The organism is Streptomyces aquilus, assembly GCF_003955715.1.
Lineage (GTDB): Bacteria > Actinomycetota > Actinomycetes > Streptomycetales > Streptomycetaceae > Streptomyces > Streptomyces aquilus.
In genome coordinates this window covers 9,675,486-9,906,171 of sequence record NZ_CP034463.1, presented here as the reverse complement: position 1 = coordinate 9,906,171, position 230,686 = coordinate 9,675,486, and the positions used below count along the sequence as shown (strand labels likewise).

Here is a 230,686-nt window from a genome sequence, read left to right as displayed (position 1 = left end):
GGACCAGTTCCACGTCCCCGCGCGCCAGCGCCGCCTCGTCCTCGGCGACGACGAGGACGTCGGGGCTGATGTAGCGGGCCAGGGACCAGCCGTCCCCGGGCTCCTCGAACTCCTCACGGACCCGGGCGGCGAGGTCGGCGGTGGTCCGCCGGACATGGCGCGCGCCGTCCGGGATGTCGAGCAGGCGGGCCCACTTGGCGCGCAGTTCGCCCTGGACGGCGTCGATGAGGTCGCCCGCCTCGGGATGCGGTGAGGGCAAGGTGTGCAGCCACAGGGTGGCGAGGTCGACGGGGCCGTCGGCGGCGAGCCGGTCGTACACGGTGCGCAGGCGTACGCGGATCCCGTCGGCGAAGCGGTTGGTCATCCAGCGCGCGGCGGTCAGGCACAGCTGGAGGGGTTCCAGGTGGGCGAGCAGACCCGGTCCTGCGGTGGCGGTGGCCGCGCGGCGCGTGTCGGAGTAGACCAGGCCGCGGCAGGGTGCGGTCCGGGCGCCCTTGGCACGCTGGGCCTCGGTGTCGGTGAGGGCGGCGAAGTCGGTCTCCAGCGCGCCGATCGCGGCGGTCAGCGCGTCGGCGTCGTCGCCGGCCTCGCGCACGGCGTCGCGCCCGCCCTCCAGGACGGCGAGCTTCGCCAGCGCACGCCCACGCGCCTCCTCGTCGGGGACCCGCTCCACGATGGCGCGCAGGGCACGGTCGGGGTGGGTGGCCGCCGGGACCTCCAGGCGCCAGTGCACCCAGCGCCTGCGGGCCAGCTCCCGCACGACGGCCGTGACGTCGTCCTCGGGCAGATCGAGTACGGCGGCGATCTCGGCCACCGGCCGGGTCCCGTCGCACAGTGCGAGTACCGCCGCCTCACGCTCCCCCACCGGCTGCGCGGGCCGGCCGGGCACCCGGACGGTGGCGCCGACGACCCGGACGATGGAGACGCGGCGCGGCGGGATCCAGCGCATCAGCGCGGCGTCCTCGGCCAGCACCTTCGCCAGCGCGTCGATCGCCCAGCCGGAGAAGTACACCTCGCCCGCGGCCAGGAAGGTGTCCCCGGCGCGGCGGGAGAGGGCGTCCGTCGCGGCCAGGTCCCAGCGGCCCCAGCCGACCGGGCCGAAGAAGCCGATGGTGTCGTTCTTCACGCAGAACCGCTGCCAGTAGTGCGCGACGAGCTCCTCACGCTGGCGGGGCATGCTGCTGCGCGCGTCGGTGTCGGGATTCCAGCGCAGGAACGGGGCGATGCCGGTACGCAGCACCGCAGGGTTCTGCCAGGCCAGGGCCGCCTGGAAGCGGGGCCGGGCGGCGACCTGCTGCAAGTGGCGGGCGGTGTGCACGGCCGCGGTGGCGAGCTCCTGGGTGAAGCCGTCCCACTCGGGGCCGGACAGCGGGGTGTCGGGGCCGAACTTGTCGGCGGCCTCGGCCAGTCCGGGCGGGGCCAGGCGCAGCATGCCGTCGGCGGGGAAGCCCGGGCCGCGCAGCGCGAACTGTTCCCACAGCCGCCAGCCTCCGCCCGGCAGCAGGACAGGTGCGTGCTCGTCCGACATCGCGTGCTCCTTCCGGAAAGGGGGGTGCGGGGAAGTGACCGGCCCCGGGGCGGACGGTGGTCCGCCCCGGGTTCGCCGGGTTCTCCGGCCGGAGAGCACCGTCCCGCGCGGCGGGGGCGTGCCGACAGAGAAGATCCGGCAGCAACACGTGCCGCGGGGTCGGCGTGTTCGTCCCTGACCCCGGCCTCCGGGGCCCGGGCACGCTGTCGGCGTCGGCCGTGACCTGCGGCCGGTCCCACCACCCGCGGGAGGTTCACCGTGACGCAACCCGACTTCGCCAACGGCGCGGACGCCGAGGAGGCCCGCCCGGGCACCGACGAGGAGTACCTCGTGGTGCGCAACGACGAGGAGCAGTACTCGATCTGGCGGGCGGACCGCGCACTCCCCGCGGGCTGGCACCCGGAGGGACTGCGCGGCGGCCGGCAGGCGTGCTTGGACCACATCGGCGAGATCTGGACGGACATGCGTCCGCTGAGCCTGCGCCGACGGCTGGCCGAGGCAGATGCCTGAGGGACTCCCGGGCAGGCTCCCGGGTCCCTCGGCCCACGACCCGCCGGCCACCGGCGCGCCCCCGCCGCCGGCCGTTCACGCCCCGCGTCCGGCACTGCCGCAACGCCTGTGCCCGGCGGTGCTGGACCTGTCGGGGCTGCGCGACGGACCGCCCGCGCAAGGCCCCCGTGCCCTGCGCGGCCCGCTGGAGCTGTACCTGGCACGGGTCGCGGAGCAGGACGCACAGACCCTCCGGCACGCCCGCGAGGTCCTCGACGCCGAGGAACGGGCCCGTGCCCGCGCCTTCCGGCACGACCGGGACCGCGACGCCTACGTGGTCGCCCACGCGGCGCTGCGGGGTGTGCTGAGCGTCGTGACGGGGGTACGCGCCGACGCACTGCCGCTGACGCGCGAGCCCTGTGCCGGCTGCGGCGGACCGCACGGGCGGCCCGTGCTGCCCACACCAGGGGTGCACTTCTCGCTGTCGCACAGCGGCGGGCTGGTGCTGGTGGCACTCGCGCCGGCGCCGGTCGGGGTCGACGTGGAAGAACTGGCCACCGTGAAGGTCATGCTCAGCGCGCAGCCGGCACTGCACCGCGCGGAGGCGGACGAGCTCACCCAGCTGCCCGCCTACAGCCGGCCGGCGGCCTTCACCCGTGCCTGGGTCCGCAAGGAGGCCTATCTCAAGGGGCTGGGCACGGGGCTGGTCCGCAACCCCGCGCTCGACTACCTGGGCACCGGCCCGACGCCCACCGATCCGGCACCGGGCTGGGCGGTGCGCGACGTCCTGGTCCCGTCCGGCTATGCGGCCGCCGTGGGCCTGCGCACCTGAGGACCCGCCCACCACAGCGCGGCGGGGACCGGTATCGAACCGGTTCCCGCCGCGCTGTCGGCATTGCGCCCCAAGAGGTCCGACCCACGCACCGCCTTCACCGATCGCCCACGCCTTCCCCCGGGATGACCGGTATACGATCACGCGGATGACCGCAGCCGAACCCACCATCGTCGCCACCTCGGGCGGTGCGCGCCCCGGCCGACGCACACGGGTGCTCTTCGACGCCCTGGTCCACCACGCGGTCGACCTCTCCGGCGTGCACGGCAGGCGCCCGCGCATCCTCCACGTCGGCACGGCCGCGGGAGACGCCGAACTCGTCACGGCGCGGGTCTCCGAAGCCGCCCGGGTGGCGGGCTACGACCTGACGCCGTTGCAGCTGTTCCCCATGCCCAACGTCGAGGACATCGAGGCCACGGTGCTCGGCCACGACGTGGTGTGGGTGGGAGGCGGATCGGTGGCCAACCTGCTCGCGGTATGGCGGGTGCACGGCCTGGACGAGGTCATGCGGCGCGCCTGGCAGGCGGGAGTGGTGCTCGCCGGCGTGAGCGCGGGCTCGATCTGCTGGTTCCAGGGCGGCACCACCGACTCCTTCGGACCCGAACTGCGCGCGGTCACCGACGGCCTCGCGCTTCTCCCCTACGGCAACGGCGTGCACTACGACTCGGACGAGGGCCGCCGCCCACTGATCCACCGCCTGGTCGCCGACGGCACCTTCTCCGAGGCGCACTGCACCGACGACGGGGTGGGCCTGGTCTACCGCGGCACCGAACTCGTCGAGGCGGTCGCGGAGTTGCCGCACAAGGCGGCGTACCTGGTGCGACGGGAGGACGGCCGCGCCGTGGAGGAGCGGATCGAGCCACGGCTGCTGCCGGCGGCCTGACCGGCCCCTCCCGCCCGGCTGCCCGCACACGACCGAGCGGGGCGACGGACCGGCCCTCGATGCCGTCGGCACCAGGTCCGTGCGTTCCGTGCCCCGCGTCGTCGACGGGTGCCTTCAGGACTCAGACCAGGCCGTGGCGTACGGCGTGGGCGACCGCGTGCGCGCGGTTGCGGGCCTGTAGTCGGGTCATGAGTTCGTAGATGACGTTCTTGACGGTGTGTTCGGAGCAGCCCAGCAGCAGGGCGATGTCGGCGTTGCCGTGTCCCTCGGCCATCAGACGCAGGACCTCGGTCTGCCGCGCGGTCAGGGCCGGCGCGCGGGCGGCGGGCGGCCCGTCCGGGCGGAGGCCGGTGCTCAGCACGCCGGACAACTCCGGGTAGGGGATGCTCGGATGCGGGTGCGCCGCCCGCAGGACGGCCTCCCGGAGACCGTCCTCGGCCAGCTCGGCGGCGCCGATGACGACGGCTCCGGCGCGCAGGGCCCGCCGACGGCCCTCCGGGCCGACGGTGTCGCAGACGAACAGCACCGGCCCGGGCGGGCGCGGCCTGCGCAGTGCCTGGTCCACGTCGGCGGCGACGATCACGGTGACCGTCCCGGACGCCACCGACTCGTCTGTGCCGGGCCCCAGTCCGGCACGCTCGACGACCGCGCGGACCCGGTCCGCGCCCGGGGCCGACGCCACCCGCACCGCGACGGCGGAAGCGGGCGGCGCCGTCAGCGTGGCGGTCACAGCAGACCCGCCCGCAGCGCGTAGGCGACCGCGTGGGCGCGGTTGCGCAGCCTGAACCGCTGGGTGATGTCGTGCACGACGGTGGTCACGGTGCGCGGCGAGTAGGCGAGCCGCTGGGCGATCTCGGCCGTCTCGTGCCCGTCGGCCACCAGGCGCAGCACCGAACGCTCCCGCTCGGACAGCATGCCCTCGCTCCAGCCTCCGGAGCCGCGCACGGACGCGTCCGGTTGGTCCAGGAGCTCCTCCAGCAGACCCGGCGGCAACGTGCAGTCGTCCCGGGCGGCCGCCAGCACCGCGTGGGCCAGACGGGACGCGTCGGCCTCGCGGCGCAGCAGCAGGCCACGGGCGCCGGCGGCCAGCGCGTGCAGGACGTCCCCGGAGGCCAGGAGGCCCGCCACCAGGACGACGGCGGGGCGGTGGGACTGGGTGCGGGTGGCACGCACCATGTCGAGTTCGGCCGGACCGAGCCGGTCCACGGTGAGAACGGCGACCCGCGCGTCGGCGGACTCGCACACCGTCAGCTCGGGCCGGACGAGCAGGGTCGCGCGGATGCCTGCCTCCAGCACCGGGTCGAGTGCGACCACACTGACAGGTACAGGTGCTCCCATCTGCTGCTCCTTGGAAGATCGTGCGCCCGGCCTGAGACTCTGCGGGCGGTCTGGCATGGGGACTTGGGAACACCGTGCCGTCCGCACGACCGCCGGGGCATCGGTAGACGGACCCCACATTTACGTACCGCCCGCCCCGGTGCCGCCCAGCAGGCGGGGATGCCCTGGCCGTTCACCCCGCCCAGGGCAACGCGGCCAAGGCCGGACGCAACCTCCTATACGGAGCCATGGGGGGCGCGCACCCACCCGGTACCCACTCCACCCCGCTGCGGCCGAACCCACCCGCCGCACACTCCTGGAGACGCACGCCCCCCACCTGCGGTTCTCCACTCCCGCCCCCCATACCCCCACCCATGGGGAGGGTGCGGCGAGAATATGGGGGACGGTTACCCATGTGGGGCCCGCAGGGGGTCTGCGACCTTCTTCTCGTGACCGACACCGCCAGCCTCCCGACTCCCCGGAGCGCCGACCTTCCCGCCACCTGGTGGGCCCCGGCGCTGACCCTCACGGAGCGGCTCGCCGCCCCCGGGCTCCCCGACGCGGCCGCCGCGACCGGCGCCCGCGGGCCGATGCCCTGGGCCGTCGGGGACGCGGAGGGCTTCGCCCTGCGGCTGGACCGCCTGGGCGTGGACGGCGACACCGCGGCGGCCCTGGCCGCCGAGCCCGCCGAGCGCCTGGCAGAGCGGACCGCCAAGCCCGACTGGGCCTCCTTCGCGGAGGAAGTGCTGGCCGCCGCGCCCGACGGCCTCGCCGAGGTCGAGGTCGGCGGCGCCGGTCCGGACGTGTTCGCCCCGGTGGTCAGGCCGCTGGTCGCCACGGCCGCCGCCCGCTTCGCGGACCTGACGGCCGGCCTCCCGGACACCGAAGCCACCGTGTGGCGGGACGGATTCACCGAGCGCCTGACCCGCCAGCTGGTCCGGCAGGCCGCCCGCACCCTGGTCCAGGAACTGCACGCCGCCCGCCGCGCCCGGCGGCTGGCGGGAGCCGGTCCGCGCGAGCGGTTCGTCTCCTTCGCCGCGGCCGCCGGCACCCGCCGCGGACTGGCGGACCTGTTCGCCGCCTACCCCGTACTGGCCCGGATGCTCACCCGGACCGCCCTGGACGCGACGCAGGCCGCCGCCGAGCTGGCCGCCCGCTTCCAGGCCGACCGCTCAGCCCTGGCCACCACCCTCCTCGACGGCCGTACGCCGGACAGGCTCGTCCGTGTCGACCTCGGCCGCGGCGACGCCCACCAGGGCAACCGGTCCGTGGCGATCCTGCACTTCGCCGACGGCAGCCGGCTCGTCCACAAGCCCCGCCCCCTCGACCAGCACGCTCTCCTCGACCACCTGGTCGCCTGGCTCAACGCCAAGGTGCCCGGACTGGGACTGCGCACTCCGCGCACGCTGCGCCGCGACGCCTACGGCTGGCTGGAGTTCATCGAGCACCGCTGGTGCACGTCGGTCACCGAGACCGACGCCTTCTACCGCCGCCAGGGCGCCCTGCTGGCCCTGCTCTACGCGGTGGACGGCGCCGACATGCACTACGAGAACGTCATCGCCCACGGCGACCAGCCGGTCCTGGTGGACGCCGAGACACTGCTGCACACCGGTCTCGGACAGGCCCTCACGGCGGGCGCCGACCCGGCCGCGGACGCCCTGGCCGCCTCCGTCCACCGCACCTGCCTGCTCCCCCACCTCCTCATCGGCGAGCACGGTGCCCTGGACATCTCCGCACTCGGCCGGGACACCGACGGCACCTTCCCCAGCGAGGGCCTGCGCTGGGAGGACAGCGGACAGGACACGATGCGGGCGGTACGCGGCCCACTGCCCAGCCCTGCGGCCCAGAACCACCCGCTGCCCCACGGCACCTCCCTCTCCAGCGCCGACCACACGGCGGCCCTGCTCGGAGGATTCCGCACCGCCTACACGGCGATCGCCGCGCACCGCCGCGAACTGCTCGACGCGGACGGCCCGTTGGTCCGCTGGACGGAACGCCCGGCCCGGCTGATCGCCCGCGCGACCCGGCTGTACGCCACGCTTCTGGAGGAGTCCACCCACCCCGCGCTGCTGAGCGACGCGCTCGCCCGGGAAGGCGTGTTCGCAGTGCTGTGGACCGAGTCCGCGCACGACACGGCGCGCGAGCGCCTCATCGAGCACGAGACCGCGGCCCTGTGGCGCGGCGACATCCCCTTCTTCACCCACCGCCCCACCGGCACCGCGGTGCATGCCGACGACGGCACCTCGCTGCCCGGCGTGCTGCCGGTGGCCGCCGCGACGGCCGTGCGCGACAAGCTCGGCCGGATGGACGAGGTCGACTGCCACGACCAGGAATGGATCATCTCGGCCACCCTCGCGGTACGCGGCGCGACTTCACCGCTCGACCGCCCCCGTTCGGAACTCACCCCGGCCCCCGTGCCGCCGGTGGCGCCCGAACCGTCCCGCCTGCTGGCCGCCGCGTGCGGGATCGCCGACGAGATCACCGCCCGCGCGGTGCGGGGCGGCTCGCGCGCCAACTGGATCGGCCTGGAACGGGTGTCCGGAGCGCACTGGGCCGTCCTGCCGATGGGGGCGGGCCTGGCCCAGGGCTACTGCGGGGTGGCCCTATTCCTCGCCCACACCGAGGCACTCACCGGATCCGGGCGCTACGGCGCGGCCGCCCGTGAGGCGGTCCGCCCGCTCCCCGCCCTGCTCAAGGCGCTCGCCGAGGACCCCGAACTGAGCGCGGCGGCGGGCCCCGGCGGCTACGACGGACTCGGCGGGATCGTGTACACGCTGGTCCGCCTGGCCCAGCTCCTCGACGAGAACCTGCGGGCCTGTCTGCCGGACGCGCTGACCGCACTCGGCCACGCGACGGCGGCGTGTTCCGACCCCGGGCTGGCCCAGGGCCGAGCCGGGGCACTGGCCGCCGCGGTCGCCGCGTACGAGGCCACCGGTGATCCGGCGGCCCTGCGCCTGGCGGACCGGATCGCGGACCTCCTGGCCACAGCACCGGCAGACGGTCACCTCCCCGCCACCGCCGGTCTCGCCGACGGCACCGCCGGAATCGTATGGGCGCTGCGGCGCTGGGCCGGACACCGGCCCGAGCGTGCGGCCGGCGTCGAAGCCGCAGCCCGCGCCCTGCTCGACGCCACGCCGCACACCGGCGACGAAGCGGACCTCTCCTGGGCGCACGGGCTGGCCGGACAGGCCGCCGCCGGACTCACGGAAGGCACCGGCCGCCTCGCCAACGCCCCCACCGGCCCCGACCTCAGCCTCGCCCAGGGCGCCCTCGGCCGACTGGATGCCCTGGCCGCCCTGGCCGAACAAGGCGACACCACAGCCCGGTCGGCCCTGCGCCGGCACAGCGGTCACGTCCTCGCCCTCGTCGAGGCCCAGGGCCACCGGTGCGCCACCCCCGACCACGTCCCCTCCCCCGCGCTGATGACCGGCCTGGCCGGCATCGGCTACGGACTGCTCCGCCTGGCCGACCCGGACGCCGTCCCGTCAGTCCTGCTCCTGCACCACCCCGACCACTGACCCACCCGCACCTTTGCTCGTCAGCACAACGGCTCCTCCCACCTCCCACCCCGTGCGCCCCGCACGGGACACCAGAAGGGACCACCGTCATGGACCAGCACCTCGTCGCCGCCGACTCCGCCGAGTTCACCGCCGCCGAGACCGTGCCCGCCGAGCAGGACGCCGCGGGCGGCATCACCCTCTCCGGCCGCAACCGCGCCTGCGCCCGTGCCCGCGTGCTGGCCGGCATGGTCCTCACCAGCGGCATCGTCATCACCCTGAGCACCCTGGACACCTCGGTCTCCGCCCCCAACTGACCGACGTCCGCCAGACGTTCCGCGTGATGGCGCGGGCCCGCCGCGGCGGGCCCGCGCCGCCGCGTTCACACCCCACCTGCGCCCGCGCGCGCACGGGCTGTGTGCTCTTCCCGCGTGCACGCCCGCAGTTGATCTCGACTTGGGTGCGATCTGCCCCAGGCGCACTCTGCCGCCTATCATCAGCGTTCATGCGTTCCCATACGCCTTCCCTGGTCGGGCGGGACCTCCAACTCACCCAGCTCGAACGCGCCATGGCCGACGCGAGGCAGGGCTTGGGCAGCGTCGTCTTCCTGGTCGGCGAGGCCGGAATCGGCAAGTCCCGGCTGGCCGCGGAGGCTGTGGGCGGGGCCCTGGGCTCCGGGATGCGCGTGCTGCGCGGCCGCAGCAGCACCACGGGCCCCGCCGTACCGTTCCGGCCTCTCACCGAGGCGCTGATGTCGCTGTTCCGCGGCGGCGAGCCCATGGACGACCTCGCGCTCGGTCCCTACCGTCCGGTGCTGGGCCGGCTGATCCCCGACTGGGACACAGGGGAACGCGACAGCAGCTCCATGGTCATCCTCGGCGAGGCGGTGCTGCGCCTGCTCATCGCCGCCGGCCGCGGCCAGGGCCAGTTACTGCTCCTGGAGGATCTGCACGACGCCGACCCCGAGACCCTCGGCGTCCTGGAGTACCTGGTCGACAACCTGGCGTACACGCCCGTCCTGCTGGTGGCCACCGTGCGCACCGACATCAGCGACGCCCTCGACCTCGCGCAGTCCGCGCGGCGCCGCGGCGCGGCCACCGTGGTCGAACTGGCGCCGCTGTCCCAGGAGCAGGTCCACCAGGTGATCGCCACCCAGCTGGGCGTGAACAGCCCCGACGACGTGCCCGCCGAAGTGCTCGGCAAACTGTGGGAGGACAGCGCGGGCAGCCCCTACCTCGTCGAGGAACTGCTGCAGTCGATGATCGGCTCGGGCACCCTGGTGCAGGGTCCCGGTGGCTGGCGCGCCGTCGGCGACCTGCGCCGTGACGTTTCCTCAACCCTGGCCCGCGGCATTCTGCGCCGCATCGACCGACTCGGCACCCAGGGCCTGACCCTGCTGTCCGCCGCGGCGGTGCTGGGCCGCCGCTTCCCCCTGTCCGTCCTGCAGCACATGACCGACGTCGACGACCGGACCCTGCTCGGCCACCTCCACGCCGGCGTCGCCGCCCGGCTCGTCGTCCCCGACGAACCCGCCCCCGACTGGTACTCCTTCCGCCACTCCCCCACTCTCGAGGCCCTGTTCACCCAGATGACGCCGGGCCAGCGAGCGGACCTGGCACGGCGGGGCGCGCAGGCGGTGGAGGAACTCCACCCCGCCCTGGAAGGCGACTGGTGCGCCCTGGCCGCCGGTCTGCGCTGCGAGGCCGGCGACCGGGTCGAGGCCGGGCTCCTGTACGCCGACGCGGGCGGACGCGCCCTGGCCGCGGGCGCGCTGAACTCCGCCGTGACCCTCCTCAGCCGTGCCGAGTCCCTGCTCGTCGACGCCGACGATCCACAGGCACGGGCCGCGGTCCTGGAGAACCTGCTGCCCGCCCTCGCCGAAGCCGGCGACTTCGCCCGCGCCTTCGACCTGGTGGACGACCTGCACGCCCTCGGCGGCGCCGGTCTGAGCGCCGCGCGTCTGGCGACGCTGCACGCACGGCTGGCCAAGGTGGCCCACACGGCGGGCCGGTGGAGCGACGGCAACCGGCAGATCGTCCGCGCCCGCGAGGTACTGGCCGCCGCCCCCGACGAAGCCACCGCGGCGGCCGTGGACGTCACCGCCGCCTACCTCGCCCTGGACACGCCCGGCCCGGACCGCACCCAGCACGCCGAGAAGCTGGCGCGCTCCGCGGCCGACACCGCCGAGCGGCACGGACTGCCCGTCGTCGCCTGCCAGGCCTGGGAACTGCTCGCCACCGTGGCCCGCGAGCGGGACCCGCAGGAGTCGGCGGCCATGCTCGGACAAGCCCTGTCCGCCGCCGAACGCCACCGGCTGCCGCTGCAGCGCATGTACGCGGCCACCCGCATGGGCGGCAACGCCTGGCTCGCCGAGGGCGACACCGCGGGACTGCTGACGGCCCGCCAGGAGGCGCTGCGGCTGGGCTCGGTGAACATCGTGCACACCGTCGACGGCATCCTCGTCCTCGATGCCGTGCTGCGCGGCAAGGACGCCGCCGCACGCACGACCGCCGCCGAGTGCCTGGCCGTCGTGCGCCGGCTGCGCCTGGCCCCCGCCGTGCGCTACGTGCTCATGGCGCAGGCCACGTTGGAGGCCCATCGCGGGGACCGGCCCGCCATGGAGGCGGCGCTCGCGGCCTTCACCGAGTGGGACGGCGCCGGTTCGCAGGAGGAGCCGCTCTGCCTGGGCCTGGCGCGGGCCTTCTGCGCCCTGCTGGAGGAGAACCGGGACCTGGCCCGCACGGAGTTGGCGGGGGTGCAGGCCCTGGAGGCGGACAACCCCTCCACCTACCATCTCAGCGGCACCCATGGGCTGCTGCTCCTGCTGGACGTGCTGGGCGGGGACGCCGACCGGGCCCGGCATGCGGAGATCACGGCGACCGCCATGGCCCGCATGCGCTGGAACCGGCAGTTCGTGCACCTGGCCGAGGCCGTCCTGCTGGGCCGGGAAGGGGCCCGGACGGACGCGGCGGCCGCCGTGGAGGCCGCCCTGGTGGTGGCCGAGCCCTATCCGCTGGCCCAGCATCTGGGGCTGCGGCTGATCGCGGACGCCGCGCACCAGGACGACTGGGGAGATCCGGTGGGCTGGCTGCGGCGCGCCGAACACTACTTCCACGAACGGGACATCGCCGCCGTCACCGGCGCCTGCCGGGCGGGACTGCGCCGCCTGGGCGCCCCGGTGCACCAGCACCGCAGCGGCACCAGCGGCATTCCGGAGCAGCTGCGCACCCAAGGGGTGACCGTCCGGGAGTTCGACGTGTTCCGGCTGCTCGCGGAGCGTCTGAGCAACAAGGACATAGCCGACCGGCTGTTCATCTCGCCCCGGACCGCGGAGAAGCACATCGCCAGTCTCATCACCAAGACCGGAGCGGCCAACCGCGCGGATCTGTGCGCGCGATCGGCCGCTCTGCGCTCCGGCTGAACGTGTCGGCCGGGTCAGCGCATCTCCCGCACCGCCCGTGACCCGAGCACCGCCAGCCCCGTGCCGGCCAGGACCACGGCCACGACAGCGAACAGGGCGAGGTGCCCCGTCCCCGCCAGAAAACCGCACAGGATCAGCGACAGGGGGGCGGCGGCGTAGCCGAGGACCATGTCGACGGAGACCACACGGGTCAGGACGTCCTGCGGGATGTTGCGCTGGATCCAGCTCAGCCCGAACACGCCCTGGTAACCGATGGCGAACCCCATCGCCAGTACGGTCGCGACCACGACCGGCGTGCTCTGCGCCAGGCCGAGCACGGCCATGCCGGCGCCCAGCCACCCCGCGAGGGCGGCCACCAGCAGGCCGACGCGGGGCCGGCCCCCCACGGCGCCGCCGACGAGGGTCCCGAGCACCGCTCCCCCGGCCAGGGCGCCGTTGAGGACGCCGAGCGTGGCCGACCCTCCGCGCAGTACTTGGTCGGCGAGAGCGGCGAATCCGACCGTGAAGGGGCCCGCGTAACAGAAGTTCACAGCCGTGTCGAGGGCGACGATGGTGCGCAGGCGCGGGTCGCGCAGGGTGAAGGTGACGCCCTCCCGGATGCGGGCGCCGAGGGACGGACCCGGCGCGGCGGAGCCGGTCTTGGGGGAGCCGGGCCGCGGGCGGGTGCGGATGCGGGCCACGCACAGGCCGCACAGGGCGAAGCAGACCGCGTCGACGAGGAAGGCGACCGGCGCCTGTGTCAGGGCGATCACGACACCACCGATGGCGGGACCCACGACGGCCGCCGTGCGGGCGCCGGCCCCCAGCAGGGCGTTGGCCGGGGCGAGCAGGTCCTCCTCGACCACCGACGGCAGGATGGAGACCCGGGCGGGCTGGAAGAAGGCGTCGACGGCGCCGAAGGCGGCGGCCGCCGCGCACAGCATCCACACCGTCAGATGCCCGGTCAGCCCGGCGGCGCCGACCGTGGCCATCAGCGCGGCGCGGGTCCAGCTGGACGCCACCATCAGGGTGCGGGTGGACCAGGTGTCGCCGAGGGTGCCGCCCACCAGGGTGAGCAGGGCACGGGGGACCGCCTGAAAGGCCAGGACGTAGCCGAGGGTGAGGGTGGAGCCGGTCAGGCTCAGCGTGATCCAGGAGAAGGCGACGACGCTGAACCCGTCACCGAGCAGGGAGAGCGCCTGCCCCGTCCACAGCAGGCGGAAGGAACGGTGCCGGGCGGGCGCCCACAGCCGCGGGCGGTCCGCGGCGAGGGTGGTGGCCATGAGGGATGCCTCTCGTCGAGGGGACGTGTGCGGTCCGGTCAGTAGTGGACGGGCAGGGCGGTGAGGCTGCGGTTGAGCAGGGACGGCTGCCAGCTGAGCCGCTGCGGGTCGGCCAGCCTCAGGCCGGGCCGCTCGCACACCAGCGTGCGCACCGCGCAGACGGCGACCAGGCGGGCGAGCGCGGCACCGATGCAGAAGTGGGCGCCGAATCCGAACCCGAGGTGGGTCGCGCCGCTGCGGGTGACGTCGAAGCGGCCCGGGTCGGGGAAGCGGGCGGGGTCCCGGTTGGCGGCGGCGGTCACCAGGAAGATCCGGTCCCCGGCGCGCATGGTCTGCCCGCCGAGATCGAGGTCCTGGGCGGCGGTGCGGATCGACATCTTCGACGGACCGTCCAGGCGCAGCGTCTCCTCCACCGCGCCCTGGGCCAGGCCCGGTTCGGCGCGCACCGCGGCCAGCTGGTCGGGGCGGGTGTGCAGGGCCAGGACCGTGTTGGCGATGAGGTTGCTGGTGGTCTCCCCGCCGGCGAACGCCATCTGGGTGAGCATCCCGACGAACTCCTCCTCGCTCACCGAGTCGCCCACCCGGCCCTCCCCCAGCACCTGGCTGATCAGGTCGTCGCCGGGCTCCGCGCGCCGCCGGGCGACGAGGGCGCCGAGGTAGTCCTCCAGGCTGACCAGGGCCTGCAACGAGGCGCGGTACTCGCTCTCCTCCTGGGCGGTGCCGAGCACGAGGTCGGCCACGCGGGTGTTCCAGTACCAGAAGGAGGGCCCGTCGGTGGGCGGGATGCCCAGCCAGCGGGCGAACACCAGGGCCGGCAGGGGCTTGGCGAGGTCGGCCATGAGGTCGCCGGTGCGGCCGGGGGCGGCCTTGCGGGCGAGCACGGCGCGGGTGACCTTCTCGGTGAAGGCGCTGTAGCGGGCGACGGCGCGGGCGGCGAACGCCTCCTGGAAGACCTGCCGCAGCCGCCGGTGCTGGGGCGGGTCGTTGAAGACCATCCAGCGCGACAGGATGCCGAAGGCACGCTCGGCGTCCTCCCGGGCTCCTTGCGGGACGGCGTCCATCAGGGGCCGGACCCGGTCGGCGGAGACGGCCCGGTCGCGCAGGCAGCGCATGACCTCGTCGTAGCCGGTGACGAGCCAGGCATGGTGCAGCGGGCTCCACTGCACCGGGGCGCTCTCGCGCAGGGCGTCGAGGTGGCCGTAGGGGTCGGCGACCAGGTCGGGGGCGAGCAGATAGCGCTCGGTGGGGGCGGGGGCGTGCGTGGTCATCGGGTTTCTCCCCTCTCCAGGGCGGCGAGCAGGCGGGCGATGCCGGTCACCTGGGGTTCGGCCATCATCGACATGTGGTCGCCGTCGCTGATGTGCAGCGTGAGGCCGCCCTGGGCGGTCTCACGCCAGCGGGCGACGTAGGTGTCGTAGTCGACGTCGAGGCCGGGCATCGTGACGCCGCGGGGCAGGCCTGCGGCCTCGCTGCCGACCACCAGGTGGATGTGGCCGGGATAGGGCCGGACCTCGTAGCCGGCCAGCGCGGCGAGCAGGGAGTGCCAGACCTCGATGGGGGCGCCCTCGACGAGGGCCGCCTCGGCCGGGCTCATCCCGGCGCCCAGGAGGGTCGCGGTGAGTTCGGCGGTGGCCCGGTCCCGCTGCGGGGAGGCGGGCAGTTCGCGCAGCCGGTCCCGCTGGCGCAGGGCTTCGCGCAGGTCCCGGGTGACGCCTTCGAGGCGGGTGCGGGCGGCGGGGTTGGGCAGGTAGGGCTCGATGAGGACGAGCGGGGCGACCGGCTGCCCGGCCTGGTGGAGCTGGGTGGCCATCTCCAGGGCGATGTTGGCGCCCATGGACCAGCCGAGCAGGGTGTGTGGGCCCGGCACGCCGCGGTCGGTGATCTCGGCGGCGTAGTTGGCGGCGATCCCGGTCACGGTGCTGGGGTCGACGCCGCCGAGCAGGCCGCGGGCCTGGAAGGCGTGGACGGGCCGGCCGGGCGGCAGGGCGCGGGCCAGCGGCACGAACCAGGCGGCGCTGCCCCCGGTGGGGTGCACGCACCACAGGGGTTCGCCCTCACCCTCGCGCAGCCGCACCTCGGAGGTGACGGTCGCGGGCAGGCCCGCGCCGACCGCACGCGTCGCGTGGGCGGCGAGGCGGGCGAGGGTGGGATGTTCGATCAAGTCGCCCACCGTCACCGGCAGTCCGCGTCCCGCGGCCATCAACGACACCCGGACGGTGGACAGAGAGCTGCCGCCGATGCGGAAGAAGTCGTCATGGACGCCGATGCGGGACAGGCCCAGCACCTCGCGCCAGATCTCGGCGAGGATCCGCTCGGCCGGGGTGGCGGGCGCGACGTACTCGGTGTCGTCCTGGTCGAGTTCGGCCGGCGGCAGGGGCAGCGCCCGCTTGTCGATCTTTCCGCTGCGGTTGACGGGCATCTCGTCCAGGACGACGAACCGTGCGGGCAGCATGTACGCGGGGAGGCTGGTGCGCAGTGCGCCTCGCAGGTCCTCGGGGGTGCACCGGTCGGTCCCGGTGGTCACGAGGTAGGCGACCAGGGCGGGTTCGCCGCCGGGCAGGTCGGTGCGGTGCAGGACGACGGCCTGGCGAATGCCGGGCAGTTGCCGGAGCGCGTGCTCGATCTCGCCGAGTTCGATCCGGAAGCCGCGCAGTTTCACCTGGGCGTCGCGGCGGCCGAGCCATTCCACGCTGCCGTCGGGCCGGTAGGCGCCGAGGTCGCCGGTGCGGCACAGCCGTTCGCCGGGCTCGCCGTAGGGGTCGGGGACGTAGGTGGCGGCGGTCAGGGCGGGCCGGCCGAGGTAGCCGCGGCCGACGGCCTGTCCGCCGAGGTGGATCTCGCCGGGAACGCCGACCGGGACGGGCTGGAGGTCGTCGTCGAGGACGTGGATGCGGGTGTTGCGGATCGGGGTGCCGATCGGCGGGCGGCCCTGGCCGGGGGCGAGGTCGGCGGCGACGGACCACACGGTGGTCTCGGTGAGGCCGTAGACGTTCTGGAAGCGGCGGCCGGACGACCAGCGGTCGGCGAGTTCGGCGGGGCAGGCCTCTCCCGCCACCTGGAGCACGCGCAGGTCGGGGAAGGTGTCCTCGCCGAGGACGGCCAGGGCACTGGGCGGCAGCATGCCGCCGGTGATCCGCGCCTCGCTCAGGGTGCGGGCCAGGTCGGGCCCGGGACGCAGGTCCTCCTTGGGGGCGGTGACGAGGCAGCCGCCGTTGGCGAGGGACCAGGTCAGCTCCAGGATGGAGGCGTCGAAACCGAAGGACGCGAACTGCAGGATCCGGTCCTCGGGGGTGGGGTTCACCAGGTCGCGCTGCCCTTCGAGCATGTTGGACAGACCGCGGTGGGCGATGGCGACCCCCTTGGGGACGCCGGTGGAGCCGGAGGTGTAGATCAGGTAGGCGAAGGTGTCGGCGTCGGGCTCGCGGCCGGGCACCGGTCCCACCGGCTCGGCGGGCACGTCCAGGTGGAGGGTGGGGCCGTCGAAGGGTACGGCGCCGTCCAGGGCCCGCTGGGTCAGCAGCACCCGCATGCCGCTGTCCTCGGCCATGAACGCCAGCCGCTCGGTGGGGTGCTGGGGGTCCAGCGGGACGAAGGCGCCGCCGGAGCGCAGCACGCCGAGGGCGGCGCGCACCCAGTCCGGTCCCCGGTCGACGCAGATGCCGACCACGGTCTCCGGGCCGACGCCGAGCAGCCGCAGCCGACGGGCCACCTGTTCGGCCTGCTCATGCAGTTCGGCGTAGGTCAGCGGCTGCCCGCGGTGTTCGACGGCGACCGCGTGCGGGGTGCGGGCGGCCTGCTCGGCGACGTGCTCGTGGAACAGCAGCGGGGAGGAGGGCAGATCCGGGCCGGCGGCCCAGCCCAGAACGGTCGCGCGGGCGGCGCCGACGGCCGCGGGCCGGCTCACCCGGGCGAAGGGGTCGGCCGTCATCGCCTCCAGCTGGGCCACGAACACGTCGGCGACCTGTTCGGCGGTGGCGGGGGCGACGTACTCCGGGTCGGCGTCCAGGGTGAAGGCGTTGACGCTCGCGTTCACCAGCAGCGGGAACATGGTGCGGGCGATCTCCAGGGAGTCGTCCCAGGAATCGTGCGCCAGGCGGTGGAAGTTGACGTAGTTGAAGACGGTGTCGGTCAGGTTCGGTTCGGTCGGGCGCAGCTGGGCGATGCGGACCAGGGGCACCCGGCGGTGCGGGAGCATCTCCTGCTCGGCACCGAACACGTCCCGCAGGTAGGCCAGCCAGTCGCCGCGCGGGCGCTCCACGCCGAACGGCACGGTGTTGAGGAACAGTCCGCGCATCCGGTCGGCGCCGGGCACCTCGGGGCGGCCGTTGGTGACCAGGCCGATGCTGTGTCCCTGGACGCTGTCGTCGCGGTCGGCGAACAGGCTCATGGTGTGGTGGAAGGCGGCCAGGAGCACGGTGCGGCGGGGTACGCCGGCCTCCTTGGCGAGGCGGCCGATGCGTTCGGCGAGGTGGGAGTAGGAGCGCCGCACCTCGTGCACGGGCGGCCCGTCCGCGGCGGCGCCGTCGGTGCGGCGGCGCAGGGTGACCGGGCGCAGTGCGGCGAGCCGGTCGCGCCAGTAGGCCAGGGAGTCCTCGCTGTCGAGCGCGGCCCGCTCCAGGGCGACGTACTCGGCGAAGGCCGGGACGCTCGGCGGGCGCGGTGCGGTGCGCTGGGTGACCGCTTCGCGGTGCAGGGCCAGCAGGTCGGCGACGAGGGAGGTCAGGCTCCAGCCGTCGAGGACGACGTGGCAGTCGGTGAGGACCAGGCGCAGGTCGTGGTCCGTGATGTGGTGCAGGTGGATGCGGACGAGGGGGGCGGTGGCGAGGTCGAAGCGGCGGTCGAACTCGGCGTCGACGAAGCGGCGCAGTCGCTCCCGCTGCTCCTCTCGGGGCACGTGGCGCAGATCGGTGTAGCCGACGGTCAGGCGGGAGGCCCGGTGGACGAGTTGGAGGGGTTCACGATAGGTGACCAGGTCGACGGAGGTGCGCAGGATCGGGTGCGCGGCGACGACGGCGTCGACGGCGGCCTGGAAGGCGGCGGCGTCGAAGCCCTCGGGGACAGTGATCTTCAGGTCGGTGACGTTGTGGTAGGCCCCGCGCCGGTGGTCGGCGAGCATCTCGTGCAGCATGCCGGCCTGGAGCATGGTGAGGGGGTAGGCGTCGGCGAGGCCCTCGGGCAGCCGGACCGCGTCCGCGGGGTCGACCAGGGAGAAGGGGGCGACCGGCTCGGGGGCGTCGGCGGCGTCGGTGACCAGTGCGGCGAGGTCGGCCAGGGTCCGGGCGCGGAAGACGTCGGCGACGCTGAAGCCGAGTCCGGCGAGCCGGCCGACGCCGACCAGGCGCAGGGCGAGGATGGAGTCGCCGCCGAGGTCGAAGAAGTTGTCGGTACGGCTGACCCGCTCGACGCTCAGGACCTGGCTGAACACCTCCGCCAGGGCGCACTCGGTCGCTCCGTGCGGGGCGGCGTAGGCGAAGGCTCCCGCCGAGGTGGGGCGCACGGCGGTCAGCGCGGCGCGGTCCACCTTGCCGTTGGCCGTCAGGGGCAGTCGTTCGTGGCGCACGAACAGGGCGGGAACCATGTACTCGGGCAGCGTCAGCCGCAGCCGTTCGCGCAGGGCGGCGGCGTCCAGGGGCCGGCCCTCGGGGGTGACGACGTGGGCGACGAGGCGGGCCGCGCCGCCGTCCTGGCGGGCCACGACCGCGGTGTCGACGACGCCGGGCAGGGCGCGCAGGGCCGTCTCGATCTCGCCGGGCTCGATCCGGTAGCCGCGGATCTTGACCTGGTGGTCGGCGCGCCCGACGTAGGCGAGCTGTCCGTCGGGCAGGACGCGCACGAGGTCGCCGGTGCGGTACATGCGGGTGCCGGGGGTGCCGAAGGGATCGTCGAGGAAACGTTCCGCGGTCAGTTCGGGCCGGTTGCGGTAACCGCGGGCCACTCCGCCGCCGGCCACGTACAGTTCACCGACGGTGCCGTGCGGGACGAGGCGTTTCCAGGCGTCCAGGACGTACCCGTGGGCCGCGGTGAGCGGGTGTCCGACGGGTGAGCGGACGGTGCCGTGGACGTCGTCCTCGGTGATGGTGCGGATCGTGACGTGCACGGTGGTCTCGGTGATGCCGTACATGTTCACCAGTGCCGGGCGGGGTCCGGGCGCGGTGAACCAGTCGCGGTAGTCGTGTACGTCGAAGGCGTCGCCGCCGAAGACGACGGTGCGCAGGGCCAGGGTGGCGAAGTCGGCCCCGGTTTCCCGGAGGTGGGCGCGCAGGCCCTTGAAGGCGGCCGGGGTCTGGTTGAGGACGGTGACCCCCTCCTCGCGCAGGACCCGGTGCACGGCGGCCGGGTCGCGCACCTCGTCGGCGGTCAGGACCGTCACGCGGCCTCCGGTGGCCAGCGGTGCCCACAGCTCCCAGACGGAGAAGTCGAAGGCGGGCGAGTGCATCAGGGTCCACACGTCGCCGGGGCCGAAGTCGAAGTGGTGGTCGGCGGCGCCCAGCAGCCAGGCCAGGTTGCCGTGGGTGATCTCGACGCCCTTGGGGCGGCCGGTGGAGCCCGAGGTGTAGATGACGTAGGCGAGGTCCTCGTGGTCCGGGACGACGTCCTGTGAACGCGAGGTGGCCTCGGCCTTGTCCTCGGCCGCGTCCAGTTCCAGGAGGCGGGCGGGCAGACCCTCGACGGCGTCGCGGGTGGCGGAGTCCGTGACGATCAGTTCGATGCCGGAGTCGGTGACGGTGAACGCACGGCGGGCCTTGGGGTGCGTCGGATCCAGGGGGAGGTAGGCGGCTCCGGCCCGCCAGACGGCCAGGAGGGCGACGGCCAGGTCGGGGGTGCGGTCGAGGCAGACGCCGACGAGGGAGCCGTGCGTGACGCCCGCGGCGCGCAGACGGCGCGCCAACGCCGATGCCGACGCGTCGAGTTGGGCGTACGTCAGGCTCCGTCCCGAGCCGGTGACGGCGACCGCCGACGGAGTGCCGACGATGTGATCGGTGAGCCGTTCGGCGGCGGTACGCGGCAGGCCGGCGGGTGTCTCGGTGGCGCGGGCGGGGCCGTCCGGGCCGAGCAGGTGCGCGCGTTCGGCGGTGCTGAGCGGGTCGACGGTGCTCAGCGGGGCGTCGGGGCTGGTGCGGAAGGCCTCCAGGAACGCGACGGTGTGCCGGGCCAGCGCGGCGACGGACTCCTCGGTGAAGAGGTCGGGCCGGTAGACGAAGGCGAGTTCGGTACGTCCGCCGCCGTCGCGCAGGTCGAGGGTGAGATCGAACTTGGCGGTGGTCAGCCCGATCCGGTAGGGCGCGCCCTCGGCCTCGCCGAGGTCGAGGGTGCCCGGGCCGGTCGCGGTGTGCGTGTAGAGCACCTGCACCAGCGGGTTGCGGGCCAGGTCGCGCTCGGGGCTGAGGGCTTCGACGACCTTCTCGAAGGGCAACGACTGGTGCTGGAACGCCTCCAGGACCCGGTCGCGGGTGCGCTGGAGCAGCGTGCCCGGGGTCGGGTCGTCGGAGAAGTCGCCGCGCAGCACGAGGGTGTTGACGAAGAACCCGACGAGTTGTTCGGTCTCGGCCCGTTCACGGTTGGCGACGACGGTACCGACGGCGATGTCGTGCTGTCCGCTGTGGAAGGCGAGCGCGGCCTGGAAGGCGGCCAGCACGCTCATGTAGGGCGTCGTGCCGAAGGTGCGGCCCAGGGTGGCGAGGGAGTCGGTCAGGGTGGCCGGGAGGGTGACGGTGTGCACGGCGCCGTGGTCGGCGGGGGTGTCGGGGCGGGGGTGGTCGACGGGCAGGTCCAGCGGGGTGAGTCCGGCGAGGCGTGAGGTCCAGTGGTCGAGGGCGGGCCCCTGGTCGGCGGCGCGCTGCCAGATCGCGTAGTCGGTGTAGTCCAGGGGCAGTTCGGGCAGGTCGGCGCGGCGTCCCTCGCACCTTGCCCGGTACAGCTCGGCCAGATCGCGCACGAGGACGTCGAGGGACCAGCCGTCGGAGACGATGTGGTGCATGGCCAGGACCAGGACATGGTCGTCGTCGGCCGCGCGCACCAGGGTGGCCCGGAAGGCGGGTTCGCGGGCGAGATCGAAGGGGCGCAGCGCGGCGGCGTGGACGGCGGCGTCCAGGTGGCGGGCGCCTTCCTCGTCCGCCGACGCGGTGTGGACGGCGGCATCCAGGTGGCGGGCGTCCTCCTCGTCCGCCGACGCGGTGTCGACGACGTCGAGGGTGGCGTCTTCGGCCGACAGGACGCTTTGGTAAGGGACGCCTTCGTGCTCGGGGAAGACGACCCGCAGCTGCTCGTGGCGTGCGACGAGGTCGGCGACGGCGGCGCGCAGGGCGGGGACGTCCAGGGGGCCGCTGAGCCGCCAGGCGGCGGGCAGCAGATAGGTCAGGGCTCCGGGGGCGAGCCGGTCCAGGAAGTACAGGCGCTGCTGGGCGGCGGACAACGGGGTCCGCTCCGGGCGGGGCCGGACGCGGACGGGGCCGTCGTCGCGGGCGGCCGACCGGCCGCGCAGCCGCTGCTCCAGCAGACGCCGGGCGGCCGGGGAGAGGCCACCGGCAGCGGGCGAGGGGCCGGGGCGCACGTCGGACGTGGTCATGGGGCACTCCGAATCTCAAGGTCTGTGGCAGGGCTGCGGGTTGGGGGGCCGCCGACGCGGGCGCTGTGCACAAGGCAGGGCTGCCGTTGGCGGCCGTCGAAACGGGGGCTGCGCACACCTGCGGCTGGCGTCCGCCGGGCAGGGGTTCTCACGCGGGGCACGGACGGTTGATGTCCGCCGGGCACCGGGTGGGCGTACCCGCGGACCTGCACGGCCGGCGGACGGTGAAAGATCTGCGGATGGTCAGAGGTCGGCGGTCAGGGACAGGTCGATCTCGTCGTCGCTCATCTGCGAGATCAGCTCCAGCAAGCGGCGTTCCACCTCGGCGGCGAGCCGCTCCACGGTGGGGTGTTCGAACAGGTCCCGGACCTGGAAGGCGCAGTCGAAGGCGATCCGCAGCCGCGAGGCGATCGACACCGCGCGCAGGGAATGGCCGCCCAGCGCGAAGAAGTCGTCGTGGACGCCGACCCGGGGCAGGTCCAGGACCTCGCACCAGATCTGGGCGACGACCGTCTCGGCCGGAGTCCGCGGCGGCACGAGGGGGTGCGCCTCACGGACCTCGGGCGCGGGCAGCGCCGCGGTGTCCAGCTTGCCCTGGACGGTCAGCGGGAGGGCGTCGAGCAGGACGAACGCCGACGGGACGAGGTAGTGGGGCAGGTGGGCGCGGCAGTGGGTGGCCAGGGACTCCTCGGAGAGGCCGTCGCCCGCGACGTAGCCGACCAGCGCGGGCTCACCGTGCAGTGTGCGGACGAGGACGGCGGCGCCGCGCGCTCCCGGGTGGGCGCGCAGGACCGCTTCGGCCTCGCCGGGTTCGACCCGGAAACCACGGATCTTGATCTGGTCGTCGTTGCGGCCGAGGAACTCCAGCTCTCCGGAGGGCAGTCGGCGCACGATGTCGCCGGTGCGGTAGAGGCGGGCTCCGGCTCCGCCGTGCGGGTCGGGCACGAACCGCTCGGCCGTCAGGGCGGGCCGGCCGAGATAGCCACGGGCCAGCTCCGGTCCGCCGACGAGGAGTTCGCCGGGGACACCGTGCGGGGCCAGCTCGCCGCGGGTGTCCACGACGTAGGTGCGGCGGCCGCCCAGTGCCCGGCCGATGGGCACCCTGCCCTCCGGCCGGGCCCGCAGGGTGTGCGCGGTGGCGGAGACGACCGCCTCGGTGGGCCCGTAGGTGTTGACCACCGCGACCCCGGGCAGGTGGGCGAACCAGCGCTCCAGCGGATCGGCGGGCAGTGCCTCTCCCCCGGTCACCAGCAGCCGCAGCGTGCCCAGTCGGGGGGCCAGCACGTCCAGGCGCGCCACGACCTCCGCCCAGTAGGACGGGGTCAGTTCCATGACGGTGATCCCGGCGGCGGCGACCCGGTCGGCCAGCTCTTCCGGGGCCCAGATCTCGTCGGGCCGCACGAGCACGCTCGCTCCGACGCTGAGCGCGGGCAGGATCTGTTCCAGGGAGGCGTCGAAGGAGGTCGAGGCGAAGGTGAGCACCCGGTCCCGGTCCGTCAGCTCGAACAGCTCGCGGGCGGCGGCGACATGGGCGTCCAGGGCGTGGTGTTCGACGCCGACGGCCTTGGGCCGACCGGTGGAGCCCGAGGTGAAGATGACGTAGGCGAGGTCGTCCGGGCGGGGCGTGTGGCGCGGACCGTCGGCACGCGGTGCTGCGTCGTCGGCGCTGACCGACCGCACGCCGAGGGCGTCGACGGTGTCCTGGGTGCGGGCGTCGCACACCACGTACCGCACGCCCGCCTCCTGGAGCATGTGCCGCAGACGCGGGGTCGGCAGGTGGGGGTCGAGCGGGACGTAGACACCGCCCACCCGCCAGACGGCGAGCATGGCCGCGACAGATTCCACGCCCCGTCCCATGCAGACACCGACCGCGTCGGAGGGGACCGTTCCCGCGTCGGCGAGCGCGGCCGCGATTCCCGCGGTGCGGGCGTCGAGCTCGGCGTAGGTGAGGGCGGTGTCCTCGCAGCCGACGGCCGACGCCTCCGGCTGCCCCGCCACCGTGAACGCCGGGGACGGGGCGGTGTCATCACCGGCGGCCGCCAGCAGCTCGCGGCGGTCGTCCGCCGAGAGCAGGGGCGCTTCGTCGACGCGGACGTCCGGAGTGGTCAGGAGCGTGTGCAGCAGGCGCCCGACGTGGTCGGCGAAGCGAAGGGCGGTGGCCCGGTCGAACAGGTCGGATGCGTACTCGACGTTGAGCGCGAAACCGGCGTCCCGGATCACGAAGGTCGCGGTCAGGTCGAACTTGGCCGAACTCCACGGCAGGGCAAGGTCGGTGGCGTCCAGGCCCGGCAGCGCGGAGCCCCCGCCCGAGCTGTCCTGGACGTCGACCATGACCTGGAAGAGCGGATTGCGGGACAGGTCGCGTTCGGGGCGCAGCCGTTGCACGACCTGCTCGAAGGGGACCTCCTGGTGGTCGAAGGCGCCGAGGACCACCTCACGGACCCGGTCGACGAGCGTGGCGAGCGTCGGCCGGCCGGACAGGTCCGTGCGCAGCACGACCGTGTTGACGAAGAAGCCGACAAGCGGCTCCAGTTCGAGCCGGTCGCGCCCGGCGACGGGCGTGCCGACCGAGATGTCGCTCTGGCCGGTCCAGCGGGCCAGCACCGCCTGCGCGGCGGCGAGCAGCACCATGAAGCGGCTGGCCCCGTGCAACCGGGCCAGGGTGTCGACACGGTCGACGAGGTCCCGGGGCAGTTCGATCTCGACGGCGCCGCCCCGGCCGGTGAACGCGGCGGGACGGGGCCGGTCGGTGGGCAGGTCCAGTACCGGCGCGCCGTCAAGGACGGTTTCCCAGTAGGCCAGTTGGGGTTCCATGGCGCCACTGTCGGCCCGGTCGCGCTGCCAGACGGCGAAGTCGCCGTACTGCACGGGCAGCGGCGGCAACGCGGCGCGCTCGCCCCGCAGACGGGCGTGGTAGTGCGCGGCGAGTTCGTCCAGCAGAACGCCCTTGGACCAGCCGTCGGTCACCGCGTGGTGCAGGCTGATGAGGACGACGTGGTCGTCGTCGGCCAGTTCCCACACGCCCGAGCGCAGCAGGGGCGGCCTGGCGAGGTCGAAGCGACGGGTGGCGAACGCCGCGGCGCGCGGGCGCAGTTCCGCCACCCGGTCCTGCCCGTCGGCGGCCTCGGGCACCCGCTCCCAGTGCAGCGGTACGCCGACCGGCGCGCACACCTCCTGCACGGGGCGTCCCTCGCTCTCGATGAGGGCGGTGCGCAGCACCTCGTGGCGGGCGACGAGGTCGTCCAGGGCCTGCTGCCAGGCGGCTCGGTCCAGGCCGCCGCGGATGCGCCAGGCGTACCAGAGCAGGTAGGACTCACCGGTGTCGGAGGTGCGGTCCAGGAACCACAGGCGTTCCTGGGCGAAGGACAGCGGCAGAGGCCGGTCCCGGTCGACGGGCACCACTTCGCCTGCTCCCGAGACGCGGGCGTCGGCCACCACCGGGGCGAAGCCTCGGATCGTGGGGTGCTCGAAGACGGTGCGCAGCTCGACCTCCCGCCCCAGGCGCTGGGCGATCCGGGAGACGGCCATGGTGGCGAGCAGGGAGTGGCCGCCGAGGTCGAAGAAGCTGTCGTCCAGCCCGACCCGGTCCAGGCCCAGGACGTCGGCCCACACCTCGGCGACGATCCGCTCCGTTTCGTCGCGCGGGGCGGCGTAGGCGGGGCCGGCCGCGGTGCGGGTGTGGGCGGCATCGGGCAGCGCGGACCGGTCGAGCTTGCCGGAGACACCGACCGGCAGTGCGTCCAGGACGACGAAGTCCGACGGGACGGCGTGCTGCGGCAGGTGCCGCGCGCACCAGGCACGCAGCTCGGCCCGGTCGGGAACGGTCTCCGCGTCCGTGGCGGGGACCACGTATCCGATCAGGCTGCGGCCCGTGGCGCGGTCGGGGCGGGCGGCGGCCTGCGCGACCAGCGGGCAAGCCCGCAGCACCGTCTCCACCTCCCCGAGCTCGATGCGGAAGCCGCGGATCTTGACCTGGTCGTCGCGGCGGCCGAGGAACTCCAGGTCCCCGCCGGGTGTCCAGCGCACGATGTCGCCGGTGCGGTAGAGGCGTCCGCCGGGCGGCCCGAACGGGTCGGGTACGAAACGGTCCGCGGTCAGCGCCGGCTGCCCGAGGTAGCCGCGCGCCACCTCCGTCCCGCCGATGAGGAGTTCGCCTCCCACGCCGACCGGAACGGGCTCCCCGTCGCCGTCGACGACGTACACGCGGCGCTCCCCCAGCGGCCGGCCGATGGGCACGGTGTGGGCGGGCGGGTCGTCGGCGTCGTAGGTGGTGGCGGTGACCGTGGTCTCGGTGGGGCCGTAGGCGTTGCAGACGCGGACATGGGGGACGGCGGCGCGCCACGCGGCGAGGGTGTCGGGCGGGACGGCCTCGCCGCCCAGGACCAGCAGGCGCAGAGTGCCGAGGGCGGCGGCGAGGCGGCGGTCCAGGGAGAGGGTCAGTTCGGCCCAGTAGGTGGGCGGCACATTGACGACGGTCAGGGCGTGCCGCTGGACGATCTCGGGGACCTGGGTGGGCAGCCACGGCTCATCGGGCCGCATGACGACGCCCGCGCCCGTGGTGAGGGCGGGCAGCACCTGGTCGAGGGAGGCGTCGAAGGAGAACGAGGCGAACGCCAGGACGCGGTCGGCGGCGGTGATGCCGAGGCGGGCGCGGACGGCGGCCACGTGGGAGGCGAGCGCGGCGTGTTCGACACCTACCGCCTTGGGTCGTCCGGTGGATCCCGAGGTGAAGATGACGTGGGCCAGCTCCCGCGGGTGCGGCCGGTGGCGAGGTCCGTCCGCGCACGGAGCGACGGTGCTGACGTCGACGCGGACCGGGGCGAGGGCGACGGCATCCGGCGCGGTGACCGGGTCGGTGAGGACGCAGGCGAGTTGTGCCTCCCGGGCCATGTACCGCAGCCGCTCGGCGGGCAGTTCGGGGTCCAGCGGCACATAGGCGCCGCCCGCCCGCCAGATGCCCTCGATGGCCGCCACCGACCACAGGCCCCGGCGCAGCAGGACGCCCACCGCGTCCCCCGGGCCGACACCCGCGGCACGCAGCGCGGCCGCCAGACCACCGGTCATCTCCTCGAGTTCGGCATATGTGGCGCTCTCGTCACCGCACCGCAGCGCGGGCGCTGAGGGATCGCCGGAGAACGCCAGGTCGGGTGCCGGACCGGCGGGACGGTCGGGGGCGCCGTGCCAGGCGGGACGGGGTCGGGCGAGCGCACCCGGCCGCGTGGGAAGGGACCGGACCAGCTCCCGTACCGGCGTTTCGGGAGAGGCGAGCACAGCCCGGATCAGGGCGACGTAGGCCTGGGCGAAGACGCTCATGGTGGCGGCGTCGAACAAAGCGGTGGCGTACTGCAGGAGCGCGGCGATACTGCCGTCCGCCCGCAGGGTGAGGTCGAGGAAGACGTCCAACGGGGTCTCGGACAGCGGCGGTTCGACCAGGGAGACGTCCATGCCGGGCATCCGCACCGGCTGGATCGGCGCGTTGAGGAGGGTGAACGACGCCTGTGCGAGCGGGTGCCGGGACAGGTCACGCGAACCGCCGAGGGCGCCGACGACGAGGTCGAACGGTGCCTCGGCGTGCGCGAGATCGACCGGAACGCGGCTGCGCACCCGCTCCAGCAGGCCGCCGAAGCCCGGCGCGGCACCGAGGTCGGTACGCAGGACGACGGTGTTGACCAACGGGCCGATCAGTCCGGCGGCGCCGGGCCGGGACCGCTCGGCCAGGGTGCTGCACACCGCGACGTCGTCGCGGCCCGCCCAGTGCCCGAGCAGCAGCTGGTAGGCGGTGAGCAGGAACATGTACCGGGTGGCACGACGGGAACGGGCGAAGGAGTCGACGGCGGCGACCACGTCGGCGGGCAGATCGAAGCGGACGACGTCTCCCGCACCGTCCCAGGTGCGAGGTCGCGGCCGGTCCGTCGGCAGATCCAGCGCGGTGAGACCGGACAGGCGCTCCCGCCAGTGGGCCAGCATGCGCTCCAGCCGCGGGCCTTGCAGCCGTTCCCGCTGGGCGCGGGCCAGGTCGCTGTAGGAGACGGCAGGGGCGGCGACGGCCTCACCGCGGTACCCGGCCGCGAGTTCCTCCAGCAGGACGCCCCAGGACCAGCCGTCCACGGCGATGTGGTGCACCTCGACCAGCAGCAGGTGCTCGTCCGCCGCGACGCGTGCGAGGACGGCACGGACCGGGTGCTGGGCGGCCAGGTCGACGGGCCGGCCGAGGTAGCGCCGGTACAGCTCGTCCGGACCACTGACCTCGGCGCGTTCCAGGACGATGCCGGCCGGGGCGTCGACCAGCTGAACGGGTTCACCGTCGACGGCGGTGAACCTCGAGCGCAGCACCTCGTGCCGGTCCACGATCGCGGACAACGACCGGTGCAACCGGTCCACGTCCAGGGAACCGCTCAGCCGCAGGACCAGCGGGAGCATCGACCCGCTGGAGGAGCCGGCGAGCTGGTCCATGAACCACAGTCGGCGCTGGGCGAAGGATGCGGTGCGGGAGTCGACGCCGTCCAGAGCCCTCTCGGGGGCCGGTCCTGCTGTCACTGTGAGCCTCCAAGCCGTGTTTTGCAGCAGCCTGCCGTCGGCGGCCAGGAGGCCCATAGGGAAGAAGACGCAGCACCGCACGCAGAACGCGCTGCCGGACCGGCTGTCGGGTCGTGCGATCAGTACGGGCAGCGCTGCGAGGAACCGGCTACGGACGTGGACCACATCGTGCCCGGTGACGACCACCGAGAAGCCAACCTGAGATCGCTCTGCGGGTGGCATCACCGGGCCAAGTCCTCCCGCGAGGGAGCCCTCGCGCTCGCCGCGCAACGGCGGCGGATCGACAACCCCTTCAGGCGGACGGAGGCCCATCCGGGCCTCATGCAGGAGGTGGCCATGTTCACCGCCGCATGGGCCGGCTGGACCGCCGCCTTCTGCGTGATCGAGGGCGCCGCCCTGTACCGGAAGCAGCCGGGCGACAGCCTGTCCGAACACGTCTGGAAGTGGTTCCACACCTCGAAGGACACCGTTCCGGACCGCACCACCCGACTACGCCGCCTCGCCTTGGTCGCGTTCCTGGCTTGGCTCTCCGCGCACTTCCTGACGGGTGGGACGTTCTGACCCCCCTGCCCCTGTGGTGCTCTCATCGCCCTCGCCATCCGGCTTGAGGGCGGTCAGCATCTCGCGGACCGCGCGGATGAGTTCGGGAAGTTGCTTGACGAGCTGAACGAGCAACGTTACGACCAGGCTCAGCAGACCGAAGACCGCAAGAACGGTCAAGGTAAGGGAATTCCAGTCCACTTGCTTCAGCGCCTTCCAGTTCTCCTTGGGTCGAACTGGAAGCGGGCAGCCTCAGTTCGACCACCGACTTCGTGGTTCGTGAACTGAGAGACTGCCGACGCACGCAATCATCCTCGGGCGGTGCCAACGCCGGGTTGAGCTGTTCCTCCGTCTCAGCACAGAGGCGGCTCGCCCGCCTCTCACCTGGGTGCTATCTGCCGGTGCCAGATGGCCCCTGCGTCACGGGGTCACGGCCACACTGACAAGCACCCCCCAGGTCGCAAAGCCCTGGGCAGTGGCACCCCTCGATCAGGATGCTGGAGCCGACGATACACAACTCACGGCTAGCTCATGCGGGTTGGAGGTGAAGCCGATGCTCGGCCCCGTACCGAACCCGGGATGCCGACCTCGCCCGCCGCGCGAACGCAAGGGCGGAGATGTCCAGTCGGTGACGCGCGGCATCGCCCGGCCCACGAAGGTGCCGAACGGTGATCGCACCTGGCACCCCATCGCGAAGCACCTGTGGGACGCCCTGAAGGAGTCCGCCAAGCCGACTTCTGCCAGGCGAGCGACTGGGCCCTCGCGTACTCACTGCGCGAAGACCTCGCCTACTACAAGAAGTCGGGGAAGCGTACGGCCGGGCCGGCTTCAGCCTCTTGTGGAAACGAGTCCTGATGGCATCCTGACGGGCTCGTCACGAGCTCTGCTGGAGTCGCTCCGCGGCCTGAGCAGGGGGTGTCGTAGTAGCCAGGCCGTGCCAGCAGGACCGAGCTCAAGAAGAAGCTAAGGAGCAGGTCAGAGGTGATGAAAGACGCGCTCAACGGCTTCAAGCATGTCTCGCGTGCAGTGAATGCTGATCATCAGTCCACTGGTACGGAAGACGTGCTGACCCGGGCGTTCGGACTCCGACACCGCAGAGAGAACGCGGAGCGAGTCCAGCGCCGTGTTGGCCGATTGCCGATCCATACCGATCCGCAACGGGCCAACACCGATCGGCGGAGAGAGGCCGAAGTCCATGCGGGAATGATCCCAAACAGGTCCGTCAACACGTCATGAAGGGCCATCCAGTCCCGAGACGTTACAGCGTGAGAGCTCCACAGAAGTTGGACCAGAACCCACTCAGACGGACAACTGACAACCCACAAACGCCGTCAGAGCATCCTGGCGAAAACCATTGGTGCCCGGCTTGCTCCGCTGATGGACTGACGTCAACCGTGAGTCCGCCGCGTGACGGAGGTAGTGGCCGTGACAGGTTATGACGTGCTTGCCGAGGTGTACGAATGGCTCATCTCGGATGCAAAGTTGCCTCCAGCCGAGTTCGCTGCGTCGTTCGACGACGTCCTCGAACTCCTGCCGCCGAACGCTCACGTCCTCGACTGTTCGTGCGGAACCGGGCAGTTGGCGGTTGGCCTCGCCGGTCGTGGCATTCAGGTTGTCGCAACTGACGCCAGCGAGGCGATGGTTCGTCGGACCGCAGAGCTGTCTGAGGAGTTCGGGGCATCCGTCCGGGCCGTACGGGCGAACTGGGAGGAGTTGCCCGACCATTTCCAGGACAAGACGTTCGACATGGTGTTCTGCGTTGGCAACTCGCTTCACCACGCCGCGGGCGCGACAGGCAGGGGTGCTGCTCTGGAGTCGATGTCACGGCTTCTGCGGCCCGGCGGGCGCTTGGTACTCACATCGCGCACTTGGGAACTCGTGAGGGCCAGAGGTTCCCGGCTGGAGATCGGTGACCGACTCGTCCGCCGGAACGGTCGCGATGCCGTCGTGGTCTACCGCTGGGAGATTGCGCCGCATTGGGAGGAGGAGCACCACATCGAGATTGCGATCGCCCAAGTTGATGCGACCGGGTTGGTTCTTGTGCGCTCGGAAGTGCTGTCCTGCTGGCCCTATCGGTACGAGGAACTCGAAGCCGACCTGCACCGGGTGGGACTCCAGACGGAACTGAGCACGTTCGACCTTGAGGCCGAGAACTACATGGTGGTCGCGAGCAAGGTATAAACACCCGACTCCCAGTCCCTGGCCGGACCGCGCGGTTGCTCGCAGGACGTTTACGCCCTCTCATCGGTGCGGGTTCAAGTGGCCAACGCAACGCCTCGGACGAGGAGTGCTCGTCGATCAGGCGGCGGTAGGCCGTCGGTTCTCGATGACTACAAGCCCTACCTGGACGACCGCTGGAACGAGGGCTTCATCAACGCGTGGAAGCTGTGGAAGGAGATCGTGCCGCTCGGCTACAAGGGCAGCTATCAGCGCGTCCGTACCTACCTGTAGACGAAGCGCACATCACCATGGCCCATGATCGCCCCGCCGACGTAACGCCGAACGGTCTCGGGATGGATCCTCAGCCGCCCGGAAAGCCTCACCGAGGCCGAACAACTCCAACTCAAGGCCGTCCCGCACCCAGTGTCCCGAGCATCGACCGCGACCTCGACCCCGTCATCGCCATCGCCATCGCCATCGCCGGATTGCCCCTGCCCTGGAGCTCGGGCGCGGGCGGAAGGGCACGTCCTCCGGGTCAAGATGCTCAAGCGCCAGATGTTCGGCCGCGCCGGCTTCAACCTCCTGCGCAAGAGCGTGCTGCTGGCGTGACGGATGCGCGTCACCATGCGATACCGGATCCAGCGGGGTCTGCTCAGGACGCCGTTCGCGCGTCACGCGTGCGGCCACCCCGTGAGCCGCCTCTTACTCCCGCTGGTTCGGCCACAGAGGCCTCGGGCGCTCCGGCGGCACCTGTTGTCGGGACCGTCCGCCCCTGTCACAACCAGGTCGTGCCACGCCAACCCAAAAACCACATCGCACGCACTCCGCCGCCCTCGTAAGGGGACTGATTGTTACCGGAGCGCAGAAGTTGAGCCAGAGCCCGAGTTGCAACGGCACCGGTCGCCGGTGCTCAGTGGCGGTACGCGGTGGTCGCGATCTCGATGAAGGACCGGATCAACGGGTTGGTGTCGCCCTCGTTCCATACCGCCACCACTCGGCTCGGTGTCATGTCAGTCAGCGGTACGACGGCGAACTCCGCGGGCAGGTCGTGGCCGAGCGGGGCCAGGCCGACCGTGCCGTTCCACAGCACGGCATGCAGGCATTCCTGGACGACGCGTACGACGGGGCCCTCACGCGGGGTGCCGCCGTTCCAGTACGACTGCCAGACGGGGTCGGTGGCCTGTGGGAACTGGAACCAGCGGCGGTCGTTCAGGTCGGCCAGGCGGAGCCGGTCGCGGCGGGCCAGCGGGTCGTCGGCGCGCAGGACCACGCCGACCGGATCAGCCCGCAACGTACGTACCGTCAGAGCGGTCTCGTCGAACGGGGCCCGCGTCAGGGCGACGTCGACCAGCCCGGCGCGCAGCCCGCACGTGGGGTCGGTCAGGTCGGTGTCGCGGATGCGGACGTCGATGCCGGGATGGCGTCGGCGGTAGGCGGCGGCCACCCTGGTCACGGCCGGATCGGTGCCGTCGCCCAGGATGCCGATGGTGAGGGTGGTGTTGCCGGCCGCCGCACTCACCCGTGTGCGGACGCGGTCGGCGTGGTCGAGCAGGGCCCGCGCCTCGTCGAGCAGCGCCGTGCCCACCGTGGTGAGGGTGACGCCAACCGACGAGCGGACGAACAGTGGTGCCCCGACCTCGGTCTCCAGCCGTTTGATCGCCCGGCTCAGCGGCGGCTGACTCATGTGCAGCCGGGTGGCGGCCCGGCCGAAGTGCAACTCCTCGGCGACCGCCACGAAATAGCGCAGGGTTCGTAGCTCCACGCTGCAACGATACTCATCGGGTATCGGCGCCACGGAACGGGTCTTGGACGCCGGCGGGGCCCAGGCGGTCCACTCATGGGCACGGCCACCTGAGGCCGCCCGCAACCGGACCTTCTCCAGGGCGCTTTCGACGAAGACGCCGATCGACCGCATCGACGGGGCTGCCGATATCCGGTGGCCCGTGAACGGGAATCATGAACATCGCCTATTGGATCGTCGCGGGGGTTCTCGCCCTCTTCTACCTCTACTCAGGAGCGCTGAAGGCGCTCCGCGACCGCGATCGGCTCCGGCCGATGATGGCCTGGGTCGACCGCATGCCGATGCCCGTCGTGAGGGTGTTGGGGGCGGTGGAGATACTCGGCGCCGTCGGACTGATCCTGCCGCCGCTGACCGGCATCGCCCCCTCGCTGGCGGTGGCCGCGGCCGCCGGCTTCGTGCTGCTGCAGATCGGCGCCATCCCCGTGCACCTGACCGGCGAGGACCGCCGCGTCACCCTCAACATCGGGCTCCTCGCCACCGCGGCTGTGACCGTCTGGCTGGCCACCGGACGGTGACCGGCCGCCACGCCGGACGGGGCCGGCTGCGCGGATGACGCACTGGCCGGCCCCTCGTCACAGACCGGCGGCGCTGAGGACCCGGTGCATCCGACTCGGCGCAGCGCGGGATGGACGGCAGCGGCCCCGTCGACGACCTGAGGATCTAGATCGCAGAGAACCTGTTCCGGCAGCGCCTGCGTGATGTAGGGGCGTAGGCCTCTTCCAGGGAGTCGACGCCGATCGGCACCTCGCGGTGGGCCCTGTCGCGGATGAAGTTGGCGCGAGCATCGCCGGCGGCCGGATCGGGGCGGTCTGTCATCCTCTCCCCCGTCCGCTCACCTCCGAATTGCGCTGCCCGTCATACGAGTTGGTAGCCGCGCAGGTTGCTGAGCTGCAGATAGCAGTTCTGAAGGGAGCCCGAAGTGTCGCCCAGGGAGCGGTAGATGCCCCATTTGGGGCGCACGCGGTCGGCGAGGAACGTGTCGATGCCGGTGCGGGACTTGTCGATGACGGTGGTCGAGCCGTTCTTGAGGATCCAGCGCAGGGAGCCCGCCGAGCCGTTGCCGATCTTGATCTGGAAGTCCACGTCGATCCAGCGGTCCTGGAGGGGTTCCAGTTCGGTGCGGCCGACGAGGATGTCGTCGGTGAATTGCTTGAGTTCGATGGTCTGCACGCCGTTCACGCGGCGCAACGACTGCACGACGATGGGCGAGGAGCCGGTGCCGGGCTGTTTCATCTGCATGATGTGAGTGAAGCTCGTGGTCGCCTTCAGGGAACTCGGTATGTACATCGAGTACGTGAGGCGCCACGACTGACCTTCGGTCCACCGGAGGTAGTTGCTGCCGCTGCCGAGGCGCAGGCCGGTGACCTCGTGGCGCTGCCGGTCGGTGGAGGTGTCGCGGTCGACGGTGTGCATAGTGAAGCGCCAGTTGTTGCCCGTGGTGTAGATGTGCGGGGCGCCGGAGGGGTGGGAGCCGGCGCGGTCGTCCTCGACGGTCTCGAAGGCGCCGAGTCCGTCGCTGCTCGCCGAGGGGGACCACTTCAGCTGCCAGGAGGCGGCGTGTGCGGGAGCGGAGGGGAGGCCGACCGTCGTGGCGGCCGCGCCGCCGAGTGCGTAGCCGAGGAGCTTCCTTCGCGTGGTGCTCATGAGCGTTCACCTCGTCGTGAGCCGGGGGGTGGCGGTGCGCGGGGACGCGGGAGGGTCACCTACCCAGTCGGTTCAGGTATGTGATGGTCGTTCAGCCACACGTCCGTCGACGGGCTTCAGGGTGCCGTCATGACGAGTCCGGGTCAATGGTCCAGACCGATCGGCGCACACCCCTTGGCTCACTTCCGGCCAACCGCTCCTCGCTGCCGCACCGTTGAGGCGGGGCCTCTTGCACGCCCCGTCACGCCTCGTCCGGGTAGTCCCAGTTCAGGTCGATGCGGGCTTTGGGTGCGACGGCGCCGATCGCCTTGGTGACATCGGACTCGAACTGCTCGGACCAACTCCCGAACCCCGTGATGATGATCGGCCCGTGCTCACTGCTCGTCAGAACCTTGGGCGGGTCATGGAAAACACCCACCCACATCCACGACTCGATCCCGTGCTCCTTGAAGAGTTCTTCCACTGTCACCCCCACCGTGTCGGCTTCCTCAGCGGAGGCAAGGTTCTCGATGTCGAGGTAGAGATGGATGTTCACAGACATGCGCCCACCCTAGTGGCGGCCCGACAGCGGCTCGTCGAGCCCCACGGATAAAGATCCACAAGGGCGCCGGCAGCCACACAGAGCGGCGCGACGGGCCGGCCACGTGAGCCGACCCGCGTCCACCCCACCAGACGGCCTCGACGGCTCCGACGGTTCGACGGCCAAGCCGGTCAACCCCAAAGTCGGCAGAGCGCGAGAGCACCCGCTATTGCCTGCCTTCCGTCCCTTTGGGGCATATGTCTCACTGCGACTTATGTCGCAATGAGACATGAAGACGTACAGCCGGCATGAGAGCACTGGTGGCTGCGCCGCCGGCCGTCCGGGCGGCGGGTTTCCTGGTCGGCGAGCCACGCGCATCATCAGCCGATGTGCCCGGCTACTGGACCTGCGGACCTCGGCGGTGGCCGACCGCATCGCCGACGCGGCCGACTTCGCGGACGCCGGGTACGAAGTCCACTTCAACCTCTCCCCCGTCGCCCTATGGCCCGGATGCCAGGAGAGGTCAACCTCGGCTGCACCCGCACCCCCGCGCCGAGGACCTGTTGTGGCAGCCCGAGCTCGAACAGGGCAAGCGCGCGCTCCCCGCCCCGCGGGGACAAGGGTCCTTCGCTGTCTCAAGAACCCCTGCCCCACAAGGCCCGCCTTGCAGGCGACGCCCGTCACCACGAGGGCATCGACCGGTGAACGGTACGGTCACCAATAGTGGCGTCGACCGGCGACCGCGTGGCCCATGGAACCCATGACCCAGAAGGCGGCGCCGACCACGGCAAGAATGATGCCGAGGGTCCACAGGATCGATATGCCGGTGAGGAAACCGACGATAAGAAGAATGATGCCGAGCGCGATCATGATCTACCTCCTGATGTGACCTGCCGTAGCTCCCGAATGCCCCGAAGCAGCCTGATCACGCCACCTGACCGAACCCGCCGCTCGCTCCCTGTCCATCAGTCGGCCCGGCGGATCCTGCGGCATCACCGGCATCGATGCGTCCGACGGCGTCCCGCAGGGACCGGCTATGCCTCGTCCGCGTCACAAGGCGCTGGGGACGCCTATGACGCGGCGCTCACGCTGCCCTGGGCCAGCAGCACTGATCCGCTGCGCTGCGGCATGGCGGGCCAGGACCCTGCGCCCCATGGCGGTCCGGGGGGCGTCGAACACGTTCGTGGCCAGGGCGAATGCCACCATCTGTACGGCCCACCGGGCATGGGTAGGATCACGCCGCACGCCGAGCGGATGGTTCGAGTCACGCCGCGCACGGCACAGACGAAAACATCGGGGCGCAGGCGATGAGTACGCACGGCAATGGTCAGTGGGGTCCGGCAGGCGGTCTCGGATACGGCCCCGGTGGACAGCCGGGCCCGGGCCCCGGCCCTCAGCCTCACCCCGGAGGCGGACCCCACCCACACCCCGGAGGTCCCGGCGTGGGGCCCTACCCGCCGCAGCCCGCCCCCGTGCCGCCGCAGGGGGCTCCGGGACATCCGCAGGGCTGGGGTCCGTACCCGCCACAACCGTACGGCGGCGGTCCGCAGCATCCGTTCCCGCAACCGCCCCGGCCGCCGCTCACGCGCGGGCAGCGGATCCTCAAGTGCGTCTACAACCCGTTCTACGCCGCCCAGTGGGCCTTCCGCCCCTCGCGCCCGGACGCCGTAGAGGACCTGACGGTGCGCAAGATCCAGATGTGGCGGACCGGGCTCGGCGCTGCCGCCTGGCTCGTGCTGGTCATGTCGTACAAGCCGGTCGACACCGCCAAGGGTGCCGACGCCGCCGCCAGCGACAAGTTCGACCAGAGCTGGACCAGCACACTCTTCCTCGCGTGCGCTTTCCCGTTCGTGATCGCCCTGTTCGCGTTCGCCGCGCAAGGCGCGCTGCGCCGGCTCTATCTGCGGCGGTCCCTGAAGCCCTTCGGGGCGGTGGCGGCTCTGATGGGGTCCATGGCAACGTTCCCTCTCGCCGTCGCGCCCGACCCGGCGACGACTGGCTTCCGTGATGCCATCGGGATTCCCGGCATGGTCATCCTCATCGTCCTCTGCACATGGTCGGTGGGATTCGCCCTGTACGGGATCGCGCTCTGCCTCAACCACGTATTTCGCACCGCCGACATCCACGAGGTGCTGCCGCCGGTCCTCGCCATCGTGCTGGCGTGGGTGATGGCCACCCTCGACGTGATGAACAACGCGAACGCCGAGGTTCCCGTCCTTGCCCGCATCGTGTTCCTGCTCGGCGCTCCAGTGTCGGTGACGGTGTTGTCGTGCTGGGAGCTGTACCGGCTGCGGAAGTATCACAACCTGTCCGTGCGACAGGCCCTCGGCCGCTAGGCAGAGGGGTGTGGGTGATCCCGGCGGCCGGTCCCAAGTGTCGGGACCCGCATCCGCAGCGCGAAAGGCATCCGCGGGGACGGCGGATGTCCCCTCGCCGCCCCGGCTTGAGCACGTAGGGGGGATCCCGCCGTGCCCGGACGCGGAGATCAGCCAGCCGCCATGCTCTTCGCCATGACTCGCTCCCTGCCCACACCATCGGGCAGGAGATCGCCGAGCTCACCCGTGTCCGTGAAACCGTGCCGCTCGTACAGCGCGGTCGCCTCGCGGTTGTCCGGCATGACGGACAACCGCAGCGTCGTGGCACCGCGTTCCGCCGCCCACCGCTCGACCGCCTGGATCAGGGAGTCACCCACGCCCTTGCCTCGAGCCGTGGGACCCACCCACATCGAGATCAACTCAACGTTCTCCGTTCCCTCGCCCGGCACTCCGCTGGCCATGCCCACCGGGAGGCCGTCGAGGAGCGCGATGAGATCGTGCGCGCCGGGAATCGACAGACGGGCACGCCAGCGTTCCTCTCGGTCGCCGGAGCCCTGCCACTGGGCCAGCGTCGATCCGAACGCGTAGGGCGCCTCAGCGAGCGCGGCCAGTCGCAACTCCCGCCAGAGGGGCCAGTCGTCTGCTTCCAAGGTGCGTAGTTCAAGCATGATCCAGACCCTGCCCGCCCGACGGGGCGAGCAGCAAGTTGATTACCAAGTTGACTATCACCACGCAAACGAGGTCGTTCAGCCCCGCGACCAGTCGCAACCGGGAAGCGGTGGTTCCTCCCATACCCGCAGACCACGCGACCTCGGCGAACCTGTCCGGTCACGGCACGAGTGCCGTATCAGGCAAGAATCGCCGTGCCTGTACGGTCAGGGCATGGATGCCAGCGGCCAGCCAACTCTTGACGAGATCGAAGATCGCTTCGTTGGCCTTGTCACGGGTCGGCTGCCCAGGGACGAAGCTGACCGATGGGCGGCCAGGTGGGTGCTGGAGGACGGAATCGTCTGGGACGACCTTTCCTGGTGGGCGCTGAACTGCCTCTATGGAATAGATCTCCCCATGGGCGAGAGCGGCGGCTACCTGCACGACGACGTACAGGTGCGGGCATGGCTCGCTGAGCTGAGGAAACGCCGAGGGGTGTGACGGGACCGGAGCTCCGCTGCAAGTCCCGGTCGCTCCCTGGATGTGCGCGTGCCGAGGCCCCCGAGCAAGGGGGTTGGGACGTCAGACATCTCGACCAACAGCGATCAGCCCGAAGCAGCTGATCGTGCCATCGTCGCCGCTGCCACCGGCCACCTGGCCGTGCATGGGCCTCCGGCAACTGAACCACAACCTCCAGGCATTGGAGTTGCCGCCGCTGACGGACGAGGAACTCGGCCTGATCGACCGGCACGGCGTCCACGGAACCGGCTCACCCTCACAAGTACGCGGTCCCGCGCGGGACTTCACAGTCCCGGAGACGCGGTTTCGAGGAGTCGCTTGCGCAGCAGGGCGGTGCCGGATTCTGCGAGCCAGTCCGCGAGCGTACGCAGTTGGGGATGGATGACGCGCAGCGCTTCGATGTCGGCGTGCCAGCGTGATCCTGCTGCCCAGCGTTCCCGCGCCTGGGCGATCTCGGGGTTGAGTGCGGTGGCCTCGGCGGGGGTGATCTGCTCGTACCGAATTGCGACGCCGGTGGCCTCGCTGATCGCGGCGACCGCCTCGGCCGGGGTAGGTGCGTCCCCGGCCAGTTCCAGACTCCGTCCCGCGTACCGGTCTGGCTGGTCGAAGGCCAGCGCCGCAAACTCGGCGATGTCCTCCACCGCGATGATCTGGGCAGGCTCGTCCGGCGGAAAGATGTGCCGGTGCACGCCGTCGGTGATGCCGTCGAGGCCGATGGCCGTCGAACCGAGATAGTTCGACATGAAGCGCACCGGGCGTAGCACGGTCACCGACCGGATCCGCTCACGCAGATAGTCCTCGACGCGCTTCTTCACCTCGGAGCCGCCCGGACGGCCCGGCGTGGACGCGACCCCCGTGAACACGACCTGCTCGACTCCCACCACGGCCGCGGCATCGGTCAGCGCCCGGCCACGGGCGAACTCCCGCTCCGTGTCGAGGCCGGCCGACCCGAGCGCCACGGGCGGCACGGCGAACAGCGCCGCTGCTCCCTCCAGCGCGGTGGGAAGACTCGACGGGTCGTCGAGGTCGCCGCGCACCAGCTGCGCTCCCGCGGCCTCAAGTGCCTTGGCGGCGGGGGCGGTCGTGTCCCGCACGAGCGCACGCACCGGCCTGCCGGCAGCCAGGAGCCGGCGTGCGGTGGCGCCGCCCTGCCTGCCGGTCGCACCGGTCACGACGACCAAGCGGTCTGTGGTCATGTCGTCCTCCGCCCCGGGATGGTCGATGGATGCGGTGTGGTGGGGCCCGGGTCGATGTGGAATGCTCCACCCGGTTGGCTGACGCGGACAAGGGATTACGTGACATGACGGCAGCTCCCCAGGATGCCGGCCGGGCCGATGCCCGCCGTAACCGCCGCAAGGTGCTCGCCGCCGCATCGCAGGCGTTCGACGAGCACGGCCTGGACATCTCGCTCGGCGCGATCGCACGGCAGGCAGGGGTCGGCGCCGGCACGGTGTACCGGCACTTCCCCAGCAAGGAGATCCTGCTGGAGGCCGTACTCGCCCAGCAGGTCGACGACCTGGTGGAGACCGCGCAACAGTGGGCGGCCCGCGCCGACCCTGCCACGGCGTTCTTCGGCTTCCTCCTGGACGTCATCGAGACATCCCACGGCCGCAAACACACCTGCGACGCCCTGACCGCGCACACGAGCTGGCCGCGGCCGAGCCTTGCCGCATCGGCGCGACGGTTCCGTCAGGCCCTTGACCACCTGCTCCGCGCGGCCCAGCACGCCGGCGGCGTCCGCACCGATGTGACCACGGACGATGTCTCGGCCCTCACCGTCGGGTGCGCGACGATGCGGGCCGCCCACCGCGACCAGAACGGCGGCACCCGCATGGTGCGGCTCGCGCTGGAGAGCCTGCGGACACCCGCGCCCGTCACGCAAGGGCGGGGCTTTCGTGACACTCCTCGCACGCTGCACACAGCGCCGCGGTGCGAGGAATGCGGGACCCGCATCGAGGCCCGGCCCACCGGCCGCCCGGCGCGGTACTGCGGAGCGACCTGCCGCCAGCGAGCGCATCGACGCCGCCTCGGCACGGCCGGCGTGCCTGATGGAGGACGAGTCGCAGCAACCGGAGACGTCGAGTAGGACGACGTCCTGACTGCGAGGGACCAGTTTCGCCGCCTCAACCGTTCTTGCACTTTCCCTATAATTCCTATCGGATTAATAGGGAAAGGCCCGGGCCTCCCGGCGCGTGGAGACACCTCGCCACACCAACGATCTTGAGGAGACCACCGACATGGGCGTTGCCACCAAGCCGTCCCAACCCGCCACGGCATCCCCCCGGACAGGGCCCGGCCCCGCTCACTGGTTGCACGTGGCCCATGAGTTGGCGGACGACCTCGCCACAGACGCCCCGGCCAGGGAGCATGCGGGCAAGCCCCCCTTCGAGGAGGTCTCCAGACTCCGTGAATCGGGGCTGCTGAACCTGCTCATACCAGCCGAACTCGGCGGAGGCGGCGCGGACTGGCCCACCGCGTACGCAGTCGTCCGGATGATCGCGGCCACCGACGCCGCGATCGCCCAACTGCTGGGCTCCCACTACTTCCTGTCATGGAGTGCCCGGTTCTTCACCGAACCCGGCCTCGCCGCCACGATGGAACGGCTGTCAGCGGCGGAACAGTGGTGTTGGGGAGGAAGTCTCGCCGCGCAGGATGTTCCGCTGATCCTGACCAGGAAAGGGAGGGGCTATGCACTGGAGGGCCGGCAGAGCTACGCCACCGGAGTCCTGATCGCCGATCGCCTCGCGGTGCGGGCCGAGCGGGCCGGGAACCGCGAACCGGTCGCCGTCGTGGTCGATCCCACGCATCACGGGGTGCGGATCGACAGCGCGGAAGCCTTCGGTCAGCGACTCGCGGCTGGAGGCGACGTGGAATTCGACGCCGTGCCCGTCGCCGCCCAAGACGTGCTCGGCTCGCTGGCCGCAGACGACGACGTGCTGTCGCCGTCGGCCTCTCTGGCCTCGCCGGTCGGGCGTCTCCTCTCCGTCCAACTCCTTCTCGGCCTCGCCGAAGGCGCACTCGCCGAAGCGCGCGAGTTCAGCAGGGCCGGCCAGTCGTCCTGGCGCTCGTCCTGGCCGGACGGCTCTCCCCAGGATCCGCACGTACTGACCACCTACGGGGAACTCACGATCCTCACCCGCTCCGCCGCAGCCCTCACCGAACAGGCCCTGGCAGCGGTACACACCGGGCTGGCCCGCGCCGAAGACCTCACCTACGACGAATACGCCGACATCTCGGTCCACGTGACGATGGCCGAGGCCGCCGCTTCCAGGGCCGCGCAGGAATCCACCAGCCGCGCCCTCGACGTTGTCGGCTCCCGCTCCGCCTCCGCACGGCTGGGCCTCGACCGCTTCTGGCGCAACGCTCGGGCCCACACCTTGCCCCGGCCCATCGCCCACCAGTTCCGCGAAGCCGGAGACTACTTCCTCAACGATGCCCACCCACCGTTCGTCCTGCCGGCCTGACGGTCAGGGACAAAGTCCGCGCTCCCCCGTGCCCTCGTGCCGACACGTCATCGCAGTTGATCCTGGGCCGACGCACCACAAGACGCGTGACAGGCCAAGTACCCCGTGTCGACGCGGTGGCCCCGTCGAAACCGCGGTGCTGCTGATCGACGGCCGCGCCGTCCACGCCGACGGCGCCGATCGCGCCGCGAGACCGCGTCCCCTACCGCGGATTCATCGCAGGCCGACATCCCCGCGAGTGGCTCGCGGCGCGGGTGGCGGAGGGACCTCACCGGTCCAGGTCGACGATTGATCTTGAGTCCAGCCCATCGTGACGCCCTGTGAAGTTCCGATCTACGGTGTGCGCGAGCTACGAGTTGCGGTGATCAAGCCCTGGCTGGCCTGCGCTGGCGTAACGTCCACGCCGGACTGAAGACCAGCTTCGCCTCCGACTCGCCGGTCCGCACCTGGACCGCGTACCCGGCCAAGGCTGCCTGCCGGACCGCCCCCCACCCCCTCCCTCGGTTCCCTGGCGAGCCGCTCACCAGGGAACCGGGCCGTGCTCGTCGAAGAAGCCACCGGTCGGCCCGTCATCGGGCAGCGTGGCAAGCCGGACGACTACGGCCGCGCCGTCGGCCGCCGTGCGGGTGAGGCCCGGGAACGCGGTGGTGAGGTCGGTCGCACACGGTCCCGGATCGGCGACGTTGACCAGGATGTTGCGGCTGCGCAGTTCCTTGGCGTACTGCACGGTCAGCGAGTTGAGTGCGGTCTTGGACGGGACGTACGCGGCCCACGCGGGCCGAGTGGTGAAGTAGTCCTCGGGATCGGTCATCCGGGCGATCGAGCCCAGGCCGCTACTGACATTGACGATCCGGGCGGCGGAGGAGCGTGCGAGCAGCGGCAGCATCGCGGTGGTCACGCTGATCACGCCGAACACGTTGGTCTCGAACACGTCACGCACAGTGGGCAGTTCGACGCTGGTGGGACTCTGGGCGGCGAGGTCGCCGGAGATGCCCGCATTGTTGACCAGGATGTCCAGCCGGCCAAAGCGCTCCTCGATCCAGCGGGCGGCGGCGAGGACGCCGACCCGGTCGGTGACGTCCAGGGTGACCGGGTGCACTCGCGGACCCAGGGTGGCTGCGGCTGCCGCACCGCGGTGCGGGTCGCGCGAGGCCAGGAGGACGGTCGTACCGAGCGATGCGAGCTGGGCTGCGACCTCGCGCCCGATGCCCTTGTTGGCGCCTGTGACCAGGGCAGTCGTGGTTTCTGTCATGGATTCAGCCCACCACGGGGGTGAGGAGGGGTTCCAACACCGATCAGGTACGCAGCGATACCGTGCGGGTATGGAAAGGCTGGAGATCCGCGAGCTCGCGTACTTCACCGCCGTCGCCGAGGAACTGCACTTCGGCCGGGCGGCCGCCCGGCTGGGGATGGCCCAACCGCCGCTCTCCCGCGCCATCCGGCAGCTCGAACGACGGCTGGGCGTAGTCCTGTTGGAACGCAGCCACCGCCGGGTCGCACTGACCGAGGCGGGAGCCGTCCTGCTCCGCGAAAGCCGTACGGTGCTCGAAGCAGCCTCGACCGCGGCGCGCCGCACCCGGCGGGCCGGCCGCGCCGACCCGCGTCTGGTCCTGGCCATGAAGCCGGGTGGCGACGGCGGCCTGCTGCCCGAGATCCTCGACGCCTACCAGGCCGAACCGGGCGCGCTGCCGGTCGAGTTGGTGTGCAGCTTCGGCAAGCGCGAGGTCCTGCTGCGGGAGGGGCGTGCCGACGCCGCCCTGCTTCACCGCCCCCACCATGACCCCACCGGCCTCGACACCCAGGACCTCCTGACCGAGACTCAACTCCTCGTGATACCGAGTTCGCACCGCCTCGCGGACCGTACCCGGGTTCGCCTCAACGACTTCGCCGGGGAGTCCCTGCCGCGCTGGCCGGGCGCACCTGAGGGCGACCCACCCGGCCTCGAGGTCGACGACCTCGGGCAGCTTCTCCACCTCATCGCCCTTGGCCGCATGGTCGCCGTCCTGCCCGCCTCCATCCGCGGCCAGCTCCGCGACGACCTGGTCGCCGTCCCAGTCGACGATGCCGAGCCCACCACACTCGTCCTAGCCTGGCCCGAGCACGCCACCTCCCCAGCCCTGGCCGCCTTCGTCCGCGCGGCCGCCGCCGTCGCGGGCAAGACGACGGGCCACGACGGGTAGTGCGGGGTGAAAGAGGCGGCCCTCCCTGTGCTCGCAGGCGTGCCAACCCTCCCGGACGCCCTCACGGCCACCTTCGAGGTCACACCTCAGAGGCAGCATGACGGGCACCGGACGGCGGACCAATTACCCGGTCGACCAACGGAGTCAAGCCACTGGCCGGGCCCCGCACCGAGGTGGACGAGAACGCCGGCGGGCGAAGTGCCGACGTCGGCCCCCTGCCCGGACTCCACCACGATGACGCCCGGCCACGCGCAGTGCGGCCCGAGCTTGCGCGCTGCGGCGGGGATGTCGCTCCTGCCGACAGGGGGACGTCGAACTCAGCAACCACGGCTTCTGCGATCACGGCCTGGCGCGCATCGAGGAGCTCTTCATGAAGGTCCCGCAAAACATGCGGCGGACGTGGCGGGCGGCGAGGCGCGGCCAGTGTGTCGCACCGGTCGCTCCTCGCCGCATGATGTGTTCCGTCCGTGTTGTCTACGATCCCGTGGCGGCGCCCGCCTGCCCGTGCACGGCCGGAGCGTCGGCGGCTGGGGCGGTGAGCGGGCTTCTGCCCCTGCTGAGGGCGAGGTAGATCACTCCGGCGACGGCGACGCCGATGAACCAGGAGTACGGGCCCAGGTTGTCGCCGTATCCGGACGGGCCGTAGACGGGCAGGATGCTGGAGAAGACCGAGCCCACCGCGGCGGCCACGAGCGCCCGGATGTTCCAGCCGCCCTGGAAGCGGAACTCCCCGTCCTCCTGGTAGAGCGCGGGCACGTTCAGCTGGGTCTTCCTGATGAGGTAGTAGTCGACGACGAGCACGCCGAAGAGCGGGCCCATCGTCGAGCCGATGGCGTTGACGAAGCTGGGGGCGTTGTCCCAGGGGTGCAGCGGGTAGAGCAGCAGCGCGATGACGGCGGCGATGAGGCCGCCGCGTCGGAAGGTCACGTACTTCGGTGCCACGTTGGCGAAGTCGAAGGCGGGGCTGACGAAGTTGGCGACGACATTGATGCCGAGGGTGGCGACGGCGAAGGTCAGGGCGGCGAGCAGGACAAGGGCCGCGCTGTCGAACTTGGCGGATATCTCGGCCGGTTCGAGGATCACCTGCCCGTACACCTTGCTGGCGGCGGCGGTGGTGATCGCCGCGACGAGGGAGAAGAGGATCAGGTTGACGGGCAGGCCCCAGACGTTGCCCTTCTTCAGGGTCTTCACGTCGGGGGTGAAGCGGGCGAAGTCACCGAAGTTGAGGAACAGGGCCGCGAAGTAGGTGACCCAGGTGGCGGCTATCGCGGCGATCGCTGCGAACGAGCCAGGGCTGACGTCGAGTCCGGTGGCGCTCTTGGCGAGCGCGCCCAGGTCCTTGGCCGGCATGTCGACCGAGAAGGACAGCGCGCCTGCCTTCACGGACAGCGCGATCGCCAGCACCAGCATCATCAGCCAGACCGCGGGTCCGGCGAAGTCCTGGAAGCGGCGTACCGTCTCCATGCCCTTGCTGATGATGAGCAGCTGGGCGGCCCAGACGCCGAGGTAGCACAAAACCTCGAGGCCGCTGTGGTCGAAGAGATGAGTGGTCTCGTGCAGATGCCTGGGGCCGTCGTAGCGGACCAGGAAGGCGACGATGGCGCCGGCCGCCGCGCTGGTCTGGGCGCCGTACCAGAAGGTGGCGACCACGGCCCGGGCGAGCGCCGGGACGTTGGCGCCGAAGGTGCCGAACGACGCGCGGGCGAGGACGGGATAGGGGACGCCGGTCTTGACGCCTGCCCTGCCCATGAGGGTCATCAGCCAGTAGATGACCAGCGAGCCCACGCCGATACCGATGAGGAACTTGAGGGTGTTGCCCGCGACGAGGAACAGACTGGCGGCCAGGAAGTAGCCGTACAGACTGTGGACGTCCGAGGTCCAGACGTTGAAGATGCTGAAGGCGCCCCACTTGCGCTCGGTGGCCGGGGCGAGATCCTCGTTGTAGAGACGGGGGGAATACCCCGGCGGGGTGACAGTTCTGTCCGCGTCCGCGCTGTCCGTCGCCGTCATGTGGTGCTCCTTGGTGCTGGCTGCGACATCTGCCTCCGGCATCGCACCGGATGGTTGAGGCGTCAGACAACGGCCTGTGTATTGCACCTGGATGCCCGGCACGTAACGGACTCGTCAACGGAAAATACTTTCCAGTTCCGGCCTTGCCCGCCCCGCCGCGCAGGACCTGAAGCGTGGTCCGCCGGCACGCCCGACGCGGCGCCGTGCGGCACGCGGTACTACCGATGGGAGTGGATCAACTTGCTCGGAGCGGACCGAGCAGCGCGAGCGTCCCGGACTGATGGTCACCGGGCCATGCACGCAGATCCCGACCTGGTTACAGGACCCGGAGGCCCCGGATGGGTGACGGCGGACCGTAGGCAAGGAGCAGGGCTCCCGTGACCGACGCTGCGAACTTCAGCCGTCCGAGCGTGCGGTGATCGCCCCAGCGCGAGCTCATCCCGCCCAGTCCTCTCGCGGCTCGACAGGCCGCCTTGGGAATCATTGACAGGAGCGATGTGACCGGCCCGTTGTTGGCAGGGCACCGCTCGTCGAGGCCACATTGCCCACGGCTCGCTTGAAGTCGGGGCAGTCGACGAGCGGTTCGTGCTCGCATACGGCCGCGTGCCGCAGGCTGTCCCGGAGCCGGGTGAGCCGGCCGATCTGCTCGTCGAGGGCGTCGGCCTTGGCGGTCATCCCTGTCCGCAAGTCCGTGTCGGACGGCCGTGCCTGGAGGAAGCGGCCGAGTTCGGCGACGGAGAATCCGGCGCTGCGTGCGCAGGTGATGAGCGCCAGGCGTTCGAGGACGTCCGGGTGGTAGGTGCGGCGCAGCCCGTTGCGGCCGGCGGGAGCGATCAGGCCCTTCTTCTCGTAGAAGCGCAGCGCCGACGGCGCGAGTCGGCTCCGCTGTGCGACCTCGGCGATGTCCAGCAGCGACGCGTCCATCAAAGCCTCCTTGACTTGAACCGCGGTTCAAGTCGCAGCCTAGTCGCCATGAGGATCCATCACCTGAACTGCGGATCGGTCCGCACCATCGAGGCCACCTACGACGGCCCGCTGCCCGCACCCGCCGTCAACCACTGTCTGCTGATCGAGACCGACACCGACGGCCTGGCCCTGGTCGAGACCGGGCTCGGCCTTGCCGACGTCCGCGACCCGATCGGCACGCTCGGCGCCGAATGGGTCGCGATGGCGCAGCCCGCGCTCGCCGAGGAGGAGACAGCCGTACGGCAGGTCGCCCGGCTCGGGTACGCGCCGTCCGAGGTCCGCCACATCCTCGTGACCCACCTGGATGTCGACCACTGCGGCGGCCTTCCGGACTTCCCCGACGCCCAGGTCCATGTGCTCGCCGCCGAACTCCACGCGGCGCACGCGGAGTCGCCCAGTTTCCGCTACCGCCCGGCTCACTGGGCCCACGAACCCCGCTGGGTCACCTATGAACCCGGGCCTGGTGAAGAGTGGTTCGGCTTCACCGCCGTACAACCGAAAGGACTGCCACCGCAGTTCAAACTGGTCCCCCTGGGCGGTCACACCGCGGGCCATACCGCGGTCGCCGTGCACACCGGCGACCGATGGCTCTTTCACTGCGGCGACGCCTACTACTACCACCGCGAAGTCGAGGACGCGAAGGAACCGCATCCGTTGATGGACCTCGTCCAGACCGGCGCCGAGGTTCATCGCGATCTGCGCCTGGGCACCCAGGCCCGACTGCGTGAACTGCTCCGCGAGCACGGCGACGAGGTCGAGACCTTCTGCGCCCACGACCCATGGGAGTTCGCCCGCTACCAGGGCGCCGACAGGGGCTCCGGCCTCGACCCTGCTTCCGTCTGAGGTCAGCCGGACTTCGGTGTGAGGACGATGTCGGGGCAGGGGCGGAGCGGGCGCAGGGGGTGCCGGTGGGGCCGGAGGCTGATGCGGAGGGAGCGGCTGCATCGCTCCCTCCCGAGCGGCTGGCGTTGGCGAGTGCCGCCTCGACGAGCACGGCCGCACGGCGAGGCCGACGCGTCGGGAAGGTATCTCTCCGTGTGCCGTAGTCATTCGGTCGCCCGCTTCAACATCCATATGTCCAGGGGAGGTTGCCCTCCGCTCGGGCATCATGGCCAGCACACATCCCGATCCAGAATCCGCTACTCCCCCGGCCCCTGCTCGGCGGCGGGCTGCCACAGTTCGATCCGGTGGCCTTCGGGATCGGTGACCCAGCCGAACCGTCCGACGCCGTCCATGTCCTGAGTCTCCTCGGCCACATCCGCTCCCTTGGCGCGCAACTGCGCGAGCATCGCATCCAGGTCGCGGACGCGGAAGTTGAGCATGGACTGCTGGGTGCGGGATCCGAAGTAGTCGGTGTCGGAGTCGAACGCCGCGAACACCGTCGGCCCGGCTTCCGGATGCCACAGCCCGTGCTCGTCGGTGTCCAGGCCCAGACAGTCGCGGTACCACGCGCTCAGGGCCGCCGGGTCGGTGGCGCGCCTGAAGTAACCGCCGATTCCAAGTACACGTTCCATGCGGCCATGGTGACAGTGCCGGCATCGAGCAGGCCGGTGCCACGCCCTCGCGCGGTCACCGCTACTCGCCGGGTGCGGTAGTATGGATCATGAGCTGGCCGCCGCAACTCCGGGTGGTTGTTCACGCGTTGGTGGTCCAAGGAAAGACGCCCCACTTCCTGTGGGGAAATGCAGGTGCAAGGCCTGCCCGGCGCTCCAACTGGGGCCTGTCCGCACAGCCGGACAGGCCCCACGCGTTTCTCGGCTCGCCTCAGTTGTGGATCCTTCAGGACCAGGGCAACGGCGCGCACGGAGGGCGGCCTTCCGTCGATGGAAGGCCGCCCCCGGCTCCTGGCTGCGGCGCGTCAGCCTTGGTGCGGTGTGCCGTGGACGGTGAGTTCGGTCGCGTCGAGGTAACGGCAGCCCGAGGGACTGGAATCCTTCGCGCAGTCCACACCGTTGTCGGCGGCCTGGTTGCCGAGCATGATCAGGCGGACGTACTGGACGTTCTGCCCGCTGCCGTCCTTGAGGGTCACGGCGTTCTGCCGACCGGTGTCGGCGGGCTTGAAGTGGCCCTCGGCCGCGGTGGTCCAGGTGGTGCCGTCGGGAGAGGTGTCGATCCGGTAGTCGCCGAGGGACGCGGTGGTGTCGTCGCCGCAGCCCGCCGTCGGGTCGACGAGGAGCTCACCGATGTCGACGGCTTTCGGCAGCTTCACCGTGTTGTGGACCGGGTCGACCCCGGTGCCGTTGGTGCCGCCCGTGGCGTCCGAGCCCCACACCGCGGACGCCATGTCGATCAGGCCGTCCGGTCCGCACCCGTACTGGGTGTTGTCGGTGCCGGTGAAGTCGGCGATCGCGGCGCCGCCGGAGGAGGACGCCCAGTCGCGGCGCAACTGCCAGTCGGCGTCGGCGGAACCGGCCTTGACGTCGATGGTGCGGACCGTCGGCTCGTAGCCGTTGCCGCTTGCGTACACCTTCCGGTACGTGCCCTCGGGGACGCCCGTGATGGTGTAGGTGCCGTCCGCCTTGGTCACGGCGGAGAAGTCGGCGCCGGGGAAGCCGGAGCTGTGGCCACTCACGCTGACCGTGACCCCGCTCACCGGGGTGCCGGTCGAGTCGTCGGAGACCTTGCCGGAGAGCGTGACCCGCTTGGTTCCCGGGCCGGGCGGCAGAGAGAAGTCCTCATCGGGCTGGGTGTCGTCGGCGGACAGCGCCGCGGCGAAGTAGCCCATCCCCCGGTGCGCGAAGACCTTCCAGATGGTCTTGTGGGCCCGGCCGTGGTTGACCACGGTGTCGGCCTGGAGGATGGCGTTGCGCTGGTCGAGGAAGGTCGGGGCGGCGGGGGACAGTTCCATCGCCCGGGTCAGCAGCGATTCGGTGAGCTTGCTGCCGAGTTTGGTGCGCAGGTCCCAGAGGGTCTCGCTCCAGATCTCGCCGTCGGCATGTACCTCGGGACCGTTGTCCCGGATCTTTCCGTAGTCACCGTAGGTGTAGCCGCCGGGGCCGGACGCCTTTGTGCCTGGGCACTTGGCCGACTTCGACCCCACGGGGCAGTCCAACGGCTGGCTGCGCGAGGGAAGTTCGTCCGTCCAGTGCGGCGGGTCGAGGGCCACGTCGCCGTCCTTGCGCGGACTGTCCTTCAGCAGCTTCTGGTTGACGAGGAAGTCCAGCGCGTACCAGTCGCTCCATGCCTCGCCCATGGCGCCGCCCTGCTGGCCGGTGAGGGCCGAGACGCCATCGGCGTCGACGACGAGGCGGTTGGACAGGCCGTGGGTGTACTCGTGGTAGACGGTGGCCGCGTCGTCGCCCCAGTTGCCCTGCAGGACGTCGTAGCCGGGGCCGGAGCCGGTCAGGTACATCTGCATCGTCGGCGGCTGGCCGTCCGGCGGGGTGCCCATGTTCGCGTTGTTCAGGTGGTTCTCGTCGGGCAGCCCGTTGTCGACCGCCGCGCCGTCGTCGGTCTGCGCCTGTACGGCGTCACCGTCGCGTCCGTCGAAGTTGCCGGCCTTGCGGGTGAAGCCGATCGGGGCGGCTGCCAGGTGGTCGTGGAAGGTGCCGAGGTAGTAGTAGACCTGCGCGGCGTTCTGCTTGCGGTTGGTCTTCCAGGAGTTCGGCTTCTGCTGGTTCCAGGAGCAGGGCAGCGGATCGTCGCACCCGTTGCCGGTGAAGGGCTTGAACGGGAAGGCGAAGCTCCCGCCCGCCGCCGGCGTGATCTCCTCTCCCTTGTCCACCTTGTTGTTGTCGTTGACGTCACTGAAGGCGTGCGCGATACGGCCGTCGAGGGTCTTGGCGTTCTTGGGGAGCCAGCCCTTGGCGGTCAGGTTCCGGAGGGCCTGCTTGCCGCCCGCGGGAGCGCCCGGGTAGCGGTCCCAGACCAGCACCTTGCCGCTGGACGCGGGCGCGGCCGCGGCGTCGTACAGAGGCTGCCCGGCAGCGGACGTCCCGGCCGGGGAGGCGGTCAGGTCGGAGGACAGGTTCTGCCGGTACAGGACGCGCCCGCTTACGGCGTCGACGACGTGCAGCCACATGCCGTGGCCGTCCGGTGAGGTGACCGTCTGCCAGGCGCGGCGGGCGGTGTGGCCGGACACCGGATAGACGACCTGCTTGGCGGTGTCGGTGGGCGTGCTTCCGTCGGCCCCGGCACCCGTGATGTCGCGGACGGCGGTGTCCCGGGCCTGCGTTGGCGTGACCCGGGCCCGGGCCAGCGTCGACGGCAACCTTGGCACCGGGGCGCCGAGCACGCTGATCAGACGTCCGTCGCGGGAGACGTTCGCCTTGACGCCGTTGCCGAAGACCGGCACGCCGTCGACCGACTGAAGGAACGACAGGTGGCGTGTGCCGGCGACATCGGTGTACTGCTTGCGCAGCGTCAGGTCGTTGACCTGGACGTCGGCCAGGCCGAAGACGTCTGGATGGGCTTGCAGATAGTCCCGGACGATGTCGCGGGGGCTGTCGTCACTGGGTGGCGTGAGGTACCCGTCCAGCTTGGCCACCTGGCGTGCGGTGCCGGTGGCCGGGTCCAGCTCCAGCACGCCCTGGGTGCCGAGCTGGTCGCGCAACTTCCGTACACCAGGGCGCTGTTCGGCCTTGGCGAGCCGGGCGTCGCGGCGGATGAGGGCCTGCTGGGAGGGGATGGGCGGCGTCTGGGCCGCCGGGATGCCGGTGTCGGCAGAAGGTGTCGGGTCGTCCGAGGCCGCGTGCGCGGTACCGGGGAGGATGGCGGCGGTCAGCGCAAGGCCGGCCGTCGCCGTGAATATGGTGGTGCGCGTTCTGCGCAGGGAGGCTCTCGCCATGTCACGCCTCGTGGGGGGGGAGGAGTCCAACGGCTGTACCGGACAGCCGAGTTGATCACTCCAGACCCTTTCATCACACCTACCCCCCGAGAAAGCCTCACAGTTCAAATTTTACGGACGGTGCACAGGTCGCAGTGGTGGTGCTCCAGTTGGCGGGCCCACGTGTGAGTGTCCAGACCGTCCTGGGGTCCCATCCGGGAGAGTTCGGCGCCCTCGTGACCCAGGACCACGATCAACGGACGGACTCCGCGGCTGACACGAGGAGACTTCCAAACGGCGATGAGTCTGCGCTGCTTGGGGACCTCGATCCGGCGGACACCGAAGAGAACGTGACACACGTCCCGCCCGAGAAGCGCGATGTGCCCACGCAGCCGCGATGACTTCGGACGCCACAGGATCCAGATCGCCCCGACACCGGCAGTGGCGTCGACATCGGCTGACACCACGGTCAGCAGGCGCCGGGGCATCCACCACGGTTGCGGCTCAGTTCCCGCCAGCGCCCGCTTCACCACGCCCCGCAGACAGCCGGGCGCCGGCAAGGACTCGGTGCCCAGGGCTTCCCGATATCGAGCGTCCCGCTCTCTTCTCGCACGATGACCCCGTAAGGTGGCTGGCGCAGCTGGTTCGCCCCGTCCGCCAGGCGGGATGCGTCGCAAGAGGGAACCCGGTGGGAATCCGGGACTGCCCCGCAGCGGTGAGCGGGAACGACCGCCGTCAACACGCACTGGGCCCGAGGAGGGTTTGGGAAGCGACGGCCAGTAGGTGTCTCCTACGACTACGACTTCGTACGAGATGTGCCCGCGAGTCCGAAGACCTGCCAACTGCCCGTGTGCGAGCCACTCGTGCGCGGACATCCCGGTGACCTCGAGGGCGGGTCGGCGACCAGATCAGGCGGAGGACCGCGCTGTGCCGCGCGAGTTCCCACCCGTCCGGTTCCGTCACCCCTTCGCGCTCTCGTCCCGGTCCCGGGATCTCAGGGATTCATCTCGTGAAGGAGATCTCCGTGACCACCAAGCCCGCAGCCGCGACAGCACGGGCCACCGTGTACGGCTACCCCCGCCAGGGCCAGAGCCGCGCACTGAAGAAAGCGATCGAGGGCTACTGGAAGGGTCGCATCACCGCCGACGCCCTCCACGCCACCGCCGCCGACCTGCGCCGTACGAACTGGCAGCAGCTCACCGACGCCGGCATCAACGAAGTGCCCACCGGCGACTTCTCCTACTACGACCACGTCCTGGACACCACCGTCATGGTCGGCGCGATCCCGGCCCGCCACCGGGAAGCCGCCGAAGCCGACGCTCTGGACGGCTACTTCGCCATGGCCCGCGGCACCCAGGACGTGGCGCCGCTGGAGATGACCAAGTGGTTCGACACCAACTACCACTACCTGGTACCCGAGTTGGGTCCTGACACCGTCTTCACGGCCGACTCCAAAAAGCAGGTCGCCGAGCTGACGGAGGCCCTCGCCCTGGGCCTGACCGCCCGGCCCGTCCTGGTCGGCCCCCTCACCTACCTGCTGCTGGCCAAGCCGGCACCCGGCGTGGCCGCCGACTTCGAGCCGCTCACCCTTCTCGACCGGCTGCTGCCGGTGTACGCCGAAGTCCTCGCCGACGTGCGCGCGGCCGGCGCGGAGTGGGTGCAGCTGGACGAGCCCGCCCTCGTCCAGGACCGCACCCCGGCCGAACTGACCGCCGCCACCCGCGCCTACCACGACCTCGGCGCCCTCACCGACCGGCCCAAGCTACTGATCGCCTCCTACTTCGACCGGCTCGGCGACGCCCTCCCGGCCTTGGCCAAGGCCCCCGTCGACGGGCTCGCCCTGGACTTCACCGACGCCGCCGCGGCCAACCTCGATGCCCTCGCGGCGGTGGGCGGACTGCCCGGCAAGCGCCTGGTCGCCGGGATCGTCAACGGCCGCAACATCTGGATCAACGACCTGGCCAAGTCCCTGGCCACTCTCGGCACCCTGCTCGGGCTGGCCGACCGGGTCGACGTGGCCGCCTCGTGCTCCCTGCTCCACGTCCCTCTCGACACGGCGGCCGAGCGGGACATCGAGCCTCAGATCCTGCGCTGGCTGGCCTTCGCCCGCCAGAAGACGGCCGAGGTCGTCACGCTCGCGAAGGGCCTCGCCCACGGCACCGACGCGATCACGGGCGAGCTGGCCGCCAACCGCGCCGACCTCGCCGCACGGGCGAACTCCCCCATCACCCACGACCCTGCCGTCCGAGCCCGTGCCGCCGCCGTCACGGACACCGACGCCCGCCGCTGCCAGCCGTACGCCGAACGGGCCGCCGCCCAGCGGGCCCACCTCGGCCTGCCCCTGCTGCCGACCACCACCATCGGCTCCTTCCCGCAGACCACCGAACTGCGCACCGCCCGCGCCGATCTCCGCGCGGGACGGATCGACACCGCCGCCTACGAGGAGCGCATCAAGACGGAGATCCAGGAGGTGATCTCCTTCCAGGACAAGGCCGGCCTCGACGTCCTCGTGCACGGCGAGCCCGAACGCAACGACATGGTCCAGTACTTCGCCGAACAGCTCACCGGCTACCTCGCCACGCAGCACGGCTGGGTCCAGTCCTACGGCACCCGTTACGTCCGTCCGCCGATCCTGGCCGGCGACATCTCCCGCCCCGAACCGATGACCGTGCGCTGGACGACGTACGCCCGGTCCCTCACCTCGAAGCCGGTCAAGGGCATGCTCACCGGCCCGGTCACGATGCTCGCCTGGTCCTTCGTCCGCGACGACCAGCCCCTCGGGGACACCGCACGCCAGGTCGCCTTCGCCCTGCGCGACGAGGTCAACGACCTTGAGGCGGCGGGAACTTCGGTCATCCAGGTCGACGAGCCCGCGCTGCGCGAGACGCTCCCGCTGCGGGTTGCCGACCGTCCGGCCTACCTGGCATGGGCCACCGAAGCGTTCCGGCTCAGCACCAGCGGAGTGCGCCCGGACACCCAGATCCACACCCACATGTGCTACGCCGAGTTCGGCGACATCGTCGAGGCCATCGACGCCCTCGACGCCGACGTCATCAGCCTGGAGGCCGCACGCTCGCACATGCAGGTCGCCCGCGAACTCGCCGCGCACGGCTACCCGCGCGAGGCGGGACCGGGCGTGTACGACATCCATTCCCCTCGGGTGCCGAGCGCGCAGGAGGCCGCCGAGCTGCTGCGTGCGGGGCTGAAGGCCATCCCCGCCGAACGGCTGTGGGTCAACCCCGACTGCGGCCTGAAGACCCGCGGCTGGCCCGAGACCCGCGCTTCGCTGGAGAATCTGGTGGCCGCCGCCCGCACGGTCCGTGAGGAACTCCTCGCGACCTGAGCCGTCATTCCGCCGGGGAGGAGCATCCGCTTCCTCCCCGGCGGTCCCGCGCGGGGCGACCGTCGCGGTCGACGTGATCGGCGTGATCGGCGTCGACCGGGCGGGAACTGTCGTGGGCCGCAGCGCGGTTCGCTGACGGTTCTCTACCGGTGCCGGTCCACCGTCCGCAGGTAGGCGCCGAGGCGGGCGATGGCGGACGGGTTGCGGGGACTTTCGACCAGGTCGACGTAGTCAAGGACGAAGATCCGCTTGTGTTTGACCGCGGAGACGTCATGCAGAGGGGCGTACGACAGCAGGAACTTCCGCTTCTGCTCGGCGCTGACGTCGCCGTAGTCGCAGATGACGATGACGTCCGGGTTCCGTTCGACGACGGACTCCCAGCCGACGGTGGTCCAGGAGTCGTCGACGTCGTGCATGACGTTGTTCCCGCCGGCCTTGGTGATGATCTCGTCGGGGGCGGCGTAGCGGCCGGAGGTGAAGGGCTGGTCCTGTCCGCTGTCGTAGAGGAAGACCTTGGGCCGGTGGGCCGGGGCATGGGCCGCGGTGGCGGCGACCTGCTTCTTGAAGTCGGCGACCAGTGTGGCCGCACGCTTCTCGACGCCGAAGAGTGTGCCGAGGTTGGTGAGGTCGGCGTACAGGGCGTCGAGGGGCGGCATGATGCCGCGGGAGGTCTTGGTGCGGCCGTTGCGGCAGGACTCGGTGAGGATGTACGTGGGGATGCCGAGCTTCTTCAGAGCTTCCGGGGTGAAGCCGCCGCCGTCTCGGAAGCCGTAGTTCCAGCCGGCGAAGACGAGGTCGGCACGGGCGTCGAGCACGTTCTCCTTGGTGAGCTGGTCCTTGGAGAGCCACTTGACCTTGTCGTAACCGTCCTTCCAGGGCACGTCGGTCAGGTCGCCCTTGTCGTCGGGCATGGCGAACCCGGCCATGCGGTTCTCCAGGCCGAGGGCGAACATCAGCTCGGTGATGCCGACGTCGTTGGTGACGACGCGCTTCGGGACCTTGTCGTACGTCACCTCCTTGCCGCAGTTGGTGAGGGTGACGGCGGGGGTCTTCGGGTCGGCGGACGACTCGACATGCGCACCGCAGCCGGTGGCGGTGGCTGCGAGGCAGAGGGCGGCGGCGAGCAACTTGCGCATGGGAGTCCTTACTCGGCGGGCTGAAGCAGGTCGAACAGAAGCTGGACGGCGCCCGTCTCGGGGTGCCGCACCGGATGTGCGCGCACCCCGAACACCTCGGCCAGCAGGGCGGGTCGTAGTACGTCGTGAGGCGTCCCGGAGGCCACGATCCGGCCGCCGGCGATGACGTGGAGCACGTCGCAGTGCGCGGCGGCCAGGTTGAGGTCGTGGAGGGCGGCGAGCACGGTCAGCCCGCTGCCGCGGACCAGCGACAGCACATCCAGCTGGTGGGCGATGTCGAGGTGGTTGGTGGGTTCGTCGAGGACCAGCACCTTGGGCTGCTGGGCGAGTGCGCGGGCGATGAGGACGCGCTGCTTCTCGCCGCCGGACAGGGCGAGGAAGCCGCGGTCGGCGAGGTGCGTGACGCCGGTGCGTCGCATGGCCTGAGCGCAGAGGGCGCGGTCCTCCGCGGCCGTGCGGTTGCGGTGCGGCAGACGTCCCATCGCCACCACTTCGGCCACGGTGAAGTCGAACTCGGCGGACGACTCCTGCGGCAGTGCCGCCAACTGCCGTGCCACCGCCCGGGGTTCCATGGCATGCAGGTCGTCCCCGTCGAGGCGTACGGCTCCTCCGGCCGGGCGCAGCGCCCGGTACACGCAGCGCAGCAGCGTCGACTTGCCGCTGCCGTTCGGGCCGACGAGTCCGACGAACGCCCCGCTGTCCACGGCGAGTCGCACGTCCTCGACCAGCCGGATGCCGGCGGCCTCGACCGTGACGTCGTCGATGTCGAGCCTCATCGTCAGCGGCCTCCGAACGCGTAGCCGCCGCGCCGCATGAGCAGCAGGAAGGCGGGGACTCCGACCACCGCGGTGATCACTCCGACCGGCAGCTCGGCGGGCGCGAGCAGGAGCCGGGACAGCACGTCCGCCCACACCAGCAGGACGGCGCCGGCGAGGGGGGCCACCGCGAGCACGCGCCGGTGGTCGGCACCGACCAGCATGCGTACGACGTGCGGCACCATCAGCCCGACGAAGCCGATGGCACCGCTGACCGCGACCACGGTCCCGGTCATGGCGGCGGTGACAAGGAACAACTCCCGGCGCAGACGGGCGGGTTGCACACCGAGCGCGGCGGAGGTCTCGTCGCCCATGGCGAGCGCGTTGAGCGTCTCGGCCCGCCATCGCAGCCACGCCCACCCGACGGCCACGGTCACGGCGGCGAGCGGCACTTGCGCCCAGGTCGCCCCGCCCAAGCTGCCCAGCAGCCACATCATCGCCGAGCGGGCCGCCTCACCTCGGGCCGCCCCGAACACCATCACCGTGGTGACCGCCTCGAAGCCGTACGCCAGGGCCGTCCCGGTCAGGATCAGGCGCAGCGGAGTGAGTCCGTGCGGCGACCGGGCCACGGCGTACACGAGGGCCATGGCCGCGAGCGCCGAGGCGAACGCCGACACCGACAGCGCCCACACGCCCAACCCGGCGAACGCCCCCAACAGGATGACCGCGTTGGCGCCGACCGCCGCGCCCGAGGAGATCCCCAGCACAAAGGGATCGGCGAGGGCGTTGCGGACCATGGCCTGCACGGCGACCCCGACGGCCGCGAGACCCGCCCCGACGATCGCGGCCAGCACCACGCGCGGCAGCCGGATCTCCCAGACGATGGTGTAGGCGGCCGCGTCACCGGCATGGACGGTCCCACCGCTCAGCCCGGCCCACAGGAACCGGAACACGCCCGGCCAGCCGATCCCGGCGGCCCCCAGTCCGACACCGCACACGAGCGACACGACAAGCATCAGCCCGAGCCCAACAGCCAAGGGCAGCACGGGTATTCGGCTGGAGGTGGGCACGATCGGGGCAGTCCTTCGCCTCGGGCCGCCTGAGAAACCTCACGCAAGGAGACAGCCCGTACGACGCCTTGGCCGCGCGGTCCCCTCTCGCAGTCCACGGCGAGCAGTCAACGGGTCGCGCCACCCACAGGCGATCGGGCTCACGCGAACGACCGCAAGTCGCCGCGCACACCGTTGCGGGTCAGCGCCGGACTCTCACCGGACTTCCCCCGCGGGAGGCGTCCGGAGCCTAACAGAGGCAGATCAACGGCAGACGTGGCGCACCCGCCGCGGCGAGTACAGATGGCTGACGCCGAACTGCTCCGATCGTCACCGTCCGCCCCACCATGACCACGTCCGCGCGCAGCCAAGCGCAGCACGATCAGCGTGAGCCGAGTCCGATCGGCAACCCCACGCCACCACTCGGAAGTGGGTGTGGCTCCGCGAGGTGCGAAGCTGATCTGGATCCGCCCGACGACGCGCTCGCCGCGCTCAGTGGAACCACGTATCTGGCTACGTGCCCCTGTGGCGAGAGTCCCAGGTTCTGAAGGTGTGTCGGTGGGGTCGGAGATGATGGATGTCGTGACTGATGAGCGATACTCCCGGCTTGCCGCCGAGCATCTTCCGGGCGATCTTGTTGAGCGCTGGACAGCGCTCCTGCGCCCGTGCGCACGCCTGCGGCCCGCCGAGGCCGGCGAGCAGATCGTGGCTGTCCTTGGCGGGTCCCCGGAGCTTCCGGTCACGGCCCCCTGGCCCGAGTGGCCCGGGTACGGCCCCTTGTCCTTCGTCGCTTCAGTGCGGTGTGCCGCACTGCCCCGATACGGACTTGCCCAGGAGTTCCCCCAGGACGGATCCCTGCTCTTCTTCTACTTCGACGGCCAGGTGGACGAGGACGCCTTCGTGTCCGTCGACGACCCCGAGAGCTGGGCCGGGGCCCAGGTGGTGTACGTCCCGGAGAACGCCCCGGTCTTGCCAACCGACACTCCCCCTGTCCTGGAGGCGTTCCCGCGCGTGGAACTCACTGCGGACACCGCGCAAAGCGCCCCGGACCTGTGGCTGCCTCAGGCCCGGCGCGCCCTGCTCGGCGACGCCCGGCACTGGCCCCACCCCCGCGACACCCCGGCCGAACTCAAACCGTTCGTCCGCGCCTTCGGACGGCTGCGTACCCGCATCGACCACCAGATCGGCGGCCACGCCGTGCCCGTCCAGGGCCCGGTGGAGTACGAGCTCGCGAACGCGACACTCGGCGGCATGCAGGCGTGGGGCGACCGACCGCTGGACCAGGAAGCCGAACGCTGGGTTCTCCTTGCCCAGTTCGGCACCGACAGCGACGCGAAGATGACCTGGGGCGAGGAGGGCGCCCTCTACTGGCTCATCCGCTCCGAGGACCTCGCCGCCCACCGATTCGACGAGGCACGGCTCATCGTGCAGGTCTAGCACCCCAAAGCTGACCGCGGGCCGGATGACGGGGAGACCGCAGGCTCTTCGGCCCATTCCCTGAAGCAGACGACCTTGGGCCTGGCGGCACGTTGTCCGTGGCCGCAGGCACACCGCTCGGAGCGCCATCCCCAGCGGCGCTCTAAGCCTCGCCTCAGGTTGATCGGAGACAATGAGCGGCAAAAACAACGACTGGGAGGGGGCGGGCCGGCGTGCGGATCATGATCGCGGATGATGAAGCGGCCATCCGTGAGTCGCTGGAGCGGGTGCTCCAGGTCGAGGGGTACGACACCAGCACCGTCGCCAACGGTCTCGCCGTGCTCGACGGGTTCAGCGGGGCCGACGGCGACACACTGGATCTCCTGATCCTCGACGTGATGATGCCCCGCCTCGGCGGGTTGGAGACCTGCCGGCGGTTGCGGGCCGCGGGTCGGGATCTGCCGGTGCTGATGCTGACCGCCCGCGATCAGGTCTCCGATCGGGTCACGGGGCTGGACGCGGGGGCCGACGACTACCTGCCCAAGCCGTTCGCCACCGAGGAGTTGCTGGCCCGGGTGCGGGCCCTGCTGCGCCGGCGCATGCCGACCGACGAGGAGTCACAGATCCTGTCGTTCGCCGACGTCCGGCTCGATCCCGACAGGTTCGAGGCGTGGCGGGGCGAGCGGCCGCTGCGCCTGACCCGGACCGAGTTCTCCCTCCTCCAGGTCCTCATGAGCAACGCGACCCGGGTCCTGACCCGCGACGCGCTGTTCGAGGCGATCTGGGGCTTCGACATGAGCGCCACCGCCAACAACCTCCAGGTATACGTGAGTTACCTGCGCCGCAAGATGGAGGCCGAGGGTGAGCCGCGCTTGCTCTACACGCTGCGCGGCCTGGGATACGTGCTGCGGGAGACTCCTCCGTGACCAGGCCCGCCGGCCGGGAACCGCGCCGGCTGACCCGATGGTGGCGCCGGCGGTCCCTGCGCGCCAGGCTGACGGTGATCGCGGCGACGGCCATCGCGGTCAGCGTGTTCGTGGCCTTCCAGGTGGCCAGCGAACTCCTCGGCTGGGAGCTGCAGGACAGCGCCAAGGATCAGCTGCGCGCCGACTCCCGCGTCCTGGCGACGAGCGCGCAGCGCGCCGGTCTGGCGCAGCTCCAACTCCCGCCGTATCCCGGATCCGGTCGGCTGGTGCGGGTCATCCTGCCCGACGGCTCGACCCGGACGCCGACCGGCCAACCCGCGCTGCCCCCCGTCAGCGAGCCCGCCGAGCGCGTGGCGCGGGGCGCGTCGGCCGACCTCATGGAGTCGAAAGGCAGCGACGAGGACGGCTACCTCATCTACACGCTGCGGGCGGGCGACGGCGCGGTCCAGGTGGCCCAGGTCGCCGACGACAGCCCGATCAACCAGTTCGGGTTCGGCATGCTGCTGATCGGGCTGCTCTGCGTGGCCGGCGGCGCCCTGGTCGGGCGGACCGTGGCGCGGACCGGGCTGGCACCTATCGACCGGCTGACCGCCGCCGCGGTACGTGTCGCGCACACCCGGGATCTCGACGCCGACATCCCGGATGAGGGCGGCGGGGAGATCCGGCGGCTGATCCAGTCCATCAACGACATGCTCGCCGCGCTCCGGGACTCCCGGCGGGCCCAGCGGCTGCTGGCCGAGGACGCCGCCCACGAGCTCAAGACCCCGCTCACCAGCCTGCGCCTCAACGTCGAGCTGCTGATCCGGCTCGATCGGCGCGGCACCTTGGACAGCGCACTGCCGGCGGAGAGCCGGACCCGGCTGCTCAACGATCTCGGCGCCCAGGTGGCCGAGTTGAGCACCCTTGTCGCCGAGCTGACCGACCTGGCGCGCGGTGACGTCAGCGACGAGAGCACCGAGCTGCTCGACCTCGCCGACGTGGTGGCGGCCGCCGCGACCCGGGCATGTTCGCGCGCGCCCGACGTAGAGGTCGCACTGGACGTGACCTCCGTGTGGGTGAGCGGGCGTCCCGCTGCGCTTGAGCGGGCGGTGCTCAACCTCATCGACAACGCCGGCAAGTGGTCCCCCGCGGACCAGCCGGTCCAGGTCCGGCTCCGTGCCGGGGACGCGACGGTGGTGCTCGAGGTCGACGACGCCGGGCCGGGCATCGACGCCGCCGACGTACCGCGGGTGTTCGACCGGTTCTACCGTGCCGACAGCGCCCGGGCGTTGCCGGGATCCGGTCTGGGGCTGTCGATCGTGCAGCGGGTCGTCGACGCCCACGGCGGCCAGGTCAGCGTCACCCGCTCCGCACGCGGTGGCGCGCTGCTGCGGGTCGGCCTTCCGGCCGCGGCCCCGCCCGCCCCGATCGCGCGGCTCACCGCCGGGGAGGACACCGCGGCATCCTGACCCGCCCGATGGCGCGGCGCAGGACAAGGGACAGCGACGGTCGGGAGCCATGAAGAAGATCCGGGACGGGCCTGGGGCCCGTCCCGGATCTCGTGCGTGCCGCCGCGCTCACGCTTGCAGCGCGGGCTCCTCGTCGTCGGCGAACGGCTGTTGACCGTCCGGCAGCTGTGCCGCTGCACGCGACAGTCGGCTCGGCCACCACATCCGCCGGCCGATCAGCAACGTGAGGGCGGGCACCAGGACCGACCGCACCAGCAGGGCGTCGAGCAGCACACCGAAGGCGACCAGGAACCCGACCTCGACCAGCATCACCAGCGGAAGTGTGGCGAGGACCGCGAACGTGGCCGCCAGGACCAGACCTGCCGAGGTGATGACGCCGCCGGTCGCCGAGAGGGCTTTGAGCATGCCCTCTCGGGTGCCGAGACGCACGGTCTCCTCCCGGGCCCGGCTGGCCAGGAAGATGTTGTAGTCGACGCCGAGCGCCACCAGGAACAGGAATGCCAGCAGCGGCACCGAGTAGTCGACACCCTTGAACCCGAGGATCGTGTCGAAGACGAACACGCTGCCACCGAAGGCAGCGGCGAACGAGACGATCACCGTGACCATCAGGACCAGCGGGGCCACGATCGCGCGCAGCAGCAGCCCGAGGACCATCAGGACCACGGCGAGCACCAGCGGGATCACCAGCTTCTCGTCGCACTCGGTGGTCACCTCGGTGTCGAGGTTCTCCGCACTCGGCCCGCCGACGATCGCCTCCGCCCCACTCACCGCGTGCACCGCGGTGCGCACCCGCTTGATCGTGTCGTACTCCGCGGCGGTGTCCGGCGCGTCCTTCGGGAACACCGAGATGTTGGCCCAACCACCGCTGGTCTGCTCCGGGATGGCCACGGCCACACCGCGAGTGTCCTTGACGACGTCGAGCACCCGATCCTGGTACGCCGGCCGCGCGAAGACCGTCATCGGCTGGCCGCCGAGTTCCGGGAAGTGCTGGCGCAGAACGGTGAACCCGGTGACCGACTCCGGCGCGGACAGGAACTGATCCTGCTCCCGCAGGGCACCGGTGTTGCCCGCCAGCCCGAGCGCGAACACCCCGAGGACTCCGAGCGAGCCGAGCGTCGCCACCCACCGGCGGCGGCTGAGGGCAGCGCCCAGCCGTCCCCACAGCCCCGGCTTCTCCTCCACGGCCGTGCTGAACCGCGGGACGGCCGGCCAGAAGATCCGCCTGCCGAGCACCACGAGCACCGCCGGGAACAGCGTCAGCATGGCCACCAGCGCGCACAGGATGCCGGCCGCACCGATCGGACCCAACCCGCTGGTGCTGTTCAGGTCCGCGACGAGCAGGCAGAGCAGGCCGGCGACCACGGTGGCCGCGGACGCGACGATGGCCGGTGCCGCGCCGCGCAGGGCGTGGACCATCGCGATGCGGACGTTCTCATGGTGGTGCAGTGCCTCCCGATACCGAGCGATGAGCAACAGCGCGTAGTCCGTGCCGACGCCGAACACCAGGATCGTCAGCAGCGCCGAGTTCTGGTCGTTGACCACGATGCCGAAGCCCTTGACGAGCAGGTAGACGGTCGCCATCGCGGTCAGTGCGGCCGCGCCCACCGCCAGCAGCGGGATGATCCACAACACCGGGCTGCGGTAGGTGAGGATGAGCAGGAGCGTGACGACGACGATGGTGGTGAGGAGGACCTGCACGTCGATGCCGTCGAAGACGGCGTCCATGTCACCGTCGATCGCGCCCGGGCCGGTCACGTCGAGTTCCAGGCCGGAGGGGCGGTCCTTCGCGGCGTCACGCAACGGGCCGACGATCTCCTCCGGCGCGCCGTAGGCCGTGCTCACCTCAAGGGTGAACGTCATCGCCTTGCGGTCGCTCGAGAGGCTCAGCGGTGAGCCCTCGTCGTCCTCGCCGGCCGCCGTCGTCGCCTTCGGCGGGTACCGCTTGGCAAGGGTGGTGTACTGGCGCTCGACCGTCGCCCGGTCGGCACCGGTCATGCCACCAGCGCGGTGGTACACGAAGACGAACGTGTTGCTGTCACCGCCGGGGAGACGGTCGTCCAGCACCGCCACCTTGGTGGACTCGGCACTGGCCGGCAGGGTGTCCACGGCGCTGTCGGTGGTGACCGAGCTCAACTTCCCGCTCAGCGGCACCATGCCCACCGCCAGCACCAGCCACAAGCCAATCACCAACCACGGCACCCACCGGCCCGCCAACCGGCCCCCCGGCGCTCCCCCGGACGGCGCTGCGTCGACTGCCATCACTAGCCTCCTGCATACGAGTTGCATCGCTTATCTGGATGCCGACTTCCTACGGAGCGAACCTGAGACGACTGTTAATGCGGTGCTCAGGCCGGGCAGCAGTTCGTCGTCGCGGACGTCCGCGACGACTGGACCGCGATCCGGTTCAGCGGCGTGACGGTGTGGTTCGACCATCCCGGCGGCGTCAACACCCGTCCCAGCTAGCCCACCAGCCGTGGGCGCGGGGTCTCGCCCGTGGATTCCGCGTCGGTGTCGTCGGTGCCGACCGGGCCGCGGGGAAGCATCCGGTCCAGCCACTTCGGCAGCCACCAGTTGGCCCGGCCGAGGAGTGTCATGGTCGCCGGTACCAGCACCATGCGTACGACCGTGGCGTCGATGAGGATCGCGGTGGCCAGGCCGAGCCCGAACATTTTGGTGGAGGGGTCGTCGGCGACGGCGAAGGACAGGAACACCGCCGCCATGATGAGGGCGGCCGAAGTGATGACCCGGGCCGTGCCCGAGACGCCCTCGACGATCGCCGTGCCGTTGTCGCCGGTGCGCAGGTACTCCTCGCGTACACGGGAGAGGAGGAACACCTCGTAGTCCATCGACAGGCCGAACAGGATGGCGAAGAGGAACATCGGGATGAACGACACGATCGGAACCGTCGCTTCCAGCCCGATGAGTGCGCCTGCCCAGCCCCACTGGAAGACCGCGACCATGATGCCGTAGGCCGCGCCGATGCTCAGCAGATTCAGCAGCACCGCCTTGAGCGGTACGACTACCGAACGGAAGACCAGCATCAGCAGCAGGAACGACATCGCCAGCACGGCGGCGACGAACACCGGCAGGCGTTGGCTGGTGCGTTGGCCCACATCGGACAGACTCGCGGCGGCGCCACCGACGTGGGCCCTGGCCGGGCCGTGCCCGATCGCCGTGGGCAGCACGTCGATGCGCAGCCGGGCGATGGTGTCGGCTGTGGCCTTGTCCTGAGGGCTGGTGGTCGGGAACACCACGAGGGTCGCGATGCCGGTGGCCCGATCGATGTGCGTCGGCGCGACGGATGCGATGCCCGGATCCGCCGTGACCGCTCCGACGAGTCGGTCCAGCACTCCCGGATCACCGGCGGGGTCCGCGGCGATGACGAGGGGACCGTTGGTGCCCGGCCCGAACCCTTCGGCGACCAGGTCGTAGGCCCGGCGCTCGGTACGGCTGTGGGGCAGTGAGCCGTCGTCGGGCAGGCCGACGCGCAGGCCGAACACGGGCAGTGTCGCGGTCAGCAGCAGCGCTGCCGCGCCGACCGCGTACGGCACCGGGTGCCGGCTGACGTGCCCGATCCAGCGGCGCCACCCCGTGGGGTGGGCGGCGGCTGCCGCCGGGGCCCGCCGCCGTGCGAATCGGCTCAACCTCCCGGCCCGCAGTGCCCGGGCGATCCGGCCGGCCCGGGCCAGGCGCGGGCCCGCCGCACCGAGGAAGGCGGGCAGCAGTGTCACCGACGCGACCACCATCGTCAGGACGACGATCGAGACGGCGAGCCCGCCCACGGTCATGAACGGCACGTTCGCGACCGCCAGGCCGAGGATCGACACGACGACGGTGCCGCCGGCGAAGACCACCGGCCGCCCCGCCGTTGCCACCGCTCGACCGGCCGCCGCCTGCGGATCGAGCCCGTGCGCGAGGTACTCCCGGTGCCTGGCGAGCACGAACAGCGCGTAGTCGATGCCCACTCCGAGCCCGACCATGCTGCCCAGGACGGGGGCGAAGGTCGGGACGTCCGTCACCCCCGCCAGTACCGTCATCGTGGCAACCCCGACGGTCAGCCCGAAGACCGCCATGCCGATCGGCAGCGCGGCGGCGACGAGCGAACCGAACGCCAGGAACAGGATCGCGGCCGCGGCGAGGAGGCCGATCAACTCGCTTACGCCGCCGTCGGGGTCGGAGAAGGCGTAGAAAAGGTTCCCGCCCATCTCGATGCGCAGGGGCAGCTCGGCGCGCAGCCGGTCGCCGAGACCGACCAGGGCGTCGAGGTCGTCGGCCGACAGCCGGCTCTGGTCGGGGTACTGCACCCGGGCGACGGCGATCCGCCCGTCGGGCGAGACAAGGCCGCCGCGCACGGCGGCGTCCCCGCGTGCGTCGAGAGCGCCCGCAGGGTCGCTCGTGCCGAGCACGTGCGGCAGCCGCCGCACCTCGGCCTGCACCCGCGCCAGAGCGGTGCGCGCGCTGCCGTGGTCGAAGAACGTCGCACCGCCGTCGAGGGGAGTGACGACCACTTGGGCGGTCATCCCCTCCTGGTCTGTGCCGGCCCGCTCGATCAGCTGCGCGGCCCGTTGGGAGTCCAGCCCCGGAGCGGTCATCGAGTCCGCGGTCCGCCCGCCGACAGCGGTCGCGGCGAGGACGGCGAGCGTGGCGGTGATCAGCCATGCCGCGATCACCCGCCAGGGATGGCGGGCGGCGCTTGCGCCCACGCGCAACAGGGCTTTCGAGAGCATCGGGTCCTCCAACCACCTCGTCGGCCGTCCTTGTACGGCCGACGACGCCGAGGCTCGTCGCCACGGCGCTCCGCGGCATCGGCCCGCGGGCCGCGGATCCGTCGGCCCGGGGGCGGAGCGACGAACCGTCCTTTCGGCCGATGCGCGGCGCTCCGCGGTCCCTAGGCTGAGAACCGTGCTCCGAGACGACCTGCGAACCCTGTGGACCGAACCCCGGCCGCCCGCCGCGCCCGTCCGGGTGCGGCGGGACTGGGCGCTGCTCGCCGCGGGGCTTGGGGGTGCGGTGCTGGAGGCCACCCTGCGCGAGAACGTCGTGTGGCGGCCGGTGGCGGTGGTGTTCACCGTATGGCTGTGCCTGCTGCCCCTGTGGCGCCGGACCCGCCCGCTGACGACGGTGACGCTGGCGTTCGGCTCGATGGTCCTGCTTCAGGCGGCCTGGCTCGTCGCCGCACCGCGCGAGCCCGTCGGCCTCTACACCGGCGCGGTCGTGCTAGTCCTGGTGTACGCGCTGCTCCGGTGGGGATCGGGACGCGAGATCGTGCTGGGCGTCGCGGTGATCCTCGCGACCGGCACGCTGTGTTCCGTCACGGACGACACGCCGGTCGTCGAGAACGTCATGGGCATCGTCTTCCTGCTGCTGCCCGGCGTGATCGGGGCTGCCGTGCGGTTCCGGGTGACCGCTCACGAGCGGCAGTTGGAGCAATTGCGCTCCCGCGAACGCGAGCAGCTCGCCCGGGAACTCCACGACACGGTGGCCCACCACGTGTCGGCCATGGTGATCATCGCCCAGGCGGGCGGGGTGCTCGCGGGCACCGACCCGTCCGCCGCCGTCGAGGCGCTGAAGGGGGTCGAGGAGGAAGGGGCGCGCACGCTGGAGGAAATGCGTGCCATGGTCGCCGCGCTACGCGACCGCGGGGTCGGTGCCGAGCTGGCGCCCCCTGCCGGAGTCGCGGACCTGGAGCGCCTTGTGCGCACGCCGGGTGGTCGCCTCCGGGTCGACCTGGGGCTCGACGGCGAACTGGACGCGCTGCCCCCGGCCGTGGACGCGGCCGTCTACCGGATCGTGCAGGAGTCGGTGACCAACGCGCTGCGCCACGCGGTCGACGCGACCGAGCTCGTCGTTCGAGTCGCCGCCGAACGGCACACCGTACGGGTGAGCGTGGGCGACAACGGCAAGCGCACCGGCCGGGGTCGCGACGGATACGGACTCACCGGACTGCGCGAGCGCGCGACCCTGCTCGGCGGCACACTACGAGCCGGCCCCGGGACCGACCGGGGCTGGTACGTCGAAGCCGAACTGCCGAGGGCGAGGAGCGAGAGCGGTGTCCATTCGCGTCCTCGTCGCTGACGACCAGACGATCATCCGCACCGGGTTGCGGATCATGCTGAACGCCCAGCCCGGCATCGAGGTGGTCGGCGAGGCCGCCGACGGACAGGAAGCGGTACGTCTGGCCCGCGAACTACGCCCCGACGTCTGCCTGTTCGACATCCGCATGCCCCTGCTCGACGGGCTCGAGGCCACCCGGCTGATCGCCGGCCCGGGCGTCGCCGATCCGCTGGCCGTGGTCGTCATCACCACGTTCGACCTCGACGAGTACGTCTACGGCTCACTGCGCGCCGGCGCCCGCGGATTCCTCCTCAAGGACACGGGACCGGACCTTCTGGCCCAGGCCGTACGGTCGGCGTCCGACGGTGAAGCGCTCATCGCGCCCAGCGTCACCGTCCGTCTGCTCCAGGCATTCGCGGACCTGCCCGCCGGCCGGCCCGCGGCCCAGCCGGTCGCCGCCGTCACCGCCCGCGAGGAGCAGGTGCTCCTCGCCGTCGCTCGCGGGCTGACCAACACCGAGATCGCCGATGCGCTGCACATCAGCCTCAGTACGGTGAAGACGCACCTGGCCAGCCTGATGGCCAAACTCAACGCCCGCAACCGGGTCGAGATCGCGATGTGGGCCTACGAAACGCGCCGTATCCTCCCCGGAACCTGAGCCGGGTGCCGGGCCAAGTCGCACGGGTCCCCGCCCGGACGTCAGTACACGTACCAGGGGACGTGAGCGAGCCGGTGGGGCGGGAACCGTTCGACCCCGCCCCACCGCGCCCTCCCCGCGTGTCGACATGTTCCTTCAGTGCTACGCCTACCGGGACAGAGCACCCGCGAGCAGTTCGGCGACCTGTGCGTAGAACACCGCCGGGTCGCCGGCGAGTGCGGACTTCACCATCGCCGTCCAGTCGTCGACGACGACCTCGATCGACCCGGCGGCCAGGCCGTCGAGCGAGCGGCGCGTCACCTCGCGCGGATCGACCTTGGGTCCGTCGTACCCGGCCGCCATGTCCGTGTCCGCGGCGCCGAGGAGGACGCCTTGGACGAGCGTGCCCTGAGCCGCGAGTTCGAGACGTATGCCGTTGGTCATGTTCCACTCCGCGGCCTTGGCGGCGGAGTACGCTCCCGAGCCCGGGACGGCGAACCACGACAGAGCGGAGAGCACGTTCACGACGGAACCGCCCCCATGGGCGGCGAGGATCGGGCTGAACTCCCGGATCACGTCCAGCGTGCCCCAGAAGTGCGTGTCCATCTCACGACGGATCTCGGCGAGTTCGCCCGTGACGAGGCCGGCGCCGGTCGTGATGCCGGCGTTGTTGACGAGCAGGCTGACGTCCCTCGCGGTGGCCGCCGCCTCGACGACGGACTGGTGATCGAGCAGGTCGAGCCGCAACGGCACCACCCGGGAATCGTCGAAGTCGAGCGTCTCGGGGCGACGCGCGGTCGCGTACACCTTGCTCGCCCCCCGTTCGAGCAGTTCGAGGACGAAGTGACGGCCGATGCCGCGGTTGGCTCCGGTGACGAGGGCGATCTGGTCGGTGACGTTCATGGGTTTCCCGCTTCTTGCCTAGGTCTCTTGATCAGCCGGGCCGCGCCCGACACCGGGCTACGCTAGAAGTTGACGTTGACGTGAAGGTCAAGTCCAAGGCCCGTTCAGAGGGAGGACGCAGATGCGGATCGGTGAGCTCGCACGTCGGGCCGGAGTCAGCACCAGAGCACTGCGGTACTACGAGGAGCAGGGGCTGCTGACCTCCGAACGCACCGCCAGCGGTCAGCGCATCTACGCCGAGGCGGCTGTTGAGCGGGTCTGCCTGATCCAACAGTTGTTCACCGCCGGCCTGCCCAGCCGGACCATAGTGCGCCTGATGCCCTGCATCGAGGCCGGGCACGCCACACCCGAGTCCTTCGAACTACTGGAAGCCGAACGCAACCGCATCACCGCCGCCATGACCGACCTCGCCGCCGCCCGTGACGCGCTGGACCGCATGATCGACATCGCGAACCACCCGACCCCCGAACACTGCCCCTCCCTCCGGGAACCCGCCTGGGCGCCGTACGACGCGGCGGGCCCGGACGCGATCACCCCGGACGAGGCCGCCGCCGTCACCGTCTGACCCTGCTCCATCGGCGGGAGGAGTTGCTGATGACCTGGCGCCCTCGCCGCGCACGAACCGGCGAGGCGCCGGGCGTGCCGTGAGAAGAGGACGCGGCATCGACTGGCGGGCGGTGGCCGGAGTTGGCGGCGAGCACGTCGACACCCAGCGGGGTGAGTGCACGACCGTCGGCACCGAGGGCCACGGGTTCCTGCGATGCGCGTACCTCAACCCCGCCGAGTTCGCGCTGGACTTCCCCGCCCGCTCCCCTCCCGATCCGGCGGACGCGTGCTGAGACCGCCGCATACCATGGGCGACTCGGCGTCCACCTGCGCGTTTCTGCCAGCAGTGCTGCTGTCTCGCTCTGCCCTGCGCGGGGAGTGCCGAACCGAACGTGAGTACCTGAGGGGGGAACGTGCCCGACACACCGCAAAGGACGGTGCCGCCGCGGCCGACGCAGATCTCGTCGTGGCAGCAGGCCGAGCTCAACGCGGCCCGCTGGATGCGGCACTGGGGGTATGGCGATGCCACCGCCAGCCCTGGGGGCCCGGACTCGGGTATCGATGTCCGGGCCGGGCGCGCCCTCGGACAGGTCAAGTACCAGGCCGCCCAGGTCGGGCGTCCGGAGCTGCAACGCTTCGTCGGTGCGCGCCCCTACGGGTCGACCGCGCAGTTGATCTTCTTCACCGGCAGCGACTACACGACCACCGCCGTGGCCTACGCCAGGGAGTGGGACATCGCGCTGTTCACGTACCGTCTGGACGGCACGATGACGCCGGTCAACGACGCCGCTCGTCGTATCCACCGAGCCACCCCGTCTCCCGCGCCCGCCACGGTCCACCGCCCCGAAACGGCCGGGGCGCCCACCTTCTGGCGGCGGAACTGGGGTGTGGTCGTGGGCGTTTCCCTGCTCATGGCCCCGCTGGGGTCGATCGGGGACGAGCGCACCTACACCGGGCCGCTCGCCCTGGACATCGTGAAGTTCATCGGCATCCTTCTCGGATGCTGGTCGGTCGGCGCGCTCCTGCTGGCCGCGCGGTTCGGGGTCCGGCTCTCCCTTCGGACCAGGCCCTTCCGGGCGGCCTTCGTACCCCGGCCGCGAACGGACCCGGCACCCGGCGCGGTGGGGGCGCGTGTGCCGCGCCCCGCGCGCGACCGGGTCGCGGCAACCACCGGGGCCTCGCGGGAGGAGCAGGTCGCCGAGGCCGCGCGGCTGCTGCGCTCCGGCAGCAAGCCGCACCACGTCGACCGGATCCTCAAGGACGGCGGTGTCGGCTTCCTGGACCGAGGCCACATCCTCAACGAAGCAAAGAAGCGCAACAGGCGTTCCTGAGGACCGGCCCCCGACGGCGTCCGCCCCCTCAGCCCCGGGGGAGAACGACCAAGCCCTCCTTCCGCGACGGACGCTAGTTCGGCACGATGCGCCAGCGGTTGTCGGCGGTGCCGTCGTCCGCGTCCTGGACCGCGAACGCGCCGACGGCGGTGGAGCTGCCCGCGATGGCGAGCAGCTTGCCGCTGTTCACGTTGCGGACCTTGTAGGTGCCGTCGCCCTGGTCGAGCAGGGTCCATTTGTGGTCGGCGGTGCCGTTGTCGTCCCACTGCAAAACGATCGCGCCGTCCGCTGTGTCCATGTTCAGGACGCCGAGTACCTTGCCGCTGTTGGCGTTGCGGAAGCGGACCGCGTTTCCGTCCGTGATCATTTCCCAGTTGTGGTCGGCGGTTCCGTTGTCCGTCCACTGGAGAGCGCGGCCGCCGTTGTCCGTGGACATGTTCTGGATGCCCAGCAGGAGGCCGCTGCCCGCGTTGACGAGACGGACGCTGTTGCCGGTGGTGTTCCAATAGACCGTGTAGTTGAAGCCGTGCGCGTCGTAGAACGGGCCCAGGTTGACGGTGGAGCCGCTGGACGTGGCGGTGAAGGCGAGTGAACTGCTGCTGGTCCGTTTGACCGAGGACGTGGTCAGCGAGGGCAGGGAGCTGAGCGAGGTGTCGCCGTAGTTGCCGGCCAGGACCACCGGGCCGTAGGTGATCGCGGCGACGTTCGCGTTGTCGTTGGCCGGTCGGATGCCGATCCGCATGGGCAGGCGGACGGTGACCGTGTCGCCGGAGGTCCACGAGCGGTTCAGGGTGGCGTAACTGCCGGGTGTGGTGGTGATGTTCTGGGCGACGCCGTTGACGCTGACGGTGGCCCCGGTGGTCCAGCTCGGTATACGGATGCGCATCGCCCACGTTCCGCTGACGCTGCCGGTGACCTGAAGGGTCGTCGTGTCGCTGACGGGGAAGGTCGTCGTCTGGGTGACGGTGATACCGCGCTCGGTCCAGGTGAGCACCGACGGCACGAACATGTTCACGGTCAGCGTGGTGTCGTTGCGGAAGTAGATGGAGTCCATCAGCCTGGTGTGCATCTCCAGGCCCGTGCCCTGGCAGCACCAGAAGGTGCCGTAATCGGTGCTCCAGGTGCCGCCGCCCCACGCCGGGCCCACACCGCGTCGGCCTCCCGGGTTGAGCGAGGTGAAGTAGGTGACGTGCCCGTGGGCGTCGGCCGGGTTCTGCTGGCCGATCATCTGGTTCAGCCAGGCCCGCTCGTAGTAGTCGAACAGTGCGGCCCGGTCCGGGTACAGCGCGAAGAGTTCCCGGGTGAGGGTGAGCATGTTGATGGTGTTGCAGCTCTCGCAGGTGTCCTTGTTCAGGTAGCCGGCGATGGCGTTCGGGGCGCGGAAGTGCTCCGCCTGGCTGTTGCCGCCGATGGCGTAGGTGTGCGCGTTGACGGTGATGTTCCAGGCGTTGGTGGCGATGTCCCGGTAGCGGGTCGTGCCGGTGGCCTTGTACTCCCGGGCGGCCCCGATCCACTTGGGTACCTGGGTGTTGGCATGAATGCCGTTGAGCTGGTCCTGGTTGGCCGCCAGCGGGTCGAACACCGCGGCGTGGTCGAACCGCTGGGCGACGGTGAGCCACCGCGCGTCGCCGGTCTGCTGGTAGAGGTCGGTCAGCACGGTGTTCATGCCGCCGAACTCGGTTTGCAGCATGGCCTGCATCTGCTGGCCGGTCAGCCGGCCGGTGCGCGAGTCGACCCATCCGGCCAGGGCGAGCAGCACGTCACGGGCCTGGGTGCTGCCGATGTGGCGCCATACGTCCAGCAGGCCGGCGAGGGTCTTGTGGATGGTGTAGTACGGCACGTTGCCGTTGCTCAGGGTCCGCTGCTCCAGAGCGGTGAAGTCGGACTCGGGGTAGCCGGAGAGGTACCCGGCGCTGAAGCCGGCGGCGCTGTTGTTGGCCTGGCATTTGGCCAGTTCCGCGACCATGTACGTGGCCTTGTCCCGGCAGGTGGTGTCCCCGGTCACGGCGTACAGCTGCGCCCATGCCGTGAGGAAGTGCCCCTGGACGTGGGTGCGGAAGGGGAAGTCCGGCGCGTCCCAGCCGCCGGTTGCGGCCGCGCCGTTAGTGGACAGCTTGTGGTTGGCGCGGAAGTTGTACAGCAGCCGGTCCACATCGATGAACCGCAGATAGCTCTGGGTGCGGTTCTGGTTGTCCAGCCACCGGCTCGCGGTGAGCCGGACCTGGCCGAGTTCGAAGGGATGGGCCAAGGCCCCGATGTCAGTCCTAGCGGGGGCGACGGCCGCTTGGGCGGAAGACGCGCCGATGAGGGATCCGGTGGCAGAGGCCGCCACGGTGGCCCCGGCCAGTTGCAGGAGACGACGTCTGCTGACGGAGGAGGACATCTTGAGCCTTTCGATACGGCAGAGCGGCTGCTTGGACTTTTGATGTGTCGGCTCGCACGTCCCTCGGTCGGGCGTGGCGCGTCACGGGCTTGAGCTGCTGACGCGGCGCCTACGGCCGTCGACGGGCCGACAACTCCTGCCCCACGCGGTTCGACTGTTCAAACGTCGTCCGAAATATGGAACGCGTCTCTTCGCTGACACATTCGATGGATTAAGGGGTATGGACGTTGCCTGTGTCTAGCCGTGTGAACACAAATTCTCTCCGGCCGCCGGGTCACGGCACCGGGGGGCGCGCCGGCTCATCTGTCGTGTCGCTTGCATGTACCGGAGACGGGGGGGACGGCGGGGCGATAACAGAAACCGGGTGGATGTGGTGCGAGCGACCTGACGGGGTTGTGCGCTGCCGGGGCAGGGGGCCGAGGGGGTGCCGGATCGCTCATCTGTCCGTTCGGTTAATCGGATGTGTCGGATGTATTGACGCGCTCTCTTTTCCGGATTTAGCCTCTGCCCGATTTCGCGAACAGTGTTCGATATTTCGTCCAACACGCCTGATCGGACAGTGAGTTGACCAAGGAGGCTTCCGGCCGAAGCGCCGTCCACCTGAAACGCCTTCACACGCACTGACAAGCACAACCACCCGGCCCGTCCCGCAACGCCCCCACCTGGGCAGACGCACGTACTCGCGCGCCCTGACCCGCCGTCACCGTGGCGCCCCGGGCGAAGCGGTGAAACACCGTCATTCGGCTCCCTCCTTCCGACCCGCGCGGTCTCAGCGGGTCTTGTCCCGCCCATTCCGAGACCAACTTCCTCCGCCACCCCGCTCCCCCATCGCCCGGCGGTAGCACCCGCACCCGACAGGAGATCCGATGTCTGCGCTCCGCGCCCGGCTGACGGTGATAATGCTCGCCGTCTGCCTCCTCTTCACGGGCCAGGCCCTCACCGCACCCCAGCGGGCGGCTGCCGCCGACCCCGGCTACCTGATGGTGCACTTCACCGGCGACTCCGCGACCGGTCAGATGCTGTACCTCGCGCACAGCACGGACGGCCTGCACTGGAACGACCTCAACGGCGGAGCACCGATCCTCAACTCGAAGATCGGCACGAAGGGAGTGCGCGACCCCGCACTGGTGCGCTCCCCCGACGGCAGCAAGTACTGGATCATCGCGACCGATCTGTGCATCCGCTGCGGCTCGACCTACCAGAACGGCAGCCCCGACTTCGTGGTGTGGGAGTCCACCGACCTGGTGACCTGGTCGAAGCCGTGGCTGCTCGGCGCCGCCGGACTGATCCCCGGCGGCAAGAACGCGTGGGCGCCGGAGGCGATCTGGAACCCCGAGACCAACGACTACGTCCTGTACTGGGCGACGAACGCCACGGTGAACGGCATCTTCAAGTACCGCATCTACGCCGCCCGCACCAAGGACTTCCGCACCATCACCACCCCGCAGATCTGGATCGACCCGCCCGGCAGCACCCCGGTCGTCGACACCCAGATGACCGAGGTGCCCGCAGGTGCCGGCCCCTACCGCTACCTGCGCGTCTCCGGCGACGGCCAGAACAACGTCGAGGGCAGCAACTCGATCCTCGGGACCTGGTCCAACCTCGGCAACCTCTCCAGCATCGGCCTCACCGGCAACGTGGTCGAAGGCCCGGTCTGGATGAAGTTCCGCGACCGCGACGAGTGGGCCCTGTACATCGACTACAACAACCCGCAGGGCGTGCGCGAGTACCGGCCGATCCTGACCACCAACCCCTTCGACGTCAGCACCTACCGGCTTCAGCCGACGACCAGCTACGACATGGGCGGCACCGCCAAGCGCCACGGCGCGATCACACCCCTCACGGACGCCGAGGAGAGCCGCGTGCTCGCCCGCTGGCCCAACACCCCCGCGCAGCGGCTCCAGTCGTACAACTTCCCGGACCGGTACGTACGCCAGATCGACTTCGACGTGCGCATCGACCCGAACGTCAGCCCCGTCGAGGACTCCCAGTTCCGGATCAGGCCCGGCCTGGCGGGCACCGGCACCGTCTCCTTCGAGTCGGTCAACTACCCCGGATACTTCCTGCGCCACGCCAACTACGACTTCCAGCTGGTCCGCAACGACGGCAGCAGCCAGTTCGCCGCGGACGCCACCTTCCGCAAGGTCGCCGGGCTCGCCGACGCCACCTGGTCGTCGTTCCAGTCGTACAACTTCCCCGACCGCTACATCCGCCACTACGCCTACCAACTGCGCCTCGACCCGATCACCACCGCGACAGCCCGCAGTGACGCCACCTTCCGCGTGACGAGCTGACCCGACCGTCTCGCGGTGAGGCCGCACCGTGAGCGCCCCGCGGAGTCCGCCGCTCCTGCGGCGGACCCGACAACCTCCGGCGCCACCACCCGCCGCCTTGGCCGGCCCCCACGGCTACCGGCCGGGCCGGGTGCCGCCGTGATGGCGACACCCAGGAGTACCACTCACCTCCCGCTCCCTTCTGCGTAGGAGTTCTTCATGATCAAGAGACAGTGGATACGCCGCGCCAGGCGCACGCTGCTGGCGGCAGGGGCCACCGCCGCCCTCGCCGCCGGCCTGCTCACCGCCACGGCCGCCCCCTCGCAGGCCGCCACCCAGGGGCCGTGCGACATCTACGCCGCGGGCAACACCCCCTGCGTCGCCGCGCACAGCACCACCCGCGCCCTGTACGGGGCGTACAACGGCCCGCTGTACCAGGTCAAGCGCGCCTCCGACAACGCGACCAAGGACATCGGCCTGCTCAGCGCGGGCGGATACGCCGACGCCGCGCAGCAGGACTCCTTCTGCGCGAACACCAGCTGTGTCATCACCGTCATCTACGACCAGTCGCCCAAGCACAACAACCTCACCCAGGCGCTCAGGGGCCACTGGCCCGGTCCGGCGGAGAACGGGAACGACAACCTGGCCAACGCCTTCGAGGCGCCGGTCACCGTCGGCGGGCACAAGGCGTACGGCGTCTACGTGGCCCCCGGCACCGGCTACCGCAACAACAACACCAACGGCATCGCCACCGGCGACCAGCCCGAGGGCATGTACGCCATCTTCGACGGCACGCACGTCAACGGCGGCTGCTGCTTCGACTACGGCAACGCCGAGACGACCGGCAACGACGACGGCAACGGCACCATGGAGGCCATCTACTTCGGCACCAGCACGGGCTGGGGCTCCGGCAGCGGCACCGGCCCCTGGATCATGGCCGACCTGGAGAACGGCCTGTTCTCCGGGGTCAACCGCGGCGTCAACACGGGCGACCCGACCATCAACCACCGGTTCACGACCGCCATCGTCAAGGGCGGCCCCAACCACTGGGCCATCCGCGGCGGCAACGCCCAGTCGGGCGGCCTGTCCACCTTCTACGACGGCGTGCGCCCCAACGACACCGGCTACAACCCGATGAAGAAGCAGGGCGCGATCATCCTCGGCATCGGCGGTGACAACAGCAACACCGGCCAAGGCACCTTCTACGAAGGCGTCATGACCCAGGGCTACCCCTCGGACGCCACCGAGAACGCCGTCCAGGCCAACATCACCGCCGCCGGCTACAACAGCGGCTCGACCAGCACCGGAACCCTCACCCCCGGCTCGCGGGTCTCCCTCAAGGCCACCACCTCGCCCTGCTGCACCTCCCACTACCTGCGCCACAACAGCGCCGACACCAAGGTCGTCATCTCCAGCGTCAACTCCGCCAGCTCTGCCACCGACAAGGCCAACGCGACCTGGATCGTCCGCGCCGGACTGGCCAACACCTCCTGCCTGTCCTTCGAGTCCGCCGACAAGCCCGGCCAGTTCCTGCGCCACTTCAACTACCAGCTCTACCTGAACATGGACAACGGCGGCACCTCATTCGCGCAGGACGCCACCTTCTGCCCCACCGCGGGCAACAGCGGCGTCGGCACCTCCTTCCAGTCCTCCAACTTCCCGACCAAGTACCTCCGCCACTACAACTACACGGCCTACATCGCCGGCAACGGCGGCACCAACGCCTGGGACAACACGGCGTCGTGGGCCCAGGACACCAGCTGGCTCACCGCGGCTCCCTGGAACTGACGAGGGACCGGACCCGTGGGCGGCTCCGGGCCGGGGCCGCCCACGGGTTCTCCATCCGCCCGCACCTTCCTACGCCCCGGAGGCACCAGATGAGCGCAGGCCCCCTTCCGTCGCGCCGGCTGTTCCTCGGCATGGCCGCGGCCGTGCCGCTGTCCACCACCGGCGCGCTGACCCTCGGCAGCCGACCCGCGAGCGCCGCGACGGCCGCCCCGTCCGTCATGGCCTACTTCACCCAGTCACCGAGAAACCTCGGCACGGACTACGGCCTGCACCTCGCCGTCAGCACCGACACGCTGCAATGGATGCCGCTGAACCAGAACAACCCCGTCGTGACCCCGACCGCGGGCGACGGCGGTCTGCGCGACCCGTTCATCCTGCCCAAGCAGGACGGCACCTACGTCGTCATGGCGACCAACCTGAAGGGCACCGACTGGACCAAGAAGACCCCGTACATCCACGTCTGGGACTCCCCCGACCTGCGCTCCTTCGACAACTACCGCCTGCTGAAACTGCACGACATGGCCACCCACACCTGGGCGCCCGAAGCCTTCTGGGACGCCTCCCGCGGCCAGTACGCCATCATCTACTCGGCCGTCAACAGCAGCGGCCACAACGTGATCATGGTGAACTACACAACGGACTTCCAGACGGTGACGGCACCTCAGGTCTTCTTCGACCCGGGCTACGACATCATCGACGGCACCCTGGCCAAGGACGTGAACGGCGTCAACTACCTGTACTACAAAGGCCACAACAGCCTCACAGGTGCGAAGTCCACCTCGCTCAACCCCGGCAGCTTCACCCAGTTCACCTCGGGCCTGGCGCCGCAGGGAGGCATCGAAGGCCCGATCCTCGCCGAGGCCGCCGGCACCTGGTACCTGTGGGGCGACGCCAACGCGCTCTTCTACGCCTACCAGACCAACGACCTCTCCACCGGCACCTGGACCGCCACCGACCGGCGCCTCTACACCCAGCCGCTGAACTCCAAGCACGCCGACATCAAGCCGATCCCCCAGACGGTGTACGACAACATGGTCGCCAAGTGGGGAAAGCCGGCCTGGAACCGGCTGAAGTCCTACAACTTCCCCGACAGATACTGGCGGCAGGTCGACTCCCTCGGCCGCATCGACCCGTACCCGTTCGACCCCTACACCGACTCACAATGGAAGCTGGTGCCGGGACTGGCCGACCCCTCCGGCATCTCCTTCCAGTCCGTCACCGACCCGACCCGCTACCTGCGACACTCCTACTTCCAGCTGCGACTGGACGCCGACGACGGCACCGCGAGGTTCGCCCAGGACGCGACCTTCCACAAGACGGCCGGGCTGGCCGACCCGTCCTGGTCGTCGTTCCGCTCGCACAACTACCCGGACCGCTACATCCGGCACTTCAACTACGCGCTGCGTATCGACCCGATCTCCACCACCACCGGCAGAGCCGACGCCACGTTCTCCGTCTGGTACTGAGCCGAGTCCAGAAGTCCGTAAGGGCAGATGCGAGGGCTTCTGGAGCCTCTTCGGCCACATGGTCACGCTCTCGGTGGGCCAGAGCAACATCACTCTGGTCTTCAACGCACGGAACCTGTACGTGACCGGCTGGCGCAACAACGTGACCGGCGAGTACTGGCGCCTGGGCGCAGGGCCCGAGAGGCTTCCGCAGCAGAACGGCGACACGCACAACAGGAACTGGCTCAACTACACCGATATGGAGCGGGCCGGTCAGGTCGACCGCGGCTCGCTGGCCATCACCATGGGGTCCATCCAGGGCGCGGTCAGCGAGCTGTCCAACCCGAGGGCCAACGACCGGGACCGTGCGCGGGGCCTGCTCATCCTCGTCCAGGCCTTTGCCGAGGGAGAACCTGTCCAACGCCGCCAGCAACTCGACGCAGAATCACACGAACCCGGATCTCTGGATCGGCGGCGCGCACTTCACGACGATGCAGGCGATCGACGCCCAACTGGCCGTGGCGCTGCGGAAGTAGGGCGGTCGCCGCAGGTGTGAACGTGCCGCTTGATCGAATTCGCTTCGACCATACGCCGAGCGGCTGCGCCAGCCACTCCTGCACGAGCCGGACGCGACGCTGGGGGCCAGGCCCGTGCCGCATCGGGCCTGGCCCCGGTCCGTCAGTTTTGCAGGCGCCAGTGCTGGTTGGCGCCGCCGGAGCAGGTCCACAGCTGGATTTTCGTGCCGTTGGCCGTTCCCTGGCCGTTGGCGTCCAGGCAGAGCCCCGACTGCACTGCTGTGATGGTGCCGTCGGGGTTGATGTTCCATTGCTGGTCCGATTGCCCGTTGCAGTCCCAGATCGCCGCCGGGGTGCCGTTGCCCGCGCCCTGGCCGACGCCGAGGCACTTGTTGCCGTATACGACCAGCTGCTTGCCGGTGGAGTAGGTCCACCGCTGGTTGGAGCCGCCGTTGCAGTCCCACAGCTGTGCCTGCGTGCCGTTGGCCGTGGTCGAGTTGTTGATGTCGACGCAGCGTCCCGATTGCTGGCCGATGATCTGCTGGTTGCCGGACTGCGGGGGCGGCGGCTGGTTGGAGCCGAACTGGGTGAAGAACTGCCACACCGCCGCGGACGTCCAGGTGCGCCAGCCGTCACCGGTGGATCCGTCGATGGGGCCGGGGTCGTGGCCCGCTCCGTCGAAGGCGGCCCAGACGACGGGGTATCCGGACCTGCATCCGGAGTAGGTGGTGATGGTGTGCGTCAGGCTTCCGTAGGCCGGCTCGGGCGGGTTCTGCGGGGTGCAGCCGTTCGTGCGGACGAAGGTGTCGCGCAGGTCCCGTCCCGACTGGATGGGCAGCACGTTGTCCCTGAGGCCGTGCAGTCCCATGTAGGCGATTGGCTGGTTGCCGCCGTTGCAGCCGCTGAGGTTCGCGCCGGAGTACACCGCGACCGCGCGGAAGACCGTCGCCCGGGAGCAGGCGAGGGCGTACGACATCGCGCCGCCGTAGCTGAAGCCGGCGGAGAACAGCTGGGTGGTGTCGACGCACAGGCCTGATTCGATCTGGCTGACCATGGCGTCCACGAAGGCCACGTCCTGGCCGCCGGGGTTGGCCCAGCCGTTGCCGTTGCCCTGGGGTGCGACGAAGATCGTGCTGTTGTTCGCCTGGTCCGCCAGGCGCCTGAGGCCGTAGTAGGACCAGTTGTAGCCGTCCGTGCCGCCCGAGTCGACGTCGTTCGCCGTGCCGCCCCGCCAGTGGAAGCCGAAGACCAGCCGGTAGGGGTGGTTGCTGTCGTAGCCGGCGGGGACCCGCAGGATGTAACTGCGGTTCTGGCCGCCGCTCTGGATCGTGTGGTTGCCGCTGGTCAGTGTCGGGGCTTTCCCACAGCCGGCGCTTGCCGCGGTGGCGGACCTGGTGTCCGGCACGGGTGCGCCGAGAGCGCTGCTGAACGAGGTGCCCGCGGCGCTCAGGACGAGAAGTAGCGCGGCCGCCAAGGCCATGAAGAGTGGTTTGCGATTCATAAGCACCTTCTTCCGTAGTCGTCTTCACACGGCGGTGATGGTCCACGCGTTGTTGGTGCTGGAGTTCGGCGTCCACAGCACCGTGGTGGACCCGGCCGTGGTGTTGCCGGCGCCGTCGAGGGCGGTGCCGGTGCCCCGGTTGACGATCTGGTAGCGGTTGTCGCCGAGGCTGTTGAGCGACCACTGCTGGTTGTTGCCGCCGTTCCACGCCTCCTGGCGGGCGGGCGCGCCGTTGGCGGCGTTGCCCCAGCTGTCGGCGGCCATGCCGTTGGTGCGGTTGATGAGGCGGTAGTAGCCGTTGCCGAGGTCGATCAGCTGCCACTGGAGGTTGGTGCTGCCGTCGTAGTTCCACTGCTTGAGGTTGGAGCCGGAGGCCACGTTGCCCCCGCTGTCGAGCACCAGTCCGCTGGTGACGTTGGCGATCCTGACCCAGGTCGTCGAGCCACCCGGCGGGCCCAGGACGGGGATCTCACCGGAGAAGGTGAGCTTGACCGTGTACGCGAGCGCGCTGAACGGCGGGTTGGAGGAGGGCATGGTGAGGTGCAGGCCCGAGGCGTCCTGGGTCGGTGCGGGCAGGTTGATGTAGCTGCCGGCGGTGTTGCCCAGCAGTTGGGCGCCCGTCAGGCTGCTGAGGTTGATCTGGTTCGAGTTCAGCGTCGTGATCGTCAGGGTGCCGCCCTGCCAGCCCAGGGCGGTGGCGTAGAGCACCTTGTTGTCCCGGCTGCGGGTGAAGCGGATGTCCTGCGCTTTGCCGGCCACCGGTCCGCTGAAGGAGCCTCCGCCCATCTTGGTGGGGCCCTCGCCGTAACTGGACCAGGAGCGGGTGGAGTAGACGGCCTCTCCGAAGCGGCCGAGCCAGTCCCCCATCGCGAGCAGGATGGACTGCTGCCCGGAGGGGATGGTGCCGTCGGCCATGGGGGCGATGTTGAGCAGCATGTTGCCGCCCTTGCTGACCCGGTCGATCAGCGAGTGGAGCAGGGCCTGCGTCGAGTAGTAGCCGATGCCCACCGTGTAGCACCAGCTGGAGGAGGAGATGCTGTCGTCGGTCAGCCAGTAGGGGGTGAGCAGCCCTGCCGGGCCGCCGCGCTCGAAGTCGAAGACCTCACCCTTGTTGTTGAGGCCGTCCTTGTAGGTCGCGACCACGTCCTTGTTCCATGCGACGGCCTGGTTGTAGTAGTGCGCGAGGAACTGGAGCCGGTACGACTCCTGCACCAGGTTCAGGTCGAAGTCCTGCCAGACCAGGTCCGGTTGGTAGCCGTCGATGACCTCGACCAGCTTGTCGTACCAGAGCTTGTTCTCCGCGGCAGAACCCTGCTGGCCGTAGAGGATGCGCAGCGTCGGGTCCGACTGGTTCGGCACGTGGTCGTAGAAGCCGTTGAAGTGGTAGGCGTGGTGCAGCGAGGCCATGAATTTCAGCCCCTGCCCGCGGATGGCCTGCGCGTGCAGCCCCACCAGGTCGAGCTTGGGGCCGTGCTGGACCGAGTTCCACGGGTTGGCGCGGCTGTTCCACATGGAGAAGCCGTCGTGGTGCTCGGCGACCGGGCCCGCGAACCGGGCGCCCGCGGCCTTGAACAGCCGGGCCCAGGCGTCCGGGTCCCACTTGCCGCCCTGGGAGACCAGCTTGGGGGCGAACTGAACGAAGTTGCCCGCCTTGTCACGGGCGCCGTCGATGAAGTTGTGGTACGGCCAGGCCGCGGGGTCGCCGTAGGTGGCCTTGTGATGGTTGTTCTCGGCGGAGCCGCCGACGTACATGTTGCGCGGGTACCACTCGTTGCCGAACGCGGGAACGCTGAAGACGCCCCAGTGGTAGTAGATGCCGAACTTGGCGTCCTGGAACCAGGCCGGGGCCGGGGGGTGCTGGTCCACGGAGGACCAGCTCGCGGTGTAGCTCTGGGGACCGTCGGTCGCGGCGGCCTCGGGGGCGAACCGCAGCAGGCCGACGGCCGCCGACGCACCGGCCGCCGCCAGCAGTCGCCGCCGGCTGAGCGGCAGGGGGGAGGAAGTCATGGGAGGCCTTTCAGAGGGATCGGGCAGGCGCGGGAAGCCCGCCGGTCACGGGATCAGTCGCGCGTCCACTTCTGGTTGCCGCTGCCGTTGCAGGTCCACAGCTGCAACAGGGTTCCGTTGGCCGTACCGGCCCCGGTGGCGTCCAGGCACAGGCCGGACTGGTCACCGGTGATCGTGCCGTCGGCGTGGAGCGTCCACTTCTGGTTGGCGCCGCCGTTGCAGTCCCAGATGTCCACCTTGGTGCCGGGGCTGGTGCCCTGCCCCGCGGCGTCCAGACAGACGCTGCCGTAGATCCGCAGCTCACCGGCGGAGGTGTTCGTCCATTGCTGGTTGCTGCCGCCGTTGCAGTCCCACAGCGCCACCTGGGTACCGGCCGTGTGCGACTGGTTCGGCACGTCCACGCACCGGCCGGAGCCGACCCCGACGATCGCGCCGGTCGTGCCGCCGTCGTTGCCGCCGCTGCCGGGTGTGATGGACAGGTTGTCGAACTGTGCCGTCTCGCCCTGGCTGGTCCCGTAGCCGATCTGTCCGGCCGCCCAGGTGCTGTCGTTCGCGGTACCGAGCGTGGCGCCGTCGACGACGGCGGTGATCGTGCTGCCGGAGAAGGTGAGGCCCAGGGTGTGCCACCGGTTGGTGCCCAGCGCGGCGGTCGTGCCGCGGGCCAGGGTGGTGACGGTGCCGTTGGTGTTGGAGTTGAGGATCGACCAGGCCCCGGTGTCGCTCACCCGCAGGCGGTAGACGTTCTGCCCGCCGCCGTGGTCGTAGTCGTGCGCGCCCGCGCGGCCGATCAGTTCGACGTATCCGGACTGTTCGAGCAGCACGTCCGACGAGACGGTGTAGTTGCCCCAGCCCGTCTCTCCGAGCAGGGCGTGCGGATCCGTCAGCGAGTCCCAGGTGATCGGCTTCTGCGGGCTCATCTGACGCACGCACTTTCCGCTACGGCCGCCGCCGCAGCCCACCGTCTCGAAGGCGCCCTGCCAGTCCATGAGGTACTTCGCCTCGGTGCCGGTGGTGTAGCCGTCGAAGGAGTCGCTGTACGGCAGCTTCAGCGCGCTCTTGGCGGGACCGGTGGCGGTGCCCTTGCCCTGTCCGGTCGTGGTGGTCAGCGTGTACAGGTGGCCGGGCTGGACGGTCAGGCTGAAACCGCCACCGGACGGCGTGATGTCCGCGCTGTGCACGAAGTGGTCGGCCGGGTTGGCGGACCTGACGTCCGTGGACCAGACGTGGACGGTGCCGGTGGACAGTCCCCCGGTGACGTTGAAGTCCAGCGTCTGCGCGCTGCCGGCGTCCATGGTCTCGATGACCGTGGAGTAGTCGGAGTTGTTCGTGGACTTGAGCGAGACGTAGCTTCCGTTGGCGCGGTTGCCGCCGATGTAGCCGCTGGAGGCGTCGAGGTAGTGCCATCCGGGGGCGGTGAACTGGCTGGTGTGCGCCATCACCCAGGTGTTCTTGCCGACCGAGTAGGAGCCGGACCAGGGCTGGGAAGCCAGGGCCAGGCCCATGGTGGGGTACGGCAGGTTGGGGGTGAGCGCGGCGACCACCGGCCAGTTGAGGTACGCGGTCATGCGTCCGTCGATGTATCCGCGGTTGATGCCGCGGGCCATGGCCTGCGCTCCCCCGTTGTAGTCGTCCGAGCCGTTCTCGCTCGCCCACAGCGGTTTGCCGGAGTTGAGGGCGGCCGCCGGGACCGTGCAGGTGGACTGGGAGGACCGGTAGCCGCAGGGATAGTGCGTGCCGATGGCGCTCACCGCTGAGGCGAACGACGGGTTGGAGTTGACGTCGTTCGCCACGGACCAGTCCGAGTCGGCCGCGACGATCTTGACGCTGCCGTAGCCGTTGCTGTTGAGCGTGCTGCGCAGCTGCTGGTACCAGGAGACGTTGTAGCCGCGCTCGTTCCATCCGCCGAGGTAGTCGATGCTCAGCCCGTGCTGCTTGGCGCAACCCAGCCACGAGACCAGGTAGTTGACCATGTCGGTGGACCAGAAGTTCCCGTTGCCGATCCAGCCCGGGGCGCCCCAGGCGAGCCCGTACAGCTTGATGTTCGGGTTGCGGGCCTTTGCCTGTTCCATCAGCCACCATTCGTAGCCCCGGTCGCAGTTCAGGTCGGAGCGGGTGTGCTGGTGGCTGGGCTCGGCTCCCGAGGTGGAGTTGGTGTCCCCGCCGATCTCGGCCTTGAGCAGCTGCAGGGAGGCGCCGTACCCGGGCCGGAAGAGGTAGTCGAGGACCTGGCCGCGTTGCGGCTCGGGGTAGTCGATCAGGAGTCTGCTGTTGCCGCCCCCGCCGCTGATCGCGCCGACGCCGTCGAAGGTCCGTCCGCCGGAGGTGCCGTTGAGGGTGATGGAGGTGGCGGCCCGGGCCGGAGTGGCGGTGGTGCCCACGACGCCGCCGACGGCCAGGACGAGGCCCGCGAGTACGGCTGTCGGGACGCGCAGGCGCCGTAACAGCCGTGCGATTGCTTGCACGGTGGGTTCCTTTCGCAGGTGGGGGGTGTCCACGGCCGGTGCGGTCGGCGGACGCTTCTGTGGACGGTTCAGCGGACGAAGAAGTCCTGGTTGGTGCCCGGTGCGTTCTTGCACGGCCACTGGTCCAGTTGCTGGCCCGCCGTGCTGCCGGCGCCGTAGACGTCCAGGCACAGACCGCTGTTGCGGTTCTGGAAGGCGTAGGAGCCGTCGGACTGGCGCACGGGCAGCCAGAGGCCGTTGGCCGCTGTGCCTGGGGGTTGTTGGACGATGTCCGGGGTGCCTGCCGTCGTGGAGCCGCCCGCGACCGCGACGTCCTGGCCGGAGCTCTGGGCGCGCAGTTCGCCGTAGCCGCCCGAGGCCGGCACGAACTGGAACTGCTGGTTGCTCTGCCCGTTGCAGGTCCACTGGTCGATCGCGGCGCCCGCGCTGCCCGAGTTGCCGTACACGTCCAGGCACAAGCTGTTGTTGGCGACGACGAGTTGGTGGTAGCCGGTCGGGTAGCCCTCGCCGCCGGGGGAGGCCGGGGTGAGATAGACGGCGAACGCGTCGTGCGCGGCCTGGAACGTCAACGGCACGGTGATCGAACCGCCCGAGGCGCTCACATTCTGGTCGTAGACGGTGAGCGGCGCGGCGAGGGGTGCCTGGTCCGGGATGCGGTGCACGGTCACGTGCACGCTGCCCGCGTTCGTCAGCCAGGGTAGGGACGACAGCCCGTTGAAGGTCACGGACGCGGTACCGGAGTTGCCGTTCGCGTCACCGATGATCGCCACCGCGCGCTTGTTGGTGGGATCCTCGGAGGCCGAGATCGCCGTCGAGCCGACCTGGCCGGAGGTGTCGACCAGGGTGCCGGTCATGTCGGCGTAGTCGCGAAGCGCCCACCAGTTGCCGGTCGGCTGCCAACTGCCGCCGCTCTGGGTGAGGACTCCCGTCAGGTTGGGGGTGACGCAGCAGACCCAGTTGCCGCGCATCGCGTTGGTGTACGAGGACTGCGCGAACCGCGCCAGGTACCAGGCCGTCACTCCGGCGGTCTGCCGGTCGGCGGGCTGGTACTCGTTCGCGGACAGCGGCCGGGGGCCGATGCCCGCCGTGGTCAGGGCGCTGTTGAGGGACTGGGAGACGGTGACCGGGTCGTCGACATCTCCTTCGTCATGGTTGGTGATCATGTCCGGTACCGTCCCGGCCGCCTTCACGTGCGCCAGCCAGGTCCGCCACTCCCCCGGGTTGCTCTGCGGGGTGAAGGCGAGCGACGGTCCCACGATCTGCGCCGAGGGGGCGATGCGCCGGATCTCCCGGTAGGCGGTGTCCCACATCTGGAAGTACTGGGCGCTGTTGACACCCCGGGTCCAGAAGACGGAGATGTCCGGCTCGTTCCAGATGTCGTAGGCGAACGACAGCCCCGTGGCCTGTAGCGCTCCCACCGTGGAGTCGATGAAGCTGATCCAGTTGGAGCAGTCGCCGTTGTCGCACGGGTATCTCGTGGTGGACGGCTGCCCGCCGTTGGCGCCGTAGATGTCGCTCACCAGTACCTGGTACTGCGCGTGGTACGGCGGCTGGGTGAGCCGTTTCGCCTGCGCGACGATCGAGTCGATGTCGGCCCGAGTCGCCGAGCCGTACTGGTAGTTGTCCTTGATCCAGCCGCCGGAGAACCAGCCGCCGCCGCGGAACGCGTTGATCCCCAGCGGCTTGATGAACTGGTCCGCCGGCTGGCTGCCGTCCTGCGTGAAGCCGTAGAGGAATCCCTCGCCCACACCGGTCGACGGGCCCCGCGTCGACGCCAGGTTGACGCTCAGCGCCTCGCCCGAGACGGCCCGGCTCTCGGCCGTGGCCGACAGTTGCAGCACGAACGCCAAGACGATGCCGACGGCCAGGACCAGACGGCCGGATCTCGCTCTCGTCCTCATGGGGTCCTCCTGCCTCACGCGTCAGGGGGTCAGCTCAGTGACCACTGCTGGTTGGATCCGCCGTTGCAGGTCCACAGTTCGACGGGGGTGCCGTTGGCGGTGGCGGCGCCGGTCACGTCCAGGCACAGGCCGGACTGGGCGCTGGTGATCGTGCCGTTGGCGTTGACGTTCCACTGCTGGTTGGTCTGGCCGTTGCAGGTCCAGGTGATGACCTTGGTGCCGGGGCTGGTGCCCTGGTTGGAGGCGTCCAGGCACAGCCGGCTGCTGCCGGAGTACACGGTCAGCTCGCGGGAGCCGGTCCGCGACCAGGTCTGGTTCGCCGCTCCATTGCAGTCGCGGATCTGGGTCTGCGTACCCGGGGTCGTGGACGCGCCCGGCACCTCCAGGCACTTGCCCGCGCCCACCGCGTGCAGCGCGGTCGACGTACCGCCACCGCCTCCCGAGCCATAGCCGGCCGCGGTGATGCTTGCCTGAACGGCGTTCTCCGTGGCGTCGGAGGGGTAGCCGGCCGTGATGGCGCCCTCGAAGAACTCGCCGGTGCCCGAGACACTGTTGTCTCCCCCGGTGCCGAGCAGGACGGAACTGTCGACCTTCATCGGCGAGTAGCCGTTCGGCAGGGGGCCGGAGAAGGTGGTCGTCAGCCCGCCGCTCGCGCCGTCGCCGTATTTGAGGGTGAAGTTGGTGGTGCCGTTGTTCTTCTCCCAGGCGCTGACGAAGGGGTGGTGCACACCGGGGTTGTTCGGGTCCTTGTTGGAGCCGGTGTTGGTGTGGAACATGCCGTTCTCCAGGTCGGCCTCCACCCACGGCCCCGACCCGGTGCAGCCGCCGAACCAGCAGGCGTTGCCCCAGTAGATGGCGTTCATGGTGGCGTTGCCGGTGTCGGTGTGGGTGTTCTCACCGAGGCCGTAGTCGAAGCAGCACCACTGGTTCGTGTAGTTCGACGACGTCACCATGTAGATGCCCGAGGGCTGGGATCCGGTGGGGACGCCTTTCGCGTTGTCGTGCCGGTATCCGACGCCCTGCGCGACCTTGACGCCGAAGACCTGGTGGCCGGCCGCGGTCACCGGCAGGGCCATGGCGTCCGCGCCGACATCGGACCCGTTCGGGCCCGGGCCCTTCCAGTAGCCGCCCCAGGAGATCGGCATGTCGTTGTGCTGGGCGGTCTGGTCGTAGATCTTCGTGATCGTGCACGACGTGCCGGAGCAGAACGACACCTGGGACGCGCCGTCCGCGTACCCGCCCGCGCTGAGCAGCCCGATGTCGCGGTAGCTGTGGTCGGACGCCCGCTGGATCTGGTACAGCGGTCCGTTGTACGACGCGAACAACGCCCTGGTCGTGGAGTGCGCCGTCACACACGGCGTCCCGCCCGCGGCGTAGAGGTCGCACGGGAGCGACACGTCCGCCACACGCGGCGCGGCCGTCGCGGACCGCGGGGACGTGGCGAACGCCGGGGCGCCGAACGCGGCCACGATCATCGCCAGGACGACAAGGAGCACGGCTTTCCCGCGCCTGCGCGGGCGATCACCGGCTGGTTCGAGCATGGAAACCTCCTCCTGGGTTCGAATGCCGAGTCACCCCAACGTCCACCGCTGGCTGCTGCCGCCGTTACAGGTCTGTAGCTCGGCGAGGGTGCCGTCGGCGGTCGCCCCGCCGGCGACGCCCAGGCACAGGCCCGACTGGACGCCGGTGATCGTGCCGTTGGAGTTCAGCGTCCACTGCTGGTTGCTCTGGCCGTTGCACGACCAGATCTCCACCTTGGTCCCCGGCGTGGTCTGGTTGTTGTAGGCGTCCAGGCACCTCTGGCTGCTGCCGGAGTAGATGGTGAACTGGTTGGACGCGGTGTGCGTCCAGGTCTGGTTGGCACCGCCGTTGCAGCTCCAGATCTCCACCTGGGTGCCGGCGGTCGTGGTCGAGTTGGGTACGTCCAGGCACTTGCCCGCGCCCACGGCGTGCACCGCGCCGGTCACGTTGGTGCCGCCGCCACTGGTGCCGCCCGCGACCCGGTACATCACCGTGCCGTGCGCCGGTACCGAGGCGCTGATCGTGCCCGAGGTGGTGGAGGTCGCCCCCGACCACAGGTCGGTCAGGGTGTAGGAGGAGGCCCCGGTCTTGCCGATCGCCGCCGCGGTGGTCGAGATGGTCGCCGTCGAGCCGGTCTCGTTGAACAGGGCCACCGACACATCCCCGTTGGCCAAAGGCTTGGCCAGCACGTCGAGGCCGCCCGAGGAGGAGACCATGGTGCCCTGCTTGCCGAGGGGGTCCTGGTCGACCGCGATCACCCGGGAGTTGGTCAGGGTGGACAAGGTGTCCGCACTGGCCGAGGGGATGTTGGTGCCCGCGATCAGCGGTGCGGCCATCTCCGCCCACAGGCTGAACTCGCTGCGGCTCTCGGTGGCCGTCATCGAGCCGTTGCCGACCTCCAGCATGTCCGGGTCGTTCCAGTGGCCGGGACCGGCGTACGAGGCGAGTCCCACGTTGCTGTGGAAGATCGACAGCATGCTGGAGAAACTCGCGCTGATGTCCCCGGTGGTGCGCCAGCTGTTGCCCACGTCCGCGCCCCAGGTCCACACGTTGTCCTGGCCCCAGTTGCACAGGCTGTACAGGATGGGTCGGCCGGTGGCCGCCAGGGCGTCCCGCATCGCGGTGTACCGGCTCCGCGCGGACACCCCGTTGTTGTTGCAGTTGTCGTACTTCAGGTAGTCCACGCCCCAGGACGCGAACGACTGGGCGTCGGTGCTCTCGTGGCCCAGGCTGCCCGGGTAGCCGGCGCAGGTGGCGGTGCCCGCGTCCTCGTAGATCCCCAACTTCAGTCCCAGCGAGTGCACGTAGTCGGCGGTGCCCTTGATGCCGTCGGGGAACTTGGCCGGGTCCGGCACCAGGTGGCCGCCGGAATCGCGGTTGTGGGTCATCCAGCAGTCATCGATGTTGACGTAGGTGTAGCCCGCCGCCTGCATGCCGTTGGTGTGCATCGCCTGCGCGGTGGACTTGATCAGCGATTCCGAGACGTTGCAGCCGTAGGCGTTCCAGTCGTTGAAGCCCATCTGCGGGGTCAGCGCCAGCCCGTTGCCCAGCGCGGCGGCGGGCTGCGCCGTGCCGAGGGAGACGAGGGGGACGCCGACGCAGAACAGCACGATGGCGAAGGCGAACGCCAGCGTCCGGGTAATCATGCGCATGTCATTAGCTCCTGGGCCGGGTTGCGGCAGAACTCGCCGTAGGACAGAAGGACTCAGCGGTATCCGGCCGCGATGATGTTGGCCTGCACCGCGTTGTCGGTCGCGTCGGACGGGTAGCCGGCGACGATGGCCCCCTCGTAGAAGGTGCCGGCGCTCAGGTTGGCGCCGCCGCCGGGTTTGCAGCAGTCACCGCCGCTGCCGAGGACGATGGCGCCCTGCTTCTTCATCGGGCTGTATCCGCTGGGCAGCGCGCCGTCCCACAGGGTGGTCAGGCTGCCGGACTGCGCGTTGCCGCCCTTGAGGGCGAACCTCGACGTGCCGTTGTTCTTCAGCATCGCGGTGACGAACTTGACGGGGAACGCGCGCTGGTTGGTGTTCCAGGACTGGCTGCCTCCGGAGTAGAGGCCCCATTCCAGGTCGGCCTGGACCCAGGGACCGCTTCCCGAGCAGCCGCCGAACCAGCACTGGGTGCCGAAGTTGATGGCGTCCATCGCGCCGGCGGCGTCGGCCTTCCGTGTCGTCTCGCTGTTGCCGTAGTCGAAGCAGCAGCCGTTGTTGACGTGGGTGCCGCTGGTCACCATGTACGCCCCCTCGGGCGCGCTGCCGGTCGGTACTCCCGTGAGATGGCCGTCCCGCCAGTAGCTGTTGCCTGGATTGATGTACAGCGAGTACGCCTTGGTGCCCCCAGCGGTCAGCGACTCCGAGGTCGCCTTCGCGGGACTGCTCTGACTCGAACCCGGGACCTGGGCCGATCCCTGGTACCACAGGTCGTTGCCGCGCCCGGACTGGTCGTAGACGACCGTGATCACACAGGAGGTGCCCCCGCAGAACGAGTCCTGCGCCGCCGCGTCGGCGAAGCCTCCGGCCGCCCGTACCCCGATGTTCCTGGTCGCGTTGTCCGAGGCACGCCTGACCTGGTAGAGGCTGCCGCTGTACGACCCGTAGAGCGCCCGTACGGTGCTGTGCGCGGCCACGCAGGGAGTGCCGCCGGTGGAGTAGAGGTCGCACGGGCCCGGCCCGCCGGGAGCGGGCGGAGGTGTCGACGTGGTCCACTTCTGGTTGCTCTGGCCGTTGCAGGTCCACAGGATGACCGCGGTGCCGTTGGCCGTGCCCGCCCCGTTGACGTCAAGGCACAGGCCGGACTGGACACCGGTGATGGATCCGTCGGGGTTCTGCCGCCACGCCTGGTTCGACTGACCGTTGCACGACCAGATGATCACCGGGGTTCCCGGCGCGGTCCGGTTGTCGTAGGCGTCCACGCACCGGGTGCCGTTCATCGTCCTCAGCTCGCCCGCCGAGGTGAACTCGAACGCCTGGTTCGGCTGGTTGTCGCAGTCCTGGATGTCCAGCGCCGTTCCCGGCGTGTCGACGTTGCCCTTGACGTCCAGACATCGGCCCGAGGCCGAACTCACCAAGGGCGCCGGCGTCGCCGCCGGGGCGGACCATGTCTGCGAGGTCGCTGTCATCATGGCCAGCAGCGCCATCACGCCTGCGACCGCGAACGCCGGTAAGCGTCGTCCGCGAGCCGTGGGGCTGCGACGGGAAAGGAGTGAAGGCCGCATTCTGTTCCTCGCGTAGGTGGGGGAAGGTGACAGAGAGTGCTGTGCCTGGCCGAACAGGATGGTGGCGAGGGCGGTCGAGGGCACCCACAGGAACCCTCAGACATCCCATGTCCTAGTGATTCCACAGCTCCCCGAACGAGTCAATACACTCGGCACACCCCATTGAGTTCGGATGCATCCCATGTATCGCCCCTGGTGAGACCGTTGTGCGGGCATGCCGGAAGCCGCGTCCGGCGACGGCCGCCGTACCGGACGCGGGGTGTGCGTTCCGAGTCACCTCACTTGAAGTTCCAGTGCTGGTTGGCGCCGCCGTTGGAGTCCCAGATCTGGACCGGGGCTCCGTTGCCGTTCTGTCCGCTGGGGATCTCCAGTGCCCGGCCCGAGGCGACGTTGATCAGGGTGTACGAGCCGTCGCTGTTCTGACTCGCCCGCCAGTGCTGGTTCGCACCGCCGTTGGCGTCCCAGATCTCCATCCGGGTGCCGTTGCCGGTCTGGCCACCCGGCTCGTCGAGCACCCGTCCGCTGGCGATGTTCGTCAGCGTGTAGGAGCCGTCGCTGTTCTGACTCGCCCGCCACTGCTGGTTCGCACCGCCGTTGGCGTCCCAGACCTGTAGGAGCGTGCCGTTCGCCGTCTGGCCCCCCGGTACGTCCAGAACCCGGCCCGCTGCGACGTCGGTCAGCGAGTACACCTGTCCGGAGACGATGCCTCCGCCGGGATTCCCCGTACCTCCACCGAGCGCCGAGAGCGAGGCGTCGTAGGCCGACTTCTTGTTGCCGTTGTTGTCGAACAGCAGCGGGTTCTCGCCCGTCCGCCACGAGTCGCTGTCCCTGATCCCCCACACCGTGATGCCGGTGCAGCGCGCGACGCTCATGCAGGCTCGCACCGTGTTGCCGTACGCGGTCGCCGAGGCCTGCGCGATGTCGAGTTCGGTGATCTGGACGTCGACGCCGAGGGCGGCGAAGTTGGACAGGGTGGTCTGGAAGCTGGCCGGCGGGCCGCCCGCGCCGAAGTGGCTCTGGAGGCCGACGCAGTCGATGGGCACACCGCGCGCCTTGAAGTCCTTGACCATGTTGTAGACGCCCTGGGTCTTGGCGTCCGTCCAGTTCTCGATGTTGTAGTCGTTGTAGCAGAGCTTGGCCGAGGGGTCGGTGGCCCGGGCGGTGCGGAAGGCCTCCTCGATGAAGCCGTTGCCGAGCACGTTCTGGAAGACCGAGCTGCGGTGCTGACCGCTGCCGCCGTCGGCGAACGCCTCGTTGACCACGTCCCAGGCGTAGATCTTGCCCTTGTAGTGGTTCATCTCGGTGGTGATGTGGTTGTTCATCACGCTGCGCAGGGTGGCTGCGTCACCGATGGAGCTGACCCAGCCGGGCAACTGCGAGTGCCACACCAGGGTGTGGCCGCGCATCCGCTGCCCGTGTGCGGTGGCGTGGCTGACGATCTGGTCGGCCGGGCCGAAGTTGAAGTTGCCGCGGGACGGTTCGGTGGTGTCCCACTTCATCTCGTTCTCCGGGGTGATCATGTTGAATTCCCGGTCGAGAATCGTGGAGTACGTCGAGTTGCCGAGTTTCCCGGCCGCCACGGCCGTGCCGAAGTAGCGGCCGCTGTCGGCGGCGGCCGCGCCCAGCGTGCCGGACGCCGCGTGCGCGGTGAGCCCCGCCGGGCCGGTCAGGGCCAGTGCCGTGCCGGCCAGCAGGGCGGTGGCCGAGAGCAGGGCCCTGCGCAGCAGAGGCTCGTCGTTGAGCCAGGACATGAAGGATCAACCTCCTTGTGCGGGTGCGTGAGAGGGGGTCTTGAGGTCAGGACACGGGCAGGGCGGTCCACTGCTGGTTCGTGCCGCCGTTGCAGTCCCACAGGACCAGTTGCGTACCGTCGGTGGTGGACGCGTTGGGGTCGTCGAGGCAGCGGCCGGAGACCGGGTTGCGGTAGCCGCCGTTGTACGTCTGCCATTGCTGGTTGGTTCCGCCGTTGCAGTCCCAGATCTCGATCTTGGTGCCGTTGGCGGTGCCCCGGCCGGTGACGTCGAGGCATTTCCCGAGCGCCCGCAGGGTGCCGTCGGAGCGCGCGGACCATGTCTGCGCGGCGGAGCCGTCACAGGTGCGGATCTCCGCGGCGGTCCCGTTGGCGCTGCTGCCGCCGCTCACTCCCAGGCACTTGCCCGCGATCCCGGAGCGCACCTGCCCGGCCGCGGAGTCCGGCGGCTTGATCCAGCCTGCCGCGTCCGCGGCCTGGATCCCCGCGTTGAAGGCGTCCGCCATCTTGGCGAAGCCGTTGTCGTTGGGGTGCAGGGCGTCGGACAGGTCGGCGGCGGTCAGGGCGCTCATGTCCACCAGCCGGACGTGCTTGCCGGCCGCCTGCTCGGCCTGGACGATCCCGGGCAACTTGGCGTTGAACGCGGGCCGGTTGGCCTCCTCGGTGCCGCTGGTGGAGATGATCACGGTGCCGACGAGGACGGTCGCGTCGGGTGCGGCCCTGGTGATCTGGTCGATGAGCGCGCGGAGCCGGTCGGCCGCGGTCGGGATCTGGTAGTTGCCGTTCAGGTCGTTGGTGCCGATCTCCAGGGTGATCACGTTGGGGCGGTAGCGGGCCAGCACGGAGTCCGCGATGCCGGCGATCTGGTCGATCCGCCAGCCGGAGTGGCCTTCGTTGTCCGGGTCGGACATGGTGCCGTTGCGCCCCGAGCCGACGAAGTCCAGGGTGTGTCCCTCGGCCGTCAGCTTGTTCGCCAGGAAGCTGCGGTAGCTGTTCCCGGACGGGCTGCCGACGCCCCAGGTGATCGAGTCGCCCAACGGCATCACCCGCAGGGGCGTGGCCGCGGCAGCGGCCTGTGGTGCGGAGGGCGGCGTCTCGGCGGCGGTGGCCACGGCGGGCCATGCGGCGCCCACGCCGAGGGTGGCCGCCAGCGCCGTGGCCAAGGGTGCCCAGTACTTCTTCATCTGCGTTCCTCACTGGGTGCGGGTCAGTGGGTGGGGGTGAACGAATCGCCGGTCCGTGCGGGCGTCCTGGAGGCACGAGCAGGTCAGCGGGGGGTGAAGTCCTGGTTGGTGCCGGGGGCGTTCTTGCACGGCCACTGGTCCAGTTGCTGGCCCAGGTTGCTGCCGCCTCCGTAGACGTCCAGGCACAGACCGCTGTTCTGGTTCTTGAAGGAATACGAGCCGTCGGACTGCTGCACCGGCAGCCACAGAGCGCTCGACGCTCCGCTCGCGGCCTGCTGCACGATGTTCGGTGTACCGGCGGTCGTGGAGCCGCCGGCCACCGCCACGACCTGTCCGGAGTGCTGCGCGCGCAGTTGCCCGTAGCCGCCCGAGACCGGCACGAACTCGAACTGCTGGTTGCCCTGTCCGTTGCAGGTCCACTGGTCGATCGCGGCACCGGCGCTGGTGGAGTTGCCGTACACGTCGAGGCACAGGCTGTCGCTGGCGATCACCAACTGGTGGGAGCCCGTGGGGAAGCCGCCACCGCCCCAGGACTGGACGCCCGCCTGCTGGATGACGTCTCGGGCGCCCTGGGGCCAGTTGGTGCCGCTGACCTGGACGTTGCCGGTGAGGACGTTGTTGTGCGGAGGGCCGGTGGCCACGTATGTGTTGCCGCCGTTGTACCAGTTGCCGGAGAACGTGTTGTCGTCGGTGTGGTTGTTCGCGTTGGCGTTGGTGAGCGCCCAGTTGCCCGCGTCCTGCACCACGTTGCCGGACACCTTCAGGTACCGGGAACCCTCGTCGAGGTAGAGCGCGGTGGTGCGGTTGTTGTCGTGCATGTAGTTGTCGGAGATCACCGAGCCGGGGGCCGCGGACAGGCTGTAGATGCTGCCGCCGTCGAACATCGCGTTCTTGGTGTCGAAGACCAGGTTGTGGGAGACGGTGTTGTTCTTCAGCGTGGTGGGAGTGCTGTAGATCGGCTGGTAGTTGTACGTGCCTCGGTTGACGTAGTCCTGGCTGCCGCCCGGGTCGTTCATCCCCCAGCCCCAGCCGATGTCGATCCCGTCGTAGGGCAGGTGGTCGCACTGGTTGTGGGTGATCGTCGCGTTGGTGACGTAGGTGGACAGGATTCCCGCGGTCTCCTTGTAGTCGGTGCCCACCCCGCTGACCTTGTTGTTGCTGATGGTGATGTTCTGGTTGGTCATCTGCGGGTTGGCGGGGTGGTGCGCGTCCGGCTGGATCCCGCCGACCTGGATGCCGCTGCCGGCGAGGTCGGTGAAGGTGTTGCCGGTGATGGTGACCCCGTTCGCGCCGAGTCCGGTGCCGGAGGCGGTGGCGACGCCGTCGTTGCCCACGCCCAGTCCGGCCTGTCCGAGTTCGGAGAACGTGTTGCCGGAGAAGGTGATGTTGGTGGCGGCGGAGACCTGGACGGCCGCGGGCATCTGCTCCCAGTGGTTGCGGGTGGCCTCGAACTGAGTGCAGCCCGACTTGCAGGTGCTCAGCCAGTTCGCCGGCATCGCGTAGGCGCCGGTGATGTGCGCGCCGCTCTGCTGGTCCGCGTACCCGTCGGGTCCGCTCGGGCCGAGCCAGGAGGTCCCGGTGAACCGTATGCCGGCGAATCCGAGGCCGGTCACGGGTGAGCCGTAGCTGCCGCTGATGCCCAACAGGCTTTGCAGCCGAGGCAGTTCGACGTCGAGGCTGTTCGGGTTCTGTCCAGGCTGGGCCCGGTAGTACAGGTCGCCGGTGGACGAGTCGAGGTACCACTGCCCGGCCTGCTTGAGGAACGCGTAGTTGTTCTCCAGGTACATGGTGCCGCCGGCGAACGGCGCGTTGATGGTGTCGTAGCCCCAGGAGTTGTTGTTCCACGCGGGCTGCTGCATGGTGATCGTTCTGCCGCTGATCGACTGGACGGGCGCGTAGCGGTCGGTGAAGGAGTTGACGCTCTCGACTTCCATGTGGTTCTGGTCCGAGAGGCCGGCCAGGTAGTCGAGGGAGGATTCGGTGACGGTCAGACCGGTCTGGGTGAAGGTGAAGGCGGAGCGGGGCACCTGGATCGCCGCGCGCGGTGCCTGCTTGCCGTTCACGTACAGCTGACGTGTGTTCACACCGCTGCCGACGTGGACCGACCAGATGTTGCTGTTCTGATCATGCACCTGCCAACCAGATATCTGCTGGGCACCGCTCACGACCGGCTGCTGCCCGGACATGGCCTGGTAGGTGATCGTGTGGCCGTTCTGGCCGCCGTCACCGGAGCCGAAGGCCAGGGGCTTGGACTGCCGGTAGGTACCGCCGGCCAGGTGGACCACGACGTCGGAATCGGCCGAGAGGCGGTGCGCGGGCTGCCGCGCCTGGTCGATCGTCGCGAACGGCTGCCCGGCCGTGCCGTTCCCGCCGGGCGCCGCATCCGGGGCCACGTACAGATCGGCGGCCGCCGCCTGGCGCCCGGCTGGTACGGCGAACGCGGCCCCGGCCATGGGCAGGCTCCCGGCGAGTAGGGCGAACAGAGCTACGGGGGCGGCCCAGAGGCCGCGGAGCGCTCCGGCTCCTGACATCGTCATCCTCCAGTGGGGGCGGTGGCGCCTGGTGCCGGGGGGGGCGCCCGGTGTGGGGACGGACTGGCGGGCGGAAGATCTCGGTCCCCTCAGCTGAGGTTCCATCGCTGGTTGGAGCCGCCGTGGCAGGTCCACAGTTCGGCCAGGGCGCCGTTGGCTGTGGAGGCACCGGTGACGTCGAGACAGAGTCCGGACTGGGTGCCGGTGATCGTGCCGTCGGAGTTCAGCCGCCACTGCTGGTTGGCGCCGCCGTTGCAGGGCCAGGTCACCACCTTGGTTCCGGCGGTGGTCTGGTTGTTGTACGCGTCCAGGCACAGCTGGCTGCTGCCGCTGAATACCGTCAACTGGTCGGAAGAGGTGCGGGTCCAGCTCTGGTTGGCGCCGCCGTTGCAGTCCCAGATCTGCAGCTGCGTGCCGGCCGCGGTGGACGAGTTCGGCACGTCCAGGCACTTGCCCGCGCCCACCGCGTGCAGCGCGCCGGTACCTGTCCCGCCGGTCGTGTTGCTGTAGCCGGCCGCTGTGATGTTGGCCTGGACCGCGTTCTCGGTGGCGTCCGACGGGTAGCCGGAGGTCATCACGCCCTCGTAGAAGGTGCCTTGGGCGCCCTTGCTGTTGTCACCGCCGATGCCCAGGATGATGGCGCCCTGCTTGCGCATAGGGTTGTAGCCCGCGACGTTGGGGCGCACGCCGTCGTAGAACGTGGACAGGCCGCCCGACTGTGCGTTGCCACCACGGATCGCCCAGTGGTTCGGGCCGCCTTTGACGATGGCGGTCGTGTACCGGTAGTTGATGGTCGGGTCGTTCGCGTTGTAGTGCTGGTTCACCCCGGAGAACAGGCCGTTCTCCAGATCGGCCATGATCCAGGGGCCGTTGCCCGAGCCGTAGCCCCAGACCTTGATGTTGCCGAAGTAGATGGCCTCCATGGTGCCGTTGCCGTCGTCGTTGCTGTCCGTCTCGGCATTGCCGTAGTCGAAGCAGCAGCCGCCGTTGTAGTGCGTGCCGTCGAAGATCGCGTACATGCCCTCGGGGTTGTCCCCGGTCGCGATGCCGTTGGTGTGGTTGTTGCGGTATCCCGTCCCGGGTGCCACGAAGACGCCGTAGGCCTTGTGACCGCCCACCATGGTGGGCGCGGCCGTCGCGTTCGCGAGATTGTCGGGACCACCCGCGGCACCGCCGCCGGGCGCCTGGGTGAGGTGGTTGGCGCGACCTGACTGGTCGTAGATGACCGAGATCAGGCAGGTCGTCCCCGCGCAGAACGAGTCCTGCGCGGCGGCGTCGGCATAGCCGCCCGCGCTCAGGACGCCGACGTCGCGGGTGGTGTTGTCCGAGGCACGCCGGACCTGGTAGAGCGGCCCGTTGTACGAGGCGTACAGCGCCCTCGTCGTGCTGTGGGCCGCCACACAGGGCGTCCCTCCTGCCGCGTAGAGATCGCAGGGTCCGGACGTGGCGGCCCGGGCCGTCCCGGCGTTGACGCCGGCCAGTGCGCCGACGGCGAGCAGGGCCGCGGCCGCCGCCCGGGCGATTGTTTTCGGCCGAGAGCTGCGGGAGCGCTCCCACGATGGCACAGATGCCTGCCCCACCTCGTTTCCCGGCCTTCCGCGCCGCCGTACCGCGGCGAGCGGCCCTTGGACGCCCCCGCGCCCGAACAGCGCGTGGCGTCTCGTACCTGTTGTTCCCATCCGATCTCCCCTGCCGTGCCGGCGGAACCCGGTCGGGTTCTGTGCTGGTGGCGCTGACGAACACGAAAGCGCTTGGAGGTGCCGATCTTTCAGTGGGATTGCAGAGAGGTTTCGGGGGGAGACGGTGCTCTCGATTCCGCAGTGCTGTCAAGGGTCCTGACTCGCCCGTCCGGCCTGAATAACGAATCGGTTCGATCGCCGATCCCCCCGGGTCCCCGTCGAACGGCCGACTTGAGAGATCGGGCGTGACCGTGGACAAGCAGCGCGGCAGGCCCTCGCGCCGACGCCACCCGGCGGGTCCTGCGGGTCGGAGGGGCGGCCGGGCCGCAATCGCTCCGGCACCCCCTGAAAGGCCACTGACCTGGGAAGCGGCCGCTGAAGCGCGGTTGACGAGGGGGCGGTACGCCCGGTGCCGACCGGTGAGGCGGTCCCCGCCCCGCCCCTGGGCGCCCTGTTCGGCGTGCGACACGCCATTGCCCCCGCTCCTCGCCGGTCGTACCATCTCGTCGAAGCGCTTGCGCGGAACCGATTCGATTCCCGCCTTCCCGCAAGGCGTGGGACGCGGGACGGGCCCAGTAGCCCGACGCCGCTTCCGCGTACTCCCGGTGCTCGGACATTCTGGTTCTGCGTCACTTCGGGGCGGCAGTGCGGCACTTCGGTGCTGGGACGCGAGGACGCGCGCGTCTGTTGCCGCGTCTGTTGCTGGGTCGGCATCCGGAGCGGACGGTTGTGCGTGGTCGTTGCCGCCCGGTACCGGCTGCCTCAGTCATGGTGTCCGGACCATGCCCTGTGCGAGACGGATCGCCTGGGCTGCGTCTCATGCCGCGGCCCTTCGGCCTGTGGACCGCTCCCGGAGGAGACGTCGGCCGTGGCGTGGAGGAGGGCGCGGGGTCCGACTCCGAGGCCGAGGGCGCGGAGGGCGACGAGCTCGCGCAGTGGCTGGGGTCGGCAAGGGCGGGCTGAGCGAGGCGGACGCGGTGGTGCAAGGGCCAGATCTGGCCGTTGTGGGCGTGGCCGGAGGGGTGGAGGTCGATGTCTGCGGCTCCAGCGCGGGCAGCACGGTCGGCGCGCTCGTCTTTCACCCGGGCAGCCGGGCCGGGACGGTCACTGCCTGGTCGGTGAACTCGGTCTGGTGCGACAGGAGGAGGACGGGCAGGTCAGGTCAGGTCAGGTCCAAGTCAGCGCCATCCAGGGCGTCGGCGAGTTCGGCGCGGCGGCCCGCCGGGCCGGAGGACTTGGCGGTGACGTCGTCCGCGCGGCGGCGGAGTGGTCTGTCCTCGGTCCGGCGAGTCTTGGGACACGCTTTACGCGACACATGCAACTGCAGCCCGCACCGTCTGTGTCTGAAAGGAAGACGGGCCCGTCAGGGCCGAAGAGCGAGAAGACGGGGCGGTTCGTGGGACGGCGCAAGGGCAGCATATGGGTCGCATTCGTCACGGGTGTGACGCTGGTGGGCGCGAGCGCCTGCGGTGGGGGCGGCAGTGACAAGGCGAGCGGCGACGACGCAAAGGCGTCGGGAAAGCCGAGTGCGAGCACTTCCCCGTCACCCACGAAGCCTGCGGGCCCGCCGATGCTGCTGGAGACCATCACCCCGCAGACGGGAACGACGGTCGGTGTGGCCATGCCCATCTCGGTGATCTTCACGGACCCTGTGGCGGCCAAGGCGCGGGCCACAGTCGAGAAGCACATGAAGGTGAGCGCCTCACAGCCGGTGGCCGGCGCCTGGCACTGGATGGGCGACAAGCGCGCCGACTGGCGCCCGAAGACCTACTGGCCCTCCGGCACGACGGTGAAGATCGACGCCGACATGACGGGCGTCAGCAACGGCAACGGACGCTATGGCGTACACGGTTACACGCACACGTTCAAGATTGGTGACGACGTGCGCGCGGACGTCTCGGTCACCGGCCACACCATGAAGGTCACCCGCAACGGCGCTCCGGTGCGCACCCTGTCCATCAACGCGGGCAGCGCCGAGTACCCGACGTGGGACGGCACGATGGCCGTCATCGACAAGCAGGAAAAGGTCCACATGACCTCCTGCAGTGTCGGGATCAGCTGTGACAAGGGCAGCCCGAACTACTACGACCTGACCCTGCCCTGGGACATCCACCTCACCCAGTCCGGCACCTACGTCCACTACTCGACCGGCGACCCCAACCCGGGCAGCGGCAGCGCCCGCGGCTCGCACGGCTGCGTGCACCTGTCCCTGCCGGACGCCAAGTGGTTCTACGACCAGGTCAAGCAGGGCGACCCCGTCACCGTCACCGGCTCGCCCCGCGGCAAGGCACCGGCCGACAACGGCTACGCCGATTTCAACCTGGGATGGGACCAGTGGCTTGACGGCAGCGCAACCGGTGAGCAGACGACCACCACGCTCTGAGCGAGTCGGTGGTTACCGCTGCGCGAGCAGGCGGTAACCACCGTGGTTCCGGATCAGCCGTTGAATTGACACGCTCGAAACGGACTCCTCCCGTTGTCCGCACAGGAGAGGCACCGTATGAAGAAACTACTGAGTTTCGCGTCCGTACTGGCATTCCTGACCGGAATCACCATTGTCTCGACGGCGTCCGCCGACGCCGCCACAGACAGGAGTGGGGCGGAACGGCTGAACATCCCCAACAGCAGTGCATGCAGGGCGGGACGCACCGTCATGCAAGGCATGGTCGCGGGGCCGGGCGGCCAGCTCTACATCATTTTCACCAAGGCGGGCGGAGCCGATCCGGTCCTGTCCAGATGGTTGCGGGACGGCTCAACCTGGGACGGCGCCAGTTGGACCTGCGCCGGGGCGCCGACCTCCATCCCCGCACTCGGCCACGGCAACGACCTCGCCTACCATCCGGACTACCGGGACCAGGGCCCCGCCTTGATTGCCACCCAAGGAAGTGAATCGGCTTACCCGAGCGCCGATGTGACGATCATTCACCTCAGCTCGTCAGGAGCTATCGGCGCAAGCGAGGAAGTCCATCTGCCCATCGGCAATATCAGCGGCCTCTGCTACAGCGCGACGGCGGCGAACGGAGCCGGCAAATATGCCGCCCGCCGCTCGGGCAACCTGTGGACCCATCCCGGTGCCGGTGCGCTGACGAGCGGATGGACGCTGGTGAAGAGCAACCTGACGAGTCACGACAATCGCTCCGACCAAGGCACCGACTGCTCCGAGAACTACATCTGGAACACCAAGTCCATCAACAGCTCAACGCCCGAAACGGGGTGGAACTGGGTGTACCAGTACAACTGGTCCGGAGGTGACGTGGAGAGCGATATCGGGATTCCGGGGAACAGCCTGACCGACGAGATCGAAGATGTCACCCACATCGGCAGCGACTTCTTCATCGGCGTCAACCGAAACAGCGGGAGCCCGGACTCCGTGAAGGTCTTCATCGAGTGAAGTGCCGTCTGCCCGCTGCTCGTTAGGCAGCACAGGCTCCGGCGACTGGCCGTCGGAGAGTCCCCCGGGTTTCTCCCATCAATGCCTGGCGGTACCGCCGCCGCACCAGAGCGAGCCACGGTGACGCAGCACTCACACTGCGTCGTGGCGCCGTCCCTGTCCGCTAGCGCCTCCTATCGTCGTCGAGTCCAGCGATCACTCTGACGTCCGCCTCGGACATGCCCAGAACCCTGGCGATCTCCTCGACAAGAAGCGGCTCCGGGTTATGCCTGCCGCTGCGCAGCAGATGGATCGTGGACATCGACCGTGCCGTCTCCCTGGCCATCACCTTGACCGGAATCCCGCGCAGGTCCATCAACCCGGTGAGTACCGTTGCGAACGGATGCGGCTCCAGCTGCCCCGCAGGAGCAACGGACGGACCGAGGACCACATCGCCGATCTTGGCCTGGAACCGGATCAGCTGGTCGCCGGCGAACCCGACCTTCGCGACGAAAGGCAGGCTCTCGCCACCGCTGGAGCCCACCGTGCCCGGCACGGACACCTCGGTGAACCGTGCAGGCCCACCCTGGTGACCGGTGTCGATCTCCAGGGGAAGACCCGGCTCGACCTCGCGGACCTTCCAGTCACGGTTCCACCAGGCAAACTCCTGCAACACCCCGTTGAAGAAGGGCAGCAGGACCGTGACATCCACCGGATCCGGAGGGTGCTTCTGACCACCCCAGATGACATCGGGCCAGTACCTCAGCGCCGCAATCACCTCTAGCGACAGCGTGCGATCCGCAACCACGATGGCCACACCCTCCTACCCGTCGACACAGCCCCGGCATCGCCGGTTCCAGGCCTTCCCCGAGCCTGCCGACGATGAACCGGCACAGGCGTGCGCCGGTCTGCCGAGCCAGGGGCCCCCGCCACCCTCCCCGGCACTCCGGCAGGCTTCGATCCCGCTGACGTGCGGATCAGCCCGTCCACGCCTTGATCTGAGCGGCGACCTCACGCACCGGGAGCCCGTCCCGGGCGGCGCGGGCCAGCGGCACGACGCTGTCCAGGCCAGCGCTTACCGGCATGCCGCACGCCGACAGGTAAGCCGCGGTCACCGTGGCGGCGAACAGCAGGTTCCGCGCCTCCAGGCTCGGGTTCCGCGCCAGCTCGCACAGCAGCGCCGCGGCCTTGTGATGGGGCTCGGGATAGACCTCGTGGTCAAGGATCTCTGCCCGGTGCCGCGCTTCCGCCGCCACAGGGACGCCGTAGTCGACGACCTGGGGATCCCCCGGAATCTGCTGCGCCACCGCCAGGATCCACGCCAGATCGACGCGGAGGTTCACGCGGCGTCCCTCGGCGCCGGCTGCGCCGGACTGTCCGACAGGCCCGGATACCGGTCCTCACCGACCTCCGCCTCGAACGCGTCCGCGTACGCGGCCAGGAACGAGGCAGCGCCCGCCATGAAAGCGGCACGGGACTGGTTCAGATCGGCCTCGATGAGGTCAGCCACGTACCCCTGCAGACTCAGACCGCGCCGCTTGGCACGGTCCTCCGCGGCCGCCTTCACCGCCTCGTCCAGACGGATGTTCACCTGCTTTCCCATACCGGCACTGTAGCTACACCTCGCTACCAGCACCTAGCAATCAAGCAAGCGCCCGGACCTGCACCCCCGAACCCGAAGCCGGAAGGCTTGATCATTTCCAGGGCAGCCGTCGCGTCCCGGGGAAGCCTCACTGCGTAGGCGGCTGCCACTCGAGCATCATGATGGTCGCGTCGTCACGGAGCCTGCTGGTCTCCACGTCCAGGATGGAGTGGATCAGCCGCCGCAGGCTCTCCGGGGCCAGCTCCCCCGCGGCGGTCGCGCGGATGACGTAGTCGGCGAACCGCTGGAGCCCGAACAACTCCCCGTCATGGGTGCGGGCCTCGGTGACACCGTCGGTGTAGAGCAGTACCCGGTCGCCCGGGCGCAGGGTCACCTCGTGGATCGTGCGGCCGCGGTCGGTCAGCAGGTACGGCAGTCCCAGCGGAGGGTCGGCGTCCCTTTCCAGGGCGTGCTCCATCAGCCGGTGGTCCCGGATGAGCAGGGGCGCGGGATGTCCACAGTTGCACCACCGCAGAACGCCCGAGGCCAGATCCAGTTGGGCGAGGATGCCGGTGCAGAACTGATCGGGCAGCCATTGGGCCAGGGCCTCGTCCACCGTCTGCGCCAGTTGCGGCAGTTCGGCTCCGATCCGGCGCGCGTTGCGGCAGGCCGCCAGGGCAAGGGCGCTGGTCAGGCCGGAGGCGAGGTTGTGTCCCATGGCGTCGAGGACGGTGGCGTGCAGGGCCGTCTCGGTCAGAGCGTGGTCGAAGGCGTCGCCGCCGATCTCGTAGGCGGGTTCGAGGACGGCCGTGGAGACCACACGCGCATTGCCGATCGTCCGGGGCGGCAGGAAAGCGCGCAGCATCTCGGAGGGCAGCTGCATGCGTTCGGTGCGGGTGCGCTGGACGTAGGAGTCCTTGAAGGTGCGCCGGGAGGTGACCATCATCGCCACGAGCGTGGCCAGGGCCTTGCCACGGTTCAGGGAGGCGGCGGTGAGCAAGGGGCCGTAGACGGCAAGGACGCCCAGGCGTTCGGCGCCGTCCAGCAAGGGGAACCAGGCCGTCATCGCGCCGGACTCCGTGGGCTCGACCCGCAGGGACTGGGTGCGGTACGTCCAGCCGGCCAGGGAGTCGTCGATGGGCAGCGTCGCGGTCACGTCGGTGAGCGGGACCAGGTGACGCTGCTGGATGTCCGCGAGGTAGGCCACTGAGTGATGCAGCCCGAGGGCCTTGGTGCAGCGGGCCAGGGCAGTGGTGAGGTCGACGGTCCGGTTGGTCGAGTCGGCCAGGAACTGGTGCAGCGGGTCGTCACCGGCATCGGGAATCGTCACCCCGTTTCGCCTCCCTGCGTCGCCTCCCCCAGGCCGCGCGCCATCTGGGGCCCGTCGTTCAGCAGTCTCACACCGCAAACAGGCGAGCGCATTCGGACGGCATCCACCGGCTGCGGCGGGGCGCCGAAACCAGGAGCGGTGCTCACCCGCCGACCGCGCGGCGCCGCACGCTCACACGAACCGCTGCGGGACCCCGCGCCCGCCTGTGGGACCACACGGGTGTCCGAGCCGACCTGGCATGCGGCCACCTGGAGAACGTCGACTCCAGGTGGGCCGGTGGGGCGGGCGCTGGATAGAGTGGCCGCGGGCAGCTCGGCGAAGGGGCGGGGGATGACCGAGCAGGTGGAGGACTTCGACCGCCTGGTCGAGCCGTTCCGGGCGGAGCTGTTGGCGTACTGCTATCGAATGCTCGGCTCGGCGCACGACGCCGAGGACTTGGTCCAGGACACGTTCCTGCGGGCCTGGCGGGCACGCGAACAGTACGACAGCACCCGCGGCTCGCTGCGTACGTGGCTCTACCGCATCGCGACGAACGTCTGCCTGACCGCCCTCGAGGTGCGCGGCCGCCGACCGCTGCCGTCGGGGCTGGTGGCCGCGTCGGACCCGCTCAGCCCACTCGTCCACGGGGGGAACGTCTGGCTCCAGCCACTGCCGGACTCGATGCTCGACGCGAGCGACCCGGCGGTCGCCGTGGTCAGCCGCAGCAGCCTGCGGCTGGCGTTCGCCGCCGCCCTGCAACTCCTGTCGGCGCGTCAGCGGGGCGCGCTGATCCTCCGTGACGTGCTCGGTTTCTCCGCCGCCGAGGCGGCGGAGATCCTCGGCACCACGGTCGCGTCGGTGAACAGCTCCCTGCACCGGGCGCGTTCCGGCGTGCAGGGGGTTCACGCCGAGTCGGAGCCGACGGCGGCCGAACAGCGCGCCTGGGTCGACCGCTACATGAAGGCGTTCCTTCAGGCCGACGTCGAGGGCCTCAAGCGGCTGCTCACCGAGGACGTCATCATGGAGATGCCGCCCATGCTCAACTGGTTCGCCGGCCCGGGCAATTACGGCCTGTTCATGGAGTGGGTCTTCCGGGCGGCCGGAACGGACTGGCGTCTCACGGCAGTTGCGGCCAACGGCCAGCACGGGTTCGCCGCCTACCGCCGCGTCGGCGACGCGTACGAGCTGCACACACTCCAGCTCTTCACCGTCACCGCCGAAGGCATCAGCCGGACCTCGGTGTTCCAGGACTCCGAGGTCTTCACCTCCTTCGGCCTGGCCCCCCGACTCGATCCCGAAGAACTTCCTTCCCCAGACGCGAACAGTTCCGGCCCGGCCGCCGGTATGTACTGACGAGTTCCCCGGAGCCCCCGGGCGGACCTCTCACAAGGGAGAAGCCGATGTCAGACAACCGCGCAGCCGACGCAGCAGCCATCCAAGCCGTCTTGGCCAAGTCCTACGCGGCCTGGGAAGCCGGCGACGCCGACGGCATGGTCGCCGACTACACCCCGGACGCGACTGCCATCATGACCGGCTCCCTCCGCGGCAGCCGCGAGAACATCCGCGCCGGCATGGCACTGGCCTTCGCCGGCCCCCTCAAGGGCAGCTCGACCAGCAACAAGCAGCTCAGCATGCGCTTCGTCGGCGCGGACGCCGCGATCGTCATCAGCGAATCCGGCATCCTGTTCCCCGGCCAGACCGAACTCCCGGACGCGGCCAAGGTGAACGCGACCTGGGTGTTCGAGCGGCGCGACGGCCAGTGGCTGATCGCCGCGTACCACAACAGTCCGGTCCTGGCGCCGGGGCAGTAGACGCGGCACGCGGAGCGCCCCTGCGCCAGTGGGGGCGCCCCGTGCAGCCGGCAGGTCAGCGCCACACGGCGGTTACGACCTGACCGGCAGGCTGGAGGTCGATCCGAGCGCGTCGGGCCCCGGCATGCGGCGTCAGGAGCGGTTGAAGCTCACCAGGCTGCGCCGCGGACAGCACGACAGCAGCAGACAGTCCTGGCAGGTTGTGCCATGGCGGCCCCTACGTACATGGAATACGTACTCCTACCGACGTGTTCCCGGCATCCATGCCATTTCCTTGTGTTCATGACGACACCGGGTGTGAGAGCGCAGATGCCACAGAGTGTCAGGCTCGCCGTGGTGGGGGTCTGGGCGAAGGCCTTGCTGGGCCTGGCGGCGGGTGCCCTGTTGCTGTCCGTGGTGAGCGGCGCGGTCGTCTTCTTCGAGGATCTGAGCCTGTCGGCCAGTGCGCTGGGCCTGCTCCAGGGTGGCGGCGTCTCAGTCCTTGCGGGCATTGTCTTCGCCCTTGCCGTACTGCGGGCCCTCCGCTCCGCGGAGGCCGAGAGCTGGTTCGACCGATGAGGCGCGCGGCGGGGACGAAACGTTCCGCTCTGCCTGTCGTCGCTGCGCTCAGCCTGGCTGTTCTGTTCAGCGCGGGCTGCTCGGGCGGCGACGACACCTCCGCCTACGGGGAGCCGACTCCCAGCGCAACGGAGGTCACCGAGTCGCCGACACCGTCCCCGACTCCCCCGTATCCGACCGATGCCTCAGGCTGCCACGACAACAAGGGGTGGACGACGGCGGAGTCCGTGGACTGGGTGAAGCTCGACGTCGACACCCCCAAGCAGAACTCGGGTTCTGGCGACCTGGAGTTCTCCAGCATCCCGGGATACCTGGGACCGCTCTGCCACAAGATCACCGTGCAGGTCGAGTTCTGGAAGCTGGTGTACGGCGTCGCGGACGGCGACGGCGGCGAGTCGCTCTCGGACGGGACGCGGCCCGACTACTACTTCGACATCCGCCGCGTGAAGCGCGTCGAGGTGCGTGCGGACGCCGCCGGCGAGCGGAGGATCGCCCTGCCCAAGTCCCTCTACTCGGACGACCGCAGCCCCTGCGTGGGCGCCCTCCTCACGATCACCGTGGGCAAGCCGCTCAAGAGCAAGGAGCTGCCCAAGGAGGTCGAGGTCGGCGGCAGCCAGGACGTCTGGGACCGCGAGACGGTCGAATTCCGTTCGGAGCGGGTCGCCGACTACGAGCTCTCCGAACCCTCGGCACCGCAGGTGTGCAGCCCGGACGGCAGGCCCACCGCGGACCCGGCCGACGTGCCCCCGCCGAGCGCCGAGCCGACGGACCTGTTCCCGACGGACCTCTACCCGTCGCCCAGCTACAGCTGGGACCTCGACGACATCCTCCGCTCCCCCACACCCTGACCTGCCTTCGCGGGCATCTGAACGTGCGCAGGCCTCTTCACGTACATCAGCAGGCCCTGCCACAACACCAGTCCACCAGGACACCGATTCTCACCATGGAGAACTGCATGCGCATGCGCACCACGGCCACCGTCCTCACCAGCGCCGCCGTCATCTCGGCGCTCGGCTTCCCGGGCGCCGCACACGCGGCCGAGCACCCGGGGGCGGCGGCGCCGTTCGGAGCTTTCGTCTCCGGGGGCGTCAAGCCGCAGGACGCGCTGGGCGCCACCAAGTTCTCGGACGGCGTCGTCAACGGCGGCAAGGACATCGTCCTCGGAGTGACGGGCAAGAAGACCATTCCCGTCACGTTCTCCGCCTTCGACCCGAACGGCGTCGCCCTCACCCAGGCGTTCCTGTGGCAGGGCACCGACAGTTCGAGCACGGACACCATCACCGGCGCGTTCCAGTCGGACGACGACCCCGTCTGCACGGAGTCACCGGCCGAGGGCGGCTGGAACTACAGCTGCAAGACGGTCTTCACCATCGACCCCGCGGTCGCCTTCAAGGACGACAACGGCACCGCCGGCACCTGGAAGCTCTTCCTCGGCGCCTACGACCTGTACGCCAACGCCAGTTACGACGACGACGTCACCAGGGCTCACATCAAGCGGGCCGCGAAACTCACCGCCAACGCCTCCCCGGAGCCGGTGAAGAAGGGCAAGACCATCACCGTCACCGGCAAGCTGAGCCGCGCCAACTGGACGACGGGCAAGTACGCGGGCTACGCGACCCAGCCGGTGAAGCTGCAGTTCCGCAAGAAGGGCACCAGCACCTACACCACCGTGAAGACCGTCAAGACGAACTCGACGGGCAACCTGAGCACCACCGTCAAGGCCACTTCCGACGGTTACTACCGCTTCGCCTTCGCGGGCACCACCACCACCGGTTCCGCGACGGCCACGGGTGACTTCATCGACGTCAAGTAGGCGGGCAGGGCCGGATCCGGGCCGCGGTCAGCCCGGATCCGGCCTGGCGTCCACGAAGCGGTTCCCGGTGCGGCGACGGGCCATCAACGTGGCCAGGGCGGTGCGGGAGGAGACCCCGGTCTTGCGGAAGGCCCGGGAGACATGTGTGTCGACGGTGCGCCGGCTGACGTAGAGCCGGTCGGCGATGGCCTGGCTGGTGAGGCCCTCGGCCACCAGCTCGGCTATCTCCAGCTCCCGTGCGGTCAGGGTCGCCAGCCGTTCGGCGAGTTCGGCGCGGTCCGGGGAGCCGTACGCCGCCTCGGATCCGCCGTCGGGCGGACGGGTGGCGTCGGCGAGGCCCACCAGCATGCCGCTGCCGCCCGCCTCGGCGAGCCGTCGGCCCCGCAGCCAGGCGAACGTGCCGTCACGGCCGCGGCCCGCCGCCGCTTCCAGCGGGGCGCCGAGCAGCAGCGAGAAGGCCTCCCAGAAGACCGCCCCGCAGCGGGCGCTCTCCGCCGCGGCCTGGGCGAACAAGTCCGCCGCCGCTGCCGTGTCCCCCTGCGCCAGCGGCAGATGCGCGTTGCTGCGCAGCGCGGAGGCCCGCTGCATCGGCAGCCCCAGCTGCTCCGCCTCCTTACGGGCCTGTTCGGCCCACTCACGGGCCTCCTCAAGGCGCCCCGTCGCCAGTGCGGACGTCACCAGGATCTCCAGGTACAGCGGCCGCATCGAGGGCTGGATCCGGTGCAGTTCGGGGCCGCCCGCCTGGAGCATCGCGTCTCTGGCCCGGACCGGATCGCCGGCCATGAGTGCCGCCCAGCCGCACATGCACCAGGCGGTGGAGGCCCACCAGTTCACCCCGGTACCGGCCGCGGCCACCGCCTCCTCGGCGACGGCGAGGGGGCGAGGATCACCGGGCGGGCAGGCGGCGACGAGCGCCGAGGCCTTGCTCGCCAGCGCGAACGTGAGCAGTTGGTCGCTGCCGATGCCGCGGGCGATGTCCTCCGCCTGGTCGGCGAGTTCCACCGCCGAGGAGACGCGGCAGGTCTGCACCCGGACGTGGGACAGGCAGAGCAGTAGATGAGGCATGACGTAGAGCTGGCCGCTGCGGCGGGCGATGTCGAGGCCGCGCTCGGCGTGCCGTTCCGCGTCCGGGTAGTGCTCCAGGAAGGCTTCTGCCCAGCCGAGCCTGGCGAGCGGTTCGCACAGGGCGGTGAGGTCGTTGTCGGGCAGCGAGTCGACCAAGGCGGCGGCCTGCTGGGCCAGTTCGTGAGCCGCGGCCATGTTGCCCTCGTACGCCTCCCCGAGGGCGGCGACCGCGAGGACGCCCGCCTCACCGGGCTCGTTCCCCATCGCCCGGGCCGCCGCGAGGGCCGCCTCGACCTCGGGTCGGACCTGGGGGTACGAGATGCCGCTGCCCTGGGGTGCTGCCGAGCCGAGTTCCAGGCCGAGCCGGACGACGTCGGCCGGTGCGGGGCCGCGGGCCAGCTCGCGGCGCAACAGCGCGACGGCCTCGGCGCTGCGCCCCAGGTGACGCTCGACCAGCGCGCACAGGACGACCGCGCGCACTCTGAGGTCCTGGTCCTCACCGGTGGGGCGGCCACCGGACGACCGGGAAGGCGTGGATATGAGCTCCTGGAGCAGGTCACGGCTCTCGCGAAGCCCTCCGCACGCGGCCAGGGCACGGGCCCGCCGCAGCGTCAACTCGCGTCGCCGGGAGGCATGTTCGCCCGTGTGCGGAAGATGGCGGAGTGCCACGTCGAGCCAGTGGGCGCAACTCGCCGGGGCCGTGCGGGCCGTCCGTGCGGCGGCCTCCTCCAGCACGGCCACCGCCGCCGGGTCCCAGGCGGTCAGCGACCGCTCGACATGGTGGGCCCGCTCGGCGGCGGAGGCACCGGCGAGAGCCAGCTCCTGGGCGGCGAGCCGGTGGATGTCGACGCGTCTCAGGAAGGGCGTGCTCTCGTGGACGAGCGTGCGGACGACCGGATGCCGCAGGGTCAGCAGGCCCTGCGGGTCGGAGCGCAGCAGATCGCGGCGGGTGAGGGCGTGGACGTCGTCGGTGAAGGCGGTGCCGGAGCGGCCGGTCACCCGGCCCAGCATCGCCGGGGTGGCGTGCTCGCCCAGTACCGCGACGGCCTCGACGAGGCCGCGCTGGGAGGGGGTGAGCGCGGTGAGTTCCTCCAGCAGCAGCGCCCCGAGCTCCGGTGGCGACGAGGACTCGGGCGTCGTACCCCCGCGGCGAGCTTGCAGAAGGGTCAGGAAGTACAGCGGGTTGCCCTCGCTCGCGGCATGCAGTGCGGCGGTGTCGGCGGCCGGCATGCCGGGGCCGGCCAGTTCGGCGCAGTCGCGTGCGCTCAGCGGCCCCAGTCCGAGTCTGACGACCGTGCCGTCGTCGACGCCCCGGGTGAGCCTGGCCGCGAGCGACTCGGGGCTCTGGCGGTCCCGGCGCGTCACGGCCAGGACGACAGGGGCGTGCACGGCATGGCGTACGAGGTGATCCAGCAGTTCCGAAGACGCGGAGTCCGCCCAGTGCAGGTCATCGAGGGCCAGCAGCAACCCGGACGGGGCGGCGAGCCGCGCGAGCAGGGCCGCCGTGGCACGGTGCAGCCCGAATCGGTCGGCCGCGTCGCTGTGTTGGGCGGCGCTCGGCTGGAGCAGGGGTAATACGGCATCGGTCTCCTGGAAGCCGTCCAGGGCGTGCGGGTCGAGGTCGGCGAGCGCGTCGGTGAAGACCTGGAACGGCACCTGCTGCTCGTACTCGGTGGCTCTGCCGCGCAGTACGGTCAGTCCGCGTCGGCGCGCCCGCGCGCAGACCTCGCCGAGCAGCCTGCTCTTGCCGATGCCTGCCGCACCCGTGATGTCGACGACCTGGGACCGGCCCGTGCCGCGGCTTTCCTCGCCCTTCGCCGTGTCACGGGCGTGGCGGGCGGCACGGTCGAGCAGTTCGTCGAACCGGGCCAGTTCAGCGGACCGGCTCAGCAACGGGGCTCTGTCCCCGGCGTCCCCAACCACCGCGTCCGACGCCACAGTTACCCCCGTGTCTTGACATTCCCCTCACATATCATTCTCACCTGTTGATCGACATAACCACCGCATCCGCGCCCCGGAACGGACGGATCTCACAGCGCCCTGGCGACGGCCGCCGTCCAGACTGTCACCGCGCCAGACCGAGGCCGTGCTGCGTCTGCCCGGCTGACGCGGTCCCGACCGACCCCGGATGTGTACGGGGTCGGTCGGGACTCGCGTGCCAGAATGGAGAGGTCCTTTCTCCGCCCTGGCTTCTTCGAGGTTCCTTTCGTGTCCCAGCCCGCAGGCCGTGTGCCCCAGCGACGCAACGCCCGTTCCAACCGGGCGCGCATCCTCGCCACCGCCCGCCAGGAGCTCGGGCGGAATCCCGACATCACTCTGGAGGAACTCGCCCGCGCCTCCGGTGTCGTACGGCGGACGCTGTTCGGGCACTTCCCCGGCCGGGCAGCGCTCCTGGACGCGCTGGCCGAGGAGGCCGCCGAGACTCTCCAGGCCGCCGTCTCGGTCGGCGCGGGGGTGACGGAACCGGCCGACCGGGCGCTCGCCCACTTCACGTTGGCGCTCTGGCCCGTGGGGGACCAGTACCGGATGCTCCTGGCGCTGGCCCGACGGGATCTCGGCATGGACCGTGTCGCCGGGATCCTGGAGCCCGCCCGGGTCAGGTCCACGGCCATCCTGGAACAGGGACAACGGGACGGCGTCTTCCACACCCACCTGCCCGCCCCGGTGCTGAGCGCCGGTCTTGAGGCGATGACGGTCGCCCTCCTGGAGGAGGTCAACACCGGGACGCTGGAGGACGACGGCACCCGCGCGGCCGTCAGCACGCTCATCGCGGCGGGTGTGCCGGAGAAGCGGGCGCGGATCGTCGTGGACGAGGTGGCCGCCACCGAGGGGTGAGCTCCCCCGCGGTACGACGTGACCCCGGTGCGAAGCGCCGGGGTCTTTGCGTGTCCGCCCCCACTTCTTTAGTTGCCCTCAGATGTGCAATTATCTTCCGTATGAACTTCGGTGGCCCAGACGATCTGGCCTTCTCCCAGCCTGCGCCGGTGGCGGTCCTCGGCGACAGGTACGAACTGCGGCTACTGCTCGGCTCCGGAGGCATGGCCGAGGTGCACCTCGCGCACGATCTCCGGCTCGACCGCAGCGTCGCGGTGAAGACTCCGCGCACCGACCTCGCGCACGATCCGGCACTCCAGGAGCGATTCCGGCGGGAGGCCATGTCCACCGCCTCGCTCAACCACCCGGCCATCGCCGCGGTCTACGACACGGGCGAGCACTTCTCGTACGGGTGGCAGCTGCCGTACCTCGTGATGGAGTACGTCGACGGCACCACTCTGCGCGAGGCCCTGTCCTCCGGGCCACCGCTGACCGTCGAACGCGCCATGGAGGTGACGGCGAGTGTCCTGGAGGCGCTCACCCATTCCCACCAGCAGGGCATCGTGCACCGGGACATCAAGCCCGCCAACGTCATGGTGGCCTGGTCCGGTCAGGTCAAGGTGATGGACTTCGGCATCGCCCGTGACGCACGGGACGTCGCCATGACCCAGACCTCCATGGTGATCGGCACCGCCCAGTACCTCTCCCCCGAGCAGGCGATGGGACACGCCATAGACGCCCGCTCCGACCTTTACTCGGTGGGGTGCCTGCTCTACGAACTCCTCACGCTCCGGACGCCGTTCACCGGTGATTCGCCGATGGCGGTGATGTACCAGCACGTTCAAGAGGAACCACGGCCGCCGAGCCTCTACAACCCCGAGGTCGGTCCGCAGGCCGACGCGATCGTCCTGCGGGCGCTGGCGAAGGATCCCGCGTACCGCTACCAGTCCGCGCAGGAGATGCTCGCCGACGTCGAGGCGTACCTCGGGGCGCAGACCGTCCTGGACCGGACGTTCGACGGCGTCGACGAGGGGCCGGACGGCGATGGGGCGGACGGCGATGGGGCGGACGGCGATGAGGCGGCGGAGAGCGGTCGCCGCAGAGGCAGCGCTGCGCTGATCGGGACGAGTGTCGCGGTCGTCGTCGCGGCACTCGTGCTCGGCTGGTTCCTGTTCGGGCGCGGTGCGGCCGACGACGGCAAGACGGACGTACCCGATCTCGTCGGCCAGACCCTGGAGGAGGCCCGGCACACGGCGGACAACGTCGACCTCACGCTCACCGTCACCAAGAAGGAGCCCTGCGCGGACCAGCCCAAGGGGCACATCTGCACGCAGTCCCCGCTGGACGGCCGGCTCGACAAGGGAGAGGCGGTGTCGGTCACCCTCTCCACCGGTGCGCCGAAGGTGGAGGTGCCGGACGTCACGGACAAGGACGAGGACGACGCGTCCCGCATCCTGGAGGACAAGGGCTTCAAGGTGAAGGTCCGGCACAAGGTGTCCACCGAGGACGCCGGGACCGTACTGGAGCAGGATCCTTCCGGCGGCGAGAGTGTCGAGAAGGGGACCGAGATCACCCTCACGGTGGCCAAGGAAGCCGAGAAGGCCACGGTTCCCGACCTCACCGGCAGCACCCTGAGCGAGGCCCGCAGGCTGCTCGCCGAGCAGGACCTCGAACTGGGCGACACCACCGAGGTGGAGAGCAGCGCCGCGGCCGGGACCGTCGTCGAACAGAGCGCCGCCGCGGGAGATGAGGTCAAGCCCGGTTCGTCGGTCGACGTCCAGATCGCCAAGTCGGTGCAGACCGTGCAGATCCCGGCGGACATCATCGGCAAGACCCTCGCCGAGGTCCGGAACGAGCTGGGCGACCTCGGCCTCCAGGCGACCGTCGCCTCCGGGTACTCCCAGGCCTCCGACGCCGTGGTCACCTCCAGCACCCCGGCGGCCGGGAGCGAGGTCGAGGCGGGCAGCACGGTGGTCGTCGTCACCGAGGAGCCCCAGGACACGTCGTCGGACGACGGGACACCGGACGACGGGACGTCGACGACGCCGGGAGCGACGACCGACGACCAGTGAGACGCCGTTCACCGCCGGCGGACGCCATCGAGGCCGTCCGCCGGCGGTGTCGGCCTGCCTACTCCTCGGGCTCCCAGGCGATGAGCTGCTCGAACACCTGCTGGTCGCCCTCGGTCTTCAGGTCGTTCAGCGTGAGGCGGCCCCAGACGAAGAGGAGCAGTTGCTCGGCCGTGCCCGTGGCCGAAGCGGAGGGGGGCGCGGCGTCGACCGTGAGAGGTGCGGGCCAGGCTCCGGTCCCGTCCAGCACGAGGAGCCAGGAGCGGCCCTCGGTGGCGTGGTACTGGATGGTGGCGGGCGCGTGCGGCCACGCCGCCGGGGTGGAGTTGCAGGTGTCGAGGAACTCGGCCACGCCGTCGATCGCGACGTCCACCGGCATCGGCTGCACGGTGCCGGCGGCGAGCTGGGCGTCGTAGGTGTGCACCAGCAGCTCGTGCACCCGGCGCCGGGCAACGCCCCAGGCATTCGCCGGCGACACGCCCGCGCTCCACCACGTCCAGCACTCGCGCTCCGGGCCCGCCTCCCGCAGCGCGCTCAGCAGCATTTCGTTCGACTCCGTGTACCAGGCCAGCAGCGCCTCGATCTCGCGCGGCGCCTGGGCGGCGTCCTTGGCGGGCGGCGCCTCGGCCGGGCCCGCGGCGACGATCGCGGCCCACCAGCGCTGGCCCGTACCCAGGTGCCGCACCAGATCGAACACCGTCCACTCGGGGCAGGACGGCACCGGCGCGTCAAGGCCGGGCGCGGCGGCAACCGCACTCCGGAACGCGGCCGACCGCTCGTCGATCAGTCGCAGCAGGGCGGAATACTCAAGACTCTCTGTCACGTCGCTTGCCTATCACCCCAGTTCAGCGACCGCACCCCTTTTGTTTTCAAGCCGTCAGCGCGACAAAAAAGTGGGACGGTGCCGGGTTTCCCCTCCCGGCACCGTCCCGGGGCTGTGCGCCGCTCAGGCACAGCCCGTCATGGGGGTGGAGGAGGCCGGAATCAGGTTCCGGCCTCCGGTGTACGGGGCTCAGGCGCCCACGGTCTCGGTCTGCTCCTCGGTCGCCGGCGTCCCTTCTTCCGCACCGTGCTGGGTGGTGTGCTTGCGGCCGGGCAGGACTGCGATGACGATCAGGGTTCCGGCGGCCATGATGATGCCGCCGATGAGGCTGGTGTGGGCGATGGCGTGGGCGAAGGACTCGTGCACCGCTCCCAGCAGGGTCTGGGCCTGTTCGGCGCCGCCCTGGGGGTTCTTGGCGACGTGTTCGGCGACCGCGATGCCGCCGCCGACGGAGTCCTTGGCGGTGTCCAGGGCCTCGGCGGGGAGGTGGCCGCCGACCAGGTCGGTCAGCTTGTCCTTGTAGGACGTGGCCAGCAGGGAGCCGAGGATGGCGATGCCCAGCGAGGCGCCGAGTTCCAGGGCGGTGTCGTTGGCGCCGCCGCCGACGCCCAGCTCCGACTCGGGGAAAGAGCCCATGATGGTGTCGGTGGCGGGGGAAAGGCTCAGGCCGATGGCGAAGCCGAGCAGCAGCAGCGAGGCCACGAAGTCGGTGTAGGTGGAGCCGGAGTCGATCCGGGTGAGCAGGAAGACGCCCACGGTGCCGATCACCATGCCGGTCCCGACCACCAGCTTCACGCCCAGCTTGGGAGCCAGCTTGCCGGTGACCGCGGCACCGACGAACACGGATCCGGCCAGCGGCAGCAGGCGGATGCCGGTCTCCAGGGCGTTGTAGCCGAGGACGAACTGCAGGAACTGGGTGGAGTAGTAGATCGAGCCGAAGGTGCCGAAGAAGAAGAACAGCACGGCCATCATCGAGCCGCCGAAGGGACGCTCGGTGAACTTGCGCACGTCCAGCATCGGGTTCGGGTGCTTCAACTCCCAGGCCACGAAGGCCAGCAGGCCCACGCCGGCGACGACGGCCGCGGTGATGGGACCGGTGCCCCAGCCGAAGTGCGGGCCCTCGATGACCGCGTAGACCAGGCAGCCGACCGACACGATCGACAGCAGACCGCCGCCGTAGTCGATCCGGCCCATGCCCTCCGCCTTCGACGGCGGCACGAGCAACAGCGCGCCGATGACGCCGAGGACGGCGATCGGGACGTTCACCAGGAAGGTGGAGCCCCAGGCGTGGTTCTCCAGCAGCCAGCCGGCGGTCAGCGGACCGACCGCGATGGCGAGGCCGGAGGTCGCGGACCAGGCGGTGATCGCCCTGGCGCGCTCGGCGCGCGGGAACATCGCGACCAGCAGCGACAGGGTGGCCGGCATGACGACGGCGGCACCGACACCCATGATCGCGCGGGCGGTGATGACGAGGTTGGTCTCATCGACCAGGCCGCCCATCACCGACCCTCCGGCGAAGATCAGCAGGCCGAGGACGAGGGCGCCGCGACGGCTGTACTTGTCGCCGATCGCGCCGAGCACGAGCATCAGCGCGGCGTAGGGGACGGTGTAGCCGTCGATGACCCACTGCAGGTCGCTGCTGGACAGTCCCAGGTCCTTGGTCATGTCGGGGGCGGCCACGATCAGTGACGTGTTCGCCATGACGACGATCAGCAGGCTCAGGCACAGGACCAGCAGGGCCCACCAGCGGCGGTGGTAGGGCTCCGTCATCTTCTCGACGGGTGTGTTCGGAAAGAGCGGCATGGTCAGGCTCCTCGGCAGGAGGTGAAGCGGAGGCTTCGGGGGTGCGGAATCGAGGGGATCGGTGCACGCGGGGCCACGAGGGGCCAGGCACCATGGGCAGTTAATTGCCCGCTGATGTGCAGACTAGTTTATTGCTCGCCAATGTGCAACTATCGAGTCGCCCTGCCCCTCCTGCCGGACGCCCTCCCCCGCCTACCGGAGGTTTCGACATGATCCACGCGCACCTGACAGCCGCCCCGGAACGCAGCCGCACCCTGTTCACACGGGCCCGCATCCTGGAGGCGGCCCGGCAGGAACTGAGCCGTGACCCCGACAGCAGCCTCGGCGACATCGCCGAGGCCGCTGGAGTGGTGCGCCGTACGCTCTATGGCCACTTCCACGGCCGGGCCGCACTGGTGGAGGGGCTGGTGGAGGACGCCGCATGGGCCTTGCGGCAGGCGCTCGCGGTCCCGCGCGCGCCGGTGGCGGATGCCGTCCCGGAGTTGGCGCGCTTCGTCCTCGCGGTGTGGCCCGTCGGAGATCGCTACCGCATCCTGCTCAGACTCGCCCCCCAGGACCTCGGCGCCGATCGGCTGGCAGAAGTCCTGGCTCCCGCGCGGGACATGGCGGAGGCGATCATCTCCCGGGGGCAGCGACAGGGCGTCTTCCAGACCGGCGTACCCCCGGTCGTCCAGGCCCGGGCGCTGGAGGGGTACCTGCTGGGGCTTCTGGACTGCGCGAACAGCGGGGTCTGGAGCGACGACGGCGCCGGCGCGGCGACCGCCGCCCTGACCGCGACGGGCGTGGCCGAGGACAGTGCCGCGGCGTGCGTCCACGGACTCGTCCGCCCCGCGGGCGACGCCGCGTAGGCGCGCACTTCCCGAGCACCACTCGAAGAGGAGAACCATGTACCAGTCCCCCCGCGACGAGAAGTACGTCGGCGAGCCCTACTACGGCGACGACTCCATGTATGCGAGCCCTCCGACCCGGACCAGGCAGCGCATGATCATCGCCGCCGCGTCCCTGGCGGCCCTGCTGGTCGGCACAGTCGCGGTCGACCGGCTCGCCGCAGCTCACGCGGCGAGCCGCACGGCCACAGCCTTCCAAGACGGCATGGGAACCGCCGATCGGCCGTCGGTCCACGTCAGGGGCTTTCCCGTACTGAACCAACTGGCCGCGGGCAGCCTGGACCATGTCGACCTGACCGCCCACGAGATCCCGGCCGACGGCAGCACCCGGCCGCTCCCGGTGACGAAGCTGACGGTCGGGATGGACGGGCTGAAGACGTCGGGGAGTGCCGACGAGGCTCACGCGGACGGCGTCACAGCGACCGCGTTCCTGTCGTACGCGGACGTGTCGAGGGCGCTCGGTGTGCAGGTGTCACAGGGGGACGAGTCCGGCCGGATCAACGCGACCGCGAGCCTGCCGCTCGTCGGCGACGTGACCGTGAGCGCGGCCGTCTCGGCGGCCGACGGCAACAGCATCGCCTTCACGGACGTACGCGCGGAGCAGGGTGAACTGCTCCCGCCGCTGAAATCACTGCTCGACCGGGCCCTGGACGAGCCCGTACCGCTGCGGAATGTGCCCGAAGGGCTCCGGCTGCGCTCGGTCACCACCAGCGAGGACGGAATCGACGCCCGCTTCACGGGCCACTCGGTCACGTTCCACCCGGACTCCTCGTCCGCGTGAGGTCAGGCGGCGTCGGGCAAGGGGCGTCGGGCCACCTCGTGGGCGTCGTCCGCGGGCAGGCCCAGCATCCGCAGGACCATCTCGGCAAGGTTGACCGCGGCCTCGTCGCCGTCCAGTTCAGGGCGGGCGAACCGCAGTTCCACCAGGGACAGCAGGGTTCCGCCGAGTGCGGACAGGGCGACCATCGGGTCGACGGGCGTGAAGCGGCCGGAGGCGATGCCGACCTGGAGATCACGCAGGGCGCGTCGGGCCAGCCCCTTGCCCGAGTGGATGTGCGCGAGGCCACGGCGGCGCAGGACCTGCATCAGCTCCGGGTGGGAGTCGGCCATGCGGGCACTGAGCCGGAAGCCGCCCGCGACCCGCTCCGCCGGGTCGTCGACCCCCGTCAGACGCTCGTCGAATTCCTGCGCGAACTCCTCGAGGGCATCGATCACCGCCGCCTCGAACAACTCCGCCTTGGAGTCGAAGTGGTTGTAGAAGGAGCCGAAGCCAACGTCCGCGCGCTCGGCGATCGCCTGGATGCTCGCGCTCGTGTCGCCGCTCTCGGCGAGGATCTGCCGGGCCGCTCGCACGAGAGCCCCCCGGGTCTCCGCGCGACGTCGCTCGAACCGATTGCCGGGCGGGGCTGACGTAGACATGCGCAGAGCCTAACGGTTGCACGATGAAGATCGCAGTTCTGATGAATCCATCATTTCCTGCGGTGAACGCCTTGACGACAGAACTGTCACAGTTGATGATTTCCTCATTACGGCAATGTTGCTCGGAGGACACCATGTCTGGAACACACGTCAACGGGGACGTCCTCACGGCCCACCAGGACCTCCACAGTGAGCAGGGCGCCCTGCGCGGCGAGCACCCCGGCCGCTCCCGGAATCCCGTGATCAAGGTGGCGGACCTGGCCTGGCTGGAGTTCGAGAAGCCCGACCTGGACCGGGCGGAGGTCTTCGCCCGCGACTTCGGCTTCGGCGTCGCCGCCCGCACCGAGAGCGAGCTGTGGCTGCGGGGCACCTTCGCGGGCTCGCCCTGCATGGTGATCCGGCGCGGTCGTACGTCCCGCTTCATCGGTCCGGCGTTCCGCGCCGCCGAGCGGGCCGACCTGGACCGGCTGGCCCGCGCGACGGGCAGGGACGTGCGGGACGCCGACGTTCCCGGGGGCGGCAAGGGCGTCGACCTGCTCGACCCCTCCGGCTTCCCCGTGCGGGTCGTGCACTGCGGCGAGCAGCTCCCCGCCCTGCCGGAACAGCGGCCGCTGCCCCTCAACTTCGGCACGGATCACCGTCGTACGAACGCCACGCAGCGTCCGCCGCGCGAGCCGTCCCGCATCCAGCGTCTGGGCCATCTGGTCCTGGAGACCCGCGTGTTCGGGCGCGCCCTGGACTGGTACCTGGACACCCTCGGCATGATCGTCTCCGACTTCCTGTTCCTGGACGGCCAGCGCGGCCGCGGCCCGACGATGGCGTTCATCCGCTGCGACCTGGGCAGCGTGCCTGCCGACCACCACACCCTCGCGATGCACCTGGGGCCGGGCACGGGATACGTCCACTCCGCCTACCAGGTCACCGACCTGGACTCGATCGCCGCCGGTGGCGAGTACCTCAAGGAGCGGGGATACAAGCGCAGTTGGGGCATCGGCCGGCACATCCAGGGCAGCCAGCTCTTCGACTACTGGCGCGACCCCGACCACTTCATGCTGGAGCACTTCTCCGACGGCGACCTGTTCTCCTGCGACGTCGAGCCCGGCTGGGCGCCCATGTCGACCAGCGGCCTGGCCCAGTGGGGCCCGCCGGCCACCCGCGACTTCCTCGGCGCGAGCCCCTCCCCGCAGCGGCTCCGCGATGTCGTCGAGGCCCTGCGCGGCGACAACGAGATGGACCCGGCACGGCTGTTCGGCCTGCTCAAGGCCGCCAACTCCTGACCTCCGCACGCGAATCCCCCTCACAAAGGCACTGACATGAGCACCAATGTCCTGCGCACCGCCGACGGCTGGTGGGTCGTCCTGGGCGACCGGGCCGTCCCGGTCGACACCAAGGCCGTGACCACCGCCGAGCTGCTGGCCGACCGATCGGCTGTCCACGAGGCCGCCGCGTCCGGCGAACCGGGCACGCCCGTCGTCGACCTGGTGGCGCTCTCACCGGTCACCACGCCCTGCCGGGTGGTCGCCCAGATGGTCAACTACCGCAGCCACGCCCGCGATTCGGGTTTCAAGGGCGACGTCCCGCCCACCTTCTTCCGCAAGGCGTCCGGCTCGGTCAGCGGCCCGGGCGACGCCGTCGTCCGGCCGTCGCATGTGAAGTTCCTCGACTACGAGATCGAGTTGGGCCTCGTCATGGGCGCGCCCCTGCCCGTCGGCACCGTCGTCGAGGAGCGGGACCTGCCGTCGTACGTCGCCGGACTGGTCATCACCAACGACGTCAGCGCCCGTGAGGTGCAGCTGACCAAGACTCAGTTCTACGAGAGCAAGTCGTACCCGACCTTCACGCCGACGGGCCCGTTCCTGACGCTGCTGGAGCCGGATGACTTCGCCCATCTCCCGGACCTGCGGCTGAAGTTGAGCGTCAACGGCGAGCTTCGTCAGGACCGCACCCTGGCCGACATGATCGTCCGCCCGGCACAGGCGCTGACCCTGCTGGCCCGCTTCCAGACCCTGGACGCCGGCGACCTGCTGCTCACCGGCACCCCCGGCGGCACGGCCCTGAAAGCGCCGCCGAAGGCCGTCGAGAAGATCGGCGCACTGCTGCCGCCCGCCGTGAAATGGAAGGCGTTCTTCAAGAGCCAGGCGAAGAACCCCCACTACCTGAGCCCGGGCGACGTGATCACGGCGACGATCGCGACCCCCGACGGCCGCATCGACCTCGGCGAGCAGCGCACGCCCGTCGCGGCCGCGAACTAATCCCCGAGGTGAGCCGCACATGACCGTCGATGAAGCCGCACGTGTGCCCGTCGTGATCGTCGGGGCCGGGCCGGTGGGCGTGACCGCCGCCCTCCTCCTGGCCCGGCGCGGAGTCCGCAGCGTCGTCCTCGAACGCCACCGGGACGTCTACCCGCTCCCCCGCGCCGTCGCGAGCGACGACGAAATCCACCGCATCCTGCAAGCGGCGGGCGTCGGTGAGGAGTTCGCCGCGATCTCCCGACCGGCGCAGGGGCTGCGGCTGCTGGACGCCCGGCACCGGGTGATGGCCGAGTTCCGCCGCACCGAGCACGGCCACCACGGCTACCCGCAGACCAGCATGTTCGACCAACCCGAGCTGGAACGCGTACTGCGCGACGCCCTGGCCGGGCGGCCGGAGAGCCAACTGCGCGGTGGCGTGGAGGTCACCGGCATCGGCCCGGCCTCCACCGGCCCCGTCCGTGTCACCTACCGCGACGGCACCGGCGATCACGAGCTGTGGGCCGACGCGGTCCTCGGCTGCGACGGCGCCAACAGCCTCACCCGCGAGGCGATCGGCGGCGTGTGGGAGGACCTGCGCTTCGAGGAGCGCTGGAAGGTCATCGACGTCGACACGACAGGTCCCGTCCGCTGCTGGGAGGGCGTCGACCAGGTCTGCGACCGGGCCCGGCCGGCCACCTTCATGCGCGTGAGCGAGAACCGCTACCGCTGGGAGTTCCGGCTCGGGGAAGGACAGGAGACGGTCCGTGAACTGATCGCCCCCTGGCTGCCGCCCTCGTACGACGGGGACTTCGACGTCGTACGTGAGACGGAGTACACCTTCCGGGCCCGCGTCGCCGACCGCTGGCGCAGCGGACGCGTCTTCCTGCTCGGCGACGCCGCCCACCTCACCCCGCCGTTCATCGGACAGGGCCTGTGCTCGGGGCTGCGGGACGCCTACAACCTCACCTGGAAACTCACCCGCGTCCTCCAACAGGACGGCGACGAACGGCTGTTGGACACCTACGAGAGTGAACGCAAACCGCACGCACGGCACGTGGTCCGCCTCGCGGTCGCCATGGGCTGGGCCATGACCGGTGGCCAGGACGGCGCCGCCGCCTTCCGCCGCCGGGCACTGGCCGCCGCCTGCCGCATACCCGGCCTCACCGAGCTGGCCGGCCGCGACCTCAGCCCGCCGCTCACCGCCGGACCGCTCGTGCGGCGCGGGGCCCGCCGACGCCTGCCGGGCACGCACTGTCCGCAACCGTGGGTGAGCGTCGACGGACGGCCCACCCGTCTCGACGAGGCGCTCGGCGACTCCTTCACCGTGCTGACCGCCTCCGACCCCGCCCCTTCCCTGACCGCGCTCGCCCACAGCCTCGGCATACGCGCGCTCTGCGTGGCCGACCTCGGCGACGACGGCACCCTCGCCGCCTGGCTGCGCGCCGGACGCGCGGACGCGGTCCTGCTGCGGCCCGACCGCATCGTGATGGACGTCCTCCCCGCAGGCAGTCACGACTTCACGTCGACCGCCGCCTGGGCCTCCCTGCTGCACACCACCCGAAGCCCCGTCCCTTCCGCACGGACAGCCCCCAAAAGCCTGTTGAGGAGTACGACGCGATGAGTACGCCCTTCTTCACCCCCGATCCGCAGACGGCGGCCGCCAGCCGCATCGCGGACTTCGCCCGCCATGTCGGGGTGGACGGCACCGACTATGCCGCCCTGCATCGCTGGTCGGTCTCCCATCTGGAGAGCTTCTGGGGCGCGGTGTGGGAGTACTTCGGCATCGACTCCGACACCCCGTACGAGCAGGTGCTGGCCGAGGACGGCATGCCCGGCGCCCGGTGGTTTCCCGGCGCGACGCTCAACTACGCCCACCACGCGCTGCGCAACGTCCGCGACGACGACACGGCGATCCTCGCCCTCGACGAGACCGGCGCCGGGTACGAGGTGACCGGCGCCCGGTTGCGTGCCCTGGTGGCGTCGGTGGCCGCGACCCTGCGTGACCTCGGCGTCGGCAAGGGTGACCGGGTCGTCGGCTATGTGCCCAACACCCCGCACGCCATCGTCGCGTTCCTCGCCGCCGCGAGCCTGGGCGCCGTGTGGTCGGTGTGCGGACAGGACTACGCCCCCAAGGCCGCCGCCGACCGCTTCGCCCAGCTCGAACCCACCGTGCTGATCGCCGCCGACGGCTACCTGTTCAACGGCACCACCCACGACCGCCGCGAAGCCGTCCTCGAACTCGCGCACGCCCTCCCCACGTTGAAGGCGACCTTGCTGGTGGACCACATGGGTCTGCCCTGGCCGTCGCGGGCGTACCCGTCGTTGGTGGTCCCCTGGGAGGACGCCTCCACCCGTACCGAGGAACTCGCCTGTGTGCCGGTGCCGTTCGACCATCCGCTGTGGGTCGTGTTCTCCTCCGGCACCACAGGCCTGCCCAAGGGCATCGTCCACGGTCACGGCGGCGTGCTGCTTGAGCACCTGAAAACCCTGGGACTCCACTCGGACCTGGGCCCCGGCGACCGTCTCCTCTGGTACACCACCACCCACTGGATGATGTGGAACCTGGTCGTCTCCACCCTCCTGACCGGCGCCACCACCTGCACCTACGACGGCAGCCCGGCCCCCTTCGCCAAACTCGACCGCCTCTGGGAACTCGCCGCCCGCCACCGGGTCACCGTTTTCGGCACCAGCCCCCAATACCTGCTCGGCATGGCCAAGTTCGGCATCGACCCGTCCGTCCACGACCTCGCCTCGATCCGCGTCGTCGGCTGCACGGGCTCGACGCTGCCCGCCTCCGCCTACCCCTGGGTCCGCGAGCACGTCGGCGACCATGTCCTGCTGGCCTCCATCAGCGGCGGCACCGACATCGTCTCCGGGTTCGCCGGCAGCGCCCCCAACACCCCGGTCTGGGCGGGCGAGTTGTCCGCACCGAACCTGGGCGTGGCGCTGGCCGCGTACGACGCCGAGGGCTTTCCCGTCATCGACCAGGTCGGCGAGCTGGTCGTCACCCGCCCCATGCCCTCGATGCCGCTGTACTTCTGGAACGACCCGGAGGGCACCCGCTATCGCGACGCCTACTTCTCGGCGTACCCGGGGGTGTGGCGACACGGCGACTGGATCACGGTCACGGGGCACGGCTCGGTGATCGTCCACGGCCGGTCCGACTCGACGCTCAACCGCAACGGGGTACGGCTCGGCAGCGCCGACATCCATGACGTCGTCGAACGTCTCCCCGAGATCGCCGAGGCCCTGGTCATCGGCGCGGAGGAACCGGACGGCGGCTACTGGATGCCGCTGTTCGTGGTCCCGGCGGCGGGCGTCGAACTCGACGACACCCTCCGGGAGAGGATCAAGGACGCCATCCGTACCGGCGCCTCACCCCGCCACGTCCCCGACGAGATCCTCGAAGTGCCGGGCATCCCGCACACCCGTACCGGCAAGAAGCTGGAGGTCCCGATCAAGCGGCTGCTCCAGGGCGCCGCGGTGGCGGAGGTCGTCAATCCGGCCACCGTGGACAGCCCCGAGCTCATCGACGACTACGTCCGGCTGGGCGAGGAGCGCCGCAAGGGCAGGTCCGCCTCATGACCACCGTGCTCGGCATCGTCCTGTCCCTGGTCTTCCTTCCGCTGGGGCTGGCGAAGCTCGCCGCGGCCCCGGTCATGCGCCAGGCGGCGGCCCATTTCGGGATGCCGGTCCGGCTCTATCGGGTGGTCGGCGCGCTGGAGGTGGCCGGGGTCGCCGGTGTGCTGATGGGGCTGACCTGGACGCCACTGGGCGTGGCCGCCGCGACAGGTCTCACCCTGCTGATGGCCGCGGCGGCGGTGGTCCACCTGCGCCACGGCGACCCGTTGCCCCGGGCCGTCCCGGCGGTCGTAGTGGCGCTGGTCTCCTTGACGTACGCGGCAACGGCGATGACCGCCGGCTGACGCGTCCAGTACGGCCGGGCGCGGGCAGCCTCCTGCGAGGATGGCGGCCGCCCCCGCCCGGCTCGGCTCGGGCCGTCATCGCACACCGGCCTCCCCTCCCCCCGGGGGCCGGGCGGCCCGCGCCGACGTCCGGGGCCTGCGAGACGGCTGGGCTCGACAGGCCCCGGATGTGACACCCCCGCTCCCGGGGAGCTCAGTCGCGCTCGGAGGCCGTGGCGGGCGTCCCGCTCGGCTGCGCCGGGGGCTTGGGCAGATCACGCCCCTCGATGTCCACGTTCGGCAGGATCTTCCGCAGACCGCGCGGCAGCCACCAGCCGGCCCGGCCGACCCACATGAGCACCGCGGGCACGAACGTCATCCGGATGAGGAAGGCGTCGACCAGAACCCCGAAGGCCAGGGCGAAGGCGATCGGCTTCACGATCGCGTCCTGCATCGTGACGAACCCCGCGAAGACCGCCACCATGATCAGCGCGGCGGCGGTGACCACCCGGAAGGCCAGGGGCGATCCCGTCAGGACGGCCCGGCGGGCGTCGCCGCCATGGGCGTACTCCTCGTGGATGCTGGAGACGACGAACACCTCGTAGTCCATGGCGAGCCCGAAGAGCACGGCCATGAGGATGATCGGCAGGAAGGACACGACCGGCCCGGTCCTCGCGACATCGATGAGGTCCGCGGCCCAGCCCCACTGGAAGACCGCGACCACCGCGCCGAAGGAGGCCGCGACCGAGAGCAGGAACCCGACCGTCGCCTTGACCGGGACCACGAGGGAACGGAAGACGATCAGCAGAATCAGCAGGCACAGGCCCACGACCACGATGGCGAAGGTCAGCAGTGAGTCGCTGAGCTTCTGCGACACGTCGACGTTGACCGCGGTCTGGCCGGTGACCTGGAGCGAGATCCCGGTGCGGGATCGGATCGGGGACTCCTTGTCCCGCAGTGCCTTGACCAGATCCTTGGTGGCCTCGTCTCCGGAGCCGGTGGTCGGCACGACGGTCAACAGCGCGTACTCGGGGTCGAGTCGCTGGGCCGCCGAGGCGAGGGCGACGCCCTTGGTGGCGGCCAACTCCTTGCGCACGGTGTTCAGTTCGGCGGTCAGCTGCGCGGCGGAGGACGCCTTGGCATCGTCGGTGTTCATGAGGATGAGCAGCGGGCCGTTGAGGCCGGGGCCGAACTCCTCGCTGATGGTGTCGTAGGTCTCGCGCTGGGTGGTGCCCTGCGCGGCGCTGCCGTTGTCGGGCAGGGCGAGCCGCAGATCGCGGGCGGGCCAGGCGACGACCAGGAGACCGGCGGTGACGAGGACGACGGTGAGGGCGGGGATGCGGGTCACCGTATGCACCCACCGGGCGCCGAGCGTCTGCTGCGGTGCGGTCCGGCCGCCGGGCGCGGGCTTCTTCTTCGGCCTGGGCCTGAGGCGGTCGCCCGCGAATCCCAGCAGCGCGGGCAGCAGGGTGAGGGCGACGAGCGCGGCGATCGCCACGCCGCCCGCGCCGGCGAGCCCCATCGCGGTCAGGAAGGGGATGCCGACGACGGAGAGTCCGACCATGGCGATGATCACGGTGAGCGCGGCGAAGGCGACCGCGCTGCCGGAGGTGCCGATCGCGCGGGCCGCCGACTCGTCGGTGGCCATACCGGCCTTCAGCTGGTCCCGATGGCGCGACAGGATGAACAGCGTGTAGTCGATGCCGACCGCGAGGCCCAGCATGACCGTGAGGGTCAGCGCCGTGGAGGAGATCGCCGTCAGGTGGCTCACCAGGAGCAGTCCACCGGCTCCGATGACGACGCCGACGACGGCGGTGAGCACCGGCATCCCGGCCGCGAGCAGCGAGCCGAACGTGATCACCAGGATGATCAGGGCGATGACGACACCGACGACCTCCTTGGCGCTGATGTCGACACCGGTGCTGTTGTAGGCCTGACCGCCCACCGACACCGTGAGCCCGGCCTTCTCGGCCGGGGCGATCGTGTCCTCGAGGGCGTCCAGCGAACCGTCGGCGAGCTCGGCGTTGGAGACGGAGTACTGGACCTGGGCAAGGGCGGAGCGGCCGTCTTTGGACACGGCTCGGGTCTGCTCGGGCGAGAGAACCGCGGTCACCTGCGGGGCGTCGGCTGCCTCCTTGAGGGTCGCGGCGATTCCCGCCTGGAACTTCCGCGCGGTGGCCTTCTCCCCCTCGGGAGCCGTGAAGACGATCTGCGCGCTGGTTCCGCCGGCCGCCGGGTACACCCGGCCGAGCGTGTCCAGGGCCTGCTGCGACTCCGAGCCAGGGATCGTGAACGTGTCATCGGTGTCCTCACCGACGACACCGAGACCGGCCACGACCGCGGCGCTCACCAGGGCCCACACGGCGAGGACGATCCTGCGGCGGCGGAAGGCGAGTCTCCCCAGGCGGTAGAGAAGGGTGGCCATGGCTCACTCCGGTCATCGGATCACGGGCCTGCTGATGAATACCTCAAAGTAGGTGAAAGGTCTCATATGATCTCCAACCGCGCACCCGGTCGAACGCCTGAGTACGGCTTGCCTTCAAGCGCGCTCGAACCTTTAGCGTCGGGGCCATGACCACGACGCACGAGACGAAGACATGGATCATCACGGGCGCGAGTTCGGGCCTCGGCCTGGCGCTCGCCGAGGCGGCCCTGGAGGCCGGCGAGCAGGTGGTCGGGACCGCGCGACGGGCCGACCGGTTCGACGGGCTCAAGGCCCGGTACGGTGATCGATTCCTCGCCGTCGAGCACGATGTGCGCGACACGGCGGGAGCGGCCGTGGTCGTGCAGCGGGCGCTGGAGGTGTTCGGGCGCGTCGACGTCCTCGTCAACAATGCGGGCGCCGGACAGGTCGGCGCCGCCGAAGAGATCACGGATGCCGCGCTGCGGGCCATGCTGGAGCAGCACCTGTTCGGCCCGGCCGCCTACGTGCGTGCCGTGCTGCCCCACCTGCGGGAGCGTCGCTCGGGTGCGATCGTGCAGATGAGCAGCCAGGGCGGGCGGATGTCGTTCCCCGCCGTCGGCAGCTACTCAGCCGGCAAGTTCGCGCTCGAAGGCTGGTCGGAGGCGCTCGCGGGCGAGGTCGCACCCTTCGGCATTCGCGTCCTCATCGTCGAGCCCAGCCGCTTCCGCACCGCGTTCAACGCCGCCGACGTGCTCAACACGGCGCGGCAGAGCTCGATCTACGACGAGGCCATCGGTGCCGTGCGCGCGAACATGGCCGAGGCCGACGGCATCCAGGAGGGCGACCCGGCACGCGCCGCCCGGGTCATCCGCGACATGCTCGACACCCCCGACGCGCCGCTCCGGCTCCCGCTCGGTGCCGAGGCGGTACGCAATCTCACCCGCGTGTACCGCGACGCGCTCGACGACGTCGAGAAATGGGCGTCGGTGAGCGAGTCGGCAGACTTCCCAGGCATGCCGCCCGCGGCCCGCGCGTTCTGATCGCCGTACGCTGTCCGCCATGGCCACTGAAGCGCTGATCGAACGCATCCTCGCTGCCGGCGATGGGCCGTCCTCGTCGGCGATCGACGCGCTGCACGAACTGCTCGACGACTCCACGATCGAAGCCTCGGCGATGCCCAAAAGCGTCGCCGAGGCCGCCCGCCTTGTCGGCCTGTCGACGCACACCCTCCGCTACTACGAGCAGGAGGGACTCGTGCGGCCCGCTCGCAACGCCTCCGGGTACCGCGAGTACTCCGCGTTCGACCTGCGCCGCCTCGTCTTCCTCACCCGGATGCGCCTGTCCGGTATGACCATGACCGACCTCAAGCGGTACATCCTGCTCGTCGAGCAGGGCCCGAGCACCATCCCGGAACGCCGCCGCATCATGCTCGACCAGAGGGACCGCATCACGCGGCAGATCCGTGAGCTCGGCCTGGCACTGGAGACCACCGAGTACAAGATCCGCGTCTACGACGGACACCCGGAAGGCTGACGCCCGGGGCCTCAGCAGTTCGTCACGTAATAGACCCAAGACCAGTCGGCGACGTCGTCCTCGGTAGGAGCGCCGCTGTCGGTCGAACGGACGATGAATTGGTAATCCCTGAACTGGGCGCGCGTTCCCAGCGTTTGATGGTTCTGCCACGATCCGTCGCCGAACCAGGGGATGCTATAACTGGCACAAACGATCATGTCAATGACATCGCCCGTGAAATACGGGTCGCTATAGGCGCAGAAGTGCTTGTACTTGCAGTCGTACGCGGCCGTCCGGGGCGATCTGCGTCCCGCCTAAACGAGCCAGGTAGGAATCAACCCGGTTCTGCAACGTTGTCGCCTCTGCGGCGCTCAGCCCTCTTGCCTGTGCCTGCGAAGCCGTGAGAGCCCCGGACGCTGACTCGGCGGTGGCCGCACCGGACATCGTCAGGGTGGCGGACAGGCCCACTGCGGCGGCCACGACGCCACGAACCCATGTGCGCCGCTTCTGGCTTGGGTGCTCTCCAAATGCCAGCGGCATGCTCCCCCTGAACTCGTGGATCCGGCCGGCCGGTCGCCGGCTCATGACAGCTACCGTCGGCCCGACAGTCCGAGCCGCGGTTCGCCCTGTCACCTCTGCGACAGCGCGTCGAAGTATTCGAACTGCATCGAATCGGAGGCTGCGGTTCTCACTCGGGGCGCATCGTTGATCTCTTCGGCGTGTCAGCGGGGTGTCACGCGCTCGGACCGCCGCGGCCCGTGCCCCTCAGGGCTGGTCGTACCAGGAGAACGCCGTGATCCGCCAGCCCTCCGGGGTGCGGACGAACTGGATGGTCTTGGTCCCGCCACCCTCGAACGGCTCGCCGTCCAGGATGCCGGCCTTCCGGTACTCGCCGAAGCGCGACGCGATGTCGCCCGCGATCTCGGTTCGCTCGGAGGTCTCCCACTCCGAGAACTCGACCAACCGGCCGTCGGCCAGCAGGCGTTCGCGTGGCTCTATGAACTCGTCCACGGTGTAGACCGTGTACTTCGGGCCGGTCAGCACGATCACCCCACCCGGAATGACCAGCCGGCGGATCCGGGCCACGTCCGCGGCCTTGCCGCCGCGATTGTTGAAGGCCCCGAAGAACTCGGCGGTTATCGCGTCAATCTCGATCTTGGACATGGCGCGACGGTAACACCGCCAGGGGCGACGAACATGGCGTCGAGGCAACTCCCACCCAGAGCACCTGACATGACACAACGTCAGGAGATGCCGCACTCCATTTCGGCCCGCCCTGCCAACGCACATGCACGGTGCCGTCCCGTCCCCGACCGGTGGCGCGCGCCGCGGCGGATCCCCCGCCGACCTCGCGGCAGTGTGGGCGGTGATCACCGGGACGACGTACGAGACCAGCGCCCGTCCACCGAAGCGGGCCCCCGGGAAACCGATCTCGAAGCCCACGGTGAGACCCGTCGACGTCTTCGGGCACCTCGCCCCGGCCCGGTACTGGCTGCGGGTGGCAGATCATCCACCTGCACGAGGACCTCCAGCAGGACCTCGTGAGCGGCATGCCCCACGAGACCGCTGCCGGCCCCCGCAGCGGAATCCCTCGGCGTCTGTGACCTCGGGTGGCAGGATCGGCTGATGGCTGCTGATCCGTTGCTCAAGCAGGCTCAGGGCGTCTGGGAGACGTTGGCTGCCGCGCCGGTGTCGTTTCCCCTGGCGGGGGGGGCTTGAGCGTGGTCACCTCGGCCGCCTCGCAGATCGCTCCGCCGTCGTGGGCTGGGATGGTGGTGCTGGGCGAGTCGGCGCTCGTCACGACGCCGACCGACAGGGAGGCAGAGGTTCTGCGTCGGATTCTGGCCGGGATACCGACCGGCTCACTGACTTCTTCAGAAGCGGTTCCGGCCGTGCTGCGGTGACCGAGATGCTGGGGCCGGCAGTCTTGGGATATGCGTCACGTGCGGGTTTCCGCCCGGTGCCGGCGAGCCGGTCCGTTGAACGGCTCGCCCCCGGGCATCAGGACTTGATGGCGTTGGTGAAGTCGGTGTCGTCCGAGGACGCCGGTGAGAGCGGGATGGACGGCATCACCTCCGCCGCGTTCGTCGTGCGCGGGGGCGCGGACGTGGTGGCTGCGGCGGGGTATCAAGCCTGGCCCGCGGCAGCCGCCCATATGTGCGTGCTCACTGCGCCGGGGGAAAGAGGCCGCGGGCTGGCGCGGCAGGTCGCTTCTGCGGCGGTGGCGCAGGCATTCGCCGACGGTCTGCTCCCGCAGTGGCGTGCCCGTCCGATGGCTTCCCGGAACGTTGCACGGGCGCTGGGGCTTCGTTCTTCTGGGCTTGCCGGTTCAGGCGGCTCCTTTCTGCGGCATCTCACTGGGCGTCGCCAACCAGGGCATCCGGTGAACGAGGGTGTCGCGCAGCCGTGTCAATGCTGCGATCTTCTCCTCCAGTTCAGCCACCCGTTGTGTGCCGATGCCGTAGCCGTCGGCACACAACGGCGAGTACTCGAAGACCTCTGGCAGATCGGTGTCGAGGTAGCGCACGAAGGACTTGACGTTCTCCACGGTGAACCCGGAGGCAAGCAGGTCGCGGACGTTTCGGACCCTGGTCACCGCATGCGGGCCGTAGACGCGGTAGCCCGACGGCGCCCGGTCGGACTCCAGCAGGCCCTGCTCCTCGTAGTAGCGCAGGGCACGGGTCGTGGTCCCTGTCTGTGCGGCAAGTTCACCGATCAACACGCGGCCACCTCCGGGGTGATTGTCAGGCATGGCGTAGGCCTTGTGGTCAACTCCCGAGCCGGACCACGGTCTTCCCGGTGTGCCGGCCGCGGACGAGGTCGAGGAGTGCCTCGGGTGCACTCTCCAGCCCGCTGATCACTGTCTCGTCGTAGACGATGGATCCCTCGCGCAGCCAGTCGCGGAACTGTTCGCCGAACTCCGCGGCCCGGTCGAGGTGGTCCCACAGGGTGAAGCCGCGGATGGTCAGGCGTTTGCCGAGGACATTCAGCAGGTCACCGGGGCCCTCGTCGGGGCGAGCGGTGCTCTGCCGGTTGAGGGCTCCGCAGACGGCAACACGGCCGTGCACGTTCATGACCTCGATGGCGGCGCGCAGTTGCTCGCCTCCCACGTTGTCGAAGTAGACGTCGATGCCCTCCGGGGCCGCTTCGCGCAGCCGGTCGAGCACCGGGCCGTCGTGGTAGTCGAAGGCCGCATCGAACCCGAGCTTCCCGGTCAGGTGGGCAACCTTGTCAGCAGAGCCGGCGCTTCCGATCACCCGGCGCGCTCCCTTGAGCCGAGCGATCTGACCCGCCATGCTCCCCGTCGCTCCAGCCGCGCTGGAGACGAAAACGGTGTCGCCGGGTTGCAGCCCTGCCGCGTCCATGAGCCCTATGTAGGCGACCGGCCCGAACCCCAGGTGCATGGACGGACTGGGGTAAGCGGCCTTGTCCACACGGCGGAACGCACTCGCCTCGGCCACGGCGTACTCGCGCCAGCCGAACCGATGCACCACCAGGTCTCCCTCGCTCAGCGACGGGTCTGCCGAGGAGACCACCTCGCCGAGCGCGTCCCCGTACATCACCTCGCCCACCTCATAGCGTGGCATCGGCAGCGAGGACCCGCCCGCGATCAGCATGAGCATGCCGGGATCGAGTGACATGAACAGGTTACGAACCCGCACCTCGCCCGGTGCGGGGGCTGGGACGTCGACCTCGACGACGTCGAAATGGTCCAGGTTCGGGAGCCCAACAGGCCGTGCGGCGAGGCGGACCTCCAAACCCGTGCTGGGCGAGCTGGACAGGGCGAGCAACGAACCGTTCTTCGCAGAGGACTTCATATCGCCGACGCTAGGCCTTGACCCATGCGTGAAGGTCAACCTCTCCCGCCGATGAGGATCCGGCGCCGGGCCCCGGTCAGGCCGCTCGCGCGTCTTCGCCTCCCAGGAACGGGCGCAGCAGTGCGAGCAGGGCACGCGGCCGGTGCAGCGGGATGATGTGGCCGCAGTCCTCGATGACATGCCCGGTCAGATCGTCGGTGATCGGACGGAGTTGGCGTTCCAGCGCCGTACCGACAGGCCGGGCGCCCAGCGCCATGGTCGGCACCGTCAGGCGGGCAGTGGCGACCGCTCGCTCGATCTGCGCCGCGCTCTCGGGCAGGGCCCGGTAGTACGAGAACGCGCAGCTCAACGCCTGGCGGCCGGTGTACGCGCGGACGAAGGCGTCGCGGACAGCGCGGGGCACCCCGTCGCCGAGCGTGCCGGCGCGCAGGAACCAGTCGATGTAGGCGGCCTCGTGTCCCTCGAGGACGGTCTCGGCGAGGTCGGGTTCGGCGGAGTGGAAGCCGAACCACCACGGCGGCCCGTCGGCGAGGAAGTCCTCGGCGCCGGGCAGCCCGCCCAGCACGGCCTCCATGACGACCAGGCGCCGCACGAGACCGGGCCGGCGCAGGGCGAGGAGGAAGGCAGGCGCCGTACCGGCGTCGATGCCCACCACCGCGGCCGAGGAGATGTCGAGTGCGGTGAGCAGCGCCGCGGCATCCTCGGCCAGGGTGCCCGCGTCGTACCCGGAGGCAGCCCGGCCGCTCGCGCCGAATCCGCGCAGGTCCGGCGCGATGACCCGGTGGCGGGCGGCCAGATCGGCCATGACGTCCGTCCACAGCTCCCAGGTGTGCGGGAAGCCGTGCAGCAGCAGGACAGCCGGGCCCGCCCCGGCGAGGGCGACGTTCAGCTCGACACCGTTGACCGGGATGCGTCGCAGCTCAGGCATGGCGGGGCTCTCCTAAGGGGTGGTGTGGAACGGTGACAAGGTCACGTTAGGGAACTAGCCTGATCCCCCCAAGACGGCACTTTCCCTTCAGGTGGTGAGCCCCAGGTGACCAGGTCAAGGCCCGGTGAGCGCGGCGACCTGATGGATCCGCGTTGCCCGACGCGCCAGTTGCTCGACCGCATCGGCACCAAGTGGACGTCGATGGCGGTCAAATTGCTGGCCGAGGAGGCGCCGGGCGAGCTGCGTTTCGCGGAACTGCGGCGCCGGATCCCGGGCATCTCACAGAAGATGCTCTCCGTCACCCTGCAGAGCCTGGTTCGCGACGGTCTGGTCGCCCGCCGCGTGGAGCCCACCGTGCCGCCCGCCGTCCACTACCGGCTCACGGCGCTCGGCCTGTCCCTCGAAGACCCGCTCTCCGCTCTGCGGGACTGGGCCGAAACGCACATGCCGGAGATCGACCGCAACAATCAGCTCGCCGACGAGTCACCACTCGACTGAGGCTTGTCCCGCGATGATCACCTGAGAGAACGCGTTGGACGATGCATCAGGTCGACAACCGGCGTCTCGAACGGGGCGGCCTAGTCGCCTCCGCCGTCACCCCCGCCATCGCCCCCGTCACCGCCGTCCGAACCCCAACCGTCACCGCCGCCGGAGTCGTTGTCGTCGCTGCCCGTGCCGAGGTTGCTGAACCAGGCGCGGTCCCAGTCGTCGTCGGCGGCGATCGGCTCACCCCCCGTCACCGGGCGCCGCTCCGCCCGGAATCGCGCGAGGCCCGTCCCGTCCCCGAGGCCGAAGGACACGGCGAAGACCTGTGCCATGACCGCATCCAGCGGGTCGGAGCTCACGTACCGCACCGGGGACAGCGGCAGCAGTACCGAGTCCGGCTCGGGCACCGGTCGCCGCCGGGGCCGCTCCAGCAGGGCGACCCGCCGTTCGTCACGCAGCAGCCATGAACTCACCGCGTTCTCCCGCCGCAACACCCAGTGCTGCCCGGACAGCGTCACCTCCACCAGGCACTTGGACTTGCGGAGCTTCTTCGTCAGCCCGAGCCGGGCCGTGGTGTCGCCGACCGTCAGGCGCAGCCCCTTGGACGGATCGGAGGTGTCACCGACGAAACCCTGGGGCGCCCGGATCCGTACGACGGGAGCGTGCGGCCCCCACACGTCCACGCGCACCAGGCGCCGGTCGACCGCGACGGTGATCGGCCCGGCGGGGCCGGTCGCGAACCGCCGCGCGATCCACAACGGCACTCCCTCGGACCGGGCCTGGGCCCCCAGGGCCGCCACCTGATCGGGCCCACCGCACTGCCGAACCGCCAACTCCCCCAGCGCATGGGCGAACTCGGCCGCCTGACGTGCTCTGACAGGCGTAGTGGTGCCTGTGACGCGGGTCACCGGCACCACCCCCGTCTCCTCCGGCAGTCGCTCCAGCGGGCGCTCCGCCCCTCCGCCGCCGAGCCAGCACCCGCGCTGGAACGCCTCCGCCATGGCAGCGAGGTTCAGCTCACTCAAGGGTGTGGTCCTGCCCCCTCTCCGCAGCTGGTCCGGGGTCAACTCCACTGTTCGGGCCAGCGGATTCCACGACCGCTCCCCATAGAGCACCTGACTCACAACCATCCCCCGCGTCTCGGTGACGTCCTACTTGCTGACAGCGAAGCGCATGAGGGCGTGCTCGTCGCCCTGCTTGATCTTGCCCGTCGTGTTGATCACTTCGAGCTTCCAACTCCCGCCGACACGTACCGCCTTGGCCACGGCGCAGCCGTTGTCCTGGCTGAGCAGGCTCGGCCAGATATCGGCGACCTGCTGGGAGGTGCCGCCGGTCGCGTCGTAGACCTTGAAGCTGATGTTGCGCGCCTTCTGGAAGGAACTGCCCTTCTTGTACGCGGCGGCGACGAACACGATCGACGTGATGTTGGGCGGGACCCGGGCGAACTCGACGGTCACCGTCTCGTCGTCACCGTCTCCGCGCCCGGTCTGGTTGTCGCCGCTGTGGACCAGCGAGCCGTTGCCCATGGGGTCGAGCGAATCGAGGCCCGCGAGGCGCACCGGGTCCCCGCCCTGGAGCGCGATGGCGATCAGGTCGAGGTCGGTGCCGCTGTTGCGGCGCAACTTGCCCAGGACTCCGCCGCTGCTGCCGGCGGTGGGGTCCCAGGAGACGCCGATGGACAGGTGGGTCACTCCGTCCAGGTCAGCCGGACCGTCTTCCTTGGTGAGCGTGATCATGTGTGGCGCATCCTCGTGTCGAAGGGACTACAACACGCAGAGTGTGCCCGGCACCTTCTTGGTTCCATGAACCGGGTCCGTTGAGCACCGTGAATCCCGCACATGCGGTCTGCATCAGCGACGAGCGGGGCTGGGGTGGCGGCCAAGCATGGGGAGAACGCGGCGGGAGTGCCGCGTACGCCTCGGTCGTCGTGGTGGCGGAGCGCAGGGGCCACAACTACCCAGGCCGAGTTGAGTATCCGTGCTCACGTCCGGAGCGTCCCGGCACGGCGAGTATCGGTGCAGCGGCGCCGCCGCACCACCGCAACCAGTTACGGAGAACCCTCATGTCCCGTCGTGTCGCCCTGTCCCTCGCCGCCGGTGTCGTCGTCCTCGGCGGCGCCGGAGCCTTCGCCCTCGCCCACGCCGGGGACCAGCCCCCCGCCCTGGCCCACAGCACCGCCCACTACACCGCCCCTCACGGCGATCAGGACGGCTCGCTCAGCTTCAGCACCGAGGTCACCGCGTCCCCCGGTGTCAAGAGCCTGAAGGTGCTGGCCTATCCGGCGAGTTCCTCTCTCGCCGAGAAGGAGCCGACCGCCAAGGAGATGGCCGCGGCGGAGCAGGCCCTCTGCAAGGCCGTCGACAACGACACCGTGCGCTGCGTCTACACCACCCGGGTGACCGCCGCCGACGCAGCGTCCTCCCCGCACGGTTCCTGGCGCGTCGCCGCCCTCGCCACGGCCACCGACGGCACCACGACCCTGGACACCAAAGCGGCAGGTTTCACCGTCCGCTGAACCTCGCCACCGCGCCGTCGGCTCCGGTCCTGGCGCCGTAGCAACAGGCCGGAGCAACGATTGCTCTGATCGGCGCCGGGGAGCGGCGCGGCAACCGCGTGGCCAACGGGCATGACGATCACCACGCGCGTGGTGAAGACTGGGCGGATGCTTCACGACCTCGGCGGACTGCTGTTCATAGCGCTCGGTCTCGTCCTTGTCGCCGCCGGCTTCGTCTGGCAGGGAGGTGCCTTGCGCCCCCTCTCTACGAAACGGGCCCAGGCGGCCGCGATGCGAGACCGTTCCAGAAACCTGCTGCGTTCTGCGGACATGGCGATCGCCGAAGCACGCCGCCGGGCCGCACGCGACGAACCCGCCATCGTCACCGTCGAAGACGTGACCAGGGTGGCGTGCCGGCACTACGGACACCTCTTCGTCGAGCGCGAGGAGGCAGCCGCCGCCCTCCGCCAGCGCTACGAGGCCGCCGACTGCCGAGTGGACTGCATGACCGATGCCTTCAACTGACCTCCTCCAACTGCACGCTCCGTACTGCACATGCCGGCTCAAGCTGCGATGTCGGCATCGGGCTGGAGTGCAGGGCCGAGCAGCAGCCCCCGTCCAGGACGAATTCCGAACCCGTGGCGAAGGATGCCTCCTGGGAGGTGATGAAGAGCAGCAGGCGTGTGATGTCAGAGGGTTCGGCGAGGCGGGGGATGGCGAAGGGATCGGGCGAGTAGAAGTCGGCGATGGCCGGCTGGCCTGCCACGGTGGGTTCGTTGATCAGCGGTGTGGAGACGACGCCGGGATGGATGGAGTTGACCCGGATGTTGTCCCGCCCCAGCTCCAGCGCGGCCGTCTTGGTCAGCCCGCGCACGGCCCACTTACTGGCGGTGTAGGGGGCGTAGAAGGCCGTACCGACGTGGGCCATGGTCGAGGCGATGTTGACGATGGTTCCGCCACCGCCCCTGCGCATCGACGGAGCCACGGCCCTGATGCCAAGGAACTGGCCGGTGACGTTGACGCTGAAGGTGTGCTCCCAGGTGCGGAGTTCGGTGTGCTCGATAGGGGCCGCCGGGTTCTGGACTCCCGCGTTGTTCACCAGGATGGTGACCGGCCCGAAGTGGCCTTCGACGTCTCGCACCAGTGCCGCCCAGTCGTCCTCGCTGGCGACATCCAGGTGAACGGACAGAGCACGCCGACCGAGCTGAGCAACGAGTCCGCGACCGGCGTCGTCGTCGCGGCCGGCGATGACGACGTTCGCCCCCTCGGCGTGGTAGCCCCGCACATGGCTGCTGCCCATACCTCCACTGCCACCGGTGACGATGACGGTCTGGCCCGCAAAGCGTTCCATGATGCTTCCTCCAGGCTCGCATAATGGTGAGTCGAGTGACTCGCCTCTTCACTCAAGGTAGGAGCAGGATGAGTAGTGAGTCAAGTGACTCACCTCGTAGCGCAGGGCATACTGGTGGCATGACGGCACAGCCTTCGGAATACCACCGGCGCGTGACAGCGCAGAAGCGGACGTCCATCATCGAGGCAGCGACGAAGCTGTTCCTGGACTTCGGCTACGACGGCACCTCACTGGCCCGCATCGCGGAGGCCGCCGGAGTGTCGAGGGCGACTCTGTTCAAGCAGTTCGCCACCAAGGCGGCCCTGTTCGAGGCGATCGTCACCGAGTACTGGAAGGTCGACGAGCAGGAGGCGCCCCTCCCCCGGCCCGGGAACCTCCGCGCAGGACTTGAGACCATCGGACGCCGATACGTGGACCTTCTCACCCAGCCCGGCATGGCCGCCCTCTTCCGCATCGTCATCGCCGAGGTACCGCGCTTCCCCGAGCTCGGCGAGACCCAGTTCAAGCTCGGCAAGATGCCCTACTTCGAATCGGTCCGCCGCTACCTCGAAGCGGAGAACTCCGCAGGTACAGCCCGGCTCGACGATGCGGAGACGGCGGCGACCCAATTCCTCGGGATGATCTCCAACTTCGTGTTCTGGCCGCGGATGCTGCTCGCCCACTGGGAGCCTGACGACGCCGCCAACACCAACGCGGTCGACCAGGCAGTGCTGACCATGCTTGCCCGATACAGCACGGAGGGGGCCCACGGCGTCTGAGACACCAGGCGCCCCCACTCGCGGCGGCGTCAGAAGCCCACGGCACCCCAGGAGTGCGCGGTGTAGTCACCCGGCCCGAACTCCCAGCCGGCCATGACGCTGTTGAGATAGTGGTCGCCGGTGTAGAAACCCCTGTTCTGGCCGTAGTTGAAGAACGGCGTGAGACTGCCGGACCACCAGCCGGACTTGCCCCTGTCCAGGAAGCTGAGGGTGTGGCCGCCGTTGCTCCAGGTGTACTCGTAGATGTCCCAACTGCGGCCGCCCAGGCTGACGTTGGTCGCGGCCGGGACCGCGTTGCCGTTCGCGTCGTAGTGGTCGGCCAGCGGCTTGGTGTTGGACCAGTTGAGCCAGATCATGATCTCGGTCAGGGAGTTGCGGTCGGCCGGCGCGGGGTAGGGGTCGATGAAGATGTCGTACGCGGCGTCGTAGTACGAGCCGGACTTCGGGTATGCCGACTGGCTGAACCACGAGGTGTTGTTGGGGCTGACGTCGCGGATCTTCTTGGGAAGTGTGGTCACCGGGGACGACCAGCCCCAGTCCTTGCCGTTGACCATGGCGACGAAGCCGGTGCCGGTCGAGGAGTTCACTCCCCAGTTGTTGTCGTCGCTGTACCACGTCGAGGCGTTGCCGCCGGTCGCGTAGTACTTGAACCAGTACGTCTGTGACGCTGCCACCGCCGAGTTCGGCAGGGTGAAGACGAGAGCCAGCGCCGCGAGCAGCGCGGCCCAGCCGATACGGATTTTCATCAGCCCTCCGGAATGTGTGCTGAGTGGGGGGATCACACAGGAGAGGAGACGGTCGTCCTGCTCTGGTGGCAGGGCCACCTCGGTCTCCTCTTCGGGACCGTGGGAGCGGAGCGCGGTGACCTGAGGTCAGACCTGGCCCGGGTCACCGTAGATGACTCCGCGTCCGTTGGTCCCGAAGTAGATGCGGCCGTAGACCCGGGGATCTCCGGTCATGGTGTTGCCGGTCCAGGCGTACTGGTGGCGGTCGTCGTTGATGCGGACCCAGGTCCGGCCCGCGTCGTCGGAACGGAAGATGCCGCGCACTCCATGGATCTTGGAGCTGGTGTAGACGGCGGGGTACTTGGCGCCGGGTGCGGCCTTGCCGAATCCGACGACGTCGCCCTGGTCCACCGCCTCGAACCTGGTGAAGGACGTACCGGAGTCGGTCGACCGCCACAGCCCGTACGGCGTGGGGGTGGCGGGCTTGGTGGTGCCGCCGGCCAGCCAGATGTCGCCCTCGTGACCCGGTACCGGCTTGAACCGGACATTGCCCGCGATGGGCAGACCGGTCGCCGCCGTGGCCTTGAAGGTCATGCCGCCGTCCGTGCTGAGGTAAAAGACGCCGGAGTCGTAGGCGTAGAACTTCGCCGGGTTCACCCGGTCGGAGCGTACGGGGGCCCCGGCCGGCAACCCCTTCGAAGCCGTCCAGGTCGCTCCGTGGTCGTCGGACCAGCTGACCGGCGCGCCGGCCGGTGACCAGACGATGCGTCTGCCGTCGGCGCTGATGGCGACGGCCTGGTCCTCGACTCCGGGCCCGGTGACGCCGGACGGCTCACTGCCCGACGGCTTCCAGGTGGCGCCGCTGTCGGTGGAGACGGCGAAGTGCTGGGTCCAGCCGCTGGTGGGGTGGCCGACGCGCACGAGGGTGTGGGGCGCCAGCTCCGCGTAGTCCAGGGCCGGGGTGCCGCCGAAGGTCGGGCTGTCGTACATCTTCGGCGCTTTGCGGAAATCCGTGTGCCGGAAGCCGCCGACATCGCCGACGCCGGAGAAGAGGTGCGCCGTGCCGACGGACGGGCTGACCAGTGCCAGGACGGCGGTTTCCTCCAGCCCCTGGGCGCGTACGGACAGGTGCACCGTGCCGCCGCTGTCCCAGTCGGTCAGGTTGTCGGCGCCGTAGATCGTCGCTCCGGTGCCGTACATGAAGTGGTCGGAGTCGAAGGGGTCGATCTGGACGCACTCCATCATCCAGCCCAGCTTGGGGGTCATCTCCGGCAGCGACGGCGAGGCGTTCCAGGTCAGCCAGGGGGCAGCGGAGATGTCGATGTCGTAGCGCAGGGTGCGCTCGGAGTTCGGGCCCGCCTCCCACGCGGGGGTCCAGCTCGTGCCGCCGTCGGTGGAGCGGAACAGGAGGCAGTCGGGGTACCACTTGACCTGGGTGGACACCATCAGGGTGGCCGGGTTCTGCCGGTCGATGGTCAGGCCGCTGTAGCCGTACTGGTTGTCGTCGCTGGTGGACGGGACCGGGCTGATACGGGTCCAGGTGTCGGTGGCGGTGTCCAGCTTCCACACGTCGCCCTTGGAACCGTCGTAGGGTCCTGCGGTGTCGCTGGTCGCCAGGTACAGGTAGCCGCCGACGTGGTCGAAGACCGCGTGGTGCGGGATGAAGCCGGTGGGCTGCCCGGGTACGCGTTCCCAGGTCGTGCCCGCGTCGGTCGACCGGTACAGGATGTTGTCCTTGTCGGCGACGGTGACGTAGAGGGTCCGGGTGGCTCTGCCCGCTCTGCCGGTGCGCTTGTCGAAGACGACTTGCAGCACGCCCAGGTTGTCACCGTTGTAGCCGTCGGGGTCGGTGGGGTCGATGACGAAGTTGCCCGGGTTGGGGAAGCTGGTCACCTTCGCGAAGCTCTTGCCGTGGTCGGTACTGCGCCACAGCCCGTGGCCCCCGCGCACTCCGAGGTAGAGAATCCTGTTGCGGTGGGGGTCGATCACCAGCCGCTCGCCGATGCCTCGGCCGGGCATGTTGCCGCCCAGCCGGAACGGCAGGGGGGTGGTCTTCCAGGTGCGGCCGCGGTCGGTCGAGCGCAGGATCGCCGCCATGCTCGGGTCCCATTCGGGCATCGTGTAGGTGCCCGCCGCCAGGTAGACGCGGTCGGGGTCGACCTCGTCGGTGGCGATGCTGATGATGCCGGTGTGTCCGTACTCGTCCCAGCCGATCCAGTCGGTGAGGGGGATCCACCGCCGAGTCGCCTTGTCGAGGCGGTAGGCGCCGCCGATGTCGGTACGGGCGTACACCAGTCCGGGTTCGGACTGGTTGAAGACAATGCCCGTGACGAAGCCGCCGCCGACTATCTCCGCGTTGCGGAAGGTATAGGGCACGCGTCGGGCCTTCCCGGCCGCGGGGGCCGACGCGGCTGAGGCAGTGGCGGGGGCGAGCACAGGGAGCGCGGCTGCGGCCGCGCCGGCGGCCAGCAGCCCTCGCCGGGAGAGGTCCTGGGCATCACTCATGACGGGTCCTTGCCTTTCGGGTGCGGGTCCGTACGGGGCTGCGCACAAGCAGCGGTCCCGTCGGCTCCGATGGGGTCGCAGGCGGGTGGGTGGACGGGGTCAGCCCTGACAGGGCGCCGCCGCGAGCGGGCGGCACGGGTCAGCCCGTGCGGGCCACGGGCCGATGTGAGCCCGTGGATGACGGAGATGGGATGGCGCCAAGTCGGGAGGGTCGAAGCAGTCCTTGTCGATGCGCTTCGACGTTTCGGTGACACTAAGGCTGTGTTTCCCGGGCGACAACGGGCCGTTCAGGTCACTTTTCGGTAACAGGCATGACCGAGGGCGAGGGCGGTCCCCGCCCTTCATACGGCTTCACCTCGGGCAAGTCGGTTTTCCAGGCAGGCTCTCCCAGGGGAATCGCAGTCACGGGGAAGACGACCGGCGGCGGCTGAGCGGCCTGCAATTGACACACAACCCAGCGTCATGCCAACGTCGAAGCGCTTCGACTACCTGACCGGCGATCGAGGCTCCGGGGTGCACGATCTGCATCTCGTCCTGCGGGGCAGGGGCCGCCGACGTACCGGAGGAGGCCGGGCGGACATGCGACAGATCGCACGCCACGACGTCGTCTTCGTCGCCGGCACCGCCGGAGAGCATGAACTGACCTGGTCGCAGAAGGCCCATGCACGCGAGGGATGCCACCCCCATCTCCACGGCCCCCGCAACAGGAACCAACGGATGGCGCGGGCGCTCGACGGCGCACCCGACATGGCCGCGGTGCTGCATGCCTTCGCCGCGGTCATGGCGCACTTCGAGGCGCTGCGCACGCTGTACCCGCGTGACGCCGACGGGCGCCCTCGCGCCGTCGTCGTGGCCTCCGGCGTGCTCCAGGTCGACGAGTACACCTCCGACGGCCCGGCGACGAGCGACGAGCTGAGCGCTCTCACCCTCCGACTGGCCGAGCCCGGATTCGGCCCGGACGACCTGCCGTTACGGGCCGTCGTCGTCACCGTGGACGGCAGACCCCTGCACCTCGCGCTGTCGTTGCACCACTTCTCGGCGGACACGACCGCCGCCCGGATCGTGGCCGAACGCCTGGCCCGACTGGCCGCCGATCCGGGCGCCGACCTCGGTACGGGGTGGCAGCCGCGGCAGATCGCGAGCTTCGAAGGCAGTCCCTCGGGGCTGCGGCACGCTCATCGTGTCGACGCCCACGACCGGGCCATGCTCCGCCAGTCCGCCATGCCCGAACTCCTGGTTCCCGGGAGCCACAGGGGCGCCCTGTACAACTTCGTGTGCCTCGACTCGGCGGCGGTCGCGCTCGCGGCAGCCGGTCTGGCGAAGCAGTACCGGACATCCGTGGCCGCCGTCCTGCAAGCCGCATACGCCTGCGTGCTCGCCGAGCACCTCGGCATCGCGAAATGCGTGTTCAACACCGTGATGGCCAACCGGCAGACCACCTTCGCCCGCGAGGCGGTGGCCCATGTCGCCGGCCGGGCCCTGGTCCCGGTCGACACGTCCCTGGGCAGTGAACGGTTCCCGGCGCTGTGTCGTGCCGTCGACGCGGCACTCGTCAGCTCCTCCTCCGTCAGCCTGCGAGAACCCGAGCGCTACGCCAGATCCCTGGACGAGGCGTCCGACGAACTGGGCCGCTCCGCGGACAACCCGTACGTGGTCAACATCCGCCCCATCGCGCCCCGCACACTGATCCGGGCCCGTGTGGACAGGGCGCAGCAGGACTTCGAGCGAGCCCTGGCGTCCAGCCGGTACGGCCGCTTCCCCAAAAGCGTCGACACGTACGCCGGAAAGCTCTGCTTCGTCGTGTGGGACATGTCCGAAACGGCCGGAATCAGTCTCGGGACGGATGCGACATCGTTCGACGCGACGGATCTCGAACGGATACTGCGGTCCTTCGAGAGGCGGCTGGTCGGAACGGCGATCGGCGGTCACGTCGCACGGAGCGGCTCCTTCGCCGGCGCGTAGCGACACGGCGCCGGGCTCGGCCGCCCGAAACGGAAGATCACTTCCCTCTTCCGTTGTGTCCGCGGGAAGCGAACTCCCGTACCCAGTAACGATCATCTTTGGCCACAGCCAGTGGGTTATCGTTCCGCCGGTGGGCGATGGGGCGCCCCGGAGGGGGAGTTGTGGTAACGAATGGCGAGGGGTCGCGGCTGGTCGCGACCGAGGGCGGCCACCGGGTGACACCGGCCGAGCTCTTCTTCGACTTGGTGTTCGTGTATGCGATCACTCAGGTCACCGCACTGATGGCGGCCGACCCGAGCGGGTTGCGGCTGCTCGGCGGGATGGTCGCGCTGGCGCTGCTGTGGTGGTGCTGGTGCTGTTTCGCCTGGCTGGGGAACGTCGTACGGGCCGACTCCGGTGCGATGTTCACCGTGCTGGTGTCCGTCATGGCCGTTGTCCTGATCGTGTCGCTGGCCGTGCCCGAGATCTACGACGACGCGCCCGGCGGACTTCCCGCCCCCTTGGTCTTCGTCCTGTGCTACGGCGCCGTCCGCGTCCTTCACCTGGTCACGTACTGGCTGTCCGACCCCACCGATCAGGCACTGCGCCGTGTCCTGCGCCGCACCGCCCTGCTCTCGGTGACCCCGCCGTTCGCCCTGCTCCTCATCGGTGCGGCGTTCACCGGCACCACCCAGATCCTGATCTGGCTCGCCGCCGTGCTCATCGACTACCTGGGCATCTTCCTCACCGGAAAATCGGGCTGGCGGGTCGCCTCACCCGGCCATTTCGCCGAACGCCACGGCCTGATCGTCATCATCGCCCTCGGCGAGTCGATCGTCGCCATCGGCGTCGGTGTCTCCGGCTTCGCGCTGAGCACCCCGGTCCTGGCCGGTGCCGTCCTGGGGCTGCTCGTTTCCGTAGGGCTGTGGCGCCTGTACTTCCGTCAACTCGCCGAGACGGTCGAGCATCGGCTGACCACCGCCACCGGCGACGACCGCACCCGGCTGGCCCGTGACGCGTACACCTTCCTCCACCTCCCCCTGGTGGCCGGCATCGTCATCACCGCCCTCGGCATGAAGAAGACCCTCACGCAGATCGCCGATACCGGCCACTACGACCTGACGGAGCCCCTCCACGGAGTCGTTGCCTGGGCCCTGCCCGGCGGCGTCGGCCTGTTCGTCCTCGCCTCGGCCGCCCTGCTCCTGCGCACCACGAGCCACCGTTCGCCGCTCCTCCTCGCCGGCGGAGTGGTCTGCCTCGTCGCAGGACCCGCCGTCACCTTCGTCCCCTCTCTCGTCGCCCTGGGCCTCCTCGCCGCGCTCGTGACCGCCCTGGTCGTCGTTCAGGACACCACCGTCCGGCCCCGTGTGACCGCCGCCGACTGAGCCCAAAAACGTCCGTGGGCGGACGCGGACGGCAGCGCGCGAGTGCCTGTGCCTACGGCGGTAAGGGGGCCGACGGGCGGGAGGAAGGCCGCAAACAGCTCTCGTCGCGACGAGGATCCCGACCGCCGCTCAGTCACTCCCGTACGCACGCAGAAAGGTGTCCACACCCGCGTCCGCGATGACGCGGAGCTCGGCCGCGGGGACGCGACGGGTACCCAGCCGGGAGCGGGACTCCAAAGGGCCGGTGAGCAGGGCGAAGAAGTGTTCGGCGGCCTGTTCCGGGTCGCAGGGGCGCAGATGGCCGGCGAGCGCGAGGCGGGCCAGCCGATCGGCGAGCGCTGCGCGGGGACGATGCGCGGTGCGCTCCTGCACGGTCTCGATCAGGTCGGGGAATCGTGCCACCTGGGCGTAGGTCAACCAGCGCAGTGCGCGGGCGCGTTCACCGCAGCAGATCCGCAGCAGCCGTTGAGCCAGGTCGGTGAGTGACCCACGCAGGTCGTCGTCCGGGGCCCGCTCGCGCAGTCGCTCGACGACCGCGAGGTTCTCCGCCATCAGAGTGTCGGCCGCTGCCTCGATGGTGTGGCGGAAGAGGGTCTCCTTGTCGTTCAGGTGGCTGTAGACGGTCGGTTTGGCGACCCGTGCCTCTTCCGCGATCTCCTGGACGCAGGCCTGTGCGTATCCACGCCGTGCGAAGACCGTGAACGCGGCGTCCAGGATGGCCTGTCTCTTGTCGATCCGCCCGTGCAGGGCGCCGCTGCCCCCGCTTGACGCTGCTGAACCCATGGGTTCATTCTAACTTCGTTACCGATAAGGCAGATTGACTGAACCGACGAGTTCAATCAAGGGGCGGAAAACCATGATCGTTCACATGTTGCGCTTCGCCTTCAAGGACGGGACGACCGAGCAGCAGAAGGCTCAAGTGCTCGCGCTGATGCGGAAAACGGCGTCCGTCGAGTCGGTCTCGTTCGCCACCGTCGGGCAGAGTTTGGGCGATCCCGCCGATGGCCTCACCCACGCCTACTGCGTGGGCATCGAGGACCTGGCGGCCCTCGAGCGATACATGCACGACCCGGTTCACCTGGCGGGAGATCCCGAGATCCTCCCGCATCTGGCCAAGATCGCCATCGGCCCCGACCTGTCCGACGACATGGCCCCGGAGCTGGCCGGCGAGATCATGGCGCTGCACGAGAAGAAGGCCGCCCTGCACCCGGAGTGGGCCGCCCAGCTCGAACCGCTCCTTGAGACACACGTCGCCTCGGAGCCGCCGGATCGTCCGTGACCGGATCTGCCGCCGTCACACGTGTGAGCGCCACGCCTCTCGGTAGGGGGCCAGGAACGCGCTCAGCGCCGACAACATGTGCTCGGGGGCTTCCTCAGCCGGGTAGTGGCCGCACTCAGGCAGGACCACTGTCTGCACGTCCGCCCCACCCAGCCTCATCGTGGCGCCGACCGCCGCACCCAGACTCAGCTCCCCGCCGATCGCCAGCACTGGCAGGGAGAGCGGCCGAGTCCTGCGCTTCTCGTTCTGCGCGATGGTCGAGTCCAGCGCGCGGTAGAACTCGAAACTGCAGCGCAAGGCCTCCGGGTCGGAGGCCAGCACGTCGACGTAGTACTGGACGGCATGCTCGGGCAGCGGCTTCCCCGCCTTCTTGGCGAACTGGTTTCCGAAGTAGACCCCTTCCCGCCCGCGGACCAACTGCTCGTTGACGTCTGTCAGGCGGTTGAAGGCGAAATGCCACAGGCGCTCATTGGTCTCACGCGTCCCCAGAACGGGCGCGGAGGGCGAGAGTCCGGGGATGGCCGCTTCGGCGACGGCCAGGCGGTCGAGCCGGTCCGGATGGTCCGCGGCCAGGGCATAGCCGGTCCACATGCCGACGTCATGGCCGACCATGGCGAATCGCGGATGCCCGAGGGAATCCATGAGGGTGACCAGGTCACCGGCGAGAGTGCCGGTGTCGTACCCGTCTCGCGGCTTGTCGGACAGGCCGACACCACGCGGATCGACGGCGACGACGTGAAAGTCCCGGGCGAGTGCGGGCATCAGGAAACGCCAGGCGTACCAGGTCTGCGGCCAGCCGGCCAGCAACAGCAGGGCGGGGCCGGATCCGCCGGTGACGGCGTGCAGACGCAGTTCGCCGGTGTCCACGTATCGGCTGGTGAAGAGGTCGGCGAAACCGTCCGGGAGCTCCGGCGCGCCGGAGGCCGAACCGGGTCCTTGGGGGGTGGGGAGGTGCGCGGACGACAGATGCATGGTGCCCCTTCGCTGCGAGCTCGACCGGCGCAGACGCGCGGCAGGCGGACCGTACGACCCTCGCGCCCCGGACGGTCCTCCACACCCTAGGCATCTTGGATCGATCGGTCAAAGATAGTTTGACCAGTCGGTCCAAGATGCTGTTAGCCTCACGACAACGGCGTGGATCAGGGAGGTGCACCGTGTCGGGCCGGAAGCAGTTCGACGTCGGCGCGGCGGTCGACCAGGCGATGCGGGTGTTCTGGGAGCGTGGGTATGCCGACACCTCGCTGGACGCCTTGAGCGCCGCCACCGGTCTCGGCCGGGGTTCGCTCTACGGTGCCTTCGGCAACAAGGAAGCCCTGTTCACCCGGTGCCTCGATCGTTACTCCGCCCTCTACGGGACGCGTTTCGAACAGGCACTGGCCGCGCATCCGCACGATCCGGTCCGCTCGATCGAGGCGTTCTTCGCCGTCACCCTGGATCGCATCGCGGATCCGTCGGTCCCCGCAGGGTGCCTGGTCGCCCAGTCGGCCGCGCAGTCGTCGACCCTGAGCGCGGAGTGCGGCGCCCGCGTGCGCAGCCTCATCTCCGCGCAGCAACAGCGGGTACGTACGTCCTTGGCGGGCTCTTCGGCCGACGGTCGATCGCTGGACGAGCTGGCCACCTTCGTGGTTGCCGTCAACCAATCGCTGGCCGTCCTGAGCCGCGTCGGCTCCCCTGACTCCGAGCTGCGATCTGTGGCCCGCGTCGCATGCTCCACGGTGGCGAACGCCATCAGCGCGGGCTGACTCCCGGTGGTCCGTGCTCCGGCTCAGCGGTTCGGCGGGCGACGACAGCGGTCAGTGGTTTCGCCCGCTGCCCGTTCCCTGCCGGGGCTTGTCGCCGCCGCCGAAGCAGGCCCGGACGTCACGCAGTTCCGCCGCAGGTGTGGCGCCGGCGTCGAAGCCGGGCAGGGCGGCGGAGGCATTCCCCGACCTGGTGGAGGACATGCGGTGGTCCGTCGCACGCATCTAGGCCGCCCCGTTCGTCGCCCACAAGGACCGAGTCCGCGGTTTCGTCGGCGCCCTCGCCGACGGTGTTGTGGATGGCGCCTGAAGTGATCGGAGAGAAACTTTGGCCATCGGTTGAGCCGAGCGTGTCGGGGAGCGATCCTGGTGGCACCGCCCGTGACGCGTGGTGCCGACGGGATCGTCGTCACGGCAGGAACGAGAGTGGGTCGTCCCATGGACAACCGGTCCATCGGCTCCGGTGCGGCAGGGGGCACCGGAGTACCAGAGGACTTCGCCGTCGTCATCGATGCCCGGCTGTGCGTCATGGCGTGGAGTTCCGGTGCCCAGGCCCTGTTGGGACACACGGCCGAAGACGTCGTCGGCCGTCCGGTCGCCGCCCTGCTCGCCGCAGACCTCCCCCAGCCCGCCGTTCGGCGGCTGGCCGCCGGCGAACCCTGGACGAGCGAGGTGGCGCTGCGTCACCGTGACGGCGACCGGATCCTCGTACGACTGCGCGGAGCGCCGCTGTCGACCGGGGGAACCGGATCGCTCTGGCTCGTCACCGATGCCACCGTGACCTACACCTCCGGCCCACGTGCCGCCGACGCGGCCGAGCTGTGGGACCGCACGCTCGCACAGCTTCCGCTGCCCGTCGCCGTCTACGACCACCGCGCCCGGTTCGTGGCCTGCAACGAAGTGATGAGCCAGGCCATGGGCCTGTCCAGCGAGGAGATGGAAGGCCGGACCCTCACCGAGATCCAGCCGAGCCACAAGGAGATGGACCGCCTCCAGCGCGAGGTCCTGCGCACCGGGGAGGCGCTCCACAGCGAGCAGGCGCCGGGCCGGGGCCTGGGCGAGGTCGACGAGCACGCCTGGTCCGTGTATCTCACCCCGCTCAAGGACCTGGACGGCTCGGTCCAGGGCCTGTCGGCGCTGGTGATCGACACCACCGAGCAGTACTGGGCCCGGCGGCGCCTGGAGGTGCTCAACGAGGCCAGTGCCCGGATCGGGAGCACCCTCGACGTGACGCGGACCGCGGAGGAGCTCGCCGAGCTGGCGGTCGCGGGATTCGCCGACTTCGTCGTCGTCGACCTGCTGGAGTCCGTCGTCGGCGGGGACGAACCGGAACCGGTGTCGCCCACCGAGCAGGTCGTCCTGCGCCGTGCCGCCCACGCCTCCGTGCTCCCCGGATGCCCCGAGTCCGCGATAGCGGTGGGCGAGCAGGCCACCCGCCCCCCGCACTCCCCGGCGGCCTGGGCCCTGCGCACCGGCCGGGGCACCCGGCACCGCATCGGCGACCCGGTGCTGCGCGAGTGGCTGGCGCAGTCCCCGGCGCGCACCGAGGCGGTACGCCGCTACGGGATGCACTCGATACTGCTCGTACCGCTGCGCGCCCGCGGTGTCACCCTGGGCCTGGTGTATCTGGTGCGGCACCGCACGCCGGAACCCTTTGGCGACGACGACCTGCTGCTGGCCGAGGAGATCGCCGCCAGGGCGGCCGTGAGCATCGACAACGCCCGGCGCTACACCCAGGAACGCCGGACCGCGCTCGCCCTCCAGCGCAGTCTGCTGCCCGAGCGGTTGCCCTCCCCGACCGCCGTGGACCTGGCCTACCGGTATCTGCCGGCGGGTTCCGCGAGCGGCGTCGGGGGCGACTGGTTCGACGTGATCCCCCTGTCCGGAGGAAGAGTCGCCCTCGTCGTGGGTGATGTGGTCGGCCACGGCATCCACGCCTCCGCGACGATGGGTCGTCTGCGTACCGCGGTCCGTACGCTCGCCGACGTCGACCTCGCCCCCGACGAACTGCTCACCCAGCTCGACGACCTGGTGGTCCGGCTCGACCGGGAGGAGGGGCCCGACGCCCGGGGATCGACGAGCGGCGCGTCGGGCGAGGTGGGCGCCACGTGCCTGTACGCCGTCTACGACCCGGTCTCCCGTACCTGCCGGCTGGCCCGCGCCGGCCATCCGCCGCCGGCCCTGGTGACCCCCGACGGGACCGTGCGGTTCCTCGACCTGCCCGCCGGCCCGCCGCTCGGCGTCGGGGGGCTGCCGTTCGAGGCCGTAGAGGTCGACCTGGCGGAGGGCAGCCTGCTCGCCCTGTACACGGACGGTCTGATCGAGGCTGCCGACCGGGACATCGACAGGGGTCTCGGCCTGCTGCGGGACGCGCTCAGCCATCCACCGTCCGGCCTGGAGGACATCTGCGACCAGGTGGTCCGCAAGGTGATACCCGCCGCTCCCGCCGACGACATCGTGCTGCTCCTGGCCCGGACGTCCGCGCTGAAGCCCGACCGGGTGCACACCTGGCGGCTGTCCACGGATCCCGCCCTCGTCGCCGGTGTCCGCCGGATGGCGAGCGACCAGCTGAGCGTCTGGGGACTGGCCGAGCTGGCCTTCGCCGTCGAGCTCATCGTCAGCGAACTGGTCACCAACGCCATCCGCTACGGCAGCGCGCCCATCGAACTGCGCCTGCTGCGCGGCGACACACTCGTCTGCGAGGTCTCCGACGGCAGCAGCACCGCCCCGCACCTGCGGCGGGCCCGCTCCTTCGACGAGGGCGGACGCGGGCTCCTGCTCGTCGCCCAGCTCGCGGACCGCTGGGGCAGTCGGCAGACACCCACCGGAAAGACCATCTGGGCAGAGTTGCCGCTGCCGACGTGAGCGTCCGTTTCGGCGGTCCTGCGGCGCCGCGGCTCCGTGTCGGGCTCCATCCGCCCGGACCGTGCGCACGCCACCCCGCCAGGCGCGTTGCCCCGGCGGTGGGCGGTTGCCGCGGCTGCCGGTTGGACCCGACGACGAGGGGGGTGGTGGGTGACCGTGAAGGCGTGCACGCAGGTCGGCGGTCCACGCGGCCTGCTCCCCCGCCACCCCCAGCCGTCAAGGCTGCACCTGCTGCTGCGGGTGATCGACCAGTTCCAGTGCCTGCTCGACGCTCTCCGAAACCGGGACCGTGATGCTCACGCCGGTGAGATCCAGAATCCGGCGCACCGCGGGCTGCGGCGAGATGATGTGCACGCTGCCGGGCAGGTCCCGGGCTTCCTGGTAGACGCGGAGAATGATGTTCATGCCGGACGAGTCCATGAACGGCACGTCCGTGAGGTCGAGCAGGAAATGGCGTCGACCGTGGTGCAGTTGGTTGGCCAGATGATGCTGGAACTCGGTCGCGGTGTCGACGTCCAAATAGCCCTGCACCGTGATCAGGGCCACGTCGTCACGCAACAGGGCGACCTCGACGGACAGAGGGTTCTGGGCAACGGACACGAGTGCCTCCAACGACATGTACTACGGCCGGATCTGATGACGCGCTGGCCTGCGGGTCGCGGCGGGTGCCGCGCATGCGCGCTTACCCCTCGACACACACCTCATGCCCCCTGCGCACCAGGCCGTTCGACGTTCCCCGCGGTACGTGACACGGTGGGAGGAGCCCAGCGGCCGTTCCCGGCCGCCAACCCCCAGGGAAGGGGGCCCGCACCATGGGCACTCACATCACCGTGAGCCCCGGCGGCTACGCCGCCACGCTGACCGTGCACGACGACATCGACGACCGGGTGCGGCCTGCCATCGAGAGCGCGGCGAGCGGGCTGCCGCCTTCCGTGCGGCGCCTCACCCTCGACCTCGTCGGCGTCGGCTTCACGGACTCGGCGCTCCTGCACCTCCTCCTCACGGTCGACGGCTGTGTGGCGCGCCGCGGCGGCTTGTTCAGGATCGTCGGTCTGCGCCCCCAGCCGCGCCGGCTGCTCGCTCTCGCCGCCGATGTGCGCCCTGAGCCCCATTGGGAGGTGTACCTGCGTTCCCCGGGCCCGAACTGACGCTCGCACCGTGCCGAGCCGGCGGCCGTGCCCGGTGCGCGGAGCGAAGCCGGCCCGCATGTACGAGGGCGAGCCGGGTATCCGCTGCTGTGGGCACACGGCAGCGGCTCGCCACGGTTCGCTGCGCACCGCACGACAGAGCACCCGGGACATCGTCCGGAGGCGACGCACTCCGGTTCGCCCGTGCTCGGGACGCGACGCCGGAAGGCACAACCTTGAGGCGCACTCGGCGGTCTCTCCACCGGGACACCGGCCGCCTCCGCCATACTGCGCAGGCCGCGCGCAGCATGGCCCACGCCGCGGCGGCGCCCCGTGACGGTGGCAGGCCCGTTCAACGAAGGCATCGAAAGGCCGTCCGACATGACAGAAAACGCAAGGTACTTCGCCCTCGGCCAGGACCGACGGCCGACTGTGGAGGAGCCCCGGGCACTGGTCCAACGGTGAGCCGGTCCGACCGCACGGCCGTGGTGACGACCGCGGCGTCGGCACGGGAGTACGCGCGGGCGGTCGTACGGGAGCAGTGGGACACGGAATCCCGCACGGCGCGCGAGGAGGACGTCGTCGATCTGCTGCTCGTCGTCTCCGAACTCGTCAGCAACGCCCTGCGGCACGGTGACGGACTCGCCGCCTTCGAGGCCACCGCCACCCACGACGGAATCCGGCTGACCGTCCACGACCACAGCGACGTCGTTCCCGACGTCGTCCACGGTTCCGGCGCTCTCCCCCTGGCGGGGCAAGGACAGGGTTACGGCTGGCCGATCATCATGCGCCTCGCGCGTGACATCCGCATGGAGCGGCGCCCCGGCGGTGGAAAGGCGATCAGCGTGCTGGTCCCGCTGCGCGGCCGGCCCTAGCCTCCTCACCAGGGCAGAAAGACGTGAATCTCCTTGCCGTCCGGCTGGGTGACGACACTGACCTGGCTGCACAGCGACTGGATCAGATACCAGCCGACCCCGCCGCCCCCGTCACGGTGGAAAGGGCGCGGGGTCGGCGGCGTGCCGCTCGTGTCCTGGACGACGACGTGGACTCCGTCGAAGGTTCTGCGCAGCCGGACCTCGAACGGGCCCGGTGCGTACTGGACCGCGTTCGCGGTCAGCTCGGCGACGACGAGGACGATGTCGTCCCGGTGTTCCGGCGCGCTCGGCGGCGCCACCCGCGCGAGATCGTCGAGGAAGCTCTCGGTGTCCAGTCGGGCGTCCGTCACGTCATGCAACTCGCCCCGGTAGCGCATGGCCTGCTCCGGGTCCTTCCCGGACGCCGCATTTTCCTGCCAGCGGTGATCAGTCGTCATCTCGCCTTCCCACCAGGAGCCGCGCCCCTACCGGCCCGGCTCGCTCGTCCCTGCGATTGCCTGTCTTCCCGAAGGCGACGAGGCTACTCATACGGAAAGCGCTCCCCCACTATTCGTCTGTGTCGTGCTCCGAACGATCCATGGCCGACGGCTCGTCGTAGGTGATGAGAACCGGCGCCTCTGCCTCCGACCGTGCGCGGTCCGTCGCCGTCGCGATCTCCTCGTAGGTCCATTCCCTGTGCAGGCGCTCCCCGTGGGCGTCGGTGATGTCGATGACGACGCCGGTCCACGGCTCCTCGGGCTGTTCGGGGACGAGCCCCAACTCGTATGGAGCGTCCCGGAGGAGCGACTCCGTCACGCATATGCCGGTGAGTCTCTCGGTCAGAGCAAGGACCGCCGCCTTCCGGTCGACGTCCGGGGCGCTCTCGTCGTCCTCTCCCTCACAGGTCAGAGGGAAGCCGACTTCCCGCAGCAGGGGGATGAGTTCATCGGGAGTGCTGCCGTCGCGCGACGAGGGGTTCTCGAACGTCGTACGGAGCTCACCGTCCTCGAACCAGTGGAAGAGGTGGATGGGCTTGCCGCCGTTGGTCGAGTGCGCCACGACCCGGCCGCCCTTGGACAGCCTCTCGACGCACGGCGTCGCGATCCCCAGGCCACCGTCGAAGCCGAGGACGAGTGTCCAGTCGCCGTTCTCGCCCGGAACGCCGAAGGCGCCCGCGACGTAGGACTCGTCCCAGTAGTCGTAGTCCACCTCGGCGCGGTGAGCGTCGTTGGCCTCGATGAGCCCGGTCGATCCCTCGCCGGTGCCGCGGGGTTCCGCCTCCATCGCGCGCAGCACCTCCCCCGGCGTCCGCCCCCGTATCAGGGTCAGGGTGTATCCGCTCTCCCTCATGTGGCGGAAGAGCGGCGAAGTACGGATCCAGGCATAGTCGTGCGCGGTCACCGAGTGCATACGACGCAGTGTGCCTGATTCCACTGACATCGACGCCGCACGGTTCATGAGGCCGGGTTGAACAACTTCCACTGCCCTTCGGAGACCACTTCGATCGTGCCGTCGGTCACCTTGATGGCGGTCTGCTCGTCCATCGCGTACGCCGGACTCGCGATCGCGGCTGCCCATCGCTCTGCCGCGGCCATGGTGTTTTCCGGACAAGCCGGATGACCCAGGTGCGGGAAGATCGAAAAATCGACCACGCCCAGCGTGCTGTCCCCGCCGCCGGGCGGCTTCCAGCCCACGAAGTCCGCCCCGACGCGGGGAGTCATCACCATGCTCCCGGCGCTGAGCCCGACGTAGACCGTGTCGGGCAGTGACGGCAGGAGGTCAGCCAGCCCGGATTCCCGCATCCAGTGGCTCAGGTACAGCGGGTCGCCCCCGTTGACCAACAACACGTCGGCCTCCTGGACCCAGGAGACCCAGAGCGCTTCGTCGACGCTGGGCAGCGCGGTGAGCTCCAGGACGCCCACCGACTTCCACCCCAGCTCGGTCATGGGGCTGGGCGACCTTCCGCTGATGAACCGCCAGGGCCCGCCTGGGTCGGCGTACGGACCCCCATATCCCGCCGTGGGAATGCAGAGAGCGCTGGACTCGGCGATCGGCTTGCCCAGGAGGTCGACCAGCGCGGCCAGGATGCTCGCGTTCTTGATACCGGAATCGGTGAGGAGAAGCTTCATCGGGACCTTCTCGAGGAATTGACAGCGCGCTGTCATCTCACCACTGATGCTGCGGGCGGGGCACCGCTCCGGGAGGAGCACCGGGTCGGATGCCAGTGAGCGCAAGCTGACGTTCCGCGGTGTCAGCCGACCCTTCCCGTGGTGACCGTGCCCGACGTTGTCTAGGTCACCCGGATGCCGACGACACAGGTGTCGTCGTCCGTGTCCGACCTGCTGTGGGTGAGCAGGCGGTCCAACTGCTGTTCGAGCACGGGCTGAAGCGTGCGCGCCGTGGTCAGCAAGTGGGTCAGCGACTCCTCCACGGAACGGTCGCGTCGTTCGATCAGACCGTCCGTGTACATCAGCAGGGTGTCGTCGACGGCCAGTTGCATCTCCTGCTCCTCGTACACCGCCTCCGGTACGGCACCCAGCAGCATCCCCTTGACCAGCGGCAGCGGACTCGCCTCGGTGCCGCGCACCAGGACCGGCGGCAGATGGCCCGCCCGGGCCCACCGCAGGCTGCGGCGCTCGGGGTCGTACAGACCGCAGACCGCTGTGGCGGTGACGGCCCCGGTCAGATGGTGGGCCACCATGTTCAGCCAGGACAGCAGTTGGCCCGGTCCGGCGCCGGTGACGGCGAGGCCACGGAGCGCGTTGCGCAGCACGACCATGCTGGTGGCGGCCTCGATTCCGTGTCCGGCCACGTCCCCCACGCACAGCAGGACCAGCCCGGCGGGCAGGACGACGGCGTCGTACCAGTCGCCGCCGACCAACTGCTCGGTCTCGGCCGGTCGGTAGCGCACCGCGACCCGCAGTCCGGGCGCCTCCAGAGGGGCCTGCGCCGGCGGCATGATGGCGTGCTGCAACTGGAGCGTCAGCCGGTGGCGTTCACTGGCCTGCTGCTCGGTGTGGGCGAGTTGGTCGCGGGTGGCGGCGAGCGCCACCTCAGTCCAGTGGTGGGCCGAGATGTCCTGGTAGGCGCCCCTGACGAGGTTCAGCCGGCCGTCGGAGTCGAGCACCGGTTCGGCGGCCACGCGCAGATGCCGGGTGACCCCGTCGGGGCGTTGCAGACGGAAGGCCGTGGCGGCCGGCCGGTGGTGGTACAGCAGGGTGCGCAGGAAGCGGCCGATGGCGACCGCGTCGTCGGGGTGGGCGTGCGCCGGCAGGTCCTCCAGCGGGACCGGGCCCAGGGAGGTCGGCTGGCCGTAGAGATGGTAGAGCTGGCCGTTCCAGGTGATCTCGCCGGTCAGGAGGTTCTCCTCGAAACCGCCGATGCGGCCCAGGCGTTGGGCGTGCTGGAGCAGGTGGGCCAGGCGCGCCGTCTCGTCCTCTATGCGCCAGATGAGCAGCACGCTGCCGCCGTGGCGGCTGACGCTGATGTCGGCGACCGCGGCCAGCGGCACATCGCCGACCAGCGCGGTGAGCCGCATGCGCTGGGCGCGGAACGGCTCTCCCGTGGCGTGCACGCGTTCGACCTGCTCGAACAGTCCGCCGTCGCCCGCGGCCATCGGGTACGCCTCCAGCAGCAGCGCTCCGTTGACGACGCCCCGCGGCCGGCCCGCGGGGTCCTGGAAGCGGGCGTTGACGTGGTGGATCCGGAAGTCGACGAGTTCGCCTCCCGCGTCGACGTGCGGGACGAGGACCAGAGCGGGGTCGTGCAGTCCGTCGGCCAGGTCCGTCAGCTCGGCGGCGTCGGGCAGGATGCGAGGGCTGCCGTCGGGCCGGTGGAGGGCGTACGTCTCCAGGGTGTGCGCGCACAGCTCCGCCAGCGCCTCGATCTGACGGGCGATCTGCGGCGGCTGGGGCTCCAGCGGGGCCGGCCAGACGATCTCCAGGACTCCGTGGATGCGGCCCGCTGCGGCGGCGGGCATGGCGACGCGGCCGCCGTGCGGGAACTGGTGCTGGCCGACGGAGGGCAGAGCGGTGTCGGAGAGGGAGCCGATCCACTGACCGGTGCGGGCGGTCAGGCCACGGCGCGCCACGGTGGTCACGCCCGGCGGTACGTGCCGCCAGCGCCCCGCTTCCGCGCCGGAGAACCCGGCGCTGCCCGCGAGGGTGAGCGATCCGTCGGCGCCCAGGGCCCAGATGGCCACGGCGACCGCGCCCAGCGGGGTCAGCGCGTGCGCCAGCAGGGAGTCGGCGACGGTCTGCGCGTCCTGGGCGGCCAGGGCGGCGCTCTCCGCGGAACGCAGTCCGACGGCCGAGGAACCCTGGGACGCCGCGCCAGGCCCCTGGGGCTGTCCCGTCGTGGCCGCGAGGAAGGCGGCCGTCACCTCGGAGAGCCGGTCGCGCGAGGCCTGGTTGATCACCTCGACGGCGAATTCCAGTGGTGTCACACCGGCTTGTTCGGTGAGTTCGGCCAGTTGGCGGGCGGCCTGTGCCGGGCCGCATTGCAGGCGTTCGACGAGGATGCCCTTGGCCAGTTCGATCAGGGCCCGCCCGTCCGCTTCCGCCTGGGCGGCGCGCACCTCGCGCCGCAGGCGCTCCACGGTCGACGCGAGCCGTCCGACGGGAGAGATCCGGTCGGCCGCGTCCCCGTCGTCGCCGACGGCTGTCACGGTGTCCTGTCCGCTGCGGGCGACGGGCAGCGCGGCGGCCACCCGCCCGAGGGCCGGCTCCCCGGCGGTCGCGGGCACGTCGGCGGGCTGCTCGCCCGTACCGGCGCTCGCGGGGTCGGGGGGCTGCTGGGGTCGGCTCACGATGACGCTGTTCCTCGCTTCGAACGTCCGGGGAGGGCGGAGGGCCCGCGGGGGCTTGCGACGGCGTGGTCCTCCCTCATGCGGGCAGCCAGCGCCGGACGCGGCCGATGAGGTCGTCGGCGTCGACGGGCTTGGTGACGTAGTCGTTGGCGCCCGAGGCGAGGCTCTTCTCCTGATCGCCCGGCATGGCCTTCGCGGTGACGGCGATGATGGGCAGATCGGCGTACTGGGGCATCTGCCGGATCTCCGCGGTGGCGGCGTAGCCGTCCAGTTCCGGCATCATCACGTCCATCAGCACCAGGGAGATCTCGGGGTGGGCGAGCAGCATCTCGATGCCCTTGCGGCCGTTGTCGGCGTGCAGGACCTGGAAGCCGTGCAGTTCCAGCACTCCGCTGAGGGCGAAGAGGTTGCGCGCGTCGTCGTCGACGACGAGGACGGTGCGGCCGAGGAAGGAGTCGTCCATCACCGGTGGCAGGGCCTGCTGGGGCTCCTCGGCGCGCACGAGCGGCAGCACGTCACCGGGTTCCTCGGCGGAGAGGTGCAGGGTGATCTGTTCGCGCAGTTCGTCCAGGCTGGACAGGAAGACCAGGGGACGGCCGCCCGCGCGGGCGCGCAGGGACTTCTCCCACGCCAGGTCGACCCGCTGGCTGGTGTGGACGAGCACGGGCACGCTGATCAGCGCCGAGTCGCCCTGCATGGCTTCCAGCAGGTGTGCGCCCTCCTCGTCGGGCATGCCGAGTTCCAGTACGACGCAGTGGCAGGGCTCGGCGGCGAGCGCCGCGGCCGCCTCCTGGGCGCCGACGGCGGTGATGATGTCGACCGCTCCGCGCGCGTCGTCGGGGTTGTGCGCGATGTCCGCGGCGGCGCGTTCGGCGACCAGCGTGAGCAGTCCGCGCAGCCGCTCCTCCACCACGAGCAGGCGACGCCTGCGGTGTTCGGGCGCCACCAGGGAACCGGCCGGCGCCTCGGCGGAGGCGGCGTCGTCCAGCTGTTCCGGTGACCGGGCGCTGCCGAGCACGTCCTCGAAGTCGGCGCGGGCCACGGGCAGGTAGAGCGTGAAGGTGCTGCCCTGTCCGGGGGTGCTGTCGACGGTGACGGCCCCGCCGAGCAGGTGCGCGATCTCCCGGGTGATCGACAGTCCCAGGCCGGTGCCACCGTACTTGCGGCTGGTGGTTCCGTCCGCCTGCTGGAACGCGCCGAAGATCGTCTCCAGTTGCTGCGGGGGAATGCCGATGCCGGTGTCCTTGACGCGGAAGGCGACGATCGGTCCGCCGCGCAGGACGCCCAGGGGCACCTCGCGGTCGGCGGCGGGTTCGATGCGCAGTTCCACGCTGCCCTGCTCGGTGAACTTGACCGCGTTCGACAGCAGGTTGCGCAGGATCTGGCGCAGCCGGGAGTCGTCGGTGAGCAGGTCGGCGGGGGTGCCCGGTGCGGTGGCCACCGTGAAGTCGAGGCTCTTCTGGGTCGTCATCGGGCGGAACGTCGCTTCGACGTACTCCAGGAGTTTGCGCAGCGGGACGCGTTCGGGGGCGACGTCCATCTTGCCGGCCTCGACCTTCGACAGATCGAGGATGTCGTTGATGAGCTGTAGCAGGTCGGAGCCGGCCGAGTGGATGATGCCCGCGTACTCGACCTGCTTCTGGGTGAGGTTGCGTGAGGGGTTCTGGGCGAGCAACTGGGCCAGGATCAGCAGGCTGTTGAGCGGGGTGCGCAGTTCGTGGCTCATGTTGGCCAGGAACTCCGACTTGTACTTGGACGCCAGGGCCAGCTCCTGGGCGCGGGTCTCCAGTTCCTGGCGTGCCTGCTCGATCTCCAGGTTCTTGGCCTCGATGTCCCGGTTCTGCGAGGCCAGCAGGGAGGCCTTCTCCTCCAGTTCGGCGTTGGAGCGCTGCAGTTCGTCCTGCTGGGTCTGCAACTCCTCGGACCGCGACTGCAGTTCGGCGGTGAGCCGCTGGGACTCGTCCAGCAGCTCGTCGGTGCGGGCGTTGGCCACGATGGTGTTCAGATTGACGCCGATGGTGGGCATCAGCTGGGTCAGGAAGTCCTGGTGGATCTGGGTGAAGGGGATGACGGACGCCAGCTCGATGACGCCGAGGACCTGCTCCTCCACCACGATCGGCAGCACCACGAGGGCGCTGGGCACGGCCTGCCCGAGGCCGGAGGAGATGGTCACGTAGCCCGGCGGCAGATCGTCGACGGCGATGGCCCGCCGGCTGCGGGCGGCCTGCCCCACCAGCGAGCGCCCCACGGGGATGCGTACGGGCCGGTCGACGTCGTCGGGCCAGCCGTACGACCCCACCAGCCGCAGCTCGGGTCCGCTGTCGGTGTCCTCCGCCAGGTAGAAGGCGCCGTACTGGGCGGTGACGAGGGGCGTGAGCTCGTCCATGATCAGTTCGGCGACGACCGGCAGTTCCCGGTGGCCCTGCATCAGACCGGAGATGCGGGCGAGGTTGGTCTTGAGCCAGTCCTGCTCCTGGTTGGCCCGGGTGGTCTCGCGCAGGGACTCCACCATGGAGTTGATGTTGTCCTTGAGGTCGGCGACCTCGCCGGAGGCCTCCACCGTGATGGAGCGCGTGAGGTCGCCCTCGGCGACGGCACTGGTGACCTCGGCGATCGCCCGGACCTGCCGGGTGAGGTTCCCGGCCAGCTCGTTGACGTTCTCCGTCAGCCGCTTCCAGGTGCCCTCGACGCCTTCCACCTCGGCCTGACCGCCCAGCCGGCCCTCACTGCCCACCTCACGGGCGACGCGGGTGACCTCGGCGGCGAACGACGACAGCTGGTCGACCATCGTGTTGATGGTGGTCTTCAGCTCCAGGATCTCGCCGCGGGCGTCGACATCGATCTTCTTCGACAGATCGCCGTTGGCCACGGCCGTCGTCACCAGGGCGATGTTGCGGACCTGGCCGGTGAGGTTGTTGGCCATGGAGTTGACGTTGTCCGTCAGGTCCTTCCAGGTGCCGGCCACGTTCGGCACATGCGCCTGTCCCCCGAGCCGGCCCTCGGTGCCGACCTCGCGGGCCACCCGGGTGACCTCGTCGGCGAACGCGGACAGGGTGTCGACCATCGTGTTGATGACATCGGCCAGGGCGGCGACCTCGCCCTTGGCCTCAACGGTGATCTTCTGTGACAGGTCGCCGCGCGCGACGGCGGTGGCCACCTGGGCGATGGAACGGACCTGGCCGGTCAGGTTCGAGGCCATCACGTTGACGTTGTCCGTCAGGTCCTTCCAGGTCCCCGACACACCACGGACGATCGCCTGGCCGCCCAGATTGCCCTCGGTGCCGACCTCACGGGCCACCCGGGTGACCTCGTCGGCGAACGCCGACAACTGGTCGACCATCGTGTTGATGGTGTTCTTCAACTCCAGGATCTCGCCGCGCGCATCCACCGTGATCTTCTGCGACAGGTCGCCCTGCGCCACCGCGGTGGCCACCTGGGCGACGTTGCGGACCTGCGCGGTGAGGTTGCCTCCCATGAAGTTCACGGAGTCCGTGAGGTCCCGCCAGGTGCCCTTGACGCCCTTGACGTCGGCCTGGCCGCCCAGCCGGCCCTCGGTGCCGACCTCGCGCGCCACGCGGGTGACCTCGTCGGCGAACGCCGACAACTGGTCGACCATCGTGTTGATGGTGTTCTTCAACTCCAGGATCTCGCCGCGCGCATCCACCGTGATCTTCTGCGACAGGTCGCCCTGCGCCACCGCGGTCGTCACCTGGGCGACATTGCGGACCTGCGCGGTGAGGTTGCCGGCCATGAAGTTCACGGAGTCGGTCAGGTCCCGCCAGACACCGCCGACGCCGGGGACCTGGGCCTGGCCGCCCAGCCGGCCCTCACTGCCCACCTCGCGCGCCACCCGGGTGACCTCGTCGGCGAACGCCGACAGCTGGTCGACCATCGTGTTGACGGTCTCCTTCAGCTGGAGGATCTCGCCCCGGGCGGGCACGTCGATCTTCTGCGACAGATCTCCCTTGGCCACCGCGGTCGCCACCTGGGCGATGTCACGCACCTGGGTGGTGAGGTTGCCCGCCATGGCGTTGACGGAGTCGGTCAGGTCGGCCCAGGTGCCCGACACGCCCGGCACCTCGGCCTGGCCGCCCAGGGTGCCCTCGGTGCCCACTTCGCGGGCCACGCGCGTGACTTCGGAGGTGAACAGCGACAGCTGGTCCACCATGCCGTTGAAGACGGTGGCGATGTCACCGAGCAGGCCCTCGCCGTCGCCCGGCAGCCGGGTGCCGAAGTCACCGTCACGGACGGCGGTCAGTCCCGCCAGGAGTTGCCGTAGCTCCGGCTCCCCCGGGGACCGGTCCACGTCCTCGATCGTCTTGCCGGTCATGCGCACCCTCGTTCCGCTCCCCAAGAGCCCTCGCGCCGAGGACTCGGAACCGCGCCGGGCCGTGACCGGCCCCGCCACCGCCCGCATTTCCGCACTTCACCAACGCGCACGATGAAGAAATCCGGTGAAGGTTAACTCAGTTGTCGCGTGACAACCAAAGGCGGCCCGGAGACTTCCGAGTGCCCGCATCCCGTGCCACGAAAACGGCATGACCGAGCCTGATCCGGGCACCCGAAGGGGTTTGCCTCCGCGGACAACGCATCATGGCGCGAGCGCCTCGTCGAGGTTCGGGTGACAGGTGACGATGAGATCGAGCCCGACCAGCTGCACCGTGCGCAGCACCGCGCCCCGAACGCCCACGAGCCGGAGCCAGCCCCCCGCCGCCACGGTGGCCTGATGGGCGGCGATCAGGGCGTTGACCCCGCTGGAGTCCATGAACGCCACCTGGGTCAGATCGACGACGACCCGGGGCGCGGTGCTGACGTCCGCCGGCGGCAGGGCCCCGCTCAGCGCGCCCACGCTGTGGTGGTCCACCTCGCCGTCCAGGCTGAGCACCGTGACGCCGTCGGCGTCGGTCCTGGTCACGGACAGACGGCCGTGACCCGCTGCTTTCTGGTTGTCTGCCACTCGCGTCCTCTGCATGCTCGGTCGGACCGGGACACGCCTTCGTTGCCAACGCTGCCCCGTCACCGGGTGCACGATGCCTGTCGGCGGACTCGTTCGTGAAGGTGTCGCCAGGACTGAGACGGGAAATCATGGGTAGGCGCGCGCTCATGAACGGGGTACCGCAGACCACCGTCCTGGAGCCTGTCCCGCGCAAGGAGTGTTCCTGGATGCCGGAAGAAGCGCCGGTCGAGACGGCCCTGGCCCTGGACGGGGCGGCCGGCTGCATCGCCGACGCGAGGGCCAGGACGGCCGAGTTCCTGGCACGGGCGCAGTCCGACCACGGTCTGCCGGTGTCGGCACGCGCCCTGGAGCTGGCGCAGCTGGTGGTCAGCGAGCTGGTCACCAACGCCCTGAAGTACGCGCCCGGGCCGGTCATGCTGGAGCTGCGCGCCGCGGGAGACTGGCTGGAGATCACGGTGTGGGACACCGAGCCGGCTCTTCCGGCGGCGCGCGGGGCCGATGTCGGCAGAGTCGGGCAGCACGGACTGGAGATCGTCATGGCGGTCGCCGACGGCTTCGAGGCGCATCGGGAGCCCGTCGGCAAACGGATCACCGCACGGCTCACGCTGCTCGACCCTCCCGGGCCGGGCCTCGGCGGCTGACACGGCTCCCAAGCCCCGCCGACGGGTGCGTCCGGGCAGGTCAGCGCGGTGCGCGGCGGCGTCGTGCGTAGGTTCCGTACGACGAGCACTGCCGGGCGGGACCGTTCGCCCGTCCGACAGGCGTCCCTACGATGGCTCGGGTGCGGTGCTTGCCGGGCGACGCTTCGGGTACCGCGTTGGGATGAGGGTGGTGTTCGTATGCGCACGCGCTTGCTGAAGGCTATGGGGTCGTGAGTCGGCTCGGCGGCTTCGGGTACGACCGGCCGGGCGGCCCGGGCGAGAAGGCTCTTTCCCTGGCACGGGAGATGTCCGATGCCGTGGACGGGCTGGCGCACCTGTGGTCGACGGCCGGGCAGGAGGCGAGCATGCGGCTGTCGGCGCACCAGCTGCGGGCCCTGCGCATTCTGGAGTCGGGTCCGGGGCTCAACCTCACCGCCCTGGCGGAGGGCATGGAGATAGGGCTGCCGACCGCGAGCCGGCTGTGCGACCGGCTGGAGGCGGCCGGTCTGCTGGAGCGTGTGCTGCACCCGCACAAGCGGCGCGAGGTGCAGCTCCACCTCACCGGTCACGGCCGGCAGGTACTGGGCGAGGTGGCCGTGCACAGGTCGCATGCGCTCGCCGTGGTCCTCGCGGCGATGGAACCGGCCGAACGTGAGGCGCTGATCCGGGGCATGCGCGCCTTCCTGTCCGCACAAGAAGGCCGACGGGGCGGCACCGCCGACTCCTGAGGCCCCGCCCGCGGCCCGGTCAGCCGGATCGGCCGTGCCAGTCCAGGCAGACGACAGCCGCGTCGGCCGCCAGCTCGCTGCTGCCGTGGTGCTCGATCAGCCCGGCGACGACCGCGCGGGCCACCTCGTGCGGCTCGACGGCACGGGTCGCGCCCAGGACCTGGCGCAGCACCCGCTCACCGAAGACATCGCCCGCGGCGGAGCGGGTGGCGTGCACACCGGTGCTGACCACGAGAAGACGGTCGCCGGGCTCGACGGTGAGCGTCTGCTCGTCGTAGAGGCTCTCCTCGAACATCCCCAGCGGGAGCTGTGCCTCCAGTTCGACCCGCTCGGTGTGCCCGGCGCGCTGGCGGAACAGCTGGGGCGATCCCGCGTCCACCGCGTGGACCGTGCCGGTGGCCAGGTCGAACTCCAGCAGCAGGGTGGAGGCGTACTTCTTCCCGCCGTACTGGGCGTACACGGCTTGGTCGGCCAGGCTCGCCTGGTCGGCGAGCGACACGCCGGCGCGGCGGGCGTTGCGCAGGGCGGCGACCGTGAGACTGGTCAGCAGCGATGCCTCGATGCCGTGCCCGGTGCCGTCGGTCACGGTGAGGACCAGGTGGTCGGCGTCCGCGGACCAGTCGAAGTTGTCGCCGCCGATGGCGTACGCGGGTTCCAGGTGGGCGCTGAGGGTGAACTCCTCGCGGGCGCAGCCGCGCCCCGGCAGCAGCTGCCACTGCATCTCGGCCGCCAGGGTGAGGCGGCGGGTGCGGCGGGCCAGGAGGAAGAGGTCGGTGTCACGCCCGGCGGTGGCGACCTCGTGGCCGAGTCCCGTCGCGAAGTCGGCGAGTTGCAGCACGATGTCCGGGGTGGCGGCGTCCGCCGGCAGCCGGACGGTCAGGACACCGACGCGGTCTCCTCGTACGGTGACCGGCAGATGCACCTGATGACCGGCGGGCGCGTCGACGACTTCGATCACCGGGCTCTGTTCGCGGAAGGCCCTGCCCTGCGGGCCGTCGTGGGCGGAGACCGGGGCGCCGGTGTCCGGCAGCTGGGACACCGGCTGAAGCACGGAGAGGCCGTAGTCGGCGAGGAGCAGGGTCACGTCCCGGGCTCCCACCCGCTCGGCGAGGACCCGGCGAGCGGTGGCGACCAACCGGTGCGGAGCAGCCGCACGCAGCCGGGCCTCCACGGAGGGAAGGGGTTCAGGGGCATTCACGGCATCCGCCCTCTCGCCTGGTGGCCTTCACGCTACCCGAGGGCCCGGTCCGCGGCAGGCTCACGCGGGAAGGGCCGGTGGCACGTATCCGCGCCTCACTGCCCGGCCGGTGGCACGGTGTGGCACAGCAGCAGGCAGATGTCGTCGTCGCGTTCGGAGTCGTGCAGGAGGGGCTTGAGCAGGGCGTCCGCCGCGGCCTGCGGGTCCTGCTCCAGTTCCGGACCGCTCAGGGTGCCCAGGGCACGGCCGAGGCGTGCTATGCCCGTGTCGATGCCGAGTGCCCGCCGCTCGACCAGGCCGTCGGTGTACAGCACGAGGGAGGACCCGACGGGCAGGTCGGCGCGGTGGTCGGTGTACACGAAGGGCATGGGGATGCCCAGCATCACGCCGGGCCGGGTCTCCAGAACCCGCACCGACCCGTCCGCGTCGCGCACCACCGCCGGGGGATGTCCGGCCGAGGCCCACACGACTTCCGGTTCGCCCGGCCGGAACCGGGCGATCATCGCGGTGGCGTACAGCTCCGGTTGCAGGTGGCCCAGCATGCGGTGCAGGCGGGTGAGGATCTCCGCGGGGCTGTCGGTCTCCACCGCGTAGGCGCGCAGCGCGGTGCGCAGCTGGCCCATGACGACGGCGGCGTGCAGTCCGTGGCCGGTGACGTCGCCTATGACGGCCAGCAGGCTGCCGTCGGGCTGAAGGAAGGCGTCGTACCAGTCCCCGCCGATGTTCAGGCCCCGGGTGGCGGGCAGGTAGCGCGCGGCCAGCAGCAGACCGGGCACCGTGGGCAGTTGGGTGAGCTGGGCGCGCTGGAGGGCCTCCGCGGTGTCGCGGTACTGCTCGTAGCGGCGGGCGTTGTCCAGGGCGACACCCACGCGGCGGGCGAGTTCGACCAGCATCACGCTGGTGTCCGGGTCGAACCGGGGACCGGGGGCGGTGAGGGTGAGGACGCCCAGCAGGCGCCGGGCCGTGAGCGGGATGGCCAGCAGCGGCCGGTCCGGGGACAGCGCGGACGGCGGGAGGTCGTCCACGCCGGGCAGCGCGCCGGGATGGGCGGCGGCGTGCTGCGGCCGGCCGGTGCGGGCGGCGGTCACCGCGGCCGCCGCGTGGTGCGGTACCGGCTGTGGACGGTCGTCGTCGGTGTGCTCCTGCTCGTCGTCGAAGAGCCAGACGTCGAGGTGTGCCGCGTAGTCCGGTACGAGCAGATCGGCCAGGCTGCGCAGGATGGCGGCCGGATTGAGGGACGCCGTGATGGCGGCGCTGGCGTCCGTGAGGAAGGTCAGCAGGCGCCGGGCCCGCTCGGCTTCGGCGCGGGCGGCCCGCTCGGCTTCGAGGAGCTCGCGCTGGGCCCGGGAAGCGGCTTCCAGGTCGGCGTGCAGGGCCAGGACGCCCTGGTTGGTCTGGTGCAGCTCCTCGCGGTGCAGGTGCAGCAGGCCTTCCTGTTCGTCGAGGAGGTTCAGGACGGCCGCGGTGTGCTCGTCGGCGTGCAGCAGGGCCGCCGTGAGCGGTGCGCCCGCGTCGAGGGTGGGCTCGGCCGGTCGGGGCAGCGGGCAGGACAGCGCGGGCTCGTCCGCGGAGTGCGGTGTCATCGAGCCGACCGGCCGCACGGTGACGTCGAGCCGTCCGGGCGCTTCCTCGGTGACCTGGTCGACACGCGGCAGGAGTTCCCAGTGGCCGTGCCGTTCGAGGCAGCGGCGCAGCAGCGCCGTGAGCGAGGTGAGGAAGCGGGCCCGTTCCAGCGGCGGCACTTCGGCGGCGGTGACGACGCGGTCGAGAGCGGCCCGGGCCTCGGCCGCGTCGGCGGCCGAGGCGATCTTCCAGACGGCTGGGTTCGCGGTCATGGACGTCCGTCCGGGTCGGGCGCGAGTACGGCCACAGTGGTGTCGTCGCGCAGCGGTCGCGCGGCGCTGCTGCCGTCACGCAGGACGACGGCGGCCGTCACGGCGGGGTCGTGGCCGAGCAGGCCGGCGTCCTGCGGGGGGATCCAGCGGCTGGGGAGTCCGTCGCTGTGCAGGATGAGCAGGCTGTCGGGCCGCCACGCGGATGCGTGGCGCGGGACCGTCGCAGGGAAGTGGGCGCCGACGATGCCGGGGTGCGAGACGAGGGGCCGCCACTCGCCGTCGCCCCGGAGCCGGGCGCCGATGTTGCCCACTCCGGCGAACGACAGCTGCTGTGTGTCCTCGTCGAGCTGGGCGATGCCGACGGCCGCGCCGCGGGTGCGGCGCAGGGCGGAGTGCAGGTGCCGCAGGATCTCGGCGGGCGGCAGGTCGGCTCGCCGGTGCAGTTCCGCCACGGCGGCGGTGGACGCCTCGGCGGCCTTCGCTCCGTGGCCGAGCCCGTCCGCGAGCATCAGGGTGATGTGGGAGCCGGAGCGCACCCAGGCGAAGGCGTCTCCGGAGTACTCGGCGTGGCCGAGGGGGGCGTTGATGCCGCCCGCCCGGGTGCCGGCGCCCGTGGGGGCCGGTCGTCGGCGGGACGGCACACGCGCCGCGGCGGGGCCCATCCGCGCCACGGCGATGGTGCCCTGCCCCTGGCGGCTGTGCAGGTCGAAGTCGTCGGCCAGGCGGCGGCAGGTTCCCAGGCCCGCGCCCAGCGAGGAGGCGACGGTGGTGTAGCCGTCCCGCAGGGCCGCCGCGACGTCGGCGATGCCCGGCCCGTGGTCGAGCGAGGTGATCTGCACCCGGTGCGCGGGATCGGCGAGGGTGGCGGCGGGCCCGGTCAGGTTGATCACGATGCGGCCGCCGCTGGCGTGTTTGACGAGGTTGGTCGCGAGTTCGGTGGCCACCAGCGCCGCGGCGGCCGTGGAGCGGGCGTCCAGTCCGGCCGCGGCACAGGCGCTCTCGGCCGCGACGCGGACGTCGCGGACCCGGGTGGTTTCGGGAACGGGAACGTCCCAGACCCTGCTCACCGCACCCCCGGGCGGGGCGCCGGAAAGCCGGACACCCATTCGGTGATGGTGACGGTGGTGCCCAAGCCGGGACGGGTGTCCAGGACGAAATCCTGGACGAGCCGCTTGGCACCGCTCAGACCCATGCCCAGTCCTCCGCCGGTGGTGTAGCCGTCGGTCAGGGCCAGATCGACGTCACGGATGCCCGGGCCGTTGTCGACGAAGGACAGCCGCAGCCCGCGGCGCGCCCCGTCCGCCGGCGTCGTGATCTCCACATGCCCTCCGCCGCCGTGGACGAGGGTGTTGCGGGCCAGCTCACTGGCCGCCGTCACCAGCTTCGTCTGCTGGACGAGGCCGAAGCCGAGGTCTGCGGCGCACTGCCGCACATGCTGGCGCAGCCAGGCGAGGTCGGCGTCCGACCCGATGGGCAGTCGTGTCGTCGGGGTGAGGGGAGCATGCATCACGCACCCTCTTCCGCGGTAGCGGGCCGGACCACGGAGGGAGCGCGGCCCAACAGGGCCAGGGCCCTGTCGATGTCCAGTGCCGTGTCCAGGCCGGGCAGGGTGAGGCCCAGCTCCACCAGCGTGATGGCCACGGCCGGGCGCATGCCGGCCAGGATCGTCCGGGTGGCCAGCAGACGGGCGCTCGCGGCGATCTCGGCCAGGATGCGACCGAGGAAGGAGTCGACGATCTCCACACCCGACAGGTCGATGACGACGCCGCCCACCGGCACCGGACTGTTCGCGATGCGCTGGGTGATGTCGTACTGGAGTTGTTCGGCCGCTCCGTCGTACAGGTCTCCCCGCAGGGTGACCAGGAGGATGTCTCCCAACGCCAGGACCGGCACGGGCTCCGGGTGGACGGCGGGGAAGTCGGTCACCGTGAATCCGCTCCGGCGGTCGGGCGGGCGGAGACGGCAATGCCCTGCTGGGTGAGCGCGTACGCCAGGGCGTCGGCGAGCCCGGCCCGGGTGAGGATCGAGCCGAGATCGATGCCGAGGTGGACGATGGTCTGCGCGATCGCGGGACGGATACCGGAGACGATGCACTCCGCGCCCATCAGCCGGGCCGCGGCGACCGTCTTCATCAGGTGCTGGGCGACGAGCGAGTCGACGGTCGGCACGCCGGTGATGTCGAGGATGGCGTACCGGGCCCGCCGCTCCACGATCGCCTCCAGCAGGCTCTCCATGACGATCTGGCTGCGCGAGCTGTCCAGGGTCCCGATCAGCGGTACGGCGACGACGCCTTCCCACAGTTCGATGACCGGGGTGGCCACCTCCAGCAGCTGCTGGCGCTGCCGGGCGATCAGTTCCTCGCCGGCGTTGATCGTCGTCTCCATGACCACCAGACGGAGCGTGCCCATCAGGACCGTCAGTTGCACCAGGCAGGCATGCATGCCCTCGTCGGCGGGATCGTCGAACTCGGCCCGCAGCAACGCAGCGACGGGGGCGCGCAGTCCGGCCACCTCGCGGGCGATCTGCGAGGGGGTGTACCCGGACTGGGTGCGGGCACTGGTCATGCGGCCCAGCTGGTCCCTGACCATGTCGAAGCCGGGGGCCTCGATGTCCTCCAGCCGGCCGGAGCGGGCCACCTCGGCCAGGGCCTCCGCCACCGCCCGGCCCGCCTCGACGGCCTCGTCCCGGGAGACGGTGAAGACGTTGCTGAACAGGGCGGCGTCCGCCCATCGATGGGCGATCTGCTCACGGCGTCGTTTGAGGAACTCACTGAGCTGCTCTGCCACTTCGGGGGCCGTGTCCTGCTCCACCACGTAGATCTTCTTCCTGTCGAGCGCCCCTGCGGCCGACCGTACGGCAAGCCACCAGAGAATTATTGCCGTATGGCAAACGTTAGCGCGGGGGCGCGGGGTCAACAACACACGATCGTCACAAGGAAAGTCCGGCGTCTCCTCCCCCGGCCGGACGGCCGCGCCAGTCCAGGCAGACGACGAGAGCGTCGTCGTCCGCAGCGGCCTCGCCGCGGTGGCCGGTCAGTTCCCGCAGGATCGCGCGCGGCACCTCGGCGGCGGGCAGCAGCCGGGTGGAGTGGATGGCGCGGGCCAGCGCCGCCTCGCCGTACGCCTCACCCTTGGGCGAAGCCACGGCGTGGACACCGTCGCTGACGAAGACCAGCCGGTCACCGGGCTCGACATGGAAGTCCTGTGCCACGTAGTCGGTCTCCTCGAACATGCCCAGGGGCAGCTGGGCGTCGAAGTGGATGCGCTCCACGGTGCCACCGCGCAGCCGCAGCAGTTGCGGGGAGCCCGCGTCCACGACGACGGCCCGTCCGGTGGACAGGTCGAAGTCGAACATGAGGACCGACAGATAGCAGCGCCCCCGGTAATGGGCGTACACGGCCTGGTCCGCCAGGGCTGCCTGGTCGGCGATGGGGATGCCGGCCCGCCGCGCGTTGCGCAGGGCGTTGATGGCCAGGTTGGTCAGCAGCGCCGCCTCTATGCCCTCACCCATGCCGTTGGTGACGTACAAGGTCAGCCGCTCGGCCGTGGCGGCCCAGTCGAAGTTGTCACCGAAGATGGCGTAGGCAGGCTCCAGCTGGGCGCCCAGGGCGAATTCCGGGCGGGTGCAGGCACAGCCCGGCAGCAGCTGCCACTGCATCTCGGCGGCCAGCGTGAGGCGGTCCTTGCGCCGGGCCTGCAAGTACAGATCGGTGTCCCGTTCGGCCACGACCACCTCGCGCCCCAGCACGTCGGCGATCTCCAGCAGTTCGGGCTCGCACTGCCGCGAGACCTCGCCCCCGTCGAGCGTCACCGACAGCACGCCGACCCGGTCGCCCCGCACGCTGACCGGCAGATGCAGACGCGTCCGCCCCTCCCCGAGGTCCTCGCGGTACGGCCGCTGCGAACCGAAAGCCCGGCCGGCCGGGCTGTTGTACAACGACACCGGTTCCAGGACGTGCGGCAGGACCGAGACGGGCTGGAGCACGGTCAGTCCGTAGTCGGCCATGAACAGCTCGACATCCTCCGCGCCGTACTGTTCGAGCAGTGCGGCGCGGAGAGCGTCGAGCAACGCATGGGGCGCCGCCGTGCGCAGTGCGCGCTCAGCGGCCACAAATCTGTTCACGATGGAAAACACACCTATCTGTTGCCGGAGGCCGCGGGCTCCACAGGACAGCGAACTCGCTCGTCCCGGCCTCGACCGCCGCCCAATGCCTCAATGGCCCGTCCGCGCACCTAGTACGCTGACGGGCATCCCAGTGCCTGCGAAAGTGTGACTGTGACTGCCTTCCGCCCCCGCCCGGAGCCCGACGAGGTCGCTCGTATGACCTCCACGGCCGGCGAACTGCTGGAAGTGCTGTGGGGCCGCGCCTCGACCGCCCCCGCTTCCGCGTCCCAACTGCGTGTGCTGTTCGTCCTGGAACACAACGACGGCATCAACCTGCGCACTCTCACCGACCACCTTGCCTCCACACCGCCTTCGACCAGTCGCCTGTGCGACCGACTGCAGGCCGCGGGCTTCGTGGAGCGCGTGGTGAGTCCGGCCAACCGGCGGGAGGTGCGGCTGCACCTCAGCAGCCGGGGGCGGGCCTTCCTCGTCGACCTGCGCGCGCGCCGGGAGCAGGTGCTGCGGGCGGTGCTCGACCAGATGCCCGCCGCCAAACGGACCGCACTGATGGAGGGGCTGGACGCGTTCTGCGAAGCCGCGGCCCTGCAGATGCACGACGACGCCGAGTCGCCCGACAGCCGGACCGCCTGAGCGGTCCGCCGTGGCACCGGGCCTCGCGTCGCGCACGGGTCCCGAGGATCAGTGCACGGAGCTTCCCCCGCCCACCGGAACATTCAAGATCCTTCCCCATGCGCGTCCGACACCGCTACTTTGTTGCCTGCCGACTATAGTTGTCAAATGGCAAGTGTCGGTCGGTGGTCTGCCTTGATCGGAGTTCTGTCCTGCCATGTGGGACCGAGTACCCCGACGGCCGCGACCTAGGGCTGTGGCGAAGGTCTCGTGAAGACCGCGTTCACCCGTCATGCACCGCCCGGACCGTGTCTCACCCGCGACGATGTGGCCCCCTCGCGGCAGTCGGCACCCGGCCGGTTCTGTCCGACGGACGACGACGAGGGGCATGAAGAGCCCGAGGCCGGGTAAACGCGCCCCGACAAGACGTCCTGCCCCAACAGGGGCAGGCTGTGAGACCAGGGGAAGGCTGACACTGTGACGACACGCGTGCACGTGACGACGGAAGCTGCCGCAGAGCTGCCGCACATCACCGAACCGCGAAAGGTCGCCCCACAGGACGCCCGAGAGCTGACCAGGCTCTTTCTCGACCAACTGGCCACACTGGAAGAAGGAACCCCCGAGCACCAGTACGCCCGCAACACCCTTATCGAGATGAACATGTCGCTGGTGCGCTTCGCGGCCAAGCGCTTCCGCAGCAGCGGCCAGGACATGGAAGACGTCATACAGGTCGGCACCATCGGGTTGATCAAGGCCATCGACCGGTTCGAAGTCTCCCGCGACGTGCAGTTCACCAGCTTCTCGGTCCCCTACATCGTCGGGGAAATCAAACGGTTCTTCCGGGACACCTCCTGGTCGGTCCATGTCCCCCGCCGCCTCCAGGAGGCCCGCTCCGAACTCGCCAAGGCCGTCGACGAACTCGGGTCACGTCTCGGCCGCGCCCCCAAGGTCTCCGAACTCGCCGAGCTGATGTGCCTGACCGAGGACGAGGTCATCGAGGCCCAGATCGCCGCCAACGGCTACACGTCCGCGTCCCTCGACGCCGCCGTGGGCAACGACCCCGACGAAGAGAACGCGACGCTCGCCCACTTCGTCGGCCAGGAGGAACCCGACTTCGCCCTCGTCGAGGACTTCCACGCCCTCGCGCCCCTCATCAGCGACCTCAGTGAACGGGACCGCCGCATCCTGCATCTGCGCTTCGTCGAGGAACTCACCCAGGCGCAGATCGGTGAGCGCCTGAACATCTCCCAGATGCACGTCTCCCGCCTGATCACACGCATCCTGACGGGCCTGCGCAAGCAGATGCTCCACACCGACTGACACCCCAGCGGCGGGACGCTCGCGGTGGCGTTGGTACGGGAGTACCAGACCTTCCGGTTTCCCTGTGCCGACCGTCCAATGGAGGACAGGGCTGCCGGCGCCCTGGGCGAGCGTCGGCAGCCCTGTCCTTGTCAGGTCAGTTCGTCACGCGGAAGGTGGCGTCACTGCGGGCTGTCGCGGTGGTGATCGGGTCGAGGCGCAGTTCGTAGGCGTAGTGGCGGATGTAGCGGTCGGGGAAGTTGTACGACTGGAACGACGACCAGGTGGCGTCGGCGAGCCCGGCGACCTTGCGGAAGGTGGCGTCCGCGGCGAACTGGCTGCTGCCGTCGTTGCGGACCAGCTGGAAGTCGTAGTTGGCGTGGCGCAGGAAGTACCCGGGGTAGTTCACCGACTCGAACGAGACGGTGCCGGTGCCCGCCAGGCCGGGCCTGATCCGGAACTTGGCGTCGTCGCTGGTGACGTTCTGGTCGATGCGCACGTCGAAGTCGGCGTGCCGTACGTACCGGTCCTGGAAGTTGAACGACTGGAGCCGCTGGGCTGGGGTGTTGACGTAACGGGCGAGAACCCGGGCTTCCTCGGCGGCGGTGAGGTTCAGGATCGAGCCGTGACGCTTCTTGTTGACGCCCATGTCGTAGCTGCCCGATGCGGGGAGCTGGTAGGTGCCGACAGCGGAGGGGTCGGTCGTCGCGACCGGCATGTACCCGCCGCTGGAGGCGTACCGGTCGAGGTACAGAGTCCACTCGTCGCGGTCGCGGAACTTCATCCACATCGGGCCCTCCACCTGGGCGCCGGTCAGGCCGATGCCGGAGAGGTTGCCGAGGGTCGTCCAGGTACCGAGGATCGAGTTGCTGCCCTCGAGGGTGATCTGGCCGTCACCGGAGGCGCGTACGTAGCGGTAGTCGCCGACGCCGGCCGGCACTTCGACGATCTGCGTGTCGATGAGTTCCTGGGCGCCCGGGCGGTCGATGTAGGTCTGCGGGGTGGTGATGGTGCGGAAGTCGCTGGTGCGGGCGTAGAAGACGCGGTGCTTCGTCTTGCCGTTGAGGGGCACGTTCGTCGACCAGTACAGGACGTAGTCGTGGGTCTCGGGGTTCCAGATCGCCTCCGGCGCCCAGGCGTTGCGTCCGTCGGGGATCGCGCCGGCGACGTTGAGCAGCCACGGCTCCGACCAGTTGACGAGGTCCGTGGACTCCCACACCACGAGGTTGCGGCTGCCGTTGTTGATGGCGGCGTTCCAGTCCTGCCCGCAGCTGATGCACAGGTCGGTCGCGATGATCCAGTACTTGCTGCCGTCGGGCGAGCGCACCAGTGCGGGGTCGCGCACCCCCTTCGTGCCGATCGTGGAGCGCAGGATCGGAGCTCCACCGTTGAGGTCGTTCCAGTGCAGGCCGTCCGCGCTGTGCGCGAGGTACATCTGCTGACCGCCAGCCCCCTCACCGGTGAAGTGCAGCATCAGATAGCCCGGGTCGGCGGCGGCCGCCCGCTGAGGTGCGGCCAGGGATTGGGTGGTGAAGAAGAGGCCGACGGCGAGGAATACCGCCGCGAGCCGGGTGATCAGTCTTGCCATGTGCGTGTCCTGTCTCTGGTGCGGGTGCCGGGACGGGATGGAAGCGGGGTGCCGGACGCGTGACCACGGAAGCCGCCGGCTGGGTGCGGCAGTTGCGGCGGAACTGGCCAGCGGATTCAGCAGCGTGGCGGTGGCTGGCCGCGCCACGGCAGGGGCCTCCCCCGTCGCGGCCGTCGCGCCGTCGGCGAGGACGGTCTGTCCCTTCGTCTCGGCGAAGGGCCCGCGGACGATCGGTTCACGTCGGCGGAGGCGGGAACAGCGCTCATGAGTGAGACATCCTTGTTTCACGTCGCGGAGCGGAAGCGGGGGCATTGAGAAGGGGGCGGCCAGACCCATCTCGTTCGACATCTCGTACATTGTTCGTGAATTCGGCCAAAAGTTAGAGCCAGGTAAAAGCGAGTGTCAAGAGGGGTGGAAGCAGCAAAGCAGGTCGCCTCCCTTCCATGCCCTGCGCGGGATCGTGCACATCAGGAGACGCGTCCGCGCGTCGCGGATAACGGAAAACCCGGAACGGACGAGAACATGCGGCGGCATCCGGGCGGCGACCCGACACGCGTCCTCCGGATTCACTCCTGGCACACTGTCGCCTCGACACATCGGCAGGACCACGGAACGGGTGGGCAGGGGTGCGCTCGCGGAACAGGCAGGAACAACCGGACGTCGCCGTCGTCGAGGCGGCGCGGACCGGGGACGCGCAGGCCGCGGAACAACTGATACGGGACTGCCTGCCGTTGGTCTACAACATCGTCGGGCGGGCGCTGGACGGGCACAGCGATGTCGACGACGTGGTCCAGGAGACGATGGTGCGGGTCCTGGACGGGTTGCCAGGACTGGAGCAACCGGAGCGGTTCCGGTCCTGGCTCGTCGCCATCACCGTGCGACAGATCCGTGACCGGTGGCGCAGGGGGCGCACCTGGCTCGCCGCGGACCCCCTGGAGGAGAACGCCCATGAAGCGGACCCGCGGGCCGACTTCGCCGACCTGGCGATCCTTCGGCTCGCGCTGTCGGGCCAGCGGCGTGAAGCGGTGGAGGCGGCCCGCTGGCTGGAGGCCGAGGAACGCGAGGTACTCGCGCTGTGGTGGATGGAGAGCGCCGGTGAACTGACCCGCGGCGAGCTCTCGACGGCCTGCGGCCTCACTCCGCAGCACGCGGCGGTCCGGGTCCAGCGGGTCAAGGAGCGGCTGGAGACGGCGCGTACCGTCGTACGGGCCGTGACGGCCACGCCGCGCTGCCCGGACCTGGCCACCGTGCTCGCCTCGTGGGACGGGCGGCCGTCCGGACTGTGGCGCAAGCGGCTGGCACGCCATGTCCGCGACTGTCCGCAGTGTCTGTCGAGTTCGTCCGATCTGATACCGGCGGAGGGACTGCTGGCCGACCTCGCGCTGGTGCCGGTGCCGGTCGCCCTGACCGGCGTGGTGCTTGCCAGGGCGCTGGGGGAAGGCTCTGCCGGAGGGACCGCGAGCACGGGCGCACACACAGCGAGTGGTGCGAGCCGTGCGGCGCGGACGCTCGGCAAGCTGGCCGCCAAGCCCGCGGCAGCGGCAACCGCGGGTGCCGTCACGCTGGCGGCTGCCGGTGTGGCCTGGTATGCCGCCACGGGGTCGCACGAGCAGGGCGCCCGGCCCGCCGTTGTGGCCCCGCCAGCTCCCACCTCCTCATCCGGGTCTCCGCTCCCGAGACCGTCCGCCTCACCGACGGCGACGCCGAAACCGGTGCCGAAGTCGACACCGACGCCCGCATCGACGCCGACAGCCTCCCCAGCGACGAGGGCCGAAGCACGGATCTCGGGGCCGCACTCCCTGCGGTCGGTCGACACTCCCGGCGCCTACGTCACCCAGTCCGGCTCACTCGGCGTCCTCGGCCCGGTCGGCGCCGACAGCTCCACGTCCACCCGGCAGGCGGCCACCTTCACCTTCGTCCCCGGCCTGGCCGACCCCCGCTGCTACTCCCTCAGGGACGCCACGGGCAGGTACCTGCGGCACTACGCCTTCCGCATCCGGCTGGACGTCAACAACAATTCCGCCATCTTCCAGAAGGACGCCACCTTCTGCCCCCGTTCCGGTTCCACGGCCGGTTCGGTCGCCCTGGAGTCGTACAACTACCCCGGCCGCTACCTCCGCCACCGGGACAACCTCCAACTCTGGCTCGACCCTTCGGAGAACACGACCTCCAACCGGGCCAGCCGCTCCTTCGTCCTCGTGGCGCCCTGGACCTGACGCCGCTGGGGTCGGTGATGGCGGCGATGGGCACGCCGTGGTCGTCGGCGGACGGGGCGCGGTGCCCGGCCCGCTCCGCAACCTAGAGGACCCAGGATTCGTCGACGTGAGGATCACGCGGCAGCGCCGGCTGCTGCTGGGCATACGGGGCGTCGAACCGCTCCTCGCGCGTCACCCCGTACGGCCGTCAGAGGCCGGCCTCGGTGAGGATGCTGTCCATCTGGGCCCGCGTCAGCACGGAGTTGGCCGCTGCGTCGTCGGCGACGCTGGGTTCCGGGTCCGCCAGCAGCCGCTCCAGCAGTTCCGCGGTGACGTTGGGATGACGGGCCGCGCCCGCACGCAGGAACCCCTCCTCGAAGTCCGCGAACCGCCGCAGCACCGGCACGGGCAGCTCGGGGTCCTTCAGAGCGAGGACGCGCACCCGCGGATCCGGCTCGTCCACGAAGCCGCGCAGCGCCTGGCGCGGGAAGTTGGGGTGGTCCACCAGCAGCGGCCGGACATGGGAAACGTCGCCGTGGGCGCGGAGCAGCCGGACCAGGACCTGCGGCGGTGTGTCGGGGCGGCGGGCGGCGGCGCGGCGGACGGATACGTCGGGGTCGTCGTCCAGGCGCTGCCAGGCCTCGTCCGGCAGGTCCCGGCCGTCTGCCAGAACTCGGCGCATCACCGCGTGCGGGCAGTCGAGATAGCTCAACCGCTCGGCGAGCGGAGCGTCCCGGAGCCAGTCCGGCTCGTAGGAGGGCCAGTCAAGGGCGACAGCGGCGTCGACACCGCCGGCCGCCTTCTCGGCCTCGACCAGTGCGAGCAGCCGGTCCCGGGTCTCGGCGGTGACGTGGCGGCTGAAGGCCACCGCGATGCGCACAGACGGGTCCGCACTGTCCTGCAGTTGAACCACCATGTCGGCCGTCAGGTGCGGGTTGCGAGCCACTGCCTGCAACACGGTTTTGTCCGCGGTCTTCACAAGCCGCGCGAACTGATCCGACGTCAGCGGGAGAAAACGTGCGACGTTGGCTTGGACAGCCGGATCGGCGAGGCAGCGCGCGTACTGCTCAGGAGGAACCCCAGGGTGCTTGGCCCTGGTGGCCGCGGCCCGTACCCCTGGGTCCGGATCGGTGAGCAGCGCCAGTTGCACGGCCATCGGCCGGTCCCGCCAGGCCTCCGCGACGATCGCGCGCAGCTTGGGATCCGAGGCGGCAGCAAGTTCCGCCGGTGGCCGGCCGTAGGCCTCGACCAGATTTTCCATACCGGTCGACACCCCGCACTCCACCATGGTCCGGATGAAGTCGGCATGGGCATCGCGGATCGCCGGGTCGGGATGCTCGGCGATCCGGTGGCGCATCGCCGGGGAGATTCGGTCTCCGCGCAGGAGCACCGCCGAATCCCTGCCGCCGTGCGTCAGGAGGGCCTCGACCACTGCGTCCGGCAGCTGCCCCTTGCGCGTCTCCAGCCCGTGGCGCCCGGCCCTGTGCCTGGCCAGGCGCACCAGGACGTCCACCGGAGCGGCCAGGTTCCGCCCCAGCCCGGACAGCCGTGGCTGCTTGAGATGGACCATGCGCACACGCTAGCCGAGCCTCGGCAACGGCCCTCGCCAGGCCCACTCGCCCGCCGGCGGACCCGGCACTTCGCTAGGACACTGTGGTCATCGGCCGAGGACTGGCACGAGTATGAACAACGGGAGAGGGCGTCCCATGCGGTGTCGGGGCGATCTGCGGTCCGTTCGGGTGCTGCGGGTCAGGGCTGGTCGCCCGCGAGAGCGATGGCGCGTGTCTCGGGGACTCCCAGCATCAGCAGGCTCGTGATCGTCGCTGCTCGGGGGCCCAGGGTTCCGTTCGACCGGTCGCTGTCGGCGATGGCGAACACGACGCCGTAGGCGATCTGGCTGAGGGTGGCCGCCGGCAGGTGCTGTGCGAACACCCCGGCGTCCTGGCCCCGTTTCACGAGGTCGGCGAGGAGTTCGTCGACTGGCCCGAGCAGGGCGTGGATCGCCTCACCGTACTCGCCACGGCGCAGCGCCAGCAGTACTCGGTACCGGTGTGCCACCGGCCAGAGGCGGGCGATGAACTCGACCCACGCCGCGTCCGCTTCCGCGCCGGAGGCGTTGACATCGGCAAGTACGGCCGTCATCTCGGTGACGGCCCGTTCCGTAAGCGTCCGGACCAGGTCGAGGCGCGAGGGGAAATGGTCGTAGACCGTGCGACGGACGACGCCGGCAGCGGAGGCGATCTCGCCCATTCCGGCGTCGGGGTTCTCGCCGAGCAGATCGAGGGCGACGTCGAGGATGCGATCGCGTGTCTCGAGCATCGCGCGGACACGGGAGGACTCGGTGGGCACGGCGCCAGTATTGCACACGGGTGTACAGTGAAACTGGCTGTACACCCGTGTGCAGTGAAGAGTTGTGCTGCGCTTCGAGGCTCAGGAGATGAGAAGAAGGCCATGACCGCACCGACACCGCCTGCCGCGCCCCCCGTCCGCCCGTTCACCGCCTCGATCCCGGAATCGGACATCGCCGACCTCAAGCAGCGACTGGCCAGAACTCGCTGGCCGGATCCGGAAACGGTGGGCGACTGGTCGCAAGGGGTTCGCGTAGAGAACGCCAAGTCTCTGATCGACCACTGGCAGCGCGGCTACGACTGGCGGCGCCTGGAGGCCGAGCTCAACGGCTTCCCCCAGTTCCTGACCGAGATCGACGGGCTGGACATCCACTTCATCCACGTCAGGTCCAAGAACCCCCACGCGATGCCGCTGATACTCACGCACGGATGGCCGGGCTCGATCCTCGACTTCCTCAAGCTGATCGGCCCGCTGACCGATCCGGTTTCGTTCGGAGGCGACGCCACCGACGCATTCGACGTCGTCGTTCCGTCGCTCCCCGGGTTCGGATTCTCCCAGAAGCCCACGCGGACCGGGTGGACCGTATCGCGGATCGCCGGCGCGTGGGCGGAGCTGATGAGGCGTCTCGGCTACACGAAATGGGCCGCGCAGGGCGGCGATTGGGGCGCCGTCGTCACCACCGCCCTCGGGGCCATGCGGCCGGAGGGGCTCGCCGGAATCCATCTGAACACCCAGTACGCCTTTCCCGCACAGATACCTGACACCCTGACGCCCGAACAGCGCGACGCCGTGGACACCCTCGCCCTCTACCAGGGCGAGCTCGGCGGGTCGAACCACCTTCAGGGTACGAAGCCGGAGACGGTCGGGTTCGCCCTGGCCGACTCCCCCGCCGGCCAAGCAGCCTGGATCTACGAGAAGTTCCAGTCCAAGACCGACAACCACGGACTCGCCGAGGACGCCCTCGCCATCGACGACATGCTCGACGCGATATCCCTCTACTGGTTCACCAACAGCGCGGCGTCGTCCGCCCGCATCTACTGGGAGAACAGGACACTCACCTTCGCCGGCCCGAAAGTGACACTTCCGGTCGCGGTGACCGTCTTCCCGAGAGACATCCCACGCGTGCCGCGCAGCTGGATCGAAGACACCTACAGCAATCTGATCCACTACGCCGAGGCCGACAGGGGCGGGCACTTCGCGCCACTGGAGCAGCCCGAGATCCTGGTCAGCGAAATCCGTGCCGGCCTGCGCACCCTTCGTTCTTGACGCCAACGCAAGCCCAGCGGGCCATGATCGTGTCTTCCATCGTCGTGCCCGTTGGCCTGGCTGATCCGCTGCCCCGGATGGCCCTCAGAGGCTGCGAGGTCAGCCCAGCGACGCGCTCGCCGCGCGCAGTTCGTCCAGGGCCGCCAGGGTGTACCCGGCGAAGTCGTTCTGGTCGTCACGGTCGGCCTCGGCCCATTCGGCGTATCCCCGCTTGAAGGCGAGGACGCCCAGCTCGCCGGCGAGAGCCGCTGTCGGATCGGGTACGCCCCGGGCGACCAGGGCGGTTTTCATCGCGGCGGCGAGGCTTACGCTCTTGAGGGCGTCACGCTCCTGAAGCTCGGTGCTGGCGGCGACGGCCGCCTTCAGGCGAGGGGCGAACTCGCGGCTCTCGGGGACCATCATGCCCGCGGCGCGCACGAGACCGGCGGCGACCGCCTCCAGCGGGCTGGCGTCAGCGGGCGCGTCGGCGATCCCCTCACTCAGAAGTCGGCTGAGCGCCTCCTGTCCGGCCACCAACAGCTCGCGCTTGTCGGGGAAGTGCCGGAAGAAGGTGCTCTTGGTGACTCCGGCGCGCTCGGCGATCTGCGCGACTGTCGTGGCGTCGTATCCCTGCTCGGTGAACAGGTCGACAGCCGCTACGACGAGGCGTTCACGCGCGCCCGGTTCCCATCTGCCCATGGTCACCATCATAAGTGACGGGACTCTTGTCCCATCACTGCGGTAGAGTGATGGGACAAGAGTCCCATCACTTGCGGAGGAGATTCTCATGCGCGTCTTCGTCACCGGCGGCACCGGCCTGATCGGGTCCGCCGTCGTCGCCGACCTTCTCGGCAACGGCCACACAGTCCTTGCCCTCGCCCGCTCCGACGCATCCGTGCGGGCCGTCGAGGCGGCCGGCGCCGAGCCGTTGCGGGGATCGCTCTCCGACCTGGAGACCCTGCGCGCCGGTGTCGCCCGGACCGACGGGGTGATCCACCTGGCATTCAGCAACGACTTCAGCAGCCCCGACGCCCTCGCGCAGGGAATCAGGGAAGAGGGTGCCGCTCTGGCGGCCATGGGCGAGGAACTCCTCGGCAGTGACCGCCCCTTCGTCGCGGTCTCGGGTACGCCTTCCGTGCCTGGCCGCGTCTCCGTCGAGACCGACCCGGTGCCGACCGACGGGCCGGTCGGGGGCCGCGGTCGCGCGATCATGGCGGTGCTGGGCCTGGCGTCGCGCGGGGTGCGGAGCGCGACCGTCCGCCTGCCGCGCACCGTGCACAACGAGGGAAAGGGCGGCTTCGCCGGCCTGCTGACCGACATCGCACGGCGGACCGGTGTGTCCGGATACCCGGGTGACGGCACACACCGCTGGCCGGCCGTGCACGCGCTGGACGCGGCGGTCCTCTTCCGGCTCGCCCTGGAGCAGGCGGTGGCCGGCACGTCCTGGCACGCCGTGGCTGACGAGGGGGACCAAGTGCGCGACATCGCAGCCGTCATCGGCCGGCGGCTGGGTCTGCCGGTCAAGTCGGTCCCCACGGAGACGTACGGACCCCTCGGCCCGATCTTCGCGAACGACCAGCCCGCGTCCAGCGCCCACACCCGGCGGACGCTCGGCTGGGAGCCGAAGCACCCCAGCCTTCTGGAAGACCTGGAGAACATCGATTCCTGACGCTGCTCGTCAAGCCGCGAGAGCTGGGGCGGCATGACCTCTTGCGCGATCAGGCGGATTCAGACTCGACGCGGTCCGCTGATTCGCCTGCGGCGTGGCGGTAGGCGGCGTTGATGCGCTGCGCTTCCTCAAGCTGATCCTCGAGGATGACGATGCGGCACGCGGCCTCGATCGGCGTCCCCTTGTCGACGAGCTCCCGGGCGCGCGCCGCGATGCGCAGTTGATAACGGGAGTAGCGGCGGTGCCCTCCCTCCGAGCGCAGCGGAGTGATCAGACGCGCCTCACCGATGGCCCGCAGGAATGCCGGCGTCGTGCCGAGCATCTCGGCCGCCCGGCCCATCGTGTAGGCGGGGTAGTCGTCGTCGTCCAGATGATCATTCAGGGGGTTGTCCGATGCCATGCCACCTCACTGCTGCAACGTGTCGAGGGGCCCTGGTGCCGTACGGCACCAGGGCCCCGAAGGAAATTGAACACCATCTGTCGGCTCTACTTCCGTGCCGACCTTCTGTTGTCCGCTACCCGGCTCGGCAGAGGGGGGTGCGGGGGGATCTCATCTGCTCGACCGGGGACCACCATCCCTTCCGGGGTCTTGCGGTGCCCGGGCCGCGTGTTTGCCGGACCGGGCGATCCTGATGGCGTCGGTTCCTCCGTTCCTTCTTTGAACCACTGATCTCGTCGACCTTGTGTACTACAAGAATCATACCCACGCCAGGGGCAAAAATCTACTTCCACAAGAGCAGATTTCTCTGCCCGTCGCACGCAGCCACATCAGCCCCAGCTACGTCAGGTACGGGTGGGCCGCATAAGCTCTGCTGTCATGTCGAACCCTGATGAACTGCTCGTCGCCCTCTCCACCGCAGTGGAGAAGGGGGGAAGCAACCAGATGTCGCTGACCGTGGTCGTCGGTGGCGCCGTCATCACCGGCCGGCTGGCTCCCGAGGCAGTCTGGAGGGAGCGGGTGGCAGAGGTCCTCAAGGACTCCGACCGTCTCGGCCCCTTCGCGGACGTCTTCGCGCGAAGAGAGCGAGCAAACCACTCCGGCCGCACCGAGGCACCCACGCACCTGCACTTCCATCTCGCCCGGATCCTGCAGGGCACCCTCGGGATTCCGGAGACGGGCGGCATGTACCGCGTCGCGATCAAGGACGTCAGCGCATGGTCCATCGGAGATCTCATCCACTCCAACCAGTGAGATGCCCCTCCTCGCACGTCGCCACCGCCACGGCCTGAGGCTTCGTCAGGGCCGATAAGGGCTTGCCACCGCGACGCTCGGCGCCGTCGGAACCCGTAGATGCCCCCCTCGTCAGAGGGGGGCTTTGCCAACGGTGATTGCGGGCAGGTGACATGCAGGTTCGGGTTCGGCGAGGACGTTCGTCGATCCTTCAGCCCCCGGACGACCGGCCCCGACGCTTACACGGGTGTGTGGCCCTCCAAATAGACCCGCACCGTCTCGGAAAGCCCGGCATCGACCGCTTCCGCGAGCGAGGACCAGCGGACCTGCTCCGCCGCGAGCCGCGCGTTACCCGACGGGGTCTCGCTCAGCAGTTGGCACACCACGGCCCTCCGCCCGCCTGCCGCATCCGCTCCCCGCTGCGGCAGGGGCGTCGAACCGTCGACGAGGTAGCCGGTGAGCTCGTACACCACGCGCGCCGCGGTGGCCGACGCCGATTCGGCGGGTTCGGGGTCGCCCGAGGGCAAGGTCCAGCGGTCCTGCGCGTTCACCAGCAACACCCGGCCGTCGTAGAGCACGACCGCGTCCACCACGTCCTCGGTCGTCTGCTCCATCGTCATGACCCGCCCACCTCTTCCCGGTTCGCCTGTCGGCCGGCCCTCCGTGTCACAGGGCGTCATCGTGGATCCTCACCGCGCTGCGCAGGGGCATGTACGGCTCCTGATCGGCCGGGTGCCCCTGCGCGATGGCGCGTTCGCGTTCCCATTCTGCGTTGAGCTCGGCTCCCAGCAGAAGAGCGAGGTTGGCCAGCCAGACCCAGATGAGGAAGGTGATGGCGGCCGCGAGACTCCCGTAGACCCGGTCGTAGGAGCCGAAGTGCGCGGCGTAGTAGGCGAACGCCGTGGAGGCGGCGCCCCAGACCGCGACCGCGACCAGGCCGCCGGGAGTGCCCCAGCGGAACGGCTGGCGGGCGTTCGGGGCGGCCCAGTACAGCAGGGCGATCAGGAGACCGGCCAGAAGCAGCAGGAGCGGCCACTTGCCCCACTGCCATGCGGTGACGGCGCTGTGTCCGACGCCGAGCGCGACGCCGACGCGGTCGGCCAGTCGTCCGCTGAGGACCACCACTGCGGCTGCCGTGCTCACCATGAGGAGCGTCAGCACGGTCAGCCCTATGCGCAACGGAAGCAGCAGCCTCGTGGGGCGGCCCTCGGGAACGTCGTAGACGGCGTTCATGGCACGGATGAACGCGGCGGCGTAGCGAGAGGCCGCCCATATCAGGGTGAGCGTGCCGACGATGCCGGCCGCCGTGTGCCGCCGCTCGACGGCCGTCAGTACCCGGGTGATCCAGGCGTGAGCGGGGCCTGGTGCGAGGTCGCTCACCTCACGCAGGACCGGCTCGGTGAGCGAGGGGCCGATGGCGCCGAGCAGGGACGTCAGCACCAGGAGGGCCGGAAGGGAGGACAGGACAGCGTAGTAGGTCAACGCGGCTGCCCAGTCGCCCAGGTTGTCCTTCCGTAGTTCGGCCAGGAAGCGACGCGCCATCCGGCGCCGCGGGCTGATCCCGTCTCCTGGCCGGTCCTGCTGTTCGGTGTACGAGGTCGCCCCTGGGGCTGATCCCACAGCCGCGTTCCCCCTCTCGTCCTCGTCCCGCACTAGGTGTCACCCCGGAGGCGGGGGCGGATCGTGCAGGAAGTCGGTGGTGGGTACGTGGAACAGGGCACCGGTGATTGCGGTGGAGAAGTCGAGAATGCGGTCGTGGACATGGGGACGGTCGCCGAGGAACATGTTCCGCAGCATGTGCTCGATCACCTCGGGGGTGCGTGCGTATGCGATGAAGTAGGTGCCGAACTCCCTTTCCCCGACGCGGCCGAAGGGCATGTTGTCCCGCACGATCTTGAGTTCGGTGCCGTCCGGGTCCGTGATCGTGTTGAGGGCGACGTGCGAGTCCGGCGGCTTGACCTCGTCGGGCAGTTCGACGTTGCTCAGCTTCGTCCGGCCGATGACCTTCTCCTGCTGTTCGGTGGTCAGGGCGTTCCAGGCGGTGAGGTCGTGCACGTACTTCTGGACGACGACGTAGCTCCCGCCCGCGAACCGCGGGTCCTCGTCGCCGACGAACACCGCGTCGGCGGCGCGGCGGCCCTCCGGGTTCTCGGTGCCGTCGACAAAGCCCAGGAGGTCGCGCTCGTCGAAGTACTTGAAGCCGTGCACCTCGTCCACCACCACCGCGGCGCCGTCCAGACGTGCGCAGATCAGCTGGGCCAGTTCGAAGCAGGGGCCCATGTGACGGGCCCGGAGATGGAACAGGAGGTCGCCCGGGGTCGAGGGAGCATGGTGGTGGGAGCCGGTCAGCGGCACGAAGGGATGGAGGTCGCGCGGGCGCGGGCCGGTGAACAGACGGCTCCACGCGTCGGATCCGATGCCGACGACGCAGGTGAGTTCGGTGTCCGGGGCGCGGAAACCCACCGTACGGGTCAGTCCGGCGATGTCCTGGAGGAGCGCGTGCACGCTGTCCTCGCCGCCCGGAGTGAGGGTGCACACCAGGAACACGGCGGACTTGGCCGGCGGCATGATCACGGACTGGGGCTCGGCTGTGGAGCCTGTCTCGTCCATCGTTTCGCGTTTCCCGTTCTTCCGGGTACTGGTCCTGCGGAAAAGGCTCAACCGGCGGGCGTGATACGGACTTTGACGTGTTTCATGAGCGGCTGGTCGCTCTGCGTACTGTAGTCACCGATCGCACACAGCACATTCATCTCCGGCATGTAGCCGGCCGCGCAGCCTCTGGGCATGTCGTACGGGATGGCCAGGTAGCCGTTGAGACGACGGTGGGTGCCGTCCTTGGCGGTGCTGACGATGTCGACCGGGTCGAGCTTCGCGATGCCGCGCTCGCGCATGTCCTCCTCGTTCATGAAGACGAGCGTGCGCAGGTTCCTGACGCCCCGGTAGCGGTCGTTGTCGGAGTAGATGGTCGTGTTCCACTGGTCGTGGGAGCGCATGGTGCCCAGGGCCAGGACACCGGAGGTGGGGACGACGTCGGGCAGGGGGGCCGCGGAGAACTCGGCGCGTCCGGACGGGGTGTGGAAGACCAGCTCGCGGGCGGGCTGCTTGATGCGGAAGCCGAGCGGCAGCCGTACGCGCCGGTTGCAGTCCTCGAATCCGTCGAGGACCTGCGCCATGGTGTCGCGGATGCGGTCGTAGTCCTCGACGTACCACTCCCACGGGGTGTCGCTGCCCGGGAGGGCGGCGCGCGCCATGCCGGCGATGATGGCGGGTTCGGACAGCAGATGCGCGGAGGCGGGACGCTTCATACCGACGGAGAGGTGCACCATGCTCATCGAGTCCTCGACGGAGGTGCTCTGGATGCCGGTGCGCTGGTGGTCCTTCTCCGTGCGGCCCAGGCACGGCAGGATGAGCGCCTGGCGGCCGTGGACGAGATGGCTGCGGTTCAGCTTGGTGCTCACCTGGACGGTGAGGTCGCAGGCGCGCAGCGCCTCGTACGTGTAGGCGCTGTCGGGGGCGGCGAGGGCGAAGTTGCCGCCCATGCCCACGAACACCTTCACTTCACCGCGGTGCATGGCCTGGATGGTGCCGACCGTGTCGAGACCGTGCGCGCGTGGCGGGTCAATCCCGCACACGTCGGCGAGGCGGTCCAGGAACTCCTCGGTGGGCCGGTGGTCGATGCCGCACGTCCGGTTGCCCTGGACGTTGCTGTGCCCGCGCACCGGTGACGGTCCTGCCCCCTCCCGGCCCAGATTGCCGCGCAGCAGAAGGACGTTGACGATCTCCCGGACGGTGTCGACGCCGTGTTCGTGCTGGCTGACGCCCAGGCACCAGCTGAAGATGCTGCGGTCGGCGTCCTGGTACACCCGCGCCGCCTTGAGGATGTCCCCGCGGCTGAGGCCGGACTGGTGCTCGATCTCTTGCCAGGACGTGTCCTCGCACACCTTTCGGTAGGTGTCGAAGTCGCTGGTGTGACGGTCGATGAACTCCCGGTCCAGCGCCTTGGGATCGGTCTTCGCCTGCTCCAGAATCGCCTTGGCCATGCCCCGCAGGAGCGCCATGTCGCCACCGATGCGCGGCTGAAGGTTCAGGGTGCTGGTCCGGGTCGCCTTGAACCGGGCCATGTCCGTGAAGTCGTGCGGGACGATGGTGCGCGTCGCGGCTGCCTCGACCAGCGGGTTGACGTGCACGATCTGGGCGCCGCGGCGGTACGCCTCGGCCAACGCGGTCAGCATCCTGGGGGCGTTGGAGGCCGCGTTCACCCCCATGATGAACAGCGCGTCGGTGGCCTCCCAGTCCTTGAGGTCGACGGTTCCCTTGCCGGTGCCCAAGGATGCTTGCAGGGCTCGGCCGCTGGCCTCGTGGCACATGTTGGAGCAGTCGGGCAGGTTGTTCGTGCCCAGCTCCCGGGCCATCAACTGGTAGAGGAAGGTGGCCTCGTTGCCGAGACGGCCGGAAGTGTAGAACGCCGCCTGATTCGGGTCGTCCAGCTCCCGTACGACCCGGCCGACCAGTTCGAACGCGTCGCGCCAGGAGATGGGGACGTAGTGGTCCGACTCCGCGTCGTAGACCATGGGTTCGGTCAGTCGGCCCTGGTCCTCGAGGGCGAAGTCGCTCCAGCCGGACAGCTCCGTGACCGAGTGGGCCGCGAAGAACCGGCGGTCGACCCGCTTGCGCGTCATCTCCCAGGTGACGTGCTTGATGCCGTTCTCGCAGATGTCCAGGTGCAGGCCCTTGGTGTCGTCGGGCCACGCGCATCCGGGGCAGTCGAAGCCGCCGTTCTCGTGGTTCATCCGCATGATCGCCCGCGGCCCGTCCACGAGGGCGCCCTCGCGTACCAGTACCTGCCCCACGCTCTTGGCCGCCCCCCAGCCCGCGGCGGGATGCCGGTAGCGCTCGGCGGTCGGTTCGCCTTCGGCGACGGGGCCCACCTGCGGTTCCGGCTGATCCCGGCTGTCATCGGAGGCGCTCACATGCCTCACCCCTTCCGACCCGGGCGGGCCGATGGTCGTCGCTGTCTCAGGCTATGCCGGGGGATCATCCGCTGCCACACGTTGGAGCGGGCACCGCAGCGGCGCGTGCCACGCGCTGCGGCCGCCGGCCTGCGGGAGAGCGGGCAGGCCATGTGTGTGGGTTCACCGGCGCATCTTGCTGCTGATGGTTTCCCAGCGCTCATGGAACTCCTCGCGTCGTTCCGCGCGCTTTCGCGTGCGGAGTGTCGCGGCCGCGGCCGCCTGGGCTTTCCCGGCCGCGTCGGCGGTGGCCTCGAACTCGTCCAGGACCTCGTGGGCCGGGCGCCTGACGACCGTGCCGCCGCCTGCCGCGACCTCGGTGTCGATGACGCTCTCGCGGGTCTCGGTCACCTCGGCGATCAGTGCGTTGCGGCCGGGCGCAACCGTCCTGGCCAGTTCGCTGAGGGCGGCGTCGGTCCCGGACGCCCGGTGCACGTCGATCGTCCCGCCGATGAGGGCACCGGCGCCCCAGCCCAGCAGCACGGTGAACGGGCCGCCCAGCAGGCCCACCAGCGCTCCGATGAGGCTGCCCGCGGTCTGTCCCGCCGCCGTGACGTTGTCGGTGCCGTCCATGACCTCAAGAGCGCCGTCCGCCCCTCGCTCGGCCACCACGGCCGCGTGCACGTCGACAAGACCATCGGCGTCGGCCTTTTTGAGCACCGCCAGTGCGCGATATGTCTTGTCGTCGTCGGCGAACCGAATCGCGATCACATTCCGAGACCCCGTGTCATTCATCGTTCCTCCAGGATTCCCCGCCGCTCGGACAGCGGGAGAGGATGCGGCGTACGGCACCGAAGCTAAAACATGACCATCCCCGAATTCCGCAGGTCGAGGCCTGGTTTGTCGGTCGCGACAAGCAAGTTTGTGACGCCTGCCAGTACCGGCGCGAGAAGGTGTCGAGTACGCGCAACGGCGATAGCGTGAGACTCCCGGCAAAGGCCCGGTCCGCGCGGCGCGCCGCGAGCGTGCCGGCTCGCCGAAGCACGACTTCGTGCGTGTCCACCGCATCTGGAGTTCCCATGTCCATGCCCTATGGATCAGCTTTCGGTTCGTCGGATCCTTTCAGTGACTTGTTCAACCGCTTCTTCGGAATGTCACCCGCGTCGTCACCTCCCGCCGTGCAACGGGTCCCGATCGGCCGCCTGTTGAGCGAGCCGTCCCAGGAACTGCTCAGTCTCGCCGCTCAGCGAGCGGTGCAGGACGGGACCTCGGACCTGGACACGGACCATCTGCTGTGGGCCGCGACCCAGGTGGAACCCTCACGGAGTCTGCTGACCCAGGCGGGCGTGGACCCCGATGCGTTCGCGTCGAAGATCGCCGACGTGCTTCCGCGGGAGTCGGGTGAGCCCTCGGCCGAACCGGGCCTCACCCCGGCCGCCAAGCGGACCCTGGCCGCCGCCTACTCCCACTCGCAGGCCTCCGGATCCTCCTACATCGGCCCCGAGCACATCCTCGGTGCCCTGTTGAGCGGTACCGACACGGGCGCCGGGCGGTTGATCCGCGGCGATGGCGTGGACGTGCAGAAACTGCGCGGTCTCACCGACAGGACGTCTCAGGCCGAGGCCGCGCCGGCGGACGGGAAGGCGCCGTCGACGACGCTGGACGAGTTCGGGCGCGACCTGACGGAGGAGGCGAAGGCCGGAAAGCTGGACCCCGTGGTGGGCCGGGCGCAGGAGATCGAGGAGACCGTGGAGATCCTCTCGCGGCGCTCCAAGAACAACCCCGTGCTCATCGGAGAACCCGGCGTCGGCAAGACCGCGATCGTGGAGGGACTGGCCCAGCGCATCGTGGCCGGCGAGGTCCCCAACACCCTCAAGGACAAGCGGGTGGTGGCCCTCGACCTGTCGGGCGTGGTGGCCGGCGCGCAGTACCGGGGCCAGTTCGAGGAGCGGCTCAAGAAGGTCATCGAAGACGTCCAGGCGGCGAGCGGCGACATCATCCTGTTCATCGACGAGCTGCACACCGTCGTGGGCGCGGGTGCCACGGGTGAGGGCGCGATGGACGCGGGCAACATGCTCAAGCCCGCTCTGGCCCGCGGTGAACTCCACGTGGTGGGTGCCACGACCATCGACGAGTACCGCAAGTACGTCGAGAAGGACGCCGCTCTCGAACGCCGTTTCCAGCCCGTGATGGTTCCCGAGCCCACGGTCGAGGAGACGGTGCAGATCCTGGAAGGGCTGCGCGACGCGTACGAGGCACACCACCAAGTCCGTTTCGCCGACGGGGCGTTGGTGGCGGCGGCGGAACTGTCCGACCGCTACATCGGCGACCGCTTCCTGCCCGACAAGGCCATCGACGTGATGGACCAGGCGGGCGCGCGGGTGCGGTTGCGCAGCGCCGACCGCTCGACCGAGGTGGTCGGTGTGCAGGACCGCCTCGCCAGGCTGCGCCGCGACAAGGACCAGGCGGTGGCGGTGGAGGACTTCGAGAAGGCCACCGAGCTGAAGGTGCGGATCGACGAGGCCGAGGGCGAGTTGGCCGGGATCGAGGAACGGCGCGAAGGCGTCGTCTCCGTCACCGCCGCCGACATCGCCGACGTGGTCTCCCGGCGTACCGGCATCCCCGTCTCCCAACTCACCGCCAGCGAGAAGGACAGGCTCCTCAAGCTGGAGGAGGAGATGCACGCCAGGATCGTCGGCCAGGACGAGGCGGTCACCGCCGTCTCCCAGGCGGTGCGCCGCAACCGCGCCGGCATGGGCGACCCGAACCGGCCGGTGGGTTCCTTCCTCTTCCTCGGCCCCACCGGCGTGGGCAAGACCGAACTCGCCAAGACGCTCGCCGAGTTGCTGTTCGGCGACGAGAACCGCATGATCCGCTTCGACATGAGCGAGTTCCAGGAGAAGCACACCGTCGCGCGGCTGGTGGGCGCGCCTCCCGGATACGTCGGTTACGAGGAGGCCGGTCAGCTCACGGAGAAGGTCCGGCGCCAGCCCTACAGCGTCGTCCTGTTCGACGAGGTCGAAAAGGCGCACCCCGATGTCTTCAACACCTTGTTGCAGCTCCTCGACGACGGTCGGCTGACCGACGCCCAGGGCCGCACCGTCGACTTCCGGCACTGCGTCGTCATCATGACCTCCAACCTCGGCGCGCAGCGCATCATCGACCACAAGGGCGATGTGTCCGAGATCAAGGACGAGTTGATGCAGCTCCTGCGCACCCGGTTCCTGCCCGAGTTCCTCAACCGCATCGACGACATCATCCTCTTCCACAGCCTCACCGAGGACGATCTGACCCGGATCGTGGATCACCTCCTGGAGCAGAGCAAGCGCCGGGTGCACGCGCAGGGGATGACGCTGGAGGTCACCGAGGCGGCCAAGAAGCTGCTGGTGGCGCACGGCCACCAGCCGGAGTTCGGCGCCCGCCCGTTGCGCCGCACGATCCAGGCGGAACTCGACAACCGGATCGCGGAGATCCTCCTCAGCGGTACCGCCGAGCCGGGTGACACCATCGTCGCCGACGTCGATCACGACACCCTTCACCTCACCGTCCGCCCCGCCGACACCGACTGACACCCGTGCGGACCAGGACATCGACCACCTTCGAACGGCCCCACGACAGGCAGCATGAGGGCGCTCCCGCCGAGGGCGGACCGAGCCCGCGGCGGGCGGTGCCGGCGTACGGCTGCGCGTACGATGTCAGCCGGACGGGGAGCGTCGATGGCTGAGCGGACCACTGCACGGAGAGCTGACGGGACGCGCAACCCCGCGCTCACCGCACTGGTCGCGTGGGCCCGGGAACACCTCACCGAGTTGATCGACGACGTGTACGCGGCCGTGTGCGAGCGCATCGACCTGTATCGCGAAGGGGATGTCGTCCCGCGCGACGACCTGCGCCGGTCGATCGAACGCAATCTCGGGTTCATGGTCAGCGGCCTCGACGATCCCGACGTCCCCCTCGACCGGGCGGCACCCTCCGAGACCGGCCGACGCCGGGCACACCAGGGGGCGCCCCTGCCCGAGGTCCTGCAGGTCTACCGGATCGGCTGCTCGATGCTCTTCGACGCGCTGGTGGCCTACGCCCGCAAGGACGGCCGGGCCGACACCATGGACGCGCTGCTGGAGGCGTCGAGCCGGCTGTGGCGGCTCGCGGACGAGCACGCGCTGCTGCTCACGGAGGCGTACCGGGCGGCCACCGCGGAGCTCGTGGCGGCCCAGCAGCGGCGGCGTTCGGCGTTGGTGGAGGCGCTGTTCACCGGCCAGTTGGTCCGGGACGCCGGTCCCTGGGAGGTAGGCCGTCTCCTGGGGCTGCCGCTCGACACGCAACTGGTGGTGGTGGCCGCGGAGACCGCCGGCCTCGCCGAGGAGAGCCTGCTCGGGGTCGAACGGCGGCTCGCCGAGCGGGGCATCGTGTCGGCCTGGCAGCTCACCCCGACCACGCAGGCCGGTGTCGTGGCGGTGCGCGAGGAACAGGGCTCCGCGATGCTGGCCGTACTGCGCGACGCGGCCGGCGCCCGTACCGGCATCAGCCCGCCCTATCTGTCCCTCACCGAAACGCCGCGCGCACTGCACCTGGCCCGCACGGCACTCGCCGAGATCCCGGTCGGCACAACCGACGTACGCCCGTTCAGCTCCAGCCCTCTCGCCGCGTTGCTCGCCCACGACCCGGACGAGGGACGGCGGCTGGCGGACCGGGTGCTCGGCGCGGTGCTCGATCTGCCACCGGAGGACCGCGACGCGCTGCTGAGCACCCTGCACGCGTTCCTGCACCACGGCGGATCGGCCGAGCGGGCCGCGCGCCACCTGCACTGCCACCCCAACACGGTCCGCTACCGGCTGAACCGGATCCGCGAGCTGACCGGACGCTCACTCCAAGACCCCCTGGCGCTGGCCGAACTGGCGACCGCGGCACAGGCGGTACGCCTCAACGCCGGCAGGCGGTGACCGGCGAGCGCCTCGGGCGCGGTCGTCGTCAACCGCTGACAAGTCCCACCACGAGGTTGATGGCGGTGGCGAGAATGCCGGTGCCGAAGACGTAGGACAGCAGAGTGTGCCGCAGCACGATGGCGCGGATCGCGGAGCTCGACACGTCGGTGTCCGACACCTGATAGGTCATGCCCAGGTTGTAACTGAAGTAGAAGAAGTCCCGGTACGCCGGCGGATCGTCCGTATTGAAGTCGATCCCGCCGCCGGCCTCGTAGTACACGTAGGCATAGCGGGCGGCGTACATCAGATGGAGCGCCGCCCAGGCCACGAAGACCCCGCACAGGGAGGTCGCCGCCGCCGCGTGAGTGCTGTCGGACCTGCCGCGCAGGAGCAGCAGCACGATGGCGAACAGTCCGCACAGCGCCACCGCCACCACCACGAGTTCATCGAGCAGGGGCCGGAAGTCCTCGCGGCGCGCATTGTGGTGGGTCGCCGTGGCGTCCATGGGCCACAGCACCGCCCAGCCCGCCAGCACGAAGCTCAGCTCCATGGCGGCGATGGCGGCCAGAGCGCCCAGGGCCGGGTCCGCCGGAATGCCGACGGCCACGCCGACCGCGGCACCGAGAACCACCGAGCCGGCAAGGCGGGGCACGGCATCCAGAAACCAGCTCCTCATGCGCCTCACCGTAGTCGCGTCGTACCGTCGAAGGCGCCTGCGACGGGGACTACGGCCAGGGCATCGGAAAGTGGCGCTGGGTCTACCCCTGTGGTGGTGCTGGAGCGCTGGTGGGCGAAGCGGGCCGTTCATAGCGTCGTACTCATGACGGATGAGACGAACGAAGTACGAACGGATGCCACCAGGCGGACGGCATTACGCGGGCTGGGACTCGCGGTGGGGGGCATGGCACTGGCCACCGGGCCCGGAGCCTCGCCGGCCGCGGCGGGCCCGCGTCGCGGGGTCACCACCTACGTGCTGGTGCACGGCACCCACAGCGCCGGCGCGTTCTGGATGCCGATCGCGCGGGAGCTGACGCTGCGCGGTCACCGCGTCGTCATGGTGGACCAGCCGCGGCATGGCACGGAGGCTTTCGTGCCGGAGTCGTATCAGCGGCAGGACCTCAAAGCGATGGCGGTCGAGCCTTCCCCGCTCAAGGGCCTCGGGCTGGAGGACTACGAGGCGCGTGTCACGGGCATCGTGCGGCGGGCGGCACGGAACGGCCCGGTGGTGCTGGTCGGGCACAGCCTGGGGGGCGTATCGGTCAGCCGTGTCGGCGATGCCGTCCCGCATCTGCTGCACCACATCTGCTACATGGCGGCCTTCTGTCCCAGCCGCGTCCTGCCCACAGCGGACGCCTGCACGGCGGCGCCCGAGAACGCGAACGCGGTCAGCCCGGTCGAGCTGGCGGTGGGTGACCTGGATCGGCTGGGTGTCTTCCGGCTGAACTTCCGGACCGGTGACCGCCGTGAGCTGGCCCTCCTCAAGGAGATGATCTGCGCGGACTACTCCGACGCCGACTTCCGCCGGATCCTGGCCGGCATGCAGACCGACGAGCCGATCGCCGCTTATGCGGGCCGAGCGGTCGGCCGGGCCGGCAGCTGGGGACGCATTCCGCGCACCTACCTGCGTTTCGGCAGGGACCGGACGATCGCCACCGCACTCCAGGACAGGATGATCGCGGAAGCCGACGCGGTCACGCCCGGCAATCCCTTCCGTGTGCACGATTTTCCCGGGGCGTCACACATCGGCCCTCTGGACCCTGTCCCGGTCGCGGAAGTCCTGGACACGCTCGCCGGGCAGGGGGGATAGGGCACGGTCACTTCCCTCCAGGACCTCGGCGGTTCGGCGGAGACCGTGGAAGTCCGCTCCGGCTTCCCGCACCGGATGCAGGCGCTCCTCCACGATCCGCGCGTTGTCGGCGGTGTGACGGGTGATCATGTTCGGTCGGGTGTCGACGAGCACGATCTCGTACGCCCCCCGCGTGGAGAGCAGGTTGAACGCGGCGGAGGAACCGATGCCGCCGGCGCTTCCGACGATGACGGCCTTCACGGGTCTGTGCCTTCCGTTCGGCGGGTCAGGAGCAGTAGTGGGCGTCGGCCTCGACGGCGACTTCGAGCACGAGCGGCTCGCGTCGGTCCGCGAGCGAGGGCAGGATCTTGTCCAGGGCGGACAGCAACACGGCGTGGTCCTCGACCCGTTCGGCCGGGCAGCCCAGGCCGCGGGCGAGGGCGGACACACTCAGTTCGGTGAACGCGGGCCAGGCCGGGGCGGCGGAGCCCTCGCGTTCCGAGAGGCGGTCCATGATCGCGTAGCGGCCGTTGGCGAGGACGACGAACAGCACGCCGATGCCGTAGTGGCTGGCGCTCCACAGGGCCTGGATCGAGTAGAAGGAGGAACCGTCGCCGAGCACGGCCACGACCGGCCGGTCCGGGGCGCCGTGGCGGACACCGATCGCGGCCGGCATGGCGAAGCCCAGTCCGCCCATGGCCGCGCTGAGGAAGCCGAGCGGCGCGCGGGCGGGCAGCAGCCGGTGCAGGTCCGGGCGGCTGGAGGGGGTCTCCTCGACCACCACCGTCTGGGGGTCGAGCCGCTCGGCGAGGGCGGCCAGCACATGAGCGGCCCGCAGGGGCTCACCGGGCGCCGGGGGCTGGGGTGTTGTCGGCCGGTTCAGCGCCGAGGAGCGCGGGACGGCGGGCACCAGCGGGATCAACCGGCGTACGGTGTCGGCGGGTTCGGCGAGCAGCACCAGCTGCGCCGGGCTGCGGTGGGCCTCCTCCGGGTCGTCGGTGATGACGGCGAGCCGGGTGCCGGGCCCGGTGAAGTCGCCTGGCGCGTAGGGGTATTGGCGGAAGGCGGCGGCTCCGGCCGTGAGGACCGTGTCGTGCGGCGCGAGCGCCTCGCGCAGTGCGGGGCGCACCGCGGGCAGGTGGCCGGCGAAGAGGCGGTGGTCCTGGGGAAAGCCGGCGCGGGCGCCGAACGGCTCCTGGTAGACCGGGCAGTCGAGGCGCTCGGCGAGCGTGACGAGCGCCTGCCAGCCGTCCGCCGTGTCGTTGCCGGCGCCCGCCACCAGACAGGGCGAATCGGCCGCCGTCAGCAGCGTGGCGAGGGCGGCCAGGGCGTCGTCGGAGGCCGTACGACCGCCTCGTACCGCGGCCGGCCCGCGCGGCGCGGCCTGCGCGGCATCCTCGCCGGCCTCGGCGAACCAGTCGTCCATCGGGACGACCACCACCGCCGGACCACGGCCTTCCCGGGCCTCGTGCCAGGCACGGGCCACGGCACCGGGCACGTCCTGCGCACGGGCCGGCGTGTGCTGCCACACCGGGTACTCCCCCGCCAGGCCGTCCAACCGCCCGGCCAGGAACGGCTCGTGCGCCAGATGCCGACGGTCCTGCTGGCCCACGATCACCACCAGGGGCGCGCGGTTCGCACGGGCGGTGGCCAGGGCGCTGACCGCATTGCCGTATCCGGCGGTGGTGTGCAGCAGGACGAGCGCCGGGCGGCCGGTGGCCAGTGCGCTGCCGGAGGCCATGCCGACGACTGAACCCTCGTGCAGGCCGAGCACGAAGGAGATGTCGGCCGGCAGGTCGGCGAGGAAGCCGACCTCGGTGGAGCCCGGATTGCTGAAGAGGGTGGTGAGGTCGTACTCGCGCAGGACGTCGAAGGTCTGTTCCTTGACGGTCCTGGCATGGGCGGCCGTGGTCATCGCGGGTCCCCTTTCTGACCGGACTGGACGCTAGGCCGCCCATCCTCCGGGCACCACAGGCACGTTCACTGTGCGAAACCGGCCGAACATGAATCAGGCGACCCCGGGCAGCACCGCGCCGGTGGACGGTTCCGCACGCAGTCGACCGGTGATGAGGCGGGCGGTGTCGAGGACGGCCTTGATCTGGGGTGGGCCCGGGTGCTCGACGGTGAAGGCGATCGACACGGCGGCGACGGCACGGCACCGACACCACCGGCGCCCAGACCATGGGCTATGCGGGCATGATGTCCATCGGCCAGCAGGCCTTCACCGGCCCGGCCCAGGCGCGTGCCTCCTTTTCGTCGTCAACGACCACGGGCTGAGCTTCTACACGGGCACCATCGCGGTCTCCGCGCTGGTGGCCCTGGTGGCCTGGCCGTTGTCGTGCCTCGCCTTCCGGCTGCGCGGCGGCTACTTCGCCGTCGGAACCTGGGTGATCGCCGAGGTCGTCCGCCTGATCGTGGTCCGCTTCGACTCCCTGGGAGCGGCGAGCGGGCGCACCCTGTCCGAGCCTCGTTCGGCGTGAACGTCACCCGCGGCAAGCGGTCATCTACGTCACCGCGGCGGCAGGTTGTGCGGCGGCAGGCGCGGTGATCTGCGTGAACAGCCGCGGCGTCGTCTCGCCGTGCGGACACAGCCGGTCCCAAAGCTCCTCTCCCAGGTCTCCCCTGCGTCCAGTCCGTCACCGGGGCATTCAACCGTCTCCGCAGCCCCCGGTACCAACCTGGAGGACGACAGAGTCACGGGCTCCTTGATGATCACGGGCCAACCCCCGGATGTGGGCCAGACCCGCACAACCAGCTCGCCGACTGCGGGGCCGACATGTGTGTTTGCGCCGTTCGAGGAACCCAACACAGTCAGGTAGCTTCGAGGAGCTGGGCCAGGTTCTCGATTCTGAAGCCGAGGACACACTCCTGAACCAGATCTAGTAGTTCCGTCTCCGCTATCACGCTGCCCACTCCTAGAGCTCGCGCGGCAGCGGAGCCGGGGTGGGACACCAGCGCAAGAGTGACGGCGCCGCTCGTCAGGGGCATGCCGCAGTGTCGTGCAATACGTTCGGCCCTTCTCAGGGACTCGGCGCAGGCCGCCGTCATCAGGTGGCCGTGTCGTGTGAGTGGTTTCGCAGTCGGAGGGTCCGGGAGCGGATGATTGCGGAGGTGTTCGACAGGCCGGGTGTGCAGCCAGATCCGGTCCCATTCGGCCGCACCGTCGGTTTGCATCAAGGCTACGAGCAGGTCTTGGGTGCTCAGCAGGAACATGTTCCCAAGGGCCAGGGTCGCTGCGCGATCGAGGGCCTGACGAACCGTATCGGTCAGGGGTGGTCCTTCCGGAACAGTCTGCGACCTACTGGGCGCGGATGCGACGGGTACTTGCGTCACCGTTGAGGGGGCTTTGAGCCCCTGCTCCCCTGCGGGGTCGGAACGGTTCAAAGCCCGACGGACCGACTCCGCAAGAGGATCAGCTGCAGTCGACTGGGCGGACGCCTCGTCAGAGGCTGTCTCCTCGACGACGTTGCCCAGCACGAGGCTCGCCGCTTGGCCGAACAGCCGTTTGACGCTGCCCACGACCAGGGTGGTGAGAGCGGCCAACATCTGCCCTGCCGCCAAGACGTGCGGCAGAGCCGTCGACAGTTCATGCCGACCGGCCTCCGACCCCAGCTGAAGGATCATGCCCACGAGGGCGGCCGTAAAAGCCGCCGCCATGGCATACGGACCTGCGAGGGGACCGCGAATCCGCACTGTGGTCAGCGCCGACGCGATCATCATCGAGCCGACCACCAGCACCATCCGGTTCGGGAGTGGTATGCCGAGTCCAGCCCAGAGACTCAGCTCGACACCGACGAATACGCCCGTGAGTCCGGCGATCCAAGCCGCGCCGGCCCACAGCACGCCGGAGCGGCGCGCGCGACGTCCGTATCGCAGCTCCTGCACCGGTGGCGCGCATGTCGGCAACACGAGCCGGGGCACGAGAGGTAGTGACCAGGCGAGTGTCAGAACCACGGCTGCCAGCCAACCACCGCTGGCCGATTCGAGAACAAGGAGAACCAGTCGTCGCAGGCCATCGAGGTCCAAGCGGTCGGGAAGCCCCGTCGGCTCCGTCACCACCTGTGAGGCAACACTGTCGGCAAGCCGACCGAACAGCCCCCAGGCGGCAAAGACTCGGAAGTAGAGCAGACAACCGACAACAATGGCTATCCGCTTCATGACCCTGAAGGTTCCGCTGTGGCCATCTCCGGTGGCCCGGCGACTCTCCGACTCCTCGTCGGAGGGGAACCATCCGGCCGCGACGGCGACGGGCCACCGCACGGCAATCACAGACATGAGCAGGGTCGACACGGCCATTGGCCAGAAGGCGTCTCCAGCACCCGTATCCGCGACGACCGAAAAGAACGGCGACACATACCGCCCCACCATCAGCCCGCATGCCAGCGCCATGATCAGCGGAACCGTCCGCGTGCTCCGACGACCCAGCAGATCCGCCCAGGCCTGCCGCAACATGCCCAGGCAGACGGCCACGGTGAGCGGGGCGCCGACCACCATGGCCGCCAGGGACGTCTCTCTGCCCACCGGGCCACCCGGCTGCCAGTACAGGTAGCCGAACACGGTGGCAAGCACGGAGAGGGCGAGCCCGCCGAAGAAACCGACGCTCAGCGCATGAGACACCGGGAACCGCAACACGCTCACCGGATCACGCAGAGCGGCCAGGCGTTGTGCCGCATCGGGGTGCCGGGCAAGCAGTCTGCCCAGACCGCGTCGTGTCTTTCTGCCCTGTGCCGCGAGCTCGGCCGAGTACGACATACCCTCAGGCGCCACTGCTGCGGCTCGGGCATCAGCGCGGAACTCGCGGGCTCGCAGGAACGCGCGGACCAGCAGTTCCACCACCACAGCCAGCAGTGCCATCTGGGTAATCAAGAGGAGTGCCTGCGTATCGGCCAGAGTCGGCAGGGTCAGCAGTGCCGCAAAGCAGTACGCGAAGGCCAACCGACGCATGGCGCGCGCTGCTTGGTAGCGGCGGAGATCACCAGTGTCGAGGTGGGCGAGCTCGTGGAGGATCACGGCGTCGAAGGCATCCCGGCGCCGGGCGCCGAGTTCATACCAGGCCAGGTGGTTGTTGGACACGCGGATGTAGTACTTGCGCGGCGATCCGCCGACGCCGGTCGTATGACGCCCCCGACGAGCGCCGAACACCAGTGGACGGCGGCGCAGGTCAGTCCGCTCGGCCAGGGCGCGGATCCGCCGGGCCTGAGGCGCGTGGGAGGTACCGAGAGGTCTCAGCGTGCGCAGCCGCAGTGAGGAGCCGGCGGCATAGAGCATCAGCCCGAGCAGCAGAGGCTGCCCCATGCCCTTCAGCGCCCCGGCTCCCATCGCGTGCAAGGACCGGGCGACGCAGTCGATCTCGTCCTGGGATCGAAAGTGTCCTGCGGTCAGGCCGTCGACCTGCTGGATACACGACGGGATGTCGCCACTGGTGAGGAGGACGTTGACGTACAAGGTGACGGTGGCGACCGCCAGTCCGAGCAGCACCAGCAAGATGGTGGTGTTCTCGGGAAACTCGCGTACGTCGAGCGCACCGCCACCGTCAGCGCGACCGCGTCGGTAGGGAGCTTTCACCTTTCGGGGTTCAGCAGGGCACCCGTGACGGCGTCCGTGAGAGCGCGTGCCTCAGTGTCGTCAAGGCCGGCAGACCGTGCGGCCCGCAGTGCAGCGTCCCGTATCACGGCCAAGGTCTCGACGGTCAGCGCCACCGAGGTGTCGGCCTCCTCCGCCCCGCCGCGGTGACGCGCACGACGCAGCAGCCGACCGATGCGACCTGCCACCTCATCCTGGACGGTGCCGATCAGAGCGTCGCGCGCCGCCGCGCAGACCAGTACGGCGATCGGTGTGAGCAGCCCCAAGGCAGTGTCCACGCCGCTGCCCAATGCACTGTCGTCGGAGCTGCGCTCTCTACGGAGACTGCCGCGAGGAGTCACGTAGGGGTCGATCAAGGTGTCGAAGGCGGCAATCTCTTGAGGGCTCTGCGCTTCTACGACCGCCCTTGTCCAATCCCGCAGTGATGGGACAAGGCGAGGTACGGGCAGTGCTTCACTCATGACGGATCCCCCGGGACAAGAACAGGGCAGTGGAAGGTTCCTCACGTAACGGCAATGATGTGAGGACTCATCAGATTAGTGGCGCCAGACTTCATGCTCAGGCAAATGCCTCAATCCGTGCGCACACCGATCTCGCGACTGCTCAGCAGCCATGCCAGGCAGACGACCTGCCCAAACTCAATGGGGAGATCGCGGGATTACCCACGGCCGAGGTGGCCTGGCCGGCGTTCCCAAAGGGCTCAAGATCCTTGGCCGCCTTGCAGGACCGTCTGCGATGTCAGCGCTGCCCTTCCCTGCCTCGGAGCCGATGGTTCAGGAATTCGACCAGCCTCGTCTCCGAACGTGCCAACCGCTCGCGTTCCTCAGGAGGAAGGGATGCGAGGGCATCGACCAGAACCCGCTTCCGCGGGATGTGCACCATGTTCCCGGAGTAGATCCTGCAAGTTGAGCACCAGGCGAACCCGATGCAGCGCTCGAACATGGAGGACTCGGGCGGGTAGAAGCGGTACTGGTACGAGCGGACGGGCGTCCCGCAGGCGGCGCAGATCCGTCGTTCGCCGTCCAGGACAGACCAGCCGCTCCCGACCTTGCGCCAGTGCTGCCGCCCGGCCGGTGCTCTTCAAGTCGTCACGTCCGGCATTCTGTCCGACCGAGGGCACACGGCACAGCTGTCCGTACCAGACTTCGCCACCGAACCCAGGCGGTGACGGCCGTGACGGCTTGACGGTACGCCGCTCGTGATCCGGACGCCCTTTACGGCGAGCTCCCCGCCGACGCGTGGATGGTTCGCCTCCGGTCGCCGCCCGGGGTGCCGCCTGATCCGGATGTGGCCGCCAACTGCCTCAGCGCGGTGACGGGTTTGCGTCGTCCGTACGCGACTGCCGTCGCTGTTCCGTCGGGGTGGGTCCAGGTCAGCAGTGCACGGCCCTCGGTCACACTGCCGTCAACCGTGGTCGGTTCGCCCAGGAGCGGGAGGTGGCCGACGAGTTTGACGGACAGACCGGCGACCTCGGTCCAGAAGTAGTCGTCCTGCGACGGTCCGGAGGGAGGGAGACCGAGGGCGGAGGAGGCCGCGGTCCTGCCCTGGGCGACGGCGTTGGACCAGAACGGCGCGCGCCGGTGGGGCCGGGTGGCGTCGCCGCGAAGGTATGTGACGTCGCCGGCGGCGAACACGCCGGGAACAGTGGTGGCACACGCGTCGTCGACGCCGACACCGAGGCGGTCGGCGAGGCCCGTCCCGGCCAGCCAGTCGACGCTGGGCACCTCTCCGGCGCAGGTCACCACGAGGTCTGCGGTGAGCTCGGTGCCGTCGGGGAGCAGCACGCCGTGCACGGGGTCGCCGGTGAGGACGGCGAAGCCGGTGGCCTGCACGAAGCGGATGCCGTACGCAGCGGCCCGCGCGGTGATGGCGGCGGACAGGTGGTCGCCGAGGATGCGTTGCAGCGGTCGGTCGGTGTCCACGACGGTGACCGGGATGCCGCGGCCGGCGCAGGCGCTGGCCACCTCCATGCCCAGGAAGCCGGCGCCGACCACGATCGCCGTGGCGGCGTCGGCCAGGCGGGTCCGGAGCAGGCGGGCGTCGTCCAGGGTGCGCAGGACGAGTTCACCTCGCTGCCCGGGGGCGGCGAGTCGGCGGGCGTCCGCGCCGGTGGCGACGATCAGCGCGTCGTAGTCGATCCGGCGGCCGTCGGCGGTCGTGACGGTGCGGCGCCGGGGGTCGGCCGCGACGGCGGCCGAGCGGACGACGCCGATGTCGAGGCCGTCGAGGCTCAGCCCCAGGGACTGATCGGCGGCCGGGTCCTTCAGGACCGCCTTGGACAGAGGCGGGCGGGAGTAGGCACCCTCTTCTTCCGCGCCGATGATCGTGACCGGTCCGGTGTGGCCCAGGGTGCGCAGGTGGCGAGCTGCGGTGGTGCCGGCGAGTGACTCGCCGACGATGAGCACCGAGCGCGGTGCGGTCACGGCAGGACTCGCAGGGCGGCGACCGGGCACGCGTCGACCGCCGCGCGGGAGACCTGCTGATGCTCCTCGGGAACCTCGGCGCCCTCGAAGCGGTAGGTCAGTTCGGCGTCGTCGTCCAGGCTGAAGACGCCGGAAGCCTGGTCGGCACAGAGGCCGTGGCCTTCGCAGCGGGCGTAGTCGACGGAGATCTTCATGGTGCGGTGTCCTCACAGGGCGTGCGGTGGGGGGGTCAGGCCGGGATGAGTTCGAGCGGCAGCCGTTCGAGGCGGTGGATGACATTGTTCAGCGCCCACTCGGGTGTGCCGGCCGGCTCGATGCGGTCGACCTTCTCGGCCAGGGCGCGGAGGATCGCGGAGGTCTCCATGCGGGCCAGGCCCTGGCCGGCACAGCCGTGGGTGCCCTGCCCGAAGCCGAGCTGGCGGGCGGCGTCGCGGCGGATGTCGAAGGTGTCCGGGTCGTCCCACTCCAGCGGGTCCCGGTTGGCGGAGCCGTACAGGACCAGCACCCGGGAGCCCTTGGGCAGGGGGATGCCCGCGACGTCCGTGTCATGGGCCGTGGTCCGGGAGAAGCCGCGGATCGGGGACTCGTACCGGACGACCTCGTTGACCGCGTTCGACACGAGGTCGGGGTCCGCCTTCAGTAGACGCCACTGTTCGGGGTGGGTGGCGAACAGGTGCAGGGCGCTGGAGATGGCGCTGATGGTGGTGTCCAGGGACGGCGCCAGGTAGTCGATCATCATGGTGGCGCACTCGGCCGGCATGATCCGACCGTCGTCGGCGGCGCGCAGCAGGTCGTGGCCCAGGCTGCTGTCCAGCACGGACCGGTCACGGACGACACCGCGCGCGTAGCGCATCATGCCGACGGACGCGGGAAGTGTGCGTACCGCCTGGCAGTTGAGCGGGCCCAGGGCGTCGAAGGTGGCGCCGGCCCAGCGCAGCAGGTGCTCGCGGCCCTGTCGGGGCCAGCCGACCAGGTCGGGGACGACGGACATCGGCAGGGCCGTGGCGACCTCCACCGCGTCGACGGTGCGCCGGGCGACAGCGGCCTCGACCACGGCTACCGCCTGCTGGTCGACCATGTCCTTCATGGTGCGCAGCGCCCTGGGGGTGAGGCGGTGCGCGAGGAGGGAGCGGCGGCGGGCGTGGTCGTCGCCGTCACTGAACAGGGTGGTGCCCTGGCCCACGCGGTTGGCGACGGGGTTCAGGGCGACGCCGCCCGAGGAGACGAAGGTCGCGTCGTCCAGCAGTACTTGCTTGCATTCGGCGTACCGCGGCAGGGCGTAGACCTTGTGCTTGCTCAGCCACACCACGGGCCCAAGGTGACGCAGCGCGGCGTAGTGGGGATACGTGTCGCGGATGGCCGATGCCGAGTACAGGTCGGGGTGGTACACGGGAATCTCTGTGCGCGTGGGCATGAACAGTCCTCCTCGAGGAGCCTGACGGCATCCGCCGCAACAACGCCGTAATGAGGAAATCATCAACGCTGACAGATTACTCCGTCAAGGGTCGCGCGGAGTCGCCCGAGGAAGTCATCCGTACTTTGCGATGCTGTCCGCTGGACGCGCACGCCCTCGTCAGCCGGGCGAGCCGCGCGGCTCAACGCCTCGGCGGCGGGTCGTCAGGACGACTGCCGGACGACCAGCTCGGTACGGAGGATGACGTGGCGCCAGGCCACGGACTGCTCCTCCATCTCCTCCAGCAGCAGCTTGATCATGGCCCGCCCCATCTGCTCCAGCGGCTGGCGCACCGTGGTCAGGGGCGGCTCCGTGCGCTGGGCCAGGGGGAAGTCGTCGAAGCCGATGACGGCGACGTCCTCGGGGACCCGGCGTCCGGCCGCGCGCAGTGCGTGCAGCGCCCCGGCCGCCGTGGTGTCCGAGGCGGCGAGGACGGCGTCGAGTTCGGGGTGGCGTTCGAGGAGTTCCGTCATGGCGCGGCGACCGCTCTCCTCCGAGAAATCACTCTCCGCCACCCAGGACCGTGACGTCTTGTGGCCGCCCATCGCCAGCGCGTCCTGGTAACCGCGCAGCCGGCACTGTGCGGCGTACATGTCCAGGGGGCCGGTGATGGTGGCGATCGCCGTGCGGCCCTGTTTCAGCAGGTGGGACACGGCATGTCGGGCGCCGCCCACGTTGTCCGCGTCGACGTAGCTCACGTACTCGTCACCCGAGCGACGCCCCAGCAGCACGGTCGGCACTCGCGCCTCGGCGAGCATGTCCGGCAGCCTGTCGTCGGCGTGCACCGACATCAGCAGCACGCCGTCGACCCGGCCTCCTCGCGCGTACTCCAGGAAGCGCTGCCGTTCGGTCTGCGAGCGGACCAGGGTCAGCATCAGCTGCATGCCGGTGTCGGCCAGCGCGTCGCCGAGTGAGCGGACGATCTCCGAGAAGAACGGCTCCGCGAACTGCCTCCAGTCCGGCTCCGTCAGCACGAGGGCCACGGCGTCCGCACGCCGGGCGGCCAGGGAACGGGCCGCGAGATTGGGCACGTACCCGAGTTCCTCGATGGCTCGTTGCACGGCTTGGCGCGTCGACTCCTTCACGCCGGCCGCGTTGTTGATCACCCGGGACACCGTGCCCCGTCCCACCCCGGCGTGGGCAGCCACCTCTTCCAGAGTCGGCGCTCCAGGTCGTCGCCCGGCCATGACCACCTCTCCCACCCGCGAGATCACCGATCTTACGGGGCGGAGCAGCCGGGCACATGCCTTCCGCACATGATCGGACAGGCTCGGCCGGAAGGAGGTCTCGCTCGCGGTGTCCGCCGGGGCGCGGTCCGCGGGACGGCACCGCGGAACCGCCGGCGGCAGACAGGTCGGCCGGACGGATCCGCGGTGCCGGGTGCGCGCGGTGGGGCGAGGGCAGGTTCTCAGGAAGGCCGGGATCGTTCTACCCGCCCCTGTGCCGTCACGCGGTGGTGCAGGACGTGCCGTTCAGGCTGAAGGCGGCCGGTTTGGCGAAGGCTCCGTCGTACGTGCCCTGGAACCCGAAGGAGACCTGACCGCCCGGTGCGATGGACGCGTTGTAGGCCATGCCGCCGGCTGTCACGGCTCCTGACGAGGGTGAGATCTGGGCGCTCCAGGCACTCGTGATCTTCTGCCCGGACGGCAGGGTGAACGCGAGTTTCCACGCGTCGACGGGCGACGAGCCCGTGTTGGTCACGGTGACGTCCGCCGTGTACCCGCCCTGCCACACGTTGGTGCCGTAGGCCACCTTGCAGGCCGACGAGCCGCCCGTGCCTCCGCCGGAGCCGCCGCCGAGGTTCACGCTGGAGGAGAACGAGTTGACCGCCAGCCCCGCGCCGTTCTGCCAGGGCTCGAAGCCCGCCTGAACGCTCGTCAGGTACCAGTTGTCCTGGGCGAGTCCGCGGGAGACGGCCTGGCGGACGAAGTCCATCACGTCGAAGTTCCAGCTGTCGATCGTCGAGGGTGCGACGAAGGACAGGACGTCGTTGGAGCCGTTGTTGCCGGACCACACCTGCCACTGACGCCCGGCCACGGTGGCGGAGCCGACGGGCGAGCCGACCGGCTGTACGGAGCCCACCTTGTTGAACCAGATCATGATCTCGGTGCGGTTCACCCCGTCTTTGCGGGGTGTCGGGTCCAGCCAGATGTCGTACGCGGCGTCGTAGACCGCACCGCTGACATAGCTGTACGAGATGCCCGAGGGCGCGCTCGCGATGGAACTCAGCCGGGCCGGGAGGTTCGTGCCGGGCGAGCAGTTGGTGTAGTGGCAGCCGTTGAACACGGAGGGGTACGACTTCGGGGCGCCGGTCGTGGGGACCGAGCCGTCGGCCTGGGTGATCCGGAAGCCCGAGTCCGTGGCGGAGATGCACTGGGTGGCGCTGGTCCCCCAGCGGTTGTTCTGCACGACGTAGCGGCCCTGGATGGTGGTGGAGCCGAACTCCTCGCAGATCGTCGTGTCGGCGTGCGACGCGGGGGCTGCGCCGAGCAGCGCCGCGAGTGCGACGAGAGTGGTCAGCAGGGCGCCCCACAGGGCTCGCGTTCCTGGCTTGTGCTGTACGGATTGCATGCAGTTCCTCCGCAGGTGCTTTCAAGAAGTGGCAGATCGTTGGCCAGAGCCTTGGGAGCGCTCCCAAAACTCGGACAATCACGACTAGGTGCATGCCCCTGACAAGAATGTGAGGGGTGGTCCTCGTGCGATTCGGGTGCGCCGTCACCGATTTCGGAGTGCCGGACGGCCCCGGGGGGCGGGGCCGTCCGGCCGGGTGACCCCGTCCGCCTGCGGCGGGGTCAGGTACGCGGAGCCGTGGCGGGGGCTATTCGAGGAGCTCCGCGTACGAGCCCATGGCCAGTGCGATGTCGGCCTGGGCCCAGAACCGGTGGTAGGTGAAGACCGGGGCGGCGCCACCCTTCAGGTAGGCCTCGATCTTCGACCATGCCGGATCGTTCTTGTAGAAGGACCGGAGGGAGAGGAAGGTCGACGAGGAGTTGATCGCGTCGCCGTTCGGCATCGTGCCGGTCCAGCCGCTCGGCACGTAGACGCTGTCGTTGAACCTGCCGTAGTCGGTGCGGGTCTCGGGGACGGCGATGCCCAGGCTGTCCCGGTAGTTGTTCCACATGCCGTCCAGCAGGGCCTTCGCCGTCGACTTGGCCGTGGCGTCCCCGGACCTGGCCCCGTAGTAGGCGAGCGTCTTGGCGTACGCGGCGGCCACCCCGACGTCATTGGTGTAGTCGGCGACGGTGACGTGAAGTCCGCTGTTGGCGCCGGGACTTGACGCGTTCCACGTGTCGGGCTTGCCCGACCACTGCAACGTGGAAGGGATCTGGTAGGTGCCGTCCGGGTTGATCGTGGTCTTGGACAGCGCCCACGTGACCCACTTGTCGAGGACCTCCTTCGCCCGGGCGTTTCCGGTCTGCTGGTAGAGCTCGGCCACCCGCTCCATCGACCATGCCTGGAAGCCGAACCACTGGTTGGAGGGCGGGTCGTGGTAGACGGGCTTCTCGTCGTAGTACATGCCGTAGAAGGTCGGCGTGCCCGACGGCGGCGTGGCGTAACGGCCCTGCCAGCTGTTGGTCGCCCCGCCCGCGATGGCGCCCTCGTCCGACTGCAACCACCGGTAGAACTCGATCTGGCGTTGCAGTGACTTGCTCCAGTCGCCCGCGCCCGTCGCCGACTTGGGCTTCAGGTCGGCGTAGGAGCTCAGCGCGTAGGCCGCCAGAGGGTTCTGGTAGCCGCTGTGGGCGTGGCTGGAGCCGATGCGCCAGGCCCAGCCGGCGCTGGTGTCGGCGGCGCCGCCCCAGGCGTAGTACCAGGACAGCAGGTAGTGCGAGGCGTCCTTGCCGGTGCCGGCCGGGCAGGTGGACGGGCCTACGCAGTTGCCGATCTTCTTGAAGTACTTGTCGAACATGGCGTACCGCAGGTAGTCGCCCATCTTGGCCGCCTTGGCGACCGTGGCCGACACGTCGCCGCCCTTGCCCTGTTCCTTCGCCCAGACGTCCGCCCAGTACGCGGCCTGCACGGCCCGCGCGTCGGCGTCCGGGGCGTCCGTGTACTTCCACTGCTTGGCGTAGGAGCTGTCACCGGTGAACAGGTCCAGATAGCCGTTCTTGCCGCCGTACTTGAAGGCGTCGCAGGTCGGCTGCGGCACCGTCTCCCAGACCGATTCCTGGGGACCGCGCTGGAACGTGTTCAGGTACGACGGTCCGCTCGCCGTGGGGCCGACCTCGCAGCTGCCGCCGGGCGTGTTGCCGAAGCCGTAGACGTTGTCCACGTCCTCGATCCAGTGCATGCCGTAGACGTCGTCCGTGCCGTACGCCGACTTCAGCTCGCCGGCGATCGGGTCCGTTCCGACGGAGACCGACGCGTCGAGCTTCACGGGGTACTCGTTCGGCGTGTCCGCCTCGGGCGCGTAGGTGGCCGGCTTGGAGGCGTTGTAGAAGCCGCTGGTGGGCTGGTCGGCATGGGTGGGGATCATGTACTTCTCCATCAGGGCCCATGCGCCGTTGAACTTGGACCAGTCCCCCGTCACCCTGCCGTACATCGCCTGGAGCCACAGCAGATAGCCGTAGGCCTCCGATGTCGTCTCGTGGCCCTGGTCCGGCGCCTCGACGATCAGCGTCTCCACCGAGTGGTACGGAATGCCCTGCGGGGAGAAGTAACCGTTCGCCGGGTTGGTGATCTTGCCGTAGAGGTCCAGGAAGCGCGCGTCGTACGTCTTGGACGCGGCCAGCTCCGTGACGGTGACGGTCGCCTTGGCGTAGCCGGCGGCCGATGCCGTGAACGTGGCCGCGCCGGTCCCCGAGGAGTCCGCGGTCACGGTCACCTGCTGCGCCGTGTTCCAGTTGGACGGGGTGAAGGTCAGCGACGAGCCGCTGGTCACCGACAGTCCTGTGTTGCCGCTCGTACGCTCCACGCTCACGGTCACGTTCGAGGCCGGCTGCGTGGAGAGCTTCACGGAGAAGGTGCCCGTCTTGCCCTGCTGCACGGCGAGTTGGCCGGGCGACAGGACAAGGGCCGGTCCGGCCGCGACGGTGATGCCCACCGGCGTGGACTCTCCGGAGGCGCCCAGGCTGTCGTACGCCTTCGCCACCAGGGAATGACTGCCCACGGTCAAATCTGAAGCAGAGAGCGCGTACGGGGCGCTCGTGTCGGTGCCGAGCAGGGTGGTGTCGTCGTAGAACTCCACCTTGCTGATCGTGGCGTTGTCGGCGGCCGCCGCGGTCGCCGCGAGCGGGACCGGGTCGCCCTTGGTGTAGACGGCGCCCGGCCTGGGGCTGGTCAGCACGGTCATCGGGGGCTGGTGCGCACCGGTGCAGGGGGTGCCGTTCACCGCGAAGGAGGTGGGCGCCGCGTTGGTGCCGCTGTAGCCGAACTGCGCGCCGGCGGTCACCGCGGCACCCGCGGCGATGGTGGCGTTGTACGGGGCGTTCTGCACGGTGACCGTCTGGCCGGACTGCGACCACGTGCCGTTCCAGCCGTTCACGAGCTTCTGGTTGCCCGTGTAGCCGTACGTCACGGTCCAGCCGTTGATGGCGTCGGTTCCGCGGTTGGTGAGGGTGAGATCGACGGTGAAGCCGGAGCCCCAGTCGTTGGTCCTGTAATCGACGCTGCACTGAACACCTGCCGCCTGAGCAGGTGTTGGGCCGACGGCGAGCATCGACAGGGGCAGGGCGAACGCGGCCGCCACGGCGGTCCACAACCGCCGCGCGGCTCTGCGCTTACGTCCGGGATCCATGTGCTGGTTCCTCCTTGCCGTACACGGCTCGGTGGGGGATCAAGGCCTGAACCAGTGGGAGCGCTCCCATATTGGGGACGGACGCCCTGCGCGTCAATACGTTGAGAAGTTGAATCGTTCGAACCGGTTTGCCGTACAAAAAAGTTAAGCAACCACCCTGTGAAATCACGGCGGTTGGCGCTAGCGTCCGTCGCACCAGTGGGAGCGGTTCCCCTCACTAGGCGCAGCCATCACGATGCGCCCAGCTGAAAGGAGTCGCTCATGCGACACCCTCCGCACACAGCACTTCTTCTCGCCGCCCCTGCGGGCTGCGCTCACTTCGGCATCGTCGACGCCTGCGGCGCGTGCCGCAGGTCGCCGCACCCGCATACGGCTACGGCCGCCGCTTCGGCGCTGCTCAGCGCCTGACCGCGGTCGCCCAGCACGCCATCACCGCAACGCCTGTCCGCCACCGGGCACATGGCCGCCGCGCGCTGATCCGACGGGACCGCTTCGCCCCGTGGGCATCTCGCCCGAACGCCTCCCCCTGCCCTGACGGCGGCAGTTGCCCCTTACCGCTCCGGGTCGGCGGTCGCCTGCTCGCGTCCGCAGCCGATCGCGCCCAGAAGGAGAAGGACTCCCCTCATGAGTCGCACAAGAATGTCACTGCTCACCGCCCTGGCCCTGCTCACCGGGACCTCCGGCGCCGCGATCATCGCAGCCCCGGCCGGCGCCAGCACCGCGGCCGCGCCCTGCACCGTGGACTACAAGGTGCAGAACCAGTGGGACACCGGCTTCACCGCCGCCGTCACGATCACCAACAACGGTGCGGCCAAGTCGAGTTGGTCGCTGAAGTGGTCGTACACCGGGAACCAGAAGATCAGCAACGGCTGGAACGCGAAGGTCAGCCAGAGCGGCTCCGCCGTCACGGCCGCCAACGAGAGCTACAACGGCACCATCCCCAGCGGTGGTTCGGCGAGCTTCGGTTTCCAGGCGTCCTACAGCGGGACGAACGCGATCCCGGCGACCTTCACGCTCGACGGCGTGACCTGCAACGTGGACGGCGGGCCGACCGACCCCGGACCGACGGACCCGGGGCCGACCGACCCCGGACCGGGCGGGCCGAAGGCCGCCAACCCCTATGTCGGCGCGAAGGTGTACGTGAACCCCGAGTGGTCCGCGAAGGCGGCCGCCGAACCGGGCGGCAGCCGCATCTCCAACCAGCCCACCGCGGTCTGGCTGGACCGGATCGCGGCCATCAACGGCGTCAACGGCGGCATGGGCCTGCGCGCCCACCTGGACGAGGCGCTGAAGCAGAAGGGAAGCGGTGAACTCGTCGTCCAGCTGGTCATCTACGATCTGCCCGGTCGTGACTGCGCGGCCCTGGCCTCCAACGGAGAGCTGGGACCGAACGACCTCGACAAGTACAAGTCCCAGTACATCGACCCGATCACCTCGATCCTCTCCGAGTCGAAGTACGCGGGCCTGCGGATCGCCACCGTCATCGAGCCCGACTCGCTGCCCAACCTGGTCACCAACGCGGGCGGCACCAACACCACCACCGACGCGTGCGTGACCATGAAGAGCAACGGCAACTACGAGAAGGGTGTCTCGTACGCCCTGGACAAGCTTGGCGCCCTGGCGAACGTCTACAACTACATCGACGCCGGCCACCACGGGTGGCTCGGCTGGGACAGCAACCTGGGCCCGTCGGTGCAGGAGTTCGCCAAGGTCGCCACGTCCAACGGCGCGAGCATGAGCGATGTGGCCGGCTTCATCGTCAACACCGCCAACTACAGCCCGGCCAAGGAGCCCCACTTCAAGGTCACCGACACGGTGAACGGGCAGACCGTCCGCCAGTCGAAGTGGGTGGACTGGAACCAGTACGTGGACGAGCAGTCGTTCGCGCTCGGACTGCGGGACAAGCTGGTGGCCGCCGGATTCGACTCCGGTCTCGGCATGCTGATCGACACCTCCCGCAACGGCTGGGGCGGGTCCGCCCGGCCCACCGGCCCCGGTCCGCTGACGTCCGTGGACGCCTACGTCGACGGCAGCCGCATCGACCGGCGCATCCACGCCGGCAACTGGTGCAACCAGAGCGGTGCCGGACTGGGTGAGCGCCCCACCGCGGCGCCTGCCACCGGGATCGACGCCTACGTGTGGGTCAAGCCTCCGGGTGAGTCCGACGGCAACAGCGCCGCCATCCCGAACGACGAGGGCAAGGGCTTCGACCGCATGTGCGACCCGACCTACGGGGGCAACGCCCGCAACGGCAACAACCCCACCGGCGCGCTGCCGAACGCACCGCTCGCCGGGCACTGGTTCTCCGCCCAGTTCCAGCAGCTCATGCAGAACGCCTACCCGCCTCTGCCGTAACCCTGTGACACGGTGAGGGGCCGCCGGGACCGGTCGTCGAGCGACCGGTCCCGGCTCGGCCTGCCCTGCGACCGGATGAGCCCACTTCCCCGGAGCTTTCCGGTCAGCCCTCGTCGCGCAGGCGCTCAAGCCCGCTGAGGAGGAGTTCGAGGCCGAAGGAGAACTCCTCCTCCAGCGGGATCGGCATCTCGGAGGCGACGGCGAGGGTGGCCGGGAACAGGTCCGGATCCACGCTCTGGAAGAGGGCCGCGGCCTGGGCATCGTCGGACCGGCCCGCTCCCTCCTGCCGGTTGGCCTGTACGGCGAATCCGAGGACATAGCGGGCCAGGGTCGCATACGCGTGCGCTGCCTGGCGCGGCGGGAAACCGTTGTCGAGCAGCACCGCGACACAGCGCTCCCGCACTGCCATCGCATTCGGCCCGAGGGGAACCCGCTCGACCATCAGGCGTGCCGCGTTCTGGTGCCGGGACAAGGCGTCGAACATGGCGTGCGCGCCCGTCCGCAGCGCCTGCTGCCAGGCCATCGCCCGGAGCTCGGCGCCGTTGAGTTCCACGGCGCCGAACACGCGGTCCACCACGTGGGCGATCAGCGCTGCCCGGTTGTCGAAGTGCCGGTACAGCGTGGCCGTGCCCGAGCCCAGACGCTGGGCCAACGTCCGCATCGACAGCGCGTCGGCGCCCTCCTCGTCCACGATCCGCAGGGCCGTGGACACGATGCGTTCCAGCGGCACAGGTGGGCGCCCAGGGGAACGCCGCGCCGGTGCAGCGCCCGCTCGCCTTGGATCAGCTGCCGCCACTGGACGTCCCGCCTCCTCCGTCGCCAGCACAACAGCAACACTGTATCCGATATGAGAACCACGCCCCGGCTTCCGAAGAGACGGTCGCTGCACGGACCTTGACACCGTCTCGTGCACCGGCAAAGAATTCCCGCTGCAAACATGCTAATGAAACGATTCAAACACGGTGTCCCCGCGCTCACCTCCCTCCCCAGCAGGAGCCCGCATGTCCTCTGTAACGCGCCGGTCCGCCCTGCGCTCGGCCATAGCCGTGGCGCTCGCACCCACCCTCGGCTCGGCGCTCCTGCCAGGGCTCGCTTCCGCGGCGTCCGCCGCTGCCTCCTGGACCGCGAAGTGGATCTGGGCGGCGTCCAGTTCGACGAACCAATGGGTGGCGTTCCGCAGATCGTTCACCCTGGGCTCGGCGCCGTCGAAGGGCGTCACGCAGATCGCGGCGGACTCCAAGTACTGGCTGTGGGTCAACGGCACGCTCGTCGTCTTCGACGGGCAGCTGAAGCGCGGCCCCCACCGCACCGGCACCTACTACGACGAGATCGACCTCGCCCCGTACCTGAGGAGCGGCAGCAACACGGTGGCGCTGCTGGTGTGGTACTTCGGCAAGCAGGGTTTCTCACACAGCAGCAGCGGCAGCGGCGGTCTGCTGTTCCAGTCCGACATCACCACCGGCTCGACCACCACCCGGGTGGTCAGCGACACCAGTTGGAAGCACACCGTCCACCCGGGCTACTCCAACAACACCAGCGGCACCCAGGTCAACTTCCGCCTACCCGAGTCGAACATCCACTACGACGCCCGCAACGCCACCGCCCTCACCGCCTGGGAGTCGCCCGGCTTCGACGACAGCGCATGGAGCGCCCCCACCGACTTCGGAGCCGCCGGCGCCGCGCCCTGGAACGATCTCGTCCAGAGACCCGTCCCGCAGTTCCGGTACTCGGGCCTGAAGTCCTACGGCAACGCCTCGTCGCTGCCGTCCACGGGACAGGGCGCCACCGCCATCACCGCCACCTTGCCCTCGAACCTCCAGGTCACGCCGTACCTGAAGGTGGACGCACCAGCCGGCGCGGTGATCGGGATGCAGACCGACCACTACGCGGACGGCGACGGTCTGACCGGCCTCACCCCCGGGGCGGAGAACAACATCCGCGCCACCTACGTCTGCGCGGGCGGGGTCCAGGAGTTCGAGGCGCTGGCCTGGATGAGCGGCACGGCGGTGAAGTACACCATCCCCGCGGGCGTCACCATCCTGGATCTGAAGTACCGGGAGTCCGGCTACGACACCGACTTCGCCGGATCGTTCAGCAGCAACGAGGCCTTCTTCGACACCCTGTGGGGCAAGGCGGCGCGCACGATGTACGTCAACATGCGCGACAACTACATGGACTGCCCCACCCGCGAACGCGCCCAGTGGTGGGGCGACGTGGTCAACCAGCTCAAAGAGGGCTTCTACACCTTCGACACCCGCTCCCACGCCCTCGGCGCCAAGGCCATCGCCCAGCTGACCGCCTGGCAGAAGCCCGGCGGTGTGCTCTACTCGCCGATGCCGTCCACCATCTGGACCGCCGAACTGCCCGTCCAGATGCTCGCCTCGGTGTGGGCGTTCGGCACGTACCACCTCTACACCGGCGACACCGACGCCGTCTCCGGCACCTATCCGGCGGTGAAGGCCTATCTCAACCTGTGGAGCCTGGACTCGGCCGGCCTGGTCAACCACCGCGCCGGCGACTGGGACTGGGAGGACTGGGGCAGCGACATCGACGCCCGCCTCCTGGACAACTGCTGGTACTACCTGGCCCTCGACACGGCCATCACCCTCGCCGGCCTCAGCGGCAACAGCGGCGACATCGCCGCCTGGCAGGCCAAGCGCGACAGCATCAAGGCCAACTTCGACCGCGTCCTGTGGAACGCCTCCCGCAACGAGTACCGCTCGCCCGGGTACACCGGCGACACCGACGACCGCGGCAACGGCCTGGCCGTCGTCGCCGGCCTCGCACCCGCCTCCCGCCACCGGGCGATCACCGAAGTGCTGCGCACCCACCTCAACGCCAGCCCCTACATGGAGTTCTACGTCCTAGAAGCGCTCTACCTCATGGGAGCGGCCACCGTCGCCGAGGAACGCATGCGCAACCGCTACGCCGCCCAGGTCGCCGATCCCGCCTGCTACACCCTGTGGGAGATCTGGGACAAGGCGGGCGGCACCGACAACCACGCCTGGAACGGCGGCCCGCTGTACGCACTGTCCGCGTACGCAGCCGGCGTCCGTCCCACCCAGCCCGGCTGGACCACGTACGACGTCGTCCCGCAGACCGGAACCCTCACGAAGATCAACACGGTCACGCCTACCGTCAGGGGTGACATCCGTTTCGGCATCACACGCGACGGCGGCCAGGTCACCCTGACCCTCACCTCCCCGAGCGCGACGACTGCGCGCGTGGGTGTTCCGACGTACGGCGGCCCGTCGCCGGTCATCAAGGCAGGCGGCACCACGGTCTTCACGGGTGGCGCATCCGCCGGAAGCGTCCCGGGCCTCGGCTACGCGGGCAAGGACACCTCGTACGTCTACTTCACCCTCCAGCCGGGCAGCTGGACGTTCACGGTCAGCGGCGCCGGCCGTCTCGACGACCTCGCCCTCGGCCGGCCCGTCACCAGCAACAGCAGCCTGGAGAACAGCGACTGGGGCAGGAACCGGCTCACCGACGGCAAGCTCACCAGCGTGAGCGGCGCCAAGGGCTACACCAGCATCGACTTCCCCTCCGCCGACGTCAGCGCCCACCCCGTCTGGGTGGAGATCGACCTCGGCGCCGACACCGACCTCGACTCCGTACGGCTCTTCCCGCGCACCGACACCCCGGCGGTCGGCGGCGGCACAGCGGGCTTCCCCGTGGACTTCACGATCCAGACCCGTCCCGACGGATCGACCGGTTACACCACCGTCCGCACCCTCACCGCCGCGCCCAACCCGGGCGGGCTGGTGCAGACGTACGGCTTCGCGACCACGACCGCCCGCTACGTACGCCTCCAAGCCACGAAGCTCGGTGCCCCTGCCCTCGACGAGACCACCAAGTACCGCCTGCAACTCGCCGAACTCGCCGTCCCCACCGCCGCGACCACCGTCACCGCCAACTACACACTGGAGAACGGCGACTGGGGCAAGACCCGGCTCCTCGACGGCATCACCACCGGCGTGGCCGGTGCCAAGGGTTTCACCAGCATCGACTTCCCCTCCCCCGACGTCAGCGCCAGCCCCGTCTGGGTGGAGATCGACCTCGGCGCGGACCGGGCCGTCGGCTCCGTCACCCTCCACCCCCGCACGGACACCAGTGCGGCCGGCGGAGGCACAGCCGGCTTCCCTGTCGACTTCACCCTCCAGACCCGACCCGATGGGGCCAGTACCTACACCACCGCCCGTACCGTCACCGCCGAACCCAACCCGGGCGGATCCGCTCAGACCTACCCCTTCACTTCCGCCGTCGGCCGCTACGTGCGCCTGAGGGTCTCGAAGCTCGGCAAGCCCGCCTCGGACGAAAGCACCCGGTACCGCCTCCAACTCGCCGAGATCCGTATCAACTAGCAGCCCACACCGAAACGGGGCGTGCCGTCGTGGTGCCGCTGACCGGCGGTCGGCCCCGGCCGCCCCGCCCGCACGCTCCCGTGCGCTGGCCCATCTGGGCCGATGAATACACGAGCATCGGTCGACGCTCCAAGAAGGCTTCAAGTGCATTCCAAGACGGTGTGCGGAGGCTGTGCCGGATCCAGGTTCCGGCAGGGAGAGACATAGAGGTGCGGGAGCAGATTCGGTTCGCGGTGCTGGGGCCGGTCAGCGCGTGGCGCGGCACGGCCGAGGTGGACCTCGGACCGCCGCAACAGCGGGCCGTGCTGGGGGCGTTGCTGATCGCCGAGGGCGCCCAGGTGCGGGTCGGCGAACTGGTCGACGCGCTGTGGGGTACGGCTCCGCCCGCGTCGGCGGTGGGTTCGGTCCGTACGTATGTGCACCGGCTGCGGCGGGCTCTCGGCGACGCCCTGGAGCGAGACCAGGGCCCGGGTCGGTGGGCTCCCCTCCCACAGCTGGTCGATCATCCGGTCGACGGACACCACGCCGCCCCGGGCACAGAGCAGCATCGCGAGAACGGCGCGCTGCCGGGGCCCTCCGAGCCCGACCCGCGCACCGTCGACGTAGGCCTCCAGGGAACCCAGCACTCGCAACCGCACCATGATGAACGCATCGTAAGCGTTGGCCCGCACACGGCGGACACCATGATCCATCCGGTCGGGTCTTGCGGCGGGGACGACGAACAGCGCCGTCGGCAGCGGCAGTTGGACCAGGCCGCTCGCTCCTCCGGCAGCGTGCGACCCTCCCCTACCGGTGGGTGCGGAGTCCGTCGAGGATGAGCGCGAGCATGTGGGGGGCCCGGTCCACGGGGCTGGACGCGGCACGCCACAACGCGCCGGTCAGCTGGAGGAAGTCCTCGGGTGCGGCGTCGAGACGGATGCTTCCGTCCTTCTTGCCGGCGTCGAGGAGTTCTGTGATCGCGGCGATGACCGGGCCGTAGCTCTGCTCGTTGATCGCCTGGTGCACGGCCGGGGTGAGTGCGTCGCCGAGGCCGTGCTTGCGCCGCATGGCCTCGACGAGGTCCGTCGTCCAGTGCCGGAGGGCTTCCAGTGGGGGCATCCGGGCCAGCAGGTCGGGCACGGTGCCGGTGATGCGGGCGACCTCGTCCTGGTTGACGGCCAGGACGAGCGCCTCGCGGGTGGGGAAGTTGCGGTACAGGGTTCCGGCGCCGACTCCGGCGCGCTGGGCGATCTGGTTCATCGACGTGGTGCCGTCCGCGGCGAGCGCTTCGCGTGCGGCGGCGAGGATGCGTGCCCTGTTCTCACGGGCGTCTGAACGGACCACGGGACCTCACGTTGCTAAGTGGAGAGTTCTCCACTACGTTATATGGAGAGCTCTCCACATACTTTAAGGAGCGTCATGCATTACATCAAGCTCGGCATGACCGGCCTCGACGTGTCCCCGATCGCGATCGGCGCGATGACCTACGGCGAACCCGACCGCGGGCATCCCGTCTGGTCGAAGGGCGAGGAGGACGCGCGCCCGCTCATCAGGCACGCGCTGGAGGCGGGGATCAACTTCTTCGACACCGCGAACATGTACTCCAACGGCTCCAGCGAGGAGATCCTCGGCCGCGCGCTCAAGGACTTCGCCGACCGCGATGCCGTGGTGATCGCCACGAAGCTGCGCCACCCGATGCGGCTGGGACCCAACGGCCGCGGCCTGTCGCGCAAGGCGATCATGACCGAGGTCGACCACTCGCTGCGCCGCCTCGGCACGGACTACATCGACCTCTACCAGATCCACCGCAACGACCACGCCACCCCGTGGGAGGAGACCCTCGAAGCGCTCAGCGACCTCGTGAAGTCCGGCAAGGTCCGCTACCTCGGCGCCTCGTCCATGCACGCCTGGGAGTTCGCGAAGGCGCTGCACCTTCAGAGGCAGCACGGCTGGGCACGCTTCGTGTCGATGCAGGACCACTACAACCTGCTCGCCCGCGAGGAGGAGCGGGAGATGATCCCGCTGTGTCTGGACGAGGGCGTCGGCACCGTCGTCTGGTCGCCGCTGGCCCGCGGCCGTCTCGCCCGCGCGTGGGACGACGCCCGCTCGACGGCGCGCTCCGAGACGGACGGCGCCTACGCGGACCTGCTCTACTCGCCGGCCGAGGAGGCATCCAACCACGCGATCATCGACGCCGTCGGGAAGGTCGCCGCCGCACACGGCGTCACCCGCGCACAGGTCGCGCTCGCGTGGCTGCGCCGCCAGCCGGTCGTCACCGCACCCCTGGTCGGCGCCGGTTCGATCCGGCAGATCGACGAGGCCGTGGCCTCCCTCGACATCGAACTCACCGACGACGACGTACGCGCCCTGGAGGCCCCCTACACACCCCGCCACGACTGGCAGGGCGTCTCGGACGAAGCCGAGATGGAGGCCATCCGCCGGCGCGTGCCCGGCATGGCGCTCGCGTGACCGCGTTCGGGCAGGTCGCCCAGTCCCCCTCGGCGCCGTCATGGACACCGGCTGGGTGATCTACGGCGCCCTCGCACCGCGCTCGGCACCGCCGGACTGATCGCGTTCGCCACCGTGCCACGCACCCGACACCCCTCCCATCGCACGAGCCAACAGCTGAAGGAACGACAGATGTCACAGGTACTGGTCACCGGAGGAACCGGCTTCATCGGAAGCTGGTGCATCCAGGCTCTGCTGGAGGCCGGGCACACCGTCCGCACCACGGTCCGCGACCTGCAACGCGAGCCGGCACTGCGGTCCTGGCTGCACGCGGCCACACCGTTCGACGACGACCGGCTCACCGTCGTACGCGCCGATCTCGAACAGCCCGAGGGCTGGGATGCCGCCGTCGCCGACTGCGAGTTCGTCCTGCACGTCGCCTCGCCGACCCTGCGCCACACGCCGGCCAACGACGACGACCTGGTGGTCCCGGCGCGCGAGGGCGCCCTGCGCGTGCTGCGCGCCGCCCGGGACGCCGGTGTCCGCCGGGCCGTCCTGACCAGCGCCTTCGGCGCCATCGGGATCGGACACCCGCCGCGCTCGACCCCGTTCACCGAGGAGGACTGGACCAACGTCGACAGCGACATCCCGCCCTATCAGCGCTCCAAGACACTCGCCGAACGCGCCGCCTGGCAGTTCATCCAGGACGAAGGCGGCGCCCTGGAACTGGCAGCGGTCCACCCCGTAGGAGTCCTTGGCCCGCTGCTCGGCCCGGACGACCCGCCCTCCCTGCGTCTCGTCCGCAGAATGCTCGAAGGACAGGTTCCCGCGTGCCCGCCCTTCGGGATGGGTTTCGTCGACGTCCGCGACGTCGCGGATCTGCACCTGCGCGCGATGACCGATCCGGCGGCCGCCGGCGAACGCTTCCTGGCCATCGCCGGGCACAGCCTGCGCGTCATCGACATCGCCCGCATCCTGCACGACCGCCTCGGTGAACGCGCCGCGAAAGCACCCACCCGTGAACTGCCGCTCTGGGTCGCCCGCGCACTGGGCCTCGTGAACCCGGAACTGCGCCTGCTCAGGCACCAGCTCGGCCGGGACCTCGATGCCACCAGCACCAAGGCGGAGAAGCTCCTCGGATGGCGAGCGCGCCCCATCGCCGACACCATCGAGGACACCGCCGAGAGCCTCCTCGCCCACGGCATCGGGGCAAGGACGGGATCGTAGCGGCCCGACGCGTCCGGCCGCCCTATGCCCGAGATGGTGTTCAAACGGCTGCTCGGCTGACTCGGTGTGGGCGGCCCCACGGTCGACACGGTGCGCAGCGGGCTGTCCGTCACCCGCGCCGAGGAGACCTCGACCGAGACCGTGATGGTCTTCGGCGAGCTCTACCGCAACGGGGCCGAGTGGAAGTTCCGCGCGGTCGGTCAGGGCTACGCGGCGGCTACAGGTCCGGGTACAGCTGGTCGCCTGGTTCCCCGCGGTCCTGACCCGGCGTTGTTCCCGTCGACTCCGAAGAGAAGCCCTCGCGCAGTTTCAGCGGTGCCATGCCGTGCCAGCGGCGGACGGCTCGGCGCAGGGCGCGTTCGTCGGAGAAGCCCGCCTGGCGGGCCACCTCGCGGAGGGTGAGGTGGGGGCGGTGCAGGAGCAGTTCGACGCGCTCACGGCGGACGCCCTCGACGATCGCCTCGTAGGAGGTGCCGCAGTCGGCCAGGCGGCGGCGCAGCGTCCGCTCGCTCGACGCGTGTCTGCGGGCCTGCTCGGAGAAGGAGGGGACGACCGGGAGGCTCTGCGCGACGGAGATCTCCAGGATTTCCAGCAGGTCCTGCTGACGACGGCGGGAGGCCATCTGCCCTTCGAGGAGTTCGAGGGTCGAGGCGCAGGTGACCGGATCGCGGCCCGGCATCGGCCGGTTGATCCAGGCCGGCGGTACCACCAGCCGGTTGCGGGAGGCACCGAAGCGCAGGGGACAGCGGAAGAGGTCGCGGAAGGGCTGGACGTCGCGCGGGGCGGCGAAGGCGAAGTGGACCTCCTGAGGTGCGAGGCCTGCATCGGCGGCGAGGCGGCCCAGGGTGACGACGCTCGAGAACGCCTCCTCGACCAGGAAGACGGCGACGTCCGGGTCGATCACCGGGTCCGGGAGGTCGGCTCGGACCACGTAGTCGGAGCCCTCCCGGCCCGCCGACCAGACGGTCATCGCCCCGGACACGTTCTGGAAGCGCACCCCCGCCTCGATGGCGGCCTGGAGGGTGTCGCTGGCGAGCATGGCGAAGCCGACCAGTCCCCAGGCGGTGAGGTGCTGCGCTGCTCCGACCCGCAGGCCCAGGTTCTCGTCCCCGGTGAGTTCGACAGCGCGCCGGATGACGGCACTGCCCTGGCGGTAGGAGACGCGAAGGGCCGCCGAGCCCATCAGGGTCTCGGTGAGACCGACCTGGTCCAGTTCCGGCTGGAGGTCGACTCCGTACTCCTCGGTGATCTGGCGCAGGTAGCGCAGAATGTTCGGGGAGATCGTCGCCGACGTGCTGCGGGTGGTGCCGCTGTCCGGACGGGTTGCCTCGGTCATGGCTTCGCTCCAGGGCCGTTCTCGCGACCACTTTAGGCATAGGCGTACGGCGGCGGCCGCGCTAGCGGGTACGGATCCAGATGGTCTTCTGCCTGGTCCACTGCGCGAAGGCGTCGGTGGACCGCTCCGCCCCGCCGAATCCTGACTGTTTCCAGCCACCGAAGGGGGCGGTGATGTCGCCCTCGCTGTAGGAGTTGACGGAGACCACTCCGGCCTGGATGCCGCGGGCGAGGCGGAAGGCGGCGTCGAGGTCGTGGGTCCACAGGGACGCGGCGAGGCCGTAAGGGGTGGCGTTCGCCGTCCGGATCGCCTCCTGCTCGGAGGCGAAGGTCTGGACGGTGACCACGGGGCCGAACAGTTCCTCGGTGAGGACCCGGCTGCCGTCGGGGGCGCCGACGACGACGGTGGGCGGGTAGTAGGCCCCGTGGGGGTGCAGGCCCGTCGGCAGCCCGGCGGTGTGGGCCACGGCTCCGGCGGCGACCGCCTCGTCCACGGCGCGGGAGACCCGGTCTCGCGCCGCGGTGCTGATCAGGGGTCCCGTACGGGTGTCCGGCTTGGCCGGGTCGCCGATGACCAGGGCTCCGGCGGCGGCCGTGAACCGGGCGACGACCTGGGCGGCGATGTCCTCGTGGACCAGGATCCGGGAGCCGGCCGTGCAGTTCTGGCCCATCGTCAGGAACGCGGCCTCGATCATGTCGTCGATGAGGTCGGCGCCGAAGTCGAGCGCGTCCGGCATCAGCACCTGGGGGCTCTTGCCGCCCATCTCCAGGGAGACCCGCTTGAAGTTGGTCTCCGCGGCGTCGGCCAGGATCCGCCGTCCGGTCGCCGTCGAGCCGGTGAACGACAGCGCGCCGATCCGGGGGTGGCGGGCGAGCGCCCGGCCGGCTTCCGCGCCGTAGCCGGGCAGCACGGCGAGGGTGCCGTCCGGCAGTCCCGCCTCCGTCGCCAGCCGGGCCACGTGGAGGGCCGAGCGCGGGGTCGCCTCGGCGGGCTTGAGCAGCAGGCTGTTGCCCGCGGTGAGGGCGGGGCCGATCTTCCAGGCGGCCATGGCGAGCGGATAGTTCCAGGGCAGGACGGCGGCGACCGCTCCGACGGGTTCCCGGCTCATCAGCCCCAGGTGGTCGTGGCCGGTGGGGGCGGTGCGGCCGAAGACCTTGTCGGCCGCCTCCGCGAACCAGCGGATCGACTCGATCGCGCCCGGCACATCGCCGGTACGGCACTCCGTGATGGGTTTGCCCGCGTCCTCGCAGTCCAGGCGGGCCAGGATCTCGGCGTCGCGTTCCATCAGTTCGGCGAGGCGCAGCAGGACCGCGGCCCGCTCCCGGGGCGGCCGGGCCGCCCACACCCCGCTGTCGAAGACGCGGTGCGCCTGGTCCACGGCCGTGTCCACCTCACGCGCGGTGGCGGCGGGCAGGGTGTCGAGGGTCTCCCCGGTGGCCGGGTTGACGACCCGGAGCAGGCGGTCGTTCGCTTCCGTGGTCATGATCATGCCTCCGTCACGAGTTCCCAGCGGCCGTCGACCTGTCGGGCCAGTCCTCTGCGCCGCAGGTCCTCCAGGTACCGGGCCAGGCCGCGTTCGCCGCGCTTGCGGAAGAGCGGGAGAAGGCTGGGGAGGAGATTCGGCATCAGCATGGAGAAGCGGACCAGGAGCGATTCGCCGACGCGTGGGTACGCCTCGAGCCGGGGCCGGTCGAGCAGGCTCACCACCGCGGCGACGACGTCGGACGGCTGTTGGGGCGGGTCCTGGAACTGCAGGGAGTTGCCGCCGTCGACGGCCTCCCGGCGCAGCATCGGGGTGTCGGTGGCCGACGGCAGCACCGAGCCGACGCGAATGCCCTTGGTGCCCAGGTCGAGGGCGATGGACAGCATCGCGCCGCGCAGCCCGAACTTCGACGCCGCGTAGATGGGGGTCTCCCCCTGGGGGAAGATGCCGGCGAGCGACACCGTGGTGACGACACGGGGGTCGGCTGAGGCCTTCAGCAGGGGAACTGCCAGCCTGGTGGCCACCAGCGGGGAGATCATGTTGAGGTCGATCTCCCGCTCGATGGTCTCCACCGGGCGCACGTCGAACCGCTCGGTGCTGGTCATACCGACGTTGTTGACCAGCACGTCGAGGCGGCCGAAGGCGGCGGCGACCTGTTCGAAGAGGTCCGCGACCCCGGCCCGGTCCAGCAGGTCGCAGCCGAGGCCCAGGTGACCCGCGCCGGGCAGGCTGTCCGCGACCCGTCGCGCACGCTCACCGTCGATGTCGACGACGACGCACACCGCGCCGCCGCTCGCGAACCGCCGGCACAGCGCGCTGCCGATGCCACCCGCGCCGCCGGTCACCAGCATGACCTTGCCGGTGTGGTCGTAGCCGCTCATGCCACCGTCTCCTTGCCTCGGAGCGTCCGCAGGGCCGGCGGGCGGCCCTCGGTGGGCCAGCCCATGGCGGCGGCGACCTTGGTGAGGTACTTGGTGTACGCGGCGCTGTCGACGTAGCCGGTGTGGCGCGGGGAGTCCACGAACCGCAGACCGCCTGACAGGTCCGGGCGGTCACCGCGGATCATGCCGGCGAACCGCTCGGCGTTCGGCAGGCCCTGACGGCTGTCCTGGACGAATCCGGCGATCAGCTGGGCCTGGGCGTCGAAGAGTTGGTAGGCACCGGAGTTGGTCTCGATGAAGCCGACGCCGAACAGCCCCTGGTGTTCACGGGAGAACGACGACAGGTACAGGTCGGGGTGCTGCTCGTCGCCGAAGTAGGCCTGCGCGACCGGCACTTTGTGCACATAGCCGGTCGCCAGCAGGATCAGGTCGAAGTCGTTGCTGCTGCCGTCGGTGAAGTGGACGGTGCGGCCCTCGGCGCGCAGGACGCCGGGCCGCGCGGTGATGTCGCCGTGCTGCAGGTGGTGCAGGAGCATCGAGTTGACGGTGGGGTGGGTCTCGAAGAGCTTGTGGTCCGGCTTCTGCAGGCCGAGGCGGGTCGGGTCGCCGTTGATGATCCGCAGGAGCGTGCCGAACAGCCGCTGCTCCAGCCACTTCGGCATCCGGGGACCGACGCCTTCGAGGGTGTCCACGGGCCTGCCGAACAGGTGCTTGGGGATGAACCAGTAGCCGCGGCGCATGCTGATCTCCGCGTGGTCGGCGGCACGGGCCGCGTCGCAGGCGATGTCGCAGCCGGAGTTGCCCGCGCCGACCACCAGGACCCGCTTGCCGCGCAGTTCGTCGCTGCTGCGGTAGCCGACCGTGTGCCGGATCTCGCCGCTGAAGTCGCCCGGGATCTCGGGGATGTTGGGGTGCCACTGCGAGCCGGTGCAGACCACCACCTGCGCGTGCCGGCTGGTACGCCCGTCGGCACGGGTGACCGTCCAGGTGCCGTCCACGTTCTTGGCCACGTCGCGCACCGCGGTGCCGAACTGAATGCGTTCCGACAGGCCGTACGCGTCGGCGAACGACGTCAGATACGACAGGATCTGCCGCCGCGGCGGGTAGTCGGCGAAGTGCTCGGGCATCGGCCAGCCGCCGAAGCCCGAGAGGGTCTTGCTGGAGATGAAATGGGCCGACTCGTACATCGGGCTGCCCGGGTTGTCGATGTCCCACAGGCCGCCCGGCCCGGTGTGCCGCTCGATGTGCGTGTAGGGAAGCCCTCGCTCACCGAGGGCCCGTGCGACCGCCAGCCCGGCGGGTCCGGCCCCGATGACACACGTGTCGAATTCGGACTCCTTCACGAGTCCACCTCCTGTCGTCGCCCCTTTCGGCGTGAGAGGAACTTAGGCAGCACGCAAGCCCCGGCGGACTGGCCCGTGCGGCCACAAAGGGGGCCGCAGCGGCCAGCCCGCTGACCGCCCCGGCGCGCCACGAACCGATGCCCGGGCCACCCGGCCGACGGCGAACCCGTCGCGTGAGACACCCCCACTCAGTCCGTTTCCCGACGGCTGGGCCGTCGGCTCCCGGCCACCCGAACCTTCGGCTCCTCGGCGCCCGCCGCCGTGGGCTCCCGACCCCGAAGCCATCGGACACCGGTCCCGGGCCGTCCGCTGCTGGCCGCCAGGGTCCCCCGTGTGGCCGTCGGCGTCCTCCGTCGGGTCGGTGCGGATTTCTACGGTTGCTCCCATTCGCGCACGTCGGCCCGGGCACGGTCCGTGACAGGAAGAGGTCCTCCCCATGACGCCATCCGTCGGCGGCTCGCTCACGGGAGCCCGTCGGGGCACGGCCACCGTGTTCGCCGCCCAGGGCATGGCGGTGGCCGCCGTGTCCACCACGGTGCCCGCCGTGGAGGGCCGTCTGGGGCTGTCGTCCCTGGCGATGACCGCCCTCACGATCGCTCTGACCCTGGCCGCGGGCGCCGGCAGCTTCGCGGGTCTGGCCGCCGTACGCCGCTGGGGCCCCGTCGCCGTCATGCGCGCGGCGGTGCTGACCGCGGCCGCGACCCTGCTGTCCGTGGCATGGGCACCCGGCCGGGCCACCGCCGCGACGGCCTACGTCCTCTTCGGGCTCGCCCTGGGCGCCATCGACGTGTCCGTCAACACCCGCGCGGCCACCGTCGAACGCCACTACGGGCGCAGCATCCTCTCCTCCTTCTACGCCGCATGGAGCGCCGCGGGTGTCGCGGCCGCGCTGCTGACGGCGGGCCTCTCCCGGCTCGGCTGGCCCGTCCCGTACGTCCTGACCGCGCACGCCGCACTCGTGGCCCTCCTGGCGCTGACCGTCCGACCCCATGCCCTCGCGCCCACGCCCTCCTCGTCCAGCGCCCGACCGGCGCCGCACGACGAGGTCCCGGGGCGTCGGGTGTGGGCACGTCTCGTCCCCTTCGGCGTCGTCCTGCTCGTCGCCTACGTCGTCGACTCCACTGTCTCGGCCTGGTCGACGGCCTACCTTCACCAGACGCTCGGCGCGTCCCTGGCCGCCGCGCCGCTCGCGTACGCGGCCTACCAGACGGGCACGGTGACCGGCCGGGCGGGCGCCGACCTCATGGTGCGCCGGGTCGGGCCGGTGGCGGTGGTCCGCGCCGCGGCCCTGCTCGCGGCCGTCGCCCTGACCGGTCTGGCGGTGGCCCCGAGCTGGCCGTACGCGGTTGTCGCGGCATGCTGCGCGGGCCTCGGAGTCGCGGCGCTGACCCCGTTGTGCGTCGCCGCGGCCGGCCGGCTGCGACCCGGTGCCCCCGAGACGGTGCTGGCCCGGCTCAACGTCTTCAACTACGTCGGCGTACTCGTGGGAGCCGGCGCGAGCGGGGGGCTTGGGGCTACGGGCCACTTCCGCATCGCCTACGCGATACCCGCCGCCCTCGCCGTGACCCTGGTGCTCGCGGCGCGCTTCTTCCGCCCGACGGCACCCGAGCCGCCGCATGCGGGGACACCCCGCCGCCCGGACACCGCTCACGTCCTCTCCCCGTGACCGTGGGCCGAAGCTCGTAAGCCCTGACGCGATGACCCGCCCGACCAGCCGCTCCCGGACGCTCCTGCCTGGCCGGGGCGGCAGGTCCGAAGAGGGCGTTGCGGAGTCGTCGGGCACGAGAACCAGCGGTGGGCGACCACCGAGGCCGACGGTCCCGCTCTTGCCGCGCCCGGCATGGTCGGGGTGCGCATGTATGGCCGTCTCGTGAGTGACGGCGGAGCATGCTGGTAGGCGTACGAACGGCGGGAAGAGGCTGGGATGCGGTGGTGGGCCGGAGGTTGCGCGATCGTCGCGGTGCTGGTCCTGGCCGCGTGCGGCACGTCAGGCGAGGGCGGAGCGATGGCCGGCGGTCCGTCGGGGACCCCGTCGACGACACCTTCGGCCGGCACACCGGCTCGTACGTCCGCACCGTCCCCGTCCGCCACGCCCCCGGCGAGTCCGACGGGGCCCTCGCCTTCCCGGTCACCCGGCACGCCGTCTCCTTCGGCCACTGACTGTGTCGCGGGCCGGACAGAGGTCACGGTCGCGCCGGGTGACCCGGTCCAGCGGCGGCTGTGCGTGCGGCCCGGAACGGTGATCTCACTCGTCCTGAAGCCCCGTACGGACGACAAGCGGTGGACGACCGCGCGGAGTTCAGCGCCGGTCTTCGTCCTGGTGTCGGGATGGCGGGTGGACGTGGACGGCACGGCGTACGCCTCGCTGCGGTGCGCGGGCACCCGGGGTGGCAGCGCCCAGGTCACCGCTTCGGCGAAGGCGCCCGATGTGGCGGGTGCGGCACGCGTGGCGTTCACACTGGAGATCGGCGTGGTCCGGTACGCGCAGGAGGGGTGACCCCGAGAGCCGGGATCACCCCTGCGTTCACCCTCGCTTGTGCGTCAGCCGCAGTCGCGCACCTTGAAGGTGTGGATGCCGCGTCCGTGAGTGGCCGCGTACAGGGTGCTGCCGTCCGGGCTCAGCTTCAACTGGAGCACGGCGACGGCCGGGAGCGATCCGACCCGCTGCCACTTGGTGCGGCCCGGGGCGCGGTAGACGACGCCCAGGTCGGTGGCGACCGCGAGGCCGCCGTTCGGTGTGACGACCGCGGAGTTGGTCGGTACGTCGGGCAGGTTGGCGGAGATGTCCTTCCAGGTGGTGCCGCCGTCG

At 70.3% G+C, this 230,686-nt stretch carries 181 protein-coding genes, 5 pseudogenes and 1 riboswitch (2 of these 187 only partly in view); of the genes and pseudogenes, 83 read left to right on the top strand and 103 right to left on the bottom strand.

The window, feature by feature from the left end:
• A protein-coding gene (locus EJC51_RS45210; RefSeq protein WP_126276434.1) for a lantibiotic dehydratase crosses the window boundary here: on the bottom strand, positions 1-1,528 show its 5' portion. 794 nt of this gene lie to the left of the window's left edge; the window shows 1,528 of its 2,322 coding nt (coding positions 1-1,528); its start codon is at positions 1,526-1,528; its stop codon lies beyond the left edge, outside the window.
• A 258-nt stretch (positions 1,529-1,786) separates the two neighbouring features.
• On the opposite strand from EJC51_RS45210, the gene EJC51_RS45205 reads away from it, so the two are divergent.
• The 3 genes from EJC51_RS45205 to EJC51_RS45195 all read left to right on the top strand — a co-directional run bounded on the left by EJC51_RS45205 (position 1,787) and on the right by EJC51_RS45195 (position 3,732).
• A complete protein-coding gene (locus tag EJC51_RS45205) occupies positions 1,787-2,038 on the top strand; it encodes an MbtH family protein (RefSeq protein WP_126276433.1) in 252 nt (83 codons plus the stop codon).
• Complete coding sequence (locus EJC51_RS45200; protein WP_126276432.1) at positions 2,031-2,849, top strand: 4'-phosphopantetheinyl transferase family protein; 819 nt, start codon at positions 2,031-2,033, stop codon at positions 2,847-2,849. The genes EJC51_RS45205 and EJC51_RS45200 overlap by 8 nt, the downstream gene beginning before the upstream one ends.
• Before the next feature lie 148 nt (positions 2,850-2,997).
• Entirely contained in the window at positions 2,998-3,732 is a 735-nt protein-coding gene (locus tag EJC51_RS45195; protein ID WP_126276431.1) for a Type 1 glutamine amidotransferase-like domain-containing protein, read from the top strand.
• Between the two features lie 121 nt (positions 3,733-3,853).
• On the opposite strand, the gene EJC51_RS49005 is transcribed toward EJC51_RS45195, so the two are convergent.
• Both EJC51_RS49005 and EJC51_RS45185 read right to left on the bottom strand, forming a co-directional pair.
• Positions 3,854-4,462, bottom strand: a complete 609-nt coding sequence (locus EJC51_RS49005; protein WP_244363234.1) for a response regulator transcription factor — start codon at positions 4,460-4,462, stop codon at positions 3,854-3,856.
• On the bottom strand, positions 4,459-5,070 hold the full coding sequence (locus EJC51_RS45185) for a helix-turn-helix transcriptional regulator (protein WP_126276430.1): 612 nt from the start codon (positions 5,068-5,070) through the stop codon (positions 4,459-4,461). The genes EJC51_RS49005 and EJC51_RS45185 overlap by 4 nt, the downstream gene beginning before the upstream one ends.
• Positions 5,071-5,498: 428 nt before the next feature.
• On the opposite strand from EJC51_RS45185, the gene EJC51_RS45180 reads away from it, so the two are divergent.
• The 3 genes from EJC51_RS45180 (at position 5,499) to EJC51_RS45170 (ending at position 11,967) form a co-directional block, all read left to right on the top strand.
• Entirely contained in the window at positions 5,499-8,567 is a 3,069-nt protein-coding gene (locus tag EJC51_RS45180) for a type 2 lanthipeptide synthetase LanM family protein (RefSeq protein ID WP_126276429.1), read from the top strand.
• Positions 8,568-8,656: 89 nt separating this feature from the next.
• Positions 8,657-8,863, top strand: a complete 207-nt coding sequence (locus EJC51_RS45175; RefSeq protein WP_126276428.1) for a hypothetical protein — start codon at positions 8,657-8,659, stop codon at positions 8,861-8,863.
• Between the two features lie 188 nt (positions 8,864-9,051).
• Entirely contained in the window at positions 9,052-11,967 is a 2,916-nt protein-coding gene (locus tag EJC51_RS45170; protein WP_126276427.1) for a helix-turn-helix transcriptional regulator, read from the top strand.
• A gap of 14 nt (positions 11,968-11,981) precedes the next feature.
• On the opposite strand, the gene EJC51_RS45165 is transcribed toward EJC51_RS45170, so the two are convergent.
• The 4 genes from EJC51_RS45165 to EJC51_RS45150 all read right to left on the bottom strand — a co-directional run bounded on the left by EJC51_RS45165 (position 11,982) and on the right by EJC51_RS45150 (position 28,332).
• The gene (locus EJC51_RS45165; RefSeq protein ID WP_126276426.1) at positions 11,982-13,229 is read right to left on the bottom strand and encodes an MFS transporter; all 1,248 of its coding nucleotides are present in this window, start codon (positions 13,227-13,229) and stop codon (positions 11,982-11,984) included.
• A 38-nt stretch (positions 13,230-13,267) separates the two neighbouring features.
• Positions 13,268-14,497: a cytochrome P450 gene (locus tag EJC51_RS45160; RefSeq protein WP_126276425.1), complete on the bottom strand. Its 1,230-nt coding sequence runs from the start codon at positions 14,495-14,497 to the stop codon at positions 13,268-13,270.
• Positions 14,494-21,795, bottom strand: a complete 7,302-nt coding sequence (locus tag EJC51_RS45155; protein WP_126276424.1) for a non-ribosomal peptide synthetase — start codon at positions 21,793-21,795, stop codon at positions 14,494-14,496. The genes EJC51_RS45160 and EJC51_RS45155 overlap by 4 nt, the downstream gene beginning before the upstream one ends.
• Before the next feature lie 243 nt (positions 21,796-22,038).
• The gene (locus EJC51_RS45150; protein WP_126276423.1) at positions 22,039-28,332 is read right to left on the bottom strand and encodes a non-ribosomal peptide synthetase; all 6,294 of its coding nucleotides are present in this window, start codon (positions 28,330-28,332) and stop codon (positions 22,039-22,041) included.
• A 156-nt stretch (positions 28,333-28,488) separates the two neighbouring features.
• Here EJC51_RS45150 and EJC51_RS49465 point away from each other — a divergent pair, with 156 nt between their 5' ends.
• Both EJC51_RS49465 and EJC51_RS49685 read left to right on the top strand, forming a co-directional pair.
• Positions 28,489-28,893, top strand: coding sequence for a hypothetical protein (locus EJC51_RS49465; RefSeq protein WP_341870717.1), 405 nt, complete (start codon positions 28,489-28,491; stop codon positions 28,891-28,893).
• A gap of 532 nt (positions 28,894-29,425) precedes the next feature.
• Positions 29,426-29,839, top strand: a complete 414-nt coding sequence (locus tag EJC51_RS49685) for a phage terminase small subunit (protein ID WP_483025186.1) — start codon at positions 29,426-29,428, stop codon at positions 29,837-29,839.
• 8 nt (positions 29,840-29,847) lie between these two features.
• Here EJC51_RS49685 and EJC51_RS45130 read toward each other — a convergent pair whose 3' ends face one another.
• Entirely contained in the window at positions 29,848-30,069 is a 222-nt protein-coding gene (locus tag EJC51_RS45130; RefSeq protein ID WP_244363232.1) for a hypothetical protein, read from the bottom strand.
• A gap of 228 nt (positions 30,070-30,297) precedes the next feature.
• Between EJC51_RS45130 and EJC51_RS45125 the strand changes: the two genes are divergently transcribed.
• Positions 30,298-31,053, top strand: a complete 756-nt coding sequence (locus EJC51_RS45125) for a class I SAM-dependent methyltransferase (RefSeq protein WP_126277418.1) — start codon at positions 30,298-30,300, stop codon at positions 31,051-31,053.
• Between the two features lie 78 nt (positions 31,054-31,131).
• Positions 31,132-31,323 (top strand): hypothetical protein, encoded by a 192-nt coding sequence (locus EJC51_RS45120; protein ID WP_126276422.1) that lies wholly within the window; start codon positions 31,132-31,134, stop codon positions 31,321-31,323.
• 619 nt (positions 31,324-31,942) lie between these two features.
• On the opposite strand, the gene EJC51_RS45110 is transcribed toward EJC51_RS45120, so the two are convergent.
• Positions 31,943-32,794: a LysR family transcriptional regulator gene (locus EJC51_RS45110; RefSeq protein WP_244363230.1), complete on the bottom strand. Its 852-nt coding sequence runs from the start codon at positions 32,792-32,794 to the stop codon at positions 31,943-31,945.
• A gap of 194 nt (positions 32,795-32,988) precedes the next feature.
• Here EJC51_RS45110 and EJC51_RS45105 point away from each other — a divergent pair, with 194 nt between their 5' ends.
• The gene (locus EJC51_RS45105; RefSeq protein WP_126276420.1) at positions 32,989-33,348 is read left to right on the top strand and encodes a DoxX family protein; all 360 of its coding nucleotides are present in this window, start codon (positions 32,989-32,991) and stop codon (positions 33,346-33,348) included.
• Between the two features lie 340 nt (positions 33,349-33,688).
• Here EJC51_RS45105 and EJC51_RS45100 read toward each other — a convergent pair whose 3' ends face one another.
• On the bottom strand, positions 33,689-34,477 hold the full coding sequence (locus EJC51_RS45100) for a polysaccharide lyase family protein (protein WP_126276419.1): 789 nt from the start codon (positions 34,475-34,477) through the stop codon (positions 33,689-33,691).
• A 241-nt stretch (positions 34,478-34,718) separates the two neighbouring features.
• Positions 34,719-35,012, bottom strand: a complete 294-nt coding sequence (locus EJC51_RS45095) for a hypothetical protein (protein WP_126276418.1) — start codon at positions 35,010-35,012, stop codon at positions 34,719-34,721.
• A 376-nt stretch (positions 35,013-35,388) separates the two neighbouring features.
• Here EJC51_RS45095 and EJC51_RS49655 point away from each other — a divergent pair.
• A pseudogene (locus tag EJC51_RS49655) lies at positions 35,389-35,508 on the top strand (spore photoproduct lyase family protein); the annotation flags it as partial.
• A 203-nt stretch (positions 35,509-35,711) separates the two neighbouring features.
• On the opposite strand, the gene EJC51_RS48050 reads toward EJC51_RS49655, so the two are convergent.
• Positions 35,712-35,867 (bottom strand): DUF6131 family protein, encoded by a 156-nt coding sequence (locus tag EJC51_RS48050; RefSeq protein ID WP_143660861.1) that lies wholly within the window; start codon positions 35,865-35,867, stop codon positions 35,712-35,714.
• 572 nt (positions 35,868-36,439) lie between these two features.
• Between EJC51_RS48050 and EJC51_RS45085 the strand changes: the two genes are divergently transcribed.
• The gene (locus tag EJC51_RS45085) at positions 36,440-37,333 is read left to right on the top strand and encodes a hypothetical protein (protein ID WP_244363228.1); all 894 of its coding nucleotides are present in this window, start codon (positions 36,440-36,442) and stop codon (positions 37,331-37,333) included.
• Between the two features lie 149 nt (positions 37,334-37,482).
• On the opposite strand, the gene EJC51_RS45080 is transcribed toward EJC51_RS45085, so the two are convergent.
• Positions 37,483-37,980: a GNAT family N-acetyltransferase gene (locus EJC51_RS45080; RefSeq protein WP_126276416.1), complete on the bottom strand. Its 498-nt coding sequence runs from the start codon at positions 37,978-37,980 to the stop codon at positions 37,483-37,485.
• Between EJC51_RS45080 and EJC51_RS48320 the strand changes: the two genes are divergently transcribed.
• Positions 37,979-38,461, top strand: coding sequence for a hypothetical protein (locus tag EJC51_RS48320; RefSeq protein ID WP_208870790.1), 483 nt, complete (start codon positions 37,979-37,981; stop codon positions 38,459-38,461). The genes EJC51_RS45080 and EJC51_RS48320 overlap by 2 nt on opposite strands.
• A 302-nt stretch (positions 38,462-38,763) precedes the next feature.
• Here the strand turns inward: EJC51_RS48320 and EJC51_RS45065 are convergent, their stop codons facing one another.
• Positions 38,764-39,675, bottom strand: a complete 912-nt coding sequence (locus tag EJC51_RS45065) for an NmrA family NAD(P)-binding protein (RefSeq protein ID WP_126276415.1) — start codon at positions 39,673-39,675, stop codon at positions 38,764-38,766.
• Positions 39,676-39,779: 104 nt separating this feature from the next.
• Between EJC51_RS45065 and EJC51_RS45060 the strand changes: the two genes are divergently transcribed.
• Both EJC51_RS45060 and EJC51_RS45055 read left to right on the top strand, forming a co-directional pair.
• On the top strand, positions 39,780-40,565 hold the full coding sequence (locus tag EJC51_RS45060; protein ID WP_126276414.1) for a TetR/AcrR family transcriptional regulator: 786 nt from the start codon (positions 39,780-39,782) through the stop codon (positions 40,563-40,565).
• Positions 40,566-40,716: 151 nt separating this feature from the next.
• Positions 40,717-41,943, top strand: a complete 1,227-nt coding sequence (locus EJC51_RS45055) for an acyl-CoA dehydrogenase family protein (RefSeq protein ID WP_126276413.1) — start codon at positions 40,717-40,719, stop codon at positions 41,941-41,943.
• Between the two features lie 520 nt (positions 41,944-42,463).
• Here EJC51_RS45055 and EJC51_RS45050 read toward each other — a convergent pair.
• Positions 42,464-43,195, bottom strand: a complete 732-nt coding sequence (locus EJC51_RS45050; RefSeq protein ID WP_126276412.1) for an SDR family oxidoreductase — start codon at positions 43,193-43,195, stop codon at positions 42,464-42,466.
• 70 nt (positions 43,196-43,265) lie between these two features.
• On the opposite strand from EJC51_RS45050, the gene EJC51_RS45045 reads away from it, so the two are divergent.
• Positions 43,266-44,123 carry a LysR family transcriptional regulator gene (locus tag EJC51_RS45045; RefSeq protein WP_126276411.1) on the top strand — a complete coding sequence of 286 codons (858 nt, stop codon included), beginning with the start codon at positions 43,266-43,268 and terminating at the stop codon, positions 44,121-44,123.
• Between the two features lie 474 nt (positions 44,124-44,597).
• Here EJC51_RS45045 and EJC51_RS45035 read toward each other — a convergent pair whose 3' ends face one another.
• Both EJC51_RS45035 and EJC51_RS45030 read right to left on the bottom strand, forming a co-directional pair.
• Complete coding sequence (locus tag EJC51_RS45035) at positions 44,598-46,133, bottom strand: NCS1 family nucleobase:cation symporter-1 (RefSeq protein ID WP_126276410.1); 1,536 nt, start codon at positions 46,131-46,133, stop codon at positions 44,598-44,600.
• A 480-nt stretch (positions 46,134-46,613) separates the two neighbouring features.
• Positions 46,614-47,057 carry a MerR family transcriptional regulator gene (locus tag EJC51_RS45030; protein WP_126276409.1) on the bottom strand — a complete coding sequence of 148 codons (444 nt, stop codon included), beginning with the start codon at positions 47,055-47,057 and terminating at the stop codon, positions 46,614-46,616.
• Between the two features lie 48 nt (positions 47,058-47,105).
• On the opposite strand from EJC51_RS45030, the gene EJC51_RS45025 reads away from it, so the two are divergent.
• Complete coding sequence (locus EJC51_RS45025; protein ID WP_126276408.1) at positions 47,106-47,942, top strand: MBL fold metallo-hydrolase; 837 nt, start codon at positions 47,106-47,108, stop codon at positions 47,940-47,942.
• Between the two features lie 296 nt (positions 47,943-48,238).
• Here EJC51_RS45025 and EJC51_RS45020 read toward each other — a convergent pair whose 3' ends face one another.
• Both EJC51_RS45020 and EJC51_RS45015 read right to left on the bottom strand, forming a co-directional pair.
• Entirely contained in the window at positions 48,239-48,613 is a 375-nt protein-coding gene (locus tag EJC51_RS45020) for a VOC family protein (RefSeq protein ID WP_126276407.1), read from the bottom strand.
• Positions 48,614-48,957: 344 nt separating this feature from the next.
• Complete coding sequence (locus EJC51_RS45015; protein WP_126276406.1) at positions 48,958-51,885, bottom strand: M36 family metallopeptidase; 2,928 nt, start codon at positions 51,883-51,885, stop codon at positions 48,958-48,960.
• Between the two features lie 603 nt (positions 51,886-52,488).
• A riboswitch (cobalamin riboswitch) is annotated at positions 52,489-52,721 on the top strand.
• A gap of 167 nt (positions 52,722-52,888) precedes the next feature.
• Between EJC51_RS45015 and metE the strand changes: the two genes are divergently transcribed.
• On the top strand, positions 52,889-55,207 hold the full coding sequence (gene metE / locus EJC51_RS45005; RefSeq protein ID WP_126276405.1) for a 5-methyltetrahydropteroyltriglutamate--homocysteine S-methyltransferase: 2,319 nt from the start codon (positions 52,889-52,891) through the stop codon (positions 55,205-55,207).
• A gap of 143 nt (positions 55,208-55,350) precedes the next feature.
• Here metE and EJC51_RS45000 read toward each other — a convergent pair whose 3' ends face one another.
• From EJC51_RS45000 to EJC51_RS44990, 3 genes are read right to left on the bottom strand one after another with little or no spacing between them, the layout of a single operon-like run.
• Entirely contained in the window at positions 55,351-56,343 is a 993-nt protein-coding gene (locus tag EJC51_RS45000) for an ABC transporter substrate-binding protein (protein ID WP_126276404.1), read from the bottom strand.
• Positions 56,344-56,351: 8 nt separating this feature from the next.
• The gene (locus EJC51_RS44995) at positions 56,352-57,119 is read right to left on the bottom strand and encodes an ABC transporter ATP-binding protein (protein WP_126276403.1); all 768 of its coding nucleotides are present in this window, start codon (positions 57,117-57,119) and stop codon (positions 56,352-56,354) included.
• 2 nt (positions 57,120-57,121) lie between these two features.
• Entirely contained in the window at positions 57,122-58,114 is a 993-nt protein-coding gene (locus EJC51_RS44990) for a FecCD family ABC transporter permease (RefSeq protein WP_244363226.1), read from the bottom strand.
• 615 nt (positions 58,115-58,729) lie between these two features.
• On the opposite strand from EJC51_RS44990, the gene EJC51_RS44985 reads away from it, so the two are divergent.
• From EJC51_RS44985 to EJC51_RS44975, 3 genes are all read left to right on the top strand, one after another.
• Positions 58,730-59,584: a YwqG family protein gene (locus EJC51_RS44985; RefSeq protein WP_244363224.1), complete on the top strand. Its 855-nt coding sequence runs from the start codon at positions 58,730-58,732 to the stop codon at positions 59,582-59,584.
• A 212-nt stretch (positions 59,585-59,796) separates the two neighbouring features.
• On the top strand, positions 59,797-60,489 hold the full coding sequence (locus EJC51_RS44980) for a response regulator transcription factor (RefSeq protein WP_126276401.1): 693 nt from the start codon (positions 59,797-59,799) through the stop codon (positions 60,487-60,489).
• Entirely contained in the window at positions 60,486-61,937 is a 1,452-nt protein-coding gene (locus tag EJC51_RS44975) for a HAMP domain-containing sensor histidine kinase (protein WP_126276400.1), read from the top strand. The genes EJC51_RS44980 and EJC51_RS44975 overlap by 4 nt, the downstream gene beginning before the upstream one ends.
• 108 nt (positions 61,938-62,045) lie before the next feature.
• Here the strand turns inward: EJC51_RS44975 and EJC51_RS44970 are convergent, their stop codons facing one another.
• Together EJC51_RS44970 and EJC51_RS44965 are read right to left on the bottom strand one after the other, a co-directional pair.
• Positions 62,046-64,196 carry an MMPL family transporter gene (locus tag EJC51_RS44970; RefSeq protein WP_126276399.1) on the bottom strand — a complete coding sequence of 717 codons (2,151 nt, stop codon included), beginning with the start codon at positions 64,194-64,196 and terminating at the stop codon, positions 62,046-62,048.
• A gap of 200 nt (positions 64,197-64,396) precedes the next feature.
• Positions 64,397-66,664, bottom strand: a complete 2,268-nt coding sequence (locus EJC51_RS44965; RefSeq protein WP_126276398.1) for an MMPL family transporter — start codon at positions 66,662-66,664, stop codon at positions 64,397-64,399.
• A gap of 175 nt (positions 66,665-66,839) precedes the next feature.
• Here EJC51_RS44965 and EJC51_RS44960 point away from each other — a divergent pair, with 175 nt between their 5' ends.
• Positions 66,840-68,012 (top strand): sensor histidine kinase, encoded by a 1,173-nt coding sequence (locus tag EJC51_RS44960; RefSeq protein WP_126276397.1) that lies wholly within the window; start codon positions 66,840-66,842, stop codon positions 68,010-68,012.
• Positions 67,987-68,649 carry a response regulator gene (locus tag EJC51_RS44955; protein WP_126276396.1) on the top strand — a complete coding sequence of 221 codons (663 nt, stop codon included), beginning with the start codon at positions 67,987-67,989 and terminating at the stop codon, positions 68,647-68,649. The genes EJC51_RS44960 and EJC51_RS44955 overlap by 26 nt, the downstream gene beginning before the upstream one ends.
• A gap of 147 nt (positions 68,650-68,796) precedes the next feature.
• Here EJC51_RS44955 and EJC51_RS44950 read toward each other — a convergent pair whose 3' ends face one another.
• Positions 68,797-69,531: an SDR family oxidoreductase gene (locus EJC51_RS44950; protein ID WP_126276395.1), complete on the bottom strand. Its 735-nt coding sequence runs from the start codon at positions 69,529-69,531 to the stop codon at positions 68,797-68,799.
• A gap of 121 nt (positions 69,532-69,652) precedes the next feature.
• Here EJC51_RS44950 and EJC51_RS44945 point away from each other — a divergent pair, with 121 nt between their 5' ends.
• The 3 genes from EJC51_RS44945 (at position 69,653) to EJC51_RS44935 (ending at position 71,408) form a co-directional block, all read left to right on the top strand.
• A complete protein-coding gene (locus tag EJC51_RS44945; protein WP_126276394.1) occupies positions 69,653-70,096 on the top strand; it encodes a MerR family transcriptional regulator in 444 nt (147 codons plus the stop codon).
• A 79-nt stretch (positions 70,097-70,175) separates the two neighbouring features.
• Positions 70,176-70,370: a hypothetical protein gene (locus EJC51_RS44940; protein ID WP_126276393.1), complete on the top strand. Its 195-nt coding sequence runs from the start codon at positions 70,176-70,178 to the stop codon at positions 70,368-70,370.
• A 120-nt stretch (positions 70,371-70,490) separates the two neighbouring features.
• The gene (locus EJC51_RS44935) at positions 70,491-71,408 is read left to right on the top strand and encodes a restriction endonuclease (RefSeq protein WP_244363220.1); all 918 of its coding nucleotides are present in this window, start codon (positions 70,491-70,493) and stop codon (positions 71,406-71,408) included.
• Between the two features lie 73 nt (positions 71,409-71,481).
• On the opposite strand, the gene EJC51_RS44930 is transcribed toward EJC51_RS44935, so the two are convergent.
• On the bottom strand, positions 71,482-73,791 hold the full coding sequence (locus EJC51_RS44930; protein ID WP_126276392.1) for a beta-L-arabinofuranosidase domain-containing protein: 2,310 nt from the start codon (positions 73,789-73,791) through the stop codon (positions 71,482-71,484).
• A gap of 866 nt (positions 73,792-74,657) precedes the next feature.
• Between EJC51_RS44930 and EJC51_RS44925 the strand changes: the two genes are divergently transcribed.
• From EJC51_RS44925 to EJC51_RS44910, 4 genes are all read left to right on the top strand, one after another.
• Complete coding sequence (locus tag EJC51_RS44925; protein WP_126276391.1) at positions 74,658-76,085, top strand: glycoside hydrolase family 43 protein; 1,428 nt, start codon at positions 74,658-74,660, stop codon at positions 76,083-76,085.
• A 198-nt stretch (positions 76,086-76,283) separates the two neighbouring features.
• Entirely contained in the window at positions 76,284-77,852 is a 1,569-nt protein-coding gene (locus tag EJC51_RS44920; RefSeq protein WP_126276390.1) for an alpha-L-arabinofuranosidase B, read from the top strand.
• A gap of 89 nt (positions 77,853-77,941) precedes the next feature.
• Positions 77,942-79,318 (top strand): glycoside hydrolase family 43 protein, encoded by a 1,377-nt coding sequence (locus EJC51_RS44915; RefSeq protein ID WP_126276389.1) that lies wholly within the window; start codon positions 77,942-77,944, stop codon positions 79,316-79,318.
• Positions 79,319-79,376: 58 nt separating this feature from the next.
• A complete protein-coding gene (locus EJC51_RS44910; RefSeq protein ID WP_126276388.1) occupies positions 79,377-79,853 on the top strand; it encodes a ribosome-inactivating family protein in 477 nt (158 codons plus the stop codon).
• A 122-nt stretch (positions 79,854-79,975) separates the two neighbouring features.
• On the opposite strand, the gene EJC51_RS44905 is transcribed toward EJC51_RS44910, so the two are convergent.
• The 11 genes and pseudogenes from EJC51_RS44905 to EJC51_RS44855 form a co-directional block, all read right to left on the bottom strand.
• Positions 79,976-81,292, bottom strand: a complete 1,317-nt coding sequence (locus EJC51_RS44905) for an RICIN domain-containing protein (RefSeq protein ID WP_126277412.1) — start codon at positions 81,290-81,292, stop codon at positions 79,976-79,978.
• 45 nt (positions 81,293-81,337) lie between these two features.
• Positions 81,338-83,320, bottom strand: coding sequence for an alpha-L-fucosidase (locus EJC51_RS44900; protein WP_126276387.1), 1,983 nt, complete (start codon positions 83,318-83,320; stop codon positions 81,338-81,340).
• A gap of 53 nt (positions 83,321-83,373) precedes the next feature.
• Positions 83,374-85,782: a ricin-type beta-trefoil lectin domain protein gene (locus EJC51_RS44895; RefSeq protein ID WP_126276386.1), complete on the bottom strand. Its 2,409-nt coding sequence runs from the start codon at positions 85,780-85,782 to the stop codon at positions 83,374-83,376.
• 68 nt (positions 85,783-85,850) lie between these two features.
• Positions 85,851-87,683: an RICIN domain-containing protein gene (locus tag EJC51_RS44890; protein ID WP_126276385.1), complete on the bottom strand. Its 1,833-nt coding sequence runs from the start codon at positions 87,681-87,683 to the stop codon at positions 85,851-85,853.
• 29 nt (positions 87,684-87,712) lie between these two features.
• Positions 87,713-89,224: an arabinofuranosidase catalytic domain-containing protein gene (locus EJC51_RS44885; RefSeq protein ID WP_166682967.1), complete on the bottom strand. Its 1,512-nt coding sequence runs from the start codon at positions 89,222-89,224 to the stop codon at positions 87,713-87,715.
• Positions 89,225-89,254: 30 nt separating this feature from the next.
• On the bottom strand, positions 89,255-90,856 hold the full coding sequence (locus tag EJC51_RS44880; RefSeq protein WP_126276384.1) for a glycoside hydrolase family 27 protein: 1,602 nt from the start codon (positions 90,854-90,856) through the stop codon (positions 89,255-89,257).
• A 53-nt stretch (positions 90,857-90,909) separates the two neighbouring features.
• Complete coding sequence (locus EJC51_RS44875) at positions 90,910-92,340, bottom strand: arabinofuranosidase catalytic domain-containing protein (protein WP_126277410.1); 1,431 nt, start codon at positions 92,338-92,340, stop codon at positions 90,910-90,912.
• Positions 92,341-92,699: 359 nt separating this feature from the next.
• Positions 92,700-94,169, bottom strand: a pseudogene (locus EJC51_RS44870) (glycoside hydrolase family 10 protein); the annotation flags it as partial.
• A 46-nt stretch (positions 94,170-94,215) separates the two neighbouring features.
• Positions 94,216-95,352, bottom strand: a complete 1,137-nt coding sequence (locus EJC51_RS44865; RefSeq protein WP_126276382.1) for an SGNH/GDSL hydrolase family protein — start codon at positions 95,350-95,352, stop codon at positions 94,216-94,218.
• A gap of 83 nt (positions 95,353-95,435) precedes the next feature.
• The gene (locus EJC51_RS44860; RefSeq protein ID WP_244363218.1) at positions 95,436-97,883 is read right to left on the bottom strand and encodes an RICIN domain-containing protein; all 2,448 of its coding nucleotides are present in this window, start codon (positions 97,881-97,883) and stop codon (positions 95,436-95,438) included.
• A gap of 89 nt (positions 97,884-97,972) precedes the next feature.
• Entirely contained in the window at positions 97,973-99,562 is a 1,590-nt protein-coding gene (locus EJC51_RS44855) for an arabinofuranosidase catalytic domain-containing protein (RefSeq protein WP_244363216.1), read from the bottom strand.
• Between the two features lie 819 nt (positions 99,563-100,381).
• Between EJC51_RS44855 and EJC51_RS48045 the strand changes: the two genes are divergently transcribed.
• The 3 genes from EJC51_RS48045 to EJC51_RS44840 all read left to right on the top strand — a co-directional run bounded on the left by EJC51_RS48045 (position 100,382) and on the right by EJC51_RS44840 (position 102,953).
• On the top strand, positions 100,382-100,525 hold the full coding sequence (locus EJC51_RS48045) for a hypothetical protein (RefSeq protein ID WP_166682784.1): 144 nt from the start codon (positions 100,382-100,384) through the stop codon (positions 100,523-100,525).
• Positions 100,526-100,958: 433 nt separating this feature from the next.
• Positions 100,959-101,945 (top strand): L,D-transpeptidase, encoded by a 987-nt coding sequence (locus tag EJC51_RS44845; protein WP_126276381.1) that lies wholly within the window; start codon positions 100,959-100,961, stop codon positions 101,943-101,945.
• Positions 101,946-102,062: 117 nt separating this feature from the next.
• Positions 102,063-102,953, top strand: a complete 891-nt coding sequence (locus EJC51_RS44840; RefSeq protein WP_126276380.1) for a hypothetical protein — start codon at positions 102,063-102,065, stop codon at positions 102,951-102,953.
• Positions 102,954-103,116: 163 nt separating this feature from the next.
• On the opposite strand, the gene EJC51_RS44835 is transcribed toward EJC51_RS44840, so the two are convergent.
• The 4 genes from EJC51_RS44835 to EJC51_RS44820 form a co-directional block, all read right to left on the bottom strand.
• A complete protein-coding gene (locus EJC51_RS44835; RefSeq protein WP_244363211.1) occupies positions 103,117-103,749 on the bottom strand; it encodes a helix-turn-helix domain-containing protein in 633 nt (210 codons plus the stop codon).
• A 160-nt stretch (positions 103,750-103,909) separates the two neighbouring features.
• Entirely contained in the window at positions 103,910-104,275 is a 366-nt protein-coding gene (locus tag EJC51_RS44830; RefSeq protein WP_126276379.1) for a hypothetical protein, read from the bottom strand.
• On the bottom strand, positions 104,272-104,535 hold the full coding sequence (locus tag EJC51_RS44825; RefSeq protein WP_207924667.1) for a hypothetical protein: 264 nt from the start codon (positions 104,533-104,535) through the stop codon (positions 104,272-104,274). Before EJC51_RS44825 ends, EJC51_RS44830 begins: the two co-directional genes overlap by 4 nt.
• A gap of 127 nt (positions 104,536-104,662) precedes the next feature.
• Positions 104,663-105,838 carry a PP2C family protein-serine/threonine phosphatase gene (locus EJC51_RS44820; RefSeq protein WP_425276854.1) on the bottom strand — a complete coding sequence of 392 codons (1,176 nt, stop codon included), beginning with the start codon at positions 105,836-105,838 and terminating at the stop codon, positions 104,663-104,665.
• Positions 105,839-106,174: 336 nt separating this feature from the next.
• Here EJC51_RS44820 and EJC51_RS44815 point away from each other — a divergent pair, with 336 nt between their 5' ends.
• The 5 genes from EJC51_RS44815 (at position 106,175) to EJC51_RS44795 (ending at position 110,005) form a co-directional block, all read left to right on the top strand.
• Positions 106,175-107,176 carry an RNA polymerase subunit sigma-70 gene (locus EJC51_RS44815; protein ID WP_126276377.1) on the top strand — a complete coding sequence of 334 codons (1,002 nt, stop codon included), beginning with the start codon at positions 106,175-106,177 and terminating at the stop codon, positions 107,174-107,176.
• Positions 107,177-107,223: 47 nt separating this feature from the next.
• Complete coding sequence (locus EJC51_RS44810; protein ID WP_126276376.1) at positions 107,224-107,634, top strand: SgcJ/EcaC family oxidoreductase; 411 nt, start codon at positions 107,224-107,226, stop codon at positions 107,632-107,634.
• 309 nt (positions 107,635-107,943) lie between these two features.
• Positions 107,944-108,192: a hypothetical protein gene (locus EJC51_RS44805; RefSeq protein WP_126276375.1), complete on the top strand. Its 249-nt coding sequence runs from the start codon at positions 107,944-107,946 to the stop codon at positions 108,190-108,192.
• Positions 108,189-109,040, top strand: a complete 852-nt coding sequence (locus EJC51_RS44800; RefSeq protein WP_244363209.1) for a hypothetical protein — start codon at positions 108,189-108,191, stop codon at positions 109,038-109,040. The genes EJC51_RS44805 and EJC51_RS44800 overlap by 4 nt, the downstream gene beginning before the upstream one ends.
• Before the next feature lie 107 nt (positions 109,041-109,147).
• The gene (locus EJC51_RS44795; RefSeq protein WP_126276374.1) at positions 109,148-110,005 is read left to right on the top strand and encodes a hypothetical protein; all 858 of its coding nucleotides are present in this window, start codon (positions 109,148-109,150) and stop codon (positions 110,003-110,005) included.
• Positions 110,006-110,032: 27 nt separating this feature from the next.
• Here the strand turns inward: EJC51_RS44795 and EJC51_RS44790 are convergent, their stop codons facing one another.
• Positions 110,033-112,963 carry a helix-turn-helix transcriptional regulator gene (locus EJC51_RS44790; RefSeq protein ID WP_126276373.1) on the bottom strand — a complete coding sequence of 977 codons (2,931 nt, stop codon included), beginning with the start codon at positions 112,961-112,963 and terminating at the stop codon, positions 110,033-110,035.
• Positions 112,964-113,233: 270 nt separating this feature from the next.
• Here EJC51_RS44790 and EJC51_RS44785 point away from each other — a divergent pair, with 270 nt between their 5' ends.
• A complete protein-coding gene (locus EJC51_RS44785; RefSeq protein WP_399577661.1) occupies positions 113,234-113,905 on the top strand; it encodes a TetR/AcrR family transcriptional regulator in 672 nt (223 codons plus the stop codon).
• A gap of 101 nt (positions 113,906-114,006) precedes the next feature.
• The gene (gene pknB, locus EJC51_RS44780) at positions 114,007-115,956 is read left to right on the top strand and encodes a Stk1 family PASTA domain-containing Ser/Thr kinase (RefSeq protein ID WP_126276371.1); all 1,950 of its coding nucleotides are present in this window, start codon (positions 114,007-114,009) and stop codon (positions 115,954-115,956) included.
• 58 nt (positions 115,957-116,014) lie between these two features.
• Here pknB and EJC51_RS44775 read toward each other — a convergent pair whose 3' ends face one another.
• Both EJC51_RS44775 and EJC51_RS44770 read right to left on the bottom strand, forming a co-directional pair.
• Entirely contained in the window at positions 116,015-116,776 is a 762-nt protein-coding gene (locus EJC51_RS44775) for a maleylpyruvate isomerase family mycothiol-dependent enzyme (protein ID WP_126276370.1), read from the bottom strand.
• Positions 116,777-116,965: 189 nt separating this feature from the next.
• On the bottom strand, positions 116,966-118,579 hold the full coding sequence (locus EJC51_RS44770) for an MFS transporter (RefSeq protein ID WP_126276369.1): 1,614 nt from the start codon (positions 118,577-118,579) through the stop codon (positions 116,966-116,968).
• Positions 118,580-118,788: 209 nt separating this feature from the next.
• Here EJC51_RS44770 and EJC51_RS44765 point away from each other — a divergent pair, with 209 nt between their 5' ends.
• Complete coding sequence (locus tag EJC51_RS44765) at positions 118,789-119,427, top strand: TetR/AcrR family transcriptional regulator (protein ID WP_126276368.1); 639 nt, start codon at positions 118,789-118,791, stop codon at positions 119,425-119,427.
• 37 nt (positions 119,428-119,464) lie between these two features.
• Positions 119,465-120,247 (top strand): LmeA family phospholipid-binding protein, encoded by a 783-nt coding sequence (locus tag EJC51_RS44760; protein WP_126276367.1) that lies wholly within the window; start codon positions 119,465-119,467, stop codon positions 120,245-120,247.
• 2 nt (positions 120,248-120,249) lie between these two features.
• On the opposite strand, the gene EJC51_RS44755 is transcribed toward EJC51_RS44760, so the two are convergent.
• On the bottom strand, positions 120,250-120,885 hold the full coding sequence (locus EJC51_RS44755; protein ID WP_208870789.1) for a TetR/AcrR family transcriptional regulator: 636 nt from the start codon (positions 120,883-120,885) through the stop codon (positions 120,250-120,252).
• A 134-nt stretch (positions 120,886-121,019) separates the two neighbouring features.
• On the opposite strand from EJC51_RS44755, the gene EJC51_RS44750 reads away from it, so the two are divergent.
• Genes EJC51_RS44750 through EJC51_RS44730 form a run of 5 tightly spaced genes read left to right on the top strand, consistent with a single transcriptional unit; the run spans position 121,020 to position 127,042 of the window.
• Entirely contained in the window at positions 121,020-122,162 is a 1,143-nt protein-coding gene (locus tag EJC51_RS44750; protein ID WP_126276366.1) for a VOC family protein, read from the top strand.
• A gap of 36 nt (positions 122,163-122,198) precedes the next feature.
• Positions 122,199-123,137, top strand: a complete 939-nt coding sequence (locus EJC51_RS44745) for a fumarylacetoacetate hydrolase family protein (protein ID WP_126276365.1) — start codon at positions 122,199-122,201, stop codon at positions 123,135-123,137.
• A 19-nt stretch (positions 123,138-123,156) separates the two neighbouring features.
• On the top strand, positions 123,157-124,737 hold the full coding sequence (gene mhpA / locus EJC51_RS44740) for a bifunctional 3-(3-hydroxy-phenyl)propionate/3-hydroxycinnamic acid hydroxylase MhpA (protein ID WP_126276364.1): 1,581 nt from the start codon (positions 123,157-123,159) through the stop codon (positions 124,735-124,737).
• Positions 124,734-126,701, top strand: a complete 1,968-nt coding sequence (locus EJC51_RS44735; protein WP_126276363.1) for an acetoacetate--CoA ligase — start codon at positions 124,734-124,736, stop codon at positions 126,699-126,701. The genes mhpA and EJC51_RS44735 overlap by 4 nt, the downstream gene beginning before the upstream one ends.
• Positions 126,698-127,042, top strand: coding sequence for a DoxX family protein (locus EJC51_RS44730; RefSeq protein WP_126276362.1), 345 nt, complete (start codon positions 126,698-126,700; stop codon positions 127,040-127,042). The genes EJC51_RS44735 and EJC51_RS44730 overlap by 4 nt, the downstream gene beginning before the upstream one ends.
• 193 nt (positions 127,043-127,235) lie before the next feature.
• On the opposite strand, the gene EJC51_RS44725 is transcribed toward EJC51_RS44730, so the two are convergent.
• Complete coding sequence (locus tag EJC51_RS44725; protein ID WP_126276361.1) at positions 127,236-129,446, bottom strand: MMPL family transporter; 2,211 nt, start codon at positions 129,444-129,446, stop codon at positions 127,236-127,238.
• A gap of 146 nt (positions 129,447-129,592) precedes the next feature.
• On the opposite strand from EJC51_RS44725, the gene EJC51_RS44720 reads away from it, so the two are divergent.
• Positions 129,593-130,465, top strand: a complete 873-nt coding sequence (locus EJC51_RS44720) for an SDR family NAD(P)-dependent oxidoreductase (protein WP_126276360.1) — start codon at positions 129,593-129,595, stop codon at positions 130,463-130,465.
• A 19-nt stretch (positions 130,466-130,484) separates the two neighbouring features.
• Positions 130,485-130,958, top strand: coding sequence for a MerR family transcriptional regulator (locus EJC51_RS44715; protein ID WP_126276359.1), 474 nt, complete (start codon positions 130,485-130,487; stop codon positions 130,956-130,958).
• 11 nt (positions 130,959-130,969) lie between these two features.
• Here EJC51_RS44715 and EJC51_RS49650 read toward each other — a convergent pair.
• Positions 130,970-131,221, bottom strand: a pseudogene (locus EJC51_RS49650) (peptidase inhibitor family I36 protein); the annotation flags it as partial.
• Positions 131,222-131,702: 481 nt separating this feature from the next.
• Positions 131,703-132,101 carry a nuclear transport factor 2 family protein gene (locus EJC51_RS44705; RefSeq protein ID WP_126276358.1) on the bottom strand — a complete coding sequence of 133 codons (399 nt, stop codon included), beginning with the start codon at positions 132,099-132,101 and terminating at the stop codon, positions 131,703-131,705.
• A gap of 551 nt (positions 132,102-132,652) precedes the next feature.
• Between EJC51_RS44705 and EJC51_RS49460 the strand changes: the two genes are divergently transcribed.
• Positions 132,653-132,841 (top strand): hypothetical protein, encoded by a 189-nt coding sequence (locus tag EJC51_RS49460; RefSeq protein WP_341870714.1) that lies wholly within the window; start codon positions 132,653-132,655, stop codon positions 132,839-132,841.
• 5 nt (positions 132,842-132,846) lie between these two features.
• Positions 132,847-133,188: pseudogene (locus EJC51_RS49455) on the top strand (GNAT family N-acetyltransferase); the annotation flags it as partial.
• A 78-nt stretch (positions 133,189-133,266) separates the two neighbouring features.
• Here the strand turns inward: EJC51_RS49455 and EJC51_RS44695 are convergent.
• The 3 genes from EJC51_RS44695 to EJC51_RS44685 form a co-directional block, all read right to left on the bottom strand.
• Entirely contained in the window at positions 133,267-133,659 is a 393-nt protein-coding gene (locus EJC51_RS44695; protein ID WP_207924670.1) for a MerR family transcriptional regulator, read from the bottom strand.
• 46 nt (positions 133,660-133,705) lie between these two features.
• Positions 133,706-134,755 (bottom strand): NADP-dependent oxidoreductase, encoded by a 1,050-nt coding sequence (locus tag EJC51_RS44690; RefSeq protein ID WP_126276356.1) that lies wholly within the window; start codon positions 134,753-134,755, stop codon positions 133,706-133,708.
• 76 nt (positions 134,756-134,831) lie between these two features.
• Entirely contained in the window at positions 134,832-135,683 is an 852-nt protein-coding gene (locus tag EJC51_RS44685; protein WP_126276355.1) for an alpha/beta fold hydrolase, read from the bottom strand.
• A 141-nt stretch (positions 135,684-135,824) separates the two neighbouring features.
• On the opposite strand from EJC51_RS44685, the gene EJC51_RS44680 reads away from it, so the two are divergent.
• Complete coding sequence (locus EJC51_RS44680) at positions 135,825-136,181, top strand: winged helix-turn-helix transcriptional regulator (RefSeq protein ID WP_126277403.1); 357 nt, start codon at positions 135,825-135,827, stop codon at positions 136,179-136,181.
• Between the two features lie 80 nt (positions 136,182-136,261).
• On the opposite strand, the gene EJC51_RS44675 is transcribed toward EJC51_RS44680, so the two are convergent.
• Entirely contained in the window at positions 136,262-137,194 is a 933-nt protein-coding gene (locus EJC51_RS44675) for a hypothetical protein (RefSeq protein ID WP_244363207.1), read from the bottom strand.
• A 126-nt stretch (positions 137,195-137,320) separates the two neighbouring features.
• On the bottom strand, positions 137,321-137,905 hold the full coding sequence (locus EJC51_RS44670; RefSeq protein ID WP_126276353.1) for a TerD family protein: 585 nt from the start codon (positions 137,903-137,905) through the stop codon (positions 137,321-137,323).
• Between the two features lie 326 nt (positions 137,906-138,231).
• Here EJC51_RS44670 and EJC51_RS44665 point away from each other — a divergent pair, with 326 nt between their 5' ends.
• Both EJC51_RS44665 and EJC51_RS44660 read left to right on the top strand, forming a co-directional pair.
• The gene (locus tag EJC51_RS44665; protein WP_126276352.1) at positions 138,232-138,684 is read left to right on the top strand and encodes a DUF5707 domain-containing protein; all 453 of its coding nucleotides are present in this window, start codon (positions 138,232-138,234) and stop codon (positions 138,682-138,684) included.
• Between the two features lie 111 nt (positions 138,685-138,795).
• Positions 138,796-139,188: a hypothetical protein gene (locus EJC51_RS44660; RefSeq protein WP_244363205.1), complete on the top strand. Its 393-nt coding sequence runs from the start codon at positions 138,796-138,798 to the stop codon at positions 139,186-139,188.
• Here EJC51_RS44660 and EJC51_RS44655 read toward each other — a convergent pair.
• The gene (locus EJC51_RS44655; protein WP_244363203.1) at positions 139,181-140,014 is read right to left on the bottom strand and encodes an SDR family NAD(P)-dependent oxidoreductase; all 834 of its coding nucleotides are present in this window, start codon (positions 140,012-140,014) and stop codon (positions 139,181-139,183) included. The genes EJC51_RS44660 and EJC51_RS44655 overlap by 8 nt on opposite strands.
• Before the next feature lie 119 nt (positions 140,015-140,133).
• Between EJC51_RS44655 and EJC51_RS44650 the strand changes: the two genes are divergently transcribed.
• Positions 140,134-140,772 carry a TetR/AcrR family transcriptional regulator gene (locus EJC51_RS44650; RefSeq protein ID WP_126276351.1) on the top strand — a complete coding sequence of 213 codons (639 nt, stop codon included), beginning with the start codon at positions 140,134-140,136 and terminating at the stop codon, positions 140,770-140,772.
• Between the two features lie 29 nt (positions 140,773-140,801).
• Here EJC51_RS44650 and EJC51_RS44645 read toward each other — a convergent pair whose 3' ends face one another.
• Positions 140,802-141,518, bottom strand: coding sequence for a GH12 family glycosyl hydrolase domain-containing protein (locus tag EJC51_RS44645; RefSeq protein WP_126276350.1), 717 nt, complete (start codon positions 141,516-141,518; stop codon positions 140,802-140,804).
• A 126-nt stretch (positions 141,519-141,644) separates the two neighbouring features.
• Positions 141,645-144,002: a sialidase family protein gene (locus tag EJC51_RS44640; protein ID WP_126276349.1), complete on the bottom strand. Its 2,358-nt coding sequence runs from the start codon at positions 144,000-144,002 to the stop codon at positions 141,645-141,647.
• 579 nt (positions 144,003-144,581) lie between these two features.
• Here EJC51_RS44640 and EJC51_RS44635 point away from each other — a divergent pair.
• Positions 144,582-145,964: a condensation domain-containing protein gene (locus EJC51_RS44635; RefSeq protein ID WP_126276348.1), complete on the top strand. Its 1,383-nt coding sequence runs from the start codon at positions 144,582-144,584 to the stop codon at positions 145,962-145,964.
• Between the two features lie 161 nt (positions 145,965-146,125).
• Complete coding sequence (locus EJC51_RS44630) at positions 146,126-147,328, top strand: low temperature requirement protein A (RefSeq protein ID WP_126276347.1); 1,203 nt, start codon at positions 146,126-146,128, stop codon at positions 147,326-147,328.
• A gap of 129 nt (positions 147,329-147,457) precedes the next feature.
• On the opposite strand, the gene EJC51_RS44625 is transcribed toward EJC51_RS44630, so the two are convergent.
• Positions 147,458-148,111 (bottom strand): TetR/AcrR family transcriptional regulator, encoded by a 654-nt coding sequence (locus EJC51_RS44625; protein WP_126276346.1) that lies wholly within the window; start codon positions 148,109-148,111, stop codon positions 147,458-147,460.
• 73 nt (positions 148,112-148,184) lie between these two features.
• On the opposite strand from EJC51_RS44625, the gene EJC51_RS44620 reads away from it, so the two are divergent.
• Complete coding sequence (locus EJC51_RS44620; protein ID WP_126276345.1) at positions 148,185-148,607, top strand: Dabb family protein; 423 nt, start codon at positions 148,185-148,187, stop codon at positions 148,605-148,607.
• A 15-nt stretch (positions 148,608-148,622) separates the two neighbouring features.
• On the opposite strand, the gene EJC51_RS44615 is transcribed toward EJC51_RS44620, so the two are convergent.
• A complete protein-coding gene (locus tag EJC51_RS44615) occupies positions 148,623-149,579 on the bottom strand; it encodes an alpha/beta fold hydrolase (RefSeq protein ID WP_126276344.1) in 957 nt (318 codons plus the stop codon).
• 182 nt (positions 149,580-149,761) lie between these two features.
• On the opposite strand from EJC51_RS44615, the gene EJC51_RS44610 reads away from it, so the two are divergent.
• Positions 149,762-150,349 (top strand): TetR/AcrR family transcriptional regulator, encoded by a 588-nt coding sequence (locus EJC51_RS44610; protein ID WP_126276343.1) that lies wholly within the window; start codon positions 149,762-149,764, stop codon positions 150,347-150,349.
• A 51-nt stretch (positions 150,350-150,400) separates the two neighbouring features.
• On the opposite strand, the gene EJC51_RS48040 is transcribed toward EJC51_RS44610, so the two are convergent.
• Complete coding sequence (locus EJC51_RS48040) at positions 150,401-150,550, bottom strand: hypothetical protein (protein ID WP_166682966.1); 150 nt, start codon at positions 150,548-150,550, stop codon at positions 150,401-150,403.
• Between the two features lie 234 nt (positions 150,551-150,784).
• On the opposite strand from EJC51_RS48040, the gene EJC51_RS44605 reads away from it, so the two are divergent.
• Positions 150,785-153,211 (top strand): SpoIIE family protein phosphatase, encoded by a 2,427-nt coding sequence (locus EJC51_RS44605; protein ID WP_126276342.1) that lies wholly within the window; start codon positions 150,785-150,787, stop codon positions 153,209-153,211.
• Positions 153,212-153,427: 216 nt separating this feature from the next.
• On the opposite strand, the gene EJC51_RS44600 is transcribed toward EJC51_RS44605, so the two are convergent.
• A complete protein-coding gene (locus tag EJC51_RS44600; RefSeq protein WP_079312850.1) occupies positions 153,428-153,811 on the bottom strand; it encodes an STAS domain-containing protein in 384 nt (127 codons plus the stop codon).
• 212 nt (positions 153,812-154,023) lie between these two features.
• Here EJC51_RS44600 and EJC51_RS44595 point away from each other — a divergent pair, with 212 nt between their 5' ends.
• Entirely contained in the window at positions 154,024-154,359 is a 336-nt protein-coding gene (locus tag EJC51_RS44595; RefSeq protein ID WP_126276341.1) for an STAS domain-containing protein, read from the top strand.
• A gap of 440 nt (positions 154,360-154,799) precedes the next feature.
• Positions 154,800-155,213: an ATP-binding protein gene (locus tag EJC51_RS44590; protein WP_244363201.1), complete on the top strand. Its 414-nt coding sequence runs from the start codon at positions 154,800-154,802 to the stop codon at positions 155,211-155,213.
• A gap of 5 nt (positions 155,214-155,218) precedes the next feature.
• Here EJC51_RS44590 and EJC51_RS44585 read toward each other — a convergent pair whose 3' ends face one another.
• From EJC51_RS44585 to EJC51_RS44560, 6 genes are all read right to left on the bottom strand, one after another.
• The gene (locus EJC51_RS44585) at positions 155,219-155,590 is read right to left on the bottom strand and encodes an ATP-binding protein (RefSeq protein ID WP_244363539.1); all 372 of its coding nucleotides are present in this window, start codon (positions 155,588-155,590) and stop codon (positions 155,219-155,221) included.
• A gap of 169 nt (positions 155,591-155,759) precedes the next feature.
• Positions 155,760-156,602, bottom strand: coding sequence for a DUF6461 domain-containing protein (locus tag EJC51_RS44580; RefSeq protein WP_126276338.1), 843 nt, complete (start codon positions 156,600-156,602; stop codon positions 155,760-155,762).
• A gap of 44 nt (positions 156,603-156,646) precedes the next feature.
• Positions 156,647-157,321, bottom strand: coding sequence for a Type 1 glutamine amidotransferase-like domain-containing protein (locus tag EJC51_RS44575; RefSeq protein ID WP_126276337.1), 675 nt, complete (start codon positions 157,319-157,321; stop codon positions 156,647-156,649).
• A gap of 161 nt (positions 157,322-157,482) precedes the next feature.
• On the bottom strand, positions 157,483-159,858 hold the full coding sequence (locus EJC51_RS44570; RefSeq protein WP_244363537.1) for a SpoIIE family protein phosphatase: 2,376 nt from the start codon (positions 159,856-159,858) through the stop codon (positions 157,483-157,485).
• A gap of 217 nt (positions 159,859-160,075) precedes the next feature.
• Positions 160,076-164,329, bottom strand: a complete 4,254-nt coding sequence (locus EJC51_RS44565; RefSeq protein WP_126276335.1) for a HAMP domain-containing protein — start codon at positions 164,327-164,329, stop codon at positions 160,076-160,078.
• A 261-nt stretch (positions 164,330-164,590) separates the two neighbouring features.
• On the bottom strand, positions 164,591-164,914 hold the full coding sequence (locus EJC51_RS44560; RefSeq protein ID WP_244363199.1) for an STAS domain-containing protein: 324 nt from the start codon (positions 164,912-164,914) through the stop codon (positions 164,591-164,593).
• A 188-nt stretch (positions 164,915-165,102) separates the two neighbouring features.
• On the opposite strand from EJC51_RS44560, the gene EJC51_RS44555 reads away from it, so the two are divergent.
• A complete protein-coding gene (locus tag EJC51_RS44555; protein ID WP_425276828.1) occupies positions 165,103-165,597 on the top strand; it encodes an ATP-binding protein in 495 nt (164 codons plus the stop codon).
• A gap of 230 nt (positions 165,598-165,827) precedes the next feature.
• Complete coding sequence (locus EJC51_RS44550) at positions 165,828-166,325, top strand: MarR family winged helix-turn-helix transcriptional regulator (RefSeq protein WP_126276333.1); 498 nt, start codon at positions 165,828-165,830, stop codon at positions 166,323-166,325.
• Between the two features lie 19 nt (positions 166,326-166,344).
• Here EJC51_RS44550 and EJC51_RS44545 read toward each other — a convergent pair whose 3' ends face one another.
• The 7 genes from EJC51_RS44545 to EJC51_RS44515 form a co-directional block, all read right to left on the bottom strand.
• The gene (locus tag EJC51_RS44545) at positions 166,345-167,523 is read right to left on the bottom strand and encodes a PP2C family protein-serine/threonine phosphatase (protein ID WP_126276332.1); all 1,179 of its coding nucleotides are present in this window, start codon (positions 167,521-167,523) and stop codon (positions 166,345-166,347) included.
• 95 nt (positions 167,524-167,618) lie between these two features.
• Positions 167,619-169,358 (bottom strand): PP2C family protein-serine/threonine phosphatase, encoded by a 1,740-nt coding sequence (locus tag EJC51_RS44540; protein ID WP_126276331.1) that lies wholly within the window; start codon positions 169,356-169,358, stop codon positions 167,619-167,621.
• Positions 169,355-170,464 carry an ATP-binding SpoIIE family protein phosphatase gene (locus EJC51_RS44535; protein WP_244363197.1) on the bottom strand — a complete coding sequence of 370 codons (1,110 nt, stop codon included), beginning with the start codon at positions 170,462-170,464 and terminating at the stop codon, positions 169,355-169,357. The genes EJC51_RS44540 and EJC51_RS44535 overlap by 4 nt, the downstream gene beginning before the upstream one ends.
• Positions 170,422-170,865 (bottom strand): ATP-binding protein, encoded by a 444-nt coding sequence (locus EJC51_RS44530; protein ID WP_126277399.1) that lies wholly within the window; start codon positions 170,863-170,865, stop codon positions 170,422-170,424. Before EJC51_RS44530 ends, EJC51_RS44535 begins: the two co-directional genes overlap by 43 nt.
• Positions 170,865-171,284 carry an STAS domain-containing protein gene (locus EJC51_RS44525; RefSeq protein ID WP_126276330.1) on the bottom strand — a complete coding sequence of 140 codons (420 nt, stop codon included), beginning with the start codon at positions 171,282-171,284 and terminating at the stop codon, positions 170,865-170,867. The genes EJC51_RS44530 and EJC51_RS44525 overlap by 1 nt, the downstream gene beginning before the upstream one ends.
• On the bottom strand, positions 171,281-172,177 hold the full coding sequence (locus EJC51_RS44520; RefSeq protein ID WP_126277398.1) for an STAS domain-containing protein: 897 nt from the start codon (positions 172,175-172,177) through the stop codon (positions 171,281-171,283). Before EJC51_RS44520 ends, EJC51_RS44525 begins: the two co-directional genes overlap by 4 nt.
• Positions 172,178-172,286: 109 nt before the next feature.
• The gene (locus EJC51_RS44515; RefSeq protein WP_126276329.1) at positions 172,287-173,480 is read right to left on the bottom strand and encodes a PP2C family protein-serine/threonine phosphatase; all 1,194 of its coding nucleotides are present in this window, start codon (positions 173,478-173,480) and stop codon (positions 172,287-172,289) included.
• Between the two features lie 198 nt (positions 173,481-173,678).
• On the opposite strand from EJC51_RS44515, the gene EJC51_RS44510 reads away from it, so the two are divergent.
• Positions 173,679-174,113 (top strand): MarR family winged helix-turn-helix transcriptional regulator, encoded by a 435-nt coding sequence (locus EJC51_RS44510; protein ID WP_126276328.1) that lies wholly within the window; start codon positions 173,679-173,681, stop codon positions 174,111-174,113.
• A 474-nt stretch (positions 174,114-174,587) separates the two neighbouring features.
• Entirely contained in the window at positions 174,588-175,412 is an 825-nt protein-coding gene (locus tag EJC51_RS44505) for an RNA polymerase sigma factor SigF (protein ID WP_244363191.1), read from the top strand.
• Positions 175,413-175,548: 136 nt separating this feature from the next.
• On the opposite strand, the gene EJC51_RS44500 is transcribed toward EJC51_RS44505, so the two are convergent.
• Positions 175,549-176,979: a glycoside hydrolase family 43 protein gene (locus EJC51_RS44500; RefSeq protein ID WP_126276326.1), complete on the bottom strand. Its 1,431-nt coding sequence runs from the start codon at positions 176,977-176,979 to the stop codon at positions 175,549-175,551.
• 626 nt (positions 176,980-177,605) lie between these two features.
• Here EJC51_RS44500 and EJC51_RS44495 point away from each other — a divergent pair.
• Complete coding sequence (locus EJC51_RS44495; RefSeq protein ID WP_126276325.1) at positions 177,606-179,195, top strand: sigma-70 family RNA polymerase sigma factor; 1,590 nt, start codon at positions 177,606-177,608, stop codon at positions 179,193-179,195.
• A gap of 187 nt (positions 179,196-179,382) precedes the next feature.
• Here EJC51_RS44495 and EJC51_RS44490 read toward each other — a convergent pair whose 3' ends face one another.
• Both EJC51_RS44490 and EJC51_RS44485 read right to left on the bottom strand, forming a co-directional pair.
• Complete coding sequence (locus EJC51_RS44490) at positions 179,383-180,744, bottom strand: hypothetical protein (protein WP_126276324.1); 1,362 nt, start codon at positions 180,742-180,744, stop codon at positions 179,383-179,385.
• Between the two features lie 179 nt (positions 180,745-180,923).
• The gene (locus EJC51_RS44485) at positions 180,924-181,523 is read right to left on the bottom strand and encodes a TetR/AcrR family transcriptional regulator (RefSeq protein WP_126276323.1); all 600 of its coding nucleotides are present in this window, start codon (positions 181,521-181,523) and stop codon (positions 180,924-180,926) included.
• A gap of 102 nt (positions 181,524-181,625) precedes the next feature.
• On the opposite strand from EJC51_RS44485, the gene EJC51_RS44480 reads away from it, so the two are divergent.
• Positions 181,626-182,789, top strand: coding sequence for an epoxide hydrolase family protein (locus EJC51_RS44480; protein WP_126276322.1), 1,164 nt, complete (start codon positions 181,626-181,628; stop codon positions 182,787-182,789).
• 99 nt (positions 182,790-182,888) lie between these two features.
• On the opposite strand, the gene EJC51_RS44475 is transcribed toward EJC51_RS44480, so the two are convergent.
• On the bottom strand, positions 182,889-183,467 hold the full coding sequence (locus tag EJC51_RS44475; RefSeq protein ID WP_126276321.1) for a TetR/AcrR family transcriptional regulator: 579 nt from the start codon (positions 183,465-183,467) through the stop codon (positions 182,889-182,891).
• A gap of 88 nt (positions 183,468-183,555) precedes the next feature.
• Between EJC51_RS44475 and EJC51_RS44470 the strand changes: the two genes are divergently transcribed.
• Positions 183,556-184,437: an SDR family oxidoreductase gene (locus EJC51_RS44470; protein WP_126276320.1), complete on the top strand. Its 882-nt coding sequence runs from the start codon at positions 183,556-183,558 to the stop codon at positions 184,435-184,437.
• A gap of 49 nt (positions 184,438-184,486) precedes the next feature.
• Here the strand turns inward: EJC51_RS44470 and EJC51_RS44465 are convergent, their stop codons facing one another.
• Positions 184,487-184,837, bottom strand: coding sequence for a helix-turn-helix domain-containing protein (locus EJC51_RS44465; protein WP_126276319.1), 351 nt, complete (start codon positions 184,835-184,837; stop codon positions 184,487-184,489).
• A 417-nt stretch (positions 184,838-185,254) separates the two neighbouring features.
• On the opposite strand from EJC51_RS44465, the gene EJC51_RS44460 reads away from it, so the two are divergent.
• Positions 185,255-185,629: a hypothetical protein gene (locus EJC51_RS44460; RefSeq protein ID WP_126276318.1), complete on the top strand. Its 375-nt coding sequence runs from the start codon at positions 185,255-185,257 to the stop codon at positions 185,627-185,629.
• Positions 185,630-185,847: 218 nt separating this feature from the next.
• Here EJC51_RS44460 and EJC51_RS44455 read toward each other — a convergent pair whose 3' ends face one another.
• The 5 genes from EJC51_RS44455 to EJC51_RS44435 form a co-directional block, all read right to left on the bottom strand.
• Positions 185,848-186,228, bottom strand: a complete 381-nt coding sequence (locus EJC51_RS44455; protein ID WP_126276317.1) for an NUDIX hydrolase — start codon at positions 186,226-186,228, stop codon at positions 185,848-185,850.
• Between the two features lie 46 nt (positions 186,229-186,274).
• Positions 186,275-187,228, bottom strand: a complete 954-nt coding sequence (locus EJC51_RS44450; protein ID WP_126276316.1) for a YihY/virulence factor BrkB family protein — start codon at positions 187,226-187,228, stop codon at positions 186,275-186,277.
• Between the two features lie 39 nt (positions 187,229-187,267).
• A complete protein-coding gene (locus EJC51_RS44445) occupies positions 187,268-188,218 on the bottom strand; it encodes a Dyp-type peroxidase (RefSeq protein ID WP_126276315.1) in 951 nt (316 codons plus the stop codon).
• 47 nt (positions 188,219-188,265) lie between these two features.
• Positions 188,266-190,578 carry an FdhF/YdeP family oxidoreductase gene (locus tag EJC51_RS44440; RefSeq protein ID WP_126276314.1) on the bottom strand — a complete coding sequence of 771 codons (2,313 nt, stop codon included), beginning with the start codon at positions 190,576-190,578 and terminating at the stop codon, positions 188,266-188,268.
• Positions 190,579-190,740: 162 nt separating this feature from the next.
• Positions 190,741-191,328 carry a DUF1269 domain-containing protein gene (locus tag EJC51_RS44435; RefSeq protein ID WP_166682965.1) on the bottom strand — a complete coding sequence of 196 codons (588 nt, stop codon included), beginning with the start codon at positions 191,326-191,328 and terminating at the stop codon, positions 190,741-190,743.
• Between the two features lie 308 nt (positions 191,329-191,636).
• Here EJC51_RS44435 and EJC51_RS44430 point away from each other — a divergent pair, with 308 nt between their 5' ends.
• A complete protein-coding gene (locus EJC51_RS44430; protein ID WP_126276312.1) occupies positions 191,637-194,126 on the top strand; it encodes an ATP-dependent Clp protease ATP-binding subunit in 2,490 nt (829 codons plus the stop codon).
• Between the two features lie 147 nt (positions 194,127-194,273).
• A complete protein-coding gene (locus EJC51_RS44425) occupies positions 194,274-195,497 on the top strand; it encodes a PucR family transcriptional regulator (RefSeq protein WP_126276311.1) in 1,224 nt (407 codons plus the stop codon).
• Positions 195,498-195,525: 28 nt separating this feature from the next.
• Here EJC51_RS44425 and EJC51_RS44420 read toward each other — a convergent pair whose 3' ends face one another.
• Positions 195,526-196,155 carry a DUF1345 domain-containing protein gene (locus EJC51_RS44420; RefSeq protein WP_126276310.1) on the bottom strand — a complete coding sequence of 210 codons (630 nt, stop codon included), beginning with the start codon at positions 196,153-196,155 and terminating at the stop codon, positions 195,526-195,528.
• A 225-nt stretch (positions 196,156-196,380) separates the two neighbouring features.
• Here EJC51_RS44420 and EJC51_RS44415 point away from each other — a divergent pair, with 225 nt between their 5' ends.
• Complete coding sequence (locus EJC51_RS44415; protein WP_208870788.1) at positions 196,381-197,286, top strand: alpha/beta hydrolase; 906 nt, start codon at positions 196,381-196,383, stop codon at positions 197,284-197,286.
• Here EJC51_RS44415 and EJC51_RS44410 read toward each other — a convergent pair.
• The 3 genes from EJC51_RS44410 to EJC51_RS49310 all read right to left on the bottom strand — a co-directional run bounded on the left by EJC51_RS44410 (position 197,215) and on the right by EJC51_RS49310 (position 199,405).
• Positions 197,215-197,526, bottom strand: coding sequence for a Rossmann-fold NAD(P)-binding domain-containing protein (locus EJC51_RS44410; protein ID WP_126276309.1), 312 nt, complete (start codon positions 197,524-197,526; stop codon positions 197,215-197,217). The two genes, EJC51_RS44415 and EJC51_RS44410, sit on opposite strands and share 72 nt — an antisense overlap.
• Before the next feature lie 25 nt (positions 197,527-197,551).
• The gene (locus EJC51_RS44405; RefSeq protein WP_126276308.1) at positions 197,552-199,180 is read right to left on the bottom strand and encodes a thiamine pyrophosphate-dependent enzyme; all 1,629 of its coding nucleotides are present in this window, start codon (positions 199,178-199,180) and stop codon (positions 197,552-197,554) included.
• Between the two features lie 93 nt (positions 199,181-199,273).
• Complete coding sequence (locus EJC51_RS49310; RefSeq protein WP_279631409.1) at positions 199,274-199,405, bottom strand: hypothetical protein; 132 nt, start codon at positions 199,403-199,405, stop codon at positions 199,274-199,276.
• Positions 199,406-199,586: 181 nt separating this feature from the next.
• On the opposite strand from EJC51_RS49310, the gene EJC51_RS48035 reads away from it, so the two are divergent.
• Positions 199,587-199,745 carry a hypothetical protein gene (locus EJC51_RS48035; RefSeq protein WP_166682964.1) on the top strand — a complete coding sequence of 53 codons (159 nt, stop codon included), beginning with the start codon at positions 199,587-199,589 and terminating at the stop codon, positions 199,743-199,745.
• 331 nt (positions 199,746-200,076) lie between these two features.
• On the opposite strand, the gene EJC51_RS44400 is transcribed toward EJC51_RS48035, so the two are convergent.
• The 8 genes from EJC51_RS44400 to EJC51_RS44365 form a co-directional block, all read right to left on the bottom strand.
• Positions 200,077-202,743: a M48 family metalloprotease gene (locus EJC51_RS44400; protein ID WP_126276307.1), complete on the bottom strand. Its 2,667-nt coding sequence runs from the start codon at positions 202,741-202,743 to the stop codon at positions 200,077-200,079.
• An 83-nt stretch (positions 202,744-202,826) separates the two neighbouring features.
• Positions 202,827-203,309 (bottom strand): hypothetical protein, encoded by a 483-nt coding sequence (locus tag EJC51_RS44395; protein ID WP_126276306.1) that lies wholly within the window; start codon positions 203,307-203,309, stop codon positions 202,827-202,829.
• 753 nt (positions 203,310-204,062) lie between these two features.
• Positions 204,063-205,271 carry an NAD(P)/FAD-dependent oxidoreductase gene (locus tag EJC51_RS44390; RefSeq protein WP_126276305.1) on the bottom strand — a complete coding sequence of 403 codons (1,209 nt, stop codon included), beginning with the start codon at positions 205,269-205,271 and terminating at the stop codon, positions 204,063-204,065.
• Positions 205,268-205,465: a ferredoxin gene (locus tag EJC51_RS44385; RefSeq protein ID WP_126276304.1), complete on the bottom strand. Its 198-nt coding sequence runs from the start codon at positions 205,463-205,465 to the stop codon at positions 205,268-205,270. Before EJC51_RS44385 ends, EJC51_RS44390 begins: the two co-directional genes overlap by 4 nt.
• A 35-nt stretch (positions 205,466-205,500) precedes the next feature.
• On the bottom strand, positions 205,501-206,685 hold the full coding sequence (locus tag EJC51_RS44380) for a cytochrome P450 (RefSeq protein ID WP_126276303.1): 1,185 nt from the start codon (positions 206,683-206,685) through the stop codon (positions 205,501-205,503).
• 203 nt (positions 206,686-206,888) lie between these two features.
• Positions 206,889-207,911: a LacI family DNA-binding transcriptional regulator gene (locus EJC51_RS44375; RefSeq protein WP_126276302.1), complete on the bottom strand. Its 1,023-nt coding sequence runs from the start codon at positions 207,909-207,911 to the stop codon at positions 206,889-206,891.
• A gap of 259 nt (positions 207,912-208,170) precedes the next feature.
• Positions 208,171-209,295, bottom strand: coding sequence for a glycoside hydrolase family 12 protein (locus tag EJC51_RS44370; RefSeq protein ID WP_126276301.1), 1,125 nt, complete (start codon positions 209,293-209,295; stop codon positions 208,171-208,173).
• A 247-nt stretch (positions 209,296-209,542) separates the two neighbouring features.
• On the bottom strand, positions 209,543-212,461 hold the full coding sequence (locus tag EJC51_RS44365) for a glycoside hydrolase family 48 protein (protein WP_126276300.1): 2,919 nt from the start codon (positions 212,459-212,461) through the stop codon (positions 209,543-209,545).
• Positions 212,462-213,085: 624 nt separating this feature from the next.
• Here EJC51_RS44365 and EJC51_RS44360 point away from each other — a divergent pair.
• On the top strand, positions 213,086-214,816 hold the full coding sequence (locus EJC51_RS44360) for a glycoside hydrolase family 6 protein (RefSeq protein WP_126276299.1): 1,731 nt from the start codon (positions 213,086-213,088) through the stop codon (positions 214,814-214,816).
• 103 nt (positions 214,817-214,919) lie between these two features.
• Here the strand turns inward: EJC51_RS44360 and EJC51_RS44355 are convergent, their stop codons facing one another.
• Entirely contained in the window at positions 214,920-215,546 is a 627-nt protein-coding gene (locus tag EJC51_RS44355; RefSeq protein ID WP_126276298.1) for a TetR/AcrR family transcriptional regulator C-terminal domain-containing protein, read from the bottom strand.
• A gap of 271 nt (positions 215,547-215,817) precedes the next feature.
• Between EJC51_RS44355 and EJC51_RS44350 the strand changes: the two genes are divergently transcribed.
• Positions 215,818-219,180, top strand: a complete 3,363-nt coding sequence (locus EJC51_RS44350; RefSeq protein ID WP_244363189.1) for an alpha-L-rhamnosidase-related protein — start codon at positions 215,818-215,820, stop codon at positions 219,178-219,180.
• 140 nt (positions 219,181-219,320) lie between these two features.
• Here EJC51_RS44350 and EJC51_RS48990 read toward each other — a convergent pair whose 3' ends face one another.
• Together EJC51_RS48990 and EJC51_RS44340 are read right to left on the bottom strand one after the other, a co-directional pair.
• Complete coding sequence (locus tag EJC51_RS48990) at positions 219,321-219,821, bottom strand: AfsR/SARP family transcriptional regulator (RefSeq protein ID WP_244363184.1); 501 nt, start codon at positions 219,819-219,821, stop codon at positions 219,321-219,323.
• A gap of 145 nt (positions 219,822-219,966) precedes the next feature.
• Positions 219,967-220,503: a TetR/AcrR family transcriptional regulator gene (locus EJC51_RS44340; protein ID WP_126276297.1), complete on the bottom strand. Its 537-nt coding sequence runs from the start codon at positions 220,501-220,503 to the stop codon at positions 219,967-219,969.
• Positions 220,504-220,578: 75 nt separating this feature from the next.
• Between EJC51_RS44340 and EJC51_RS44335 the strand changes: the two genes are divergently transcribed.
• The 3 genes and pseudogenes from EJC51_RS44335 to EJC51_RS44325 all read left to right on the top strand — a co-directional run.
• Positions 220,579-221,628: an aldo/keto reductase gene (locus tag EJC51_RS44335; RefSeq protein ID WP_126276296.1), complete on the top strand. Its 1,050-nt coding sequence runs from the start codon at positions 220,579-220,581 to the stop codon at positions 221,626-221,628.
• Positions 221,629-221,799: 171 nt separating this feature from the next.
• Positions 221,800-222,834: an SDR family oxidoreductase gene (locus EJC51_RS44330; protein WP_126276295.1), complete on the top strand. Its 1,035-nt coding sequence runs from the start codon at positions 221,800-221,802 to the stop codon at positions 222,832-222,834.
• 117 nt (positions 222,835-222,951) lie between these two features.
• Positions 222,952-223,050, top strand: a pseudogene (locus EJC51_RS44325) (TerD family protein); the annotation flags it as partial.
• Position 223,051: 1 nt separating this feature from the next.
• Here the strand turns inward: EJC51_RS44325 and EJC51_RS44320 are convergent.
• The 4 genes from EJC51_RS44320 to EJC51_RS44305 form a co-directional block, all read right to left on the bottom strand.
• Positions 223,052-224,170, bottom strand: coding sequence for an AraC family transcriptional regulator (locus tag EJC51_RS44320; protein ID WP_126276294.1), 1,119 nt, complete (start codon positions 224,168-224,170; stop codon positions 223,052-223,054).
• Between the two features lie 61 nt (positions 224,171-224,231).
• The gene (locus EJC51_RS44315) at positions 224,232-225,653 is read right to left on the bottom strand and encodes an aldehyde dehydrogenase family protein (RefSeq protein WP_126276293.1); all 1,422 of its coding nucleotides are present in this window, start codon (positions 225,651-225,653) and stop codon (positions 224,232-224,234) included.
• Positions 225,654-225,655: 2 nt separating this feature from the next.
• Positions 225,656-226,534 (bottom strand): SDR family NAD(P)-dependent oxidoreductase, encoded by an 879-nt coding sequence (locus tag EJC51_RS44310; RefSeq protein WP_126276292.1) that lies wholly within the window; start codon positions 226,532-226,534, stop codon positions 225,656-225,658.
• Positions 226,531-227,877, bottom strand: a complete 1,347-nt coding sequence (locus EJC51_RS44305; RefSeq protein WP_126276291.1) for a flavin-containing monooxygenase — start codon at positions 227,875-227,877, stop codon at positions 226,531-226,533. The genes EJC51_RS44310 and EJC51_RS44305 overlap by 4 nt, the downstream gene beginning before the upstream one ends.
• A 436-nt stretch (positions 227,878-228,313) precedes the next feature.
• Here EJC51_RS44305 and EJC51_RS44300 point away from each other — a divergent pair, with 436 nt between their 5' ends.
• From EJC51_RS44300 to EJC51_RS44295, 3 genes are all read left to right on the top strand, one after another.
• Complete coding sequence (locus EJC51_RS44300; RefSeq protein ID WP_126276290.1) at positions 228,314-229,543, top strand: MFS transporter; 1,230 nt, start codon at positions 228,314-228,316, stop codon at positions 229,541-229,543.
• A gap of 311 nt (positions 229,544-229,854) precedes the next feature.
• Positions 229,855-230,037 carry a hypothetical protein gene (locus EJC51_RS48030; RefSeq protein WP_166682783.1) on the top strand — a complete coding sequence of 61 codons (183 nt, stop codon included), beginning with the start codon at positions 229,855-229,857 and terminating at the stop codon, positions 230,035-230,037.
• Between the two features lie 79 nt (positions 230,038-230,116).
• Positions 230,117-230,374, top strand: a complete 258-nt coding sequence (locus EJC51_RS44295; RefSeq protein WP_244363182.1) for an acetyl-CoA synthetase — start codon at positions 230,117-230,119, stop codon at positions 230,372-230,374.
• 44 nt (positions 230,375-230,418) lie between these two features.
• On the opposite strand, the gene EJC51_RS44290 is transcribed toward EJC51_RS44295, so the two are convergent.
• On the bottom strand, positions 230,419-230,686 hold the end of the coding sequence (locus EJC51_RS44290; protein WP_126276289.1) for a beta propeller repeat protein. The gene runs 2,372 nt beyond the window's last position; the window shows 268 of its 2,640 coding nt (coding positions 2,373-2,640); the start codon falls outside the window, past its right edge — the gene reads right to left on this strand; its stop codon occupies positions 230,419-230,421.

Bases quoted from the DNA above. Each gene is read 5' to 3' on its own strand.
- EJC51_RS45200 (WP_126276432.1), top strand. From the start codon at position 2,031: ATGCCTGAGGGACTCCCGGGCAGGCTCCCGGGTCCCTCGGCCCACGAC.
- EJC51_RS45195 (WP_126276431.1), top strand. From the start codon at position 2,998: ATGACCGCAGCCGAACCCACCATCGTCGCCACCTCGGGCGGTGCGCGC.
- EJC51_RS45185 (WP_126276430.1), bottom strand. From the start codon at position 5,070: ATGGGAGCACCTGTACCTGTCAGTGTGGTCGCACTCGACCCGGTGCTG.
- EJC51_RS45175 (WP_126276428.1), top strand. From the start codon at position 8,657: ATGGACCAGCACCTCGTCGCCGCCGACTCCGCCGAGTTCACCGCCGCC.
- EJC51_RS45170 (WP_126276427.1), top strand. From the start codon at position 9,052: ATGCGTTCCCATACGCCTTCCCTGGTCGGGCGGGACCTCCAACTCACC.
- EJC51_RS45165 (WP_126276426.1), bottom strand. From the start codon at position 13,229: ATGGCCACCACCCTCGCCGCGGACCGCCCGCGGCTGTGGGCGCCCGCC.
- EJC51_RS45160 (WP_126276425.1), bottom strand. From the start codon at position 14,497: ATGACCACGCACGCCCCCGCCCCCACCGAGCGCTATCTGCTCGCCCCC.
- EJC51_RS45155 (WP_126276424.1), bottom strand. From the start codon at position 21,795: ATGACCACGTCCGACGTGCGCCCCGGCCCCTCGCCCGCTGCCGGTGGC.
- EJC51_RS49685 (WP_483025186.1), top strand. From the start codon at position 29,426: ATGCTCGGCCCCGTACCGAACCCGGGATGCCGACCTCGCCCGCCGCGC.
- EJC51_RS45130 (WP_244363232.1), bottom strand. From the start codon at position 30,069: ATGGACTTCGGCCTCTCTCCGCCGATCGGTGTTGGCCCGTTGCGGATC.
- EJC51_RS45105 (WP_126276420.1), top strand. From the start codon at position 32,989: ATGAACATCGCCTATTGGATCGTCGCGGGGGTTCTCGCCCTCTTCTAC.
- EJC51_RS45100 (WP_126276419.1), bottom strand. From the start codon at position 34,477: ATGAGCACCACGCGAAGGAAGCTCCTCGGCTACGCACTCGGCGGCGCG.
- EJC51_RS48050 (WP_143660861.1), bottom strand. From the start codon at position 35,867: ATGATCGCGCTCGGCATCATTCTTCTTATCGTCGGTTTCCTCACCGGC.
- EJC51_RS48320 (WP_208870790.1), top strand. From the start codon at position 37,979: ATGATCCAGACCCTGCCCGCCCGACGGGGCGAGCAGCAAGTTGATTAC.
- EJC51_RS45080 (WP_126276416.1), bottom strand. From the start codon at position 37,980: ATGCTTGAACTACGCACCTTGGAAGCAGACGACTGGCCCCTCTGGCGG.
- EJC51_RS45065 (WP_126276415.1), bottom strand. From the start codon at position 39,675: ATGACCACAGACCGCTTGGTCGTCGTGACCGGTGCGACCGGCAGGCAG.
- EJC51_RS45060 (WP_126276414.1), top strand. From the start codon at position 39,780: ATGACGGCAGCTCCCCAGGATGCCGGCCGGGCCGATGCCCGCCGTAAC.
- EJC51_RS45055 (WP_126276413.1), top strand. From the start codon at position 40,717: ATGGGCGTTGCCACCAAGCCGTCCCAACCCGCCACGGCATCCCCCCGG.
- EJC51_RS45050 (WP_126276412.1), bottom strand. From the start codon at position 43,195: ATGACAGAAACCACGACTGCCCTGGTCACAGGCGCCAACAAGGGCATC.
- EJC51_RS45045 (WP_126276411.1), top strand. From the start codon at position 43,266: ATGGAAAGGCTGGAGATCCGCGAGCTCGCGTACTTCACCGCCGTCGCC.
- EJC51_RS45035 (WP_126276410.1), bottom strand. From the start codon at position 46,133: ATGACGGCGACGGACAGCGCGGACGCGGACAGAACTGTCACCCCGCCG.
- EJC51_RS45030 (WP_126276409.1), bottom strand. From the start codon at position 47,057: ATGGACGCGTCGCTGCTGGACATCGCCGAGGTCGCACAGCGGAGCCGA.
- EJC51_RS45025 (WP_126276408.1), top strand. From the start codon at position 47,106: ATGAGGATCCATCACCTGAACTGCGGATCGGTCCGCACCATCGAGGCC.
- EJC51_RS45020 (WP_126276407.1), bottom strand. From the start codon at position 48,613: ATGGAACGTGTACTTGGAATCGGCGGTTACTTCAGGCGCGCCACCGAC.
- EJC51_RS45015 (WP_126276406.1), bottom strand. From the start codon at position 51,885: ATGGCGAGAGCCTCCCTGCGCAGAACGCGCACCACCATATTCACGGCG.
- EJC51_RS45000 (WP_126276404.1), bottom strand. From the start codon at position 56,343: ATGCGCAAGTTGCTCGCCGCCGCCCTCTGCCTCGCAGCCACCGCCACC.
- EJC51_RS44995 (WP_126276403.1), bottom strand. From the start codon at position 57,119: ATGAGGCTCGACATCGACGACGTCACGGTCGAGGCCGCCGGCATCCGG.
- EJC51_RS44990 (WP_244363226.1), bottom strand. From the start codon at position 58,114: ATGCTTGTCGTGTCGCTCGTGTGCGGTGTCGGACTGGGGGCCGCCGGG.
- EJC51_RS44970 (WP_126276399.1), bottom strand. From the start codon at position 64,196: ATGGCAGTCGACGCAGCGCCGTCCGGGGGAGCGCCGGGGGGCCGGTTG.
- EJC51_RS44965 (WP_126276398.1), bottom strand. From the start codon at position 66,664: ATGCTCTCGAAAGCCCTGTTGCGCGTGGGCGCAAGCGCCGCCCGCCAT.
- EJC51_RS44950 (WP_126276395.1), bottom strand. From the start codon at position 69,531: ATGAACGTCACCGACCAGATCGCCCTCGTCACCGGAGCCAACCGCGGC.
- EJC51_RS44945 (WP_126276394.1), top strand. From the start codon at position 69,653: ATGCGGATCGGTGAGCTCGCACGTCGGGCCGGAGTCAGCACCAGAGCA.
- EJC51_RS44930 (WP_126276392.1), bottom strand. From the start codon at position 73,791: ATGTCCTCCTCCGTCAGCAGACGTCGTCTCCTGCAACTGGCCGGGGCC.
- EJC51_RS44925 (WP_126276391.1), top strand. From the start codon at position 74,658: ATGTCTGCGCTCCGCGCCCGGCTGACGGTGATAATGCTCGCCGTCTGC.
- EJC51_RS44920 (WP_126276390.1), top strand. From the start codon at position 76,284: ATGATCAAGAGACAGTGGATACGCCGCGCCAGGCGCACGCTGCTGGCG.
- EJC51_RS44915 (WP_126276389.1), top strand. From the start codon at position 77,942: ATGAGCGCAGGCCCCCTTCCGTCGCGCCGGCTGTTCCTCGGCATGGCC.
- EJC51_RS44910 (WP_126276388.1), top strand. From the start codon at position 79,377: ATGGTCACGCTCTCGGTGGGCCAGAGCAACATCACTCTGGTCTTCAAC.
- EJC51_RS44905 (WP_126277412.1), bottom strand. From the start codon at position 81,292: ATGGCCTTGGCGGCCGCGCTACTTCTCGTCCTGAGCGCCGCGGGCACC.
- EJC51_RS44900 (WP_126276387.1), bottom strand. From the start codon at position 83,320: ATGACTTCCTCCCCCCTGCCGCTCAGCCGGCGGCGACTGCTGGCGGCG.
- EJC51_RS44890 (WP_126276385.1), bottom strand. From the start codon at position 87,683: ATGAGGACGAGAGCGAGATCCGGCCGTCTGGTCCTGGCCGTCGGCATC.
- EJC51_RS44885 (WP_166682967.1), bottom strand. From the start codon at position 89,224: ATGCTCGAACCAGCCGGTGATCGCCCGCGCAGGCGCGGGAAAGCCGTG.
- EJC51_RS44880 (WP_126276384.1), bottom strand. From the start codon at position 90,856: ATGCGCATGATTACCCGGACGCTGGCGTTCGCCTTCGCCATCGTGCTG.
- EJC51_RS44875 (WP_126277410.1), bottom strand. From the start codon at position 92,340: ATGGCGCTGCTGGCCATGATGACAGCGACCTCGCAGACATGGTCCGCC.
- EJC51_RS44865 (WP_126276382.1), bottom strand. From the start codon at position 95,352: ATGAAGAAGTACTGGGCACCCTTGGCCACGGCGCTGGCGGCCACCCTC.
- EJC51_RS44860 (WP_244363218.1), bottom strand. From the start codon at position 97,883: ATGTCAGGAGCCGGAGCGCTCCGCGGCCTCTGGGCCGCCCCCGTAGCT.
- EJC51_RS44855 (WP_244363216.1), bottom strand. From the start codon at position 99,562: ATGGGAACAACAGGTACGAGACGCCACGCGCTGTTCGGGCGCGGGGGC.
- EJC51_RS48045 (WP_166682784.1), top strand. From the start codon at position 100,382: ATGCCGCGGCCCTTCGGCCTGTGGACCGCTCCCGGAGGAGACGTCGGC.
- EJC51_RS44840 (WP_126276380.1), top strand. From the start codon at position 102,063: ATGAAGAAACTACTGAGTTTCGCGTCCGTACTGGCATTCCTGACCGGA.
- EJC51_RS44825 (WP_207924667.1), bottom strand. From the start codon at position 104,535: ATGGGAAAGCAGGTGAACATCCGTCTGGACGAGGCGGTGAAGGCGGCC.
- EJC51_RS44815 (WP_126276377.1), top strand. From the start codon at position 106,175: ATGACCGAGCAGGTGGAGGACTTCGACCGCCTGGTCGAGCCGTTCCGG.
- EJC51_RS44810 (WP_126276376.1), top strand. From the start codon at position 107,224: ATGTCAGACAACCGCGCAGCCGACGCAGCAGCCATCCAAGCCGTCTTG.
- EJC51_RS44805 (WP_126276375.1), top strand. From the start codon at position 107,944: ATGCCACAGAGTGTCAGGCTCGCCGTGGTGGGGGTCTGGGCGAAGGCC.
- EJC51_RS44800 (WP_244363209.1), top strand. From the start codon at position 108,189: ATGAGGCGCGCGGCGGGGACGAAACGTTCCGCTCTGCCTGTCGTCGCT.
- EJC51_RS44795 (WP_126276374.1), top strand. From the start codon at position 109,148: ATGCGCATGCGCACCACGGCCACCGTCCTCACCAGCGCCGCCGTCATC.
- EJC51_RS44785 (WP_399577661.1), top strand. From the start codon at position 113,234: ATGGAGAGGTCCTTTCTCCGCCCTGGCTTCTTCGAGGTTCCTTTCGTG.
- pknB (WP_126276371.1), top strand. From the start codon at position 114,007: ATGAACTTCGGTGGCCCAGACGATCTGGCCTTCTCCCAGCCTGCGCCG.
- EJC51_RS44770 (WP_126276369.1), bottom strand. From the start codon at position 118,579: ATGCCGCTCTTTCCGAACACACCCGTCGAGAAGATGACGGAGCCCTAC.
- EJC51_RS44765 (WP_126276368.1), top strand. From the start codon at position 118,789: ATGATCCACGCGCACCTGACAGCCGCCCCGGAACGCAGCCGCACCCTG.
- EJC51_RS44760 (WP_126276367.1), top strand. From the start codon at position 119,465: ATGTACCAGTCCCCCCGCGACGAGAAGTACGTCGGCGAGCCCTACTAC.
- EJC51_RS44755 (WP_208870789.1), bottom strand. From the start codon at position 120,885: ATGTCTACGTCAGCCCCGCCCGGCAATCGGTTCGAGCGACGTCGCGCG.
- EJC51_RS44750 (WP_126276366.1), top strand. From the start codon at position 121,020: ATGTCTGGAACACACGTCAACGGGGACGTCCTCACGGCCCACCAGGAC.
- EJC51_RS44745 (WP_126276365.1), top strand. From the start codon at position 122,199: ATGAGCACCAATGTCCTGCGCACCGCCGACGGCTGGTGGGTCGTCCTG.
- mhpA (WP_126276364.1), top strand. From the start codon at position 123,157: ATGACCGTCGATGAAGCCGCACGTGTGCCCGTCGTGATCGTCGGGGCC.
- EJC51_RS44735 (WP_126276363.1), top strand. From the start codon at position 124,734: ATGAGTACGCCCTTCTTCACCCCCGATCCGCAGACGGCGGCCGCCAGC.
- EJC51_RS44730 (WP_126276362.1), top strand. From the start codon at position 126,698: ATGACCACCGTGCTCGGCATCGTCCTGTCCCTGGTCTTCCTTCCGCTG.
- EJC51_RS44725 (WP_126276361.1), bottom strand. From the start codon at position 129,446: ATGGCCACCCTTCTCTACCGCCTGGGGAGACTCGCCTTCCGCCGCCGC.
- EJC51_RS44720 (WP_126276360.1), top strand. From the start codon at position 129,593: ATGACCACGACGCACGAGACGAAGACATGGATCATCACGGGCGCGAGT.
- EJC51_RS44715 (WP_126276359.1), top strand. From the start codon at position 130,485: ATGGCCACTGAAGCGCTGATCGAACGCATCCTCGCTGCCGGCGATGGG.
- EJC51_RS44705 (WP_126276358.1), bottom strand. From the start codon at position 132,101: ATGTCCAAGATCGAGATTGACGCGATAACCGCCGAGTTCTTCGGGGCC.
- EJC51_RS44690 (WP_126276356.1), bottom strand. From the start codon at position 134,755: ATGAAGTCCTCTGCGAAGAACGGTTCGTTGCTCGCCCTGTCCAGCTCG.
- EJC51_RS44685 (WP_126276355.1), bottom strand. From the start codon at position 135,683: ATGCCTGAGCTGCGACGCATCCCGGTCAACGGTGTCGAGCTGAACGTC.
- EJC51_RS44680 (WP_126277403.1), top strand. From the start codon at position 135,825: ATGGATCCGCGTTGCCCGACGCGCCAGTTGCTCGACCGCATCGGCACC.
- EJC51_RS44670 (WP_126276353.1), bottom strand. From the start codon at position 137,905: ATGATCACGCTCACCAAGGAAGACGGTCCGGCTGACCTGGACGGAGTG.
- EJC51_RS44665 (WP_126276352.1), top strand. From the start codon at position 138,232: ATGTCCCGTCGTGTCGCCCTGTCCCTCGCCGCCGGTGTCGTCGTCCTC.
- EJC51_RS44660 (WP_244363205.1), top strand. From the start codon at position 138,796: ATGACGATCACCACGCGCGTGGTGAAGACTGGGCGGATGCTTCACGAC.
- EJC51_RS44655 (WP_244363203.1), bottom strand. From the start codon at position 140,014: ATGGAACGCTTTGCGGGCCAGACCGTCATCGTCACCGGTGGCAGTGGA.
- EJC51_RS44650 (WP_126276351.1), top strand. From the start codon at position 140,134: ATGACGGCACAGCCTTCGGAATACCACCGGCGCGTGACAGCGCAGAAG.
- EJC51_RS44645 (WP_126276350.1), bottom strand. From the start codon at position 141,518: ATGAAAATCCGTATCGGCTGGGCCGCGCTGCTCGCGGCGCTGGCTCTC.
- EJC51_RS44640 (WP_126276349.1), bottom strand. From the start codon at position 144,002: ATGAGTGATGCCCAGGACCTCTCCCGGCGAGGGCTGCTGGCCGCCGGC.
- EJC51_RS44635 (WP_126276348.1), top strand. From the start codon at position 144,582: ATGCGACAGATCGCACGCCACGACGTCGTCTTCGTCGCCGGCACCGCC.
- EJC51_RS44625 (WP_126276346.1), bottom strand. From the start codon at position 148,111: ATGGGTTCAGCAGCGTCAAGCGGGGGCAGCGGCGCCCTGCACGGGCGG.
- EJC51_RS44620 (WP_126276345.1), top strand. From the start codon at position 148,185: ATGATCGTTCACATGTTGCGCTTCGCCTTCAAGGACGGGACGACCGAG.
- EJC51_RS44615 (WP_126276344.1), bottom strand. From the start codon at position 149,579: ATGCATCTGTCGTCCGCGCACCTCCCCACCCCCCAAGGACCCGGTTCG.
- EJC51_RS48040 (WP_166682966.1), bottom strand. From the start codon at position 150,550: ATGTCCTCCACCAGGTCGGGGAATGCCTCCGCCGCCCTGCCCGGCTTC.
- EJC51_RS44605 (WP_126276342.1), top strand. From the start codon at position 150,785: ATGGACAACCGGTCCATCGGCTCCGGTGCGGCAGGGGGCACCGGAGTA.
- EJC51_RS44595 (WP_126276341.1), top strand. From the start codon at position 154,024: ATGGGCACTCACATCACCGTGAGCCCCGGCGGCTACGCCGCCACGCTG.
- EJC51_RS44585 (WP_244363539.1), bottom strand. From the start codon at position 155,590: ATGCGCTACCGGGGCGAGTTGCATGACGTGACGGACGCCCGACTGGAC.
- EJC51_RS44580 (WP_126276338.1), bottom strand. From the start codon at position 156,602: ATGCACTCGGTGACCGCGCACGACTATGCCTGGATCCGTACTTCGCCG.
- EJC51_RS44575 (WP_126276337.1), bottom strand. From the start codon at position 157,321: ATGAAGCTTCTCCTCACCGATTCCGGTATCAAGAACGCGAGCATCCTG.
- EJC51_RS44565 (WP_126276335.1), bottom strand. From the start codon at position 164,329: ATGACCGGCAAGACGATCGAGGACGTGGACCGGTCCCCGGGGGAGCCG.
- EJC51_RS44555 (WP_425276828.1), top strand. From the start codon at position 165,103: ATGAACGGGGTACCGCAGACCACCGTCCTGGAGCCTGTCCCGCGCAAG.
- EJC51_RS44540 (WP_126276331.1), bottom strand. From the start codon at position 169,358: ATGACCGCGAACCCAGCCGTCTGGAAGATCGCCTCGGCCGCCGACGCG.
- EJC51_RS44535 (WP_244363197.1), bottom strand. From the start codon at position 170,464: ATGGGTGTCCGGCTTTCCGGCGCCCCGCCCGGGGGTGCGGTGAGCAGG.
- EJC51_RS44530 (WP_126277399.1), bottom strand. From the start codon at position 170,865: ATGCATGCTCCCCTCACCCCGACGACACGACTGCCCATCGGGTCGGAC.
- EJC51_RS44510 (WP_126276328.1), top strand. From the start codon at position 173,679: ATGACCTCCACGGCCGGCGAACTGCTGGAAGTGCTGTGGGGCCGCGCC.
- EJC51_RS44500 (WP_126276326.1), bottom strand. From the start codon at position 176,979: ATGGCAAGACTGATCACCCGGCTCGCGGCGGTATTCCTCGCCGTCGGC.
- EJC51_RS44490 (WP_126276324.1), bottom strand. From the start codon at position 180,744: ATGGTCCATCTCAAGCAGCCACGGCTGTCCGGGCTGGGGCGGAACCTG.
- EJC51_RS44480 (WP_126276322.1), top strand. From the start codon at position 181,626: ATGACCGCACCGACACCGCCTGCCGCGCCCCCCGTCCGCCCGTTCACC.
- EJC51_RS44475 (WP_126276321.1), bottom strand. From the start codon at position 183,467: ATGGGCAGATGGGAACCGGGCGCGCGTGAACGCCTCGTCGTAGCGGCT.
- EJC51_RS44470 (WP_126276320.1), top strand. From the start codon at position 183,556: ATGCGCGTCTTCGTCACCGGCGGCACCGGCCTGATCGGGTCCGCCGTC.
- EJC51_RS44465 (WP_126276319.1), bottom strand. From the start codon at position 184,837: ATGGCATCGGACAACCCCCTGAATGATCATCTGGACGACGACGACTAC.
- EJC51_RS44460 (WP_126276318.1), top strand. From the start codon at position 185,255: ATGTCGAACCCTGATGAACTGCTCGTCGCCCTCTCCACCGCAGTGGAG.
- EJC51_RS44455 (WP_126276317.1), bottom strand. From the start codon at position 186,228: ATGACGATGGAGCAGACGACCGAGGACGTGGTGGACGCGGTCGTGCTC.
- EJC51_RS44445 (WP_126276315.1), bottom strand. From the start codon at position 188,218: ATGGACGAGACAGGCTCCACAGCCGAGCCCCAGTCCGTGATCATGCCG.
- EJC51_RS44430 (WP_126276312.1), top strand. From the start codon at position 191,637: ATGTCCATGCCCTATGGATCAGCTTTCGGTTCGTCGGATCCTTTCAGT.
- EJC51_RS44425 (WP_126276311.1), top strand. From the start codon at position 194,274: ATGGCTGAGCGGACCACTGCACGGAGAGCTGACGGGACGCGCAACCCC.
- EJC51_RS44420 (WP_126276310.1), bottom strand. From the start codon at position 196,155: ATGAGGAGCTGGTTTCTGGATGCCGTGCCCCGCCTTGCCGGCTCGGTG.
- EJC51_RS44415 (WP_208870788.1), top strand. From the start codon at position 196,381: ATGGCACTGGCCACCGGGCCCGGAGCCTCGCCGGCCGCGGCGGGCCCG.
- EJC51_RS44405 (WP_126276308.1), bottom strand. From the start codon at position 199,180: ATGACCACGGCCGCCCATGCCAGGACCGTCAAGGAACAGACCTTCGAC.
- EJC51_RS44395 (WP_126276306.1), bottom strand. From the start codon at position 203,309: ATGAGTGAAGCACTGCCCGTACCTCGCCTTGTCCCATCACTGCGGGAT.
- EJC51_RS44385 (WP_126276304.1), bottom strand. From the start codon at position 205,465: ATGAAGATCTCCGTCGACTACGCCCGCTGCGAAGGCCACGGCCTCTGT.
- EJC51_RS44380 (WP_126276303.1), bottom strand. From the start codon at position 206,685: ATGCCCACGCGCACAGAGATTCCCGTGTACCACCCCGACCTGTACTCG.
- EJC51_RS44375 (WP_126276302.1), bottom strand. From the start codon at position 207,911: ATGGCCGGGCGACGACCTGGAGCGCCGACTCTGGAAGAGGTGGCTGCC.
- EJC51_RS44370 (WP_126276301.1), bottom strand. From the start codon at position 209,295: ATGCAATCCGTACAGCACAAGCCAGGAACGCGAGCCCTGTGGGGCGCC.
- EJC51_RS44365 (WP_126276300.1), bottom strand. From the start codon at position 212,461: ATGGATCCCGGACGTAAGCGCAGAGCCGCGCGGCGGTTGTGGACCGCC.
- EJC51_RS44360 (WP_126276299.1), top strand. From the start codon at position 213,086: ATGAGTCGCACAAGAATGTCACTGCTCACCGCCCTGGCCCTGCTCACC.
- EJC51_RS44350 (WP_244363189.1), top strand. From the start codon at position 215,818: ATGTCCTCTGTAACGCGCCGGTCCGCCCTGCGCTCGGCCATAGCCGTG.
- EJC51_RS48990 (WP_244363184.1), bottom strand. From the start codon at position 219,821: ATGGTGCGGTTGCGAGTGCTGGGTTCCCTGGAGGCCTACGTCGACGGT.
- EJC51_RS44335 (WP_126276296.1), top strand. From the start codon at position 220,579: ATGCATTACATCAAGCTCGGCATGACCGGCCTCGACGTGTCCCCGATC.
- EJC51_RS44330 (WP_126276295.1), top strand. From the start codon at position 221,800: ATGTCACAGGTACTGGTCACCGGAGGAACCGGCTTCATCGGAAGCTGG.
- EJC51_RS44320 (WP_126276294.1), bottom strand. From the start codon at position 224,170: ATGACCGAGGCAACCCGTCCGGACAGCGGCACCACCCGCAGCACGTCG.
- EJC51_RS44315 (WP_126276293.1), bottom strand. From the start codon at position 225,653: ATGACCACGGAAGCGAACGACCGCCTGCTCCGGGTCGTCAACCCGGCC.
- EJC51_RS44310 (WP_126276292.1), bottom strand. From the start codon at position 226,534: ATGAGCGGCTACGACCACACCGGCAAGGTCATGCTGGTGACCGGCGGC.
- EJC51_RS44300 (WP_126276290.1), top strand. From the start codon at position 228,314: ATGACGCCATCCGTCGGCGGCTCGCTCACGGGAGCCCGTCGGGGCACG.